Source organism: Rhodococcus sp. 24CO, from assembly GCF_050586165.1.
Taxonomy (GTDB): domain Bacteria; phylum Actinomycetota; class Actinomycetes; order Mycobacteriales; family Mycobacteriaceae; genus Rhodococcus_F.
The window spans coordinates 1-162,944 of sequence record NZ_JAZFNF010000011.1 but is presented as its reverse complement, the minus strand read 5'-3'; the positions used below and the strand labels follow the sequence as shown (position 1 = coordinate 162,944).

Annotated in this window: 162 protein-coding genes and 2 pseudogenes; 77 read left to right on the top strand and 87 right to left on the bottom strand. The window is 61.6% G+C overall.

What is annotated here, in order from left to right:
* The 6 genes and pseudogenes from V2B23_RS26075 to V2B23_RS26050 form a co-directional block, all read right to left on the bottom strand.
* A pseudogene (locus V2B23_RS26075) lies at nt 1-326 on the bottom strand (HNH endonuclease); the annotation flags it as partial.
* A 66-nt stretch (nt 327-392) separates the two neighbouring features.
* On the bottom strand, nt 393-905 hold the full coding sequence (locus V2B23_RS26070; protein ID WP_430952951.1) for a nuclear transport factor 2 family protein: 513 nt from the start codon (nt 903-905) through the stop codon (nt 393-395).
* Between the two features lies 1 nt (nt 906).
* Nucleotides 907-1,803 carry a TIGR03619 family F420-dependent LLM class oxidoreductase gene (locus V2B23_RS26065; RefSeq protein ID WP_430952950.1) on the bottom strand — a complete coding sequence of 299 codons (897 nt, stop codon included), beginning with the start codon at nt 1,801-1,803 and terminating at the stop codon, nt 907-909.
* A 44-nt stretch (nt 1,804-1,847) separates the two neighbouring features.
* Nucleotides 1,848-2,207 carry an EthD domain-containing protein gene (locus V2B23_RS26060; RefSeq protein WP_430952949.1) on the bottom strand — a complete coding sequence of 120 codons (360 nt, stop codon included), beginning with the start codon at nt 2,205-2,207 and terminating at the stop codon, nt 1,848-1,850.
* A gap of 33 nt (nt 2,208-2,240) precedes the next feature.
* Complete coding sequence (locus V2B23_RS26055; RefSeq protein WP_430952948.1) at nt 2,241-2,711, bottom strand: nuclear transport factor 2 family protein; 471 nt, start codon at nt 2,709-2,711, stop codon at nt 2,241-2,243.
* Entirely contained in the window at nt 2,708-4,369 is a 1,662-nt protein-coding gene (locus tag V2B23_RS26050; RefSeq protein WP_430952947.1) for a class I adenylate-forming enzyme family protein, read from the bottom strand. Before V2B23_RS26050 ends, V2B23_RS26055 begins: the two co-directional genes overlap by 4 nt.
* A 273-nt stretch (nt 4,370-4,642) precedes the next feature.
* On the opposite strand from V2B23_RS26050, the gene V2B23_RS26045 reads away from it, so the two are divergent.
* The 3 genes from V2B23_RS26045 (at nt 4,643) to V2B23_RS26035 (ending at nt 7,635) form a co-directional block, all read left to right on the top strand.
* A complete protein-coding gene (locus V2B23_RS26045; protein ID WP_430952958.1) occupies nt 4,643-6,274 on the top strand; it encodes an AMP-binding protein in 1,632 nt (543 codons plus the stop codon).
* Nucleotides 6,271-7,092 carry an SDR family oxidoreductase gene (locus V2B23_RS26040; protein ID WP_430952946.1) on the top strand — a complete coding sequence of 274 codons (822 nt, stop codon included), beginning with the start codon at nt 6,271-6,273 and terminating at the stop codon, nt 7,090-7,092. Before V2B23_RS26045 ends, V2B23_RS26040 begins: the two co-directional genes overlap by 4 nt.
* A 417-nt stretch (nt 7,093-7,509) precedes the next feature.
* Nucleotides 7,510-7,635 carry a hypothetical protein gene (locus tag V2B23_RS26035; protein WP_255285241.1) on the top strand — a complete coding sequence of 42 codons (126 nt, stop codon included), beginning with the start codon at nt 7,510-7,512 and terminating at the stop codon, nt 7,633-7,635.
* Between the two features lie 66 nt (nt 7,636-7,701).
* Here the strand turns inward: V2B23_RS26035 and V2B23_RS26030 are convergent, their stop codons facing one another.
* The 3 genes from V2B23_RS26030 to V2B23_RS26020 all read right to left on the bottom strand — a co-directional run bounded on the left by V2B23_RS26030 (nt 7,702) and on the right by V2B23_RS26020 (nt 10,996).
* Entirely contained in the window at nt 7,702-8,904 is a 1,203-nt protein-coding gene (locus V2B23_RS26030) for a ricin-type beta-trefoil lectin domain protein (RefSeq protein WP_430952945.1), read from the bottom strand.
* A gap of 280 nt (nt 8,905-9,184) precedes the next feature.
* The gene (locus V2B23_RS26025; RefSeq protein ID WP_092803831.1) at nt 9,185-9,724 is read right to left on the bottom strand and encodes a GtrA family protein; all 540 of its coding nucleotides are present in this window, start codon (nt 9,722-9,724) and stop codon (nt 9,185-9,187) included.
* 66 nt (nt 9,725-9,790) lie between these two features.
* A complete protein-coding gene (locus tag V2B23_RS26020) occupies nt 9,791-10,996 on the bottom strand; it encodes an enhanced intracellular survival protein Eis (protein ID WP_430952944.1) in 1,206 nt (401 codons plus the stop codon).
* A gap of 117 nt (nt 10,997-11,113) precedes the next feature.
* On the opposite strand from V2B23_RS26020, the gene V2B23_RS26015 reads away from it, so the two are divergent.
* Entirely contained in the window at nt 11,114-12,334 is a 1,221-nt protein-coding gene (locus V2B23_RS26015) for a fatty acid desaturase family protein (RefSeq protein ID WP_430952943.1), read from the top strand.
* 9 nt (nt 12,335-12,343) lie between these two features.
* Here V2B23_RS26015 and V2B23_RS26010 read toward each other — a convergent pair whose 3' ends face one another.
* Nucleotides 12,344-12,796 carry a nuclear transport factor 2 family protein gene (locus V2B23_RS26010; RefSeq protein WP_430952942.1) on the bottom strand — a complete coding sequence of 151 codons (453 nt, stop codon included), beginning with the start codon at nt 12,794-12,796 and terminating at the stop codon, nt 12,344-12,346.
* Nucleotides 12,797-12,930: 134 nt separating this feature from the next.
* Here V2B23_RS26010 and V2B23_RS26005 point away from each other — a divergent pair, with 134 nt between their 5' ends.
* The 6 genes from V2B23_RS26005 to V2B23_RS25980 are packed head-to-tail and all read left to right on the top strand — an operon-like array spanning nt 12,931 to nt 18,594.
* Nucleotides 12,931-14,097: an acyl-CoA dehydrogenase family protein gene (locus V2B23_RS26005; RefSeq protein ID WP_033236626.1), complete on the top strand. Its 1,167-nt coding sequence runs from the start codon at nt 12,931-12,933 to the stop codon at nt 14,095-14,097.
* Nucleotides 14,094-15,041: a bifunctional MaoC family dehydratase N-terminal/OB-fold nucleic acid binding domain-containing protein gene (locus V2B23_RS26000; protein WP_430952941.1), complete on the top strand. Its 948-nt coding sequence runs from the start codon at nt 14,094-14,096 to the stop codon at nt 15,039-15,041. Before V2B23_RS26005 ends, V2B23_RS26000 begins: the two co-directional genes overlap by 4 nt.
* Complete coding sequence (locus tag V2B23_RS25995) at nt 15,041-16,156, top strand: acyl-CoA dehydrogenase family protein (protein WP_430952940.1); 1,116 nt, start codon at nt 15,041-15,043, stop codon at nt 16,154-16,156. Before V2B23_RS26000 ends, V2B23_RS25995 begins: the two co-directional genes overlap by 1 nt.
* On the top strand, nt 16,153-16,581 hold the full coding sequence (locus tag V2B23_RS25990) for a MaoC family dehydratase (RefSeq protein WP_430952939.1): 429 nt from the start codon (nt 16,153-16,155) through the stop codon (nt 16,579-16,581). The genes V2B23_RS25995 and V2B23_RS25990 overlap by 4 nt, the downstream gene beginning before the upstream one ends.
* A complete protein-coding gene (locus V2B23_RS25985; protein WP_430952938.1) occupies nt 16,581-17,759 on the top strand; it encodes a lipid-transfer protein in 1,179 nt (392 codons plus the stop codon). The genes V2B23_RS25990 and V2B23_RS25985 overlap by 1 nt, the downstream gene beginning before the upstream one ends.
* Nucleotides 17,760-17,772: 13 nt before the next feature.
* Entirely contained in the window at nt 17,773-18,594 is an 822-nt protein-coding gene (locus tag V2B23_RS25980) for a MaoC/PaaZ C-terminal domain-containing protein (protein ID WP_430952937.1), read from the top strand.
* 113 nt (nt 18,595-18,707) lie between these two features.
* Here V2B23_RS25980 and V2B23_RS25975 read toward each other — a convergent pair whose 3' ends face one another.
* Nucleotides 18,708-19,505 carry an SDR family oxidoreductase gene (locus V2B23_RS25975; RefSeq protein ID WP_430952957.1) on the bottom strand — a complete coding sequence of 266 codons (798 nt, stop codon included), beginning with the start codon at nt 19,503-19,505 and terminating at the stop codon, nt 18,708-18,710.
* A 184-nt stretch (nt 19,506-19,689) separates the two neighbouring features.
* Between V2B23_RS25975 and V2B23_RS25970 the strand changes: the two genes are divergently transcribed.
* On the top strand, nt 19,690-20,451 hold the full coding sequence (locus tag V2B23_RS25970) for an SDR family NAD(P)-dependent oxidoreductase (RefSeq protein ID WP_430952936.1): 762 nt from the start codon (nt 19,690-19,692) through the stop codon (nt 20,449-20,451).
* Nucleotides 20,452-20,456: 5 nt separating this feature from the next.
* Here V2B23_RS25970 and V2B23_RS25965 read toward each other — a convergent pair whose 3' ends face one another.
* The 4 genes from V2B23_RS25965 to V2B23_RS25950 are packed head-to-tail and all read right to left on the bottom strand — an operon-like array spanning nt 20,457 to nt 24,426.
* Nucleotides 20,457-21,185, bottom strand: coding sequence for a glycerophosphodiester phosphodiesterase (locus V2B23_RS25965; protein ID WP_430952935.1), 729 nt, complete (start codon nt 21,183-21,185; stop codon nt 20,457-20,459).
* A 2-nt stretch (nt 21,186-21,187) separates the two neighbouring features.
* Nucleotides 21,188-22,561 (bottom strand): ABC transporter substrate-binding protein, encoded by a 1,374-nt coding sequence (locus tag V2B23_RS25960; RefSeq protein ID WP_430952934.1) that lies wholly within the window; start codon nt 22,559-22,561, stop codon nt 21,188-21,190.
* A gap of 54 nt (nt 22,562-22,615) precedes the next feature.
* Entirely contained in the window at nt 22,616-23,470 is an 855-nt protein-coding gene (locus V2B23_RS25955; protein ID WP_430952933.1) for a carbohydrate ABC transporter permease, read from the bottom strand.
* A complete protein-coding gene (locus V2B23_RS25950) occupies nt 23,470-24,426 on the bottom strand; it encodes a carbohydrate ABC transporter permease (protein ID WP_430952932.1) in 957 nt (318 codons plus the stop codon). Before V2B23_RS25950 ends, V2B23_RS25955 begins: the two co-directional genes overlap by 1 nt.
* Nucleotides 24,427-24,769: 343 nt before the next feature.
* Here V2B23_RS25950 and V2B23_RS25945 point away from each other — a divergent pair, with 343 nt between their 5' ends.
* Together V2B23_RS25945 and V2B23_RS25940 are read left to right on the top strand one after the other, a co-directional pair.
* Entirely contained in the window at nt 24,770-25,588 is an 819-nt protein-coding gene (locus V2B23_RS25945) for a DeoR/GlpR family DNA-binding transcription regulator (protein ID WP_430952931.1), read from the top strand.
* Entirely contained in the window at nt 25,588-26,277 is a 690-nt protein-coding gene (locus tag V2B23_RS25940) for an HAD family hydrolase (protein WP_430952930.1), read from the top strand. The genes V2B23_RS25945 and V2B23_RS25940 overlap by 1 nt, the downstream gene beginning before the upstream one ends.
* 55 nt (nt 26,278-26,332) lie before the next feature.
* On the opposite strand, the gene V2B23_RS25935 is transcribed toward V2B23_RS25940, so the two are convergent.
* Complete coding sequence (locus tag V2B23_RS25935; RefSeq protein WP_430952929.1) at nt 26,333-27,430, bottom strand: ABC transporter ATP-binding protein; 1,098 nt, start codon at nt 27,428-27,430, stop codon at nt 26,333-26,335.
* A gap of 156 nt (nt 27,431-27,586) precedes the next feature.
* Here V2B23_RS25935 and V2B23_RS25930 point away from each other — a divergent pair, with 156 nt between their 5' ends.
* The 5 genes from V2B23_RS25930 (at nt 27,587) to V2B23_RS25910 (ending at nt 32,294) form a co-directional block, all read left to right on the top strand.
* Nucleotides 27,587-28,225 carry a hypothetical protein gene (locus tag V2B23_RS25930; protein WP_430952928.1) on the top strand — a complete coding sequence of 213 codons (639 nt, stop codon included), beginning with the start codon at nt 27,587-27,589 and terminating at the stop codon, nt 28,223-28,225.
* A 66-nt stretch (nt 28,226-28,291) separates the two neighbouring features.
* On the top strand, nt 28,292-29,311 hold the full coding sequence (locus tag V2B23_RS25925) for a hypothetical protein (RefSeq protein WP_430952927.1): 1,020 nt from the start codon (nt 28,292-28,294) through the stop codon (nt 29,309-29,311).
* Between the two features lie 16 nt (nt 29,312-29,327).
* Nucleotides 29,328-30,314, top strand: a complete 987-nt coding sequence (locus V2B23_RS25920; protein WP_430952926.1) for a hypothetical protein — start codon at nt 29,328-29,330, stop codon at nt 30,312-30,314.
* A gap of 28 nt (nt 30,315-30,342) precedes the next feature.
* The gene (locus V2B23_RS25915) at nt 30,343-31,638 is read left to right on the top strand and encodes an adenylosuccinate synthetase (RefSeq protein ID WP_430952925.1); all 1,296 of its coding nucleotides are present in this window, start codon (nt 30,343-30,345) and stop codon (nt 31,636-31,638) included.
* Complete coding sequence (locus V2B23_RS25910) at nt 31,635-32,294, top strand: NUDIX domain-containing protein (protein WP_430952924.1); 660 nt, start codon at nt 31,635-31,637, stop codon at nt 32,292-32,294. Before V2B23_RS25915 ends, V2B23_RS25910 begins: the two co-directional genes overlap by 4 nt.
* 30 nt (nt 32,295-32,324) lie before the next feature.
* Here V2B23_RS25910 and hppD read toward each other — a convergent pair whose 3' ends face one another.
* Nucleotides 32,325-33,530 (bottom strand): 4-hydroxyphenylpyruvate dioxygenase, encoded by a 1,206-nt coding sequence (gene hppD / locus V2B23_RS25905; RefSeq protein ID WP_430952923.1) that lies wholly within the window; start codon nt 33,528-33,530, stop codon nt 32,325-32,327.
* A gap of 175 nt (nt 33,531-33,705) precedes the next feature.
* Between hppD and V2B23_RS25900 the strand changes: the two genes are divergently transcribed.
* Nucleotides 33,706-34,215: an Lrp/AsnC family transcriptional regulator gene (locus V2B23_RS25900; RefSeq protein ID WP_430952922.1), complete on the top strand. Its 510-nt coding sequence runs from the start codon at nt 33,706-33,708 to the stop codon at nt 34,213-34,215.
* Nucleotides 34,216-34,227: 12 nt separating this feature from the next.
* Here the strand turns inward: V2B23_RS25900 and V2B23_RS25895 are convergent, their stop codons facing one another.
* Complete coding sequence (locus V2B23_RS25895; RefSeq protein WP_033236643.1) at nt 34,228-34,989, bottom strand: IclR family transcriptional regulator; 762 nt, start codon at nt 34,987-34,989, stop codon at nt 34,228-34,230.
* A 69-nt stretch (nt 34,990-35,058) separates the two neighbouring features.
* Between V2B23_RS25895 and V2B23_RS25890 the strand changes: the two genes are divergently transcribed.
* The 3 genes from V2B23_RS25890 to dmpG are packed head-to-tail and all read left to right on the top strand — an operon-like array spanning nt 35,059 to nt 37,852.
* Nucleotides 35,059-35,886: a 2-keto-4-pentenoate hydratase gene (locus tag V2B23_RS25890; RefSeq protein ID WP_430952921.1), complete on the top strand. Its 828-nt coding sequence runs from the start codon at nt 35,059-35,061 to the stop codon at nt 35,884-35,886.
* Nucleotides 35,883-36,827 (top strand): acetaldehyde dehydrogenase (acetylating), encoded by a 945-nt coding sequence (locus V2B23_RS25885; protein ID WP_430952920.1) that lies wholly within the window; start codon nt 35,883-35,885, stop codon nt 36,825-36,827. Before V2B23_RS25890 ends, V2B23_RS25885 begins: the two co-directional genes overlap by 4 nt.
* Nucleotides 36,824-37,852 (top strand): 4-hydroxy-2-oxovalerate aldolase, encoded by a 1,029-nt coding sequence (dmpG, locus tag V2B23_RS25880; RefSeq protein ID WP_430952919.1) that lies wholly within the window; start codon nt 36,824-36,826, stop codon nt 37,850-37,852. The genes V2B23_RS25885 and dmpG overlap by 4 nt, the downstream gene beginning before the upstream one ends.
* Nucleotides 37,853-37,865: 13 nt before the next feature.
* Here the strand turns inward: dmpG and V2B23_RS25875 are convergent, their stop codons facing one another.
* Nucleotides 37,866-39,452, bottom strand: a complete 1,587-nt coding sequence (locus V2B23_RS25875; protein WP_430952918.1) for an MFS transporter — start codon at nt 39,450-39,452, stop codon at nt 37,866-37,868.
* A gap of 56 nt (nt 39,453-39,508) precedes the next feature.
* Here V2B23_RS25875 and V2B23_RS25870 point away from each other — a divergent pair, with 56 nt between their 5' ends.
* Nucleotides 39,509-40,141, top strand: coding sequence for a TetR/AcrR family transcriptional regulator (locus V2B23_RS25870; RefSeq protein WP_430952917.1), 633 nt, complete (start codon nt 39,509-39,511; stop codon nt 40,139-40,141).
* Between the two features lie 41 nt (nt 40,142-40,182).
* On the opposite strand, the gene V2B23_RS25865 is transcribed toward V2B23_RS25870, so the two are convergent.
* Nucleotides 40,183-41,232, bottom strand: a complete 1,050-nt coding sequence (locus V2B23_RS25865; protein WP_430952956.1) for an adenylate/guanylate cyclase domain-containing protein — start codon at nt 41,230-41,232, stop codon at nt 40,183-40,185.
* Between the two features lie 195 nt (nt 41,233-41,427).
* On the opposite strand from V2B23_RS25865, the gene V2B23_RS25860 reads away from it, so the two are divergent.
* Nucleotides 41,428-42,141 carry a DUF6319 family protein gene (locus tag V2B23_RS25860; protein WP_430952916.1) on the top strand — a complete coding sequence of 238 codons (714 nt, stop codon included), beginning with the start codon at nt 41,428-41,430 and terminating at the stop codon, nt 42,139-42,141.
* A gap of 74 nt (nt 42,142-42,215) precedes the next feature.
* A complete protein-coding gene (locus V2B23_RS25855) occupies nt 42,216-42,872 on the top strand; it encodes a serine protease (protein ID WP_430952915.1) in 657 nt (218 codons plus the stop codon).
* A gap of 59 nt (nt 42,873-42,931) precedes the next feature.
* Here V2B23_RS25855 and ilvD read toward each other — a convergent pair whose 3' ends face one another.
* On the bottom strand, nt 42,932-44,626 hold the full coding sequence (gene ilvD, locus V2B23_RS25850; RefSeq protein ID WP_430952914.1) for a dihydroxy-acid dehydratase: 1,695 nt from the start codon (nt 44,624-44,626) through the stop codon (nt 42,932-42,934).
* Between the two features lie 130 nt (nt 44,627-44,756).
* On the opposite strand from ilvD, the gene V2B23_RS25845 reads away from it, so the two are divergent.
* From V2B23_RS25845 to V2B23_RS25835, 3 genes are all read left to right on the top strand, one after another.
* Nucleotides 44,757-46,436 (top strand): alkaline phosphatase D family protein, encoded by a 1,680-nt coding sequence (locus V2B23_RS25845; protein ID WP_430952913.1) that lies wholly within the window; start codon nt 44,757-44,759, stop codon nt 46,434-46,436.
* The gene (locus V2B23_RS25840) at nt 46,433-47,707 is read left to right on the top strand and encodes an alkaline phosphatase family protein (protein ID WP_430952912.1); all 1,275 of its coding nucleotides are present in this window, start codon (nt 46,433-46,435) and stop codon (nt 47,705-47,707) included. The genes V2B23_RS25845 and V2B23_RS25840 overlap by 4 nt, the downstream gene beginning before the upstream one ends.
* Before the next feature lie 76 nt (nt 47,708-47,783).
* On the top strand, nt 47,784-48,095 hold the full coding sequence (locus V2B23_RS25835; RefSeq protein WP_430952955.1) for an HNH endonuclease: 312 nt from the start codon (nt 47,784-47,786) through the stop codon (nt 48,093-48,095).
* A gap of 10 nt (nt 48,096-48,105) precedes the next feature.
* Here the strand turns inward: V2B23_RS25835 and V2B23_RS25830 are convergent, their stop codons facing one another.
* Nucleotides 48,106-48,663, bottom strand: a complete 558-nt coding sequence (locus V2B23_RS25830) for a TIGR03086 family metal-binding protein (protein ID WP_430952911.1) — start codon at nt 48,661-48,663, stop codon at nt 48,106-48,108.
* 81 nt (nt 48,664-48,744) lie between these two features.
* Here V2B23_RS25830 and V2B23_RS25825 point away from each other — a divergent pair, with 81 nt between their 5' ends.
* Nucleotides 48,745-49,977: a winged helix-turn-helix domain-containing protein gene (locus V2B23_RS25825; protein WP_430952910.1), complete on the top strand. Its 1,233-nt coding sequence runs from the start codon at nt 48,745-48,747 to the stop codon at nt 49,975-49,977.
* A 48-nt stretch (nt 49,978-50,025) separates the two neighbouring features.
* Here the strand turns inward: V2B23_RS25825 and V2B23_RS25820 are convergent, their stop codons facing one another.
* Genes V2B23_RS25820 through echA20 form a run of 4 tightly spaced genes read right to left on the bottom strand, consistent with a single transcriptional unit; the run spans nt 50,026 to nt 53,527 of the window.
* The gene (locus V2B23_RS25820; protein WP_430952909.1) at nt 50,026-51,087 is read right to left on the bottom strand and encodes an NAD(P)H-dependent flavin oxidoreductase; all 1,062 of its coding nucleotides are present in this window, start codon (nt 51,085-51,087) and stop codon (nt 50,026-50,028) included.
* Entirely contained in the window at nt 51,084-51,839 is a 756-nt protein-coding gene (locus tag V2B23_RS25815) for a CoA-transferase subunit beta (protein ID WP_033236658.1), read from the bottom strand. Before V2B23_RS25815 ends, V2B23_RS25820 begins: the two co-directional genes overlap by 4 nt.
* On the bottom strand, nt 51,836-52,744 hold the full coding sequence (gene ipdA / locus V2B23_RS25810) for a cholesterol ring-cleaving hydrolase subunit IpdA (protein ID WP_430952908.1): 909 nt from the start codon (nt 52,742-52,744) through the stop codon (nt 51,836-51,838). The genes V2B23_RS25815 and ipdA overlap by 4 nt, the downstream gene beginning before the upstream one ends.
* 6 nt (nt 52,745-52,750) lie before the next feature.
* Nucleotides 52,751-53,527, bottom strand: coding sequence for a (7aS)-7a-methyl-1,5-dioxo-2,3,5,6,7,7a-hexahydro-1H-indene-carboxyl-CoA hydrolase (gene echA20 / locus V2B23_RS25805; protein WP_430952907.1), 777 nt, complete (start codon nt 53,525-53,527; stop codon nt 52,751-52,753).
* A gap of 102 nt (nt 53,528-53,629) precedes the next feature.
* Here echA20 and V2B23_RS25800 point away from each other — a divergent pair, with 102 nt between their 5' ends.
* Nucleotides 53,630-54,544: an SDR family oxidoreductase gene (locus V2B23_RS25800; RefSeq protein WP_033236661.1), complete on the top strand. Its 915-nt coding sequence runs from the start codon at nt 53,630-53,632 to the stop codon at nt 54,542-54,544.
* Between the two features lie 66 nt (nt 54,545-54,610).
* On the opposite strand, the gene V2B23_RS25795 is transcribed toward V2B23_RS25800, so the two are convergent.
* From V2B23_RS25795 to V2B23_RS25765, 7 genes are all read right to left on the bottom strand, one after another.
* Entirely contained in the window at nt 54,611-56,569 is a 1,959-nt protein-coding gene (locus tag V2B23_RS25795; RefSeq protein WP_430952906.1) for a M13 family metallopeptidase, read from the bottom strand.
* A gap of 140 nt (nt 56,570-56,709) precedes the next feature.
* Nucleotides 56,710-57,699 (bottom strand): protocatechuate dioxygenase, encoded by a 990-nt coding sequence (locus tag V2B23_RS25790; protein ID WP_430952905.1) that lies wholly within the window; start codon nt 57,697-57,699, stop codon nt 56,710-56,712.
* 68 nt (nt 57,700-57,767) lie between these two features.
* Entirely contained in the window at nt 57,768-58,688 is a 921-nt protein-coding gene (locus V2B23_RS25785) for a PaaI family thioesterase (RefSeq protein WP_430952904.1), read from the bottom strand.
* Nucleotides 58,689-58,733: 45 nt separating this feature from the next.
* Nucleotides 58,734-59,498: a pirin family protein gene (locus V2B23_RS25780; protein WP_430952903.1), complete on the bottom strand. Its 765-nt coding sequence runs from the start codon at nt 59,496-59,498 to the stop codon at nt 58,734-58,736.
* Nucleotides 59,499-59,526: 28 nt separating this feature from the next.
* Nucleotides 59,527-60,288: a pirin family protein gene (locus V2B23_RS25775; protein WP_430952902.1), complete on the bottom strand. Its 762-nt coding sequence runs from the start codon at nt 60,286-60,288 to the stop codon at nt 59,527-59,529.
* Nucleotide 60,289: 1 nt separating this feature from the next.
* Nucleotides 60,290-61,255 carry a pirin family protein gene (locus V2B23_RS25770; RefSeq protein ID WP_033236667.1) on the bottom strand — a complete coding sequence of 322 codons (966 nt, stop codon included), beginning with the start codon at nt 61,253-61,255 and terminating at the stop codon, nt 60,290-60,292.
* 101 nt (nt 61,256-61,356) lie between these two features.
* Nucleotides 61,357-62,079, bottom strand: a complete 723-nt coding sequence (locus tag V2B23_RS25765; protein WP_045064872.1) for an IclR family transcriptional regulator — start codon at nt 62,077-62,079, stop codon at nt 61,357-61,359.
* A 144-nt stretch (nt 62,080-62,223) separates the two neighbouring features.
* Between V2B23_RS25765 and V2B23_RS25760 the strand changes: the two genes are divergently transcribed.
* From V2B23_RS25760 to V2B23_RS25740, 5 genes are read left to right on the top strand one after another with little or no spacing between them, the layout of a single operon-like run.
* Nucleotides 62,224-62,664, top strand: a complete 441-nt coding sequence (locus V2B23_RS25760; protein ID WP_430952901.1) for a nuclear transport factor 2 family protein — start codon at nt 62,224-62,226, stop codon at nt 62,662-62,664.
* A 54-nt stretch (nt 62,665-62,718) separates the two neighbouring features.
* The gene (locus V2B23_RS25755) at nt 62,719-63,555 is read left to right on the top strand and encodes an SDR family NAD(P)-dependent oxidoreductase (protein WP_430952900.1); all 837 of its coding nucleotides are present in this window, start codon (nt 62,719-62,721) and stop codon (nt 63,553-63,555) included.
* Nucleotides 63,548-64,330 (top strand): SDR family NAD(P)-dependent oxidoreductase, encoded by a 783-nt coding sequence (locus tag V2B23_RS25750; RefSeq protein ID WP_430952899.1) that lies wholly within the window; start codon nt 63,548-63,550, stop codon nt 64,328-64,330. Before V2B23_RS25755 ends, V2B23_RS25750 begins: the two co-directional genes overlap by 8 nt.
* Complete coding sequence (locus V2B23_RS25745) at nt 64,327-65,784, top strand: FAD-dependent oxidoreductase (RefSeq protein ID WP_430952898.1); 1,458 nt, start codon at nt 64,327-64,329, stop codon at nt 65,782-65,784. The genes V2B23_RS25750 and V2B23_RS25745 overlap by 4 nt, the downstream gene beginning before the upstream one ends.
* Nucleotides 65,785-65,828: 44 nt before the next feature.
* Nucleotides 65,829-67,163 carry an MFS transporter gene (locus V2B23_RS25740; protein ID WP_430952897.1) on the top strand — a complete coding sequence of 445 codons (1,335 nt, stop codon included), beginning with the start codon at nt 65,829-65,831 and terminating at the stop codon, nt 67,161-67,163.
* Between the two features lie 54 nt (nt 67,164-67,217).
* On the opposite strand, the gene V2B23_RS25735 is transcribed toward V2B23_RS25740, so the two are convergent.
* The 3 genes from V2B23_RS25735 to V2B23_RS25725 are packed head-to-tail and all read right to left on the bottom strand — an operon-like array spanning nt 67,218 to nt 70,676.
* On the bottom strand, nt 67,218-68,585 hold the full coding sequence (locus tag V2B23_RS25735; protein WP_430952896.1) for an aldehyde dehydrogenase family protein: 1,368 nt from the start codon (nt 68,583-68,585) through the stop codon (nt 67,218-67,220).
* A gap of 14 nt (nt 68,586-68,599) precedes the next feature.
* A complete protein-coding gene (locus V2B23_RS25730; RefSeq protein WP_430952895.1) occupies nt 68,600-69,415 on the bottom strand; it encodes an SDR family oxidoreductase in 816 nt (271 codons plus the stop codon).
* Nucleotides 69,416-69,443: 28 nt separating this feature from the next.
* Complete coding sequence (locus tag V2B23_RS25725; RefSeq protein WP_430952894.1) at nt 69,444-70,676, bottom strand: cytochrome P450; 1,233 nt, start codon at nt 70,674-70,676, stop codon at nt 69,444-69,446.
* A 339-nt stretch (nt 70,677-71,015) separates the two neighbouring features.
* Between V2B23_RS25725 and V2B23_RS25720 the strand changes: the two genes are divergently transcribed.
* Entirely contained in the window at nt 71,016-71,561 is a 546-nt protein-coding gene (locus V2B23_RS25720; protein ID WP_430952893.1) for a TetR/AcrR family transcriptional regulator, read from the top strand.
* Between the two features lie 52 nt (nt 71,562-71,613).
* The gene (locus tag V2B23_RS25715; protein ID WP_430952892.1) at nt 71,614-72,435 is read left to right on the top strand and encodes a carboxymuconolactone decarboxylase family protein; all 822 of its coding nucleotides are present in this window, start codon (nt 71,614-71,616) and stop codon (nt 72,433-72,435) included.
* A gap of 23 nt (nt 72,436-72,458) precedes the next feature.
* Here the strand turns inward: V2B23_RS25715 and V2B23_RS25710 are convergent, their stop codons facing one another.
* Entirely contained in the window at nt 72,459-73,016 is a 558-nt protein-coding gene (locus V2B23_RS25710) for a TetR/AcrR family transcriptional regulator (RefSeq protein WP_430952891.1), read from the bottom strand.
* A gap of 53 nt (nt 73,017-73,069) precedes the next feature.
* On the opposite strand from V2B23_RS25710, the gene V2B23_RS25705 reads away from it, so the two are divergent.
* Both V2B23_RS25705 and V2B23_RS25700 read left to right on the top strand, forming a co-directional pair.
* Nucleotides 73,070-74,038: a DMT family transporter gene (locus V2B23_RS25705; RefSeq protein WP_430952890.1), complete on the top strand. Its 969-nt coding sequence runs from the start codon at nt 73,070-73,072 to the stop codon at nt 74,036-74,038.
* Nucleotides 74,035-75,630: an amidohydrolase gene (locus V2B23_RS25700; protein WP_430952889.1), complete on the top strand. Its 1,596-nt coding sequence runs from the start codon at nt 74,035-74,037 to the stop codon at nt 75,628-75,630. Before V2B23_RS25705 ends, V2B23_RS25700 begins: the two co-directional genes overlap by 4 nt.
* Here V2B23_RS25700 and V2B23_RS25695 read toward each other — a convergent pair.
* Nucleotides 75,625-77,160, bottom strand: a complete 1,536-nt coding sequence (locus V2B23_RS25695; RefSeq protein ID WP_430952888.1) for an AMP-binding protein — start codon at nt 77,158-77,160, stop codon at nt 75,625-75,627. The two genes, V2B23_RS25700 and V2B23_RS25695, sit on opposite strands and share 6 nt — an antisense overlap.
* 136 nt (nt 77,161-77,296) lie before the next feature.
* Here V2B23_RS25695 and V2B23_RS25690 point away from each other — a divergent pair, with 136 nt between their 5' ends.
* The gene (locus V2B23_RS25690) at nt 77,297-78,805 is read left to right on the top strand and encodes a DUF222 domain-containing protein (protein ID WP_430952887.1); all 1,509 of its coding nucleotides are present in this window, start codon (nt 77,297-77,299) and stop codon (nt 78,803-78,805) included.
* Nucleotides 78,806-78,851: 46 nt separating this feature from the next.
* Complete coding sequence (locus tag V2B23_RS25685) at nt 78,852-79,631, top strand: trans-aconitate 2-methyltransferase (protein ID WP_430952886.1); 780 nt, start codon at nt 78,852-78,854, stop codon at nt 79,629-79,631.
* Here the strand turns inward: V2B23_RS25685 and V2B23_RS25680 are convergent, their stop codons facing one another.
* The 12 genes from V2B23_RS25680 to V2B23_RS25625 all read right to left on the bottom strand — a co-directional run bounded on the left by V2B23_RS25680 (nt 79,632) and on the right by V2B23_RS25625 (nt 90,487).
* On the bottom strand, nt 79,632-80,618 hold the full coding sequence (locus V2B23_RS25680; RefSeq protein WP_430952885.1) for a glycine betaine ABC transporter substrate-binding protein: 987 nt from the start codon (nt 80,616-80,618) through the stop codon (nt 79,632-79,634).
* A complete protein-coding gene (locus V2B23_RS25675) occupies nt 80,615-81,331 on the bottom strand; it encodes an ABC transporter permease (protein ID WP_430952954.1) in 717 nt (238 codons plus the stop codon). The genes V2B23_RS25680 and V2B23_RS25675 overlap by 4 nt, the downstream gene beginning before the upstream one ends.
* A 92-nt stretch (nt 81,332-81,423) precedes the next feature.
* The gene (locus tag V2B23_RS25670) at nt 81,424-82,620 is read right to left on the bottom strand and encodes an ABC transporter ATP-binding protein (protein WP_430952884.1); all 1,197 of its coding nucleotides are present in this window, start codon (nt 82,618-82,620) and stop codon (nt 81,424-81,426) included.
* On the bottom strand, nt 82,617-83,264 hold the full coding sequence (locus V2B23_RS25665) for an ABC transporter permease (RefSeq protein ID WP_430952883.1): 648 nt from the start codon (nt 83,262-83,264) through the stop codon (nt 82,617-82,619). Before V2B23_RS25665 ends, V2B23_RS25670 begins: the two co-directional genes overlap by 4 nt.
* Nucleotides 83,265-83,532: 268 nt before the next feature.
* On the bottom strand, nt 83,533-83,988 hold the full coding sequence (locus V2B23_RS25660) for a DoxX family protein (protein ID WP_430952882.1): 456 nt from the start codon (nt 83,986-83,988) through the stop codon (nt 83,533-83,535).
* 121 nt (nt 83,989-84,109) lie between these two features.
* The gene (locus V2B23_RS25655) at nt 84,110-84,730 is read right to left on the bottom strand and encodes a malonic semialdehyde reductase (RefSeq protein WP_430952881.1); all 621 of its coding nucleotides are present in this window, start codon (nt 84,728-84,730) and stop codon (nt 84,110-84,112) included.
* A gap of 101 nt (nt 84,731-84,831) precedes the next feature.
* Nucleotides 84,832-86,034: a TetR/AcrR family transcriptional regulator gene (locus tag V2B23_RS25650; protein WP_430952880.1), complete on the bottom strand. Its 1,203-nt coding sequence runs from the start codon at nt 86,032-86,034 to the stop codon at nt 84,832-84,834.
* A 25-nt stretch (nt 86,035-86,059) separates the two neighbouring features.
* Complete coding sequence (locus tag V2B23_RS25645; protein WP_430952879.1) at nt 86,060-87,607, bottom strand: acyl-CoA synthetase; 1,548 nt, start codon at nt 87,605-87,607, stop codon at nt 86,060-86,062.
* Between the two features lie 29 nt (nt 87,608-87,636).
* A complete protein-coding gene (locus tag V2B23_RS25640) occupies nt 87,637-88,440 on the bottom strand; it encodes an SDR family NAD(P)-dependent oxidoreductase (RefSeq protein ID WP_430952878.1) in 804 nt (267 codons plus the stop codon).
* 28 nt (nt 88,441-88,468) lie between these two features.
* On the bottom strand, nt 88,469-88,849 hold the full coding sequence (locus tag V2B23_RS25635; RefSeq protein WP_430952877.1) for a MaoC/PaaZ C-terminal domain-containing protein: 381 nt from the start codon (nt 88,847-88,849) through the stop codon (nt 88,469-88,471).
* Nucleotides 88,846-89,301: a MaoC family dehydratase N-terminal domain-containing protein gene (locus V2B23_RS25630; protein ID WP_430952876.1), complete on the bottom strand. Its 456-nt coding sequence runs from the start codon at nt 89,299-89,301 to the stop codon at nt 88,846-88,848. The genes V2B23_RS25635 and V2B23_RS25630 overlap by 4 nt, the downstream gene beginning before the upstream one ends.
* 1 nt (nt 89,302) lies before the next feature.
* Nucleotides 89,303-90,487, bottom strand: a complete 1,185-nt coding sequence (locus V2B23_RS25625) for a lipid-transfer protein (RefSeq protein WP_430952875.1) — start codon at nt 90,485-90,487, stop codon at nt 89,303-89,305.
* A 443-nt stretch (nt 90,488-90,930) separates the two neighbouring features.
* Between V2B23_RS25625 and V2B23_RS25620 the strand changes: the two genes are divergently transcribed.
* The 8 genes and pseudogenes from V2B23_RS25620 (at nt 90,931) to V2B23_RS25585 (ending at nt 99,356) form a co-directional block, all read left to right on the top strand.
* Complete coding sequence (locus V2B23_RS25620) at nt 90,931-92,190, top strand: MFS transporter (RefSeq protein ID WP_430952953.1); 1,260 nt, start codon at nt 90,931-90,933, stop codon at nt 92,188-92,190.
* A 38-nt stretch (nt 92,191-92,228) separates the two neighbouring features.
* On the top strand, nt 92,229-93,386 hold the full coding sequence (locus V2B23_RS25615) for an acyl-CoA dehydrogenase family protein (RefSeq protein WP_430952874.1): 1,158 nt from the start codon (nt 92,229-92,231) through the stop codon (nt 93,384-93,386).
* 17 nt (nt 93,387-93,403) lie between these two features.
* Nucleotides 93,404-94,195: an enoyl-CoA hydratase/isomerase family protein gene (locus V2B23_RS25610; RefSeq protein ID WP_430952873.1), complete on the top strand. Its 792-nt coding sequence runs from the start codon at nt 93,404-93,406 to the stop codon at nt 94,193-94,195.
* A gap of 46 nt (nt 94,196-94,241) precedes the next feature.
* A pseudogene (locus V2B23_RS25605) lies at nt 94,242-95,773 on the top strand (long-chain-fatty-acid--CoA ligase).
* Nucleotides 95,774-95,811: 38 nt separating this feature from the next.
* On the top strand, nt 95,812-96,957 hold the full coding sequence (locus V2B23_RS25600) for an acyl-CoA dehydrogenase family protein (protein WP_430952872.1): 1,146 nt from the start codon (nt 95,812-95,814) through the stop codon (nt 96,955-96,957).
* Nucleotides 96,958-97,008: 51 nt separating this feature from the next.
* Nucleotides 97,009-98,103: a CaiB/BaiF CoA transferase family protein gene (locus tag V2B23_RS25595; protein ID WP_430952871.1), complete on the top strand. Its 1,095-nt coding sequence runs from the start codon at nt 97,009-97,011 to the stop codon at nt 98,101-98,103.
* A complete protein-coding gene (locus V2B23_RS25590) occupies nt 98,100-98,993 on the top strand; it encodes an acyl-CoA thioesterase (protein WP_430952870.1) in 894 nt (297 codons plus the stop codon). The genes V2B23_RS25595 and V2B23_RS25590 overlap by 4 nt, the downstream gene beginning before the upstream one ends.
* A 9-nt stretch (nt 98,994-99,002) precedes the next feature.
* Nucleotides 99,003-99,356, top strand: a complete 354-nt coding sequence (locus tag V2B23_RS25585) for a winged helix-turn-helix transcriptional regulator (protein WP_430952869.1) — start codon at nt 99,003-99,005, stop codon at nt 99,354-99,356.
* Nucleotide 99,357: 1 nt separating this feature from the next.
* Here V2B23_RS25585 and V2B23_RS25580 read toward each other — a convergent pair whose 3' ends face one another.
* Nucleotides 99,358-99,774, bottom strand: a complete 417-nt coding sequence (locus V2B23_RS25580) for a PPOX class F420-dependent oxidoreductase (RefSeq protein WP_430952868.1) — start codon at nt 99,772-99,774, stop codon at nt 99,358-99,360.
* 348 nt (nt 99,775-100,122) lie between these two features.
* Between V2B23_RS25580 and V2B23_RS25575 the strand changes: the two genes are divergently transcribed.
* Nucleotides 100,123-100,851, top strand: coding sequence for an esterase/lipase family protein (locus tag V2B23_RS25575; protein WP_430952952.1), 729 nt, complete (start codon nt 100,123-100,125; stop codon nt 100,849-100,851).
* A 15-nt stretch (nt 100,852-100,866) separates the two neighbouring features.
* Here the strand turns inward: V2B23_RS25575 and V2B23_RS25570 are convergent, their stop codons facing one another.
* The 3 genes from V2B23_RS25570 to V2B23_RS25560 are packed head-to-tail and all read right to left on the bottom strand — an operon-like array spanning nt 100,867 to nt 103,483.
* Nucleotides 100,867-102,060: an acetyl-CoA C-acetyltransferase gene (locus V2B23_RS25570; RefSeq protein ID WP_430952867.1), complete on the bottom strand. Its 1,194-nt coding sequence runs from the start codon at nt 102,058-102,060 to the stop codon at nt 100,867-100,869.
* Complete coding sequence (locus V2B23_RS25565; protein ID WP_430952866.1) at nt 102,057-102,719, bottom strand: 3-oxoacid CoA-transferase subunit B; 663 nt, start codon at nt 102,717-102,719, stop codon at nt 102,057-102,059. The genes V2B23_RS25570 and V2B23_RS25565 overlap by 4 nt, the downstream gene beginning before the upstream one ends.
* The gene (locus V2B23_RS25560; protein WP_430952865.1) at nt 102,716-103,483 is read right to left on the bottom strand and encodes a CoA transferase subunit A; all 768 of its coding nucleotides are present in this window, start codon (nt 103,481-103,483) and stop codon (nt 102,716-102,718) included. The genes V2B23_RS25565 and V2B23_RS25560 overlap by 4 nt, the downstream gene beginning before the upstream one ends.
* A 169-nt stretch (nt 103,484-103,652) precedes the next feature.
* On the opposite strand from V2B23_RS25560, the gene V2B23_RS25555 reads away from it, so the two are divergent.
* Nucleotides 103,653-104,432: an IclR family transcriptional regulator gene (locus V2B23_RS25555; RefSeq protein WP_430952864.1), complete on the top strand. Its 780-nt coding sequence runs from the start codon at nt 103,653-103,655 to the stop codon at nt 104,430-104,432.
* 3 nt (nt 104,433-104,435) lie between these two features.
* Here the strand turns inward: V2B23_RS25555 and V2B23_RS25550 are convergent, their stop codons facing one another.
* On the bottom strand, nt 104,436-105,287 hold the full coding sequence (locus tag V2B23_RS25550) for an alpha/beta fold hydrolase (protein ID WP_430952863.1): 852 nt from the start codon (nt 105,285-105,287) through the stop codon (nt 104,436-104,438).
* A gap of 201 nt (nt 105,288-105,488) precedes the next feature.
* Here V2B23_RS25550 and V2B23_RS25545 point away from each other — a divergent pair, with 201 nt between their 5' ends.
* Nucleotides 105,489-105,692 (top strand): PspC domain-containing protein, encoded by a 204-nt coding sequence (locus tag V2B23_RS25545; RefSeq protein ID WP_033237019.1) that lies wholly within the window; start codon nt 105,489-105,491, stop codon nt 105,690-105,692.
* Between the two features lie 9 nt (nt 105,693-105,701).
* Here V2B23_RS25545 and V2B23_RS25540 read toward each other — a convergent pair whose 3' ends face one another.
* Complete coding sequence (locus V2B23_RS25540; protein ID WP_430952862.1) at nt 105,702-106,361, bottom strand: TetR/AcrR family transcriptional regulator; 660 nt, start codon at nt 106,359-106,361, stop codon at nt 105,702-105,704.
* 100 nt (nt 106,362-106,461) lie between these two features.
* Between V2B23_RS25540 and V2B23_RS25535 the strand changes: the two genes are divergently transcribed.
* A complete protein-coding gene (locus tag V2B23_RS25535; protein ID WP_430952861.1) occupies nt 106,462-107,961 on the top strand; it encodes an MFS transporter in 1,500 nt (499 codons plus the stop codon).
* A 63-nt stretch (nt 107,962-108,024) separates the two neighbouring features.
* Here the strand turns inward: V2B23_RS25535 and V2B23_RS25530 are convergent, their stop codons facing one another.
* Nucleotides 108,025-108,729 carry a TetR/AcrR family transcriptional regulator gene (locus V2B23_RS25530; RefSeq protein WP_430952860.1) on the bottom strand — a complete coding sequence of 235 codons (705 nt, stop codon included), beginning with the start codon at nt 108,727-108,729 and terminating at the stop codon, nt 108,025-108,027.
* Nucleotides 108,730-108,871: 142 nt separating this feature from the next.
* On the opposite strand from V2B23_RS25530, the gene V2B23_RS25525 reads away from it, so the two are divergent.
* Nucleotides 108,872-109,309 carry a GtrA family protein gene (locus V2B23_RS25525; RefSeq protein WP_045066699.1) on the top strand — a complete coding sequence of 146 codons (438 nt, stop codon included), beginning with the start codon at nt 108,872-108,874 and terminating at the stop codon, nt 109,307-109,309.
* A gap of 34 nt (nt 109,310-109,343) precedes the next feature.
* On the top strand, nt 109,344-110,114 hold the full coding sequence (locus V2B23_RS25520; RefSeq protein WP_430952859.1) for an ABC transporter permease: 771 nt from the start codon (nt 109,344-109,346) through the stop codon (nt 110,112-110,114).
* Here the strand turns inward: V2B23_RS25520 and V2B23_RS25515 are convergent.
* Nucleotides 110,092-110,763 carry an NAD(P)H-binding protein gene (locus tag V2B23_RS25515; RefSeq protein WP_430952858.1) on the bottom strand — a complete coding sequence of 224 codons (672 nt, stop codon included), beginning with the start codon at nt 110,761-110,763 and terminating at the stop codon, nt 110,092-110,094. The genes V2B23_RS25520 and V2B23_RS25515 overlap by 23 nt on opposite strands.
* Nucleotides 110,764-110,932: 169 nt before the next feature.
* Between V2B23_RS25515 and V2B23_RS25510 the strand changes: the two genes are divergently transcribed.
* Nucleotides 110,933-111,181 (top strand): hypothetical protein, encoded by a 249-nt coding sequence (locus tag V2B23_RS25510; protein ID WP_430952857.1) that lies wholly within the window; start codon nt 110,933-110,935, stop codon nt 111,179-111,181.
* Here V2B23_RS25510 and V2B23_RS25505 read toward each other — a convergent pair.
* Nucleotides 111,094-112,557 (bottom strand): flavin-containing monooxygenase, encoded by a 1,464-nt coding sequence (locus V2B23_RS25505; RefSeq protein ID WP_430952856.1) that lies wholly within the window; start codon nt 112,555-112,557, stop codon nt 111,094-111,096. The genes V2B23_RS25510 and V2B23_RS25505 overlap by 88 nt on opposite strands.
* A 161-nt stretch (nt 112,558-112,718) precedes the next feature.
* Here V2B23_RS25505 and V2B23_RS25500 point away from each other — a divergent pair, with 161 nt between their 5' ends.
* Nucleotides 112,719-113,873 carry an alpha/beta hydrolase gene (locus tag V2B23_RS25500; protein WP_430952855.1) on the top strand — a complete coding sequence of 385 codons (1,155 nt, stop codon included), beginning with the start codon at nt 112,719-112,721 and terminating at the stop codon, nt 113,871-113,873.
* On the opposite strand, the gene V2B23_RS25495 is transcribed toward V2B23_RS25500, so the two are convergent.
* The 4 genes from V2B23_RS25495 to V2B23_RS25480 form a co-directional block, all read right to left on the bottom strand.
* The gene (locus V2B23_RS25495) at nt 113,870-114,244 is read right to left on the bottom strand and encodes a CD225/dispanin family protein (protein WP_430952854.1); all 375 of its coding nucleotides are present in this window, start codon (nt 114,242-114,244) and stop codon (nt 113,870-113,872) included. The genes V2B23_RS25500 and V2B23_RS25495 overlap by 4 nt on opposite strands.
* 72 nt (nt 114,245-114,316) lie before the next feature.
* A complete protein-coding gene (msuE, locus tag V2B23_RS25490) occupies nt 114,317-114,880 on the bottom strand; it encodes an FMN reductase (RefSeq protein WP_430952853.1) in 564 nt (187 codons plus the stop codon).
* 8 nt (nt 114,881-114,888) lie between these two features.
* Entirely contained in the window at nt 114,889-115,947 is a 1,059-nt protein-coding gene (locus tag V2B23_RS25485; protein WP_430952852.1) for an LLM class flavin-dependent oxidoreductase, read from the bottom strand.
* 11 nt (nt 115,948-115,958) lie between these two features.
* Nucleotides 115,959-116,462: a MarR family winged helix-turn-helix transcriptional regulator gene (locus V2B23_RS25480; protein WP_430952851.1), complete on the bottom strand. Its 504-nt coding sequence runs from the start codon at nt 116,460-116,462 to the stop codon at nt 115,959-115,961.
* Between the two features lie 118 nt (nt 116,463-116,580).
* Between V2B23_RS25480 and V2B23_RS25475 the strand changes: the two genes are divergently transcribed.
* Nucleotides 116,581-117,843 carry a vWA domain-containing protein gene (locus tag V2B23_RS25475; protein ID WP_430952850.1) on the top strand — a complete coding sequence of 421 codons (1,263 nt, stop codon included), beginning with the start codon at nt 116,581-116,583 and terminating at the stop codon, nt 117,841-117,843.
* Here the strand turns inward: V2B23_RS25475 and V2B23_RS25470 are convergent.
* Nucleotides 117,833-118,465 carry a TetR/AcrR family transcriptional regulator gene (locus V2B23_RS25470; protein ID WP_430952849.1) on the bottom strand — a complete coding sequence of 211 codons (633 nt, stop codon included), beginning with the start codon at nt 118,463-118,465 and terminating at the stop codon, nt 117,833-117,835. The genes V2B23_RS25475 and V2B23_RS25470 overlap by 11 nt on opposite strands.
* Before the next feature lie 160 nt (nt 118,466-118,625).
* Between V2B23_RS25470 and V2B23_RS25465 the strand changes: the two genes are divergently transcribed.
* Together V2B23_RS25465 and V2B23_RS25460 are read left to right on the top strand one after the other, a co-directional pair.
* Nucleotides 118,626-119,750 (top strand): phosphotransferase family protein, encoded by a 1,125-nt coding sequence (locus V2B23_RS25465; protein WP_430952848.1) that lies wholly within the window; start codon nt 118,626-118,628, stop codon nt 119,748-119,750.
* Nucleotides 119,735-120,847, top strand: coding sequence for a hypothetical protein (locus V2B23_RS25460; RefSeq protein WP_430952847.1), 1,113 nt, complete (start codon nt 119,735-119,737; stop codon nt 120,845-120,847). Before V2B23_RS25465 ends, V2B23_RS25460 begins: the two co-directional genes overlap by 16 nt.
* Nucleotides 120,848-120,855: 8 nt before the next feature.
* On the opposite strand, the gene V2B23_RS25455 is transcribed toward V2B23_RS25460, so the two are convergent.
* Complete coding sequence (locus tag V2B23_RS25455; RefSeq protein ID WP_430952846.1) at nt 120,856-121,896, bottom strand: alpha/beta fold hydrolase; 1,041 nt, start codon at nt 121,894-121,896, stop codon at nt 120,856-120,858.
* Nucleotides 121,897-122,003: 107 nt separating this feature from the next.
* The gene (locus V2B23_RS25450; RefSeq protein ID WP_430952845.1) at nt 122,004-122,831 is read right to left on the bottom strand and encodes an SDR family oxidoreductase; all 828 of its coding nucleotides are present in this window, start codon (nt 122,829-122,831) and stop codon (nt 122,004-122,006) included.
* Between the two features lie 70 nt (nt 122,832-122,901).
* Between V2B23_RS25450 and V2B23_RS25445 the strand changes: the two genes are divergently transcribed.
* The 4 genes from V2B23_RS25445 to V2B23_RS25430 are packed head-to-tail and all read left to right on the top strand — an operon-like array spanning nt 122,902 to nt 126,897.
* A complete protein-coding gene (locus V2B23_RS25445) occupies nt 122,902-124,479 on the top strand; it encodes a methylmalonyl-CoA mutase family protein (RefSeq protein WP_033237029.1) in 1,578 nt (525 codons plus the stop codon).
* Nucleotides 124,479-124,907 carry a cobalamin B12-binding domain-containing protein gene (locus V2B23_RS25440; RefSeq protein WP_430952844.1) on the top strand — a complete coding sequence of 143 codons (429 nt, stop codon included), beginning with the start codon at nt 124,479-124,481 and terminating at the stop codon, nt 124,905-124,907. The genes V2B23_RS25445 and V2B23_RS25440 overlap by 1 nt, the downstream gene beginning before the upstream one ends.
* On the top strand, nt 124,892-125,848 hold the full coding sequence (locus V2B23_RS25435) for an LLM class F420-dependent oxidoreductase (RefSeq protein WP_033237003.1): 957 nt from the start codon (nt 124,892-124,894) through the stop codon (nt 125,846-125,848). Before V2B23_RS25440 ends, V2B23_RS25435 begins: the two co-directional genes overlap by 16 nt.
* Nucleotides 125,845-126,897, top strand: a complete 1,053-nt coding sequence (locus V2B23_RS25430; RefSeq protein WP_430952843.1) for a CaiB/BaiF CoA transferase family protein — start codon at nt 125,845-125,847, stop codon at nt 126,895-126,897. The genes V2B23_RS25435 and V2B23_RS25430 overlap by 4 nt, the downstream gene beginning before the upstream one ends.
* A 2-nt stretch (nt 126,898-126,899) precedes the next feature.
* On the opposite strand, the gene V2B23_RS25425 is transcribed toward V2B23_RS25430, so the two are convergent.
* The 10 genes from V2B23_RS25425 to V2B23_RS25380 all read right to left on the bottom strand — a co-directional run bounded on the left by V2B23_RS25425 (nt 126,900) and on the right by V2B23_RS25380 (nt 140,595).
* Nucleotides 126,900-127,817, bottom strand: coding sequence for a LysR family transcriptional regulator (locus tag V2B23_RS25425; protein WP_430952842.1), 918 nt, complete (start codon nt 127,815-127,817; stop codon nt 126,900-126,902).
* A 55-nt stretch (nt 127,818-127,872) separates the two neighbouring features.
* On the bottom strand, nt 127,873-130,110 hold the full coding sequence (locus tag V2B23_RS25420) for an arylsulfatase (RefSeq protein WP_430952841.1): 2,238 nt from the start codon (nt 130,108-130,110) through the stop codon (nt 127,873-127,875).
* Nucleotides 130,111-130,142: 32 nt separating this feature from the next.
* On the bottom strand, nt 130,143-131,720 hold the full coding sequence (locus V2B23_RS25415; RefSeq protein ID WP_430952840.1) for an ABC transporter substrate-binding protein: 1,578 nt from the start codon (nt 131,718-131,720) through the stop codon (nt 130,143-130,145).
* Nucleotides 131,721-131,977: 257 nt separating this feature from the next.
* The gene (locus V2B23_RS25410) at nt 131,978-133,552 is read right to left on the bottom strand and encodes an ABC transporter substrate-binding protein (RefSeq protein WP_430952839.1); all 1,575 of its coding nucleotides are present in this window, start codon (nt 133,550-133,552) and stop codon (nt 131,978-131,980) included.
* A 39-nt stretch (nt 133,553-133,591) separates the two neighbouring features.
* Nucleotides 133,592-134,611, bottom strand: coding sequence for an ABC transporter ATP-binding protein (locus V2B23_RS25405; RefSeq protein WP_430952838.1), 1,020 nt, complete (start codon nt 134,609-134,611; stop codon nt 133,592-133,594).
* Between the two features lie 8 nt (nt 134,612-134,619).
* Nucleotides 134,620-135,618, bottom strand: a complete 999-nt coding sequence (locus V2B23_RS25400; protein WP_430952837.1) for an ABC transporter ATP-binding protein — start codon at nt 135,616-135,618, stop codon at nt 134,620-134,622.
* A 52-nt stretch (nt 135,619-135,670) separates the two neighbouring features.
* Entirely contained in the window at nt 135,671-137,239 is a 1,569-nt protein-coding gene (locus V2B23_RS25395; RefSeq protein WP_430952836.1) for an ABC transporter substrate-binding protein, read from the bottom strand.
* Between the two features lie 90 nt (nt 137,240-137,329).
* Entirely contained in the window at nt 137,330-138,232 is a 903-nt protein-coding gene (locus V2B23_RS25390; protein ID WP_430952835.1) for an ABC transporter permease, read from the bottom strand.
* Nucleotides 138,229-139,182, bottom strand: coding sequence for an ABC transporter permease (locus tag V2B23_RS25385; protein ID WP_116103668.1), 954 nt, complete (start codon nt 139,180-139,182; stop codon nt 138,229-138,231). Before V2B23_RS25385 ends, V2B23_RS25390 begins: the two co-directional genes overlap by 4 nt.
* Before the next feature lie 366 nt (nt 139,183-139,548).
* The gene (locus tag V2B23_RS25380) at nt 139,549-140,595 is read right to left on the bottom strand and encodes a 2Fe-2S iron-sulfur cluster-binding protein (protein ID WP_430952834.1); all 1,047 of its coding nucleotides are present in this window, start codon (nt 140,593-140,595) and stop codon (nt 139,549-139,551) included.
* A gap of 139 nt (nt 140,596-140,734) precedes the next feature.
* On the opposite strand from V2B23_RS25380, the gene V2B23_RS25375 reads away from it, so the two are divergent.
* From V2B23_RS25375 to V2B23_RS25360, 4 genes are read left to right on the top strand one after another with little or no spacing between them, the layout of a single operon-like run.
* Nucleotides 140,735-142,150 carry a class I adenylate-forming enzyme family protein gene (locus V2B23_RS25375; RefSeq protein WP_430952833.1) on the top strand — a complete coding sequence of 472 codons (1,416 nt, stop codon included), beginning with the start codon at nt 140,735-140,737 and terminating at the stop codon, nt 142,148-142,150.
* Entirely contained in the window at nt 142,131-143,036 is a 906-nt protein-coding gene (locus V2B23_RS25370) for an acyl-CoA dehydrogenase family protein (protein ID WP_033236991.1), read from the top strand. Before V2B23_RS25375 ends, V2B23_RS25370 begins: the two co-directional genes overlap by 20 nt.
* Nucleotides 143,023-144,111 carry an acyl-CoA dehydrogenase family protein gene (locus V2B23_RS25365; RefSeq protein WP_430952832.1) on the top strand — a complete coding sequence of 363 codons (1,089 nt, stop codon included), beginning with the start codon at nt 143,023-143,025 and terminating at the stop codon, nt 144,109-144,111. Before V2B23_RS25370 ends, V2B23_RS25365 begins: the two co-directional genes overlap by 14 nt.
* Before the next feature lies 1 nt (nt 144,112).
* Nucleotides 144,113-144,880: an enoyl-CoA hydratase/isomerase family protein gene (locus tag V2B23_RS25360; RefSeq protein WP_430952831.1), complete on the top strand. Its 768-nt coding sequence runs from the start codon at nt 144,113-144,115 to the stop codon at nt 144,878-144,880.
* 61 nt (nt 144,881-144,941) lie between these two features.
* Here the strand turns inward: V2B23_RS25360 and V2B23_RS25355 are convergent, their stop codons facing one another.
* Nucleotides 144,942-145,835 carry a TIGR03619 family F420-dependent LLM class oxidoreductase gene (locus tag V2B23_RS25355; protein WP_138870322.1) on the bottom strand — a complete coding sequence of 298 codons (894 nt, stop codon included), beginning with the start codon at nt 145,833-145,835 and terminating at the stop codon, nt 144,942-144,944.
* Nucleotides 145,836-146,030: 195 nt separating this feature from the next.
* The gene (locus tag V2B23_RS25350; RefSeq protein WP_138870321.1) at nt 146,031-146,792 is read right to left on the bottom strand and encodes an SDR family NAD(P)-dependent oxidoreductase; all 762 of its coding nucleotides are present in this window, start codon (nt 146,790-146,792) and stop codon (nt 146,031-146,033) included.
* A gap of 52 nt (nt 146,793-146,844) precedes the next feature.
* Between V2B23_RS25350 and V2B23_RS25345 the strand changes: the two genes are divergently transcribed.
* The 3 genes from V2B23_RS25345 to V2B23_RS25335 are packed head-to-tail and all read left to right on the top strand — an operon-like array spanning nt 146,845 to nt 150,347.
* Entirely contained in the window at nt 146,845-148,290 is a 1,446-nt protein-coding gene (locus V2B23_RS25345; protein ID WP_430952830.1) for a class I adenylate-forming enzyme family protein, read from the top strand.
* Complete coding sequence (locus V2B23_RS25340; protein ID WP_430952829.1) at nt 148,283-149,422, top strand: thiolase family protein; 1,140 nt, start codon at nt 148,283-148,285, stop codon at nt 149,420-149,422. The genes V2B23_RS25345 and V2B23_RS25340 overlap by 8 nt, the downstream gene beginning before the upstream one ends.
* A gap of 46 nt (nt 149,423-149,468) precedes the next feature.
* Nucleotides 149,469-150,347, top strand: coding sequence for an ArgK/MeaB family GTPase (locus V2B23_RS25335; protein WP_430952828.1), 879 nt, complete (start codon nt 149,469-149,471; stop codon nt 150,345-150,347).
* A 9-nt stretch (nt 150,348-150,356) separates the two neighbouring features.
* Here the strand turns inward: V2B23_RS25335 and V2B23_RS25330 are convergent, their stop codons facing one another.
* The 3 genes from V2B23_RS25330 to V2B23_RS25320 are packed head-to-tail and all read right to left on the bottom strand — an operon-like array spanning nt 150,357 to nt 153,018.
* Nucleotides 150,357-151,436 carry an NAD(P)H-dependent amine dehydrogenase family protein gene (locus tag V2B23_RS25330; protein ID WP_430952827.1) on the bottom strand — a complete coding sequence of 360 codons (1,080 nt, stop codon included), beginning with the start codon at nt 151,434-151,436 and terminating at the stop codon, nt 150,357-150,359.
* A gap of 42 nt (nt 151,437-151,478) precedes the next feature.
* Complete coding sequence (locus V2B23_RS25325) at nt 151,479-152,306, bottom strand: acyl-CoA thioesterase (protein ID WP_430952826.1); 828 nt, start codon at nt 152,304-152,306, stop codon at nt 151,479-151,481.
* A gap of 55 nt (nt 152,307-152,361) precedes the next feature.
* Nucleotides 152,362-153,018 (bottom strand): TetR/AcrR family transcriptional regulator, encoded by a 657-nt coding sequence (locus tag V2B23_RS25320; RefSeq protein ID WP_230590427.1) that lies wholly within the window; start codon nt 153,016-153,018, stop codon nt 152,362-152,364.
* A gap of 176 nt (nt 153,019-153,194) precedes the next feature.
* Here V2B23_RS25320 and V2B23_RS25315 point away from each other — a divergent pair, with 176 nt between their 5' ends.
* Genes V2B23_RS25315 through V2B23_RS25305 form a run of 3 tightly spaced genes read left to right on the top strand, consistent with a single transcriptional unit; the run spans nt 153,195 to nt 156,145 of the window.
* Nucleotides 153,195-154,193: an acyl-CoA dehydrogenase family protein gene (locus tag V2B23_RS25315; protein ID WP_430952825.1), complete on the top strand. Its 999-nt coding sequence runs from the start codon at nt 153,195-153,197 to the stop codon at nt 154,191-154,193.
* Nucleotides 154,177-155,352, top strand: a complete 1,176-nt coding sequence (locus V2B23_RS25310; RefSeq protein ID WP_430952824.1) for an acyl-CoA dehydrogenase family protein — start codon at nt 154,177-154,179, stop codon at nt 155,350-155,352. Before V2B23_RS25315 ends, V2B23_RS25310 begins: the two co-directional genes overlap by 17 nt.
* Before the next feature lie 10 nt (nt 155,353-155,362).
* Entirely contained in the window at nt 155,363-156,145 is a 783-nt protein-coding gene (locus V2B23_RS25305; RefSeq protein WP_033236979.1) for an enoyl-CoA hydratase, read from the top strand.
* A 61-nt stretch (nt 156,146-156,206) separates the two neighbouring features.
* Here V2B23_RS25305 and V2B23_RS25300 read toward each other — a convergent pair whose 3' ends face one another.
* Nucleotides 156,207-156,785, bottom strand: a complete 579-nt coding sequence (locus V2B23_RS25300) for a nuclear transport factor 2 family protein (RefSeq protein ID WP_430952823.1) — start codon at nt 156,783-156,785, stop codon at nt 156,207-156,209.
* Nucleotides 156,786-156,983: 198 nt separating this feature from the next.
* On the opposite strand from V2B23_RS25300, the gene V2B23_RS25295 reads away from it, so the two are divergent.
* Genes V2B23_RS25295 through V2B23_RS25285 form a run of 3 tightly spaced genes read left to right on the top strand, consistent with a single transcriptional unit; the run spans nt 156,984 to nt 159,099 of the window.
* A complete protein-coding gene (locus V2B23_RS25295; protein ID WP_430952822.1) occupies nt 156,984-157,910 on the top strand; it encodes a TIGR03564 family F420-dependent LLM class oxidoreductase in 927 nt (308 codons plus the stop codon).
* Nucleotides 157,911-157,940: 30 nt separating this feature from the next.
* Nucleotides 157,941-158,558 carry a PaaI family thioesterase gene (locus V2B23_RS25290; RefSeq protein ID WP_430952821.1) on the top strand — a complete coding sequence of 206 codons (618 nt, stop codon included), beginning with the start codon at nt 157,941-157,943 and terminating at the stop codon, nt 158,556-158,558.
* On the top strand, nt 158,536-159,099 hold the full coding sequence (locus tag V2B23_RS25285; RefSeq protein ID WP_430952820.1) for a PaaI family thioesterase: 564 nt from the start codon (nt 158,536-158,538) through the stop codon (nt 159,097-159,099). Before V2B23_RS25290 ends, V2B23_RS25285 begins: the two co-directional genes overlap by 23 nt.
* Nucleotides 159,100-159,112: 13 nt before the next feature.
* On the opposite strand, the gene V2B23_RS25280 is transcribed toward V2B23_RS25285, so the two are convergent.
* The 5 genes from V2B23_RS25280 to V2B23_RS25260 form a co-directional block, all read right to left on the bottom strand.
* Nucleotides 159,113-159,910: an acyl-CoA dehydrogenase family protein gene (locus V2B23_RS25280; protein ID WP_430952819.1), complete on the bottom strand. Its 798-nt coding sequence runs from the start codon at nt 159,908-159,910 to the stop codon at nt 159,113-159,115.
* The gene (locus V2B23_RS25275) at nt 159,907-161,001 is read right to left on the bottom strand and encodes an acyl-CoA dehydrogenase family protein (protein ID WP_430952818.1); all 1,095 of its coding nucleotides are present in this window, start codon (nt 160,999-161,001) and stop codon (nt 159,907-159,909) included. Before V2B23_RS25275 ends, V2B23_RS25280 begins: the two co-directional genes overlap by 4 nt.
* Nucleotides 160,998-161,417, bottom strand: coding sequence for a nuclear transport factor 2 family protein (locus tag V2B23_RS25270; RefSeq protein WP_045064773.1), 420 nt, complete (start codon nt 161,415-161,417; stop codon nt 160,998-161,000). Before V2B23_RS25270 ends, V2B23_RS25275 begins: the two co-directional genes overlap by 4 nt.
* Nucleotides 161,404-162,615 (bottom strand): metal-dependent hydrolase family protein, encoded by a 1,212-nt coding sequence (locus V2B23_RS25265; protein WP_430952817.1) that lies wholly within the window; start codon nt 162,613-162,615, stop codon nt 161,404-161,406. The genes V2B23_RS25270 and V2B23_RS25265 overlap by 14 nt, the downstream gene beginning before the upstream one ends.
* A 38-nt stretch (nt 162,616-162,653) precedes the next feature.
* Nucleotides 162,654-162,944, bottom strand: a 291-nt coding sequence (locus V2B23_RS25260; protein WP_430952816.1) for a hypothetical protein, incomplete at its 5' end; no start/stop codon positions are given.

Genomic DNA, 162,944 nt, shown 5'->3' with positions numbered 1-162,944 from the left:
CGGGCCATCGCCGCCCGCGTGCGATGCAACCGCGTCTTCAAAGCAAAACCCAACCCGATGAGCTTCCCCGCCGCAGCCCGGCCCATCGTCAACACCGCGCCGACCTCCGATTCGGCGAGCTCGTGCGCCGACGACGTCCACGTACCGCCCTCGACATGCTCGGCGCTACGACGGGTGAAGAATTCCGCCACCACGGCCAGTTTCCGCTCGACCAGCATCGCTTCACATGAATGCAACTCACTCATGAGATCAATGAGGGCGCAATCGGTTTCGGTACCACTCAGCTGTGCCGAGATACCGAAATTCCCCACCCCCGGATCGAACATCCTCCCACCGTAATCGAAACCCTGTTCGAATAGAACAGCTTTTCGAAATCAGTCGGAAAAGTCCGATTACTGTGGAAGGGACCTTCTCAAAGCGGCCAATGGATCTGAGTCATCGCGTCGTCCTCGGGGTCCGGCGCTCTCGGGATTCACGAATCGGCCTTCGTCGGAGCGGGTCCATTCACGTACGGCCCAGCGTTCCTTGATTGCCCAACGCCCATTTCGACGCTCCATGTGGTCGATGAAGCGTGCGCCGCTGGTGAAGTTGATCATCCCGACGCCTTCGGGACCGCCCCAATGCGTTGACATGGAATACGCCTCGCTGATCGCGTGGTCACCGTGCAGTTCGACGAGGTGGTTGCCGATGTGATGCATGGTGCCGCCGATGACGGAGAGCTTGGGCTTCACCCAGGCAATGTACTCGTCGATGTTGCCGTCGAATCCGGTGTGATGATCGATAGCGTCGGGGTGATAGGCGCTACGAACGAGATCGAAATCGAGCCGGTCGATGCCGCGGGCATAGGTCAAGACCACTTCGCGAATAGCCTGCTTGTCCAACAAGTCCTGCAGTTCCTGATCCATTTCAGGACTCCTTCACGCTGATCATCCAGTCGAGCAATTCCGGTAGTTCTTCGCTGGCGCAATCGAATACGACTGGACGGAATACGACAACCGAGGCCCCGCGGTCGGACCAATCGTGAGCCTTCTCCGCGGTGGCTTCCAGGTCGATGCTTCCGTTGTCGCGACGAACGGGTGAAGCAGAAACTTGGACGCGCGCTGTGTCGGGATCGCGATCGTGGGCCTCGAAGGTGTTGCGCAGCAGCGCAACACTGTCGGTGAAGGTCGCCAAGTCGGCTGGGTTGACGGTCCAGCCGTCAGCGACGCGAGCGATCCGGTCGAAGTTCCGCTGGCTGGGCCCGAACCCGAAGAGGACGGGAACGCGGTCTTGGGTCGAGAGCGGAATGCTGTGGTAGTTCTCGAAGGAGAAGTCGCGCCCCTTGAAGTTGGCGGGAGCCTGGGTCCAGAGTTCGCGGCACGCTGCGACGGTTTCCTCCATGCGCCCGAACCTGGCGTCGAAAGGCATGTTCGTTGCGGTGTATTCGGCTTCCTGCCAGCCGACTCCGAAGCCCATGGTCACGCGCCCGTCCGACAACGCGTCGAGGGTGGCGACCTGTTTGGCGAGCAGCGCAGGTGGGCGAACCGTTGCAATCAGAACCGACACTCCGAGGCGTGCGCGCTCGGTGACGGCAGCAATTGAGGAAAGCAGTGAAATCGGCTCGTACCAAGGATGATCCAGTGGGAACAAGAAGTTGTGATCACTCACACGCTGGGCATGAGCATCAGCATTGAACCCGAGGTGATCGCCGGTGCAGATCAAGTCGACGCCGACGCGATCAGCGGCAGCAGCAAAATCGAGAACCGGTCTGATCTTTCCCTCGAACAGTGCCTCGAGGCCCAGCACATTGACACCGATTTCCATGCAAACAGTCCTTTCCGAAAATCTACGGGAACGACGGGCGAGTCTCAGCTGTGCGGCAATTCGCGCTCGTCGGCAACAAACTGAATGATCTTGCTTTGATCGAGAAAGTTGGATTCGTCGGCCCGGATCCGGTCGCCGATCTCCGGTCGGGCATGAGTGGCGAGCATGTCGTCGTATCCGGCCTTGTCGTGGAACCACATTTCGGTGATGACGTCGAAGGCAGGGTCAGGTGTGCCCTCTGAACGCAGAACCTGAGCGAGATCGGGGTAATTCCGCCGGTACTCGACGATCGACGGAAAGGTTGCGACAATCAGTGGGGCATGGTTGTTCTCGTAGTAGGCGATGAACTCTTCCTTCGTGAGTCCAGGCTTACGAGTGAGTAGCGCAATTGCCTTGAACATCATTCGTCTCCCCGTTGAAGGTGCTGCGAGATGTACTCAGAGTGACCGGTTGGCATGAGCAGACATGTCACCCATGCTGTCCATGCAGAAAAGTCGTGATGCAAACTGCCACGATCCGTCGACGCAGGTGAATCGATCGAAGTACCGTCCCGACAAAATGGGTTGCAGGGCAAAATCTTCGGTGCCCTGGATAACCGTGATGTAGGACAGCGCCGACGCCTCGTCCCCGTCGACCGAAATGCGGGTATTGGTCAACAGGTGCTTGGTTCGCGGGACCGGGGGAGTGCCGTACATCCGGATGAAGCTGCTGCACGCGGCAAACACGGCATCCGCGTCGGACGAAATCAGAGTTGTTGCAACGCCGTCCGCGCCGCACTGGCCGTAATCGGAGCGCGCGAATAATGCTGCGACGTCACGTAATCTGCCCTGGTCGATCAGGTGCGTGTACTCGCAGAGCAGGTCACGGATCGCCGACTCGGCGACGATCCGTGACAGCTCTTCGGTCATACCGTGATCTCGCGGCGAACCATCTTTCCGGTTGCGTTGCGGGGCAACAGATCGCCGGTGATACGCCACTTCGAGGGAACCTTGAAGTACGACAGACGCTCGGCCGCGAATTCGCGGAGATCTTCCTCGGTGGTGACCGCACCGGAGCGCAGAACGACAACGGCTGACACTTCCTGGCCGAGGTCCGGGTGGGGCGAACCGATGACGGCGCATTCGATGACGTCGGGATGCTCGTCGAGGGTCTGTTCGATCTCGGTGGGGTAGACGTTCTCGCCGCCACGCAGAATGAGATCCGACCGGCGTCCGGTCAGACGGAGGCGACCGTTCTCGATCACGCCGAAATCGCCGGTGCGGAGCCAGCGTCCGGGAGAGATAGCCGAAGCGGTGGCTTCTTCGTTCTCCCAGTAACCGAGCATCACGAATGGGCTGCGCACGCAGACCTCACCCTCGATGCCGTCGGGCAGCCATTCGCCGAAGGGATCACGGATCTCCATCGAGACTGTGATGATGGGGCGTCCGAGAGTGCCGGGGAACTCTTCGAGCTCAGCGCCGACGGCAACGGCGATAGCCGTGCTGCACTCGGTCAGGCCGTAGCTGTCGACCAGAGCGTTGCGGGCAAACGGCACCTGCTCCTTGAGGCGTTCCTTGAACGCGGGCGACGACGGTGCCGATGCCAGCGAGAATGCCGTAAGCGAGGACACGTCGTACTTGCCGATGTTGCCGTGTTCGAGCAACCGCGACGCCATGGTGGGAACCGCGCCCCAGTTGGTGATGCGTTCGCGTTCGACCAAACCGAGCACCTTGTCCACGTCGAAGCCGCCCTCGATCATCACGACCGCGCTGCCGGTAGCCAGACGCGGGATGACCAGGTTGTGGAGGCTCGCGATGTGGAACAGGGGGGACGTCAGTAGGTAGCGCAGCGGGCTGGGCTTGGAGCCGTCGTACTCGCGGCCCATGAACGCAGCCCCGATGGCGTCGCTGTACTTGTGGTAATCGACAACAGCCATCACGTTGCGGTGCGAGTGCAGGGCGCCCTTGGGGCGGCCGCTGGTGCCACTGGTGAACAGGATGACAGCCGGATCGTCCTCGTCGATATCCGCGACGGGCACATCAGCGCCGGCGTATTCGGCGATGAGTGCGGGCAGATCCTCCTCCATGGTCAGAACGGTGATGCCTGCCGGCAATTCGGGAAGCGCAGCGCCGCGCTTCGCGTCGACTACCAGCACCTTCGGGCTCGACAGCTCGATACCGTGTGTCACCTCGCGCGGAACCCACCAGCCGTTGAGGCCGACCGCGATGGCGCCGAGTGCCTGCGTCGCGAAGAAGGTCATGACCCATTCAGGGTTGTTGGCGGCAAGAATTCCCACCCGATCGCCCTTGCGGACGCCGTACTTGTCGCGCAGTGCAGTCGCGAGCGCGGCTACGGCGTCGGCGTGCTCCGTGAACGAGATACGACGGTCGCTGGTGACCAGGTAGTCGCCGTCTCCCCAGGCCCGGGACGCGGAGATGAGCTCACCGATGGCATGTCCGCGATTCTTCATCACGGGCATGACGGTGCCGAGAACCTCTTCTTCGACGATCTCGAACGGCCCACCGGGACCGGTGAGGCGCGAGACCGCCTGGTCCAGGAGCAACTGCGGATCTGCGGGGGCAGTCATGGATTGGCCTTTCGTATTGTGGCGCTTTTCACGTCACAAAATGTCACGGGACAATCCTATCTGTGGGGCGGTTACCACTGAGCGAGACTGAGCGGGTTCCTGACATAACGCGCAGTTAGCGTTCCGGCAGAATCGCAGCCGAAGGAATGAGCGTGAGCGCACACGAATTCCTTCCCCTCCCGAGTAGGACACAGGATCACGATGACGAACACCGCCACCGAAGCACCGACGAGTAGTTCCGTTGCCATTCCGCAGCGCGAGGACGTCGCACAGATGTTGATCGATCGTGTCGGTGATCAGCATCTGGGTCTGCGGACTCGTACTCAGGACTGGACGTGGGACGAGGTTGTCCATGAAAGTGCTGCCCGCGGTTCGTACGCCAAGTCGCTTCGCGCGCCTGGCCCCTTTCACATCGGTGTTCTCCTCGAGAACGAGCCAGAGTTTCTGTTCTGGCTCGGCGGCGCGGCGCTGACGGGAGCCACGATCGTCGGAATCAACCCGACTCGTCGGGGTGCTGAACTCGAAGCGGAGGTCCGGTACGTCGATTGTCAGTTGATCGTCACGGACAAGGCCGGACACGAGAAGCTCGCGGGTCTCGATCTCGGTCTGACCGACGACCGCTTCATCCTCGTCGACGACGCGTCGTACGCCGAAACAGTTGCTGCGCATCGCGTCGAGACACCGCAGATCGATCTGGGTGTCGACGCGTCGACGCTCTTCCTCCTCCTCTTCACCTCCGGCACCACCGGTATGTCGAAGGCCGTGCGATGCAGCCAGGGCCGTCTGACCCGACTCGCATACGCGAACTGCGCCAAGTACGACATCGATCGCGATGACGTCTGCTACTGCTGCATGCCGCTATTCCACGGCAATGCGCTGATGGCACTGTGGGCTCCCGCGCTGTCACAGGGCGCGACAGTCTGCCTCGTTCGCAAGTTCACGGCTTCAGGGTTCATGCCCGACGTACGGTTCTACGGCGCAACATATTTCACGTATGTCGGCAAGGCTCTCGGTTACCTGATGGCGACGCCGGAGCAGTCCGACGACATCGAGAACACACTCACACACGGCTTTGGTACCGAAGCGTCGCCGGGTGACAAGGCCGAGTTCATTCGTCGCTTCGGCGCACAGCTTTTCGAAGGCTACGGCTCGAGCGAAGGCGCCGGTTCGGTGGTTCTCGATCCGAACCAGCCTGCGGGAGCGTTGGGACGTCCGGCAAACGAGAACATCGTCATCGTCAATCCCGACACCAAGGAAGAGCGTCCGCGCGCGATCCTGGACGAGCACGGCCACGTGCTCAACTCGGACGAGTCCATCGGCGAAATGGTCGACAAGGCAGGTTCGCAGAAGTTCGAGGGTTACTACAAGAACGAAGACGCCATGGCGGAGAAGATCCGTGACGGTTGGTACTGGACAGGCGATCTCGGTTACGTCGACGAAGCGGGATTCATCTACTTCGCCGGTCGTAAGGGTGACTGGATCCGCGTGGACGGTGAGAACACGTCAGCTCTGATGATCGAGCATATTCTGCGCCGCCACCCCAAGGTGATCGCGACCGGTGTGTTTGCCGTGCCTGACCCGCGCTCCGGTGATCAGGTCATGGCGGGCATCGAGGTAGCGGATCTGGCGGACTTCGATCCCGTCGAATTTGCGGCTTACCTTGCCGCACAAGCAGATTTGGGAACCAAGTCTGCACCTCGCTTCATTCGCGTTTCGACCAACCTGCCCGTCACGGGTTCCAACAAAGTGCTCAAGCGTGACCTGCAGGTCGATCGCTGGCGGACCGACGAGCCGGTGTACCACTGGGTGGGCCGCGGCGCTCCCGAGTACACGCTGATGACGGAAGCTGACATCGAAAGCCTCGAGAAGGAATTCGAGACTCACGGTCGTTCGAGGTTCCTGTGAACCGAGTTGCGCTGGTAACCGGCGCTTCTCGCGGTATCGGCCGCGAATGTGCACTGGCTTTTGCTCGCGCCGGATTCGATGTCGCGATCACTGCCCGCACCGTCCGTGAAGGTGAAGGCAGAGCCGCGCCGCGAACGCGCGACGGCGAGCAGGTTATCCCTGTTACCGGAAGCCTCGAGACGACAGTTGCCGAAATCGAGGCCTGCGGCGTGCGGGCGTTGGCGGTCCCGATGGACCTCCTCGATCGGGCATCGGTTGTTGCGGCCGGTGAGCAGGTGCTGCGCGAGTGGGGCCGCGTGGATGTGCTGGTCAACAATGCCTATGCACAGACGGTTGGCAACATGGACCGGATTCTCGACATCGAAATCGACGATGCTCAGGCAATGGTTGTCGGAAACTATCTGCATCAGCTCGCTCTGGTCCAGGTGATCCTTCCGTCGATGATCAAGAGCGGCAACGGTGTTGTCATCGGTCTCGCGTCCGGTTCGGCCACCATGGACCCACCGGCGCCTCCGGGTGAAGGCGGGTGGGGCTTGTCGTATGCAGCGTCGAAGGCCGGCTTCGGGCGCATTGCGGGTGCGATCAACTCGGAGTACCGCGGCGCCGGTATCAAGGCATTCAATCTGAGTCCGGGGTTCGTGATCACGGAATCCGGTAAGGCTCGCGGCGGTGCGGACGCGATTGTGGACGCAGGCTTTGCGGCCACACCGGCGTCGGTTCCGGCAGCGGCCGCAGTCTGGCTTGCGACCGATCCCGATGCCGACCGATTCCTCGGCCGGGTGGTGGACGGTCCGAAACTGATGGCGACGCTTCAGTAGACGAAATGAAGCGTGGGCTTCATCGACGGGAAGGCCGAATACCCCTGCAGTTGGGGGCACATTCGTAGCACCCCACAGCTCTCGATCACGGTGTTAGCATCCGATGGTGCCCGGGTGAACAGCTCGGGCACGAGCGATGTTTGCTGTCTTTGGCCAGCGAAAGCGCAAGTACAGCAACCCTTCACATAAGGAGTTTCACATGGGATCGATCGCCGATCTTCTTGCCCAGAGCCAGGCTTTGGCTGCGTTCAAGTACCTCCTCGGTGTGCTCGGTGGAGCGTTCGGTAGCTGATAGCGCGCCCGGACTGCGGTGACTACCAGTAGTCGCTACCGCACTTCAATGTGCGCTCTATCCGAGCGCGATCAACTTTCTCGAAGGCCGGTTTCTTCGGCCTGGTCCAATCATGGAGGCACACAATGGGTTCCCTTTCGACAATTCTCATGATCCCGGTCGGTAGCGCAGACCTCGTCCTCAAGGGCGTGTTCGAATCTCTGACGAACACCGTGAACAGTCTCGTCGTGGTTTTCGGTGGGTTGAGCTAGTTCCGCATCGAATCGACCGAGAAGGTCCGCGCGCCACTTGGCACGCGGACCTTCTCGGGTTTGAGGCTATGGCCGTGCGCTCGTGTCGTAGGCATATACCGAGACCCAATCGAGCAGCAGGTTCCCGTTGCTGGTTCCCGTGCCTTTTGTCTCGGTCTGCAACTGCCAGCGCATCGGCGTGGACGGAACCCAGGACGTGCTTTCCAGGACTACCTGGTTGTCGAGTAGATATTTGATCCGCCCGGGCGACCACTCGATCGTGTACGTGTGCCAGTCGGTGAACCGCGCTCCGATGTCCGTTGCGAGTTCCTGACACCCGCCTACGCAAGAACCCGCACCGGAGTAGTGGTGGAAACCTCCTGCAGTGCCGGACAGTCCGCCTTCGGGGAAGTCGAATTCACCATCGCGTGGCCACACTTCGGACTGTGGCCATAACAACCAGGCGACGTAATACTCATTGAGATTCGGATTGTCGACCTTGAACCTGGCCGAATAGCGGCCGTAGGTTTGATTTTGATTCTGGCCGTTGATGACGGGTGACGGGCTTGCCCCCGCCGGTTGGCCGTTGACATTGTGGAGATTGAAATTGAGGACGCCATTCTTGACGCTGAGAACTTGATCTGCGCGATACGGCCGCTTCTGATACGTATCGAGATAACAAGACGGGTAAGTTCGCCACTTTTGCCCTTGTGCGCCGGTGTAGACGATCTTGTCGGGGTCACACGTATTTGCCCATGTCCCGAGCGCAGCGTCTTTCGTGAAGTCGTCGTAGAAGATCTGGCGCCATCCATTGAGATTGCCGACCGGTACCGAAGCTCCTGACGGAGAGGGAAGCGTCACGATGGCTCCGGTGTACGACCAACTCTGGGCCTGCGTCCCATTACATACCTGTACGACAGCAGGATTCCCGTTTGCGTTGATGCCGCCGCGATTCTCGACGCAGAGTCCGTTGACCTGGCTTCGAACGGTACCTCCGGGGCCGGAGGTCCATTTTTGGAAGGCTGCGCCTGTGCAATTCGATATGACCAGGGCGGTGCCTGCGACCAGAGAACCGCCCTGGGGGCCCAGGCATTTTGTCTGCACACGAACGGTGCCATCGCTTTCAACGCTCCAGATCTGTGCGGCTGAGCCGTTGCAGTCGTAGATCTGAACTGGGTTGCCGTCCGATGTCACACCCCACTTGTTCTCCAGGCATCGTCCACTGGGGGTCTTGACCGCGCCGATCACGGCAGCTTCGGATACGGCCGGAGAAACTACCAGAGCGCCCATCGCGATGACAATGGATGCGACGAGAAAGAAAACGGTACGTTTTGAATGTTGGTTCTTTGTTGGTGATCCCCCCGAAATATACGAAAACACAGTCTCTCTCATTGTGATTCCATTCTTTTGTGCGGCGAGAACCTAGCCTTGTGGAAACAATTCCATGAGGCTTTGATGGCGAAATGCTACACAAAAGGATCGGGGGTATTTGCACCTTTCGGGAAGGTTGAAATAGTGCAAATATTGACGAAATTCGCCGATGCGTGATGCTCTTCGGTTGCTGCCGGCGTCAGTCGAGTGAAGAAGCGTCCGTGGCTTCCGTATCGAGGATCATTTCGCCGTTCGTGGACTCTTCAGGGAAGACGAATTTGCGCATCGCCCACCAACGGAAGGCCGTTGCGAGCAGCGTGCCGATGATGGAGCCACTGATGAAGTCGGCGAAGTTCTCCATCAATACGGAGACGTTGGGCTGGCGGAGGTCGAATACGTAGCTCGAGATCCAGAGTGGCACCTGGTTGATGGCCAGGCCGATACCGGCGACGATGAAGAACAGTGCCGCCTCGTGATGACGTTGGCGTCCACCCCGCTCAGCGAACGACCATTCCCGGTTCAGGACGTACGACAGGACTGTCGCGACCAGGACCGCGATGATGTTGGCGGTAACCGGATGTTGCGGCAGTACGGTCCACTTGATGCCGAAGAACAACACCGTGGTGACGATGAAGGCGATGCCGCCGACAACAAGAAACTTGAGCATCTCCGCGTGCGGCAAAACCCGTACGAGAATCTTCTCAGGAAGCCAATTGACCAGTTTTCCTACAAACGCCATTGGTCGAGGCTAACCGTGTCGGTGCCGTTAGGCATAAAAATCGCCCGCGCCGGAGCGTTCGGAAAGTCAGAAACCATACCCCATCACTGCGGGGCGTGTGGTACCGAAAGCGAAGTCCAAGTCGCGTATCTCCTGAGGGGTCGAGGCCTGGACGCGCCCTGCTGCCGCGAAGATTCGAGCCTGATGCGAACCCAGGTAGATGCTGGACAAAATATCGGACGGCATCGTGATCTTTGCGTCGGCGCCCGTGGGTCGGCAGGTGGCCTTTCCACCGCGAATGCTGAGCGCGAACGTACCGCCCGCGTCGAGGAACGGATCCTCGATCTTGACGACAGTGTCGAGGTCAGCGGCGTATTCACGAGCTTCGAGCGCCGCTGGAACATCCATGATCCGCAGCCACAGACGGTCAGATCGACGGGTTGTCCGCACCGAACGGTAGTCCGTCAGCATCAGTCGCAGCGGATCTTCAGGGTGCTGCTCGGCTTCGATGCGGGTCACGAGATCGAGCCCGCACATTGTCCGCCACAACGCGGCATACGCGTCGTCGTCGATGGCAACGAACTCGGCGATGTCGACGACGCTGTCGGAGCCTTCACTTCGGTGGCGGTAGGAAACGTAGCCGTCGGGATGTGTCAGAAAGAACAGTCCCGAGGCGCCGGCGCGATGGTCGGACGGGTCGGCAAATGTGAAATCCCAATGCGCCTGCGGACGCCTTTGCGCGCCTGGAGTGACGAGGCGCCAGCGGTCGTAGATTGCGGGCAGTAGCGTGGCTGCGGTCTGCGCGTCGGTGATCCGCACGCCGCTTCCGGTTGGAGCCTGCGGGCGGAAATCGGCAAAACGTCGATCGATCGTGATGCTCTCGCTGACGGTTGCGGGGCCGTAGCCGAACCGGTTGTAGATACGCGCGTCGCTGGCCGTCAGAGCTACCAGGGGAGCCCCCGTCGACGCGATGTGTTGGTGCAACCGGACGAACATCGAGCGCAGGATTCCGCGGCGACGGTGCGTCGGGGCGACGGACACCCAGGTGATTCCGCGAGTGGGTAGCTGGTGCCCACCCGGAACCGTGACTTCCATGTCGAACTCGATGGCCAGTCCGACAACTTGGTCACCCTCTGTCGCGACGACGATGTCCTCGGGGCGGTAGAGCGTCCGAGTGAGTGTTTTGTCGGCTGTCGACGGATGGAATCCGAACCCCGTCGAGTCGAGCAACTGGATCGCCGGCCAATCGGCTTCAGTGGCAGTTCGGATGGTGATCTGGTTGTCGGTGCTCACGCTCATTGATGCTGGCACAGATTGCGCGGTGACGCACGTAGCGTGCGAGTCGACGTTTCACCGGTGATTCATGGGGGTACCGTCCGACGAACCGGCCCTGCGACAGGAGTGAACACAGTGGCGATCACCGATATCAAGGAATATGCGCACCTCACCGAGGAAGACGTCGAGGCACTTGGGCGTGAATTGGACGCTATTCGGCTCGACATCGAGGACAAACGCGGCGCGCGTGACGCTCGATACATTCAGCGAACTATCGCGTTTCAACGCTCGCTCATGGTGGCCGGTCGCGTCGTCCTGTTTGCCAGCAAGAAGAAACCCGCGTGGATCCTGGGAACAGCGCTTCTGGGGGTCGGCAAGATCATCGAGAACATGGAGCTCGGTCACAACATCATTCACGGTCAGTGGGACTGGATGAACGATCCCGAGATTCACTCGAGTAACTGGGAGTGGGACAACACCTGCCCATCATCGGGTTGGAAGCACTCGCACAACTTCACCCATCACAAGTTCACCAATATCGTCGGTCTCGACAATGACGTGGGCTACGGCATCATGCGTGTCACGCGAGATCAGAAGTGGCACGCGGACTATCTATTCCAGCCGATCACCAATTTCGCGCTGGCCACACTGTTCGAATGGGGCGTAGCACTTCACCATCTGGAGACAGACAAACTTCGTAAGGGGCAGGTGAAGTGGTCTGACAAATCCGAGATGGCAAAGGAAATCGGCAGGAAGATCGCACGGCAGGTGGCCAAGGATTACATTCTGTTCCCGGCCTTGACCGGCCCAGCGTGGAAGACCACATTGACGGCAAATATCGTTGCGAATCTCATACGCAATTACTGGAGTTACGCGGTCATATTCTGTGGGCATTTTCCCGACGGAGCCGAGAAGTTCACTCTCGAGGAATTCGAGAACGAATCGCGCGCGCAATGGTATCTACGACAGATGCTCGGCTCGGCCAACTTTCACGCCGGACCGATCATGGCATTCATGAGTGGCAACCTCTGCTATCAGATCGAGCATCATTGCTTCCCCGATCTGCCGAGTAACCGATACTCGGAAATCGCTGTGCCACTTCGTGAATTATGTGACAAGTACGATCTCCCGTACACAACAGGTCCGCTGTGGAAGCAGTACGGTCTGACATTGCGCACCATCTGGAAGTTGTCGCTTCCCAACAGGTTTCTCTCCGCCTCCCAGGACGACGCACCGGAAACGCACTCCGAGTTGAAGTTTCGTGTCCGCGGCGGCATCAAGGAAGTGCTCGGCGTCGATCCGCACACGGGTAAGCGTCGTGGGTTGCGAACGGCCATCGCCATGATGGCGAGTTGACGCTCGCCATCACCTGCCGAGCAGAATGACCGGCACGTCCTCGGCGAAGTCGACAACCAATTCGCGACGAGAAAACAGCCAGGTGCCGTCGACGTTCTCGAAACTGTCCTGGTAGCGGATCTCGATCCGGTTGTTCCGGTATCCCTCGCCGCGGGGATAGATGTGGTGCGCCGAGCAGTACGCCTCGCCGTGCGCCGTGGTGGCGCTGTCCTGATCGAGGACCTGCTGCTCGACGATGTGCCGCGTCGAGTGCAGGTGTGCGACGGCGCCGACTATCGAATCGGACAGAGTCGCCCGGCCCTGAATCTCGGTCGCCCCGTCGGTGCCGTTCAATGCCGGCGGCAGGACAAACGTGGCGTTTTCGGTGAACAAAGCCGCAAGAGCAGCCGGATTTCGTCGGTCGACTGCCTGTGCGTACCTGGCAGCCAAGTCGGTGAGGGCGATCCGATCCGAGGGTTCCATGGCAGCATTTCACCTTATGTGACCGCGCTCATGTTTCGGCTTCCCGCTCAACGAGACACATTCAGCGCCCAAAGATGCATCTAGTTAGCGTCCAGATCAAAGTTGCTAGCCATGAATGCCATAGGAGAACCGCGATGGATCTGAGGGAATCGCCCGAGCAGCAGGAGCTCCGCAAGGAGCTGCGCGCGTACTTCGCGACGCTGCTGCCGGAGGAGAAGCGCCGCGCTGCCGGTGAACAGGGTGTCGGCGGCGAATACTTCCGTGAAATCGTGAAGTTGCTGGGCAAGGACGGCTGGCTCGGTATCGGCTGGCCCAAGGAGTTCGGTGGCCAGGGACGCTCCATCGAGGAGCAGTTCGTGTTCTTCGACGAGGTTCAGCGCGCGGGATTGCCGTTCCCCTTCGTGACGGTCAATACCGTCGGCCCGACGTTGATGAAGTACGGCACCGAAGAGCAGAAGGAACGATTCCTGCCGGGCATTCTTGCCGGCGACATCGTTTTTGCCATCGGCTACACCGAGCCGGAGGCCGGCACCGACCTGGCTTCGCTCAAGACGCGTGCGGTCCTTGACGGTGACGAGTGGATCGTCGACGGCAACAAGATCTTCACCAGTGGCGCCAACACGGCCGACTACGTGTGGCTGGCTTGCCGCACCGACGCGGACGCCCCCAAGCACAAGGGCATCTCGATCCTGATCGTCCCCACGGAGGACGCAGGCTTCGAGTGGTCACCGATCAACACCGTCGGCGGCCTGATGGTGACGTCGACGTACTACTCCGGCATTCGCGTTCCGTCCAAGGACGTTGTCGGCGAGGTCAACGGCGGCTGGCAGCTCATCACGGCGCAGCTCAACCACGAGCGAATCGGCTTGGCGGCCATCGGTGGCCGCACGTACGGCCTGTGGAACCTGGTCCTGGACTGGGCCAAGGAAAACGGCGCCATCGACATCCCGTGGGTGCAGCAGGACTTTGCTCGCACACACGCCAAGCTCGAGGCCATGCGACTGCTGAACTGGAAGATGACGGCAGCCGTCGCGCAGGACACGCTCTCCGGAGCGGACGCCGGCGCCACCAAGACGTACGGCACCGAGACTCACGTCGACGTCTACCGCACCCTCCTCGGAATTCTCGGCTCCGCCGGACGCATCCGCCCCGAGTCTCCGGGCGCTTTGCTTGCCGGTCAGATCGAGCAGATCTCGCGTCAGGGTGTCGTGAACACCTTCGGCGGCGGCGTCAACGAGGTTCTGCGTGACATGGTCGGCACCATCGGCTTGGGACTCGTTCGCGAAAAGAGGGTCAAGTGAGCGACATTTCGGCGCAACTCGACGCTTTTGTCGGCCAGACGCTTGTTCCCACCACCTGGGGACCCGACGAGGTCAACCTCCCCATGATCCGGCATTGGGCCGAGACCATGGGCGATACCAACCCCGTCTACCTCGACGACGAAGCTGCCCGCGCCACCGGCCGTGACGGCGTCGTCGCTCCCGCTCAGATGCTTCAGGTCTGGATCATGCGGACGTTCACCGACAAGATGGCGGGCAACGACCCGTCGCAGGTGTGGACCGATCTGATCGCCACCCTCGACGCAGCCGGCTACAGCTCCGTCGTGGCCACAGATTCCGATCAGGAGTTCTTCGGCGAACTGCGCCCAGGCGATCGCGTGAACTACACCGAGGTCATCGAGTCGATTTCCCCGGAGAAGAAGACCGGACTCGGCGTCGGACACTTCGTGACGACGCTCAAGACCTACCGAAACGGCGACGACGAAGTTGTCGGCACGCAGCGGTGGCGGACACTGCGGTTCAAGCCGCAGGAAGCCAAAGCTCCGGAGGCTCCGCGCGCACTGCGTCCGCGCCCGGCTCTCAACGCGGACAACGCTTTCTGGTTCGAAGCGGCCAAGGAACACCGTCTGGTGATCCAGCGCTGCACGTCCTGCAAGACGTTGCGTCATCCCACCGGCCCGATGTGCGGCGAGTGCCAGTCACTCGAGTGGGACACGATCGACGCGTCGGGGCGTGGCACGGTGTACAGCTTCGTGGTCAATCACCATCCCAAGATCGACGCTTTCGACTACCCGCTCATCGTTGCGGTCATCGAACTCGAAGAGGGAACCCGATTGATCGCCAACATGGTGGGTATCGCGCCCGAAGATGTCGTGGTCGACATGCCCGTGGAACTTGACTGGATCGACGCCGACCCGGATTTGACGCTTCCCGCGTTCCGGCCGGCCGCACGCGAGGAGCACTGATGGACTTCAATTTCAGCGAAGAGCAGGACGCAATTCGCTCACTGGCCGACGAGGTCTTCACCAGCAAGGCCACGATCGAGCGCACCAAGGAGATCGAACTCTCCGCCGAGCGCGTCGACCGTGAACTGTGGCGCGAACTCGCGACCACCGGCTTGCTCGGTATCGCCCTGCCCGAAGAGTTCGGCGGCGGCGGACTCGGCTTGTCCGAGCTGTACACCCTGCTCGAGGAACAGGGCCGCCACGTTGCGGCCGTACCGATCTGGGAAACGGCGCTCGCCGCGTTGGCGATCAACGAGTTCGGTTCCGATTCCCTTCGCGCAGAACTCCTTCCGGGTGTAGCCGACGGCAGTCGATTCCTCACGATCGGGCTCGAGGAATTCGGGCCGTACACGGGCGGCGACCCGCTGACGACGGCTGCCGAGGATGCCGACGGTAACTGGACGCTGACCGGTGAGAAGGCCGTTGTGCCGATCACGAACATCGCGAACCTCGCGCTCGTCTCGGCAACCACGTCCACGGGAACAGCTCTGTTGCTGGTGGATCTGAATGCAGACGGTGTCACGGCGGAGCAGACGCAGTCCACCAACCACGAGATCTGTGCCAACCTCACGTTTGCCGCTGCCCCCGCGCAGCTGATCGGTGCGGCTGACGGCACCACGGTTCCGTGGCTGATCGACCGAGTTGAGCTGGCCTTGGCCGCAATTCAGTGGGGCGTCGGCTCGGGTGCTGTTGCGCAGGCTGTCACGTACTTGAACGGCCGTATCCAGTTCGGCCGTCCGCTCGCGACCTTCCAGGCTGTCAACCACCAGCTCGCGGACTGCTACATCGATCTCGAAGCGATGCGCGTGACACTGTGGCAGGCCGCTTGGCGCATTTCCGAGGGACTGGATCTCGGTACCTCGGTGCTCGTTGCCAAGTGGTGGGCCACCGACGGCGGACAGCGCGTCGTGCATCGCACCACACATGTCCACGGCGGCATGGGCGTCGACACCGACTACCCGGTTCACCGTCACCTGCTGTGGGGCAAGCAGATTGCGGCCACCCTCGGTGGTTCCAGTTCCGACCTGGCGCGTCTGGGTGCACAGCTTGCATCCGGTGTGGAGGTGCTCGCATGACCGTTCTCGTCGGTCGTAGCTACGCGGATATCGAGGTCGGCGAGGCTCTCCCCGAGTTGGCGATCCCGCTGACTCGCACGTTGATCATCGCGACCGCTATTGCCACCCGTGATTTCCAGGACGTGCACCACGATCCGAGCCTGGCTCAGGAGCGCGGCTCCAAGGATGTCTTCATGAACATCCTGACGAGCAACGGTCTCGTCGGCCGGTACGTCACGGATTGGGCCGGATCGGCATCGACCCTGCGTCGCATCGCCATTCGTCTCGGCGCGCCCAACTACCCGGGTGACACCATGACCATGACCGGCGAGGTTGTGTCCAAGGAAGACGGTGTTGTCGTGGTCAAGGTGCAGGGCGCAAACAGCCTCGGCAACCATGCATCCGGCACCGTCACAGTTGCTTTCAAAGAAGAGGGGAAGCCCTGATGGCGATCAGCCCGCTCTCGGGAGCCGCTGCCATCGTCGGCATCGGATCCACCGAGTTCTCCAAGAACTCCGGTCGCACCGAACTGCAGTTGGCCTGTGAGGCCATCGTCGCTGCACTCGCGGACGCGGGTATCGCCCCGTCCGAGGTCGACGGACTTTCGACCTTCACCGCGGAAACCAACGGCGAAGCTATTGTTGCTCGCAACTGTGGTCTCGGCGAGCTGAAGTTCTTCTCCCGCATCGGTTACGGCGGTGGCGCCGCATGTGGCCCCGTACAGCAGGCAGCCATGGCCGTTGCGACGGGTGTCGCCGATGTCGTGGTCTGCTACCGCGCTTTCAACGAGCGCTCCGGTGAGCGTTACGGCCTTGGCCAGCATGATCGCCCGATGGCAACCACAGCGGACCGCGCGGCTTATGCGTGGATGACCCCGCAGGGCCTGTCGACTCCCGCTCAGTGGGTCGCTATGTTCGCACGGCGGTACATGCACCAGTACGGTGCGACGAGTGAGGACTTCGGACGGGTTGCAGTGGTGGCGCGCAAGCACGCTGCCAACAACCCGGCTGCCTGGTTCTACGAGCGTCCGATCACACTCGAGGATCACCAGAATTCCCGCTGGATCGCCGAACCGCTGCACTTGCTCGACTGCTGCCAGGAAACCGACGGTGGCCAGGCGCTCGTCGTCGTCTCCGCTGAGCGCGCCAAGGATCTGGCCAACAAGCCGGCCTTCATCAAGGCCGCTGCTCAGGGCAGTGGCAAGGATCAGCACATGATGACCAGTTACTACCGACCCGACATCACGGGTATCCCGGAGATGGGTCTGGTCGGCCGTCAGCTGTACAGCCAGAGCGGCCTGAGCCCGGACGACATCAATGCCGCGATCCTGTACGACCACTTCACTCCGCTGGTCCTCCCACAGCTCGAAGAACTGGGATTCTGCAAGCCCGGCGAGGCCAAGGACTTCATCCGCGAAGGCAACCTCGAACTCGGTGGACGCCTGCCGGCGAACACTCACGGTGGTCAGGTCGGCGAGGCGTACCTGCACGGTGTCAACGGTGTTGCAGAAGGTGTGCGGCTCATTCGTGGCACGTCGACCAATCAGCCCGATGGTGTCGAGAACGTATTGGTCACTGCCGGAACAGCAGTACCTACCAGTGGTCTCATTCTCGGCGCGGTGTGAGAGAGGAATGACAGTGACAACTTCGGAAACTGCGAAGACTGCCGGCGATTGGCGCGGAGCCGATCTCGGGACCCGCACAGTGTCGTACACCGAGCGCGACGCGATCCTGTACGCACTTGCCGTGGGCGCCAAGGCGACCGAGCTGGACCTCGTCTTCGAGGATCAGCTTCGGGTACTGCCGACCTTTGCTCTCACGCTCGCGCAGTGGGCACCGGATGCACTGGGTTCAGCAGGGGCATTCGACACCTCGACGGCACTGCACGGCTCGCAGGAACTGAAAGTTCTTGCCCCGCTGCCGCGTAGCGGTGAAGTGACCCTGAAGGCTTCGGTCGGAGAGGTGTGGGACAAGGGCGCCGCTGCGGTGTTCGAGGTGAAGGTGGAGTGCGAGTACTTCGTCGCGACCTGGTCGCTGTTCGCTCCCGGCGCCGGTGGATTCGGCGGAGAACGTGGACCGTCCCGTCCGGCAGAGCCGACGGGCGAGCCTTCGCTCACCGGTGTGCTGACCACCGCAGAAAACCAGACGGCGATGTATCGCCTTCTGGGCGACATGCACCACATCCACATCGATCCCGAGGCCGCGGCGCGGATCAATCAGCCGCGTCCGATCATGCACGGCCTGTGCACGTTGGCTGCCAGCACGCTCGAGCTTGCCCGGGTCGCCGGAGTGCATCCGGCAGATCTCGTGAGCCTCGAGGGTCGATTTGCGGCAGCCATCCATCCGGGTGAGGCGCCGTCCATCGTCGCGTGGGGTACTCCTGACGACCTGGCCTTCCAGGTGCACAAGGATGGTCAGATCGCGATTTCCGGTGCACGAGTGAGTTTCTCCGCTCGCTAGCACCCTCAGACTCAACTGCGGGGCGCTCGACCCCCCGTCGCGCCCCGCAGTTGTTCACACAAAACAAGGAAGCCCTCGAGCAATCGCTCGAGGGCTTCCTTGTTTACTCGGTCTTACGAGCTGGTTCGCGAAAACAGCTCAGGGTGGGTAGCAAGGTAGCGGGCCGGGTACTCGCCGCCGCCGTGGACGGCGATATCAGTTCCCGTGACGTATGACGAGAGTGAACTTGCAAGGAACAGGCAGGAATTCGCGATATCCGCCGGTACGGCCATACGCTCCATCGGGATGATCTCGGTGACGGCCGCGCCGCCGTCGGCGCCGTAGACCTCTGCGGCGGCTTCCGTGCGGATCAAGCCCGTTGTGATGTGGTTGATGCGCACCTTCGGTGCCCACTCGAGCGCCAAAGCCTTTGTCAGGACCAGCAGTCCGGCCTTGGCGGCGCTGTACGCAGCGGTGCCGGGCTGCGGGTCGATGCCCGAGACACTGCCGATGTTGATGATGGCGCCGCCGTTGTCCTGCGTCTGCATGACGGCGTTTGCAGCCTGAGCAACGTTGAAGGGGGCCAGCAGGTTCAGCGCCACGATCTTCTCCACGAAGCGAGGGGAGACGGTGGCTGCGTCGGCGTCGGGGGAGCCGCCTGCATTGTTGATCAGAACGTCCAACCGGCCGAAGCGATCGACGGCATCCTGGACGAGTGCTGCAGCGTCTGCAGGATCACGGACGTCCGTGGATTTGAATGCTGCAGTTCGGCCGTCAGCCGACGGGAGCTTTTCAGGCTCGTTTCGGCCACAGACCAGCACGTTTGCCCCGGCAGTCAGGAAGGTTTCGGCGATGACAAAGCCGATGCCCTTGGTGCCGCCGGTGACGATCACCGAGCGTCCGCTGAAATCGACGGGGTTGGGGAGTGTCACGGTGGAGCCTTCCTGCTGTTGGGGCCGAGCCGATTTGCCGCCCAGTGTGATTGACGCGACAGTGCCGGTCGTCATAGGGTCAAGCAAATGCTTGGTTGCTTAGTGCGTTGAGTGTAGACGACCAACACCGGCAGCCACCAGAATCGACCAGTCCCCTTACACAAAAGGACATTGGAGCAATCACATGGGCAAGCTCGATGGCAAAGTTGCACTCATCACCGGTGCAGGTCAGGGAATCGGCCAAGGAGTTGCCTTGGCCTTGGCGAAAGAGGGCGCCGAGATCGCGGTAGCCGGTCGCACCGAGTCCAAGCTCCACACCACATGCGGGCTGCTCGCCGACATCGGTGCCCGCGGCGAGGTAGTCGTGTGTGACGTCAGCAAGAAGGACGACATCACTGCCGCAGTGGACCGTACCGTCGAACTGTTCGGCGGAATCGACATCCTGATCAACAACGCCAACGACTGCAAGCCCGGCCCGCTGCTCAGCGTGCTCGACGAGGACTTCGAGCACGCTTTCGCGACGGGACCGCTCGCCACCCTGCGCATGATGCAGGCGTCGTACCCCCACATGAACAGCCGCGGGGGCGGTGTCATCATCAACATGGTCACCTCCGCGGCCGTGCGTTGGGATGCCAGCAACTACGGCGCCTACGGCTCCATCAAGGAAGGCATGCGCGCACTTACCCGCGCCGCGGCCTGCGAGTGGGGCAAGGACAACATCCGTGTCCTCAACGTTGCGCCACACGCGCAGACCCCGGCCCTGCAGTGGTGGATGGACAAGAACCCCGAAGAAGCGGCAGCCTTTGTCGCGGGAATCCCGCTGGGTCGCGTGGGTGATCCCGAAACGGATATCGGGCGTGCCGTCGTCTTCCTGGTCGGCGAAGACGCCAGCTATCTGACCGGCGCAACCATCCCCCTCGACGGTGGACAGTCGCGCTGGGGTTAATTCCGCTAGGTGCGCGCGAGCCACTCCCTGGCATCCGCCGGGAAATCCGTGGTGGTGCCGTCCACTCCGAGTTCGAGGGCTCGTACTGCATCTGCCGGTGTGCGCAGAGGCCACGCGTGAACTTGCAGTCCGGCTTCGTGGAGGTCGCGGACAAGTTCTGCCGTCAGCCCGTTCCAGCCGCAGTAGAAGGCACCGGACCCGGTGGCCGCAAGTACGGATTCGACGCCGGCCGGGTGAGCGTCGGCGCTCGGATACGACGACACGATCAACCCACGCGGGATGAACGGCGCTGCCTCGGCAACTGCGAGTAGAGCCTCGGCTGAGAAGCTCGTGAACTGAATGCGCTGAGCGTCTTCGGGGCGTGCCACCACGATCCGTTCGAGTTCCGGCACCACCTCGATGGCCTTGATCTCCACCTGCAAGGTCACCGTGGTGGTGTCGAGAGCTTCGTCGAAAGTCAGGACTCCGCGTCCGGAGTCCAATTCGATGTTTTTGATCTGGTCGAAGGTCAGTTCCGCAACCGGTCCGAGCCCGCGCCCGGAATCGTCGGCAGCAGTGCGATCGAGCGTCGCGTCGTGGAGCACGATCGCCACGCCGTCGGCCGTCGAACGCACGTCGAGTTCGATCTCGTCGACGCCCATCTCCTCGGCGAGGCGAAATGACGCAATGCTGTTCTCAGGTGCGTGGGCCATGGCGCCGCGATGGCCCACCAAGGTGAATGATTCGGATCGCATGGTCAGGCCACCTTGCTTTCGTAGAGTTTGCGCACGGATTCCGTGTCTGCGCGCAGCTTGGTTGCCGTTGCCTTCAAAGTTGCGCCGGCGTCGGCGTTTTCGGTGTACAGCTTCTGAATCGCGGTGCGCATTTCCGTGATGGTGCTCTGGACGTACCGTCGAACCGCGTCAGGTTGGCGAGCGAGTTCCAGTTGGTCGACGGCCAGTTTGTAGTTCGGATTATCGGACATGACCTGACGCACCTTGGTGGAGTTTGCCGCGGAGATGGTCGACGGCAAGTATCCGGTTCCGACGGTCCAGGTCGACGACGCTTCCTCGCCGGACAGATACGCGAGTACCTGGGCGGCGGCTTCCTTGCGTTCCGGGCTGGCATTCTTCATGATTCCGAGTCCGGCACCACCGGTCGGCACGCCGTGGGTGGTCTGTTGAGGCAGGAAGCCGGCACCGACCTCGAACTGGGCACCCTTGATCAGTCCGGTCAGTGATCCGGTGGAGTTGGTGATGGTTGCGACCTGGCCGTTGATGAAGTCGTTGTTGATTTCCTGCGCAAGGTACGCGATCTTGTCGTCGTTGATCACGGCTCGGTCGAACTCTGCTGCGGCAATCGCAGCTGCGGAGTCCACGGTGACGTCCAGGCCGTCGGAGATCGATCCGCCGAAGTTCCAGAGCAGTCCTTGCATGTACCAGTCGTCGGCACCGGTGTACGCCCGCATCTTCAGTGAGTTGCCGTTGTAGTTCTGGCCGGTGATTTGCTTTCCCCACGAGCGGAATTCATCCCATGTCGCCGGGGCGCGATCCGGCAAACCTACGGAAGAGAAGATCTCTTTGTTGTAGTAGAAGAGTGGTGTCGATCGGCCGAACGGGATCCAGTAGGACTCGCCGCGGACAACACCCTCGGTGAACAGACGCTCGTTGAACGTGCTCGGGCCGAAGTTGTTGTCGAAGTATCCACCGAGCGGTTCGAGTGTGTCGTTGAGGAAGAACTTGTTCCACGACACGTCGGAGAAGACGCCGATGTCGGGGATCTGCCTGGCCTGGAGCCCGGCGGCGATCTTCTCGGTGACGCCGTCGTATCCGTTGAACTGCTGAACTTCTGCGTAGATATCGGATTGTGAGCGGTTGAATCCGTCGACCACTCCGGTGAAGACCTCGTGGTTGTTGCCCGACCACGGACTCCAGATGACGACGTTGGTCCTCCCGGCAAATTCGCTGGGGGCCTTGACGTCCGGTGCCGAGAACGAAGCCGTGCCGCCGGCGCTACCGCACGCCGCGAGTACAGGGAGTGCGATCGCCGTCATACCGGCAGCAGTGAGAAAGCTGCGGCGAGAGATGTTCACAGGCTTCTGTGCGGAGCCTGATCGGGCAAATAACGACATGATGGGGTATCTCCTGGAGGATGCTGAACTGGCAGGGGAAGGTCGGAAAACCGATCAGCGTCGAACGGACGCTCCGGCAAGACCGGCGACGATGAATCGCTGGGCAAAAAGAAAGAGCAGCAGCATGGGGAGGACAACCATGGTGGTGCCGGCCATGATTGCGCCCCAATTGTCAACACCCTCACTCTCTTTGAGTGCCATCAAACCGATGGGAAGAGTGCGCATCTGAACGGAATTGGTGACGAGAAGAGGCCAGATAAAGTCGTTCCACTCGTCGATGACAGCGATCAGCGCGACGGTGACAACCGCGGGAACAGACATCGGTAATGCAAAGTAGAACAGCTTGCGGATGTGTCCGGCACCGTCGAGTTCTGCAGCCTCCATGACTTCCTTCGGGAGGCTCAGAAAGTGTTGGCGTAGAAGGAATGTTCCGAATGCGCTCGCGAGTCCGGGCAGAATGATTCCCGCGTAGGTGTTGATCATTCCGAGATTGCCGATGGTGATGTAGTTGAGCAACAGAGTCACGTGCCCTGGCACCATCAAGGCACCCAGGACTGCAAGGAAGATCCACTTCTTGCCCGGAAAGGGAAGGAAGGCAAAGGCATAGGCGCTGAACACTGCCAAGGTGACCTTTGCAGTGGCACCGACGATCGTGACGATCAGTGAGTTGACGAAGAAGTCGCCGAACGGAACGGCATTCCATGCGTGGCTGAAGTTCTCCCACGCCAGGCGGCTGGGGACGAATTGCAGTGGCCACTGGTAGATCTCACTCTCCGGTTTGAACGCCGACGAGATCATCCAGTAGAACGGGATGGCAAAGACGAGGCCGACAACAACAAGTCCGATCCAGGACATACGAAAGCGAATGCGCGCCTTTGCCGGGGTTGTCGTTCTGCTGGGTGCGGACATCAGTAGTGCACTTTCTTCTCGATGAATCGCATTTGGAACACTGTGACGCCCATCAGGACGACAAACATCACCATCGATCCGGCGGCGGCAGTGCCGGCACTGAATGCCTTGAATCCTTCTTGGTAGATGAACCAGCTGAGAGTGGTCGTGGCGCCTGCGGGTCCGCCGCTGGTCATCATCGCGATGACGTCGAAGGACTGAAAGGCGCTGATGACCTGGGTGATGAGGAGGAAGAACGTTGTCGGTGAGAGCAGCGGCATGGTGATGTGGCGGAATGTCTGCCACGCCCCTGCCCCGTCGAGACGTGCCGCCTCGAGGACGTCGGCCGGCATCGACTGAAGCGCGGCCAGGTACACGATGGCTACAAAGCCGACACCTTTCCAGATCGAGACGATGATCAGCGCGGGCATCGCCCACGAACTCGAGGTTGTCCAGTGTGGTGAATCGGCTCCGAACAATCCGAACAGCGCTCGGGACAGTCCGTAGTTCGGATCGAAGATGAACAACCAGATTGCGGCCACCGCTGCGCCCGAGAGAATGTGCGGCGAAAATGCCAGAGCGGAAACGGCTGCCCGTCCTCGTGATTGGCGATTGAACAGGCACGCCAGGGCAAGTCCCACGGTCAGGCTGATGCCGACAATCGCAACAACCCATACCAAGGTCAGGCGCAACACCCGGAGAAACGAAGGATCGTGCAACAACTTGGTGTAGTTGTCGATTCCGACGAACAGCGGCGTCGGAGCGATCATGTCCCATTCGGTGAGGCTGAGATAGATGTTGCCGATGACGGGCCAATATGCGAAGACCGCTATCAGCAGCAGGTTCGGGAAGGTGAAGAGCACAAAGAGCTTGTAGCCCTTGCGTTCACGCCTTCGGGTAGGGCGACCCCGGGTTGATCCGCGACTCACAGGAGCGGAGACCGTCGGCGGTGCCGGGCGTTGAGTTGTCAACGACATGTCGAGACCATTTCTTCCGGGGGTGTCGCTTTCTTGATGCGAGACGGTGAAGATCACATCGACGTTGTTACGTCTTCGTTGATCGCAGTGATCGTTTCACTCGTGCGGATGGTCGTCAAATGGTCAAAACGGGCAGACCTTGCGAGTCTGAGATGGCTCTGTAAAGAACTAAATCACCTATTACGCAGCATATTTAGTGCACAAGACGCTCGCGATGCCGTTGATGGCAAAGCTGAAGTTTCAGTTTGTCATGCCTAAGCTTCTCGACTCGTTCATCGAGCATTCATATCAGGAAGAGTGATATAAATGATTCGTAATCACACCAGCGACAGCAAGGTATTGGATGAGTCGACGATTGATCACCCACACCAGGCAAGAACGGCTGGACGGCATTCTCGAATGCTTGATGGCAGATGAATCGGCGTCCGCACAATCGCTGGCCGCTCACTTCGACATCTCGTTGATGACGGTCCACCGTGATCTCGACGAACTCCAACGCCGCGGCATAGTCCGAAAGTTCAGGGGCGGAGTCAGCATCGAACGAACCAGCAGTTACGAGATTGCGGCACCGCTGAGGCGCCGCATCGCCACCGAACAAAAGTTGGAGATCGGCGCTGCTGCTGCCACCGAGGTCGCGCCGGGGCAAGTGATAATGCTCGACGATTCCACCACCGCCTCCCACATGATCCGCCACTTGATCGAGATCGAAGAACTTCGGGTTGTGACGAACTATCTGCCCTCACTTCGTGAACTGTCCGAAGTGACCGGCATTTCGGTGACCGCTATCGGCGGCGACTTCGACTCCGGTCATGAATCGTTTGTCGGCGAGGGTGCAGCCAAAGCCGTGCGCGAACTGCGCGTCGACGCTTTGTACTTCTCGACGTCGAGTGCTGATGGGGACGGCATGTACCACCAGGAAGAGAAAGTCGTTCGGCTCAAATCGGAGATGATCCGGTGTGCCGGCCGGCGTGTTCTCCTGATGGACAGCTCCAAATTGGCGCACACCTCGCTACATCGAGTGTGTGGGTGGGACGTGATCGACGAGTTGATCACCGATGACGCCGCACCACTGGGGATTATCGAGGACATACGTGCGCAGGGTGTTGTGGTGCGCGTCGTTGCATCCGATCATGTTGAGCTACAAGAGGAAGGGAAGTCCTGATGCTGCAAGCGGTCTTCTGGGACATGGACGGCACATTGGTGGACACCGAGCCGAGTTGGTTTGCGGCGGAGCGTGCCTTGATGTCGCGGTACGGAGTGGAGTGGTCTGACGAACAGGCAACAGCGCTGGTAGGGAAGGCTTTGCCGGACTCTGCTGCGGTCCTTCGAGCGGCAGGGGCGGATCTTACGATCCGCGAGATAGTCGATGAACTGGTGGCCGCTGTCGTGGCGGGCGTTCGGGAGTCGATCGAGTGGCGTCCGGGTGCCCGCGAGTTGTTGGCGCAGGTTCGCGCCGCCGGAATCCCCTGTGTGTTGGTGACGATGAGCGAGGCACCGTTGGCGGAAGCTGTCGCGAGCGCGCTCCCACCGGAAACATTTCAGTTGATGGTTACCGGAGACATGGTCGAGCACGGTAAGCCGCACCCCGAGCCGTACCTGCGAGCCAGAGCAGATCTCTCGGCCCTGACCGGTCCGATCTCCATGGATCAGGTTGTGGCGATCGAGGACTCGATTCCAGGGTTGGCGTCGGCGATTGCCGCGGGTGCCGTCGCAGTGGGCGTTCCCAACATGGTGAGTCTGACGGAAGATCCAGGCGTTGTCCTGTGGGCGACGTTGGCCGGAAAGTCGGTCACGGACCTCGAGGAGTTGGTGGCTGGGCGGGCAGCAACGCTCGAATTGCAGTCCACCTGAGACGGGAAGGTCCCGCCGCAAACGAAACCGCGGCGGGACCTTCGCGATTCAGCGGTTACACGTGGACAGCGGTGTCATCGGTGGACAGGCGGGTGCCGGTGGTCGGGTCGAAGAGGTGCATGTTCTCGACTACGGGTAGAACGTCGAATCGTGAGCCGATCGGCGGCGCGGAATTGCCTTCCTGCCGAATCACCAACTCATGACGCTTGCCGTTGATCAAGGTGTGGCCATAGACGAATGCATCGGCGCCCAGTTCTTCGACGACGTCGACAACGACGGTAATTCCTTTGTCCACCCGCACAAACGACTCCGGCCGGATGCCCACTGTGACGTGTGGTGTCAGTGACGCGTCGGCGACGGAACGCGGAACGCGGTACGCAGTACCGCCGAGTGACATCTCGCCGTCGTCGAGGTCGAGATCGATGAAGCTCATGGCGGGTGAGCCGATGAATCCGGCAACAAAGATGTTGGCGGGACTCGTGTAGAGGCGGCGAGGTGTATCTACCTGTTGCAACACACCGTCTTTGAGTACCGCAACACGATCACCCATGGTCATCGCTTCGACCTGGTCGTGCGTGACGTACACGGTGGTGACACCGAGTCGGCGGGTCAGGGAAGCAATCTGCGTGCGCGTCTGCACTCGCAGTTTGGCATCGAGATTGGACAGCGGTTCGTCCATCAGGAATACCTGGGGATTGCGAACAATGGCTCTACCCATGGCAACTCGTTGCCGCTGCCCACCCGACAGTGCCTTCGGTTTGCGATCGAGGTACTGCTCGAGATCTAGCACTCGGGCGGCTTCGAGCACTCGAGCTTCCCGTTCCTGCTTCGGAACCCCGGCGATCTTGAGGGCAAAGCCCATGTTCGCTCCCACGCTCATGTGTGGATAGAGCGCGTAATTCTGGAAAACCATCGCGATATCGCGATGCTGAGGTTCGACGTCGGTGACATCACGATCACCGATCAGAATGCGACCCGAATCAACGGGTTCGAGTCCGGCAAGCATCCGCAGAGACGTCGACTTTCCGCACCCGGACGGCCCGACGAGTACAAGGAACTCGCCGTCTGGGATGTCCAACTCGAGTTGGTCGAGTGCAGGGCGATCGGTTCCCCCGTACGAACGAGTTGCGCGGTCGAAAGTAACGCTGGCCATGGTGATTCCCTTCACGGGCAGGAACGTGCCCGACGATCCGAGTGAATGAGTGAGCGAGAGTATCGCCTCTGCAACTGAACACGAGCCGGGTAAACGGAGTGTGGCGCACAGCAGAAATGCCGGGTATCGCACTTCCGTAGAACTACAATGCAGCGCATGCTGATTCATCCGACACTTCGCGTGCAGTCCTGGGGTTTCGTGATCGGCTCGACGCTCTTTGCGCTTGGTTCAGCCCCCTACTTGTCGTCGCTTTTCGGAGCAACGCTCGTGAATATTCTCTTCTTTGTCGGGTCGTGGTTCTTTACCGCAGCCGCGATTGTTCAATTGGCGCTCGCCGGTCCCGTCATCGTCACTGATTCGGGTAGGCCAGCGGTACGCGTTGTGTGGTTGTCTGCAGCGGTGCAATTGCTCGGCACCATAATGTTCAATATCAGCACCGGATCAGCTATGCGCACGCTCAATGTTCGTGGGGAGATCAACCTCGTGTGGAATCCCGACGCCGAGGGGTCGATTGCGTTCTTGGTGTCAAGTTTTCTGGCGATACTCATACTGTGGCGCTCGAATACGCGCTGGGCGTCGAGATCGGCGGAATGGCAAAGTGTGTGGCTCAATGCTCTCGGATCTATCGCATTTGGCGTGTCCGCTGTCGGTTCGTTCATTCTGAAAGATGGGAACACGCTTGATCCCAACGTGGCGAACATAGGCACCTTTGTCGGCGCACTGTTCTTCCTGTTTGCTTCTGCGGTACTCCTCGGAAGAAGTCGTCCCGGTGCGCTAGTGGCGGAACCGGCCTAGCAGGACTGTGCCGGCTCGGGAGGTGCCGTCTTGCGCGATCAGTTTTAGTCACTTAGACTAAAACGTATGAACACGGTCAAGAACGAACTCGAAACTGTCGAGGCGGCAGCATCCTCGACCGAGCTGTTCGGAAGTGCCACCGCGGATTTGCAATTGCGCCGGCAGGCGAAGCGTCAATTCCATTGTTTGGTTGCTGCAATTCATCCGGATCGGGCGCAGGCGAGTGATGTTGCGCGATGCGCTGCCGCAACAACTCGGTTGAACGAGCTGTATCGCACGTGGGTGATGGAATCCGAAGTCGCGCAATCACCCGCGACATATGTCGGGGAAAACAACGAGTACGTGCTGGGTGAAGTCCTCGCCCGAGGTTCGGTGGCAACTCTGTACCGTGCGCAGGATCGATCCGGGGCATCTGTTGTGCTGAAGATCCCTCGCGCTCGGCGAGCGAACCTGCTGATGGAGACTGAGAGGTCGGCGCTCACCGACATCAGCGGTGCGCCTTACATCCCGACGCTGGTCGATCGCATTTCGGCGGCCGACCAGGCTTCTGGGGAACTTCGCCGGATCAATGTTCTCGACGATCTGTCGACCGGATTTGTCACCCTCGCCGATGTTCGTCGCGCCTACCCGAACGGCCTCGATCCACGAGACTGGGCCTGGGTGCACCGACGCCTGTTGCGCGCACTTGCGGCAGCTCACCAGGCAGATTGGGTTCATACCGCGATAGTGGAAGAAAATGTGCTGATACAGCCCGAATTGCATGGAGTGGTGCTGGTGGGCTGGTCGTTCGCGACTCGTTCGGGGATGCGGCCGGCTGCAAAGATCAGTTCCTGCCGAAGTGCCTATCCGCCGGAATCTGGCGAAGCGGCTTCCCCGGGGTGGGACGTCTACATGGCACATCGGCTGATGACGACCATGCTCGGAGGCCGAATCCCCAGTCGTATGAGGACTTTTGCACTGGGGTGTATGCAAGACAATCCACGACTACGGCCTGACGCAGTTGATCTTCTCGGAGAGTTCGACGAACTCCTCGAGCTTTTATACGGCGAACGAACCTTTCGGGCGTTTGCCGTCCCCACAATCTGAGAGGCAGTGATTCATCATGGGATACGGAAAATGGGACGACAACACGTACTTGGCGGGCAAGACATTTCGTGCCGCGCGCGGTGTCGACGATTTCGGGTACACCGACACGCTACGGTCGCGTCCCCGAAGCAGTTGGAAAGCAGATCCCACTCTCGATCCGTTCGGTGTAGACACACGAGAATGCCGGGATTCGGACGGTCACCCTGATTCTTTGCCTATTGCAGTGCTTTTCGACGTCACCGGTTCGATGGGTGCCGTTCCGCGCATAATGCAGGACAAGCTCGGGAAGCTGCACGGATTGTTGCAACGCAAAGGATATGCAGACGACCCGCAGATTCTGTTCGGCGGAATCGGAGACGCGGATTCCGATCGGGTTCCCCTGCAGGTAGGGCAATTCGAATCGGGTAATGCGATGGACGAGCAGTTGCGCACCATCTTCCTCGAAGGAAACGGTGGTGGTCAGAAATCGGAAAGCTACGAACTGGCAGCATATTTCATGGCTCGTCACACGAGCACCGACGCTTGGGAGAAGAGGGGCCGCAAAGGTTACCTGTTCATCATCGGCGACGAATTGAACAAGCCGCGACTGTCGGGTCGTCACATTCGCGACGTGATCGGCGACAAGGTTCGGCGCGATATTTCTGTTCCCTCGGTGTATCGCGAACTGGAGCAAAAGTGGAACGTCTACTTCGTGTTGCCCAACCAGTCGTCGTACTTCAACGATCCGGAGATCGCGGACCACTGGACGGATCTCCTGGGTGAGCGCTTCCTCAAGCTTGACGATCCTGCTGCCGTGTGCGAACTCATCGCCCTGACCGTGGGGATCGGTGAAGACCGCATCGACTTGAGTGACGGGTTGGCTGACCTTCGCGATGTGGGATCGACAGCCGAAGCCAAGACGGTGCAAAGGGCACTGGCGAGAATTACGAGAAGGGCGCCCACACGGGTGGCTACATTGCCGAAGGATCTCGGAACAGGCTCGGATGACGTCGATTTCGGCTGAGTTAGGACACAGACTGAGAGAGGACACAATGGACGCTCAGAGTGACATTATTGTAGTCGACCTTGGCTTCGGCGACGCAGGAAAGGGTGCCACGGTCGACTGGCTCTGCTCACCGCAGGCGGATCTCGATGTTGCGGCAGTGGTTCGATTCAACGGAGGTGCGCAGGCTGCTCACAATGTCGTGAACGGAGAACGCCACCACACCTTCTCGCAATTCGGATCGGGGACGCTCAACGGTGTTCCCACCTTTCTCTCTCAGTTCATGCTGGTCGAGCCGATTTCTTTGGCGAGCGAAGCGCGCGCGTTGGAAGCTGTTGGCGTACAAGGCCCATTCGACCTGTTGACCATCGACCGGCGGGCACTACTGACTACGCCGATTCACGTTGCGGCCAACCGGGCTCGTGAGGATGCGCGCGGTGGCAATCGACACGGCTCGTGTGGCAAGGGAATCGGTGAGACGGCGGCGTACGCGCTCGAGCGCCCTGATGCGCCGACTGTCGGCGACTGCCAACGGCCGGATGTGCTCGCTCGCAAGCTCGAGAACCTGGCGGCGTACTACGGACCGTTGATCACCGACAGTCGGCACGGGTATCCCGCGATAGCGGACATGGTCGACATGTACGCGGAATACGCTGCGGTAGTTGATATTGTCGGCCCTGGGGCGCTGGAGTCCATCGGTGCACGTGGCCGATTGATCTTCGAAGGCGCACAGGGTGTCCTCCTCGACGAGTGGCGTGGATTTCACCCGCACACCACGTGGTCGACGGTGGAGCCGTCCAACGCCCGCGCGATGATCGCCGAAATAGGCAGGGAGAGTTATGTACTCGGGGTGACTCGCACGTACACGACGCGTCACGGTGCCGGGCCCTTTCCGGCGGAGGACAGTGCGCTCGGGGCAGTCCTGCCTGAACTGCACAACGGCGTCGGCGAGTACCAGGGGTCATTTCGGGTAGGGCACTTCGACACAATGCTGCTGCGGTACGCGATCGAGGTCTGCGGCGGCGTCGACGGGTTGGCCCTCACGCACCTCGACGCTCTGGAACGTGCGACAACTGCGGGAACTCCGATCCAGGGTGTGGACAGGTACGACGGGTGCGCAGGTGTACCCGTCGGAAAGATACCCGTCGGAGCGTGGAAGGATCTCGAACACCAGACGGCGTTGACGGAAGCGCTGCGGGCCATATCGGCTGTGAGAGGGGACGTTCCGGTAGAAGCCGAGCCGTTTGTCGATTACCTGGGTAGCGAGGTCGGCGTTCCGGTAGTGCTTAGCGCGGACGGACCGGACCGGGCCGACCGTCGGCTTCGCGCCGGCGTGCCTGCATGATGGATGGCGTGGAACAGTCACTTGTCTCGATCGACGTTATCGCTCTGCGTTTCGGCAATCCGGAACCGGGCCAGTTGCGTTTTGCCGTCGCGCAGCGGCAAGCAGAGCCGTACACCGGGCAGCGTGCGTTGCCCGGTGTACTGCTCGGTGCGGGTGAACGACTCCAGGATGCGGCTCGGCGAGCGGTGACCACCAAGCTCGGGCTACCCGACGACGCGATTCTTGCGAGCGGACAGTTGGCGGTGTTCGACGAACCTCATCGAGACCCGCGTGGTCCGACACTGTCGGTCACGATGTGGGCAGTGATCACTTCCGGTGACGTGCCTACGGGTGACATCACCCCGGAATGGGTGAGCTGGGATAACCCGGGTGATCTTGCCTTCGATCACAATCGGATAGTTGCGGACACTCGGCCGATCCTTGCGGACTCTCTGTTGTGGCGCGATCAGGACTTCACTCGGGCTCTGACCGGTGGGTCGTTTCCGGCGTCCTATGCGTTGGCCGTCGCCGAGGAACTCTCCGGCGCCCGTCCGGACCCTGGGAATCTCAACCGCACACTCAAATCCTTGCCCGGACTGGAACGTACCGACGAGCGTGTGCGGGTCAGTACAACGGGTCGCCCGTCTGTGGTGTGGAAGTGGAGCGCAGACGCCTAGAAGTTGCAGAGGTCTAGAAGTTGCAGAGGTCTAGAAGTTTCCGCGCATCGCCTGTTCACGCTCGATCGCCTCGAACAGCGCTTTGAAGTTGCCCAAGCCGAAACCGAGTGAGCCGTGGCGTTCGATGAGTTCGAAGAACACGGTGGGTCGGTCGCCGATCGGTTTGGTGAAAATCTGCAAGAGGTAGCCGTCTTCGTCTCGGTCGACGAGGATGCCTCGTTTCTGTAGTTCGTCGATGGGGACCCGCACCTTCCCGATTCGGGCCCGTAGCTCGGGATCTTCGTAGTACGACGCCGGCGTCGACAGAAACTCGATTCCTTCGGCAACAAGAGCGTCGACCGCGTCCAGGATGTCGGCAGTGGCGAGTGCCAGATGTTGGGCACCCGGGCCTTGGTAGAACTCCAGGTACTCGTCGATTTGGGATCGCTTCTTCGCGATGGCAGGTTCGTTGAGCGGAAACTTGACGCGGTGGTCGCCGCTGGAGACCACTTTGCTCATCAGTGCGGAGTAGTCGGTTGCGATGTCTCCACCGACGAACTCCGCCATGTTGGTGAACCCCATGACGCGGCGGTAGAAGTCGACCCACTCGTCCATCTTTCCGAGTTCCACATTCCCGACGACGTGATCGAGAGCTTGAAAGATGTGCTCGGGTGCACCCTGGCGGGCAACGAATGACGATGTGCGACTGATGTATCCGGGCAGATACGGTCCGTGGTATCCGGACCTGTCGACAAGTGTGTGGCGTGTATCGCCATAGGTGGCGATCGTCGCCAGGCGGACGCTGCCATGATCATCGGTAATGTCGTGCGGTTCGGCAATAACCCGCGCGCCCTGCGTAATTGCGTGCGCTATGGCCTTGTCGACATCGGGGACGTTCAAGGTGATATCGCGGATACCGTCGCCGTGCACGCGATGGTGCTCGATCAACTCGCTCGCCGGGTCTACGGCTCCCTTGACGATGAAACGCACTGCGCCGCTTTCGAGTACAAACGCGTGGTGGTCGCGGTTCCCGGTAGACGGGCCGGAATACGCCACCAACGCCATGCCGAAGGCGGACTGATAGAAGTGGGAGGTCTGGGTGGCGTTGCCGACGATCCACTCGAGGCCGTCCCATCCGTGGACCGGAAAGGGATCCGAAGCGTCGTCGTATTCGACCAGTCCGACCAGTTGGCGTAGTTGTTCGAGATCGAGTCCGGCCAGTCGTTCCTCGTCGGTGATGCTGTGTTCGATGGTCATCTCGGTCCTCCCGGCAGTGTCGCGGTGCGACGGATTCTTCCGATGCATGTAGCTAAGTCCGGCGCGATGCAGCTAGTCAACGGGTGCCCCTCCTACTAGTCATTTCGGCGGAATAGTGCGGGATGGGTGGGGTTTTCCAGTCGCTGTGTATAGGTTGGAAGCTATGGCGGAATCGATGCGGAATGCAGTATCGATCGACGGCCTCGACCTGGCGCTGCTCGAAGCGATGCACACGCATCCGCGGGCAGGCGCCCTCGAACTGTCGAGGGTGACCAGGGTTGCCAGGGCCACTGTGCAGGCCAGACTGCGCCGGCTCGAGGACGGCGGAATCATCGCCGGCTACGAGCCCCATATCGACTTGGCTGCAGCAGGTTTCGGAGTGCAGGCATTCGTGACCCTGGAGATTGCCCAAGGCGCGCTCGACACTGTCACAGTCAAACTCGAAGCCATACCGGGTGTGATCGAAGCATTTGCGACCACGGGAGCCGGTGACGTTCTGTGCCGAGTGGCGGCCGCGTCGCATCAAGGTTTGCAGCAGACCCTGCTCGATCTCAATCGTTCGGGAGTGGCCACTCGCTCCACGAGCGTGATGGTTCTGTCGGTAGTAGTGCCGTTTCGGGCGTTGCCGTTGCTCGAAACTCTCGAGACTCGGAGCTCTGCCAAGGCGCCCGCGTATCGGACGTGACTATTTCCCTGGTCAGCGCAGGTGCTCGCGGCGGGCCATCGTGCTGCGCAACCCTTCGGCGGCTGCACGCAGGACGGTTACCTGGCTCTCGGGCTTGAACCGAGTGGTGGGGCCGGTGACGCTGATAGCCGCCACAAGTTTGTCGTTGCTTCCGAAGACCGGGGCGGCAACACACGTGAGACCTGGTGCTGATTCTTCGCGTTCGAAGGCAACACCGGTTTCGAAGACCCGATCCAGCTGATTGCTCAGGATGCCGGGTGCGACAATCGTGTGCGGGGTGCGCCGGGTCATCGGTGCCGCGAGCACTTCGCGGCGAAACTCCGGATCTGAGTACGCCAGTAAGGCCTTGCCGATTGCCGTGCAGTACAGCGGAATTCGTCCTCCGGTGCGAGAGGGGGAGTTGGCTTGGCGATGCCCACCGATCTTGGCGATGTACACGACGTCATGACCGTCGCGCACACCGAGATGCACAGTTTCGTGGGTTCGCTCGTACAGGTCTTGCAGGAACGGCATCGCCATTTCCAGGAGGCTGCGCTCGAGCGAGGCGAGCATGCCGAGTTCGAACAGGCCGCCGCTCAGGCGGTAGCCGCCCTCGACGCGGTCGAGTAACCGGTTCGCGACCAGTTCACCGGCGAGTCGGTGGACCGTCGCCTTGTGCAATCCGGTCCGGGCGACAAGCGTCGCGAGGGGCACAGCGTGGTCGTCGGGGCGGAAGGCGCGCAAGATCGTCACCGCTTTACCGAGCACGGTGTCGAGGTTTGCGGCACCAGTCATTCGTCGATCGTATCGGTGAGTGAGACATCAGCCTGGCGTAGTGGGGTGCAAGCCTGGAAAGTAGGGGTCATGAGCCAGCCCTCGAATTCCAGTACAGCGAGCGAGACCGACATCGCCGCTGCCGCGGATCGCCTCGCGACCGCCGCCGCAACCGGCGTGCCCTGCGCACCCGTGCGGGATCTGATCGGTAGTGACGACCTCGTTGCCGCGTACGCCGTGCAGCGCCGCGTCGACGAAATCCGTCGTAATGCCGGTGCCGTCGTTGTTGGTCGCAAGATCGGCCTGACCTCGGTGGCAGTCCAGCAGCAACTCGGCGTCGATCAGCCCGACCTCGGTGTTCTGTACGCCGATATGGACTTCACCGGCAGCGATTCGATCCCTATGGACCGCCTGATCCAGCCCAAGGTCGAGGCCGAAGTTGCCTTCGTGCTCGGCGCAGACCTCGTTGACGGACCGCTGGACAGCGCCCAGGTCCGCGATGCGATCGAGTACTCCGTTGCCGCGATCGAAATCTGCGACAGCCGCGTCGAGTCCTGGGACATCAAGTTCGGTGACACTGTCGCCGACAACGCGTCGTCCGGCGTGTACGTCCTCGGCACCGAGCGCCGCACCCTCGACGAGGTCGAACCTGCTGACGTTGTCATGTCGATGAGCGTCGACGGCGTCGAGGTGTCCACCGGCGTCGGAACCGCATGCTTGGGCGATCCGATCGAGGCAGTTGTCTGGCTCGCCCGCACGGCCCGCGAACTCGGTCAGCCGTTGACCGCAGGTCAGGTCATTCTCTCCGGCGCTCTCGGCCCCATGGCGCCGGTGGCAGCGGGAAATGTCGTCACCGTGAACGTATCCGGACTCGGTTCGGTCACCACCAGTTTTTTCACCAAAGGGGACATCGCATGAGCAAGGTCAAGGTCGCGATCATCGGATCGGGCAACATCGGCACCGATCTGATGATCAAGGTGCTGCGTAATTCCGAGTACCTGGAGATGGGTGCCATGGTCGGCATCGATCCGGCGTCGGACGGTTTGGCTCGCGCGGCGCGTCTGAACGTGCCGATCACGGCCGAAGGCGTCGAGGGCCTCGTCGGTTTGCCGAACTTCGACGAGATCGAGATCGTCTTCGACGCAACGTCGGCAAAGGCGCACGTCGCCAACAACGCACGCCTGGCACCGCTCGGCAAGCGCATGATCGACCTGACACCTGCCGCGATCGGCCCGTACGTCGTGCCGGCCGTGAATGCGGACGAGCACCTGGACGCACCCAACGTCAACATGGTGACGTGTGGTGGCCAGGCCACGATCCCGATGGTTGCCGCTGTTTCTCGGGTTGTCCCGGTGGCGTACGCGGAGATCGTCGCGTCCATCGCTTCCAAGTCGGCCGGTCCCGGAACACGCGCCAACATCGACGAGTTCACCGAGACCACATCCGAGGCGATCGTGGCAGTCGGCGGCGCCCGCCGCGGCAAGGCCATCATCATCCTCAACCCCGCCGAGCCGCCGCTGATCATGCGCGACACCGTCTTCTGCCTCGTCGATGCCCCGGACCCGGCTGTCCACGAGGAGATCCGTCAGTCCATCGAGAAGATGGTCGGCGACGTCTCCGCCTACGTCCCGGGCTACCGCCTCAAGCAGGAAGTCCAGATCACCGAGATCCCGGCCGACCAGCCGGTCGAGACGTTGCTCGTCGACGGCAATCGCCCCACTCACCAGGTGTCGGTATTCCTCGAGGTCGAGGGTGCTGCACACTACCTGCCTGCGTACGCCGGCAATCTCGACATCATGACGTCCGCCGGAATGCAGATCGCGGAGCGCATCGCCCAGCAGAAGGAAGCAACCAAGTGAGCAACCGCAAGATCTTCGTCCAGGACGTCACCCTTCGCGACGGCATGCACGCTGTCCGCCACCGCATTTCACCGACCGACGTCAAGCGGATCGTCACAGCTCTCGACGCTGCCGGCGTCGACGCGATCGAAGTTGCGCACGGTGACGGCCTCGCCGGCGGCTCGCTCAACTACGGTCCCGGCTCGAACACCGACTGGGAATGGATCGAAGCTGCGGCCGAGGTGCTCGAGCACGCTCGCCTCACGACACTGCTGCTTCCGGGTGTCGGCACGATCAGTGAACTCAAGCATGCTTACGACCTGGGCGTTCGCTCGGTTCGCGTTGCCACCCACTGCACCGAGGCCGACGTCTCCGCGCAGCACATCGAAACCGCCCGCGAGATCGGCATGGACGTCTCGGGCTTCCTGATGATGAGCCACATGGCGCCTGCCGAAGAACTGGCGAAGCAGGCCAAGCTGATGGAGTCGTACGGCGCGCACTGCGTCTACGTCACCGACTCGGGTGGACGTCTGGTGATGAACGACGTCGCCGACCGTGTTCGCGCGTACCGCGACGTCCTCGACGAGGGCACTGAAATCGGTATTCACGCCCATGAGAACCTGTCGCTCTCGGTTGCCAATTCCGTTGTGGCAGTGCAGAACGGCGTCACCCGCGTCGACGCATCCCTCGCAGGTCACGGCGCCGGCGCCGGTAACTGCCCCCTCGAGGCGTTCATCGCCGTTGCCAACATCGAGGAGTGGGAGCACGGCTGCGACCTGTTCGCATTGCAGGATGCTGCCGACGACATCGTCCGTCCGCTGCAGGACCGGCCCGTTCGCGTCGACCGCGAAACCCTCACGCTCGGCTACGCGGGTGTCTACTCGAGCTTCCTGCGTCACGCGGAGACCGCGTCGGAGCGCTACGGCATCGATGTCCGCACACTGCTGCTCGAAGCCGGTCAGCGGCGTCTGGTGGGCGGTCAGGAAGACATGATCGTCGACATCGCACTCACCCTCGCTGCAGAGCGTGACCGCGAATCTGCCTGACACTCACTAGCTGTCAAGCCAAAGGCGCTGCTGTCGATTCCGACGGCAGCGCCTTTGCGGTTTTCTGCCGTCCGGGCGCCCAGAATCCGAGGATGACGGCAGAGACCCAGATGATCACGGCCAAGGTCAGTGCAGCTTGGTTCATGCCTTCGATGAAGGCTTCACGGGCGAAGTCCGCCAGTTGATCACCTTGTGGTCCGGCGCCTTCCGCGATGTGCAGGGCCGCCGCCAAGGAACCCGAGACCGGTTCCTTCGCAGGCGCGGGCAGCACGTCGACGGCCGGTTGAACGTGCCGAGCGTACGTCGTGGCCAGGATGCTGCCAGCAAGCGCAACGCCTATCGCAGAACCGATTTCGCGGGTGACGTCGTTGATCGCCGACGCGACGCCCTGCTTGGCATCCGGTGTATTGGACACGATGGCGGCGGTAGCGGGTGTGGTGCACAGTCCCAATCCGATGGCGGCAACGATCAGAGGAATGCACACGTCGACGTAGCTCGATCCCAGCTCCAACCGGGTCACGAGTGCGATTCCTGTACCCAGAAGCGCGATTCCCACTGCGGTGAGAATTCGGAGTCCGACGAGCGGGATCAGTAACGGCGACACGACGGACAGTGCCATGACGGGGACGGCCATCGGAAGAAGCGCGAGTGCCGATTGCAGTGGTGAGTAGTCGAGCACGAGTTGCAGGTACTGCACGAGCATGAAGAACATGCCGAATGTGGCGAGGAACTGAAGCACGAGTGATGTTGCGCTACTGCCGAATGCGCGGTTCGCAAACAGTCCGACATCGAGAAGTGGATGGGCGGAACGCAATTCCACGAAACTGAATACGACACCGGTTGCGATTCCGCCGATCAGGAGCGCAAGAACCACAGGGTTCAGCCAGCCGCGGACGGGCGCTTCGATCATGCCGAGGACAAAAAGGCCGATCGCCGTGGCAATCAGTGCTGTGCCCAGGAAATCGAGTGGAGTTGTCTCCTCGTCCTTCGAGGACGCGATGGTGAACGAGGCCACCAGGATGAGTCCCGAGACGACGGCGAGGCTGATGAATATCGAATGCCACGACCACTTTTCGATCAGGAAACCGGAAATGACAAGTCCGGCGATGGCGCCGGAGCCGGCCACGCCGGACCACACGCCGACAGCTCGACTGCGTTGGGTGGCCGGAAAACCAGCCGTGAGCAGCGAGAGTGTCGCAGGCATGACAAATGCGGCACCCACTCCGGAGACGACTCGGGAGGCGATGATCCATGACGGATCGTCGATGAAGACGGGGATCGCACTGCCTGCCGCGAAGACGACCAACCCGAACATCAGCAGTTCGCGTCGGCCGTAGCGGTCACCGAGGGCCCCGGCGGCCAGCAGCAGGCAGGCGAGAACGAGTGTGTAGCCGTCGACGATCCAGGTGAGCTGAGTTTGGGTGGCGCCGGTGTCCCTGGCTATGTCGGGGAGCGCGGTGTTGAGCGCGGCCATGGCTGCGACCACCAATGCCACCGCGCAGCAGGAGACGGTCAGCATCCAGATCTGCCGCGGCGTCCAGGTGCTCTGTTCGATCTCCGTCTTACTGGTCACGAAGCCTCCCCATAGAAACGAGACCATCAGTATCGTTGGGAGAATGCTAGTTCCACAACCCCGGGTTGGGTATAACTGTGGTTGTGACAACGGTTCGCGCTGATCGGCAGGCAGCAGACGAGGATCCGCGCAAACTGCGATCCCGGACTCGATTGCTCGATGCTGCAACAACACTTCTTGCCGAAGGCGGAGTCGACGCGGTGACGATCGACGCCGTCACCAAGCTTGCGAATGTTGCTCGCGCGACGTTGTATCGGCACTTCGACAGCGGCACCGAGTTGGTGGCCGCGGCGTTTGCGCGGCTGCTGCCGTCCGTGCCGGCACTGTCGGGGGAGGGCGATCTGCGAACGCAGTTGCTCGAGCTTCTCACCAGTCAAGCCAAGGCCATCGAGAGTGCCCCCGTGCAGGTCACAGCGATGTGCTGGCTTGGCTTGGGGCCCGATCTGACGGGCTACTCGAGTGCGGCCGCATTGACTGAGCGTCAACCGGAGATGCGGTCGCTGCGGCAGATGATCATCGAGCAGTACCGGGACGCCTTCGACCGAGTCCTGCGTACACCCGAAGCAATCGAGGAGTTGGGGGAGTACGACTACGACGTTGCGCTCGCGCAGTTGGTCGGCCCGTTGGTACTCACGAAATTGGCAACCCTCACCCCGTTGGGGGAATCGGCGTGCGCACAGATAGTCGACGATTTCCTTGCTGCCAGGCGCGCGTGAGCCCGATTGCCACGGTTCGAGATGGCTACGGTTGGAGATGGCTACGGTTCGAGATTGCGTCGTAGTACGTACTGCTCGAGGCGGTCGATGCCACGCACGCGTCGCGGCCGCAGGTGGCGGAGCTTGAAATTGGCGTCGTCGCTCACTGCGGCGGCCAATTCCGAATCGATCAGAACCGTGCCTGGACGCGCGGAACTGGTGAGACGGGCAGCTTTGTTGACCACCGACCCGTACAGATCGCCGAACCTGACGAGCGTCGGACCCATGGCAAGACCCACGCGCAGTTGCGGATCGTCGTGGTCGGCGAGCACCGCGCTTTGAATCTGCAAGGCGATTTCGGCAGCGTGATGGGCGCTTTCCACAGCGAACATCACTTCGTCACCGACGGTTTTGACGACCCACCCGAAGTTACGGCCGATGATTTCGGTTGACGCCGATTCGAAACGTTCGAGCAAATCGTTCAACTCGGTGGGATCGAGTCCCCGAGTCAGTGAGGTGTATCCGACGATGTCGGCAAAACCGACGATCAAGATCCGGCTGGAGAATTCTTCTCCGGGATTTCCGACGTTCCGTCCCGTCGACGCTGCGATGTGCCTCTTCCACACGTACGTCTGGAGCGATTCGACAGCGGGAATGATCTCGGCGCCGAGTCTCAGAATTTGCTTGCGGATCGCCTCGGGATCGTCATCCGCGGACTCCGTCAATTGATCGACGATGTGAGTGCCGATGATCGACACCTGCCATTCGGCGAGACGCGACATCGATTGGCCCAGCGCGCGTGCCGCAGCGACTTCGCTACTGCGCGAGATGATTCCACGATCGACCATGGTAATGATGCCTTGTAGTGCATCGGCGTCCTGTTGGGTGAACATGACGGCGTTCGGGTCGTCGTCGACGGCAAATCCCATCGCGACCCACAAACGATCTGCGCGCTCCCGGGAAACACCCGCGAACTCGGCGATCTGAGACTGTGTGTAACACCGGGGACCGCCGAGGAGGAACTCTTCGACGTCGGACTGAATGCGACTGAAGGTAGGGGCGTCGAACCCACTTCGCGACAGTGACGCGGATGGTTCGGTGCCCTCGTCGATCGGTGCTGACTCCGAACTGCTCACTGTGCTCCTTGCGTCCCATGTGCTGTGTTGTCGACACTATCTTTCACGTGCGCTCCGCCGAACAGTACTGAATTCGGCGAACCTGAGCGGCGCTGCGCGGGAACACGTCGGTGCCCTGTGCAAGAGTTGCCCCGAGAAAAGCTCTACCGACACTCTCGAAAGGATTTGCGCATGCCACCCCGTAGACGTTCCGGCGCTACCGCATCAACGCCGGATCACCTCACTGCGGAAAATTTGGCAGCTCTCGCCACGGCAGTCGCCGAAGGCAAACGCGCCACCGTATACCTGCGCGAGGCAACTCCCAGCCTCGGCATCGACGCAGGCACTTCCGCGAAGGTGGTGTCGGTGGACGGAAATACCGTGCTGATCCGCCCCAAGGGCGTCAATGACGAATTGCCCTTCGAGGCAGAGGAATTGCGCATCAACCGCGTGGCATCGACGCCCCCCAAGCCGGCGCCCCGCCCTAAACCAGTTGTGGAGTCCGAACCGCTCATGGAACCACTCGTCGAAACTCGGCCGAAGCCCCGAACCGCACCGGCAGCGGCCGCTCCGGCCGCTGTGCCCGCTACGGCTCCCGCGCCTCGTCCGGCGGTCAAGCGTGCCAAGAAACTGCCGCCAGGTGTCAGCGTCACCATCCATGCCGGCGCCGACAACGACTGGAGCGTCACCGTCACTTTGGGAGCCAAGCGCCCGGGCAAAGCGGTTCCGGTGGCACCCGATGCAGTTGAGCGCGCAATCCGCGAACTGGGTGAGCCGACGGCCATCGAAGCCGTCGAATCGATCATCGTGGAGGCGCGCGACGCAGCGGCCGCCAGAGTGGACGAGCTCAGCCGTCAACTCGAAGAAGCACGCAAGATGCTCGAAGCGCTGGGAACCAACGAGTAACTCTCCTGCGTAGGTGCCGAGTTTCCGGGGTATGCGATTTGTGCAGCGGGGACTATCTCGGCGGGGAGTGTGTGATGTTGCAGAGAATCATTTCCGTTTTGGCGGCGGTCGTAATTGCACTGGGACTCGGGTTGGTGGTCAGTGGGACGGCCGTTGCCGCGGCGACACCCCTCGGAGGGGGCAGCGGCATCATCATCAGCGACGAGACGATATGTACGTTGACCACGATCGGGCGTGACAACGGTGGTCGACTGGTGGGGATCACCGCAGGTCACTGCGGCGGACCTGGGTCGACGGTTGTTCCGGAGGATGACGAGGGAGCCGGGGTTGTCGGCACCTTCGTCAAGTCCAATTCAGAGCTCGACTACGCGATCATCGAGTTCAATCCTGCGAAGGTGACGCCGGTGCGGACGGTTGACAGCGCCACCATCACGTCAATCGGCCAGCCCGCGAGCTTCCCGGCCATCGCCTGCAAAGAAGGCCGGACAACGGGGCAGACGTGCGGCGTCGTGTGGGGAAATCTGAGCGCCGACGCCCAGACCTGGACGCAGGTGTGTGTTGACCACGGCGATTCCGGAGCCCCCGTCACTGTCGGAACCACATTGGTGGCGATGGTGAACGCCTACCTGTACGTGCCGTGTCTGGGGCCGGAACTCGGCACCAACATGTCCTCGATCATCGCGGATATCAATTCCGATGGAGGCGTCGGTGCCGGGTTCCAGCCGATCTAGCTCGGTGCGCTATCTGGCATCAGCGCGCTATCTGGCATCAGCGCGCTATCTGTTCGGGTTCAGCCGCACACTGCTCCACCTGACGCTGATCCCACCAGCTTGGTGTACTTCGCCAGCACGCCGCGTGTGTAGCGCGGAGGCAGCGGCTCCCAACCTTCTTTGCGGGCAAGCAGTTCCGAGTCCTCGACAAGCAGTTCCAAGAGTCCGGTACTGACGTCGAGGCGGATCTGATCGCCGTCACGAACAAACGCGATGGGACCGCCGTCCACAGCCTCGGGCGCGACATGTCCGACGCACAGGCCGGTGGTTCCGCCCGAGAACCTACCGTCGGTCAGCAGCAGGACGTCTTTGCCCAGGCCGGCGCCCTTGATGGCGCCGGTAATGGCCAGCATCTCGCGCATTCCGGGGCCGCCCTTTGGCCCTTCGTACCGGATCACCACAACATCGCCGGCAGTGATCGTGCCGTCCTCGAGAGCGTCCATCGCGGCGCGTTCGCGTTCGAAAACTCGTGCAGTTCCAGTGAATACATCGGACTCGAATCCGGCGGATTTGACGACTGCGCCGCCGGGAGCCAGCGACCCCTTGAGGATCGTGATGCCGCCGGTCGGATGAATGGGCTTGTTCATCGCCCGCAGAACCTTGCCGTCCGGATCGGGCGGGGTGATGTGCGCCAGATTCTCCGCCACGGTCTTGCCGGTGACGGTCAGGCAATCGCCGTGCATGAGACCGGCGTCGAGCAACGCCTTCATGATGACGGGAACTCCGCCGATGCGGTCGACGTCGGTCATGACGTGTTTTCCGAAGGGCTTCACGTCGGCGAGGTGGGGAACCTTGGCCCCGACGCGAGCAAAATCGTCGAGTGTCAGAGGGACATACGCTTCGTGGGCGATAGCCAAGAGATGCAGCACCGCGTTGGTGGAACCACCAAATGCCATGACAACGGCTATCGCGTTCTCGAATGCTTCCTTGGTGAGGATGTCGCGGGTAGTGATTCCCCGGCGAAGGAGTTCGACGACTGCTTTGCCGCTCTCGCGGGCGAATCCGTCGCGTCGACGGTCGGGCGCAGGCGGCGACGCGCTGCCGGGAAGGGACATACCCATGGCCTCCGCAGCACTGGCCATGGTGTTTGCGGTGTACATACCGCCGCAGGCACCCTCGCCGGGGCAGATGGCGCGCTCGATGGTGTCGACGTCTTCGCGGCTCATCAGTCCGCGGGCACACGCTCCCACAGCTTCGAAGGCGTCGATGACGGTGACTTCGCGTTCGGTGCCGTCGGACAGTTTTGCGACGCCAGGCAACGTGGAACCGGCGTAGAGGAACACGCTGGCGAGGTCGAGGCGGGCAGCCGCCATCAACATGCCGGGCAGTGACTTGTCGCAGCCGGCAAGGAGGACCGAACCGTCGAGGCGCTCGGCCTGCATGACGGTTTCCACGCTGTCCGCGATGACTTCACGGGAGACGAGGGAGAAGTGCATACCCTCGTGACCCATCGAAATGCCGTCGGAGACGGAGATGGTGCCGAATTCGAGGGGGAACCCACCGCCCTCCCGGACACCTTCCTTGACGGCTTTGGCCAGGCGGTCGAGGGACAGGTTGCACGGGGTGATCTCGTTCCAGGAGGACGCGACGCCGATCTGGGACTTGACCCAGTCGTCATCACCCATTCCTACTGCTCGCAACATGCCTCGCGCTGCGGTCTTTTCCAGTCCGTCGGTGACGTCACGACTTCTGGGCTTGATGTCGGGTTCGGTCATTTCCCAAGCATAGGCTCCACCTGTGCGCCCTTCTGGTAGCCGGCACCACCGAAAAGACGCACAGGCGAAGCCTGGGTGAACACTCCGAAGCTCTCTTGAACATCTGTTCAGATGCAGATTCACTCCTAGCGTGCACACGAATGCCTTTGATCGAATAACCAGACGTGGCCTCCTGCAGAGTTCGGCAGCCATTGCCGGTGCAGTGGGCCTCGGTGTCGCCTCGGCGAACCGTGCGAGTGCCGCGGTGACCGCGGGCTTCAACCACGGAGTTGCGTCCGGTGACCCACTGCCCGGCGCCGTCATCATCTGGACGCGTATCACCCCGACGGCCGACGCGACCCCGGGTTCGGGGATCGGGCCGGCAGTGACGCTGAACTGGCACGTCGCGACCGATGAGGGGTTCGCGACTGTTGTGGCGTCGGGAAGTGTTGTGGCTTCGGCAAGTTCGGACCACACTGCCAAAGTTGATGTGACGGGACTCGATTCGTCCACCACGTACTGGTACCGATTCACCACCGGTTCGGTAGTTTCCCCCGTCGGCCGCACGCGCACTGCTCCGTCGAATTCGGCGGACCTCGAACGGATGCGCTTCGGTGTTGTCTCCTGTTCCAACTGGGAGGCCGGGTATTTCGGCGCTTACCGCCACCTCGGGTTCCGTGAGGATCTCGATGCGATCATCCACTTGGGCGATTACATCTACGAATACGGCCAGGGTGAATACGGTGCGAGAAACGGATCTGTACGCCTGCACGAACCGGCACACGAGATCATTTCCCTGGCCGACTATCGAATCCGGCACGCGCAGTACAAGACCGACCCGGACCTTGCTGCTCTGCATCTGAAACTGCCGTTCATCACCACGTGGGACGACCACGAATCGGCCGACAATGCGTTCCGGGACGGCGCCGAAAATCACACTCCCGGAAGCGAAGGCGATTGGGCCGATCGAAAGGCCAACTCGGCCAAGGCCTATTTCGAGTGGATGCCGGTTCGGCCTTCGGGCAGTGGCTCGAGCGTTCAATTGTACCGCCGGTTCCGATTCGGGAACCTGGCAGAAATCTCGATGCTGGATTTGCGCACGTACCGCGACGAGCAGCCGACATTGCGTCAGGTCGACGACCCGAATCGCTCCATTACCGGACGCGCGCAAATGGATTGGCTCACCAGCGGCATCGTCACCTCGCCGGCCCAATGGAAGATCGTCGGCAATCCCGTCATGATCACGCCGTGCGTGTTTCCGCCGCTCGAACCGGCTACCACTGCGGCGCTGACCGAACTGGTAGGACTCCCGCAGGCGGGTTTCCCGTACAACACCGATCAGTGGGACGGGTACACCTCCGACCGCACACGGCTGTTCGACGCCATTACCTCGAACAACGTTGACAACACAGTCTTCATCACCGGCGATATTCACACGTCGTGGGCGTGCGATCTGCCCACCAACGCCGCCAACTATCCCGGTGGGCCAACCGTCGGAGCGGAGTTCGTCGTTCCGTCGGTGACCTCTCCCAATATCGACGACATGTTGAAAGTGCCGCCGCGCACCGCATCCGTTGCGGCGGAAGAAGCGTTCAAGGCGGTCAATCGTCACGTTCGGTACGTCGAATTGGATTCGCACGGCTACGGTGTATTCGACATCGCCCGCGACGGTACGCAGATGGACTGGTACTACGTCGACAACGTCACCGATCCACAGAGCAACGCCCACTACGCCACCAGCTACCGGCTGCCCGCCGGCGTCGGGAGCAGGGTAGCTCCGTCCTTCAGTCCTCTCGACCCGAACTCGTACCGACCAGGAGTCAACCAGTGAGCCTCGAACTCTCCCGCCGCAACGTCCTGATCGGCGGAAGTGTACTTGCGGGAACAGCTTTGCTCGGGACGCCCGCGCACGCGGGTGTACCTACCGGTGGGGGCCTTCCTGATGTCGACGTCCACGTCATGGTTGTCGACGGTATGCGCCCGGACGAACTGCGAGCGGATCTCACTCCGATGCTGACGGGTTTGGCTGCCGGCGGTGTTCACTACCCGAATGCCAGCGCGATCAACATCGCCGAGACGCTTCCCAACCACACGGCAATGATGACGGGGGTGTATCCCGCACGTTCAGGTGTGCCGGCCAATTCCGTCTACGACCCGGCGATCGACAAGAAACGCGACCTCGATCAGGCGTCGGATCTGCAGGCGTCGACCGTCCTCGACCGCGTGCGCACCGAACTCGGATTGACCACAGCTAGTGTGCTGTCCAAGCATTACCTACACGGTCTGTTCGGTGATCGCGCATCCGTTGTCTGGGATCCGCAGCCGCTGCTTCCCGGCACCGAGCATGCCCCGGACAATTTCACGATCGATGCGTTGATCCGGATCGTCGGCGAGAGCTCACCGCGGTTGTCGTTCACCAACCTCGGCGACGTGGACCGTGTTGGTCACCTTGATCTTTCGGGGCCGTCGATTCGAATCGCGCGTACCGCCGCACTGCAGAACACCGACAATCAGGTACGACGCTTTGTCGACTTCCTTCACAGCACCGGACGGTGGAATCGGAGCGTCCTCGTCGTGCTGGCCGATCACTCGATGGACTGGTCGGAGCCGACGCGACTCATCGGGCTGGATCGGCCACTCAACGCAGATCCGTTGTTGGCCGGGAAGATCCGCATCGCGCAGAACGGCGGTGCCGATCTGATCTACTTCGTAGGGCCGGATGAGGAACGGGCAGAGGCCGTTCGACGTATTCAGGAAATTGTCTCTGCTGTCGACGGCGTCGAATCAAGCCATCTTCCAACGGAATTCAATCTCGGCAACAAGGCCGGCGACGTTGTTGCGTTCTGCGCACAGGGATGGCGGTTCAGTGATCCGACGCCGCTGTCCAACCCGATTCCGGGTAATCACGGCCACTCCGTGACACTGCCGATTCCGTTCTTCCTCAGTGGTGGGCATCCTGGACTCGACGGTGGCCGCCGCGTCGACACCCCCGTGCGCACGATCGACGTGGCGCCGACAGTGGCTGCGCTCTTGGGTCTTCCGGCACCGGCCGGCGGGTGGGACGGTGCCGCTCGCACCGCGGGTGTCTCGGTAGGTGTCTAGGGGCGGTCAGTAGCATGATGCGGTGACGATCAACCGCAGTCGCAAAGCCCGGTACGCGCGCAAACGTAAGCGCCGGATGGACAGCACGACACACGACCTCAGCACCGAGCAGTGGGCCGCACTCAGATCCTCGTGGGACGGGTGCGCCTACTGCGGCGCGCAAGACGTACCGCTGCAACGTGATTGTGTTCTCCCGATCTCGCGGGGTGGCCGATACACGCTCGACAACATTGCGCCGGCATGCGCGTCGTGCAATGCCAGCAAATGCAACAGCGAAGTCACGCTCTGGTTGCGTCGTAAAGGGTATGACGAGAAGTCGTTGCTACTCCGTCACGCCGAGATCGGCATCGAGTTGAGAGGGCGTTTCTCGGAGGCAGATCTCCTTTAGCGCATCTCCTCTAGCGCGGATCACGGCCTGTCAGTGCCATCAGCCTGTCCTGCAGAGGCGAGTCCTCGGGAATCTCGACCGGGGCGGCAAACAAACCGCTTTCGGACAGCATGTCGCGCTGACCGTCGAGATCGGACCAGACGGCTTCGACGAGCGTCGGGTCCAGTCGGTCGTCCGCACCAACCGCTCGTGCCAGATCCCACGCGTGAATCGTGACGTCGGAAGTCTGCTGGCGCAGGTACGGCTCCATGTTCACCGTGCCGTAGGACAGATGAACCTGCGTATCGAGGTTTGTCGACTTCCAGGCGTTGATCGCGGCCTCGGAGTACTTCTGCCATTCGGTCCACAGATCGTCACCAACCGGAACGATGTCCGGGGTCGCTTCGCCCACGGTGAGCCCGGACAGCAGCGGAGGCACCCACTGTTGTTCCTCGATCACATGACGAACCAGGTGTTCCACCTGCCAGTCGGAATCGGGGGTAGGCACACTCCAGTCCTCGACCTGAGCGAGTCGTGAACCGAATTCGCGGTGGGCAGTGAGCACGAGTTCGAGCCAGTCAAATTCCACACTGGAGGGTAACCCGATCTTGCCGGGCTCAATCGTGGTTCCCGATTTTGCTGTCGGAGGGGATGGCTAGTCTTCACGAGTATGAGCGAAGTTGTGTCTCCCGCCGCGGCGCGCCGCATCGCGCTTGCTGCTCAGGGGTTCGGCAAAGCGCACCCCGCATCCGTGACACGACGCAACCTGGTCGGGGTCATGGACCGATTGCAGGTGCTACAGATCGATTCTGTCAACGTCTTCGAGCGCAGTCATTATCTGCCGATCTACGCGCGAATGGGCGCGTACGACAAGTCGAGACTCGATCAGCTCGCCTTCGAACCAGGATCGGGATACCTCGAATACTGGGGCCACGAAGCGACATGCTTGCCCGTCGACATGTGGCCGCTTTTCCGTTGGCGAATGGATCAGTTTCGAGCCAAGGCCCTCGCCGACAAGGACGGATGGGCATCGGATCGGCTCGACTTCCTCGAGTGGTTGCGCAGTGAATTGCGAGACAACGGACCGATGGCGGCGAGTGAGGTCGAGCACGACGCGAACACGCGGCGCGGACCGTGGTGGGGATGGTCCGACGTGAAGGTCGGCCTGGAGACCCTGTTCCGGTGGGGTGAGGTGGTATCGGCAGGTCGCGCGGGGTTCGAACGTCGCTATGCACTCGCCGAGCACGTGCTGCCGCCGGCAATCCTCGACGCCCGGGTGGAGCGGCCGGACGCGATCCGTGAGCTCGTGCTGCGCGGAGTGCGGGCACACGGGCTCGGCACTCTCGACGATATCGCCGACTACTTTCGACTGCCCAGCGCCGAAACGAGAGTTGCACTGCGAGAGCTCGAAGACGCCGGCAGCGTGCGCTCCGCCTCCGTCGAGGGGTGGGAGCGCCGGGGAAAGCCGCGGGAAGTGTGGATCGACCCTCAGGCGAAGCGGCCCAGGGTAATTCGGGCCGACGCTCTGTTGTCTCCCTTCGATCCGGTCGTGTGGGCGCGTGATCGGGCGTTGCGGCTCTTCGACTTTCACTACCGGATCGAGATCTACACTCCCGCCCACAAGCGGGTGCACGGTTACTACGTTCTGCCGGTGTTGATCGACGACAAGATCTGTGCGCGAGTCGATCTCAAGAATGACCGTCAGAACCGTCGGTTGCTTGTTCGCGCGGCGTGGGCAGAACCCACTGCGGACGCCGACACTGCGCCGCGGCTGGCGGAGCTCCTTCGCAGAACTGCACATTGGCAGGGCTGCGACACCGTGGAGGTGGAGAACAAAGGCACGATGGCGGCAGAGTTGGCGGACGCGATGAAAGCCGTGCCCGACACTGTCTTAACGCACTGAGTGCGCCTCCCCGATGTGGGGAGACGCACTCAGTGATTGCTACGTGATTCAGCGAAGAGCAGCCAGCGCGTCGATGCGCTTGACGGCGTCTTCCATGATGCTGTCGATCAGTTCCTTGCAGCTGGGCAGATCGTTGATCATGCCGACAACCTGACCCGACGCCAGCACACCGGCTTCGGTGTTACCTTCCACCAGACCGGCTTTGAGCAACATCGGGGTGTTGGCAGCCATGATGATCTGCATGATGGTGCGGTCGCCGGATCGCTTCATCGCGATTCCGTCCTTGGCGAGGGTCGACCACTTCATGCCGGTCATTGCCTTGAACTTCATGGCGTTCTTGGCGGCAGCGATCAAACCGGTTGCGTAGCTGGAACCTTCGAGGCTGTTGACCAGGTCGGTATTGAGCACGCGGTGCGGCATGCCGTCGACCTTGCGCGAAACCGTCGTATCCGTCAGTCCGCGCTTGAGGTATTCCTGCTTGACGGAATCCGGTACCGAGGAATCGCTCGTGAGCAGGAAACGGGTGCCCATTGCGACACCGGCAGCGCCGTACGCGAGTGCAGCCGTAAGCCCACGACCGTCGAAGAAACCGCCACCGGCGATCACCGGAATGTCGACGGCGTCGAGGACCGAGGGGAGGAGAAGCGTCGTTGCCACGCCGCCGGTGTGACCGCCACCCTCGCCGCCCTGGACGACGACTGCGTCCGCGCCCCAGGACGCAACCTTCACGGCATGCTTCGCAGCACCGATGGAAGGTACGACGACGATGCCGTTGTCCTTGAGCTTGGAGATCAGATCCTTCTTGGGAGCCAGGGCAAATGACGCAACCTTGACACCTTCACGGATGAGCAGATCGATGCGCTGGTTCGCGTCGGTGGCGTCGGCACGCATGTTGACGCCGAACGGCTTGGTCGTGAGCTGCTTCGTCTTCTTGATCGCATGTTCGAGCTCGTCGTACGTCATCGTGGCCGAGGCCAGGATGCCGAGACCGCCCGCGTTAGCCGTCGCCGACGTGAGTGCCGGACCGGAAACCCAGCCCATACCCGTCTGCACGATCGGGTAGTCCACGCCGACCAGTTCGGTCAGCGCAGTCTTCAGAGTGGGGGTCATGCCGAGACCTCACGGTCCCGCAGGTTGCGCGGGTCGAGGGTCTCGCGGATGAGGTGGAGCTCTTCTACGGTGGGCTCGCGGGTGACGCCGGCCTCGGCGAGCCCGGCAACCTCGAACGAGGTGTTCTCGGCAACTTCTTCTGCCGTGACGCCGGGGTGAAGGCTCAACGCGCGGAAGGTGTTTCCCGGCCCGCCGAAGTCGAAGACACCGAGGTTGGTGACAACGCGGGGGATGTTGAGGTACTTGTATGCCGGGTTCTCGGGATCGATCTGGTCGTAGCCGACACCACACACCACGTCGACCTTGTCGACGAACACTCGCTTGGAGTGCTTGGGGACGAAGTAGCTCGTGGCGTGGTTGATCGTGTTGCCCGGAGCGCCGCGCACACCGAACATCTGACGCGACGGCTGCTGAAGCGGGCCGAAAGCGGAGAGGTTCTGGTTACCGTGGCGGTCGAGCTGGTTTGCGCCCATGACCACGTGGCGACGACCGGAAGCGACCACGTCGAACACCTTGCGGAACGGCATCCATCCTTCGATGGGGCCCTTCGTTCCCACTGCCGGGGTGTCCTCGAGGATGAGGGCTTCGCCGTCGGTGATCAGGAGATCGGGCTCGGTGGTCAGACGAGCCAGGCGAGCGCCGATGGTCGATGACGTCGACATCGGGCTGGCCATGATTTCACCTGCGCCGGAGAAGATTTCGGCGCAAGCCAGGACTACGTATTCTGCGCGGGTGACGGTGGATTCACTCATGACGCCTGCTCCCCTGCCTTTGATGTGTCTGCAAACTTCTTTACTGCTGCCTGGTAGTCCTCTTCGCTGCCGGAGAGGAAGGTGTCGACAAACGCCTGCCACGACTCGGGGGTCTTTGCGGCTTCGGCGTAGTGACGCTGGAACTTCTCGTCGCGGCCGTAGCTTTCGCCGGCGAGGGTGAAGTGTGCACCGTTCGGAGCCTCGACGACGCCGTCGACCATCATGCGGTTGATCAGAAGATTCTGCAACGGAACCGATTTGACCAGTTCCTCGGTTTCGACGATGCGCTCCACGGAGACGTAACGCTTCTCCGCTGCCATGCAGTACAGATCGTCGAAGTACGGGTCGACGCCGTTGTATGCGGCATTACCGTGCTTGTCACCGAGGTTGAGGTGAACAAACGACGCGTCGAGGTTGAGCGCGGGCATCGCGATCAGGGTCTCGGAGCGGCCGTCGGCCTCGGGGTAGGGGGAGGTGACGGTCTTGAGCTCGTCGCCCCAGAAGTTACGCACATCGGATCCCAGGCCTGCGCGGATCGGCAGGAAGGGGAGACGGGCAGCGGCAGCTTCGAGGCCGCACTTGACCATTCCCTCGTCCATTTCACGGGACTCGATCTCACCGTTGGTGCGCGCCTTGGCGAACCACGGATCGTAGAACGGAGCCGAGTCCAGGGACACGAAGCCGTAGTACGCCTTCTTGACCTTGCCGGCCGAGCACAGCAGGCCGAGATCCGGTCCGCCGTACGTGACGACCGTCAGGTCCTTGATGTCCGAACGCAGGATCGCGCGAACGAAAGCCATCGGCTTACGGCGAGATCCCCAGCCGCCCAATCCGATGGTCATTCCGGAGCGAAGCTCGCCGACAACCTCGTCGAGCGACATTGTCTTGTCACGCTTGCTAGCCATGATGTCTCAGCCTTCCTTCTGGGTTGCGTTCTCACGCGGCTTGCCGGTTGCGACGAACTCGTCGCGATGCTCGTCGGACACACCGAGCAGGTTGAGCTCGAAGGTGTATCCCTGCTCGAGGCGGTAGCTGCTCTTGACGTCGACGGGGTCGATGCCGTTGATGGCTTCCTTTGCACACCGGATGATGCGGGTGTCCTTGGCGGCGATCTTGGCGGCGATCTCGCGGGCGCAATCGTCGAGCTTCTCGCGCGGGACGACGTCGTAGACGCTGCCGAACTGCTTGAGTGTGTGGGCGTCGACGCTCTGCGCCGTGTAGTAGAGCGTGCGCATCATGTGCTGCGGTACCAGGCGAGCGAGGTGCGTGGCTGCGCCGAGTGCACCGCGGTCGACCTCGGGGAGCGAGAAGATCGCGTCGTCGGAAGCGACGATGACGTCAGCGTTGCCGACCAGGCCGATGCCGCCGCCGACGCAGAAGCCGTTGACTGCTACGACGACCGGAACGGCGCAGTCGTAAACCGCGGCAAATGCAGCAGCGCAACCGCGGTTGGCGGCAACAAGAGCGTCGTAGCCGTCGGTGGCCTGCATCTCCTTGATGTCGACGCCGGCGTTGAATCCGCGGCCTTCGGCTCGCAGGATCACGACGTGGGTGCTGAGGTCCTTACCTGCGGCAAGGATCGCGTCGGCGAGATCGAACCATCCCTGCGACGGGATTGCATTGACCGGTGCGTAGTCGATGGTGACCGTGGTGATGCCGGTCCCGTCGGAGGAGGTGCTGATGCCCATAGCGGGTTTCCTTACGTCTGTGTACCAAACCAAGCGATTGCTTGGTAAGTTAGCACACAAGCGGAGCCGACAAGCCCGAGCAGAGTGCAATAGGAGATAAAAATGAGTGGATTGGTCGACGGACGCGTAGTCATCATCACCGGGGCAGGCCGCGGTATCGGACGCGCGCACGCACTGGCATTCGCGGCAGAGGGCGCCAAGGTTGTCGTCAACGACATCGGCGCAGGCGCGGACGGCTCCGCAACCGGCGAGAGCCCGGCCGAGCAGGTAGTCGCCGAAATCATCGCGGCCGGCGGCGAGGCCGTTGTCAACGGTGACGACGTCGCGGACTGGGCGGGTGCGGAAAACCTCATCAAGACCGCCATCGACAACTTCGGTCGCCTCGACGTACTGGTCAACAACGCAGGCTTCCTGCGTGACCGCATGCTCGTCGGCATGAGCGAAGCGGAGTGGGACGCCGTCACGCGCGTCCACCTCAAGGGCCACTTCGCGCCCCTGCGCCACGCCGCTGCCTACTGGCGCGCCGAGGCCAAGGCCGGCAATCCGATCGACGCACGCATCATCAACACCAGCTCGGGCGCCGGCCTGCAGGGCTCCATCGGCCAGGGCAACTACGCCGCAGCCAAGGCCGGCATCGCCGAGATGACCATCCAGGCAGCAGCAGAGTTCAAGAACTACGGCGTCAGCGTCAACGCAATCGCGCCGTCCGCGCGTACCCGCATGACGGTCGGTGCCGGCGGCGCAATGGCCGAGATGATGGCAGCTCCGGAAGAGGGCTTCGACGCGATGGCTCCGGAGAACGTCTCACCGCTCGTCGTGTGGCTCGGTAGCGCAGAGTCCAAGGACGTCACGGGACGCGTCTTCGAGATCGAGGGCGGCAAGATCACCGTCGCAGAAGGATGGCGTCACGGCCCGAGCGAAGACAAGGGTGATCGCTGGGACCCGAAGGAAATCGGACCCGTCGTGGCATCGCTGTTGGAGAAGGCCGAGACCCCGACGCCGGTGTACGGAGCTTAGGGCCTTCGGCCCCGTGCGCCTTTTCGGTAGTTCGCACTACCGAAAAGGCGCACAGGGGGCCTGCCCCTACCAGATCTTTACGCGCTTTTCGGGCTCCAAATACAGTGCATCACCGGGCTTGACGTCGAACTCCTCGTGGAAGGTGTCGAGGTTGCGGACGACGCCGTTGCAGCGGAATTCCGGCGGTGAATGCGGGTCGACGGCGAGCCGACGCAGTGCCTCGGCCTCGCGTGCCTTGGTCCGCCACACCTGAGCCCAACCGAAGAACACGCGCTGCAAACCGGTGAGGCCGTCGATGACGGGCGGTTCGGTGCCTTCGGTTGCGATCTTGTACGCCGCGATCGCGATGGACAGGCCACCCAGATCGCCGATGTTCTCGCCGATCGTGAACTCGCCGTTGACATGATGACCCGGCAGTTCCTTGGGTTCGAATTCGTTGTACTGCTCGATCAAAGCCTTTGTACGCTTGCCGAATTCGGTGCGATCGTCGTCGGTCCACCAGTCGACCATGTTGCCGTCGCCGTCGTACTTGGCACCCTGATCGTCGAAACCGTGCCCGATCTCGTGCCCGATGACGGCACCGATTCCACCGTAGTTGGCGGCGTCGTCAGCGGCGGCGTCGAAGAACGGCGGCTGCAAAATGGCTGCGGGGAACACGATTTCGTTCATACCCGGGTTGTAGTACGCGTTAACCGTCTGCGGTGTCATGAACCACTCGTCGCGGTCGACTGGCCCACCCAGCTTTGCGAGGTCGCGGTCGTATTCCGCGGCGTATCCGCGGCGGTAGTTGCCGACGACGTCTGTAGCCGAGATCTCGAGACCTGAGTAGTCACGCCACTTGTCGGGGTAGCCGATCTTGGGAGTGAACTTGTCCAGCTTGGCAAGTGCGGCCTTGCGGGTATCCGGGCTCATCCACTCGAGGTCGGAGATGTTGCGGCGGTAGGCTTCCTGCAGATTGCCGACCAGTTCCAGCATGCGAACCTTGGCTTCGGCCGGGAAATGACGCTCCACGTACAGCTTGCCGACGGCCTCGCCGAGCAGATCCTGGACCAGGCCGACGCCACGCTTCCAGCGCTCACGGTTCTCTTCGGTGCCCGAGAGCGCGGTGCCGTAGAACGCGAAGTTCTCGTCCACCAACGAGGAATGCAGGTACGGGGCTCGCGCGTGGATGACTTTCCAGGCAGCCCATGCCTTCCAGTCGTCGAGTTCTTCCGACGCCCACAGTGCGGTGAAGGTGTGCAGGAATCCGGGCTGGCGAACTACGATTTCCGCGAACTTCTCGGAGGTCGTACCCAAGCCGGACAGCCAAGCAGCCCAATCCAATCCGGGGTTCTGCTCGGTGAGCTCCTCGAATTCGACGAGGTTGTAGCTCAACTCGGCGTCACGACGCTTCACGACGTCCCAGTGCCCGGCCGCGATCTTCTTCTCGAGGTCGAACACACGCTGCGCCTCGTAGCCGAGTCCGGCGAGATTGAACATCTTCTCGACGTGGGCGACGAACTTGTCGCGAATTTCGGCGTAGTTGTCTTCGCGGTAGTACGACTCGTCGGGAAGGCTGATACCCGACTGGCTGAAGTGAATGAGGTAGCGCTCGGAGTTCTTGGCATCGGTGTCGACGTAGTGCGCGATGGCGCCGCCGACACCCGTGCGCTGATGGCGTCCGATCACGGTGGCCAGCGAAGAACGATCGGCCGCGTCCGCAATTGCGTCGAGCTCGTCGTCGATCGGGGTGAGACCGGCAGCCTCGATAGCGTCGGCATCCATGAAACTCGAGTACAGATCGCCGATGCGTTGGGCGTCGGTACCGGGCTCCGGTGACGACGCCGACGCCTCGGTGATGATGGTCTGCACATCTTCCTCGGCCTTGTCGTACAGCGTGCGGAAAGCGCCGTCGACTGCGCGGTCTGCGGGAATCTCGTATTCGGCGAGCCATTTCCCGTTGACATGGACGAACAGGTCGTCCTGCGCGCGGGTCTCGCTGTCTAGGTGGGTGAGGTCGATGCCTGAGCGATGAGCCGTGGTCATTTCTCCATCCTTACACGATCACCACAATCCGCTCAGTCGTTATCGTGAGCCGTTCAGTGCTCGGGCGATCTGCGTCACCACAAGTTCGGGTGTGAGCGTCAATTGATGCCAACTGAACCGCCCGCTTCCGGTGATCGGGGTCAGGCGTCGATGCCCAGGTTGATGACAGCGAGGTAGGAGCCGTCCGACTGCTTTTCGACGGTCATCATGCCTGTGTCGGAGAAGATGTTGTCGTTGGAATTGTTGGTGTTGTTCTCACGGCCTGTGTGCTCGCTGTACGGGCTGACGGCATACACCTCGTCGAGAAGGGTCTCCTCGAAGAAGGTCTGCGTGGTGAGGACGGTCTTCTTGTCGATGTGCACCTTGACGTGGATATGCGTGGTCCGGCCCATGTACCAGCCCGGGAAAATGGTGGTGAACTGCGCGATGCCGTTTGCGTCCGTGGTCTGGGCGCCGCGCAGGTAGGTGCCGTCGTCGGTAGTGGTGGCTTCGCTGTCGCCGACGCTGTACGAGCCGTCGGAAGTCTCACCCGAGCCGCCCATCGAACCCATGCCTCCGCCCATACCGCCGCCGGGTGCGCCTGACGGGGGCTGACCCATTCCGCCTGACGGGGGTTCGCCCATGCCACCGGACGGAGGAGTTCCACCGCCGCCGCCACCGTTTGCGCTCAGAGAACCGGACTCGAAGCCGGAGTACACGCCGCCCGCGTCGCAGTGCCAGATTTCGACGACGGCGTTGCTGACGGCGCCGACGGTGCCGTCGGCGTTACAGATGCTGTTGTCCTGCACCCGCAGTGCGACCTGAAGGGTAGTGCCTGGTCGGTCCTCGCGGATGTCGCTACGGATGGAGTCGACGTCGAACCAGTACGGGCCCTGAGTTTCTTCCTCGCTCATGACGCACTGTGGTGCCTTGGCAAGCAGCGCGGTGACAGCGTCGCCGGAGGCAGTCGAGGCCGCAGTGGCACTGGTGCCGGCGGTGGTCGTGGATGCCGCAGCAGAGGACGTCGTGGAGTTGCTGCCGCTGTTGCCGGAACATGCGGCGATGAGTCCACCAAGGCTGATGGTGCCGCCGAGTGCCAGTGCTCGCCTGCGACTCACTCGTTGCCGGCTGGCTTCGATGTCTTTGTTCACGCGTCTACCTCCATTGATCTGGGCTGTTGAATCAATGGTGGACGAACGCCCTGGCGCGGGGCTGGTTATCAGCTGTGAACTTGCTGGGAGATCATCTGGACGCTCGAGGTGGCGCGAATGTAGACCTGTCCGGTGTGGTCCACGATGCGAGATTCGATGAGTGCGAGCCTACGTCCGGCGCGGATCACGCTGGCTTCGGCACGCATGACGGGACCACCGATGGCGGGTGAGCGCAAGAAGTCGATCTTGTGGTCGAGGACTCGGTAGTCCTGTTCGGCGGTGGTCAGGGTTTGTGCGGCGAGTCCGGTGATGGCGTCGGCGGCGGAAATGAGTACGCCTCCCTGTACTGCGCCGAGGGGGTTTGCCATCCATTCGACCGGCGCGAGTTCGCCGACGACAGAGCCTGGTGTCACCTCGGTCAGCGTGAGATCGAGGAGTCCGGCAAGTGGTCCACGCTCGAGCGTTCCAGCCAGGATCCCTTCGACGACGTCAGAGCCGCTCAGTCCACTCAGGTCACTGACGTCCTCGGGAACCGGCACGTCGAGGGCCGGGCCGGCTATGTAATCGTCGGGTGCGACGACGGGTGGCCGCGAGACAACCATGGCTCGCCCGGCCATCACTGCCAGAAGTGTGTTGTCGTCGCTGCGTAGTTGCCCCGATGCCAGTCCGACACCGTCATCGAGGTGCATGAGTGCCCCTGTGGCTCCGACCGTTCCCGTCGACGGGATATCGGCGGCCGCGCTGACCGTGACCTGTGCGAGCACCGACTGGTGGCCCGAGGTGAGCCCTGAATACACAGCCCCGCCCATCGCGCCGTCGATCATCACGCCGAGCGATCCGAGCACTGTGCGTCCGCGATGGTCGTGGAAGCGGTCCCCGATCGTCTGCGCGAACGTGAGATCGCCAGGCGTGATCGCTACTGCGCGTACATCCATCAAGGTGTTGAGGGGATCAAGTTTGACGGTGGGCGCGGAGTTGTCGATGCTCATACATCGAGTATCGCCCGAACCGGGGATGTGACCTGACGCCGGGTCTCAACCACCGATACGTGCGTGCATCTCCCAGACCAGCACTTCGGCACCGGTTTCTGAGGTGACGAGTTGTCCGCCGGAGTCGCTCATGCGTACGGCGTCACCTTCGTAGAGGGTGCCGGTGCCCTCCATCTCTGCGGTTCCTTCAGCCACGAAAACGTGCAGGAACGGGGCGTTCGGCAGGGTCACGCTTGTGCCGGGGAGAATCCGCGCCACGTGCAGTGCCGCGTACTTGTTGTTGATCCGGATGGCCGAATGATCTTTGTAGCGATCCATTCCGGAGGCGACGGGTATGAGTCCGCCGCGTAGGAGTTCGTCGTCGATTTCGAGTTGTTCGTATCCGGGAGTCAGTCCACCCTCGTCGGGTGCTACCCACATCTGGATGAAGTGCACCGGATCGGAGTGCTGTTGGCCGCCCAGACGCCACGAGTCGTTCTTCTCGCTGTGCATGATTCCGGTGCCTGCGCTCATCCGTTGCGCGAGTCCGGGATAGATGACACCGGAGTGCCCGATGGAGTCCTGGTGAACGAGCGAACCGCGCAGCACCCAGGTGACGATTTCCATGTCTTTGTGCGGATGGGTGTCGAATCCGGTGCCCGCGAGCACGGTGTCGTCGTTGTTGACGAGGAGCAGGCCGTGGTGGGTGTTGTCGGGGTCGTAGTGCTGCCCGAACGAGAAGGAATGCTTCGAATCAAGCCAGGAGATGCGGGATTTCAGGCGATCACCGCTGCGGTGTACGTCGATGTGCGGGGTTGTGAGCGCCGACATGGCGTTCCTCCTTTGGGGCCGAATGCTTTCAGCGTACGAGATGCGGCCGCAGTCCGGCGTGCATCTCCCAGATCAGAACTTCTGCGGGTTCCACGGCGGTGACTCGATGTCCACCGGTTTCCTTGAGTCGCAACGAATCTCCGGTCGAGAGGGTGTCCACGTCCTCGACGGTGACGGAGCCCTGCGGGATGTAGGCGTGAAGATACGGAGCGTCCGGAAGTGTGATGACTTGGCCGGTTTCGAGTCGTGCGACGTGCAGCGCCGCATACTTGTTGTGAAGCGTGATCGCGCTGTGATCGCGGTGCGCGGGCATTCCCGACGCCAAGGTGATCAGGCCACCGGCGTCGAGTTCGGTATTGACGTCGAGTTCCTGATAGCTCGGAGTGATCCCGGATTCGTCTGGCGGAATCCACATTTGAACCACATGGACAGGTTCGGTGTGGCGGGTACCGTCAGCGCGCCGCGTGTCGTTGCGCTCGGAATGCAGGATCCCGGTTCCGGCGCTCATTCGTTGCGCGAGGCCGCGATGAATTTCGCCGGTGTGCCCCGCTGAATCCTGGTGGACCAGGGAACCGCTGAGCACCCACGTCACAATTTCGGTATCGAGGTGTTGATGGGTGTCGAAACCTGAGCCGGCTTCGACGATGTCGTCGTTGTTGACCAGAAGTAGTCCGTGCGCGTATGCGGCGTGGTCGAAGTTTCCGGCGAAGGGGAAGCTGTGACGCGACGTGAGCCAGCCGTAGTTCAGGTGCGCACGTTCATGCGCACGCTGAACTACTACCGATGACATGTCAGCTCAGAGTTTCGTGGGCTGCCGGGATGGAGCCGAGGCGTCCGGCCTGGAAGTCCTCGAATGCCTGCATGACCTCGGACTTGGTGTTCATGACAAACGGTCCGGCCATGGCGATGGGTTCGCGGATCGGCTTGCCGCCGAGGATGAAGACCTCGAGCGATTCGGTCCGTGAATCCTGACGATCGGATGCGGCGATGGTGATGGAGTCGCCGCGTCCGTAGACGGCGGTCTGGCCTGCTCGGATCGGCCGACGCTCTGCGCCGACGGTTCCCTCACCGGCAAGAACGTACGCAATGGCGTTGAACTCGGGGTTCCACGGCAAGGTGACGCTGGCGCCCGGTGCGATGGTGGTGTGGGACAGCGCGATGGGCGTGTAGGTCGATCCCGGTCCGGCGTGGCCGGCGATCTCTCCGGCGATGACGCGAACCAGTGCGCCGCCGTCGTGCGACGAGAGCAGAGCGACCTTGTTTCCGGTGATGTCCTGGTACCGCGGCGCTGCCATCTTGTTGTCTCGGGGCAGGTTCACCCACAGTTGGACGCCGTGGAAGAGGCCGCCGCTGACAACGAGGTGCTCCGGGGGAGTCTCGATGTGGAGGATGCCGCCACCTGCGGTCATCCACTGCGTGTCTCCGCCGCCGATAATGCCGCCGCCGCCGTTGGAGTCCTGGTGCTCCATGATGCCGTCGATCATGTAGGTGACGGTTTCGAACCCGCGGTGCGGGTGCCAGGGCGTGCCCTTGGGTTCTCCGGGGGCGTAGTTGACCTCACCCATCTGGTCCATGTGGATGAACGGGTCGAGTGCGGAGAGATCGATGCCCGCGAATGCGCGGTGTACGGGGAAGCCTTCGCCTTCGTAACCGACCGGAGCGGTCGTGATGCTCTTGACGGGACGGCTGACTGCGGACGCTGCAGGCTCGTCGAGCCGGGGCAGGGCCAAAATATTCTCGACTGTCACAGCAGGCATGTCGTAACTCCTTGCGCTCAGGTAGTTGATTGTTCAACTATCTCATGCTGACTCAACAATGTCGAGCCTGCGATATTCCCGAGGCTCGACATTGTGGGCGATCAGCGCAACAAGCTTCCCAGTTTTTGTGCGGCGGCGATAACCTCCGCGCCGAGTGCGTCCTGGTCGTCGGCGTGGAATGCGGAGATTCCGATACTGGTGATGGCGTCGCCGCGGCGTCCGGGAACTGCCGCCGAGATGCCGTGGACGGAAGGGGTGATTTCGCCGATCGTCGACGCGTAGCCGCGCGCGCGAGCAATACGTACTTCGTCTCGTTCGCCGTCGACGGGTGGGAGTGAGGCGAGCATGGACAGGCCGGCGGAGCCGCGGTCGATCGGATCGACCTGGCCGGGACGGAAGGCGACGTGCATTCGTGCGCTGCGCGGCTCGACGACCATCAGTGCGCGAACTTCGGTCTCGCTCTCGCGAACAACGAGGTGCGCCGTGGCTTCGGTGGCGTCGGCAAGTTCTTCGAGGATCGGGCGGGCGAGGGTTCGTAAATCCTGCTCCACCGGTTCGGCGAGGGTGACCAGTCCCGCGCCGAGTGTGACGCGCTTGAAAGTGTCCTTGCGGCACAAGTGATGTGCCTCGAGAGTCCGGATGAGTCGGTGCGCGACGGTTCGGTGAACTCCGATGCCGTCGGCGATGTCTGTGACAGACAGCCCGTGCGGATAGGAGGTGAGGAGCTCCAGAATTTCGAGTCCGTGATGGAGAGTTTTCGACATGCCGGAGTCCACTTGAACTGGGCTTATTCGGGGTCGATGGTCATCGCTGAGTTCGCGCATCGAGTTCTCTCCTTGACGTTTGTGAGGTGGGCCACCTACGCTTTGTTCATATCGCACAGCCTGTGCGATTATCGCACACATTCGACAGGTGGGCAAGCCCCTTCGAGGGAGTCCATCGCAGTGTTTTTCGGAGTGAACATCCTCATGACTGACTACCGCGGAGCGGCGGCCGGCGACGTTGCCGCAATCCACCAGTTGTATGCACTGCAGAGTCATCTCATCGACTCTGGGCGGCAACGGGATTGGGCGGCAACATTTACGGTCGACGGTGAGTTCCATTCGCCCAGCTATCCGGAACCGGTAGTCGGTTCTTCGGATCTCGAAGCCTTTGCCGGCCGGTTCCACTCCGGAGCCGAAGCGGCTGACGAGGTTCACCGGCACGTGATTACCAACCTGTTGGTGGAAACGGCAGACGAAGCCGAGTTGACGGTGCGCGGCTACCTGCAGATCGTCGCGACCAAGCGCGGTGGAGACACACGATTGGTTCGGATGACGACGATCACCGATCGAGTGATTCGAGTCGGTGACGAGTGGAAGATCGTCCGCCGCGTCGTGTCCCGCGATGACGCGCCACGTAATCCCTAACCGTCTTTCACAAGTTTTTGTGCACAACAGAATTCATCTAGGAGATCAAATATCATGACCGTTAGCGTTGATCAGACCAACCCGGGCCGCACCGTTGTCACGCAAATGTCGGCGGTGTATCCGGAGCTGGCAGGCAAGGTTGCCGTAGTGACCGGCGCTGCCCAGGGGATGGGCGCGACATTCGCGGAAGGTCTGGCGTCACGCGGAGTCAACGTAGTCGGTGCAGACATCAACGAAGAGCAGATGCTGGAAACGGCCCAGGCGATCAACGCTGCACTGAGTGCAAAATCCTTGGCGGACAAGCCCGGCCGTGTGATCGGTGTCCGCGTCGACGTCACCAAGCCCGACGATCACGAGACGCTGGCCAAGCTGGCGCTCGCGGAGTTCGGACAGGTCGACTTCTGGATCAACAACGCAGGTATCTTCCCGTTTGCGCTGGCTGAGGAGATTACGCCCGAGCAGATCGGTGCGACCTTGAGCGTCAACGTCGAAGGCGTCCTGTACGGAGCTCAGGCCGCTGCGCGCCACATGAAGCCCGGTGGTGCCATCGTGAACATGTCCTCGGTCTCCGCTCTACGCGTCCGCAAGGGTCGCGGTGCGTACTGCACGTCGAAGGCTGCCGTCGCGCACCTCACCGAATCTCTCGCAGTTGAATTCGGCGACAAGGGACTTCGTGTCAACTCCATTGCACCCGGATACATCGATACCGCAATGACCAAGTGGGTCCAGGAAGATCCGGCCGCACTTGCCAAGGCGCTCGACGCTGTGCCGCTGCACCGTTTGGGCTCCCCGGAAGAGGTCTTCGGCCCGGTGCTGTTCCTGCTCTCGGACAGCGCGCGTTACGTGACCGGTCACAGCATTGCCGTCGACGGCGGTTCGCGGCATGTCTGAGCACACGAGTTATCCTGGCGTCGTTCTGGTTACGGGTGGTGCCGGAGGCATGGGAGCACACCACGCGCGCACGCTGGCGGCACGCGGTTCCCACGTGTGCATCGCGGACGTGGCGGATTCCTCCGATCTGGTCGAGGAGATCATCTCAGGTGGAGGTTCGGCGTCCGCGCATTCGCTCGATGTCACCGACCCCGCAGCGTGGGCCCGGGTTGTCGACGAAATCCGCTCTGCACACGGTGAACTGGGTGGACTGATCAACAATGCCGGTATCTCGCGGCGACTCGAATTCATGGACACTCCTGATGACATCTGGGAACTGACCATGAAGATCAACCTCTTCGGGCCGTTCTACGGCATGAAGGCGGTGGCTCCGTTGATGCAGGAGAGCGGAGGCGGATCCATCGTCAACATCTCGTCCATCGCCGGTCAGGTCGGGTACTTCTCGCCGGCCTACTCGTCGAGTAAATGGGGCCTGACCGGGCTGTCGAAATCAGCGGCGGGCAACTTTGCGCAGTGGGGAATTCGCGTCAACTCGGTGCACCCGGGTTTGGTCGGTACGGACTTGCTCGGTGGAGCAAGTGATTTTGTTGCCGCGTCACTGAAGTCGGTTCCCTTCGGCCGCATGGCAACTCTGGACGAGATCACCGAGGCCGTTCTGTTCCTGCTGTCCGACAAGTCGACGTACATCAGTGGAACCGAAATCACTGTGGACGGCGGACTGGTCTCGAACGGCTTGTACCACCGCATCATTGCGGAGACTGGAGAACTTTCGTGAGTGATCACTGGGATGTTGTTGTCATCGGTGGCGGCGGAGCGGGACTCGCAGCTGCGGTATCAGCAGCCGAAGAGGGCGCTTCCGTGCTGCTGTTCGAATCCGAGACCGAACTTGGCGGCTCGACAGCACTTTCCGCCGGCATCTTCACTGCTGCCGGCACGAGTGTGCAGTCAGGCCTGGGTATCGAGGACACCGCGGAGAAGTTCTTCCAGCACTACATGGATCTCAACCAGTGGGTGCTTGCACCCGGATTGATTCGTGCGTTCTGTGAAAATGCCGCACCGACGCTCGAGTGGCTCATCGGCCTCGGCGTCGAGATCCCGGCCGCGATCTCGGGTAACGCCCATCAACCGGGTCTGGCACAGGCCGGAGTCGAAGATGTGTGGCGCGGCCACGTTCCGAAAGACCAGGGATACGGTCTGATTCAGGTACTGGACAAGGCTCGGCGCAAGCACGGCATCGAAGTTATCTTCGGGACGCGGGTGCAGAAGCTGATCGAGGAAGACGGTCGGATTGTCGGCGTAGTAGCCGACGATATCGAGGTTCCGGCCGGTGCTGTCGTCGTTGCTTCCGGCGGCTTCGCTCAGGATCAGGCTCTGATCGATCGCTATTTCCCCGACGCCAACAAAGCCGACGAGTCGTTGTTCGTCGTTGCTGCCAACGGTAGTCGCGGCGATCACCTGCGGTTCGCCGAGGATCTCGACGCGTCGGTTGCAGGTGACGGCTGGGGCCTCATCATGCCGACGGTCTACTTCCAGCAGTTCCATCACTGGCAGTCCGGTTTCCCGCCGAAGTCCCGGGTCAACGTCAATCAGAACGGTCGGCGGTTTATGGACGAGGACGCGTCGTACGCGGTCTCGACGGGCATCATCGACCGCCAAGGCGGCTACGGCTGGATGATCTTCGACGAGAACGCCCGAGTGACTCAGACCCCCGGTTATGCAGACTGGAACCCCGAGCGTGTCGCCGAAGAAGCTGCAGCCGGCCGCACTCTCCGAGCCGATACGGTCGAGGAACTCGCCGAACTGATCGGCGTACCGGCGCCGACGTTGACGGCAACGGTAGATCGTTGGAACGAGCAATTGCCCAACGGATACGACGACGACTTCCTGCGTCACCGCACGTTGCGAAACAAAGGTGCGGTCGGCAATCCGGACCGGATCGACACTGCGCCGTTCTACGCGGCCAAGATCCTTCCCGCCGAACTGGTGTGTACACACGCGGGATTGGAAATCAACAGCAGTGCAGCAGTTCTCGGCAAAACCGGTGTTCCGATCGAGGGACTTTACGCCGCCGGTGAGGCCGGTGCCGGCATTCTGGGACTGCGATATGTGGGCGGTGGCAACGCGGTTGCAAACGCTCTGACCATGGGTCGTATTGCGGGACGCAATGCGGCGAGTTTCACGAAGGCCGACGCCGCGGGCGTACCGGTCAATTCCATTGCGCACGCCTGACGTCTATCGTTTGCGCTGCACGACTTCAGTCAGTAGGGATCAACATGTCAGAGAATGAGACCATGGCGCGCGCCGAGGGCGGCGTCGAAGACAGTGGCGCTCCAGTCGAACGCCAGTCCACCGTCAAGGTGATTCGCGCGGCCATCGTCGGTACCGTCGTCGAGTACTACGACTTCGGTATCTACGGATACATGGCAACCACCATCGCCGCACTGTTCTTCGTGTCGTCCGATCCGAATGCAGCGCTGCTCGGTACCTTCGCGGCGTTTGCCGTGGCCTTCTTCCTCCGTGTTCCCGGTGGAATCTTCTTCGGTCATATCGGCGACCGGTACGGCCGTAAGAACGCGCTGTCCTGGACCATCTTGCTGATGGTTATCGCCACCGCCGGTATGGGTCTGCTTCCGACCTATGCCACGTTGGGCATGTGGGCGACATCGATCCTGGTGTTGGCTCGTTGCCTTCAAGGCTTCGCAGCCGGCGGTGAGCTCGGCGGTGCAAACGCATTTGTCTCCGAGTCCGCTCCGGCGCGGTGGCGTGCAACCCAGACGTCGATGGTCAACACCGGAACCTACCTGGGTTCTCTTGCGGCTTCGCTGATCGCACTCGGCTTGACGTCGGTGTTCTCCGAAGAACAGGTCCTCGAATGGGCATGGCGTCTGCCGTTCCTGCTCAGCCTGCTGATCGGTGGTATCGGTATTTGGATCCGTAGCCAGATGGAAGACACCCCGCAGTTCGAAGAGCTCCAGGAAAAGGGTGAGACCGAGTCCCTCCCGATCAAGGAACTGCTGCGCAGTTCAGGTGGCAGCGTCGTCAAGATCATCCTTCTCGGAGCGCTCATCACGGGCGGTTACTACATCGCTTCGGTGTACGCCGCGACGTACCTCCAGACCGCTGGCGGACATTCGAAGCAGGTGGCATTCCTGTCCACGTCGCTCGCCCTGGTGCTCGGCGTGATCACACTCCCCATCGCGGGTTACATGGCCGACAAGTACGGGCGTCGTCCGGTGTTGTTTGCCGGTAGTGCCGCGTCGGTCGTCCTAGGTGTCCCGATGTTCATGCTGATGGCGAGTTCTGGCACGTGGGCTGCAGTAGCCGGTCAGTCGGTTCTGTTCATCTGTGTCTCGGTAGTGAACGGTGCGTCGTACGTGACCTACGTCGAAATGCTCAAGGCGTCAGTGCGATACAGCGGTCTCGCCTTGGGTAACAACGTCACCAACATGCTTCTCGGTGGTACTGCGCCGTTCATCGCGACGTACCTGATCAGCGTGACCGACAATAATCTTGCGCCGGCTGGATACTTCGTGTTCTGCGCCCTGATCACATTTGTCACGGTGTTCTTCGTGAAGGAAACCAAGGGCATAGCGTTGCAGATCGACTGAGCCCTGCTCTGCGCCTTTGTCAACCGCGGGCGGTTGACAAAGGCGCACAGTACGTTACAGCTTTACACTCACCACCCGCGTTTCCAGGAAATCGTGGACACCGGCTTCGCCGCCTTCCCGCCCGAAGCCACTGCTCTTCACTCCGCCGAAGGGAAGTTCGACTTCGAGGGCGTTGTGGGTATTGACCCACACCTGACCGGCGTCGATCTTTTCGGCAACCTCGACCGCGGCGGCTTGTTCTCCCCAGACCGATGCTCCGAGTCCGAACTCCTGGCTGTTCAGGAGGGAGACAACGTCGTCGACGTTGGTGTAGGCCACGACAGGGAATGCCAAACCGAACTGCTCGAACTTGACGATGTCGCCGGTGTCGTCGACGCCGCGCACCAGAGCGGGCTCCATGAAATAGCCGGGCAGAGTGTCTATTCGGCTTCCGCCGGTGATGTCTGCACCGTCAGCTCGGGCCTTGTCGAGCAGACCCTGCACGTACTCGAGTTGCGCAGAATTGTGCAGGGGACCGATCGTGGTGCCGGCTGCGGCCCCGTCGCCCACCACCATGGTCGACATGACGGCTTCGAATGTGGCGCAGAAGGCGTCGACCTTGTCGGCGGGCACGTACGCACGTTTGGGGGCGATACACATCTGTCCGCTGTTGAAGAAGGCGGAGTGTGCCAAAAATCCTGCGGCGTAATCGATATCTGCGCTGTCGAGGAGGATCGCGGGATCGTTGCCACCCAGCTCGAGGGTGACCGGGGTGATAGTTTCGGCGGCCTGCTTCATGATCGCCTTGCCAACCCCCGTGGATCCGGTGAACGAGACTTTGCGCACGGCAGGGTGTTCGATCAACGCTTTCCCGGTATCGGCTCCGCCGTAGACGATGTCGAGCACGCCTTCGGGAAGAATGGTCTGCAGGATGCGGACAACCTCTCCGACTACCAACGACACCGATTCGGCAGGTTTGACCAGGACTGTATTGCCCGCGGCCAGTGCGGGAGCAATCTTGGCCATCATGAGGAAGATCGGAAAGTTCCACGGCACGATAGCCGCAACGACGCCCAATGGGCGATGCTGAATTCGCGCTTCGCGTATCGGCGACGGTGGGGCCTGTGATTCGTCCGCCCAGTCGAGGCGGGCGAAGTGCGCGAGGCAGCGGGCCGAGATCCAGACTTCACCGCTCGAATCGGTGAGAGATTTACCCTGCTCCGCGGTGAGTAGGGCGGAGATCGACGGGGACTGACGCATCAATTCGTAGGAACAGGCAGCGAGTAAACCCTGCCGGGTGCTCCTCGAGGTTCGCCAGGATTGGAATGCGGACTGGGCGGCAACAGCTTTCGCATCGAGCTCGGCCGGTGTGGTGACGGCGGTGCGCCCCACTTCCTCGAGAGTCGCCGGATTGATCGAGATCAATTCGTTGTCGGTGCTCATAGTAGTTCTCCTGACTAGGCGCTGGCGGCCATCGCGGCCATGGCCGGCGCGATGTACGAACGGAAGATCATGGCGCTGAATCCGCCGTCGATCGGGATGTCTGCTCCGCTGATCCACGCCGCGTCGGAGGATGCGAGGAAGATGATGGCGTCGGCGATCTCACCTGGCCGGGCATGACGGCCTGCCCAGGTGACGGCACCGGAAATGGCCGCGTCGCCCATGGTGGCCGTGAAGTCCTTCAGGAGCGGCGTGCCGACTGTACCGGGGGAGACGGAGTTGGAACGTAGTCCGATGTGCTTGCCGTCCACGGCCAGGTTCCCCGCATTGATGATGGCGGCTTCCTTGGAGAGGTTGTAGCAGACCTCGTCGATACCGGGGAAATCTGCGAGAGATTCGAGGGCGTCGTCCCAATTATTTATGGCAAGAAAGGCATTGAGCCGGGCAAAGTTCTGCTGCCACAGGAAACCTGCCTGCGACGCGGTGGTGACCACTGCCGGGTCGACGGCGAACTTGGGTAGGAGGAGGCGCGTGAGATCGCGCGGAGCGAGTGCGTTGATCGACATGACGGTTCGCCACGGCAGTGTTGCCGCGACGCCGGCGTTGTTGATCAGCACGTCGACGGGGCCGTCGATCTGCGCGGCGATGTCCGCGACACCTGATTGGGTCGAGAGGTCGCCGATAATCATCTGGGTGATTGAGTTGTCGGCCGAGGTGACTCGGTCGACACCGATGACGCGGGCACCGAGAGCGGCGAGTTTGGTGGCGGCCTCAGCCCCGATTCCGGACGAACAACCGGTGAGGACAACGGTTTTACCGGTGAAACTGATCATGGGTGATACTCCTGACGTAAGGGGTTGATTACCAGGTGACGGGGAGTGAGAAGACTCCGTTGATGCCGGACCACGCTTTGAACTGCAATTCCTCGGGTGGGGCGGCCAGTTTCAGCGTCGGCACCCGGCGAGCGAGGGTTTCGAAGATGATCTGCAGCTCGAGACGAGCCAGTGCCTGGCCGATGCATTGATGAACGCCGTAGCCGAAAGCGAAGTGGTCACGTGCTTTTCGGTGGATGTCGAGTGCGTCCGCTCCCGGGAAGTGGGCGTCGTCGCGGTTGGCCGACAGATTGAGCGGAATGATGGCTTCGCCCGCGGGAATGGTGACGCCGCCGATCTCGATGTCCTCGGTCGACGATCGGAGGATGACAAGGTGGACGACGGTCAGGTAGCGCAGCAGTTCTTCGACGGCGTTGCGGACCAGAGTCGGGCTCTCCTGCATCTGCGCCCATTGCTCAGGGTGCTGTAGCAACGTGTACATACCGAGGGCCGTCATGTTGGTAGTGGTGTCATGCCCGGCGATGATGAGGAGGAATCCGGAGTTCTCGACGTCCATCATGGTGATGGTGCCCGCGCGTTCGGCGGCCACCAGCTGGCCGATGATGTCGTCACCCGGATCATCAAGTGCTGCGCGTTCGTTCGCGATCTTGCGGATGTACCCGCGTAGATCGTTCATGGCTGCAATGGCGCGACCCATGGCGTCAGGGTTGGTGAGGTCGTTGGCCATCAGTGCCTCGTCGGCGGCCTTGTTGAAGAACGCGCGATCCTCGGCGTGCACGCCCAGGATCCAGCTCAGAACCGTGCTCGGGATGGGGAGTGCAACGGCCTTCACGAAGTCGGTCTGGCCTTCGGGAGTAGCCAGCATCGCGTCGATGGTGCTGTCGACGAGTTCCTGCAGCGCCGGCCGGATCTTCTTCATCGCAGTGAGCGTGAAGTTCTTGGCCAGCAGGTTGCGGAAGATCTCGTGCTCAGCTCCGTCCATCCGCAAGAAAAGTCGCTGGTCTTCGGATTCGGGTGGTGCGCCGAATCGGGGATATCCAGGTTTGCGGCTGTCTGCACTGACTCGCGGATCGGACAGGATCGAGCGAACGTCGTCGTAACGGGTTACGAGCCAGGCATATTCGCCACCGAAGATCTCGACTCGCGTGATGGGGGCGTTCTCACGCAACCACTGGTACTCGGCCGGCGGGTCAATCGGAGGGCGAGGCCAGGGGAAGGGCGCGCTCGGGTGTTCGGTGACGGGGGGGACGGTACTCGTCATGGTGAATCCTTTGTCTGGGTGATAGTGGTGCGGCACTTGTGGAATGAAATCACCAGGTGCACTGCAGGATTGCCAGTCTGTGACAGCGAATGATGGAGAGGCAACAGCATGTGAAGTGGGTGCGATAACGCTGGTCTCGGTGAGTGGGACTGAGCCTGTCCGGTCGTTGAATGCGCTGGATCCGGAACTATTGACACGTGTCAAAAATGTCCATACGATGTGGTTCGGCTCACAAACTGATCGACGTGAAGGTGGATTGTGGAATCGGCTGTACAAGAGGGTGTTGATGCCGGAAGGTCGGACAAAGGTGAACTTCGGCGCGAGTCGATTCTTCGTGCTTTGGAAAACCTTTTGGAGACAACAACTCTCCGTGAACTGAATGTCCGCGATATTTCCAAGGCTGCCGGAGTAACCCGTTCGGCCTTCTACTTCTACTTCGACAACAAAGCTGCGGCAGTCAGCGAACTGAGCAAGGTGGTGGACGAAGAGGTTGCAGCAGCATCGGCAATCTACTCGGGTGGGACTGATGATCCCGCGCGGCAAGTCGGGCAGATGATCGGTGCGGTCCGTGACACGTGGATGCGCCACCCGTATTTGTTCCGGGCAATGCGCGACGCCAGATCATCGGACCCCGGGGTGGACGACCTCTGGAACCACGGGTTGGAAGGATTCGTCGAACCCGTTGCCGCAGTGATCGACTCGGAGCGGGCATCCGGCCGGGCGCCGGTTGGTGCCGACAGTCGGATGCTTGCGCTTGTTCTGTTGGAAAGCATTGCCCGCATGGGTGATCGCTACTGGATCGGTGATCAAGAGGCTGCTGATGTGGCTGCGGCGACGCAGGCACTGTGCGCGGTCTGGATGGGGTCGATTTATGGACGGGTATAGCAAGTCAACTGGCATCGACGCTGAAGAGGCGCTTTCTCGATACGCACCGGAAGTGTCAGAAGTGCTGTACCGCATGATCTTCAGTAGTGCCGGAGCCCTCGATGCGCAGGTGCGCTCAACCTGCGCCGAGGCTTTGTCGCTGTCGGCCTTGCCGTTGCCGTCGAAGTCTGGCTCCGCCCAGGGCTCGGTAGCACGCGATTTTGCCGAGCAGTTCAGCGTCGACGTATCGAATATCGACAACGATCTGCGCGCCGCGATGTTGAACGAGTTGGGTTCGCAGGCCAAGGAATTCGTGTTTGCGGTATATGTGGCGGACTGGTTTCCGCGGCTGCTGCATGCATTGGACCTGCTGTTCGGGCCGTCGACAATCGAGTCGCGGGAAACAAGGAAATGGCACGAAACAGAACTGTCGGTGGGCAGTGCAGAATTCTCGCGCAGCGTCGCGCGGTTGCGGGTTCTCGATCCGGTCACCACCGAACTGGTGCGGCTGCGCCAAGCCCGCCAACATAATTGTCGATTGTGCAAGTCTCTGAGAATGAGTTCTGCGCTGGAGGCAGGTGCCGACGAGGCACTCTTCGACGAGGTCGACAACTACCAGGACAGCGGGCTGTCGAATCGTCACAAGGCAGCTTTGGCGCTGGCTGACGCGATGGTGTGGCAACCCGGCTACATCCAGTCCGACGTCATCGATGCAGTGCGCGAGCACTTCTCGCCGGCCGAGGCCGTGGAACTGGTGTTGGATATGACCAGGAACGCAAGTTCAAAGGTGGCTGTCGCGTTCGGTTCGGATGCCCCGCACGTGGATGAGGGCGTGGAAATCTACGAGGTCGACGAGGACGGGCAGGTCACGTTCGGGTTGGGTTTCCGTGTCTAGATCCGACAGTCGTTCGTGCATACCTACATTCGACTGATTCCAGCGCAGAGAAGTTCGATCAGCCGCCGATAGGCACGATCGGGATCCGTGCCGGCGGGGTGACCTTCTTGGGATTCCAAGACGCAGAAGCCGTGCAATGCGCTTCGCAACGACCACGCTGCCTGCTCCGAGTCGTCATCACCGAGGCCGTATCCGGCGATGACTCGGTTGATGACGTCGACAACTTCTCCGACAGCGGCGACGAGGTCAGCGTGTGGAGCGGTGGGGTAGCGGTCGGTGATTGCGTACAGCCCGGGGTGGATGCGAACAAATTCGCGCCAGGCATCGGCGAGTGCCATGACGGCGTCGTCGCGGGAGAGGCCGACTGCGGCGTCGCGAAGGTGCTGGGTGAGCAGTTTCCGGGCAAGGAGACTGAGCTGGTGTTGGACGTCGTCAACGCCGTCAACGTGCTTGTAGAGAGCTGATTGCCGCACGTCGAGGGTGTCGGCTAGTTGGCTGAGAACCAGTGCGTCCGGGCCTTTGCTGTCCACAAGTTCGGCGGCGGCAGAGATGACACGTTCGCGGGTAACCGGGGTTCTCATGGCTCCATCTTCCCTTGTGGGGCAGATCTCACTGTCGGTGATACATTATCACCATGAGTGATGATGTATCTTCGGGGCTCGCCTCGGCGCGGACCGGCGACGAGCAACGCCGTCGAGATCTGCGAGTGGTTGTCTCTGGTGCATGCATTCTTGGTCTCACGTCGATCCTGTACGACCTGTCCGGAGTGTCGCCCGCAACCGGCGCGTTCTTCCGGTGCGCCTACGCATTGATTCCGCTCGGGATCCTCGTCTGGGTGCAACGACGCCGCCAACCGGGAAAGACCTCGACGGGCCCGTGGATAGTCAAGGCTGTTCTCGCCGGAGTGTTCCTGGGCATCGACCTCGTTCTGTGGCACGAGGCCATTCACTCGATCGGCGCGGGTCTGTCGACGGTGCTCTTGAATCTTCAGGTGCTCTTTGTGGCCATCCTCGGCTACGTGGTGCTACGTCAGCGCATTACGAAGGAACTGGTGACGAGCCTGCCGCTTCTCCTGGTGGGCGTGGCGTTGGTTGCGGGAATGAGTACGACGCTCACCGGAGCCAATCCTGCCGTGGGTGCGACGTTCGCGGTGATCGCTGCCGGCGCGTATGCGGTGTATATCTTCTTGATGGGATTGGCGACGAGAGCTGCGGGACGGACTGCATTGCCAATGCTCGTTTCCACGATCGCTACCGGACTTACATCCGGCTTGATCGGAATTGCCACCGGAACTCTTGATCTTGCACCACCTTTACCTGCTCAAGGTTGGCTCATCCTGCTGGCCTTGGTTTCTCAAGTGGTGGGGTGGCTATTGGTGGCAAGTGCAAGCCAGCGGTTGCCCGCTGGTTCCGTTGCCGCCAGCCTGGTGCTGCAATCGGCGTCGGCGTTACTGTTCGGTGCTTTTCTACTTTCTCAGATCCCCAGCGTCGTGCAGATTGTCGGTGCGGTGCTGATTCTTGCCGGAGTGGTTGTCGCGACGCGGCAGCCTGCAGTGAAAACGCCGACAGCCGTTGTCGGTGAACGAATGGAGACACGAGCATGACCGTGACGGCCGACCGCATCTACATCAACGGCGACATCAAGACCATGGACGGATCGAGCACAGTTGCGCCGACGGCTATGGCAAGCAAGGACGGCAGATTTGTCGCCGTCGGATCCGACGCCGAGATCACGGCGCTCGCCGGTCCTGGTGTGGAGATCGTGGATCTCGATGGAGCGGTGGTAGTTCCGGGATTCATCGAAACTCATCTGCACCCAATGATGTGGGGTTTGATGCTCGGCGATGTCGAGGCCACGACGGGCGCGTGCCCCACGATCGACGCGGTTGTTGCTGCTTTGGCAGCGCGCGCGGAAACGACACCGCCTGGTGAGGCTATTGCGGCGTGGGGATTCGACGACAGTCTTGTGGCTGAGGATCGCGGATTGACGACGGCAGATCTCGACCGCGCGTCGACGCAGCATCCGATTTTAGTGCGCCACCTGTCGGCTCACGGAATCTACGTCAACTCGCTTGCCCTGGAAATGGCTGGGATCACCTCGGAGACAACCGACCCCGAGGGCGGCGTCATCATCCGCGATGCTGACGGGGCACCTACCGGTGAGCTGTGCGAAATTCCGGCAATGTCGTTGGTGCACCACCTGGCTCCGGACATGGACCCGGGTGCCTCCAAGCTGGCGTTACTGCGAGCGCAAGACGTGATGGCGTCCGTAGGTGTAACCAGCTTTCACGACATGTACGTCACCTCGGAGATGTACGACGCCTACCGTGAGCTCGACGACGAGGGCGAACTGCGCCTGCGTGCGCGTCTGTACTTGGGTCATGGTGTGCATGATCAGTTGGGTGAACTAGCCGATTCGACCAGCCATGTAGCGGTGGGCGGCGTGAAACTGATTTCGGACGGGTCCATTCAGTTGCACACTGCGGCGCTGAGCGAGCCCTATCACGATTTGGGTGGATGTCATTGTGGTGGAATGGCAATCCCGTCGGGCACGCTCGATGCTCTGGTGAGCGAGCATCACGGCGCGGGACGGCAGGTAGCGATTCACACCAACGGTGATCAGGCTATCGACCATGCGCTCGACGCCATTGCCCTGGCCAAGGCCGCGTACCCTGACATCGACATCGCGCACCGGCTCGAACACGTACAGACGCTGCGTGAGGATCAAATTCAGCGAATGGTCGACGTGGGTGTTGTCGCATCGATTTTCGTCAATCACGTCTACTACTGGGGCGATCGTCACCGTGACCGTTTTCTCGGCCCCGGCCGAGGCGAACGAATCAGCCCGGTGGCGTCGGTGGTGGCTGCCGGACTTCCCTACGGTCTGCATTGTGATTGCCCGGTGACTCCGGTGAATCCGCTCTTCACGATGAATACCGCTGTCCATCGGCTGACGCGTGAGGGACATGTTCTTGGTGCGCAGCAACGTGTGAGCACGCGTGATGCTTTGTCCGGCTACACACATGCGGCCGCACGCATCACCGGTGAAGAGGCGGACAAGGGCCGAATCGCAGCAGGTCTGCTGGCGGATTTTGTTGTCCTTGACGGAGATCCGTTGGTCGATGACACTGTCGATCTGGCGGCACTTCGGGTACTGCGGACTGTTGTGGGCGGAGAAACGATCTTCGAGCTATAAAAGCGTGTTCTGGCCTCTCTCGGCTGCGATCCGCAGGTCGCGCTTGAGGACCTTTCCGGCAGCAGAGAGGGGTAGAGCGTCGACGAACTGCATCGAGCGGGGTGCCTTGTATCCGGAGACAAGCGATTTCACGTGATCACGAAGTTCCTCGAACTCGACGTGAACCCCGGGATGCAGGACCACCACGGCATGAACTCGCTCGCCCCACTTCGGATCGCGCACTCCCACAACGGAACACGCAGCGACAGCAGAATGCCTGGCCAGAGCGTTCTCCACCTCCGTGGAATAGACGTTCTCGCCTCCGGTGATGATCATGTCCTTGATCCGGTCGACGATGAACAGATAACCGCGTTCGTCGAGGTATCCCGCGTCTCCGGTGTGCATCCAGCCGCCGGCGAGAGCCTCTGCCGTCTCGGCGGGAAGATTCCGGTAGCCGAGCATCAGATGGTCACCGCGAGTGACTATTTCGCCGACAGTTCCGGTTGGTACTTCGTTTCCGGCGGGATCGACGATCCGCACTTCGCAATGAGGCAGTGCACGACCGGCAGAGCGAAGCAGTTCACCGCCTTTCAGGTGATCGGCGGCGCTCAAGACAGTGATGTGCGCGGTCTCGGTCATCCCGTAACCTTGGGTGAAACCGCTGTGCGGAAACACCTGCATGGCGCGTTCGAGCAGCGCCGGTGAAATGGGGGAGGCGCCGTACCTGACCACTTGGACACTGGAGCGGTCGTAGGAATCGAGATCGTCTGCGGCAACCAACATGTGAAGCATCGTCGGTACGACGCCCACCGTGGTGGGCCGATGTCGGTCGATCGCCTCGAGCATGGCCTCGGCCGAGAACACCGGTAGGAATACCTGCGTGCCACCCATCAGGTTCTGCGCCATCCAGCTCGCGATGCCGGCGATATGGAACAGTGGATTCGCAAGCAGATTCACGCCGTCGGCGATTGCAGGTTTGCCGGCGGCCAGCGTTCCCAGCGTCGACGTCATGAGGCCCCTGTGGCTGACCATCACACCTTTGGAACGGCCAGTCGTTCCACCTGTGTAGAGGAGGAGTGCAACGGCGTCGTCGCCGACCCGAAGATCGGGGACAGGTTCCGATTCGGTGATGAGTCCGTCGTAGTCGATCATTCCGGTGGGGGCTGCTCCCGAGCCGGCGTACACGACGCGGCCCAGGGCGGGGCAGAGTTTGCGGAGTTCGGGAACCAGTGGGGCGGAATTCTCGTCGACGATCAGAATCGTGGATCCGGAATCCTCCAGGGCATAGGCAATTTCGGGCGCAGTCCACCGTGAGTTGAGCGGGCTGACCGTCGCACCTGACCACCAGCCGGCCAAGATCGTTTCGTGACAGCGATCCGAATTGAGCGACAGAAGCGAGACGCAGTCGCCCGTACCGGTGCCCAGTCCGTTCGCGAGTCGCGCCACACGGTCAGCGGACTCGGTGGTGCTGAAGGTTCGATCGCCGAACACTGTCATGGGGCGCCTCGGCGATTCGCGCAGGGCCCGATGAATGAACTGGGTCAAGAACATGACTGTCCCTTCGGCGGCAGTGAATCAACGACTCCGACATCATCGCATCAGGCACCCACTGAGCGATTTTTCGGACTATTCCGACTGATTTCGGATAGCTGTTCCATTCGAACAGGGTTTCGATTACGGTGGGGGGATGTTCGATTCGGGGGTGGGAAGTTTCGGTATCTCAGCGCAGCTGAGTGGTACCGAAACCGATTGCGCCCTCATCGATCTCATGAGTGAGTTGCATTCATGTGAAGCGATGCTGGTCGAGCGGAAACTGGCCGTGGTTGCGGAGTTTTTCACTCGCCGTAGTGCTGAGCATGTCGAGGGCGGTACGTGGTCGTCGTCGGCGTACGAGTTGGCCGAATCGGAGGTCGGCGCGGTGTTGACGATGGGGCGGGCTGCGGCGGGGAAGCTCATCGGGTTGGGTTTTGCTTTGAAGACGCGGTTGCATCGCACGCGGGCAGCGATGGCCCGCGGTGAACTCGACTCCTACCGGGTCGGGTTGATCGAGTCGGCGACCGCGAATGTCGGTGACGAGTTGATCGACGAAGTAGAGCGTTTGCTGCTCGAGCAGGTTCTCGCCCCAGCAGTGGACGGTGGTGTCGGGTTGACGGGTCGTCGGTTGACGGCGGCGATCGACCGGATCGTGGCCCGGGTTGATCCGGAGGGGATGCGGGAGCACCGACGCCGGGCCTTGGCGGATCGGTTTGTCGGGGTCAGTGCCGCCGAAGACGGTATGGCCCGCATTTTGGGCAGTATTCCGGCGGAGCAGGCTCGTGCGTTCGACGGCCGGTTGCGGGAGTTGGCGATGTCGGTGTGCCGCCATGATTCGCGTACGTATGAGCAGCGCCGCGCTGATTCGTTGGGCGCTTTGGTGAGTGGTTCGACGGTGTTGGTGTGCGACTGCGACCGGGATGATTGCCCGCAGGACCGCAGCGGCATGGTGATCATTCGCCGGCCACTCGTGCATGTCGTGATCAACGAATCCGCACTAACCGCAGGCTCGAATGAACCCGCCCACCTCGACGGGTACGGGGTGATTAGCGCCGAGCATGCCCGCGACATCGCGAAAGACGCAGACGTTCGGGAGGTACGGGTGCCAGAAACACCTGTGCCCGCGTCGGCGACGGTCTACCGCCCCGGCGCGGCACTCGATACGTGGCTGCGGGTCATTGCGGGAAGCTGCCAGTGGCCGCACTGCGATGTCCCCGCCTGGAATTGCGACCTCGACCACAACGTTCCTTTCAACCACACCGACCCCACACAGGGTGGGAAGACGGTTGCGTCGAATCTGAGTGCGTTCTGCCGCAACCATCACCGCCTCAAGCACTCCGGAAAGTGGCGGCTCGCCCCGAACCTGGATCGCAGCATCACCCTGACTTCGCAGACCGGTCACTGCTACCGCACCAGAGATGCCGGACTACTCACCGGCCAACAGGAACCACCGCTACCGGAAGGCGGAACCCGGCGACGAACACGTTTGGAAAACAAAGCTGCCCGCATCCGAAGTGAACGCAAACATCAACAAGCAAAGATCCGGCACCGCACAGCGAAACACGCGGAACGGAAACGACGGCAAACCTTCCCGATCTCCACACCCCGCCAGCCCAGGCCCCGAGAAATCATCGACTACGGCAACGACCCACCCCCATTCTGAGGCGTCACAGCCTCCACGAACTTGCCACGACAGGCAGAATGAGCACATGCGCAGTGTTACGTGGAACCCGGAAATCTACGGTCGATACGCCGACGAACGCTCACGCCCCTATATCGACTTGACGTCGCGGATAGCGGCGCAGTCGCCGGCGCGAGTTGCGGACCTCGGATGCGGATCAGGTTCATTGACCGGGCTACTCGGTGAGCGTTGGCCGGATGCTGGGGTGGTGGGGACTGATTCGTCGCCGGAGATGGTGGCACAGGCGCCCACCGATCTGCCAGGGAACGTCACCATCACGCTGCAGGACATCAACGAGTTCGACGCCACCGGCTATGACGTCATTGTGAGTAATGCTGCATTGCAATGGGTTCCGAACCATCGCGAGCTGATCGACAGATGGGCCGATGCGATGGCGCCCGGGTCGTGGATTGCGTGGCAGGTTCCCGGCAACTTCGATGCCCCGTCGCACGCTTTGATGCGTGAACTTGCCGAGTCGCCCACGTGGCGTGATCGTGTGGGTGGAGTTTTGCGTGGACCGGAGGGTGTTGACGACCCGGCGCACTACGCAGCCAGATTGCACGCTCACGGGTTCGACGTCGACGCCTGGGAAACCACGTACATCCACGTGCTGACTGGCGAGGACCCTGTGCTGGGCTGGGTTCGGGGGACAGGCCTGCGTCCGGTGCTTGATGTGCTGAGTGAAGCTGACTCACTCGAGTTCGAACAGGAGTACTCGGCGAGGCTCCGCGAGGCCTATCCCTCTACGGCAGCGGGCACACTGTTTCCGTTCCGACGAGTCTTCTGCGTGGGACGAAAGAACGAGTGACTAATCCGCTGTCACAAACCCTTCCGCCACCATCCAGTCTCGGGCAACTTCTGCGGGTTCCTTGCCGTCGACGTCCACTTGGCGGTTCAGTTCGGTCATCACCTCGTCGGTGAGACGAGCTGAAATCGGTGCCATGACCTCCGCTACCTGCGGATGATCCTCGGCAAAGCTCGCACGCATGACAAGCGCCGGATTGTATTTGGGGAAGAAGGACAGATCGTCCTCGAGTAGCTGGAGGTCGAGGGCGATGATGCGTCCGTCGGTGGTGAATACCTCGCCGAACTTGCACTGATCACCGTCGGCTGTCGCCTGGTAGATGATGCCGGTCTGCAAGATCTGGCGCTGTGCACGTGAAGCATCGAATCCGTATTTTGCTGCGAGACCGGGGTATCCGTCTTGGCGGACGTTGAACTCGGTCTCGACACACGTCACAGCAGCACCGGGATCGGATTGGACCAACTTCGCGTAGTCGGAGACCGTCTTGACGCCGGTCTTCTCTGCCGTCTCCTTGCTCATCGCCAAGGCATACGTATTGTTCATCGGCGCCGGGTCGGTCCAGACCATGTCGTTCGCAGCCAGATCCGCATCGCGTACCGCCTCGAATTGTGCCTGCGAATCGGGTAGCGGGGTCTCGTTGCCGAGGTAGTTGATCCACCCGGTGCCCGTGTACTCGTAGGCAAGATCGATCTGCCCGTTGAGTTGTGCGTCGCGGGTGCTGTTGGAGCCCTGGATATTCGTGAGGTCGCGAACTTCGGCGCCTGCCGCAGACATCGCGAATTCGATGATGTATCCCAGGATTATCTGTTCGGTGAAGTCTTTGGAACCGACGGTGATCTTCACACCTTCTAGTTCCGGAACGGGCTGGATACTTCCCGGCCCAACCGCGAGGGGTAGTGCGCCGCCGGATTCCAAACCACACGACGCCACAAGGGCAAAACCGAGTGCGGCTGCGGTAATTTTCCAACCGCGCGTGCGTCGCCGATTCATCGCAATCCCTTTGGCCCGAGGAACTGTTCGGCTAGTGCGCCCAACCAGTCGATGAGCAGAGCGAGCGATACCGCAAGCACAGCGCCTACTACCAGCGTCACGTTGTCGCGCAGTTTGTACCCGGTGTCGATCATGATCCCCAGTCCGCCGGCACTGACCAGGAAACACAGTGTTGCTGTTCCTACGGCAAGAACCAATGAAGTACGAAGGCCGGCAAGGATATAGGGAACTGCCATCGGGAATTCGAGCTGCCGCAAAATGGTGAGTGTCGACATTCCTTGGCCGCGCCCGGCGTCGATCAGCGTCTCGTCCACCTGCTGATAGCCGAGAATCGTGTTGCGCAGCACCGGAAGCAACGAATAGAACGCGATGGGGAATACACCGATCCAGAATCCTGTGGTGCGAGTGGCGAGATAGAACAGGACAAGTAGGCCGATAGCCGGGGCGGCTGCGCCGATGTTGGCTATTCCCACGAAGAACGGCGCCAGGCGGGTGAATCTCGGTCTGGTCAGCAGCGTGCCGAGTGGTACAGCCACCGCCACGACGATGATGACCACTGCGGCCGTGAGCAAGATGTGCTGCCACGTGAGCGTCGTAATGTTGTCGACGTTGATACTGGCTTTCTGCGTTGCGTTGAGATCGCGGCTGAAGGCCCAGACCAGTACTCCGACTACAAGTATCAGTACGACCACCGGTTGGACCAGTAGCCGCATTCTTTCGGCTCTGCGGGTGGAGGCATTTTCGGCGGCACCGAGATCCGCGGCGTCAGCAGCGGGTGGCGCAGCCAGGTCCTCCGTCGACGCGCTCACTCCGGAACATCCTCGTCGTGATCGTGCGCGTGTTCTTCACGCATCTCCGAAAGATGGCTGACCAGTGTGTCGATGGTGATGAGACCGACGTATTCGCCGCGCCGGCCGGTGACTACCGTCGACGCATTGCTTTCGGCAAGCAGCGCTTCGAGTGCATCTTGCAGTGTCGACTGAACGGACACGGCCTCCCCGATTTCGTTGCCAACGCCGCGCAGCGACGACGCGTGCGCCAGATGCGACGGTGAAACCCAGCGGAGCGGGCGTCCGCGCTGATCGAGAATGAGGGCCCACTTCCACTTGCGTGCTGCGAGTGAACTTCTCAGCTCGTCTACTGAGTCGCTCTCCCGCGCGGTGAGGCATTGCTTGAGTTTGATCTGCCGCACCCGCGTCAACGTCAGCTGTTTGAGGGAGGCGTCGGCGCCGACGAAGCCCGCGACCATGTCATTGGCCGGATTGGCGAGGATAGCTTCGGGAGTGTCGTACTGCATGATCGTGGATTGGTTTCCCAGCACGGCAATTCGATCGCCGAGTTTGACTGCTTCGTTGAAATCGTGGGTGACGAATACGATTGTCTTCCCGAGTTCCGTTTGCAGTCGCATCAACTCGTCCTGCAGTAGCCCACGCGTGATGGGGTCGACAGCTCCGAAGGGTTCGTCCATCAGCAAGATGGGGGGATCGGCAGCAAGCGCCCTCGCTACTCCGACACGTTGTTGCTGACCTCCGGAAAGTTGCCGGGGATAGCGGTCTCGGTACGTATCCGGGTCCAGCCCCACGAGATCGAGCATCTCGTCGGTGCGGGCCGCAATCCGTTTCTTGTCCCAACCGATCAATCCCGGGACCGTCGCCACGTTCTTGGCGATCGTGAAGTGTGGAAACAGCCCGGCCTGCTGGATCGAGTAGCCGATGCCGCGTCGTAGCTTGTCGGGGTCGATCGACAAAGCATCCTTGCCGTCGATGGTGATCTTGCCGGACGTGGGTTCGATGAGGCGGTTGATCATGCGCATCGTTGTGGTCTTGCCGCAGCCGGAAGGGCCGACGAAGACCACGATCTCACCTGCAGGAACCGTGAGAGATACGTTGTCGACCGCCGCGTCTTTCTGCCCCGGGTATCGCTTGGTCACGGATTCCAGGACGATTTCGACTCCGGAAACCGTGGGATCGCTGGTGACGTCGTGTGGGATGGTTTCAGTCACTGGAGACCCTTCGAGGTTGTGAGCCGACCGATGACGACATAGATGGCGTCGAGTATCAGAGCGAGAATGACGATGAGTACCGTGCCGGTCAGTGCTTGCGGAACAGCGGTGGGGCTGCCGACGCGAGATAGTCCGGAAAAGATCAAGTTGCCCAGACCTGGGCCTTTTGCGTACGCCGCGATAGCCAGGATGCCCATGAGCATCTGAGTGCTGACCCGCATCCCGGTCAGGATCGACGGCCACGCGAGAGGCAGTTCGATGCGGCTGAGTACGCGCAGTCGATTCATACCGACGCCGCGTGCGGCATCGGTGATGGCCGGATTCACCGAGTCGAGACCGATGATGGTGTTTCTGATGATCGGAAGTAGCGCATAGAGGATCAATGCGGTGATGGTCGGCGCGACACCCAAACCGAGAATCGGAATGAGAAGTCCGAGAAGAGCGAACGACGGAACCGTCAAGATCGTGCTGGCCAGCGCTGTTGCCACTGATGAACCAATAGGACTGCGATACACGAGAATTCCGATGGCGACCGCGGCAATGGTTGCAATAAGCACCGACTGAATGACGGCCGAGACATGGAGATACGAATCGGTCAATAACTGTTGTCGTCGTTCAACGACAAATTCCCACAGTGCGCCCATTTTCCGAACCGACCCTCTTTCGGACTGTTGCTGACTCGAACGTGTACCCGTCCCGCAGTTCGGATACACAGGCGTCGTTCGAGTCGTGAAGTGTTTACGTCGACCCTCGTCCAAAAAGCTCAGTACTGCAACTATTTCCGATAGCTGCGTGTCGGATGTTGTTCAGCAGACGAAACAGCCGGCGTCACCTGCAGGTATATGCGGTGTGACGCCGACTGTTTGGCAATCGTCGGTTCGAGTCGGATTGTGGCTCGGGATAAATGACGGACTAGGGGCTGGAAGTGCCTACTGCAACTGGCTCGTCCGCCACTTCGCTGGAGCTAGCCTTGCCTCGTCTGAGGTTGTCCAAAGCAGCAGCGCCCGGCCCGATGAAGACCAGCAGGAGTAGGGACCAGCAGAACAGGACAACCGAGTCTCCCTCATTCTGGATGGGTAGCAAGCCGTCGGGCTGATGCTTCCAGAAGTAGGCAACAGCCATGGAGCCTGACGCGATGAAAGCCGCTGAGCGAGTGCCGAGTCCGACGATGATCAAAGTGCCGGCGACAAGCTCGATCGTGGCAGCCCAGCCACCGGGCCAGTCTGTCCACGACGATGTGTTGCCGCCCCATGGGGCTACCGGCCATCCGGTCAGTGTCGACAGGCCATGGCAGAGAAACAGGAAGCCGACAACGATGCGGAATGCTGCGATGCCCCATGGCGCCGCCGTGCTGGATATGTTTTTCACCGGAGGAGCATGACACATCCGAGTATGGTTTGCCTACCCTAATAACTGGACGAATGTCCGAGGGCTTTCCGTTGGGTGCTAGATCGAAAAGTGCGGAAAGGTAGCTGGGGCAATGTCCGACTCAGGCCCAGCTGAGGGCATCCTCGTTGGAGAGGCGCGGTAGGCGATCGAACCACGGGTTCTCGCCGGGATGGCCGATGTTGACCACCAGGATGGTCTTGAAGCGTCCGTCGGCGAAGAACTCGCCGTCGATGCCTTTGGCGTCGAACCCGGCCATCGGGCCGGCGACCAGGCCCTGTGCCCGGATCGCGAGGATCACGTAACCGGCCTGCAGCGCGGCGTTGAACTTGCTGCTCGATGTGGCAGCGGCGTCGTCGGACTCGAAGTAGTCCTTCATCTCGGGGCGGATGGGGAACAGTGCCGGAATGTGCTCGTAGAACTTAGTGTCGACGGCAAGAACAGCGACGACGGGCGCCGATGCGGTCTTGGCTTTGTTGCCGTCGGACATGTGCTCTACGAGGCGGGCTTTGCCCTCCTCTGTACGTACGAACAGCACGCGCAGTGGATTGGTGTTGGCCGCGGTCGGTGCCCATTTCGCGAGCTCCCAGATCGCAGTCAGTTCGTCGTCGGTGACCGGTTCGTTGGAGAAGGAGTTGGCCGTGCGGGCCGCTGTGAAGAGCAGTTCACGGCCGGCTGCGTCCAGCTGCTGTGCGGTAAATGGGGTGGCTGCGTCGAGTGACATCGGTGGTTCCGTTTCCGTTGTAGCTCGCCCGAGCATCACCCGGTAAAGCTAGTTGCTAGTAAAAAGAAAGTACTTGGATACGGTAGCACCAGACGTAGGGTTCAGCGTTGGGTGGCGAGAATCCTCACCGCCAGATCCTCGATCGCGCACTGTCGTGATTCGAGTCGTACGCGCGTGAGGTCGTTGATCATGCTGATGGTTGCCAGCACCGTCGCCCGTGCATCCGCGGTTTCGTTACCGAGTAGGTGTACCCACTCGTCGATGTACTCGCGTTGTGCAATGTGCGTCGAGGCCTGCGCTTCTTCCGGCAAGTTCGCCGTTTCTTCGATGAGGATGGCAATCGCGCTGTCAGGTGAGATCACCGAATTGGTGTACGAATGTACGACGCGGGCAATCGCGTCTTCCCGTGAGTCTGCGTTCCTCAAAGCCTGAACCAGACCGAGCCGGAGTGTTTCGTTTCCGCGGCCCAGAATTGCTTGCAACACTTCGGCTTTACTTCCGAAATGGGTGTAGATGCTCGAGCTCGGAACACCGGCGGCGCTGCCGATGTCATCCATCGTGACCGACCGGTAGCCGCGTTGATCGAACAGCGTGATTGCGGCGCCCATCAAACTTTCGCGACGCGAGGTGTGGCTGAAGTTCGAAGTCGGCTGCGGCGGTGCCGCCGGCTCCTCGGGAAGGACAGGAGCGGTACGAACGACATCGAACAACCTGGCCAGCAGAGCCTCGAAGCGCTTTCGAGGAAGGGTCGTTCGGTGTCGAGCGGGGCTGAACGCGATACTGGTGAGTGCCCACCCCAGCACGACTGAATCGGGAACCGACAGGTCGGGACGCTCGTATCGAAGGGCGTCTGCGACCCGGTTCGTGACTTCCCGCACTCCGGCGCGAGCCTCCGCTCTGCGCTCGGGGGTCAGATTACGGGCCTCCTGATCGAAGAGGAGGCTACGGAAGTTGTTGTCGAGGCCGTATCGAACCAGCGCCGTGAAGACCACTTTGGAATCGGTTCGATCGACCTCGTCGAGGACCGCGAGAATCGAAGACGAGCCGTCGAGCATCGCCTGCGCGAGGAGTTCCTGTTTGTTCGGGAAGTGGCGGTACAGCGCGCCTGCGGTGATACCCACCGCAGACGCGATGCCTTCCATGCTGACGTTGTGGTACCCCGAGCGGCCGAACTGTTCACGAGCCACGGTGATGATCTGCGCCTTGCGGTTGCGTGGGCGCAGCGTCTTCTTCGGGGTCGTTTTCGGCGCGGCCGGCCGGTCCGGCGAGGCCGCAGGTGTGCCGTCCGATGTATCGATCGTCATGGGGCCCTCGAGGTCGGTGGCGTGGTCAGGTGATGGTGCTGGTTGCCAAGTCGGAGAACTGCCTGCGGAGTTCTCTCTTGAGTATCTTGCCAGCCGGGGACACGGGCATTTGCTCGACGATGGTGATACTTCGAGGAGACTTGTAGCCGGCAATCAGCGTCTTCGAGTGTGCTCGGACTTCTTCGCACGTCAGCGATACTCCGGGACGCACGACCAGGACCGCGTGGACTCGTTCGCCGTACTGATCGTCGGGTACGCCGATCACGGCGCAGCTGATCACGTCCGGATGTGTGGCCAGAGCGTTTTCGACTTCCGTCGAATAGACGTTCTCGCCACCCGAGATAATCATGTCCTTGAGTCGATCCACGACGAAGAGGTATCCGGCTACGTCCATGTAGCCTCCGTCGCCGGTGTACAGCCAACCGTCGCGCAATGCCGATCGTGTTTCTTCCGGCCGATTCCAGTAGCCGGACATGATGTTGCCGCCGCGGGCGATGATTTCGCCGACCTCACCGCGAGGAAGCTCGTTGCCGTTCTCGTCGACCACCTGAATCTCGACGTGTCCCATCGGCCTACCGGCAGATTTCAGGCGGGTCGCGTCGACGTGATCTTCTGCGCTCAAGCTGGTGAGTCCGGGTCCGGCCTCGGTCATGCCGTACCCCTGCATGAAGGCTGCCTTCGGAAAAGCCTGTTGCGCTTGCCGAAGCAAGGTTTCGGAGATCGGCGAAGCGCCGTACTGCACGGCCAGGATGCTGGACAGGTCCCGGTTCGCCCGGTCCGGATGACGGATCAGCATTTGAATCATCGTGGGTACCAACAGCATCGACGTCACTTTGTGTTGTTCGATCAGGCGCAGTGCGGTTGCCGGTTCGAAGCTTGGCTGAATCACCAACGTCGCCCCGACAGTGTTACGGCCGATCCAATTTGCCAGCGACGCAAGATGAAACATCGGGGCTGTGATCAGAGCCAGACCGTCGGTACCAGGCGTTCTATTACTGGCCACTGCGCCGAGGCTCGATGTCACGAGGTTGGCGTGGGTAAGCATGACCCCTTTGGGGTGACCACTGGTTCCGCCGGTATAGAAGATTCCGGCCAAGGTGTCGCCGCCGAGACGCATGTCCGTCACGGGTTCACTCGAGGCGATCAGATTCTCGTAGTCGAGAGCGCCACTCGGCGTCGGCAGTTCGCCGGCATGGATCACCACGGCGAGCTTCGGGAACAATACTCGTACCTCGTCGAGTAGCGGCAGGAAGGTGTCGTCGACGACCAGCACTCTTGTATCGGAATCGTCCAGCGCAAAGGCGATCTCGGCAGCGCTCCATCTGGTGTTGAGTGGATTGACCGCGCCTCCCATCCACCAGGTGGCAAAGAAGTACTCGTGATAGCGATCGGAGTTGAGCGACAGTATGGCGACGCGATCGCCTACCTGCACACCGAGGTCGCGGAAAGCGCCTGCAAGACGGGCTACTCTCCCGCCGACCTCGGCGCAGGTGCGGCTACGATCCCCACATACGGTCATGGGCTGGTCAGGGCGTTGCTGCATTGATCGTTGCAGAGACTGAGTCAAGTACATGGGGACCGCTCCTTTCGGGAAACGTGACGTTAGCGACTGCCGCCGTCGCACACCAGGCACTGGCCGCTGACGTAGTCGGTTTCGGGCAGGCACAGTGCGAACACCGCACCGGCCGCTTCGTCCGGACGTCCGGCGCGGCCCAACGGGATGGTCCGCTCGGCTGCCGCCAGGAGCTGTGGGTTGACGCCGACCTTGATCTCGCGACCCTCGACGTCGATGGTGGAATTGCCGTCTGCCGACGCCTCCGTCAGGCGGGTGTTGATCAGACCGTACGCAACGGCGTTCACGTTGACCTTGTAGCGGCCCCACTCCCGCGCGAGGGTCTTGCTCAAGCCGATAATGCCGGCCTTGGCGGCTGCGTAGTTGGACTGACCGGCATTGCCGACCACTCCGGCGTTGGACGAGATGTTGACGACCTTGCGGTGATAGTCCGTGGGGTTCGCCTTGATGTACGGATGAGCCGCGCGCAAGATCTGGAACGGTGCCTTCAGATGCAGGTCGAGGATCGTGTCCCACTGCTCGTCGGTCATCTTCTGGATGACGTTATCCCAGGTGAAGCCGGCATTGTTGACGATGATGTCGAGGCCGCCGAAGGTATCGATTGCGGTATTGACGAATCGATCCGCAAAACCTTCTTCGGTGACCGAACCGACACACGCCACTGCCTTACCGCCGGCCGCGATGATCTCTTCGACCGTCTCCTTGGCCGGACCCGGATCAAGATCGTTGACTACGACGCTCGCACCTTCCGCGGCGAACTTCATGGCGATGGCGCGACCGATGCCTCGGCCGGATCCGGTGACGAGTGCGGTCCTGTTGTCGAGCTTGCCCATGACGGGAGTCCTTTCGGTGGGAGGGTTTTCAAGCGGCTACGACGGCGTCGCCGCGCAGGGTTACGGTGCCGTCGGAGAGAGTGACGGCGATATCGAGGTGGGCCAGGCCGTCCTCGACCTTGGTGACGGTGCCGGTGCAGGTCGGCTTCGCGTGCAGGGGTGTGATGGAGGCAAAGCGAACGCTGTAGGTGCGGATACGTTCCTGCGCAACGAAATTGGTCAAAAATCGACCAAGGTAGGCCATCGAGAGCATGCCGTGCGCGAACACGTCGTCCATACCGCCGGAGCGGGCGACGTCGAGATCGATGTGCATCGGATTGTGGTCACCGGAAGCTCCGGCGTAGAGCGCGAGCGTGGTTCGGCTGATCTCGGGCAATTCCAGGGAGGGAAGAACGTCTCCTGTTTTCATTTCTGCGCCTTAGGGTTTCGAACGACCAGGGTGTTGGTGAGACGGGCGATCAACTCGCCGTCGCGGGTGACCTCGGCAGTCCGGACAAGGAAGTCCAAGGCGCCGTTCTTCTTCGAGTACACGTCGGTGACCTTGCCGTTGTAGGCCAGGGTGTCGCCGGCATAAGCGAGTGCGTGATAGTCGAAGGACTGCTCACCGTGCAGTACGTACCTCATGTCGATCTTCAGCGATCGGACCAGGGCAAACGGGTCCGGTTTTTCCATGTCGAGGCAGAACAGGAATGTCGGCGGTACCACCAGGTCACGATGCCCGGCAGCCTTGGCGGCCTCGATGTCGCTGTAGATCGGGTTGGTCTCACCGATTGCCTGGGCGAAGAAGCGCAGGCGTCCGCGCTCGACCAGTGCCTCGTGGCCCGGGATGATCGTTCCGACGACGGACGGATCGAGTGCCATGTCAGCCCACCTTCTTGAAGATGCTGACTACGCACGCACCGCCGAGTCCGAGGTTGTGCTGCAAGCCGATTCGTGCTCCTTCGACCTGCCGCTTACCGGCCTGGCCGCGCAGTTGCCAGACCAGTTCGGCGCACTGGGCCAGACCGGTGGCGCCGAGGGGGTGGCCCTTGGACAGCAGGCCTCCCGACGGGTTGGTGACTACTCGTCCGCCGTAGGTGTTGTCGCCGTCCAGGATGAACTTCTCGGCAGTGCCTTCGGGCGTGAGGCCCAGACCTTCGTACGTGATGAGTTCGTTGGCGGAGAAGCAGTCGTGCAGTTCCACGACCTGGACGTCCTCAGGCCCGATGCCTGCGGCTTCGTACACCTGTGCAGCCGCGGCGGCCGTCATGTCGTAGCCGACGACCTTCATCATGTCGCGGTCCTCGAAAGTGCTTGGTGTATCGGTGGTCAGGGCCTGTGCCTCGATCACTACGTCAGCCGCCAGCCCGTGCTTTCGGGCGAACTCTTCGCTGCAGACGACAGCGGCAGCGGCGCCACAGGTGGGCGGGCAGCACTGGTAACGAGTGAGCGGGCCGAAGATGTGCGGTGACTCCAGCACCTGCTCTTCGGTGAGCAGATCACGGAAGACTGCATTGGGGTTGTTGGCCGCGTGCTTACGTGCCTTGACCGAGATCTTGGCGAAGGTCTCGGGCTTGGTGCCGTACTTCTCCATGTGCGAAAGTCCTGCGCCACCGAACATCTGGGCTGCGCGCGGACCGTCGTGGACGCCCTGGATGTCTGTCATCAGGTCGTCGAATCGGTACATCGGCGCTGGGCGGTCGTCCCAGACCCTCTTGAGTGCGCCGGGTTTCATCTGCTCGAAGCCGACAGCCAACGCGCATTCGACGGCGCCGCTCGCGACGGCTTGGCGTGCGAGGAAAAGCGCCGAAGAGCCTGTGGCGCAGTTGTTGTTGACGTTGAAGACCGGAATGCCGGTCAGTCCGAGGCCGTAGATGGCGGCCTGTCCGGCCGTGGAATCGCCGTAGACGTAGCCGGCATAAGCCTGCTCGACCAGCGAGTAATCGATACCGGCGTCATCGAGGGCGGCACGGGCGGCGGTCTCTCCCATGACGTTGTAGTTCTCGCTCTTGCCCGGCTTGGTGAACGGGATCATTCCCACTCCGGCAACATGGACTTTTCTGGTCACGATTGTCTCCTAATTGATCGGATGGAAATTTACTTAACACCATCGTTTGAAGTTTGTCTACCGGATCACGGTGGGGTTTTACGTGGGTTTTTCGTCGCAGAATCGGGAGTATGGCCTATCTGGCAGCGTGGTTTTACGTACCTATTGCATTTCTATGCCGATTGATGATTTACTTTCTGGGCGGCAAGGTGGCGTGCGTCACAGAGTAGGTGCCCGGCGGTTGGATCGATCACGAATCGACCACGTCGGGTTCGCACCGGACCGGTCTCCGAGTCCCGCATCCAGTACTTCGTTGCTGAGATCAGTTCACCCAGCTTCTGTTTCGCATTGCGCTCACTCCGTGGCGCAGTTGTCGCACTTGCCTGAGAGGATCGATGAGAATGACGTTGAGCAAGCCGGTTCTTCCCACTGCTGCACCACCGCGAGAAGTAGGGGAATCCCGAGTGCGAGCGTGGGGGCTCACCGGAGTACTCGTGCTCCTTGTCATCGTCAACTGGGCTGACAAGGCAGTCTTCGGTCTGGTTGCACAGCCGCTGGCCAAGGAATTCGGACTGACCTCGGCACAGATCGGGCTGGTCGGCAGTGCCTTCTTCCTGGCCTTCACCGTCGGGGGCTTCTTTGCCGGAGTCCTGCACAAGTGGATGTCGTTGCGGTGGTTGCTGGTTCTGCTCTCATTGGGTTGGGCGGCCTCGATGATCCCACTCGTTGTGGTTGCCGGGTTCGGCATGCTCCTGTTCACGCGCATGATGCTCGGATTCTTCGAGGGGCCAGCGGGCGCGCTCGTTCACACCGGTGTCTACTCGTGGCATCCTGCGGAAAAGCGTGGACTGCCAGGAGCTTTCCTGGCCTCCGGTGCCTCGATCGCGAAGATTGCGATCGCGCCGCTGATGGCCTTGGCTGTAGCCAGTTGGGGGTGGCGAGCAACGTTCATCATCCTTGCCGGGGTCGGCGTGGTCTGGTGCGTCCTGTGGTTGTTCACCTGGAAAGAGGGGCCGTACATGCAGCGGCCGGTTCGGAAGTCCGACACAGTTACGTCGACCGTGGCAGACGGGACTGTTGTCGCCAAGGTGCCGCTGACGAAGATCTTTCTCACGCCGACGTTCCTCGGAGCCCTCGCCGCAGTGTTCACCATGTACGCTCTGGTGACGGTTGTTCTCACGTGGCTGCCGTCGTACTTCGAAGTGGGACTTGGATACTCGCGGGTTCAGGCCGGAACCATGTTCGGTATCCCCAGCATCGCAGGCCTGTTCTTCATGTTCCTGTGCACGTCGATCAGTGACAGGTTGATGGCGCGCGGAGCCAGCTCGAGGATCCTTCGCGGTATCGTTCCCGGAATTGCCCTGCTGATCTGTGGGCTCGCCCTGGTCACCATGCCGTTCATCAAGACCCCGATCGTTGCGGTGCTCGTGGTATCGGTGGGCTACGGCATCGGCACGGTCATCATTCCCCAGTTCAACGCGGCGATCTCCGAAATCTGCCCGCCGCAGCAGATGGCCGCAGTGCTGGGTGTTTTCATGGCTCTGATGGCAACCGGCGGACTCATCGCCCCTTACCTCACCGGTGTCATCGTCGACAGTGCCGCAACGCCGGCCGAAGGATACGCCACCGCTTTCCAGATCTTCGGAATCGCAACTGTCATCGGTGCCGTCATCGCGCTCTGCGCCGTCAACGCCACCCGCGATCGGGTGCGAATCCTCGGCTGAGCACTACTCACTTTCATTCACAATATTCAGGAGAAACAATGCAGCGCACAGTATTCAACGAAGAGCACGAGGATTTCCGGAAGGTCATCCGCAGCTTCATCGAAGCCGAGGTCACGCCCAACTTCTCCGACTGGGAGCGCGAGGGTATGGTGCCCCGCGACTTCTACCGCCAGCTCGGCAAACTCGGCGTTCTCGGAATGACGGTTCCCGAGCAGTACGGCGGAGCGGGCGAAACCAGCTTCAAGTTCCAGGCTGCACTGAGCGAAGAGACGGCTCGTTCGGCCGTCAGCTTCGGCGCATTCGGTGTGCACACTGGCCTGGTCCTGCCCTACATCCTGACCTACGGCACCGAAGAGCAGAAGCAACGATGGCTGCCCGATTTCATCAGTGGCGACATGATGACCGCCATCGCGATGACCGAACCGGGCACCGGCTCGGACCTGGCGGGCATCAAGACCACGGCCAAACGGTCCGAGGACGGCACTCACTATGTTCTCAACGGCGCAAAGACATTCATCACCGGCGGTGTTCAGGCCGATCGGGTTCTCGTGATCTGCCGTACGTCACCGCCGACGGCAGAGAATCGTCGCGCCGGGTTGAGCATCCTCGCAGTAGATACGTCGAGCGAAGGCTACGAGGTGGGTCGCAAGCTCGAGAAGATCGGCATGCGCACTTCGGACACGGCAGAGCTTTCCTTCACCGACGTACGGGTGCCGGCCGAGGATCTACTCGGTGAGGAGGGCGCTGCCTTCGGTTACCTGGCCAACAACCTCCCGCAAGAGCGACTGATGATCGCAGTCACCCAGACTGCCGCGGCCGTCGGAGCCATCGACTTCGCCTCTGCCTACGTGCGTGACCGAAAGGTGTTCGGCCAGGCGGTCGCGGAGTTCCAGAACACCAAGTTCGTCATCGCCGAGTGCATCGCCAAGGTCGAGGCTGCGCAGTGCATGGTCGACCGGGCTCTGGAATTGCACGAGACGGGTGACCTCAGTGTTGCCGACGCAGCCAAAGCGAAACTGTTTTGCACCGAGACCGCAGCCGAGGTCATCGACAAGTGCCTACAGCTGCACGGGGGCTACGGCTACATGCTGGAATACCCCATCGCGCGTCTGTACGCGGACACCCGTGTGTCGCGCATCTACGGCGGAACCAACGAAGTGATGAAGACGATCATCGCCAAAGCGGCCGGGTTCTGAACGAATCGAGGGGAACCGTGGCAGAGCTTCTCTACAACGTCGACGCGGGTGTCGCCACGGTGACCCTGAACCGGCCGGATCGACGTAACGCGATTACGTACACGCTGCTCACCGAGCTGCAGAACGCGCTTACGTCGGCCGCCGGTGACGAGGCCGTGAGAGTCATCGTGCTCACGGGCGCCGGAGGGAACTTTTCGGTCGGTCGCGATCAGTCCGGTGATCGGTCGAGCCGTGTAGTGCGGGGTGATTCACAGCAAGAGGATCGCACTCGCTTGCTTGATGTTTCACGGGTGATCCCAACTTTGGTGCAGGTTCCCAAGCCTACGGTGGCGGTGATTCGCGGTGGCTGCGCGGGAGCCGGGTTGAGTTTCGCGTTGGCCTGCGATTTCCGCTATGCCGGTGCGGATGCGATCTTCAACACGGCCTTCCTGGGGGCTGGAATGTCCGGTGACATGGGAATGGCGTGGTTACTGACCCGCGCAGCGGGCACATCGAAGGCGCGGGAATTGATGCTGCTGTCCGAACGAATCAAAGCTGATCGCGCTGCCTCGTTCGGAATGATTCACGAGGCTTACGCCGAAGAATCTCTGGAAGCGAGGACTACGGAAATTGTTCAGCGGCTCTCTGTTTCGGCACCGTTGGCAGTGCGTGGTGCAAAGCTGAACCTCGATTCGGCGATGTCGCGGCCGCTGTCCGAATTCTTGATGGACGAAGCCGACCGGCTGATCACGTGCGCGTATTCCGAAGACGTGGAGGAAGCACGCTCGGCATTCCTCGAGAAACGAGTACCGCACTTCACGGGCCGCTGAAAAGAACTGGAACACATTGTTATCGGGATCAGGAGAGTGAACGAGAATGTACTTGACTCAGGGTTTACATCGGTCGGTCCAGCGTGAACCCGACGCGATCGCCGTCGTAGACGGGCAGCGCCAGTTGACGTTCGCTCAATTACAGAGCCGCGTCGCGAGGTTGGCCGGCGTGCTCACGTCGTACGGGCTCGAACGAGGCGACCGGGTAGGAATACTGGCCACGAACTGTCTCGAGTATGTCGAATACTCCTTCGCCTGTGCCTGGGCGTCGATGGTGGCTTCCCCGGTGAACAACCGCTGGAGTCCCGACGAGATGGCATTTCACATCGAAGATGCCGGAATCACAGTGCTTCTCGTGGACGGACCGCGTCTGGCTGCTGCGCTGGAACTGCGTGATCGGTGCGCTGTTCTGGAGACCGTGATCGTATTCAGTGGGGCGGATCTCGCCGGCGATGCCGTCGACTACGACTCTGCTTTGGCGCTGCACGGTCCGATTCCCGATACTCATGCAGATCCTGAGGCCTTGGCGCTGCTCATGTACACCGGCGGAACTACAGGCCGCCCCAAAGGCGTCATGCTGAGCGCCGGCCAGATCCTGACATCAGTGCTCGGAGTCCTTGCCGGTAGTGGTGAGCCGAATCTGCCAGGCCGCTCCCTGCACGTGGCGCCGCTGTTCCACCTCGCGGCCTTCGCCGGTTTGGTCCAGGCCTCGGTAACCGGATCCGCTCACGTCTTGATGGGGGACTTCACCGTCGAGAAGCTCGTCGAAACGATTGCAGAGAAGGAAGTTACACAATCTCTACTCGTGCCGACAATGGTGCAAGCGATGCTCGAATACGCTGATCGGACGGGTCTGCCGATCGACAGTCTGACCTCGATCACCTACGGCGCGTCGCCGATGCCGGAACCACTGGTTCGCCGCTTGATCGAACGATCACCTGATCTTCGACTACGCCAGGGCTACGGCATGACCGAGTTGGCGCCGGCAGCAACACTTCTCCGCGACGACGACCATCGCGATCCTGATCACCCGGAACGACTTCGATCAGTGGGACGTGCTGCGCCACACGCCGAGGTGCGGATTGTCGACGCAACCGACACAGAGCTTCCGCGCGGCGATATCGGTGAGGTCGTCGTGCGGGGATCGAACGTCATGATGGGTTACTGGAACAACGAGGCGGAGACGGCGCAAGCGGTGCGCAGTGGATGGATGCATACCGGTGACCTCGGCTTCATGGACGAGCACGGCTACGTGTTCCTCGTAGACCGACTCAAGGACATGATCATCTCGGGCGGCGAGAACGTCTACAGTGCCGAGGTCGAAGCCGCCCTGTCCCAGCATCCCGGTGTGAGCAGTTGCGCGGTCATCGGCGTACCCGACGAGAAGTGGGTGAACGCGTACATGCAGTGGTGGTGCGCGCACCTGAAAACAATTCGAGCGGTGAGGAACTCCGAGATTTTGTCGGCGAGCGTATCGCGCGGTACAAGGCGCCGCGGTCGGTCGATTTTGTCGACGCGCTCCCGCTGTCGCCGGTAGGGAAGATCCTCAAGCGCACTCTGCGTGAGTCCTACCGGTGACACAGCCATCTTCCCAACATTCTTCCAGGAGTAGAACCGTGATCGACCCACAGATTCGTGACCTCGATTTCGACGCCTACCGGCAGGTGATCCGCGACTTCACCGACAACGAGCTCATTCCTCGTGAGAACGAAATGGTCTCTGCTGGTGAGGTTCCCGCCGACCTCGTGACAAGGATGGCCGACCTCGGACTATTCGGCATTACGCTGCCGAAGAGCGTCGGCGGGTTGGGGTGGACCGTTGAACAGCAGGTGCTGCTGACTTTCGAGTTCACCAGGTCGTCGGCGGTGTACCGTTCCCGATTCTCCACGAGCATCGGGTTGGCTTCTCAGATCCTCCTCGAATACGGCACCGACGCTCAGCGTGAACAGTATCTACCGGCGATGGCGGCGGGGGAGTGCGTCATGGCGTTTGCTCTCACCGAGGAGCAGGCGGGTAGTGACGCCTCCGCCGTGCGCGCCACCGCTACCAACACCCCGGACGGCTACGTCCTCAACGGTGAGAAGCGCTTCATCACCAACGGAGCGTGGGCTGATGTTCTGGTGGTGTTCGCCCGCACTGCGGACGGCGAGATTTCATCCTTCCTCGTAGATCGGGAATCGCCGGGGGTAGAGACCCGGGTGCCTGAATTGATGAACGGTCATGCCGAAGGCCCAGTCGCCGAGATCAGCCTGCGTGACGTTGTGGTGAGCGCCGACCGGTTGATCGGCGGTGCAACAGGTTTGGGGATGATTCACGCGATGCGCGGAATCAACCAGGCTCGCACGCACGTTGCCGCGACCGCAGTCGGTCAGGCGACTCGGATGCTCACGGAGGCAATGAAATACGCGGGTTCTCGTGAGCAGTTCGACCAACCTTTGGCCGAGTTCGGTGCCGTGCAGACGATGCTCGGACGCAGCTATGCGGAACTCGAGGCAGGACGAGCGATGATCCTCGACTGCGCCCGTGAGTTCGACCGCGGAACGCCGCCGCGTCACCGAATTGCCGCGGCAAAGCTGTACTGCACCGAGATGGCGTCGGTGGTCGGGGACCGGGCGGTTCAGGTGCTCGGCGGGGTCGGCATCGTCGGCAATCACCCGGTACCGCGCATGTGGCGGGATGTGCGTGCCTTGCGAATCTACGAAGGTGCCTCTCAAATTCACGAACGCAACCTCGCACGGGCGCTGCCGTCATTGCTCGGCTGAAAACCGTACCTACACAGATATTTCGACTCGAGAGAGAACAGAGGGACAATCATGGCTACCACCACAGGCCGCGGACCGCTCGCCGGACTTCGCGTCGTAGAGCTCGCCGGAATCGGTCCAGGTCCCCACGCAGCGACGTTGCTCGCTGACCTCGGCGCTGACGTCGTCCGTGTTCAGCGCGCCGGTCTTGTCCCCGGTCCCGGCCAACCTCGCGATCAGACCCAGCGTGGGCGTCGTATCTGCGAGGTGGACCTGAAGGACCCTGCCGGCGTCGACATTGTTCTCGGATTGATCGAGCGTGCTGACGTGCTCATCGAGGGTTTCCGTCCCGGGGTCACCGAGCGGCTCGGTCTCGGTCCGGGCGTTGCGCTGGAACGGAATCCGGCTCTGGTGTACGGCCGAATGACAGGATGGGGTCAGGAGGGGCCGCTTTCGCAGGTTGCCGGACACGACATCAACTACATCTCGCTGACCGGCGTCCTGCACGCGATAGGTCGTGCGGGTGAGCGTCCGGTTCCGCCGCTGAACATGGTGGGGGACTTCGGTGGTGGCTCGATGTTTCTGTTGTTCGGAATACTTGCCGCGCTCTTCGAACGACAGAAGTCCGGGCAGGGTCAAGTTGTCGATGCCGCCATGGTCGACGGCACGCTGGCGCTGTCGCACATGATGTGGAGTTTCCGGGGTCTCGGACGCTGGTCCGACGAACGCGGTGTGAACATGCTCGACACCGGAGCCCCGTATTACGACACTTACGAGACATCCGACGGCAGATACATGGCCGTCGGTGCCGTCGAACCACAGTTCTATGCACTACTTCTGGCCGGTTTGGGACTTGATCCCGCGACGTTGCCGAGTCAGAACGACAAGAGTGCATGGCCGCAAACGAAGAAGGTGTTCGCCGACGTGTTCGCGTCCAAGACGCGCGACGAGTGGGCTGCGGTTTTCGACGGTACCGATGCATGTACGACGCCGGTTCTGACGTTCGCGGAAGCCTCATCCAATCCCCATGTTGCCCAGCGTGGTTCGCTCGTGGAACTGGATGGGGTCACCCAGCATCGTCCGGCGCCGCGATTTTCCCGCTCCGATCCGGGTCTGCCGTGTGCGCCGGCGGACGCAGCCGTTGACGCAGGGACCTTGTGGACGTGACGCTCACCGAATCGAGAGAACTCGAGTCCTTTGACCTGCACACGTTGCTGAGCCTGGACGACCTCGGCTCCGACAGATTTCAGGGTTACTGTCACGCCGGCTCTCCCGGGCGCATTTTCGGCGGGCATCTGGCGGCGCAGGGCTTGACCGCTGCCGGTCGGACAGTGCCCGCGACGGCGGTGGTGCATTCCCTTCACGGGTACTTTCTCAGCTCAGGTGATCCGCAGCAGCCCATCTCCTACGAAGTCGGCCGTCTTCGTGACGGACGTACGTACTGGTCCCGTCAGGTCACTGCCCTGCAACTGGGTACACCGATCTTCACGCTGTCCGTGTCATTCAAGATTTCGGAGGAAAGTGCTGACCGACAGGAGAAGATGCCCGTCGTACCCGCGCCGGAGGACCTTCCCGATCCGTACGAGCGCTGGGCGAGTGCACGAGCCGACGAGTTCCGCGACAACAAGACACATCGTGCGATGGACATGAGATTCGTTGCGGACGAGGGTGAGCTCGAGCTGGGATCGGTGGCACAGTCGGTGTGGTTCAAACCGAATCACACCTTTCCCGACGAACCGCTGTTCCATGCCGGTGTCCTCACTTACGCGTCGGACTTGTCCTTGGCATCGACGGCCTCACTCGACATCCAGCCGCACCGATCGTTGATGGTGGGACCTTCGCGAGTGCTGATGGCGTCGCTGGATCACGCGATCTGGTTTCACCGACCCTTCCGGGCCGACGAATGGATGCTCTTCGCCCAGGAAAGCAACTCCGCCACTGACGGTCGGGGATTCTCGACGGGCCACTTCTGGACACGTGACGGCGTCTTGGCTGCAACCGTCGCCCAGGAGTCGCTCTTACGGCGAGTTGACGGGCCACAGTCGCCTCGAGCTTAGGATGAAGCAATGCCTGGGAAGAGTGAAGCCGAGCACCAACCCCGCGTCTGTGACGCGGCGTTGGCTCGCGCTTTCAGCTTTCTCGGCAAACGATGGAACGGTGTGATCCTGGCGACGCTCCTCGGTGGTCCGGCGGGATTTGCCGAACTCAAGCGTGCAGTCGGCAAGATCAGCGACTCCGTGCTCTCGGACCGATTGACCGAACTGGCTGGTGCCGGCCTGGTCACACGGACCGTCGACGCCGGTCCGCCCATCGCTGTGGAGTATCAACTCACGGCGTCAGGCCAGGCCTTGCTCCCCGCGTTGAGTGAACTGACGACCTGGGCCGCCGAAAACCTGCCACCCGAGAGTTGCTCGAACTGACCTATTGCGTGTGAACAGTCTTGTGAGATTCGTACCAGGTGTCACCTGTCGGTTCTCCCGCCAAGTTCCAACTCCACGAGACTGTCGGCGTGATGCGTGAGTAGATGCCGGGGCCGACCATTCCCACTCTGTCGATCGGCGGTTCGGCAATGCCGTAGATCCTGATGCCGCGCGCGATGAATGGGTCGAATGACGGCATGTCGTCGATGACCAGTGCAATCTCGTGGTGCCCTGAGCGGATGTTGCGGAATTTTCGGGTATGGACGACGGCCTCGCCGACCCCACCAACCCATAGATGAGTGCCGTCGTATTCGAAGGCCAACGGCACGACGTCCGGTTGGCCGTCTGGGTCCACCGTGGCAACTCTCGCAAGAGGTTGCGACGCCATGTAGTCGATTTCCTGGTCTGTGAACGACATCAGCTGCTCCTTCCTCACCTTCGCGACAAGTCCGCAACGTAGTTGCAACGTACGCCGCAATAGTGTTCTGGATCACATCGAGTTTTGCACGTCGGAAACTGGTGCGCAGTATCGGTCCAGGTTCGCTACCGGTGGCGATCACGGACAAGGCTCCGTGGGTTGAAAACACAGCCCATGGAACCGTCCCTCCAGCTAGGTGGGGCGAACCGCCCGGACACCGGCCGACAAGGAGCCCAGGTGTCTCTCGCGGCGGATACGTCTGTAGTAGACCTCTCTGTAGTAGACCTCGGAGGCTCCGAGCTTCCCGAAACCTGTCCCGCGCTTCTGCCCGGCCGGCCGTCGTTGGCGATGTGCCTCACCGAACCGCCGCGAGGACTCGCTGACATTGCGTCGCTGGTGCTCGCAGCACCGTGGTTGCTCCGTTCACCGCGAGGTGACGGACACCCGGTTCTGGTCCTGCCGGGACTGTTGGCGTCCGACACGTCGACGATGGCGATGCGCGCGTACTTGCGGTTTCTCGGGTATCGAGTCCACGGCTGGAACCTCGGCATCAATACCGGGCCGACGCCCCAGGTTGTCGACGGTCTGCCTGGGGTCCTCGCAGGTCTGGCGGATCGCTATGACAACCCGGTGTCCGTGATCGGGTGGAGCCTGGGCGGTATCTATGCCCGCCAACTGGCGCGGGATCTCCCGCACGCCGTGCGCCAAGTGATCACTCTGGGAAGTCCATTCGGACTGAGCAACCTGCAGCAGACGCGTGTCGGTGCGCTGTACTCACGTATGTCCGGCAACCATGCGATTCTCCCACCCGTCAACGGTATCGAATGGGAACTCGGTCACCCGATACCCGTTCCGGCAACCGCGCTCTACTCCAAGCGGGACGGTGTGGTTCCGTGGCAGGTGTGCCGCGACTTCCCGTCGGATCGTTCGGAAAGTGTTGCGGTACATGGCAGTCACATGGGACTGACGCACAATCCTTCGGCGCTGTGGGCCGTGGCCGATCGGCTCGCGCAGGCCGCAGATACCTGGAATCCCTTTGTCGTTCCCAGGCATCTGCGGCGACTGTATCCGCGCTGAACCGTCGTCTGGCCTCTAGGCCTTCGGTACGCGGACGATCAGTGCGTCGCCCTGTCCACCGCCGCCGCACAGTGCGGCCGCGCCGATGCCGCCGCCGCGGCGAGCCAACTCGAGTGCCAGGTGCAGTGCGATGCGAGCCCCGGACATCCCGAGGGGGTGCCCGACGGCGATGGCGCCGCCGTTGACGTTGACCTTCGCCGGATCGAGGCCGAGCTCCCGCGTGGAGGCGATACCGACGGCCGCGAATGCCTCGTTGATCTCGACGAGATCGAGATCGGCGGGCGTGATGCCTTCCTTCGCGCAGGCCTTCGCGATGGCCCGCGCCGGCTGGGACTGCAGGGTCGAATCGGGTCCCGCGACCACACCGTGGGCACCGATCTCCGCGATCCAGTCCAGGCCGAGTTCTTCGGCTTTGGCTTTGCTCATCACGACCACGGCGGCGGCGCCGTCGGAGATCGGTGAGGCGGAGCCGGCGGTGATGGTGCCGTCCTTGCTGAACGCCGGACGCAACTTACCGAGCGATTCGACGGTGGTGTCGGCGCGGATGCCCTCGTCCTGCGCGAAGACGATCGGATCGCCCTTGCGCTGCGGGATCGAGACGGGGACGACCTCGTTGTCGAAGAGGCCGTCTTTCCAGGCGCGGGCCGCGTTCTGGTGCGAGGCCGCGGCAAAGGCGTCCTGCTCCGCGCGGGTGATGTGGGTGTCGTCCTGTTGATTGACCTGCTCGGTGAGCAGTCCCATCGCCTGATCGGTGAAGATGTCGTGCAGGCCGTCGTAGGCCATGTGGTCCCGCATCGTGACGTCGCCGTACTTGAACCCTTCGCGGCTTTTTTCGAGCATGTGCGGTGCGCGGGACATCGATTCCTGACCGCCGGCGACGACGACGTCGAATTCGCCGGCGCGGATCAGCTGATCCGCCAGGGCGATGGCGTCGACACCGGAGAGGCACACCTTGTTGATGCTCAGGGCGGGAACGCTCATCGGGATGCCCGCGGCGACGGCAGCTTGGCGGGCGGGCATCTGGCCGGCTCCGGCGGTGAGCACCTGACCCATGATGACGTACTCGACCTGCTCGGGGGCGACACCGGCCTTATCGAGGGCGCCCTTGATGGCGACGGCGCCGAGATCGGACCCGGACAGGTCCTTCAACGAACCCATCAAACGACCCATCGGGGTACGGGCTCCGGCAACAATCACAGAACTGGTCATGTCAGGTCTACTTTCAATTCGGTGCCGGTGGCGCGGACAACGTCATCGACAGTGATGCCGGGGGCCAATTCACGCATGGTCAGTGTGCCGCCGTCGGTGACGTCGATGACCGCGAGGTTCGTGATGATGCGATCCACGACGCCTTGGCCGGTCAGCGGCAGGGTGCATGCGTCGACAATCTTGGGGTTGCCGTCGCGATCGGTGTGTTCCATGACGACGATGACACGGCGAGCGCCATGGACAAGATCCATCGCGCCGCCCATGCCCTTGACCATTTTGCCGGGGACCATCCAGTTGGCGAGGTCACCGGTCTTCGAGACCTGCATGCCACCGAGAACTGCGGTGTCGATGTGGCCGCCGCGGATCATGCCGAAGGAAAGAGCGGAATCGAAGTATGCCGCACCGGGATTGACGGTGACGGTTTCCTTGCCCGCGTTGATGAGATCCGGGTCGACGTTGTCCTCGGTGGGGTAAGGGCCGGTGCCCAGGATTCCGTTCTCCGAGTGAAGAACTACCCGAACGTCCGAGCCGAGGTACCCGGGGATCAAAGTGGGGAGACCGATTCCGAGGTTCACGTATTCGCCGTCGATCATCTCGGCAGCGGCACGGGCCGCCATGTCGTTGCGGGTCCAACCGGTCACTGTGGCTGATGCGGTCATCGTGTTGCTCCTTCGGACGCGCTGACGGTTCGCTTTTCGATTCGTTTGTTCTGGGGCCCGGTATGGACGACGCGCTGGACAAAAACCCCGGGAAGATGAACCGAGGCTGGGTCGATCTCGCCAGGCTCGACAAGCCGCTCCACCTGGGCGATGGTGATTCGCCCCGCCATAGCGGCGAGTGGGTTGAAGTTCATCGCAGTCTTGTCGAAGACGAGGTTGCCCTCGGTGTCACCCATGACCGCGTGCACCAGGGCGTAATCGGCCGTGATTGCTTCTTCCATCACGTATCGCTTGGTTCCGAAGGTGCGAGTTTCCTTGGGTGGGGACGCAATTGCGATGGAGCCGTCGGTGTTGTATCGCCAGGGCATGCCGCCGTCGGAGATGGGGCTACCGACACCTGCCGGAGTGAAGAACGCCGGGATTCCGGTTCCGCCGGCGCGCAGGCGTTCGGCCAATGTTCCCTGTGGTGTCAGTTCCACTTCTAGTTCACCACCTAGATACTGACGCGCGAATTCCTTGTTCTCGCCGACGTACGACGCCGTCACGCGCCGAATTCGGCCGGCAGACAGCAGGATTCCGAGTCCGTGATCGTCAACGCCGCAGTTGTTTGAGAACACTTCGAGTTCCCGTGCGCTGGTTGCGGCGATCGCTTCGATCAAGGCGTCAGGGATTCCGCACAGTCCGAATCCGCCGACGGCCAAGGTCGCGGCGTCGGTGATGTCGGCGACCGCATCGGTCGCGGACTGGTACACCTTCGTTGCCATCGTCATCTCCCCATCCTGCGTTCATCTGATGAACGCATTGATTTTCTCTGGGTGAATTCAACTATGCGCTGCTCTGGCAATCAATGTTCTCGTGACAGATTGCAGAAACTGGTCGGTAGACGAGCAATTCCGGAAAATACGTTCACTCAGTGAACGATAGAATGACCGCATGGCATCGAGAGAGCAGGCGCCGCACATGGTGGCTCGAGTGGCAGCCGTATTGCGGGCGGTCGCAGCGTCGGAACCGGGCGGCGCGTCGACCACCGAGCTGAGCAAGGCCGCCGATCTCGCTCGTCCGACGGCTCACCGACTGCTCACGTCGCTCGCGGAGGAGGGGCTGGTGGACCGCGACGCGAAGAGTGGGCGTTGGTCTCTGGGGCCCGAGTTGTATCTCCTGGGTACCGCTGCGGGCAGTCGATACGACATCACCGACTCCGCGCGCGATGTTCTCGAGGATCTGGCCCGATTGACGGGGGAGAGTGCTTTTTTGTCCGCACGTCGCGGCGACGAAACAGTGTGTGTCGTGAGGCAGGAGGGCAGCTTTCCTCTGAGATCCCACGTGCTCTATGAAGGGAAACGATTTCCACTAGGCGTCGCGTCGGCCGGTCTGGTGATCCTGAGTCACTCACCTGCCAGTGAGGTCGACAGTTATTTCGCGCGCAAAGACCTCACCATGGAGTGGGGAGACGACCACAGTGAGGAAGCCGTTCGCCGCCGAATCAGCCTGACCCGCGCCGCTGGCTACGCGGTCAATCCGGCTCTCCTCGTCGAGGGGAGTTGGGGAATGGGCGCCGCTGTCTTCGACCGACGGGGACGGCCGGCGTGGGCTCTGAGCTTGACGGGAGTCGAGACTCGATTCCGGCCGGACCGGATCCCCGAACTGGGAAAGCTCCTCCTCGAGCAGGCGCATATCCTGACAAAGCGGCTCGAAACCCAAACGACGCCGTAGTGCTCATCGAAGGAGAAACTCGAGCGTGACTCGTTCGAAAGCTTCCTTCGCTTCCACCATGACCCAGTGCCCGCAGTTGGGGAAGATATGCAATTCGGCGTTCGGTATGAGTCGCAAGGGGATCATCGGCATGTCGGGCGGGCACTGACGGTCGTCGAGGCCCCAGGTCAGCAATGTCGGGCATTGCACATTGTGCATCATGGACCAGTACGGTGGCCGATTCGACTCGGTCGTCATTTTCTGCTGCGCGGCAAAGGCTTTGGACCCGTACATCGCTGCAAGGCTCTTGTGGGATTCCGGATCCTTGGCGCTCTCCCAGCGTTCCTCGATGCGTTCTTCGGTAATGATGCTGGGGTTATGCACCATGCAGCGAAGCCAGCGAATCAATCTCTCGCGAGTGGGGCCGTCGGCAAATTCCTGAAGCAGTCGAGTGCCCTCGCTCGGGTTCTGGCTGAAAATGTTGGGGCCCACACCGCCGATCGTGACCAGTTTCTTCACTCGCTCGGGGTTCCGCATCGCCACGTTGGATCCGACGACACCGCCCATCGAGTTGCCGATCATCGCAGCGGATTCGATGCCCAATGCGTCCATGAAGCGGGTGACGGCGGAACCTGCGGTGACGACCGGATGCCCGTCGACGGGATCGCTGATACCGAAGCCGGGGAATTCCAGTACGTAACAATGGAAGTGCTGCGCGAAGGTGGCAAGATTGCCGCGGTAGTTTCGCCATCCACTGACTCCGATTCCGGATCCGTGCAACAGAATCAGGGGTGGACCGTCGCCCGCCTCGTGATAACGCAATACCCCTTTGTCGGTAGCGATTTCTCTCTTGGTCCCCTCGTAACTCACATCCATTCGGCAATACTAGAACAGGTGTCAGTTTTGGGGTCTGTTTCTGTCGGGGTCAACCCTGATTGTCGCTCGGGGTAGCGCTGATACCTGAGGATGAACCGTGGCCGGAAAGATGGGTCCTACGCCTGATGCGCGGCGCGGCAGCTCGGCGGAGAGTTGATGACAACGCGGAAGTCGCCGCGACACTTACCGAAAGGCCGATTCATGACGTCATCGATGAAGACCCGCAAGCTCACTCGCGCACGTTCGGGTGCAATGTTCGGCGGTGTGTGTGCCGGCATTGCACGCTACTTCGGGTGGAAGGCGTCGACTGTTCGGTTGCTGTTCGTGCTGTCGTGCTTGCTGCCCGGACCGCAGTTTCTGATCTACCTCGTGATGTGGATTTTCATTCCGCGCGAGGCGATCTGAGCGCGCTGTTCAGCGTTTGCGTGACTTCATAATCAGCTTTGCCTGATGCAGCTCGTCCGGCGTCAGGGGCGGCAAGGGGAGGGGGTCTCGGTGTTTGCCCTCGGCGCGGAGTCCGTCGAGCATCACCGACAGGTACCGGCGCCATACCGTCGGGTTGACGGGTTGGGCGAACTCGGTGACCGCTCCCACCATGTAGATAAGTCCGAAGAGATCGGTGGCTACTGCATCGGCGCGCAGCATTCCGGCGTCGCGGGCTCGCCGAAAGATCTCTTCGACGGCAGGTTCGATGATGGATCGCTGGTTCGCGACCTGCTCGCATCCCTCGTCTGTTCCGTTGAGGACATCTTTGAGTCCACGGTTGACAGACATTCGGCCACAAGCGAATTCGGCAAATGTCACCAATGCGTCCCAGGGGTCCGGATTGGCGAGTGACGCCTCGGTGGCAGCGGCCATGTCGGCGAAGTTCTGCTGGAAGACGCCGTCGATCAATTCTTCTTTGTTTGCGAACCGTCGGTACACCGTGCCGACGCCGACGCCGGCTCGGCGAGCGACGTCGTCGAGTGTGACGTCGATGCCTTCTTCTGCGTACAACTCACGCGCGGCGTCGATGATCAATCGCCGGTTGCGGGCGGCGTCGGCGCGAAGAGGGCGCTCCATTGCGGTGCTCATGATGTCCAGTTTACGCGCCAAGTGGAGACATGATCTCCATTTGGGTGTACCGTTTTTGCTAACCGGAGAAGCCATCTCCGCATAGCTCGGGCGAGGGAACATGTCAGAAACTGCTGAGTGGACTGAAATCGACAAGTCCCCAGCGCCTTCGGGGGACAACCACGCAAAACGGTGGCTGATTCTCGCGGTTCTGGGAATTGCGCAGCTCATGGTGGTCTTGGACGCCACCATCGTCAACATCGCGCTGCCGGCAGCGCAGCGCTCATTGGAATTCGGTGATTCCGATCGTCAGTGGATCATCACCGCATATGCCTTGGCCTTCGGCAGCTTGCTGCTGCTCGGTGGCCGGTTGAGCGACCTGTTCGGCCGCAGGCGCACCTTTATCGTCGGACTGATCGGATTTGCGGTTACCTCGGCAATCGGCGGCGCGGCGGTCAATTTCGAGATGCTCGTGGCCGCGCGCGCCGGCCAGGGTGTTTTCGGTGCGCTACTTGCTCCGGCGGCACTGTCACTACTGTCGGTGACCTTCACCGATCCGGCGGAACGCGCAAAGGCCTTCGGCATCTTCGGCGCAGTGGCCGGCGGCGGCGGCGCTATCGGATTGCTCCTCGGCGGTGCGCTCACCGAATGGGTGGACTGGCGCTGGTGCCTGTATGTGAACCTGTTCTTCGCGGCAATCGCGTTGGTCGGAGCGGTGCTGCTGTTTGCGCCCCACGTCACTACCGGAGTCAGGCCGAAACTCGATATCCCCGGAACTGTTCTGGTGTCGGTCAGCCTCTTCAGCATCGTCTTCGGATTCTCGAAGGCCGAATCGAACGGTTGGGGTGCCGGTACCACCATTGCGTGGCTGACCGCGGGCGTCGTATTCATGGCCGCCTTCATCTACTGGCAGACCAAGTCCGACCATCCGCTGCTCCCGCTGCGAGTGGTCACCGATCGAATCCGGGCCGGCTCGTACTTGGCTATCTTCCTTTCCGGCGCAGGCATGTTCGCGGTCTTCTTGTTCTTGACGTACTACATGCAGTTGATCCTCGGATACACGCCGATCGTGACCGGTCTGGCCTTCATGCCCATGGTGTTCGGAATCGTCACGGCGGCAACGCTGTCCACGGCAGTACTTCTGCCGAGATTCGGTCCTCGCATCCTGATCACCAGCGGAATGGTCATCGCCGCAATCGGAATGACGATTCTGGCGCAGATTTCGGTGGACAGCACCTACGCCGTCCACATTCTGCCCGGACTGGTCGTCACCGGCCTCGGTATGGGCAGTATCTTCGCGCCGTCGATGCAGGGCGCAACCTCGGGCGTGCGCTACGAGGATGCAGGAGTTGCGTCGGCAACGGTCAACACGATGCAACAGGTGGGCGGTTCCATCGGGACGGCACTACTGAGCACCATCGCGGCATCCGCCTCTACGAATTACCTCGTCGGTCGTGAGATCAATCCCATCACGCAGGCGCAGGCCGCCGTCGAAAGTTACACCACGACGTTCTACTGGGCTGCGGCCATTTTTGCAGTCGGCGCTGTGCTGACGGCATTGGTTGTTCGGAGTGGACTACTCCCGACGGCACCCGAGGGTGAACCGGTTCTGGTGCACTGAGATAACAGTCGGGGCCGCTGCCGAAATGAACTGGTCAGCAGGCGGCGGCCCTGACGTTTCGGCTCAGCAGGGGCCGTCCGGTCCGCGTCCGTAGCGATGCAAGACGTGGTCGAGTTGTTCGGTGGTGAGGGCCGGCACCGGAAGTTCACGGGGGGTTGTCCGCGATGCGCGCAAGCCGTCGATGATGAAACCGAGAACGCGTCGGTATGCCTCCGGAGCATCGTCGCCGGTGAAATTCTGTGACAGCTTGATGGTCTGTATGAGTAGTGGAACATCGCTGATTTCGAAGTCGGCGCGCAAGGTGCCTTCATCCTTCGCGCGGTTGACGAGGGCGGCGGTACTGCGTGTGATGCTGGCACGGGCACGGGTGAACGCGTCGGATGTGAAACGGGCGTCCATCAGAATGTCGCCGAATCCGCGACTGTCTGCCATGCGGCGCGAGATCGCTTCGAGGTAGTGGACCAGCCCGTCCCAGGCGCCCGGAATCTCGAGTGACGTTGTCGCAAGGGATTCGATTTCCGCGCAGCGGGAGTCGAACAAGGCCTGGATCAATTCGTCCTTGCTGGCGAATCGTCGGTAGACGGTGCCGACTCCGACGCCCGCGTGACGCGCGACATCCGCGAGCGTGGCGTCGAGGCCCTGGGCTCCGAAGACTTCACGCGCGGAGCAGAGGATGCGTTCGAGGTTCGCTTGGGCGTCGGCGCGCAGACGTGGCTGTCCGCAAATGTCCGACGATCCCGCTAGTGCATCGGGGTGACTTGTCGGCATCCTCACAGTCTACGACACTAAGCGGAACAAGTGATTCCGCTAGTGCTATATTGCTAAGCGGAACGAATGGTTCCGATTAACTTCACGAGAGAAGCCTTTTATGAGCACGTCTGACATCTGGGTCGGGAGTAAAACGACCTCGATGATGGGTACGCGGAATATCGGCTTCTCAGGCCGCGCACTGCGGGCTCTCTCCGGTGACGGTGCGTTTATCCAGCTCATCCGATTCGCTCTTGTCGGCGGCATCAGTAATATCCTGTACTTCGCCGCGTTCCTGGCCCTGCATGGCGACGGAGTCCTTGTCGCCAACGCCGTGGGCGCGGTGCTCAGCACCATTCTTGCCAACGAACTTCATCGGCGGCTCACGTTCCACGCCGCTGACCGCGTCCACTGGTTCACCGCGCAGTGGGAAGGCGGCGGACTGGCCCTTGTCGGACTGCTCGCCAGTTCGGCTGCCATCAGCGCACTGGGTTTCCTGTTCCCCGGCGCAACTGGCGTTGTACAAGCTGGGCTCGTGATCGGAGTCAGCGCACTCGTCGGAGGCCTGCGCTTTGTCGCCCTCCGCGGATGGGTGTTCTGACCGAACCAGACGCCGCGTGCGGAACACTTGAGTCATGAGCATGTCGATAGCCGACTCCGGTATCCGTCTCGGGCTGCTCTGTCTGGTGATGGCGGTGTTGGCGGCGCTCGTCTATCGCTTCACTCGCATCGGCAGTGTTCGTGTCGTCCCAGGTGCGCTGGTACGTGGCGCCATCCAATTGGCCGCGATTTCCTTGATCCTGGCTGCTGCTCTCGCTCACCTGTGGTCGGCGGTACTCGTGCTGATCGGGATGTTCGCGGCAGCGTCGTTCACGGCTGCGCGTAGATCGAAGTCCGGCCGCTCCGGCGTTTGGTTGAGTGTCGCTCTGCTCGCGGGCATCGCCGTTGTGCTCCCACTCATGCTCATTTCAGGGGTGGTTCCCTTGGAAGGGGTTGCGATCGTGCCGATCGGCGGGATCGTGATGGGCGGCGCTATGACCGCGACATCGATGGCCGCTAAACGTGGACTCGACGCCATCGACTCCCGATACGGTGAGGTCGAAGCTGCCCTCAGCCTCGGTTTTTCGCAGCGCGACGCCCGCTGGGAGGTGGCGAGAACGGCCGCCGCCGACGCCTTGCTGCCAGGAGTCGACCAGACGCGAACCGTCGGCCTCGTGACTCTGCCCGGAGCGTTTGTCGGCGTTCTGCTTGCGACGGGATCCGCTGTGCAGGCCGGAGCCGTGCAGATTCTTGTGCTGGCTGGGTTGCTGTTGGCACAAACTTGCGCGGTAGCTGTTGCCGTGGAATTGGTTGCGCGAGGCCGCGTCTACCGAGGTAGGAGAGTCAGAGCTGCGCGAGTTCGTTGATCTTGTTGCTGCGCAGGACCCGATCGGGCAGATCAGGGGCGTTCGAGGCGAGGGTGATCATGGCCGTGCCGATGTTCTCACTTGTTGTCACGCTTCCTGGCAGCACAATCCGCAACAGTGGGTACAGTCCCGCTGAAACTTGATAGAACGCCTTGTACCACCATGTCTTCGACGGCGATCCGGGGCGGGGGCGGATAAACCCCGGCCGGAAGATGTAGACGGTCAGAGGTAGTGCCAGCAGTGCGTTCTCGGTCGCGCCACGTACTCGCTTCCACATGGTGGTGCTTGTCTCGGTGGAGTCGGCACTCTCACCGGAAACGTAGACGAACACCATTTGCGGATTCAGCCGCGCGAGTGTCGTCGCGGCAGCGAGCGTGAGGTCACGGGTGATGCGGGTGTAGTCGGTTTCGTTCATTCCGGCGGACGAGGCGCCGAGGCAGAAGAAGCACGCATCGGCGCCGGTGAGGTCTCCCTCGATGCTCGTGAGATCAAGCAGATCGCGATGAACGATGTCGACTATTTTTGCGTCGCCGATCGTGATCGGATTGCGGCCGACGGTCACTACCGTGTCGATTCGCGAATCCGTCAGGCACTCGCGCAGAACGCTGTTGCCCACCATTCCTGTTGCCCCGAAAACTACGACCTTCATCTGTGTTGCCCCCCGTTGTCGAATTCTGCGAACACACTACGCAGCGGTGTCGTGGCGGAATCCGCCGGAGCGTCAACTGAACGTTTGACCTGCAACGATTGGTCTCTTTCATCCAACTTGCGACCAAAGTCCCTACAAACCGTCTGGACGGTAGGGAGAGGATGAGTGCATGGACGAAGCGGGGGACGAGCTACATGTGCTCGGGTCGGAATCCGCCGGTCGATGCGTGGAGGCGTTGACCATCATCGTTTTCGGCGCGCTGTGCGCTGTTGTCGCAGGTTCTGCGATGTGCTTTCTCATCGGTGTGGTGGTGGGACTTGCTCGACTGCTCTACCTGCTTGCGCGCGAGTTGTTCTTCGAGAACGACATGTGGTCGTTGACGCTGCCGAATGTCGAGTGGAAGCGATCCAGGATGTAAATCTGACGCATGTTCCAGGGCGACTTGGATCCCTGCTTCGGAAATTGTTCGACGGCACGCATCACGTATCCCGATTCGAGATCGAGAATGGGACGTTGATCCATGTCTTCGGTTACCTGTGGAACGCAGGTCGAGTATCCGCGCTTGTCCATCTCGGTGAGTAGTCGGCACACATACATCGACGTCAGGTCTGCGCGTAGCGTCCATGACGCGTTGGTGTACCCGACGCACATCGCGAGATTCGGAACTTCGCTGATCATCATCCCTTTGTAGACGTATCGATCGCCAAGGGGTACTGGCTCACCGTCCACGTCGAGGGACATTCCGCCGCAGGCTTCCATCTTCAATCCTGTTGCTGTGACAACGATGTCCGCATCGAGTTCGGTGCCGGACGTCAAGCGAATCCCGGACTTGGTGAACGTGTCGATGCGATCGGTTTCGATGGAGGCCTTGCCGGATTTCAGCGCCTTGAACAGATCACCGTCGGGTACGACGCACAGTCGCTGATCCCACGGGTCGTAGGCGGGCGTGAAGTGCGGATCGATCGGAACATCATGGGGGAGTTGCCGTTTGGCGGCTATGCTCAGCAGCTTCTTTGCGCGTGCCGGGCTGCGACGGCACAGTTGGTAGAAGCCGAGATTGACCAGGACGCTCTTCCATCGGGCCGCACTGTGTGCCACCTTGCTCGGTAGGTACTTGCGGAAGGAATCCGCGATCTTGTCTTTCGACCCCAGTGTGAGAATGTACGACGGTGACCGTTGCAGCATCGTGACGTGCTCGGCGCTCTTGGACATCGTAGGAACCAAAGTTACTGCGGTAGCGCCACTTCCGATCACCACCACTTTCTTGCCGGTGTAATCGAGATCCTCCGGCCAGAACTGCGGATGCACGACGGTTCCGCCAAACGTCTCCAAGCCCGGGAAATCGGGTGTGTATCCGGCGTCGTAGCTGTAGTAGCCGCTGCAGAGATAGAGAAAATTGCAGGTGAGTGTGTATTCCTGATCCTCGGACATGACAGTGAGAGTCCAGACCGAATTGTCCGACGACCAGGACGCCGCAGTCACTTTCCGGTTGTATCGAATCTTGTGATCGATACCGTTCTCACTGGCGGTGTCCCGGACGTACTGCAGAATCGACGGGCCGTCGGCGATTGCCTTGGCGTCAGTCCACGGGCGGAACGGATACCCCAGCGTGAACATGTCGGAGTCGGAGCGAATGCCGGGATACTTGAACAGATCCCAGGTTCCGCCGCTGTTCGAACGGGCCTCGAGAATCGCGTACGACTTTCCGGGAAGCTCGGTTTGAAGGCGATATGCAGCACCGATGCCCGACAGGCCTGCACCGACGATCAGTACGTCGAGGTGTTCGGTGCTCATCTTCCAACTCCGTATCGAGTGCGCCGTCCCGGTGAAAAGGTGGTCGAAACCCAGCTTACTGACCGATGCGCCGGCGATCGAAATCGGAACCTCGCGCCGCGAAGCTCCACAATTCACGGCTGTTATGGCAGATGATGGATGTCCGAGTACACGTCATGGGCATGGTTATGGAGAAAGAAAACATGGGCTGTTCGAGTAGGGTCGGCGCGGCACTGGTGGTTGTGTGTACAGCGCTGTCACTGACTGCGACAGTGGCGCGCGCAGAAGAACCGCTCGCGGGATCGGTTGTCTCTCATATGCCACTCGCCGCGGCGACGCTACCGGTTGGGGCCGCCATTTCCGAACAGATCGTCTACCGAACTCTCCGGACGGCCGATCGGCAAGGGATCTCGTCGGGTTCGATATTCCTGCCTGAGGGGACGCCGCCGACCGGGGGGTGGCCGGTGATTTCGTACGCGCATGGAACAGTGGGCAGCGCTGACCGATGCGCGCCCTCGGTGGCAGGCTTCTACGAGACCGAACGACGCCCTATCGAGCGATGGTTGGCGGAGGGCTACGCCGTTGTGGCGACGGACTATTCGGGGCTGGGGACCGAGGGCGCTCTGGCCTACCTCGACGGCCCTGCCGCGGGTGCCAACGCAATCGACATCGTTCGTGCTGCCCATGAGGTGTACGGCGACGTGCTGGACGAACGCTGGATGGTGGCGGGTCTTTCGGAAGGTGGGCATGCTGCGTACTTCGCCGGCCATGAAGCAAGTTCCCGCGCACCGGAATTGGATTTCCGGGGCACCGTAGTTGTTGCCGGTCCCACTCACCTGGAGGGGCTGTTCCCGCTCGGGGGCCCGTTATTCCCGGAGTTGGGCATTCCCGGCCTCGTGGTTTACGTCCTCTACCTTCTCGGCGGGATCGATGATCAGCGTCCGGAAGAGAATGTTCGCCAGTATCTTTCGCCGCTCGGAATCTCATGGATGGAGAAGGCCGCGACGCAGTGTGCGGTCGACATCGGTAGGACCGTTGCAAGCGAGAGGGTTCCCTTGGGCTCTCTCTTTTCTCAATCACTGTGGACGCCACACATTTACGAACTGATGCGCGAAATGCTTAAGGTTCCCGTCGACGGTTATGACCGGCCGTTGCGCATCGTTCAGTCCACCGCCGACACAACCCTGCCCATTCCGTTCACCTGGGCGCAACTCGTCGATCTGCGTGCCAGAGGTACACAATTCGAGTATCAAGAAATCCAGGGAGTCCCCCACAGCCAGTCCGTGATTGCATCGATGGATCAGACTGTCGAGTTCACGCAGCGAGTTATGCGCTAGCGCATACGGCGGTGAAAATCGCTGTCGCCGGTTTGCGCGAACCACACTATTGCCGCGATCGCGTACAGGATGCAGAAGATCAAGAGCAGCCCTCCCGCTATTACCAGGGATATCTGTCCAAGCCTCTTTACCCGGTCCGATGCGTAGCGTGAACCGTCCGCGTCGCCGTCCGCCCACAACGGATACACGTTGAACGCGTGGTTGAAGGCAGAGAAGGCCAGCGGCCAGAAGAAGAGCAAGGACACCACTGCCCACCCGGCATTGACGGGTGGGCGGTCAGGGTTCCGCGGGAAGGCTGCAGAGGTCGGTTGCGCAGAGGTCGGTTGCGCTGGGGTGGGGTGCGACCGAGGGGGTTGTTCCGAACTTGTCATGATGGGCTCCTGACATGAGGGTTCCCCTCGACGCTACTGCGATTCGACTCCAGAATCACCGGAGTAACCCAACTAGGCGGAAACCGGTGTGCGATTCGCGAGCAACCCGGCTACCGGAAGAACGTCCTTTACGGCCATGTCGATACGTTCGAACACCTCGGGATTGAGGATGGTTGTCCCGTCGAAATCGCCGGCGCTGAGATAGATGCCGACAGGAGCCGTCCACGCTTGGAAGAACGCGAATAGTGGCCGTAGTGCCTGATCGAGAACCAGCGCATGCCGATCACTTCCACCGGTTGCCGCGAGAATGACAGGCGTGTTCGCGAGAGCATATTGATCGACGAGATCGAAGAAGTGCTTGAACATTCCGGTGTACGAACCGCGGAACACGGGCGACGCCGCAATCACGATGTCTGCGGTCTCGACCGCCTTCAGAGCGTCGGCGGTGGCTGCGTCCACGTGGTCACGATCGAGTGCGCCGGCCAAGCCGGGAACCAGATCCACGATCTCGATCACGCGGGCGTCGACCTGCTCGACGTCTCCCATCGTCTCGATGACGAGGTCGACCAGCGCCCGGGTTTTCGACGGTCTGGACAGACTTCCTACAACTGCAACAACTTTCAGGGGTGTTGTCATGAGTGGTCCTACTTCTCCGATGATGTCAGGGATTCGATTTCCTTGCGGACGACGGGAGCGACTTCGGTGCCCAGGATCTCGATGGCGCGGAGCATGTCCTTCTGGGGAACGTTGCCGAATCCCATCTGGATCATGATTCGGTCGTGGTGGAACAGTTCGTACTGCGCCATCGTCTTGTCGATGATCTCTTGCGGACCGCCGAGGAAGAAGGCTCCGGCCGTCGTCGCCTGCGCTTCGTATGCCCTGCGCGGCATGGGAACTCCGTTTCCACGCTGGTGGTGGTTCTGCATCCAACCGGCTTGGAAATACGGGTACGACGTATCGAGAGCGGCCTGCTTCGACGTATCGACGAAGCCTGGCGACGCAATCGAAACCTTCAGATTTTTCGGGTCATGGCCGAACTCCACTGCAGCCCGGCGGTACAGGTCGACGAAGGGTTCGAACTGCTGGTAACTACCGCCGATAATGGCCAGCGACAGGGGAAGTCCCAGCTTGGCTGCCCGAACTACCGATGCCGGGGTTCCGCCGACAGCGATCCACACCGGGATCTGACGATCCGGCCGCGGTGTTACGTCACCGTCGACCAGGCTGGGACGGAGGTGTCCCTCCCAATTGATCGGATTTTCGTCCCGCAGTTTCAGGAGCAGATCGAGTTTTTCGGCAAAAAGCTCGTTGTACTGGGACAAGTCGTATCCGAACAGTGGGAACGATTCGGTATACGACCCGCGTCCGGCGATGATCTCCGCTCGTCCCTCGGACAGAAGGTCGAGCGTCGAGAACTGCTGGAAGACGCGAACCGGATCGTCCGAGCTGAGTACGGTAACAGCGCTGGAGAGTTTGATGGAGTCGGTTGCCTGCGCCATCGCGGCCAGCACCACAGCCGGTGACGAGACCGCGAAGTCCGTCCGATGATGCTCGCCGACGCCGAAGACGTCCAACCCGACCTGGTCGGCAACGGTTGCCTGCTCCACCAAATGTCGAAGGTGGACACCGGGGTTCATCGTTTTGCCGGTTTCGGGGTCGGGCGTGAGTTCGCCGAAATGGTAGATACCGAGTTCGAATGCCATGGTGATTCTCTCTATCGTGTTGTGGGGGTGATGGGGAGGTGTGTGCCGCCGACATCACAGGTGTCAGTGGGTGTGGTGTGGTGAGCCGCGAGGCGACTGAAGAAGCGGTCGAGGACCGGAAGTTCCTCCGGTTCGACGAGGTCGGCGAAGTACTCCGCTATTCCGCGCGAATGGATGGCAGAGGCAGCTTGCAGAGTTTCCTTGCCTGCTGGCGTCATCGAGACCGTGACGACCCGTCGGTCGGCGTCGGGGCGCACTCGCTCCACCAGTCCGGCGGTGACCAGTCGATCTGCGACTCGGGTGACGCCACTGGTGGTCACCAGGACTTGCTGGGCGAGGTCGCCCATGCGCAGCGCATTGCCGGGGGCTTCGTGCAGTCGCAGCAGCACGTCGTACTGACCGAGTGTGAGCCCGGTGCTTGCGCGCAGGTCAGCCTCCATTTTTCCGAGGATGACGCTGTGCGCGACGACAAGATTGCGCCACACCCGGCTACGCGTCCGGTTGTCCTGGTCCATCGCACTCGCTCCTCGATTTATTTGCTTACGCAAGTATTGCTTACTCAACTATTACGCCGGGAGGATGGAATCTATTCCCGAACGCTCTGAGAGGTCCGGATCTCGATAGTGTTCCCGCATGGAGTTGGTACGCGGAGCGAACACGACGGTCGACGGACACACGCTGAGAGTGGCGGTGACGGGTGCCGCCCCTGGCAGCGTCGACCTGCTGGTTTTCCAACTCGACGGCAACAACAAGGTTCGCAGCGACGCGGATTTCATTTTCTTCAACCAGCCGAGTTCGCCGGAAGGTGCCGTACGGCTGAGTGCCGGAGGAGTGGTCGAGATCGATACTGCCGTCGTGCCGGCCGACATCGTGATGCTCAGCGTTGCGGTCGCGCTCGACGCCAATGTGGCCGGTGCTCTGTCCGACGTGCCCGAGTTGGGGGCCATGGTTGACCTGGCAGGGGTTGATCGGGCAGGCGGTGAACGTATTGCTGCCCCTGCGCTGGGGCTGACCACTGAGCGGGCCGCTGTGCTCGTCGAGATCTACCGCCGCGGTGAGACGTGGAAGATCCGCAACGTCTCAGCCGGGTGGGACGGGGGATTGGCCGATCTGGTAACGACTTTCGGGGTTTCGGTCGACGAGGAGACGGCAGAAGCTTCGACGGACGGTATTCGCAGCGTTCCCGATGAAGCCAAGCTGTCGATGGTCAAGCGTGAGAAGCTCGACCTCCGTAAGCGTGAAGTCGCGAAGGTGCTGTTGACCAAGGGAGGCAACGGCATCCGAGCCCGCGTGATCCTGGTAATCGACAAAACCGGAAGCATGAGCAAGCAGTACAGGTCGAAGGTGGTGCACCGCGTCGTCGAGCGAATGGTTCCCGTCGCGATCCAGCTCGATGACGACGGCAAGCTCGAGCCGTACCTGTATGCGGTTGGCTTCCACAAACTTCCGGAGATATCGGTGCACGACGCCGAATCCTGGTCGGAGGAATACCTGCACCTGCGCGGATCGCACGGCGGATTCGACTACGACGCGATCGGTGCGTCCAACCGTGAAATTCCGATCATGACGGAAATCGTCTCCGGCTTGCGCTCCGGTACGGCGCCCACGCTTGTCCTCTTCTTCACTGACGGCGGATTCACCGAGCGTCGGGAAATTGCCGCGCTGATGCGGGACGCGTCGGCGCTACCGGCGTTCTGGCAGTTCATCGGGATCGGCAAAGCCAAGTACGGAGTGCTCGAGAAGCTCGACGACATGGACGGACGAGTGGTCGACAACGCCGGGTTCTTTGCACTCGACGACATCGATTCCGTTTCCGACTCCGAGCTCTATTCACGGTTGTTGAGCGAATTCCCCGACTGGCACAAGAGTGCCGTCGCCGCCGGGATCACGAGATAACGTCTCGCGGCTCGAGTGCCTCGGAGATAAATCGAAGAGCATCGTCGAAGCTGTCGGTGTCTCTGCTGTTGTCGGCGTCTTGGGCTCCTGGTGACCGGGAGTACTGAACCGATGAGATGTACACAGCAGCAACGGTCTGAGCGAGAAAATGGGCCGAGTAGTCCGTGCGCACTTCGCCGTCGACGATTCCGCGATCGAGTAGTCGACGGATTTGATCGTGGAACTGTTCGGTGCGTTCAGGACTGATCTGTTCGCGTGCCGGGTCTCGTTCGAGTTCACCGGCGCGGAGGTACTCCCTGAATCTGTGCGTTGCGTCGGTGACGTCTTCCAGGACGAGGCGAATCCGTTCGTTTGTTGTCATCTTGCGCTCGAGTAGTCCGTCGATCAGAACGCCCAGCTTCTGCATGTGGCCGTCGTGGAGCGCCGAGACCACCGCATCTTTGCTGGGGAAGTAATTGAAGAACGTCGCGCGCGAGACGTCGGCTGCCTCGGCGAGGTCGTCGATGGTCGTACCCGAAACACCTCTTTCGGCAAACAATGTGCGGGCTGCGCTCAGGAGTCGCCGGCGTGTCTCGTACTTGTTGCGCTCGCGGCGTGAGAGCGGCAGCTGTTCGTCGGTCATCAATTCTCCCGAAAACCTTCCACAAAATTAAACCCAAGTCTATATTTGGCCTGCAGTACAGAAAGTTTAGCCCAAGCATGGAACTTTTGACGCTGCCGGCGATTTCTCGAAGCCGAAGATGCGGCGCGAATGTGAATCGAGTGAAGGAAGGCTCCCTGAAGTGACAACGAGCATGCCGGACGACGTGGAAGCGTCGATCACCACAACGGAGACCGACCTCGAGGTTGTCTCCGCGCAACTCGAAAAGTGGCTTGTCGGAACGCTCGGCGCTGCAACCGATGTGCGTGTGTACAACGTGAGCAGGCCGGCCCATTCGGGAATGTCCAGTGTCTCAGTGCTGTTCGATCTGGACTGGACCGAGAAGGGCGCCCCGCAGACGGCACAGTTGGTGGCGCGTCTGGCACCGGAGGTCTCGGCGTTTCCTGTCTTCCCCACGTACGACCTCCGATATCAGTTCGACGTCCTGACCGCGGTACGCGAGCGAAGTGACGTGCCCGTCCCGCACGTTCGCTGGGTCGAGACCTCGTCGGACGCCCTCGGTACCCCGTTTCTCGTCATGGACCGAGTGACCGGCGCAGTCCCGGTGGACAACCCGCCCTACGTGTTTGGTGGATGGCTTCTGGAATCGAGCAGTGCAGACCAAGCGCGCATTCAGTCGAGCAGCATCGATATTCTGGCGCGGATTCACGGCATTGACGCAGAACTGCCCTTTCTGAGTGGCATGTCAGGCTTGCGCCGACACTTCGAGGGTGAGCGCGCATACTACGAATGGACCCGCCGCGACGACGGACTACGAATCCCGTTGTTGGAAGCTGCTTTCGAATGGCTCGAAGCCCACTGGCCGAAAGAACCGAGTGCAGATGTGTTGTGCTGGGGTGACTCACGGGTTGGCAACATCATGTTTCAAGGAACCACTCCGGCCGCGGTCCTCGACTGGGAATCGGCAGCCGGGGCGCCGCGCGAAGTTGATCTCGGTTGGTTCATATTCTTCCACCGTCAGTTCCAGGACCTGGCGGAGCAGTTCTCCATGCCCGGACTACCGAAGATGTTCCGACGCGAAGACGTAGTCGCGGAATACGAGCAGGCGACGGGTGCGGTAGTGCGTGACCTCGACTTCTATCTGGTGTACGCGGCGCTGCGGCACGGAATCGTCATGTCGCAGATCGCCCGACGTCGAATCCACTTCGGGGAGATAGAGGCTCCGGAAAATCCCGACGAATACGTATTGCATCACCGCATGCTTGCCGACCTCATCGATGGAACCTACGAATGGGACAAGAAATGAAGCCGATCGATCTGGACGAATACCCGGTGCACCAGGCGCCTCTGTCCATGGCGCGCGTTGCCAGCACGGACCGTAATTTCTACGACCGCTGCTACTTCAACGCCCACGACCGCACCGGGGACGTCTTCCTCGTGACCGGGCTCGGGGTGTACCCCAACCTAGGCGTCGTCGATGCATTTGCCACCGTCCGGACCGGTGATACGCAAGTGGCAGTGCGATTCTCGGATGCGCACGACGGTGCGTCGACCAAGACCGAAGTGGGTGGGTACCGGGTCGAGGTGATCAAGCCGCTGCAGACCTTGCGGCTTGTCTGCGAGCACGAGGACCTTTCCTTCGACATGACGTGGGAGGGTGCCTTCGATTCTGTTCTCGAGGAACATCACACCCTGATGTCGGGTCCGCGAGCGATCCTCGACGCCACCCGCTTTGCGCAGGTTGGAAGTTGGTCCGGCACGATGAGCGTGCGCGGCACCGATATTGCGGTCGATCCGGCAGTGTGGACGGGAAGTCGTGACCGCTCATGGGGGATCAGGCCCGTCGGAGAGCCGGATCCTGCCGGACGAATGGGTGACGAGCCTCCCGGTGGTCATTGGTGGACGTATGTGCCGCTTCGCTTCGATGATTTTGCGCTGATGATCATCGTGCAGGAAAGCCCGGACGGCTACCGCACTCTGAGCCACGCAACGCGGACCTTTCCGGACGGACGAGTCGAGCAATTGGGTTGGCCGCGTACCGAAATCACGTACCGTTCGGGAACCAGGCATCCCGAGACCGCGCGTATTCACCTGACCACGCCGGCCGGCGAGGCTCTGGTCGTCGACGTCGAGACCATCGGATTTGTTGCTCTCAACGTCGGTGCCGGCTACGGCGGCGACAGCGACTGGACACATGGAGAATGGCGCGGACGTAACTGGAGTTCGTCGTCGGTGTACGACCTCACCGATCCGGCGATCGTCGCGAAGCTTCCCTACGGAACGATCGACCACATCGCGCGGGCAACCTGCAACGGGTCCAAGGGATGGGGCATGTTCGAACACGCCGTCATGGGGCGCCACGACCCGTCCGGCTTTGTGGGTTGGCTCGACATGGCGAAGTGAATGTCTATCTAGAGAGCTGTAACCATTTGCTGGGTAACGTCTTCCAAGAAGCGGTCGATGTGCGCCCAGGTGGAGCTCTCTGACGTCGGGCCGGCCACAATGCCGAGGTGGCTTCCGGGAACCTCCTCGAATCGGACGGACGGTGATCCGGTGAGGACCGACCGGATTGCCGCCACCGAGGCGGCGGGTGCGATGACATCGGATGTTCCACCGATCGCGAGTACCGGCACGTTCAGATCGGTCAGGTCGATGCTCCGGCCACCCAGAACGATGGTGTTCTCGTACAACCCGTTTCCCAGGATGAGCTGCCGACAGATCTGTCGGAATGCCCGCCCCGGGTAGCCGGGCATGTCCGCCATGAAGGTGTCGATCGACTCCATGCGGGCAAGGGTCTCGGTGTTGTGCAGGTTCTTGGCGATGAACCACGGTTTGAGTAGTTCCCGTTGCGGCGCGGTCACGCGGTAACTCGCCTGAACCAGGGGCGCGGGAAGCCCTCCGATCAGATCGGTGGCCGTCGTGAGTGGGCGATCGCCGGTGTATCCACCGATCAGCCGAAGTGGGCTGATCGTGGGGATTTTGGTGTAGTCGACCGGGGTGCCGATCGCGGTGATCGACGCTATCGGCAGGTCGGAGTGAGCCGACGCGGTCAACAGCGTCATGGTGCCGCCCAGGCTCCAGCCGATGACGGAAACATCTGCGCCGTCGTGTAATTCGGAGACTGCACGTATGGCGTCGGGGATGATGCCGTCGATCCAGGATTCAAATCCCAGGTGCCGATCTGCATAGCGCATGGTGCCGTAATCGAGCGCGTACGGCGTATGCCCACCTCGAACGAGGTGAGAGGCGAGACTCTGTCCTGGCCGGAGGTCGTAGCAATACGCTGGGACGGCCAGTGGGGGTACAAGGAGTACGGGTCGTCCCTGGATTTCCCCGAAGCGGTACAGATCGCGGTGCGGACCTTCGGAGATCAGTGTGGACGGGGTGCGTCGGCGCCTTTCGACGCCGTCGCCGAAGGACAGGCCCCATGCGTTACGTGCAGTTGTGATCAAACGCCTCGTATCCAACACAGCTGTCCCCTCGACGTCGGCAGCCGTGCTTCGGCCACAACGAGTGTATGTTACCTGTCATCACATACACCCGCTGTGGTGTGTTCGAATCAGTCCAGGAACAGATCGAGTTGCGGATTGTCGCCGCCGCCGTAGACCGAGAGGTCCGTGATTCCCGACTCGATCAGGACGTCGGCGTCGATGAAGCAGTTTCCGGTGGTCTTGGTAGACGGCTGGGAGAAGATCTCGACAGCCGCGTCGGCCATGATTTCCGGGCTACGTGACGAGGACAGCAGGCTGTCGCCGTCGGCCATGTTGGCGACCGCTGCCGTAGCGATGTACGTCTGTGGCCACAGGCAATTCGCGGCGATGCCGGCGTCGGCAAATTCTGCCGCAAAGCCCAGGGTGAGCAGGCTCATTCCGTACTTCGAGAGCGTGTACGCGGGGTGTGCGCCGAGCCAGTACGGGTTCATGTTCACCGGTGGTGCGATGGTGAGGATGTGCGCGTTTTCCGACTTGCGCAGGTGTGGCAGGGCGGCCTGTGTGAGCAGGAACGTGCCTCGCGAATTGATCTCCTGCATGAGGTCGTACTTCTTTGCCGGCAGGTTTTCCGTGCTTTCGAGAGCTATTGCACTCGCATTGTTGACGCAGATGTCGACGCCACCGAAATTCTCGACCGCGACGGCAACTGCGCGCCGGGCATCCTCCTCTTTCCGGACGTCGCCGACGACGGCGACGGCCTTTCCGCCGGCGGCTCGGATGCCTTCGACTGCGGTGTGCACGGTTCCCTGAAGTCTCGGGTGTGGTTCGCCGGTCTTGGCGAGCAGAACGACGTTCGCTCCGTACTTGGCTGCTGCGGTGGCGATGGCAAGGCCGATTCCACGGCTTCCGCCGGAAATGACCAAGGTGCGATCGGTGAGTGCGTTCTGGCTGGGCATCGTTCTCCTAAGTTCTCGTTCTCTGGAATGGTATTGGCATTCTCATTTTTTGCAAGTACCGTATTCAACGATGAACGACTTCACGGAAACCTCGTCCGGCATCCCTCTCGCTCCGGTCTACGGACCGGAGGACAGGACTGTCGATCCGCCCGCACCGGGCGCGTACCCCTTCACCCGCGGCAACTTCTCCTCGGGATATCGAGGGCGCTTGTGGACTTTTCGGCAGTACTCCGGCTTCGGCACCGCGGAAGAGTCCAACGCTCGCTACCGATATCTCCTTGCGCAAGGTGGAACCGGGCTTTCGGTTGCCCTGGACCTCCCCACCCAATGCGGCTACGACTCCGATGACCCTGAGGTCACCGAAGAAGTCGGACGCGTCGGTGTTGCAGTCGATACCCTTGCCGATGCGGAGGTGCTGTTCGAGGACATCCCGCTCGACAAGATCAGCACCAGCTTCACGATCAATGGAACGGCCGCGATTCTGCTGGCGTTCTACGTGGCTGCCGCTGAACGTAAGGGAGTCCCGCGTGAGAAGCTCACCGGGACAATCCAGAACGACATCCTCAAGGAATACGCCTCCCGGGGCACGTGGATCTGGCCGCCGGAGCCGTCGCTGCGGTTGATCGCCGACACCATCGAGTTCTGCGCAGCCGAGGTGCCCAGGTTCAATGCAATCTCGGTGGCCGGCGCTCATTTCCGTGATGCCGGTGCCACCGCCGTCCAGGAGATGGCCTTCACCCTCGCGGACGGGGTCACCTACTGCGACACGGTGGTCGAGCGTGGGCGCATGACCATCGACGAGTTCGCGCCGCAGATTTCGTTCTTCTTCTACACGCACGGTGACTTCTTCGAGGAGATCGCCAAATACCGTGCCGGACGACGTCGTTGGGCCACCATCGTCCGGGAGCGTTACGGAGCCACTACCGACAAGGCGTCGATGTTCCGCTTCGGTTGTGTGGCCGGTGGCGCGTCGCTGTATGCGCCTCAGGCGCAGAACAACCTCGTGCGTGTGGCGTACGAGTCCATGGCGTCGGTACTCGGCGGCGTCCAGTCCATGTTCACAGCGGCCTGGGACGAGCCCTTTGCTCTTCCCAGTGAGGAGTCCGCGACGCTGGCCCTGCGCACCCAGCAGATCCTTGCGTACGAGACCGGCGTGACGCGGGTGGCCGACCCGCTCGGCGGGTCCTACTTCGTCGAAGCTCTCACGGACGCAACGGAAGAGCGACTCATCGAGATCATGGCGGATCTCGAAGCGCACGGCGGCATGGTTCGAGCGATCGAGGACGGTTACCTGCAGGGTCTGATCGCCGATGAGGCCTACCAACTCCACAAGGACGTCGAATCGGGGGTAAAGCCGGTCGTCGGTGTCAACCGTTTTGTCTCCGAGGAGCCCGCGCCGGAGATTTCGACTTACGAGCTCAACGCCGAAGGGCGTGAGCTGCAACTGAAACGGCTCGCGAGGGTCAAAGCGGACCGTGATCCTGACGAGGTGGCGAGGTCACTGACGGCACTGTCCCGAGCAGCGGAAGGAACGGACAATCTGATGCACAAGTTGATCGACTGCGCCAACGCGTACTGCACAGTCGGCGAGATGGTTTCGTCCCTCAAGGCAGTATGGGGCGAATTCCAGCAGCCGGTGGTGTTCTGATGAGCGCCCGCGTTCTTGTTGCAAAGCCAGGCCTCGACGGCCATGACCGTGGTGCCAAGATCGTCGCGCGAGCATTGCGCGACGCCGGATTCGAGGTCATCTACACCGGAATCAGGCGGACGGTCGAAGACATCGTCACCATTGCACTACAAGAAGACGTGGCTGTTGTCGGACTCAGTATTCTCTCCGGTGCTCACGTCGCACTCACAACCCGAACCGTCGAGGCTCTTCGGGCGGCCGACGCCGGGGATATCAAAGTTGTTGTAGGCGGCACAATTCCGCAGTCAGACGTGCCGCGCCTGCTCGAGGCCGGTGCGTCGGCAGTGTTTCCCACCGGCGCTTCACTGGAAGAGTTGGTCAGCGGAGTACGCGCATTGACTGACACATCGGCAACAGCAAACCTGGAGGAACCGTGCGCATCGGAGTGATGATCGGCCCCGAGCGGGGCGACTCCGCGAAGAAGGTCGCCCGCATGATGGCGGACGTGGAGTGGGCAGAGGCCGCCGGCCTCGACAGTGTCTGGGTGCCGCAAGTTCCCAGCGACTTCGACGCTTTGACGGCTGTGTCGCTGATGGGCACGCGGACGTCGAGAATCGAAATCGGCACGGCCGTGGTTCCGCTCCAGGCACAACATCCGATTGCTCTGGCGCGGCAAGCGCTCTCGGCTCACGCGGCAACCGACGGACGGTTGGCGCTCGGTGTCGGGCCGTCGCATCACTGGATTATCGAGGACATGCTCGGCTTGCCTTATGACAAGCCTGCCGGGCTCACTCGCGACTATCTCGAGGTCCTTGCCGCCGCCCTCAACGGCCCCGGCCCGGTTGACGTGGAGAACTCGACGTTCACCGTGCACAATCCGCTCGAGATCGGTCCGGTATCTCCGATGCCTGTTCTGGTCGCCGCTCTCGGACCCGTCATGCTGAAGATCGCCGGCGAGCGCGCCGACGGAACTATCCTGTGGATGGCAGACCAGCGCGCGATCGAAGATCACGTCGTTCCGCGAATCAGCAAGGCCGCAGCCGACGCCGGGCGTCCCGATCCGCGCATCATTGCCGGCATCCCGGTCTGTCTGTGCAGTCCGTCCGAGGTCGACAAAGCGCGTGAGCGCGCCAACCGGATACTCGGTGAAGCCGAGGTGTCGCCGAACTATCAGAAACTCTTGGAAAAGGGTGGCGCCAAGGACATTGGTGATCTGTGCGTTGTGGGTGACGAGAATGCAATACTCGAGGGATTCCGCAGCTACGAGGCGGCCGGGGTCACCGATCTTTCGATGCGACTACTCCCCATCGGTGACAACCGGGACGAGTTGATCGCCTCCAAGTATCGGACGCGTGAAGTGATCGCACAGATCGCAGCGGAGTTCCGGTGACCTCGGGGCCGCTGGCGGGCATCCGGATCCTCGAGATCGGGCACATGCTCGCCGGACCGTACGCCACCATGATGCTGGCTGATCTCGGCGCGGACGTCATCAAGATCGAACCGCCGAGCGGAGATATTTCGCGGCAGGTCAGCGATTCCTACTTCGCCAGCCTCAATCGCGGCAAGCGGAGTATCTGCATCGACCTCACGACAGAGGCCGGGCAGGCGCGTCTCGGCGAATTGGTGGAGGAATCCGATGCGCTGCTGGCAAACCTGAAACCGTCGGCCATCCACCGGTACGGGTTGACCTACGAGGCTCTGCGTAAATGGAACGAACAGATCGTGTGCGTTGCACTTACCGGATTCGGGTTGGCCGCTGGTGACGATCCTGCGTTCGACTACGTCATCCAGGCCGCAACCGGCGTAGCTTCGCTGACCGGGGACCCGTCCGGTCCGCCGACGCTTCCCGGATACTCGTCGGCAGACAATTCCTCCGGACTTACTGCGGCGCTTGGCCTTCTGGCGCAGATCGTCTCGGGAACCGGCGGACAGGTCGAGGTCTCGTTGCAAGACGTCATGCTCTCGCAGCTCAACTATCGAGCGTCGTCCTACCTCAACGACGGTGTGGAGCCGCGTCGACTCCCTTCAGGGGCACATTCGTACTATGTTCCCGCTCAGCTATTTCCGACGGAAGACGGACATCTCGCGCTGTTCATCACGCACGACGGTTTCTGGCGCTCGTTTGCCCGTGAGGCCGGAATCGAGGGTTTCGAGACGATGGCAGAGAGGGCTGAGCGTAGAGACGAGGTGCTAGGCGTCGTCACCAAGGTGCTGGCAACGGACACCGCCGCCAACTGGGAATCTCGCCTGCGCCCGTTGGGAGTTCCCGCGTCTGCGGTGCGTTCACTACCGGATGCGCTGAATGCCATTCCGGAGGCGATAGTGACCGCCGGGGACTACCGTCTGATCGGAAGTCCGATCCGCGTCGCTGGTTACGAACCCGAGTACGGTCCGCCGCCTCTGCTCGGTGAGCACGGGGACATTCCTGCTCGGATTTGATGTCACGCCGGCCGTGCACCGAGCTCGAATTGCGCTACTTGCGGATAGTTGTCCGTGAAATATTCTCGCGCAAGGGTTTTGAATGCGTGCACGGTCGGGGGAATCGAGTGACTTCGGTTGATGACGCCGATCTTAGTGGGAATCGGGGGATTGATCGAGTCGATTCGAAACCCTGGCAAGCCGAGTACCGACACGCGGTCTGCAATCGTGGAACCTAAACCCATTCGTGTCATGTCCACGCGTGACTCGAAATTCTCGCTCTCGATGCAGACCTGCATCTGCAATGACTGTTCGATGAAGATGCGCTCCAATCCGACCCGCATGGGGCTTCCTGCAGACGGTGCGATCAACTCCAACTCGGCGACGTCGGGCCAACTGAGAACTCTCGACGGACCGTCGTCGGCAGCAGCGGCGCTCAGCACCACCAGTTCGCTCTCGTACAAGACCTGGAAGTCGAGCCCTGGTAAACGTCCGCCGATCCGGCAGAACCCCACGTCGCACTTGCCTTGATCGACAGCGTCGAAGACCTCCTCGTCGGTTGTCGGATCCGTGAGGTCGATGGAGACCAACGGGTACTTCTCGTGAAAGCGGCGCACCAACTCGGTGGTCATGCGCATGAACGTCCGACGTGTGGCGATCCGTAATGCACCCGTCGTGACGCCTTTGATGCTGTCGACGACGGAATTCAATTCGCCGAGACTATGCAACACCCGCCGGGCAGAATCGACAACTCGGGCACCGACCATTGTCACTTCTGCCCCACGCGGGGTTCGATCGAAAATCTTGAGCTCTAGTTCCTTCTCGAGCTTTGCGATGGCGTTGGACAGCGCCGGTTGCGTGAGATGCAAAGACTGTGCGGCGCGGGTGAAATGGGCGTAGTCGGCAACGGCGACGATACAGCGGAGTTGCTGGACTTCCATGCGCGCGAGTCTACCTGCCGGGATGTCGTGTCCCGGCAGATAGAGCGGTGTCTCGCTACTCGACCTGGAGCGCGATTCTGATGACATCCTTTTCCGGAACAATCTGGGTACCGGCTTCGATCCGAACCTGGTGCAGCACGCCGTTCCACGCGAACGGTGGACGGTAGTTGTTGCTGACGGGGAGGCCGCGGTCGTACCCGAGCGTCATCGATGTGCCGCCGTGTTGCCAGGCATGAGGTAGTGAGTGATCGCTGTGCCCGGCCCCGACAATGTTGCCGTCGATAAAAATCTCCACGCGCGCACCGCCTTCGGACACCGGACTGAGAACACATCCGAGCTGATGCCGTCCACTGGTGAGTTTCCGATCAGCGGCGAGCAGGATCTCCCCGCCCGGCGTCGCCACCGTGACGGTAAGGACCCCGTCGCAGACGTACGCCGCGAAGCCTCCGGTCCAATCCCCGAGAGCAAACAGAACACCCTCGGGATTCTCGTTCGACACGTCGACGTCGGCGGTGATACGCCCGCCGGCAAAAAGTCGGGGAATCGCCTCGTCCGAGACCGGGCCGCCCTTCGGATAGAGGGTGATATCCGAGCCGACTGGATAGTCTCGCGGGACGATGCTTGCTGTGCGGCCACGAAGGTTGTCGGCGATCGGTGTGACGTTGTTCCGTTCCGCCTCGACAAACCACAGCTGTTCGAGTTTGGCTACGACGTCGGGGAATTCGTCGGCCACGTCGTCGGCTTCGGAGAAGTCGGTTTCCAGGTTGAACAACGACCAACGGTCGTTGTCGAAATCGCGACTGCCCTCCATCAGCAGTTCCTCGTCCATCACACCCATCGACACGTGATTGGTTGTTGCCTTCCATCCGTCCGCCACGATCGACCGCGAACCCAACATCTCGAAGTACTGCACAGTCCGCGGGTCGGGGGCCGACGCGTCGCTGAACGTCGACAGCAAGCTTGCCCCGTCGACCGGTAGCTGTGCGACGCCTCCGACAGTATCGGGAGCGGTGATGCCGCAGGCTTCCAAGATTGTGGGGAAGACATCGATAACGTGCGCGAACTGCCCACGCACCGCGCCGGCAGCGCTGATGCCCTTGGGCCAGTGCGCAATCATCGGGACACGAGTGCCGCCGAGCCAGGTGTATCGCTTCCACAGTTGGAACGGAGTGTTACCGGCCCAAGCCCAACCCCAGGCGTAGTGTGGGTATCCGTGAATCCCGCCCCAATCCTCGAGTTGATCGAGACTCTCCTCGATGTTGTCGTGAATGCGGTGCGTGAATCGGTGCTCGTTGGATGTGCCGGCGACGCCACCCTCAGCGCTGGCGCCGTTGTCTGACATCACGAAGATCAGTGTGTTGTCAAGGATCCCCAATTCCTCGAGACTGTCCACGACGCGGCCGATCTGAGCGTCGGTGTGTGTCAGGAACCCGGCGTACACCTCGTGCATGCGTGAGTACAGGCGCCGCTCGTCAGAGGTGAGCTGCTCCCAATCCGGAACCCACGACGGTCGCTCCGTCAGCACTGTATCGGCGGGGACGATTCCTTCGGCCACCTGCCGCTCGAAGACGTTCTGGCGCCATCGATCCCAACCGAGGTCGAATTGACCGGCGTAGTCGTCCGCCCATTTCCTCTCGACATGGTGCGGCGCATGCATGGCACCGGTGGCGAAATAGAGGAAGAAGGGTTTGCCCGGCGCCGACTCCTGCTGGTTGACCACCATCCGAATAGCCTCGTCTGCAAGATCTTCGGTGAGGTGATAGCCGTCTTCGGGGCCGCTCGGCGGATCTACGTACGAGTTGTCGCGGACCAACTCCGGAGCCCAGTGATTGGCATCGCCGCGCAAGAAACCGTAGTACTTCTCGAAACCCAGTCCCGACGGCCACCGGTCGTAGGGTCCGGCACTGCTCCGTTCACCGGACGGGAGCAGGTGCCACTTGCCGACGGCCATCGTGTTCCACCCGGCGTCACGCAGGATGCGGGGGACGGTTGCCGCTTCCGGCGGAATCTTGGCGGTATAGCCGGGATCCGACGTCGGGATGTCGGCGAGAAACCCCATTCCGACAGCATGGTGATTGCGTCCGGTCAAGAGTGCGGCACGCGTCGGCGAGCACAGGGCGGTGACGTGAAATCGGTTGTAGCGCAGTCCACCCTGGGCCAGTTTGTCTATATTCGGAGTCTCGATATCGGAACCGTAGCAGCCGAATTGGCCGAAGCCCAGATCATCGAGAGCGATGACGACGACGTTGGGTGAACCTTCTGGTGCCTTACGGCGGTGCGCGTTCTCGGACATCCCACTCCTCGGGTGAACGGTGTGTTGACGGGTCAGTTCTGGAACCAGAGTTCCTCGGGTAGCGGAGATCCAAGGCCGTACATCAGCGCGCCATGTACATTTCTGCCGGTGATGACGGACGGCGACGACCGCACGTACCAGATCCCGGGATTCAATGCGACCAAACGTTTCTGGACTGTTTCGTACGCTTCCGTACGCTCGGCCGGGTCTTCGGCAACACGGCCGGCATCCAGCGCGGCGGTGAGTTCTAGATCGTCGATGCCGATCGTATTTCCGCGAGAGGCCGAATGAAAGGCGTTCCACAGACCGGAATCCGGATCCTGGATGAGCGCAGACGTGATCGTCATATCGAAATCGTGCGCCGCGGTGCGTGCGGTGGCGGCAGTGAAGTCGACGACATCGACCTTGGCTTCGACGTTCTCGAATGCGCTCAACTGGGCCTGAACGCTCTCGGCTGTTGCCTTGGCTTCCGGCGTCGGATAGGTGGTGAAGGCAAAGGAGACAGGCTTGCCTTCTGCTGCCAGTTCGTCGAACAGTTTCTGAGCCTCGACCTTGTCCGGACTCGGCAACGCAATATCGGTGAAGTAGGGGGAGTTCTTCTGGAACAGGGTGGCAGGAACTTGCCCCTTGCCGTTGTACACGGCGACGTTGACCGATTCCGGATCGATCGCAAGAATGACTGCCCGGCGGGCCCGGGGATCGTCGAAAGGTGCTCGACGGAAGTTCATTCCGATGAACTGGCCGCCACCTAGCGGCACCGTCTGAGTGGGGAATCCGGCCTCTTTCGCCTTCGCGAGGTTCGCCCAACTCGTTTCTGCCGCGACGTCGACAGCTCCCGTCGTGACCGCGTTGAGTCGCTGGGCGTTATCGCTGGCGGCGCGGAGGGTAATGCTGTCGAGGTAAGGACGTGGTGCGTCCCAGTAACCCGTGTTCTTCGACAGTTCGATGACATCTTGGCGCATCCACTTGGTGAGGGTGAATGGACCGGCTCCGACAGGTTCCGCGTCGAATGCCGCCTGTCCCTTCTGTAATGCCGTGGGTGAGGCTATCCAGTTCATGGCGCCGGCGAGCAAGTTCTGCGGGAAGTGTGGACTGGGGGAGGTCATGGTGACGTGAAGTGTGGTTGCGTCCACCGCATCGCTACTCGCGACCTGCGCGGCCTGTCGGAGCGAGGTCGAAGCCAATGCGGGGTCACGCAATCGGTCCCAGTTGAACTTGACGGCAGCGGCATCGAGCGGGGTGCCGTCGGTGAACTGAAGTCCCGGGCGAAGTTTCAATGTGAAGGTCCGGCCACCGTCGGTGGTAGAGAAGTCCGTGGCCATCTTGTACTCGATCGCGAGGGTGTCGACGTTGTTGACGATCAACGTTCCGTACAGTGCGTTACCCAGTACCGCCTGGTGTGCCCACGTGTTGGACAGTGCTGCCGGGTCGAGGGTGCGAGGCTCACTGTTGTACGTGAGCGCTGCGCTGCCACCGGCTACCGGATCTCCTGCAGTGGTGGATGTTTGCTCGCCAGCAGCTCCGCCGCCGCAAGCGCTCAGGAAGAGCGCCGCCGCACACGCCAAGGCCAGTGTCGTTCTCGCTTGCCGTGTGGGTCGAAACTTTCTCAAAGACACTCGCTGCGCTCGAGTCATCGTCGGCCTTTCGGAGGAATCGCGTGCCGGGGAAGTTGCCTGATCGGCAAGGGGTGCTTGTCATTAGAAGTCAGCGCCAGGCGGCACGTCCAATAGACATTTCGTATCGAGGCGATCATGTGAATGTATCGAGGCCGCGTGTCCTGTGACTTCGGTCTGCCGGTAACAACAAAGATGGTCCCGCGAGTTCGCAACTCGCGGGACCATCTTTGTGTCTTCAGTTGTGTGGAAGATCAGTTGGTCATCCAGAACTCCTCGGGCAGTGGTGATCCGAAGCCGTACATCTGAACGCCATGTGCATTTTTTGCGGTGATGACGGACGGTGCAGACTTGGCGTACCAAATACCCGGATTGAGTGCTACCAGACGCTTCTGCACGGTTTCGTACGCCGCGCGGCGTTCCTCGATCGTCGTCCCGACACGGCCGGCGTCCAGGGCATCACTGAGTTGCTGGTCGCTTATTCCGGTGATGTTTCCCTGCGAAGTGGAATGAAATGCGGTCCACAGTGCGGCATCAGGATCCTGGAACAGTGCCGATGCAATGATCATGTCGAAATCATGCGTGGCATTGCGGGAATTCCCGGTCGCGGCGTCGACAACTTCGATATCCATGGACACATTCTTGAAGGCACTCAGTTGGGCTTGCACAGTTTCGGCGGTTGCCTTGTTCTCCGGCAGTGCGTAGGTGGTGAAGGTGAAGGACAGGGGTTTACCCTCCGCCGCCAACTCGTCGAAGAGCTTCTGCGCCGTTTCCTTGTTCGGGGTCGTCAGCGGAATATCCGCGAAGAACGGTGACGTTTCCGGGAAGAGCGTCTGCGGGACAACGCCTTTACCGTCGTTGATCACGGTGTTGACTGCTTCGAGATCTACAGCCATGGAGACTGCCCGACGGGCGCGTTCGTCGTCGAACGGTGCGCGCCGCACGTTCATGCCCATGTAGAGTCCGCCGCCGAACGACACTGTGTCGGTAGATAAACCGGAGTCCTGTGCCTGAGCCAGGCTCGCCCAGTTCGTTTCCATGGCAAAGTCTGCGCCGCCCGCGATCATCGTGTTGAGGCGTTGCGTAGCGTCAGCCACCGTTCGGAGGGTCAGCCCCTCGAGGTACGGCTTCGGCGCATCCCAGTACCGCGGGTTCTTCTTCAGCTCCATGACGTCCTGGCGTGTCCACTTCGTCAGCGTGAACGGCCCGGCGCCGACCGGGTTTTCGTCGAAGGCGGCTTGCCCCTTCTGCAATGCAGTGGGTGAGGCGATCCAGTTCATGGCACCGGTCACCAGTGCCTGCGGGAAGACCGGACTAGGCGCTGCCATCACGACGTTCAGAGTCGTCGAGTCCACCACCTCGGTGGACGCCACCTGCGATGCCTGTCTGATCGAGTCTGACGGATTCGCGGGATCACGCAGACGGTCCCAATTGAATTTCACGGCTGCGGCGTCCAACGGTGTTTCGTCGGAAAACATCAGTCCGGGGCGAAGTTTCAGCGTGAACGTCGATCCACCGTCGGCTGTGGAGAAGTCCGTCGCCATGGTGAACTTCATATCGAGCGTCGAGGGATCCTCGATCATCAACGTTCCGTACAGCGCGTTTCCGAGAAGGCTTTGCCGCGTCCACGAATTACCCAGTCCAGCCGGGTCGAGAGTGCGAGGCTCGCCGATGACGATGGCACGTGCCACACCGCCCGGTACCGGTTCACCGGCATCGGCGTTGGTTCCGGTGGTTTCTGCGGGGCTGGTACCGCATGCACTGAGAAACATTGCCGCGGAACACACAGCGGCCAGAGTCGCGGCTACTGCGCGTCTCGTTCGGATCATGGTCGACCTTTCAGAAGTAATGCAGCTGGCAAGTCGAGGTCACCCGGCGACGCTGTCCACCAGAAGGTTCTTGCTCACCGGAGCCAGGGGGAAGTGACACGCCGCGAACTGACCGGGACGAACCTCTCTCATCTCAGGTTCCTCCGTAACGCACCGTTCCTCGACCTGGGGGCAGCGGGTGCGGAATCGGCATCCACTCGGCGGTGAAAGCGGCGACGGCACATCGCCTTCCAGTGCTGGTCCGGCAAAGCCCTTCTCGGGATCGGTCAGCGGTACCGAATCGAGCAAGGCGCGGGTGTAGGGGTGTGCGGGGTCGTCGTAGACCTCGACGGAGTCGCCGAATTCGCAGACTTTGCCCAAGTACATGACCATGACGTTGTCGCTGACGGTGCGCACCACACCAAGGTCGTGGGCGATGAAGACAACGGTGAGGTCGAACTCGCTCTTGAGTACTTCGATGAGGTTCAGGATCTGTGCCTGTACGGAGACGTCAAGCGCGGAGACGGGTTCGTCGCAGATCAGCAGCCGGGGGCTCAGTGCGAGCGCACGGGCGATCGCCACACGTTGTGCCTGGCCGCCGGAAAGTTGGCGCGGCAACATCTCTGCGAACCGCTCACCGGACAGGCCGACCTGTTCGAGTACCGATGCCGAGGTGGTGACTTTTTCTGCGGTGGGGGCGCCGGCGACTGCCATACCCTCGACGACGATGTCTTTGACGGAGCGACGCGGGTTCAATGACGCTACCGGGTCCTGGAAGATCATTTGCATGTCGCGGCGCAGTTTACGCATCTGCGATTCGTCGGCGTTTTCGATCCAGTCCTCACCGAAGCGGATTCGGCCCGCGGTGACTCGGTCCAGACGCAGAACTGCGCGTCCGGTGGTGGACTTTCCGCAACCGGATTCACCGACGATGCCGAGGGTTTCGCCGGGCAGGACGTCGAAACTGATCTTGGATACGGCCTGAACGGTTCCGGAACTTGTGTGATATTCCACGACAAGATCTTGAACACTCAGGAGAGCGTCGTCGCCCCGTAGATGGGCGCTACCACTACCAGCCATGAGATTCTTTACCTTCCGGACATTGCCGACGCCGGAACGGCGACCGGGTTGAGGCACGCCACATCATGATCTGCGCCAACTGATTCCAACTGCAGGCCGGGAGTGGAACACTCTGCGACGGCCTGACCGCAGCGTGGCTCGAAGCGGCAACCTTCGGGCGGCGACGTGGGATCGGGGAGCGATCCGTCGATAAGCCTCAACGGTGAGTGACGTTCGTGGTCGATGGTGGGCGTTGCGCCCAGGAGTGCGTGGGTGTAGCGGTGGCGTGGCTCGTCGAAGACTTCTCGGGTAGAGCCGATTTCGGCGATCTTTCCCGCATACATTACGGAGACGCGGTCGGTTCGGCCGGCGACGACGGCCAGGTCGTGGCTGATCAGCAGCATCGAGGTGCCACGTTCGCGTTGGATGCGCCGCAGCAGGTCCAGGATCTGACGCTGAATCGTCACGTCCAGTGCCGTGGTGGGCTCGTCGGCGATCAACAGGTCCGGTTCGCACGCGAGTGCGATCGCGATCATGACGCGCTGGCGCATGCCGCCGGACATTTCGTGGGGGTAGTTGCTCAGGCGTCGTTCGGGGTCGGGCACCCCGACCTCCTTGAGGAGGTCGAGGGCCCGACTGTGCGCTTCGGAACGGCTGACTCCGAGATGGCGGCGCATCCCTTCGGTCATCTGTCGTTCCACTTTGACTACAGGGTTGAGGGATCGGCCCGGATCTTGGAAGACCATGGCAATCTGGTTGCCCCAGATCTCGAGCTTTTCCTTCTTCGTCAGCGCCAGTAGATCGCGTCCTTGGAAGGTGATTTCCCCTGATCGGCCTGAACGTGGTGGCATCAGGCCCATGATGGCCCGTGCCAGGACGGACTTGCCGGAGCCGGATTCACCGACGATTCCCAGTGCTTGACTTCGTTCCAAGGTCAGGGACACGTCGTCCACGGCACGCACGATTCCGCGTGGTGTGCCGATGTGGGCACGTAGGTTCCTCACTTCGAGGAGTGGCTGAGAGTTCATGGTGATCCGGCCCTTTGATCTGTAGTCGGCTACTGCGTCGAATTGCTTTCGGCTACTTCGCGATCCACATACCGTCGGTGAGAGGTGAACCCGAGCCGTACATGGTGACGCCCTGTACGTCCTTGCCCGTCACGGTCGACGGTGCTGCGCGGATGTACCAGAGTCCGACGGTGAGGTCGGCGAGGCGCTCCTGGACGGTTGTGTACGCGGCCTTGCGCTCGTCCTGTGACTGTGAGGTGCGGCCGACGTCGAGTGCGTCACTGAGTTCCTGATCGTCGACGCCGATGATGTTGCCCGGGGACTTGTTGTGGAAAGTCGACCACATGGAATCCGGATCCTGGATGATCGCGGAGGAGACCACCATGTCGAAGTCCTTGGTACCCATCTTGGCGGTGGCGGCGGCGTAGTCGACAACATCGACCTTGGCCTCGACGTTCTTGTAGGCACTCAACTGCGCCTGAAGTGCCTCACCTGCGGTCTTGCTCTCGGCCGTCGGGTACGACGTGTAGGTGAAGGACACGGGCTTGCCTTCGGCAGCCAGCTCGTCGAAGAGCTTCTGCGCTTCGGCCTTGTTGTACTCCGCGAGCGGGATGTCTGCGTAGAACGGGGAGGATTCCTGGAACAGAGTGTCCGGAACCTCGCCCTTGCCGCTGTAGACGACGGTGTTCAGAGCATCGAGATCAACTGCGAGCGACACCGCGCGACGGGCACGCTCGTCGTTGAAGGGTGCGCGCCGGAAGTTCATGGACAGGTACTGGCCGCCGCCCATCGGAACGATATCGGTGGGGAAGCCGGCAGTCTCGGCCGTATCCAGCGTCTGCCAATTGGATTCGCTGACCAGGTCGGCGCCACCGGTCGACAGTGTGTTGTAACGCTGATTGGTGTCAGGAGCCACGCGAACGGTGAGGGTATCCAGGTACGGACGGGGCGCGTCGTAATACGTGGGGTTCTTTGCCAATTCGATGGAGTCCTGCCGTGCCCACTTGGTGAGCGTGAACGGCCCGGCGCCGATCGGGTTCTCGTCGAACCCGGCCTGACCCTTCTGCAAAGCGGCCGGTGAGGCGATCCAGTTCATCGAACTGGCGATGAGGGTCTGCGCGTAGTGCGGAGTCGGCATGACCATCGTGACGTTGAGGTTGGCCGGATCGACGACGCTCAAATTGGCGATCTGTGCGACGTAGCGAGCGGATGTCGAACCGAGAGCCGGGTCCTTGAGGCGCTCCCAATTGAACTTGACCGCTTCGGCGTCGAGGGGAGTTCCGTCCGAGAACTTCACGTCAGGGCGAAGCTTCAGGTTGAACGAAGCGCCACCGTCGGTAGTCGTGAAGTCCTCGGCCATGGTGTACGTGACATCGAGGGTCTTGGTGTCGTTGATCATCAACGTGCCGTACAGCGAGTTGCCGAGGATGCCCTGGTGTGCCCAGGTGTTGGACAGCGTGGCGGGGTCGAGGGACCGCGGCTCGCCCGCCATGATCGCGCGGCCGGCACCGCCGGATACGGGATCGCCTGCCGCCGTAGTGCCCTCGTTGCTGCTGCCGGAATCGGAGCCGCAGGCGGTCAGCACGAATGCTGCGGTACACACCATCGCGACCGCTGTCAGTAAGCGTCTTTTTCGGATCATGGAAAGCCCTCTCAGGTGGAACGTGGAAATGAGTACGTCGTGTCGAGCGGGAAAACGGTCTTGGTCGTTCAGTCGTGCAGTCCTCGAGGTTCAGTCGTGCAGAGTGCGGTCGAACTTGTTGCGGAGGAAGTCACCTGCCTGATTGAGGGCGAACACGGTGAAGAAGATCGCCAGCGAAGGAACGAAGACCAAGTATGGGTAGTCGGCAATGTAGTTCTTGCCGTCGCCGATCATTCCGCCCCAACTGGGCTGTGGCGGTGGGATTCCCAGGCCGAGGAAGCTCAATGAGCCTTCGGCGACGATCAGGGCGGCCATGATGATCGGCAGGAACGCAGCCAGGGGAGCGAGGACGTTCGGCAGGATTTCCTTGAACAGGATTCGCCAGTGTCCGGCGCCCATGTTCCGTGCAGCCCGGACGAATTCCCGTGAGCTCCAGGCCATTGTGTTGGCTCGGGCCAGACGGATGAATCCGGGGATCACGACCAGGGTCAGTCCGAGCAGCATGGTCGGAATCGAGGGGGTCAGGACCGATGCCAGCGCCAGCAGCAGGATCAACGGCGGGAACGCGAGCATCGCGTCGGCGAGAAGGGTGACACCGGAATCCAGACGCCGCCCGAAGTATCCGCCGACCAGGCCGATGAAGGAGCCCACCACAAAACCGATCAACCCGGCTACAGTGCCGACAAGAAGCGAGACACGGGCGCCGTAGATGATGCGGGAAAGCATCGATCGCCCGAGAGTGTCCGTCCCCAGCAGGAGATCGAGGGATTCGAACGACGGTGAAAGACGTGGTGCGCCAACCGGAACGGAGTAGGAGGCAATGGGCAGGACATTCGCCAGCGCGGCTGCGAGCAGTACGGTAACGAGCCAGCCGAAGGAAAGGTACACCAGAATGGATCGTGACTTTTTTGCTTTTGGCACCAGGGGCGCTGGCGGGTCCGCCGGTTGCTCGTCCTGCGAGCCTGTCCTGTCTTCGACAACTGATCGCGTCATGCTCCGACAACCTTCCTGACCCGTGGGTCGATCAATCCGTAGCTGAGGTCGACCAGGGTGTTGATACCCACGTACACAATCGCGATGAAGACCACGATTCCCTGGACCATGATCACGTCGCGCGAGGTGATGGACGAGGAGATGAGCTGTCCCAAACCGGGTAGACCGAACAGTGTTTCGACGATGACGGTGCCGCCGATGAGTCGGCCGAGACTGATGCCGGCAACGGTGATCAGGGAGAACGACGACGGTCGGAGCGCGTGCCGGAACATCACGTACCACCCGGGCATTCCCTTGGCCCGAGCCGCTGCCACGTAGTCCTCGCGCAGGGTTCCGATCAGGTCGGTGCGGAGCAGGCGGTGGAAGGCGGCGATCTCGGTCAACGCGATCGCGATGGCGGGCAGCAGTGCGCTCTGGAGGTTGGCGCCGAGGCCTTCGCTCATACGCGACCAGCCCGTAACCGGGAAGAGCTGGAATTTGATCGCGAAGTAGTAGATCAGGACCGGGCCGGCGATGAATGCCGGAACCGAGAGGCACACAGCCGAAACGACATTGATGCCGCGGTCGAGCTTGCTTCCCGGGCGCGACGCGGAGGCGACGGCCATCAGGACAGCAACGACCAGAGCAATGATCAGGCCCATGGCGGCCAACTGCAGGGTGACAGGGAGGCGCTCGACGATCGCCTCGCTTACTGACTGACCGGTGAGCGGTGAGGTTCCGAAGTCTCCGCGGAATGCATCACCGAGCCAATTGAAGTACTGAGACCAGACGGGAACGTCGAGTCCCATCTTTGCTTCCATTGCCGCAACGGCCTCGGGGGTAGCGTTTTCACCCAGGATCACCTCGGCGGCTGACCCGGGCGCCAGGCTCAACAGCAGAACAGCTGCTGCCGCTACCAACAAGACGACCACCAAGCTGCGGCCTACACGCCTCGTAATTGTGAGAATCATCCAACTCGACTTTCATCATGCAAGCGAGGCCAAAGTTTCTTGTACGCAGAGATTTTGGACTGTTACGAAGCTTGCGTGTGATTATGCGCACTCTTGGCGCACCTGGATTTGTTGTAATATATTCAATGATCGCTGCGAATGGCAAGAGAAACCTGGATCGAACTCTCGTTGGTGCATTTCGACGTTCACCGTATTCCAGTCAATGATCCTGTAATACAACAGGATTGAGGGTCGTCAAAGTAGCGCCCTCAGTGTGTGTGCCGAAATTGGGCGCGGCGATGTTGCACATGTCGCCGAGCTGATGCCTCCGAGCGAATGCGTCAATCCTGTTGTTTTACAACGACTGTTGGCCTGGCCGCTCCCGTCTCACTCGTATTTCACCGTGATGGACTCGGAGTCGGGTATCGCCTGGCAGGTGAGAACGTAGCCGTCCGACACCTCCTCGTCGGTCAGTGCGTCGTTGATTCTCATCACGGCACTTCCCGAGGTGACGTGTGCCATGCAGGTTGCACAGTTTCCGGCTTCGCAGGAGAATGGCGGCGTAAGTCCCGCGCGCCGAGCACTTTCCAGCAGAGTCTCATTGGGGTGTCGTGGTACCGAGGTCTTCTTTCGCCCGAGGACGATGGTCACGGTTCCGGTGACTTCGGTGGAAGTTGTTTCGGTAGCGGCAGATTCGCCGGCGGTGATCGGTTCGGTCGCAATCGGTTCGGCGGCAATCGGTTCAGCTGCACTACCGAATCGTTCGCTGAAGACGCGGCCCGGTCCAGGGAGTGCCGATTCGATCAGATCCATGAAGGGTTCGGGGCCGCACAGGTAGCTGTCGGCGCCCACGTGCTTGCCGACAAAGTCGAGTACTGCAGCCTTGTCGAGGAAGCCGTTCTTGTCGTCGAGGTGGCGTGTGACGGTGAGTCGGCCGGGGTAGCGGTCGACGAGTTCCGAGAGAACGCGCTCGAAGATCATCGAGTCGTGATCACGATCGGCGCACAAGAGGTGAACCTCGCGATCGGTGGTGGCGAGGGCGGTCTTGGCGAGCGACAGGATCGGGGTGATGCCGCTGCCGCCGCTGAACCCGAGCAGTGGCGCCTCGGATTCGCGAAGGCGGAACGTGCCGGCGGGTCTGGTGACGACTACCTCGTCGCCCTCGGAGACATTGTCGTGTAGCCAGTTCGAGACCTTCCCTCCGGCAACACGTTTGACGGTGGTCATCAATTCGTTGTCGGTGTCCGGTGAGCTCGACATCGAGTACGAGCGGAACAGTTCGGTGCCGTCGACCTCGACGCGGAACGTGCAGAACTGCCCGGCGCTGTAGGTGAACGGTCCGTCTGCCGGAGCGAGAACAAATGTGCGCGCGTCGGAGCTCTCTTTGACGATCCGGGTGACGGTCGCTCGTTGGAACAACGGTGGTCTCGCCATGGCTACCTCCTGCTGATATTGAGATTCTATAAGTTTGAGAATACTATTCTCTCAAACGAGATAGGATCTTCTCAATGAAGCATTTGTACACGCGAGACGGGGGATGCGCTAGCCCCCATCCCCCAGTGAGGAGCCGAGGATGAGCGGGCAGAGCGTCCTTGTGTTCGACGAACAGAAATACAGCCGCGACGAGCTGGAGGCGCTAGCCGACGCGCTTGCATCGCGGCTGGTTCGGGACGGTGTCACTGCTGGTCAGCGCGTTGCTCTCATGTCGTCGAATCGCCCGGAGTTTGTTGTCGCGGTACTTGCGATCTGGCGCGCGGGCGCCGCTGTCGTGCTGATCAGTCCAGCGTGGAAGAGCGTCGAGGTTGCGCACGCGCTGGCGACAACGAGCCCCGTGTATGCAATCGGCGACAATCCTGTGCTCGAAGAACTGATGCCGATGCTGAGCCTTGACGAGTCGGTCTCGGGCAGCACCGACACACGCGGCACCGGAACGTTCGGCGAGCCAGATCCCGCGTCGGATGCCGTTCTGGTCTTCAGTTCGGGAACAACCGGCTTACCCAAGGCGGTCCGGCACACTCATGCGTCGTTTGCCGTTGCCGTCGAGCAGTGGCGAGATGTGCTGGAGTTGACGGAACGAGATCGCATGCAGATCGTGACTCCGCCTTCGCACATACTCGGGCTCCTCAACATCGTCACGGCACTCGAGTCCGGTGCATGGCTGCGGCTTCACCGCCGATTCGATCTCGATACGATGCTGCACCACATCGAGGTAGACCGGATTACCGTCGAAATGGCCGTGGCGCCCATCGCTCTGGCCATCGCTTCGCATCCGAAACTCGAATCGTACGATCTCTCATCGCTGCGCTACATCATGTGGGGCGCAACACCGGTGACACCTAGTGTTGCCGAGGAAGTCACGCGGCGAACAGGTGTCGGGTGGATGCCGGCGTACGGTGCCAGTGAGCTGCCCGTCATCGCGTGCAACCCTGTCGAGGGTGCGCAACTCGACAGCGTGGGACGCGCGGCACCGGGCGTGAGCCTTCGAATTGTGTCCACCGAAACGGGCGACGTGCTCGGGCCCGGTGAGACCGGAGAAATCCAGGCACTGTCCGCATCGGTCATGGCTGGGTACCTTCCCGACGAGGAAACCGCCGGCGCGTTCGCCGACGGTTGGTATCGCACCGGTGACGTCGGACATCTCGACGACGACGGTTGGCTGCGAATTACCGACCGTCTCAAGGAAATGATCAAGGTACGCGGCTTTCAGGTAGCCCCGGCCGAGATCGAAGCAGTCCTCCACGGACACCCCGACGTCGCGGATTGCGCGGTGTTCGGAATTCCCGACCCGAAAGACGGCGAGGCGATTGTCGCGGCCGTCGCGACAAACGGCTCGATCGGCGAAGTGGAACTCATGGAACTCGTAGCCGGCCGGATGGCCGGCTACAAACGCCTACGGCGAGTGGTGTTCGTGCCCGAAATTCCTCGCCTGCCCTCCGGCAAGGTGTTGCGCCGAGAACTCAAGGAGCGCTATGGACGTACGTCTGACTAATGAACAGCGGCAGCTGCGTGACGCTGCCGCAAAACTGGCCGACGATTTGGGGCCGGGCTCGGTCCTCGACTTGGAGGACGGCTCTCGCATCGCTCGTCTGGAGAAGGCGGTAGCCACAACCGGCTGGCGTTCACTCCGTTCGGACGGAGCGTCTGGCGTCGAAGTTGCCATCGTCGCAGAGGAATTCGGCCGCGGACTGGTCGACGTTCCGTTTCTCGGGCCGGTGCTTGCCGACGATCTACGTCGTCATGTCGCCGACGATCAGCTCACGTGGGCGATTGCTGTCGGTGACGAGGCGGTCGACGCGACCGGCCTTGACCACGCTCTTGTCTTGCGTGAGAACAAGGCCTTTGCCGGCCGTGTCGGACCGGTAGCTGCCGGCGCCGATCTGACTCGAGGTTTTGCCGAGTTGCTCGATCCGACGGATTCCCTCGGGGAGATATCGACGGACGACGTGACGCGTTGGGAGGCACTGGCACTCGTAGCTACTTGTGCCGATCTGGTCGGCACGGCGCGGGGCGCTCACCACGTTGCGACCGAGTACGCCAAGGTCCGTGAGCAGTACGGCACGGCCATCGGGTCGTACCAGGCTGTTGCGCATCTGCTGGCCGAAGGTCTCGCGCTGATCGAAGGATCGGTGAGTGTGCTCCGGTACGCGGCGTGGGCCGTGGACGAGCTGCCACCGACCGAGGCGATCGCGGCAGCGCGGATCGCAAAGATCTACTGTGCGCGGGCAACTCGAACCGTGTGTGAAACCGCAGTGCAGGTGCACGGCGGAATCGGCAACACGTGGGAGTGCCTTGTGCATGTGTACCTGCGGCGGGCATTGACGTCCACCGAACTGTTTCCCGTAAGGCTGGAGGAGATCGACCTTGGACTTTCGTGATTCGCCGGAAGAAGCCGCTTTCCGAGACCGACTGAGGTCATGGGCAGCTGAGCGGGCAAAGACATTCCCGAGCTCGGGAGACGAGTACTGGGCACGGCAGGGCGAGTGGCATCAGGCGCTGTACAGCGGCGGATTCTTCGGCGCATCGTGGCCCAAAGAATATGGCGGACAGGAACTACCGCCTGTCTACGACGTCATCGTCGACGAAGAACTGGCCATCGCGGGTGCGCCGCCGCGGCCCAGCCTCGGGTACCTCGTCCACGGGCTCGGTAGGCACGGCAGTGAGGATCTTCGGCGTCGATTCCTACCCGGAATGATCAACGGCACCGAACGCTGGTGCCAGGGATTCAGTGAGCCAGGTGCGGGTTCGGATCTTGCCTCGCTCACGACCACCGCCACCCGAGAGGGTGACGAGTACGTCATCCACGGCCACAAGATCTGGACCAGCTACAGCGATGTCGCCGACTGGTGCCTGCTCTTGGCGCGGACGGAACCCGATGCCAAGCGTCACCGCGGGCTGACGGCATTTATCGTCTCGATGGATCAGTCCGGTATCGAGCAGCGTCCGCTCAAAATGATGAACGGTGTAACCAAGGAGTTCGGCCAGGTGCTCTTCGACGGCGCCCGTGTGCCGGTCGATCAGATGGTCGGCGCTCCCGGTGAAGGCTGGGCGTTGGCCATGACGGTTGTCGGGCACGAACGTGAACCATCCACACTGGGATACGCGGCACGCTACGGCAAACTGGTCCGCCAGCTCGCAGCCAGGAGCGATGGACCGCCGTCGACGGAATTGGCCTGGGCTGCAGTGGAAACGGAGATGCTGCGGCTGCACGTGCGTCGCCGGTTGTCGGAGCAGCTGGACGGACTGTCGCACGGGTCGGAGGGCTCGCTCGACAAACTCCTCATGACCTGGGTAGATCAGGCCGTCGGGCACGCAGCGTTGACGGAGGCGGGCAGTCGCGACACCGAGATGCTCGGCTCGTACCTGTACAGCCGCGCCCAGAGCGTCATGGGTGGGACATCACAAATTCAGAAGAACATCATTGCCTCGCGCATTCTCGGATTGGGAGTTTGACATGTACGACATGCCCGAAGAGATCGACGTCCGCGCAGAAGGCTCGCTGCGGATCATCACTCTCAATCGACCGGACGCGCTCAACGCCGTCAACGACAGCCTGCATACCGGCTTGGCGGAGTTGTGGCCGCGGCTCAGCGCGGATCGTGACGCCCGTGCCGCAGTGCTCACCGGCAACGGCAAGGCTTTCTCGGCGGGTGGCGATTTTTCCTACCTCGCAGAGTTGGCCGAAGACTCCGAAATGCGGGCTCGCACAATCGCGCACGGTCGTGATCTGGTGCTCGGCATGGCTCGGTGCCGGGTTCCGGTGATCGCGGCTGTCAACGGCCCGGCCGTCGGCCTGGGATGCAGCCTCGTTGCACTGAGCGACATCGTCTACATCGCAGAATCCGCCTACCTGGCCGACCCGCACGTGCAGGTCGGACTGGTTGCCGCCGACGGTGGACCGCTGACCTGGCCGCTGCAGATCAGTCTGCTGCTGGCCAAGGAATACGCACTGACCGGGACGCGCATCGGAGCTGAAAAGGCCTGCACGCTCGGCCTGGCCAACCATGTGTCTCTCGATCCGCTTGCCGATGCCATCGAATGCGCGAAAAAGATTGCCTCGCAGCCGCGTCAGGCCGTCGAGAGCACCAAGCGACTGCTGAACATGCACCTCGAGCGGGCGATTCTTGCCACACTCGACTTTGCGACGACGGCGGAAGAGTTGACCTTCCAGAGCGAGGACTTCCGGGACAACATCGCGAAGCTCACCGCAGTGAAGAGCTGATTCGGAGAAAGTGGAAGAGGCTGGGCACCAGGGGATCTGTGCCCAGCCTCTTCTTTTCACATCACATGCACTTGGAGACGATCTCTTCGGCGAACTTCTCGATCGGGGCTCGGTACTGCTCCGCGCTTCCCTTCAAGTGTGAGTGGTCGCCGCTGTGCTGAAGATCCCAGTTGGCCCATGGTGAGCACATCACGCCGGTGATGCCGATGTCTTCTGCCCGCTTGTAGAGGTCGGGTGTGCGCTCGTCGAACAATCCGAGAATGATCTCGAAAGGCTCGTTTTCGCGTCCGTATTCGCGGCGGTAGCCCTTGATCCGGTCGATCCACACTGTGGCTTCTTCCAGCGTGTATGCCGTGCCGACCCAGCCGTCGCAGTAACGCGCTGCACGTTTGAGGGCGGCAGCGGATTCGCCCCCGCACAGGATCGGGACAGGGGCAGGCGGGTGCGGTTCGATCATCATTTCAGGGATGTCGTAATACTCGCCTTTCCAGGACACCCAGCCGCCCTTCCACAGTGCCCGTAGTGCCTGGACCATCTCGTTGAGTCGTGGTCCACGGTTGTCGAAGTCCTGGCCGAGTAGTTCGAATTCCTCGCGCATCCAGCCGGCGGAGAGTCCGATGGACACGCGGCCGTTGGACAGTGCACCCGCGGTGCCCACCTGCTTGGCGACCTCGAGGATGGGGCGCGCAGGAGCGATGTAGACGTTGTTGCCGAAATGCAGGTTCTCAGTCACTGCGGCCATTGCGCCGATGAGAACCCAGGCATCGGGCCACTCGGTGTCGGGCTGCCAGTACGGCACGCCGCTTTCCGTTGCAGGATAACGTGTTTTGAGTTCACGCGGGAAGATGAGGTGGTCCGATACGAGGACGCCGTGATAGCCGTTCTCGTCGAGCATCTTTGCGACGGCGGGCATCTCGGCGGTGTTCATGAAGGCTGTGCCGGTCCAGAATTTCATGCTTCTGCCCTGCGCTGACGGATGATTGTCGAACATGTGGAAGTCATGCGGACACAGTATGGGAATGCGATTCAAGTTGTCGGAGAACCAGAATCTTTGATTGTGATTGCAGAACAAGGGGTTTCGTGGGATCTCGCGACCGGACCGGGGGCGCCACACTGCTGTCGACGCCCCCGGGCGTCGCGGTTCGGCAATTTACTTCGGGGGGAACCGCAGTGCGCCGTCGAGGCGGATGACCTCGCCGTTGAGGTAGTCGTTCTCCACGATCGAGGAGACCAGCGTGGCGTACTCCGGTGAGCGGCCCATGCGCTGGGGATGCGGAACCTGCGGTCCCCAGTACGCCTCGAGCTGGTCGCCGGCCTTGCCGTAGGCAGGTGTCAGGAAAGTGCCGGGCGCGATCGTCACGACGCGGATGCCGAGCGGTGAGAGGTCGCGTGCGGCAACAAGAGTCATGCCGACAACGCCCCCCTTGGCTGCGGAGTAGGGGAGCTGGCCGATCTGGCCTTCGTACGCGGCGATGGACGCCGTGTTGATGATGACGCCGCGGCCGGTCTCGAGAGCCTCCTGACGGCCCATCGCTGCTGCCGACAGGCGCATCACGTTGAACACCGAGATCAAGTACGAATTGATCGTGGTCGTGAACGCCTCGAGGCTCATGGCGCTGCCGTCCTTGCCGACCAGACGGCCGCCGCCGGCAGGGCCGCCGTGGCAGTCGACCGAGATGCGCAGCGGACCGAGCGATTCGGCTTCGGCGATTGCGGCAAGAACGCTGTCTTCGTCACCGGCATCGGTGCGGACGTATCGAACGCCGAGTTCGCGCTCGAGTTCCTTGCCCTTGTCGTCGGCCACGTCGGCCACGACGACCTTGGCTCCCTCCGAGTGGAGACGACGAACCGTAGCCTCGCCGAGCCCTCCGGTGCCACCGACGACGATGGCGGAACAACCGTTGATCTGCATTTTGATTTCCCTTCTTGCAAGTATTGATCTCTGTTGAGAGAATAATGTTCTCATGAACATCACCATGATTGCAGAAATGGCCGCATCGAGTTGCGATCGGGCCGTAGTGACCGTCGAAAATCGGTCATTGACCGCCGCGCAACTCCTTGCCCTTGCCCGCCGCGCCGCCGACCGATTCCGGCAATACCCTGCCGTGCTCTACCTCGGCACCAACCACCTCGCGTACCCCGTCGCGCTGTTCGGCGCCGCGATGGCCGGGGTTCCGTTCGTGCCACTCAACTACCGACTGGGCGATCAGCAGTTGGCTGCCCTGATCGACCGCCACCCCGGTGCACTGGTGCTGCGTCTCGACGATCTCGACGATCTGATCGACATCGAAGCGATACAGCAGGATTCGGCCGAATCCGAAGCTCCGGCTCCGCAGTGGGACGGTGACAGCGTCGCCGCAATCATCTACACCAGTGGAACCACCGCTGATCCCAAGCCCGCGATACTCCGGCATCGGCATCTACTTGCCTACGTGCTCAACACCATGGAGTTCTCGTCGGCCGACGAGAGCGACGCGTCGTTGGTCGCTGTTCCGCCCTACCACATCGCAGGTCTGACGAACCTGCTCTCTAACCTCTACACCGGGCGTCGGATCGTCTATCTGGCTGCTTTCGACGCCAACGTGTGGCTCGACACCGTCCGAAGCCAAAGCGTCACTCACGCAATGCTCGTTCCCACGATGCTGGCGCGCGTTGTCGCCGAGTTGGGGGAGAACGATGCAAATACTCCCTCGCTGGCGAGTTTGGCGTACGGCGGATCGAGAACACCCCGACCGGTACTCGAGCACGCGCTGCGAAGCTTCCCGGATACCGGATTCGTCAATGCCTACGGACTCACGGAGACAGCGTCGTCGGTGGCAGTTCTCGGCCCCGACGATCACCGGGTTGCCTTTGCCTCTACCGATCCGGCAGTGCGGGATCGTCTCGGGTCCGTCGGAAAAACGCTGCCGGGCATCGAGATCGAGGTGCGCAGCGAGGACGGTGATCCGGTCGGTGCCGGCGTCACGGGCCTGGTATTCGTTCGAGGTGAGCAGATTTCCGGTGAGTACGGCAACCGGAGTGTGCTCGACGAGAACGGCTGGTTCGCCACGCGTGATCTCGGTCGACTCGACTCCGACGGTTTCCTGTTCATCGAGGGGCGCGCGGACGACACCATCATCCGAGGGGGTGAGAACATCGCCCCCGCAGAAATCGAGGACGTGCTTCTTGCGCATCCCGCCATCATCGAGGCTGCCGTGATCGGCGTTCCGGATCCTGAATGGGGACAGCGGATAGTTGCCGTCCTCGTCGGTGAGGTCGATCAGGCAGAGATCAAGGCGTGGGTCAAGGAACGACTGCGTTCGTCCAAGACCCCCGACATCGTCGTGTTCCGACACGAACTCCCGAAGACCGAAACCGGAAAACTACTGCGCCGCGTTCTGCTGGCCGAATTGGAGAACACCCATGCCTGAAGCAATTATCGTCTCCGCTCTGCGAACCCCGATCGGCACCGCGGGTAAAGGAACGTTGCGCGACACCACCGCTCACGACCTCGCTCACCATGTTGTCGCGGCGGCAGCAGAAACTCTCGATGCCAGCCAGATCGACGACGTCATGCTCGCCGAGGGCTTGTACGGCGGCGGCGTGATCGCTCGCCACGCGGCAATTACCGCGGGTCTGACGACAGTGCCAGGCCTGGCACTGAATCGGCACTGTGCGGCCAGCCTGGGCGCCGTGCAGGCCGCTGCAGGGTCCATCCGTTCCGGGATGGACAAGTTGATCATCGCCGGTGGCGTCAACTCCGCGTCGACCAGCCCGAGGTCCTTGTTCCGCGTCGACGGCGAATTTGTGCCGTGGATGTCCCCGACGCACCCGGATCGCCCCGATGCGCCGAACAAGGACATGTCGATCACGGTGGGCTGGAATGCCGCAGTGAAGGCCGGCGTCTCGCGCGAGGACATGGACACGTGGGCTCTGCTCTCGCACCAGAAGGCAGTGCGCGCCATCGACGAGGGCCGGTTCAAAGAAGAGATCGTGCCCATCAGCACACCTCACGGACTCTTCTCCGTCGACGAGCATCCGCGCCGCGAGACGAGCCTGGAGAAGCTCGGCTCGCTCAAGGTGCTGCACCCCGAGATCGAAGGCTTCAGCATCACCGCCGGAAATGCGAGCGGCGCCAACGATGCTGCTGCGGTTCTCACCATCGCCAGCAGCGATCTGGGAATGCCGGGACTGGGAACCGTCAAGTCGTGGGCATCCGTCGCGGTCGATCCCGCATTCACGGGTCTGGCACCCGTCGAGGCAATTCCGAAAGCGTTGGCGCGCGCGGGAATGTCGCTCGCCGACGTGGACCTGTTCGAGATCAACGAGGCGTTCGCAGCGATGTGCGTGGCGACGATCAAGATGCTCGGAATCGACGCTGACCGCGTAAATGTCAGCGGCAGCGGATGTTCTCTCGGGCATCCCGTGGCAGCCACCGGTGCGCGCATGCTGGTGACCTTGGTGCACGAGCTGCGACGCCGCGGCGGCGGAATCGGTGTGGCAGCCATGTGCGCCGGCGGCGGTATGGGTTCGGCGACGGTCATCGAGGTTCCGGCTCCGTGATGTCGACTGGGATATCGATTGGCACCGAGAGGTATTCGAGTACTCGATGACGGTCATTACTGTTGCAACGATCGAGGATCTTGTCACCGCGGCGCGCTCAGGTTCACTGCGCGCCGCGGGCCGGCTGTTGAGTCTGGTCGAGAGTAGTCGGCGCGAAGAAGTTCTCGACATCGTCGGCTCACGACCGGTGCGGGTAGTCGGGGTGACCGGCCCTCCGGGGGCAGGCAAGTCGACCACCATCGCAGTTCTCGTGCGGGCCTACCGTCAGCGCGGACTGCGGGTTGCCGTTCTTGCGGTCGATCCTTCCTCGCCGTACAGCGGCGGGGCATTGTTGGGTGATCGAATCCGCATGGCAGAGCACATCGACGACGCCGACGTGCTCATCCGCTCGGTGGCCACTCGCGGTCACCTCGGCGGTCTGGCCGTTGCCGTGCCCGCAGCGATCCGCCTCCTCGCAGCGCTCGACTACGATCTGATTCTGCTCGAATCGGTAGGCGTCGGGCAGTCCGAAATCGAGATCTCGGCCATCGCCGATCCCGCAGTGGTCGTGCTTAATCCCGGTGCGGGGGATGCAGTTCAAGCGGCCAAGGCAGGGTTGCTCGAGGTTGCCGACATCCTGGTTGTCAACAAAGCGGATCGAGAGGGCGCGGATCAGACCGTCCGCGACTTGCGCGCCGAGGCCGGCGTCCCCATTCTCAAGCTGATTGCATCACAAGGTGTTGGTGCGGCCGAACTGGCCGATGCCATCGACGCTCATCAGCGTGCTGACACCCTTGCCCGGCGCACGGCTCGGGCAAGGGTGCAGATTCTGTCGCTGGCACAATCCCGGCTGCGTGCCCATGCAGACCTCGACGAACTTGCCGCCGCCGTCGCAGCGGGCCGCAGCGATGCGTACACCGCTGCGGCGCGACTGCTCGGAACGTAGGTAAGCCGGCTAGCTCAGATCTGCGACAATCTGCGGAAGATCATGTGTCGTACGAATTCCCGGAGCTGCATCACAGACAGAAGGAATGGCGTTGACTGCCCGGTTTGCCGTGTAGGCAGGGGCAGTCTCGCTCATCCTCTCCAAGGGGATGGGGAAACGCAGATCGATGTCGAGTGGTGCATCGCCGTCGACGTCGATGTGCCAGCCGGTGTCACGAATCTTCCAATCCACGTCGAGTTCGCTCGAGCAGTACCACGTTGCGCAGAAGCTCAGCAGTTCTCGGCCGGCATGCTTGCCGCTCACGGTGATCCGTTGAGCGGCAACGGTGCCCGCTTCCAGGGTTCCCGCTGCGATCTTGACCGCAGTTCGGGTGGTGGCCAGCTCGCCGTGAGCGTCCACGGAGTCCAGTGGCAGGCCGATCGACTCGGCGACCAGCTGAAGTGACGGACCGAAGTTGGACTTCACGTGTGCGATTCGGTTCTCGTCGAAATCGGTCGGGGTGAGCCCGAATCCCATGACATCGAAGAGTATCCCGGGTGAATTGCGTTGGGAGAGATCGGCAAATTCGCTGATCGCCAGGTGGTTCAGGCGACGTTGGATCGAGCTCAACACCAGGGGGAGTGCCTCGGTCACAAATCCGGGACTGCTGCCGGTGCTGTGGATCGACGTTCGTCCGGTTCGGCACGCGGCCTCGATCCGTTCGCGTAGCTCTGGGTCCATTCCGGCGGGGTAGTGAAATTCTCCACGGGTGGTGACGATGTTCGAGCCGGCCGCGAGGATGCGGCATACTTCGTCGGCGTCGAACTGACGCGGCATGTACAGCACACAATCCGCGCCCAGCCCGATGACGTCGTCGATGCTGGTGGTTGCCACCACCCCGGCGTCGTCGATGCCGCACAGTTCACCGGCGTCACGACCGGCCTTGTCGGCCGAATGTACGTATACCCCGGCCAATTCCAGATTTGAATGTTCGATGACGCCGCGCAACGAGCGGGTGCCGATGTTGCCGGTGGCCCACTGAACCACTCGATAGGGTCCCGAGGTAGAGGTTCTCTGAACAGCACTGTCGGACAGTGTATTTGAACTCATATCACACCTTACGGATCGGTCGGTGATACCGAGAAAAGGTTGTCACGGTAGGCGAAGCAAGGCTTCCTGTGCATACGAGGCAACGAGGTTGCCGTCCTCGGAGTACACGTCGCCGCGGCCGAAGCAGCGCCCGTGAGCAGTCACGGGGCTGTCCTGACGCAGCAATAGCCACGAGTCGGTCGTGAAGGGTCGGTGAAACCATAGATTGTGTGAGGTGACTGCGGACGTGAAGGTGGTTCCGTTGCCGAGTTGGCTCAATCCGTCGACCGGGCGTAGTGCGGTGCCGATCAGCGTGAGGTCGGTGGCGTAGGTGGCAAGGGCGGGCGCGAGGTTCTGGCTAACCGGTGGGGTGCGCATCCACATTTCGAACTCGGGCGCGCCCGTGTCGGTGGAGTTGAGGTCGACGTCGGTGCGTATTTCCCACGGGATCAGGTCGACGTCGGTCCGGAACTCTTCGCCGAGTGGTGACGCAATTGTGCTCTCGGACTGACGATCCGGGCCGTCCTCGGGAGCGTGCATGGAGATCAGGGATGTGGCGATGACGCCTTTGGATTGGCGCGCAATGATGGTCAATGTTGCGAAGGAACGGCCTTCGTGTTGACGCGTCACTTCGTAGCGGACGGATTCGTCGGCGCTGCCTTCCCTGGCAAATAGGGAGTGAAGCGACTTGATGCTCTTGTTCGGGCAGGTCAGTTCGGCCGCGCGGACGAACTGACCGAGAATCTGCCCGCCGAAGAGTCGGTGGTACGTCAAATGCAGGTTAGGGCTCTCGAAAACGAGGGTGGCCGCATTTTCGTCGGTATCAGTTCGTCCGGTCGTCTGCGGTTGCAGGTCGAGGCAGGCGAGGAGGTCGTTCCATAACTCGGACATCGGCCGAGTGTATATAAAATTTCCTCGATTGAGAATGAAGTTCTCAATCCTGTGTTCAGCCCTTGTGTGCGAACCCCTGTGAACAGAAGGCCCAGACCTCGTCGGAGGAAATGGGATGCACGGTCGCGTCGTCCGGGGCACCGCTGGACTGCGCAATGAACATCACCGTCTGCATGGTCATGGCGGCAATTCGGCGGGGGTTGACGCCCTCGCGCAACTGTCCTGCTTCGCTCACCTTTTCCATCAGTTCGACAAAAAATGCAAGAAGCGAGGAGTGGGCAACCTTGACCTCAGCCGGATGCGACAGCAGCAACTGGGGGGCGAAATCGGTGAACAGCGGACGCTGAGCAGCCGGGTCCGGACGGCAGAACTCGAAAAGAAGCTCGACTGCGATTTTGAGTTGGTCCATCGGCTCGGACGTACCTGCCGTCGCTGCACGGATTTGTTCGGCGCTGCGGCTCAGGGCGTCTTCGAACAATGCCAACAGCAGTTCGTGCTTACCGTCGAATTGGAGGTAGAAGCTACGCAAGGACAGTTTGGACCGGTCGACTACCTCTTGCACGGTGAAGTCGGTGGTGCCTTTTTCGGTGATAATCGACTGTGCCGCATCGAGGAATCGCTGCACGCGTTGCTCTGCGCGAAGCTTTGCGGTCTTGATGGAACGCTCGACCGACCGTTGCTTCCAGGCCGGCTCTTCGCTGGGCGTGGTCACCACTGCACCAGCCCCCTTCCGATTGTCAAAAACATGTTTGCACTGTACCGGAGATGTCTGTGTCACAGTGGAACGACCAAGTGTTATTTACATTTTCGAGACTATTACTATCGCTAAGCGAGAATGCTATTCTCAAACGATAATGCACCGCAGCTCCGACAGGGAGGCAGTTCGGGATGCTCTTCGAGTTCGACTCCGATCAGCGACTATGGCAAAACACCGTGCGCGAAGTGACGGCTAAGGAATGCCCGTCCGCACTGATCCGGGACGTCGTCGACAACGACGCCAACCCCATACAAATTTGGAAAACTTACGTTTCACTCGGTTGGACCGAGTTGACCGATCCTGATACCGCAGTTGAATTGGCAATCGTCCTGGAAGAGTTGGGCCGAGCGACGGATCCCACTCCCTACCTGGCGACAATGACACAATTTGCCCCACTTTCGAGCGAGCCGATCGATCCTGAGCAGCCGGGAACGGCAGTATTCGAGGGCGTCAGCGCCAGCCGTGACGGAAACGGGTGGCGTCTGGACGGCACGGCGCACCGCGTACTCGACGGTGACCGCGCCGAGAAGTTGGCCGTCGTCACGTCGGCGGGAGTCTTTGTCGTTCCGGCCGGCGACGTCACCGCGACGCGCAGTCCGATTTTCGATCCGGTACTTCACGTTGCGGAAGTATCGTTCGACGGCGTGCGGGTCGGCGTCGACCAGCGCAGTAGCGCAGATCCGGCACGGGCTATGGACCTCGCGCTCACCGGAATGGCGCTCACGACGGTCGGAGCGTGTCAGCGCATCCTCGACCTGGCCCTCGACCATGTGCGGAACCGCAAGCAGTTCGGTTCCCTCATCGGATCGTTCCAGGCTGTTCAGCACAAAGCTGCCGACATGCACCTTGCAATCGAGCGCGCCCGTGCCCTCGCGTACTACGCAGCGCTGACGATTGCCGAGAACGATCCGAGACGGCGGCTAGCCGCGTCCATGGCCAAGGCTGCAGCCGGGGAGTGCCAATCGTTGGTATTCCGCAACGGAATGCAGTTATTCGGAGCGATGAGCTTCACCTGGGAAAACGACCTACAGTTTGCGCTCAAGCGTGCCAAAGCCGGTGAGCTACTGCTCGGCGGTGCGGCACAGCATCGGGCGCTGATCGCCGAGGAGTACCGTGCAACTCAACTTTGACGCCGACGTCGAGGAATTCCGGGCCGAGTTCCGCGCTTTCCTGGACGAGAATCTTCCCAGCGAGGCTCAGGCCTCGGAGCGCGCCGGATCTAGCGCGGATATTCCGCAGTGGGCTCGCGAATGGCAGCGCCTGCAATTCGACAATGGTTGGCTGCTACCGGGCAATCCGCCGGAATTCGGTGGACGGGACGCCGGGATCCTCGAGCAGTACGTGCATTTGGAGGAACTGTCGAAGCGGCGGATCTACCACAGCTTCAATCCGCAAGGATTGGGCATCATCGCCGCGTCGTTGCTCTCGTTCGGCACCGAGGAGCAGAAGAAGCAGTGGGCCGCACCGATATTGCGTGCCGAGATCACAGCTGCACTCGGCATGAGCGAGCCAGGCGCAGGTTCGGATCTGGCGTCGCTGCGCACCCGTGCCGACCGCGACGGTGACCATTTTGTGGTCAACGGTCAGAAGGTCTGGACATCCGGCGCGCATGACGCCGACGTGATCCTGACCTTCGTCCGCACCGATCCCGATGCTCCGAAACATCAGGGCATCAGTGTGCTGATGATCCCCACCGACTCACCAGGCTTGGTTCGCCGGCCCTTTGCATCCATCTGTGCCGACGATGATCTCGACTTCAACGAAGTGTTTTTCACCGATGTGAAAGTTCCGGCAGAGAATCTGATCGGTGAACTGAACAAGGGGTGGTCAGTGGCAACCGGGTCGCTCGGACACGAGCGAAACCTGTTGTGGCTCAGCTTTGCCGATCGCCTGCAAGATCTGATGGCGGACTTCCATCCGGCGACGGACATCGACCGGGATCACTACGCGACGCTCGTGATGGACCATCAGGCGCTGCGTCTGCTCGGTTCGGCGGCGTTGGCGCGCGCTGCTCGCGGTGAACAGGACGTAGCCGCCCTGTCGATTCTCAAACTGCTCGGTTCCGAAGCGGTACAACGCTCTTCGGAAGAAGCACTGATTGCCGCCGGACCCGAAGGACTGGTTCATCCGGCTCTGACGTCGGCGTACAACCCGATGGACAACGAGGCCTTCAGTTCGAGTTGGTTCGAACGTTATGCACGAAGCTTCGCCGGCACGATCGCCGGTGGAACCTCGGAAATCCAGCGCACTATTGTCGCCGAGCGAGTGCTCGGCCTTCCCCGAAGCTGAGGAGCCTGACATGTACATTCTCTACGAGGTGGCCGACAAGATTGCGACCATCACCCTCAACCGTCCCGAAGTTGCGAACGTCCAGAACATGCAGCTGCTCGACGAACTCGACGCAGCCTGGACGCGTGCGGCCGAGGACGACGACGTCGCGGTGATCGTGGTTCGCGCCGAGGGCAAGCACTTCTCGGCCGGTCATGACCTCAACGACCGTTGGCCCTCACCCAAGGAAATCACCTTGGAATGGATCTACCGCGCCGAAAGCCGTCGATACCTGGAATACACGTTGCGCTGGCGCAACACTCCCAAGCCGTCGATCGCCGCAGTTCAGGGCCGCATCATCGCGGGCGGGTTGATGCTGTGCTGGCCGTGTGACCTCATCATTGCTTCCGAGGACGCATTGTTCTCCGATCCGGTTGCGCTCATGGGCATCGGCGGCGTCGAATACCACGGTCACACGTGGGAACTCGGTGCTCGTAAGGCAAAGGAAATCCTCTTCACCGGTCGTCCGGTGACCGCAGAAGAGGCTGAGAAGACCGGCATGGTCAACAAGGTGGTGCCGCGAGATCAGCTCGACGCCGAGGCACGCGCCATGGCCTTGCAGATCGCCGAGATGCCGTCCTTCGGCCTCCGTCAGGCCAAGCGCGCAGTCAACCAGACTCTCGACGTGCAGGGCTTCTACGCCGCCGTTCAGTCGGTGTTCGACATCCACCAGACCGGTCACGGTAACGCTCTGAGCGTTTCGGGATACCCGATCCTGGTGAAGCTGGACGAGATGAAGGAAAAGATCAAGTAGGGCCTTCGGTCCTGTGCGCCTTTTCCGGTAGTTCGAGCTACCGGAAAGGCGCACGGGGTCATTACCACCTTGCGGGCGCCGGCTTCTCCAAGGTCAACGGACGTTCGTACGACAAGTCCTCGCGGTCGCGTGTGCCGACAAGGTAGCCCTTCTCTGTGAAGAAGGGTGATTGCAGCACCCGTGCGTCGGCGACGAACATTGCCTCGACAGTCGATCGTCGAACTGCAATGCGCCACTTCCCCTCTCGCCGTTCCAGGCGATCGAGATAGCGTCCGCTGATGAATTGCGCGCTCTTGCCGTCACTGCCGACGAGGACAACGATGACGTAGCTCTCGGCATGTGCGACCTCGCCGTCGATGTCGCACGAGTGCGTGGTGATGTTGTGCGTGTGTACCTGCGAGGTTTCGGCGTGGGCAGTGTTCGCCCATTTACCGTATTCGGGACCTGTATTGGTTGCGAACCCGTGTTCGTCGACGCCGTTGTCGTGGTAGGCGGCGGTGATGAGATCGATGTCGTGACGATCGCATCCGCGGGCGTGCAGGCTGATGCAGTCCAGGATCGCGGTGCGATTCATGAGATAGCGGACATCTTTCTGTAGTGCCTCGAATTGCTGGGTCTCGGGGGAGTTGTCGAGGGTCATCCTCTGCTCATTTCAGCTGATGTGATGTCGGCGGGGAAGTCTGCCGCGATAGACGCATTGGACTATACAGTTGTATAGTCCAATCGTGGCGTGATTCGACCGGCGGACATATTTCTCCGTCGAGGCCAACCCAATTCTCTGGCAGCATGATTCGCGCCAGAAGATGGCCGGATCAGCCACTCCAACCTTGGAGGAATCATGCGAATCGGATTGACCGGCGGCGCTTCGTCCACCGACAAAATTGTCCAGCAAGCACAACGAGCGGAGGCAGACGGCTTTTCCTCGCTCTGGTACGCCAGCACGGTCGCCGGTGATCCGCTGACCGCACTTGCGGTAGCCGGGCGGGCCACGACGTCGATCGAGCTCGGAACTGCTGTCCTGCAGACCTATCCGTGCCATCCGCTACTGCAGGCGAATCGCGTAGCTGCCGTATCAGAGGCCATGGGACGCAAGGGATTCACATTGGGGCTCGGACCCTCGCACGAATCGCTGGTCCGGGACGTGTACGGCTTGTCCTACGATCGCCCGGGTCGCAATACCGAAGAATATGTACAGATCGTCACCGCACTGCTTCGCGGTGAAGAGGTCGACTTCCGCGGCGCGGACTGGTCGACGCGCAGTGCCGGCCGGATGGCCAAGGTCGTCCACGACGTGCCGGTGCTGCTCTCCGCCATGTCGCCCCGCATGTTGCGGGTGGCAGGGCAATACGCAGACGGCACGGTGCTATGGATGGCGTCGGGCAAGGTGATCGATTCCCACATCGCTCCCGCGCTACATGCCGCTGCGGAATCTGCGGGTCGCCCAACACCTCGAATTGTTGCCGGGCTGCCGGTGGCAGTTCACGACGATGCCGACGAAGCTCGTGCCGCTGTTGCGGCAAACGCCACCGCGTATGCCGGAATGCCGAACTACCAAAGGGTTCTCGATGCCGGCGGCGCAAGTAGCCCGGCAGATGTGGCGATTGTCGGCAACGCTCGATCGGTACGCGCTCAATTGCAGTCTCTGGTGGATGCCGGCGCCACAGATATCTGGGCTGCCGTATTCCCCGTCGGCGCGGACCGGAAGGAATCCGTTCGCCGCACCACCGATCTTCTCGCCGAAATGGCCACCCCGGTAACACGGTAACTGCCTGGGAGGAAACGAATGAGGCACGACGTGGACACAGTGGCACCGCAGGAGTCGGATCAGGTTGCCCGAGCTGCTGCGTCCGTGCGACGGCTGACGGCGGCTGTAGCGAACGCCCGCTCCGACATGCCGGGACTCTCCGCCGTGGCTTCTCGGATCAGGGCTCTCGCCGATGATCTCGAGGCTCGCTCCTGCTCTGCCGCCGAGCGGGTGTATCAGATGAACACTATCGGCAGAATCATCCGATACAGTCCGGTTGTCGGCTCCGCCAATGTGCTTGCCGCGCCGCTCCACTTGCGTCACATCGGCGATGGCAATGAGGGAACTGTCAATTTCTCGGCCGCGTATCAGGGTTCGCTCGGAGTAGTGCATGGGGGCTTTGCTGCGATGGTCCTCGACGTTGCCCTGGCGGAGGCGAACATGGCTGCAGGTGTCCCCGCCATGACAGCAGGATTGACGCTTCGCTACCGCCGCCCGATGCCGGTGGGCCGCGACCTGACGGTGCGAGCCTGGCACGTCTATGTCGACGGCCGAAAGTCGTGGTGTCGTGGGGAAATCTGGTGGGAACACGACCTGTGCGTGAGTGCAGAGGGTCTGTTCATCGTTCCGCGTGAAGGAGGGCCTCGTGGCCAAGATCGACAGGACTGAAGTTACTACCCCGTCGCTGATCGACGACGCGGCGGACGGGCTGCGGCGATTGACCGATCTTCTCCTGCGAGTGGACGAGAACGAGCCGGCCGTGGTCGCGATAGCCGACGAACTGGACCGCATCGAGGAGGCGCTCGAGAGAAACACTGGACCAGCGGAGTTCCGTGACCCTGTGTGTGGGAGAGGCAATGCCCTCGCGCCGCCTCTGAAGATGGAGAGATTGCCGGACGGCAGTGTCAGGGCGACCGGCTCACTCGGCCTGCCCTACCAGGGGCCGCAAGGACTTGTGCACGGTGGGATGTCGGCGCTGATGCTCGATCACATACTCGCCCTGGCACACCCGGAGGACTTCGCCCTGATCGAGGAGCTGGTGGTGCGCTACCACCAGCCGCTTCCGCTCTTCGGAGACGTTGTGATCACCGGTTGTCAGATGAGCGATACGGACGGCAAGCCCCGCGCTCACGGTGAGATCGCCGTGGACGGGCGCCTGGCGGTGTCGGCGGAGGCGGTCTTCCGTGACTCGCCTCCGCCGACGACCTGACTTGTGTGTCAGCTCAGCTCAGTTGCGTCAGTCGCGGAGCATAACCCTGAGTGCGGATGATTGCCCCAGCCTCACGGGTGAGTTCCCGTGCACAACCAAGCAATCCGTCGAGAAGCATGGCTCGGCGGACGTGACGGTGAAGGTCGTGCTCAGCAGTGAAGCCGATCCCTCCGAGTACTTGCTGGCAGTGGCGGGCCGTTGTCAGTGCAGCTTTGCCGGCCGCGGCCTTCGCGAGAAGTGAGCCGAGGTCGTCGGTGGCGGTATTCAGCGTTGCTTCCGCGCCCTCGATGGCGACCAGCGTCTCGGCAAGCCGATGACGAACAGCCTGGAACGATGCCACCGGCTTACCGAACTGCATGCGGTTCAAGGCATGGGTGCGGGCGAGGTCGAGCATTGCGCGACTGGTACCCACCAACCACCATCCGAGTGCCCGGCGACCCGCCGCGAGCGGCACGGTATCACCGGCCTCTACGACGCGTAGCGGAACATCGGTGTCCAATGTTGTTCCGGGTCCCTCGCTCCGTTCCCACAGGACCCAGCGCCCGCCGGAGTACGGCAGCGAGACGGTACCGCCGACGGGCAGACTCAGTGCGGTATCGGCTAAGACCACGTCGTTGATCAGTGGTGCATGGGCGCCGGTCTCGCCGAGCAGGCGAAATACCAGAGGCACTGCCACATCCGGCATTTCGGTGAGCATTTCGATCCAGCCAAGTTCGGCCATGGCTGCATCGAGTTCGCTGCCGGACACACTGAGCATTGTCTTGCGGAGTGTTTCGGTGAGCAGATTCAGCTCGTCGTCGTGCATGCTCATTCCTTCCCCAGATCCAGCAGCCGCCGCGCGATGATGTTGCGCTGAATTTCAGCTGTACCGCCGTAGATGGTGGCTGCACGTGAGTACAGGAACTCCGACCGCCATGGCGTCTCGTCGAGTTCGATTGTGCCAGGCAACAAGTCGCGCACGGTATCGAAGAGCTGCTGCTCGGAGGTCGCCAGCAGTACCTTGTCGATCGACGTCTCCGGGCCGATCTTTGCGCCCTGTGCCAACCGGGTTTGCGTCGCGAGGGATCGGGCCCGGACGGTGTGCAATGCCAGGTAGGCGGCACCGAGTTCGGCGTCATCTGTTGCGTCTGTGTCGGATTCGGCGATCAACTGATCCAGACGCGAGAACAGGTAGGCAATCCGATGCCAGAAGCACGTAGAACGCTCATGGGGCAGCAGATCCATCGCCACTCGCCAACCGTCGCCCGGCTTGCCGAGCATTCGGTCCGCCGGAACTACGACGTCGTCGAAGTAGACCTCGGCAAACTCGTCGACTCCGTGCATGGTGCGCAGCGGCCGGACGGTGATGCCTGGGGTGTCCATGTCGACGAAGAAGGCGGTAATTCCGTCGTGGCCCGGCCCGGTACGGGTGAGCAGGACACACCGCGCCGAGTACTGAGCCAGTGACGTCCAGACCTTCTGGCCGTTGACAACCCAGTTGTCCCCGTCTTGGACTGCCCGGGTGCTCAGCGAAGCGAGATCGCTACCCGAACCGGGTTCGGAGAAGCCCTGGCACCATTGCTCACGTCCGCTGAGTAGCCGCGGAACCATCTCCGCTGCCAACTCCGGCCGAGCGTACGAAATCATCGTGGGAGCAAGGACTTCGATCATCGAGTAGATGCCAGGCTCGGCGAGGTCGCGGGTCGCAACTTCCTCGCCGAGAACCGCACGCAGGACGGCGGGCCCACCGAGTCCGCCGACCTCCTCCGGCCAGCCGTACCGCATCCAACCCGCGTCGAACAGTGCACCTCGGACGCGTCCGAGCTGTTCTACCTGGCCGTCGAGCGAATGATCGGATCCGGGGGACAGATCGTTTTCGGCCAGCCAGGTCTGAACGGCCGACCGAAATTCGGGGACGTTCATGCCCCCGGACGATCGAAAGCGTGAGGAATACCCGAATCGTGATCGCCGTTGCGGCGCAGGAACGTCATCGCGCGCGTCTGCAGCCGCCAGCCGTCTTCGGTGCGAAGGTACGTGTCGCTGTAGTAGCCGATCCGCATGTCGTGCGTTGCGTGATCGACGAAGCACAGTGTCTGGCTTCCGGTTGCCGTGTCCGCACCGGTGAATTCGACGACAGGTGTCCCCGTCATGAACAGCCCCTGAGGAGCGGCCGCAACCAATGCGGGAAACTCGTCGAGCGGGTACTTGTCGCCGAAGGCGCTGTACGTGCCGTCCGGAGTGAACACAGCGACAACACCGTCGACATCGCCCTTGGTCATGTTGACCGCATAGCGAGCGAGAAGTTGCGAGATCTCCATGATCTCGTCAGTTGTTGACATAAATCTTTCCGCCCTTCATGACGAAGCCGACTCGCTGGGTAACCGTGATGTCCTCCAACGGATCTCCGGGTACCGCGATGATGTCGGCGAGTAGACCTTCGGCCAGACGGCCACGGTCGGTGACGTTGATGAGATCGGCCGCGACGGTGGTGGCCGCACGCAACACCGAGATGTTGCTCATGCCGCGAGAGACGAGGGCAACCAGTTCGTCGGCGTTCTTTCCGTGCGGGATCGCCGGCGCGTCGGTGCCTACGGCGATCTTCACACCGGCGTCGTATGCGGCCTTGACCGAAAGGCGTGCACGCGGGAACATTTCGGCCGCCTTGGCCTGTAGCTCCGGTGCGGCCTTGGATGTATCCATGGCGTCCGCCAGACGTGTGGTCGGCACCAGGAAGGTGCCATGCTCGACCATCATCGAGATGGCCTCGTCGTCGACGAGAAAGCCGTGCTCGATGCAGTCGATGCCTGCTTCGATTGCCGCCTTCACAGCTTCCGCGCCGTGCGTGTGCGATGCGACACGCAGACCGCGTCGGTGCGCCTCGTCCACGATCGCCCGCAGTTCCTCGTTGGAATAGTGTTGCGCACCAGGTAGTCCGGTGTGCGACATGACTCCACCCGACACGCAGACCTTGATCAGCTGAGCGCCGTGCTTGATCTGGTAGCGAACAGCCTTGCGGCACTCGTCGACACCGTTGGCGATGCCCTCTTCGATAGTCAGGTCCAACACGCCCGGCGCGAACGCCGCGAACATCGTCGGATCCAGGTGGCCACCGGTGGGAGTGATCGCGTGGCCGGCCGGGATGATCCGAGGTCCGTCGACCCAGCCCGCATCGATTGCCTTGCCGAGAGCCACGTCGAGCAGGTAGCCCCCGGTCTTCACGAACAGTCCCAGGTTGCGAACAGTGGTGAAACCTGCGCGCAGAGTGCGGCGCGAGTTACCGACGGCGCGCAGCATCCGGAGCGGGGGATCATCCTGAACCGTTGAGTAGACCGGCTTTTCGCCGCGTCCACCCATCAGGAGGTTTACCTCCATGTCCATGAGTCCGGGAAGAAGAATCTGGTCGCCGAGATCGACGATTTCGCCTTCGGGTGTTCCGCCGATTCCGACGATCTTGCCTTCGTCGACCTTGATGACGGCCGGCCGGACGATCTCGCCGCTGTCGACGTCGAGCATTCCCGCTGCTTTGAGTGTGATCATGTTCAGCCCCTTGAAGATCAGACGATCAGTGGATCGGGTCAGACGACGGGTTCGACGGTGACGGCTACGTAGGCGGCGCCGCTGTCGGGGACGCGGGGTTGTTTCCAGACTTCGATGGGGAAGGTGACCATGACGAAGGATTGCATGAGGTGTACGAGTGCTCGTGCGTCGTCGGGTAGGTCGTCGAGGGGGAATTTGTCGCAGTAGGTGATGGCGTCTTCGAGTCGGTTGAAGGCGGCGTCGTAGAACTCTTGCATTTCGGGCATGGTGGAGGCGAGGCGTTTTGCGTAGCGTTCGCCTTCGGTGGGGAGGATCCAGTCGGCGAAGCG

Coding starts and splice junctions, on each gene's coding strand:
- V2B23_RS25700 (WP_430952889.1), top strand. CDS start 74,035: ATGACCGTGACGGCCGACCGCATCTACATCAACGGCGACATCAAGACC.
- V2B23_RS25885 (WP_430952920.1), top strand. CDS start 35,883: ATGAGCAAGGTCAAGGTCGCGATCATCGGATCGGGCAACATCGGCACC.
- V2B23_RS25335 (WP_430952828.1), top strand. CDS start 149,469: ATGACGGTCATTACTGTTGCAACGATCGAGGATCTTGTCACCGCGGCG.
- V2B23_RS25760 (WP_430952901.1), top strand. CDS start 62,224: ATGACTGACTACCGCGGAGCGGCGGCCGGCGACGTTGCCGCAATCCAC.
- V2B23_RS26025 (WP_092803831.1), bottom strand. CDS start 9,724: ATGGCGTTTGTAGGAAAACTGGTCAATTGGCTTCCTGAGAAGATTCTC.
- V2B23_RS25545 (WP_033237019.1), top strand. CDS start 105,489: ATGACGTCATCGATGAAGACCCGCAAGCTCACTCGCGCACGTTCGGGT.
- V2B23_RS25965 (WP_430952935.1), bottom strand. CDS start 21,185: ATGCGATCCGAATCATTCACCTTGGTGGGCCATCGCGGCGCCATGGCC.
- V2B23_RS26010 (WP_430952942.1), bottom strand. CDS start 12,796: ATGGAACCCTCGGATCGGATCGCCCTCACCGACTTGGCTGCCAGGTAC.
- V2B23_RS25410 (WP_430952839.1), bottom strand. CDS start 133,552: ATGATCCGAACGAGACGCGCAGTAGCCGCGACTCTGGCCGCTGTGTGT.
- V2B23_RS25280 (WP_430952819.1), bottom strand. CDS start 159,910: ATGAGCATGCACGACGACGAGCTGAATCTGCTCACCGAAACACTCCGC.
- V2B23_RS25750 (WP_430952899.1), top strand. CDS start 63,548: ATGTCTGAGCACACGAGTTATCCTGGCGTCGTTCTGGTTACGGGTGGT.
- V2B23_RS25530 (WP_430952860.1), bottom strand. CDS start 108,729: ATGCCGACAAGTCACCCCGATGCACTAGCGGGATCGTCGGACATTTGC.
- V2B23_RS25915 (WP_430952925.1), top strand. CDS start 30,343: ATGGACGCTCAGAGTGACATTATTGTAGTCGACCTTGGCTTCGGCGAC.
- V2B23_RS25640 (WP_430952878.1), bottom strand. CDS start 88,440: ATGGGCAAGCTCGACAACAGGACCGCACTCGTCACCGGATCCGGCCGA.
- V2B23_RS25440 (WP_430952844.1), top strand. CDS start 124,479: ATGAGCGCCCGCGTTCTTGTTGCAAAGCCAGGCCTCGACGGCCATGAC.
- V2B23_RS25935 (WP_430952929.1), bottom strand. CDS start 27,430: ATGGCCAGCGTTACTTTCGACCGCGCAACTCGTTCGTACGGGGGAACC.
- V2B23_RS25585 (WP_430952869.1), top strand. CDS start 99,003: ATGCCTGGGAAGAGTGAAGCCGAGCACCAACCCCGCGTCTGTGACGCG.
- V2B23_RS25740 (WP_430952897.1), top strand. CDS start 65,829: ATGTCAGAGAATGAGACCATGGCGCGCGCCGAGGGCGGCGTCGAAGAC.
- V2B23_RS25460 (WP_430952847.1), top strand. CDS start 119,735: ATGGGACAAGAAATGAAGCCGATCGATCTGGACGAATACCCGGTGCAC.
- V2B23_RS25375 (WP_430952833.1), top strand. CDS start 140,735: ATGAGCGGGCAGAGCGTCCTTGTGTTCGACGAACAGAAATACAGCCGC.
- V2B23_RS25470 (WP_430952849.1), bottom strand. CDS start 118,465: ATGACCGACGAACAGCTGCCGCTCTCACGCCGCGAGCGCAACAAGTAC.
- V2B23_RS25570 (WP_430952867.1), bottom strand. CDS start 102,060: ATGACCAGTTCTGTGATTGTTGCCGGAGCCCGTACCCCGATGGGTCGT.
- V2B23_RS25520 (WP_430952859.1), top strand. CDS start 109,344: ATGAGCATGTCGATAGCCGACTCCGGTATCCGTCTCGGGCTGCTCTGT.
- V2B23_RS26065 (WP_430952950.1), bottom strand. CDS start 1,803: ATGGAAATCGGTGTCAATGTGCTGGGCCTCGAGGCACTGTTCGAGGGA.
- V2B23_RS25400 (WP_430952837.1), bottom strand. CDS start 135,618: ATGAACTCTCAGCCACTCCTCGAAGTGAGGAACCTACGTGCCCACATC.
- V2B23_RS25970 (WP_430952936.1), top strand. CDS start 19,690: ATGGGCAAGCTCGATGGCAAAGTTGCACTCATCACCGGTGCAGGTCAG.
- V2B23_RS26050 (WP_430952947.1), bottom strand. CDS start 4,369: ATGACTGCCCCCGCAGATCCGCAGTTGCTCCTGGACCAGGCGGTCTCG.
- V2B23_RS25425 (WP_430952842.1), bottom strand. CDS start 127,817: ATGGAAGTCCAGCAACTCCGCTGTATCGTCGCCGTTGCCGACTACGCC.
- V2B23_RS25330 (WP_430952827.1), bottom strand. CDS start 151,436: ATGAGTTCAAATACACTGTCCGACAGTGCTGTTCAGAGAACCTCTACC.
- V2B23_RS25340 (WP_430952829.1), top strand. CDS start 148,283: ATGCCTGAAGCAATTATCGTCTCCGCTCTGCGAACCCCGATCGGCACC.
- V2B23_RS25560 (WP_430952865.1), bottom strand. CDS start 103,483: ATGGCAACGAAGGTGTACCAGTCCGCGACCGATGCGGTCGCCGACATC.
- V2B23_RS25325 (WP_430952826.1), bottom strand. CDS start 152,306: ATGTCCGAGTTATGGAACGACCTCCTCGCCTGCCTCGACCTGCAACCG.
- V2B23_RS26005 (WP_033236626.1), top strand. CDS start 12,931: ATGGATCTGAGGGAATCGCCCGAGCAGCAGGAGCTCCGCAAGGAGCTG.
- V2B23_RS25355 (WP_138870322.1), bottom strand. CDS start 145,835: ATGAAATTCTGGACCGGCACAGCCTTCATGAACACCGCCGAGATGCCC.
- V2B23_RS25950 (WP_430952932.1), bottom strand. CDS start 24,426: ATGTCGTTGACAACTCAACGCCCGGCACCGCCGACGGTCTCCGCTCCT.
- V2B23_RS25370 (WP_033236991.1), top strand. CDS start 142,131: ATGGACGTACGTCTGACTAATGAACAGCGGCAGCTGCGTGACGCTGCC.
- V2B23_RS25265 (WP_430952817.1), bottom strand. CDS start 162,615: ATGATCACACTCAAAGCAGCGGGAATGCTCGACGTCGACAGCGGCGAG.
- V2B23_RS25505 (WP_430952856.1), bottom strand. CDS start 112,557: ATGAGCACCGAACACCTCGACGTACTGATCGTCGGTGCAGGCCTGTCG.
- V2B23_RS25500 (WP_430952855.1), top strand. CDS start 112,719: ATGGTTATGGAGAAAGAAAACATGGGCTGTTCGAGTAGGGTCGGCGCG.
- V2B23_RS25860 (WP_430952916.1), top strand. CDS start 41,428: ATGCCACCCCGTAGACGTTCCGGCGCTACCGCATCAACGCCGGATCAC.
- V2B23_RS25565 (WP_430952866.1), bottom strand. CDS start 102,719: ATGACCGCATCAGCCACAGTGACCGGTTGGACCCGCAACGACATGGCG.
- V2B23_RS25890 (WP_430952921.1), top strand. CDS start 35,059: ATGAGCCAGCCCTCGAATTCCAGTACAGCGAGCGAGACCGACATCGCC.
- V2B23_RS25360 (WP_430952831.1), top strand. CDS start 144,113: ATGTACGACATGCCCGAAGAGATCGACGTCCGCGCAGAAGGCTCGCTG.
- V2B23_RS25985 (WP_430952938.1), top strand. CDS start 16,581: ATGGCGATCAGCCCGCTCTCGGGAGCCGCTGCCATCGTCGGCATCGGA.
- V2B23_RS25665 (WP_430952883.1), bottom strand. CDS start 83,264: ATGGGCGCACTGTGGGAATTTGTCGTTGAACGACGACAACAGTTATTG.
- V2B23_RS26060 (WP_430952949.1), bottom strand. CDS start 2,207: ATGATGTTCAAGGCAATTGCGCTACTCACTCGTAAGCCTGGACTCACG.
- V2B23_RS25580 (WP_430952868.1), bottom strand. CDS start 99,774: ATGTCGTTCACAGACCAGGAAATCGACTACATGGCGTCGCAACCTCTT.
- V2B23_RS25475 (WP_430952850.1), top strand. CDS start 116,581: ATGGAGTTGGTACGCGGAGCGAACACGACGGTCGACGGACACACGCTG.
- V2B23_RS25480 (WP_430952851.1), bottom strand. CDS start 116,462: ATGGACCAGGACAACCGGACGCGTAGCCGGGTGTGGCGCAATCTTGTC.
- V2B23_RS25540 (WP_430952862.1), bottom strand. CDS start 106,361: ATGAGCACCGCAATGGAGCGCCCTCTTCGCGCCGACGCCGCCCGCAAC.
- V2B23_RS25395 (WP_430952836.1), bottom strand. CDS start 137,239: ATGATCCGAAAAAGACGCTTACTGACAGCGGTCGCGATGGTGTGTACC.
- V2B23_RS25675 (WP_430952954.1), bottom strand. CDS start 81,331: ATGCGGCTACTGGTCCAACCGGTGGTCGTACTGATACTTGTAGTCGGA.
- V2B23_RS25800 (WP_033236661.1), top strand. CDS start 53,630: ATGAGTGGATTGGTCGACGGACGCGTAGTCATCATCACCGGGGCAGGC.
- V2B23_RS25535 (WP_430952861.1), top strand. CDS start 106,462: ATGTCAGAAACTGCTGAGTGGACTGAAATCGACAAGTCCCCAGCGCCT.
- V2B23_RS25450 (WP_430952845.1), bottom strand. CDS start 122,831: ATGCCCAGCCAGAACGCACTCACCGATCGCACCTTGGTCATTTCCGGC.
- V2B23_RS25390 (WP_430952835.1), bottom strand. CDS start 138,232: ATGACGCGATCAGTTGTCGAAGACAGGACAGGCTCGCAGGACGAGCAA.
- V2B23_RS25735 (WP_430952896.1), bottom strand. CDS start 68,585: ATGAGCACCGACAACGAATTGATCTCGATCAATCCGGCGACTCTCGAG.
- V2B23_RS25420 (WP_430952841.1), bottom strand. CDS start 130,110: ATGTCCGAGAACGCGCACCGCCGTAAGGCACCAGAAGGTTCACCCAAC.
- V2B23_RS25925 (WP_430952927.1), top strand. CDS start 28,292: ATGAACACGGTCAAGAACGAACTCGAAACTGTCGAGGCGGCAGCATCC.
- V2B23_RS25795 (WP_430952906.1), bottom strand. CDS start 56,569: ATGACCACGGCTCATCGCTCAGGCATCGACCTCACCCACCTAGACAGC.
- V2B23_RS25930 (WP_430952928.1), top strand. CDS start 27,587: ATGCTGATTCATCCGACACTTCGCGTGCAGTCCTGGGGTTTCGTGATC.
- V2B23_RS25710 (WP_430952891.1), bottom strand. CDS start 73,016: ATGAGAACCCCGGTTACCCGCGAACGTGTCATCTCTGCCGCCGCCGAA.
- V2B23_RS25960 (WP_430952934.1), bottom strand. CDS start 22,561: ATGTCGTTATTTGCCCGATCAGGCTCCGCACAGAAGCCTGTGAACATC.
- V2B23_RS25770 (WP_033236667.1), bottom strand. CDS start 61,255: ATGCCTGCTGTGACAGTCGAGAATATTTTGGCCCTGCCCCGGCTCGAC.
- V2B23_RS25345 (WP_430952830.1), top strand. CDS start 146,845: ATGAACATCACCATGATTGCAGAAATGGCCGCATCGAGTTGCGATCGG.
- V2B23_RS25705 (WP_430952890.1), top strand. CDS start 73,070: ATGAGTGATGATGTATCTTCGGGGCTCGCCTCGGCGCGGACCGGCGAC.
- V2B23_RS25315 (WP_430952825.1), top strand. CDS start 153,195: ATGCTCTTCGAGTTCGACTCCGATCAGCGACTATGGCAAAACACCGTG.
- V2B23_RS25385 (WP_116103668.1), bottom strand. CDS start 139,182: ATGATTCTCACAATTACGAGGCGTGTAGGCCGCAGCTTGGTGGTCGTC.
- V2B23_RS25305 (WP_033236979.1), top strand. CDS start 155,363: ATGTACATTCTCTACGAGGTGGCCGACAAGATTGCGACCATCACCCTC.
- V2B23_RS25380 (WP_430952834.1), bottom strand. CDS start 140,595: ATGGCGAGACCACCGTTGTTCCAACGAGCGACCGTCACCCGGATCGTC.
- V2B23_RS25525 (WP_045066699.1), top strand. CDS start 108,872: ATGATGGGTACGCGGAATATCGGCTTCTCAGGCCGCGCACTGCGGGCT.
- V2B23_RS25615 (WP_430952874.1), top strand. CDS start 92,229: ATGCAGCGCACAGTATTCAACGAAGAGCACGAGGATTTCCGGAAGGTC.
- V2B23_RS25695 (WP_430952888.1), bottom strand. CDS start 77,160: ATGTTCTTGACCCAGTTCATTCATCGGGCCCTGCGCGAATCGCCGAGG.
- V2B23_RS25555 (WP_430952864.1), top strand. CDS start 103,653: ATGGCATCGAGAGAGCAGGCGCCGCACATGGTGGCTCGAGTGGCAGCC.
- V2B23_RS25725 (WP_430952894.1), bottom strand. CDS start 70,676: ATGACGAGTACCGTCCCCCCCGTCACCGAACACCCGAGCGCGCCCTTC.
- V2B23_RS25550 (WP_430952863.1), bottom strand. CDS start 105,287: ATGGATGTGAGTTACGAGGGGACCAAGAGAGAAATCGCTACCGACAAA.
- hppD (WP_430952923.1), bottom strand. CDS start 33,530: ATGACCATCGAACACAGCATCACCGACGAGGAACGACTGGCCGGACTC.
- V2B23_RS25995 (WP_430952940.1), top strand. CDS start 15,041: ATGGACTTCAATTTCAGCGAAGAGCAGGACGCAATTCGCTCACTGGCC.
- V2B23_RS25775 (WP_430952902.1), bottom strand. CDS start 60,288: ATGTCATCGGTAGTAGTTCAGCGTGCGCATGAACGTGCGCACCTGAAC.
- V2B23_RS25765 (WP_045064872.1), bottom strand. CDS start 62,079: ATGCGCGAACTCAGCGATGACCATCGACCCCGAATAAGCCCAGTTCAA.
- V2B23_RS26030 (WP_430952945.1), bottom strand. CDS start 8,904: ATGGGCGCTCTGGTAGTTTCTCCGGCCGTATCCGAAGCTGCCGTGATC.
- V2B23_RS26055 (WP_430952948.1), bottom strand. CDS start 2,711: ATGACCGAAGAGCTGTCACGGATCGTCGCCGAGTCGGCGATCCGTGAC.
- V2B23_RS25690 (WP_430952887.1), top strand. CDS start 77,297: ATGTTCGATTCGGGGGTGGGAAGTTTCGGTATCTCAGCGCAGCTGAGT.
- V2B23_RS25495 (WP_430952854.1), bottom strand. CDS start 114,244: ATGACAAGTTCGGAACAACCCCCTCGGTCGCACCCCACCCCAGCGCAA.
- V2B23_RS25990 (WP_430952939.1), top strand. CDS start 16,153: ATGACCGTTCTCGTCGGTCGTAGCTACGCGGATATCGAGGTCGGCGAG.
- V2B23_RS25780 (WP_430952903.1), bottom strand. CDS start 59,498: ATGTCGGCGCTCACAACCCCGCACATCGACGTACACCGCAGCGGTGAT.
- V2B23_RS25300 (WP_430952823.1), bottom strand. CDS start 156,785: ATGACCCTCGACAACTCCCCCGAGACCCAGCAATTCGAGGCACTACAG.
- V2B23_RS25730 (WP_430952895.1), bottom strand. CDS start 69,415: ATGATCAGTTTCACCGGTAAAACCGTTGTCCTCACCGGTTGTTCGTCC.
- V2B23_RS25275 (WP_430952818.1), bottom strand. CDS start 161,001: ATGAACGTCCCCGAATTTCGGTCGGCCGTTCAGACCTGGCTGGCCGAA.
- V2B23_RS25405 (WP_430952838.1), bottom strand. CDS start 134,611: ATGGCTGGTAGTGGTAGCGCCCATCTACGGGGCGACGACGCTCTCCTG.
- V2B23_RS25685 (WP_430952886.1), top strand. CDS start 78,852: ATGCGCAGTGTTACGTGGAACCCGGAAATCTACGGTCGATACGCCGAC.
- V2B23_RS25900 (WP_430952922.1), top strand. CDS start 33,706: ATGCGGAATGCAGTATCGATCGACGGCCTCGACCTGGCGCTGCTCGAA.
- V2B23_RS25575 (WP_430952952.1), top strand. CDS start 100,123: ATGTGCCTCACCGAACCGCCGCGAGGACTCGCTGACATTGCGTCGCTG.
- V2B23_RS25645 (WP_430952879.1), bottom strand. CDS start 87,607: ATGTACTTGACTCAGTCTCTGCAACGATCAATGCAGCAACGCCCTGAC.
- ipdA (WP_430952908.1), bottom strand. CDS start 52,744: ATGGCTAGCAAGCGTGACAAGACAATGTCGCTCGACGAGGTTGTCGGC.
- V2B23_RS25895 (WP_033236643.1), bottom strand. CDS start 34,989: ATGACTGGTGCCGCAAACCTCGACACCGTGCTCGGTAAAGCGGTGACG.
- V2B23_RS25295 (WP_430952822.1), top strand. CDS start 156,984: ATGCGAATCGGATTGACCGGCGGCGCTTCGTCCACCGACAAAATTGTC.
- V2B23_RS25350 (WP_138870321.1), bottom strand. CDS start 146,792: ATGCAGATCAACGGTTGTTCCGCCATCGTCGTCGGTGGCACCGGAGGG.
- V2B23_RS25635 (WP_430952877.1), bottom strand. CDS start 88,849: ATGAAAACAGGAGACGTTCTTCCCTCCCTGGAATTGCCCGAGATCAGC.
- V2B23_RS25820 (WP_430952909.1), bottom strand. CDS start 51,087: ATGACCCCCACTCTGAAGACTGCGCTGACCGAACTGGTCGGCGTGGAC.
- V2B23_RS25510 (WP_430952857.1), top strand. CDS start 110,933: ATGGACGAAGCGGGGGACGAGCTACATGTGCTCGGGTCGGAATCCGCC.
- V2B23_RS25485 (WP_430952852.1), bottom strand. CDS start 115,947: ATGGCATTCGAACTCGGTATCTACCATTTCGGCGAACTCACGCCCGAC.
- ilvD (WP_430952914.1), bottom strand. CDS start 44,626: ATGACCGAACCCGACATCAAGCCCAGAAGTCGTGACGTCACCGACGGA.
- V2B23_RS25910 (WP_430952924.1), top strand. CDS start 31,635: ATGATGGATGGCGTGGAACAGTCACTTGTCTCGATCGACGTTATCGCT.
- V2B23_RS25920 (WP_430952926.1), top strand. CDS start 29,328: ATGGGATACGGAAAATGGGACGACAACACGTACTTGGCGGGCAAGACA.
- V2B23_RS25825 (WP_430952910.1), top strand. CDS start 48,745: ATGAGCGAAGTTGTGTCTCCCGCCGCGGCGCGCCGCATCGCGCTTGCT.
- V2B23_RS25270 (WP_045064773.1), bottom strand. CDS start 161,417: ATGTCAACAACTGACGAGATCATGGAGATCTCGCAACTTCTCGCTCGC.
- V2B23_RS25815 (WP_033236658.1), bottom strand. CDS start 51,839: ATGAGTGAATCCACCGTCACCCGCGCAGAATACGTAGTCCTGGCTTGC.
- V2B23_RS25855 (WP_430952915.1), top strand. CDS start 42,216: ATGTTGCAGAGAATCATTTCCGTTTTGGCGGCGGTCGTAATTGCACTG.
- msuE (WP_430952853.1), bottom strand. CDS start 114,880: ATGACAACACCCCTGAAAGTTGTTGCAGTTGTAGGAAGTCTGTCCAGA.
- V2B23_RS26070 (WP_430952951.1), bottom strand. CDS start 905: ATGGATCAGGAACTGCAGGACTTGTTGGACAAGCAGGCTATTCGCGAA.
- V2B23_RS25940 (WP_430952930.1), top strand. CDS start 25,588: ATGCTGCAAGCGGTCTTCTGGGACATGGACGGCACATTGGTGGACACC.
- V2B23_RS25680 (WP_430952885.1), bottom strand. CDS start 80,618: ATGAATCGGCGACGCACGCGCGGTTGGAAAATTACCGCAGCCGCACTC.
- V2B23_RS25945 (WP_430952931.1), top strand. CDS start 24,770: ATGAGTCGACGATTGATCACCCACACCAGGCAAGAACGGCTGGACGGC.
- V2B23_RS25445 (WP_033237029.1), top strand. CDS start 122,902: ATGAACGACTTCACGGAAACCTCGTCCGGCATCCCTCTCGCTCCGGTC.
- V2B23_RS25630 (WP_430952876.1), bottom strand. CDS start 89,301: ATGGCACTCGATCCGTCCGTCGTCGGAACGATCATCCCGGGCCACGAG.
- V2B23_RS26045 (WP_430952958.1), top strand. CDS start 4,643: ATGTTGATCGATCGTGTCGGTGATCAGCATCTGGGTCTGCGGACTCGT.
- V2B23_RS26035 (WP_255285241.1), top strand. CDS start 7,510: ATGGGTTCCCTTTCGACAATTCTCATGATCCCGGTCGGTAGCGCAGAC.
- V2B23_RS25785 (WP_430952904.1), bottom strand. CDS start 58,688: ATGAGCATCGACAACTCCGCGCCCACCGTCAAACTTGATCCCCTCAAC.
- V2B23_RS25755 (WP_430952900.1), top strand. CDS start 62,719: ATGACCGTTAGCGTTGATCAGACCAACCCGGGCCGCACCGTTGTCACG.
- V2B23_RS25835 (WP_430952955.1), top strand. CDS start 47,784: ATGGACAGCACGACACACGACCTCAGCACCGAGCAGTGGGCCGCACTC.
- V2B23_RS25955 (WP_430952933.1), bottom strand. CDS start 23,470: ATGTCCGCACCCAGCAGAACGACAACCCCGGCAAAGGCGCGCATTCGC.
- echA20 (WP_430952907.1), bottom strand. CDS start 53,527: ATGGGCATCAGCACCTCCTCCGACGGGACCGGCATCACCACGGTCACC.
- V2B23_RS25875 (WP_430952918.1), bottom strand. CDS start 39,452: ATGGTCTCGTTTCTATGGGGAGGCTTCGTGACCAGTAAGACGGAGATC.
- V2B23_RS25655 (WP_430952881.1), bottom strand. CDS start 84,730: ATGTCACTCGACGCAGCCACCCCATTTACCGCACAGCAGCTGGACGCA.
- V2B23_RS25595 (WP_430952871.1), top strand. CDS start 97,009: ATGGCTACCACCACAGGCCGCGGACCGCTCGCCGGACTTCGCGTCGTA.
- V2B23_RS25650 (WP_430952880.1), bottom strand. CDS start 86,034: ATGACGATCGATACATCGGACGGCACACCTGCGGCCTCGCCGGACCGG.
- V2B23_RS25515 (WP_430952858.1), bottom strand. CDS start 110,763: ATGAAGGTCGTAGTTTTCGGGGCAACAGGAATGGTGGGCAACAGCGTT.